Here is a 165781-nt window from a genome sequence, read left to right as displayed (position 1 = left end):
TGTTCAAATGGCGATTCAGCGTTTAATTGGTTTTGGGAAAAAAGAAGAGTTTAAGGAAATTTTGGCAATTTTAAGAAAGCAGAATCCTGATAGGATAAGGGTTCTGTGAAATTTGTCGTGTACAGAGGAAAAGTTGAATGATGACATCAAGGCTGAATTACCATTAAAGCGTATTTGGATTATCTCAAATGCTGAAGGTTAAGCTACGTAGAGTTTAATTTAAAAAAGTAAGGTTATGAAACATATAGATAAAAACAAAGATATAGCAGATTATACGCTCATTCAAGAGAATATAGTCTTGAAGCTAGATACCAAAGCAAAAGAACTGTTGGGATATTTCTTTGATGCTTTAAATTATATATATTCCGAAGTTAAGAAAAGTAATAATATTCAAAATATTAATTTTTTCTTACTAAGTTTAAAACCTAAAATTGATTGCATTATAGGAACAAAAAATAAAGAAGTAGTTTATCAGTTACTCAATACTGCTATAGCACAATGGTTTAAAGAGGATATCGGTTCTGCTTACTTAAAAATTGATAAACCTAGTAAGGTTTTGAAGAATAATAAGATATCTTTACCGCTACCACATTGTTCAAATGTCGACTTTATTAGCCCTGATCTTTATAAAAAGCACTTAGATTCCTACTATGATCCGTATATCTATGTATTAAAAATTAAAAATATTTTTATAGCACAAATTAATTTTTATCGCGCCCCATTACGTAAAAAGAAGTTTTATGTATTAAAAAATAAAGAGACTATACAAGTTGCGGGTAATTATGAACGCATTAATTCCTCCAAACTGAAAAAGAAAGCATATGATGACTTAGCAAGTCATGAAGATAGCAAACAAACAAATTACAGTCATAATTTATCGAGGTATAAGAAAAATCCAAAAATTAATGACTTGCGTAAAAAAAAGTATAAAGAAAATTTATCTAAGATGGAGCAAGGTCCTGTTATTACCTCGGGAAATAAAGGTAGTGATGAATCAATTAATTATGAAGCATGGAAACAATATTTTGAACGCTTTAAGAGTACTAACAACATTGATGTTGAAATAGCTTCAGAAATTCTAGAGGCCTTTAAGGAAGTTGATTCAAAACGCAATGAGAGTAATCGAAAATATTTACAAGAATATTATGAGAATGGGAAGCTAGGAAAATTTGGGTTACCACAGGCAAAATGGAGACATGGTACATATGGGATCAGCTCAAAAGAGCCAGATTTTTTTAGTAAGATAAAAGATTAGACTGCTATCTAATATTGAAAATAATTTGAGTCTGATGAATTGATAAAATTTATTGATTTGGTGAACTGGTGAACTAATGAAGGAGAAACTACTGTCCAAGTAGAATAAGAATCAGTGTTCAATACTACGTACCACTAGGTGTCCATTCAGATAAGAATATGCACCCAAATTATTTAAGAAAATATAATACTGAGTTTAACTATTTATTTTCACAAATATGGAACTGTGCACAAGTAACAACTGAATTAACTCCAGACCAAATTTACAATTTTAGTAATAATATGAGAAAATTTTTTGAAGTCTATAGCTATTTCAAGTATCCCTCTGATCAAAATAAATCAGAATTTAGGGAAAATTTCTTCGATTCAGAAAATAATCTTAATCAATTTAAACTTATTGATAGGATTGCAAATGAATACTCCCATGCAGAAGAAATATTTGATAGAACAATGAAACCAATTTCTTCTCAAGAAATGATTAATGCTGCAAAGTTTATACTGGAAAGATTAAAAGAAAACGACTTAACTCAATATAATGCTTTGGTGCAAAGTACTAAAGATATCCGTGAAGAAAATTAAGTGTACTAGCTCAAACCTAATCTAACAAATCCAGATTTTAATCACTCCCTGTTTTATTTAATACCTTCACTTGCCAAAGCTGATGTAGAATCCCAGTCAGCCCAAAGTTCAATATACATTTCTCGTATATTTTTATTCGTAGTCTTTTTCCAAATTTCCTCCCACCAAAAAGAAGTTTGTGTTTTACGAATAATGGATAATGGATGAATATCAAATTCTCTAATTTGATTGAATTTAGAAGAGTTTATTAAATAACTATCGATCAAACAACGGTGTGAGCTATCGTAAAGTGCTTTCCATAATCGAGCAAAACTTTGTAATGTGATTCGACCACCTTCACCAATAGAAGTTGAAATATGAGCTCTTGTTTCTAATACTTCTACAAATCCATTTTTTTGTTCACGAATAATTAATAATTCACCTTCATCTGAAAGACTACGTACAAAATGAATTTTTTTATTTCTGATAACAAAATTTCTTGATCTGTTTTCCCTGTAGTTAAAAATAATTTAGGTATATCGATTTCTGGATTCCCTATTACTTCAAAAAAAGAATGCGGTGTTGGATGCCCATACCCATGTACTAACCAGTCTTGATTAACACCTAAGAAATCTGCAATTTTTCTAAGTTCAGTAAAAGTTGGTTCTTGTTTTCCTTGAATCCAATCTAAAAATATTTCGGCTGTTTCATATCCAAGTCGTTCGGCGATTAAAGAATATTTAATTTCTTCAATTATACCAATATGAAGTTTACGCCATTGGCGACGATATTCAGGTCCATGTTTCTTGCGGTTCCATTCGCCCTCACCTAGAAACTTCATGCCTGTAGAGTCCATGAGTAGATGCAGCCCATCGCTACTTTTTTGGTAGCTGATTACAATATCAATATGCTTTTGTCTTCTACAAAGCGTGGTGTAATCTGGAGCTATCCAATTTAATCCGCAAAGTTTAATCAGACTTTGCACAAAGCCAGTGACCATACGTAAAGACAGACGGAATAAGGATTTAATCATTAAGCAGCATTGGATAGCTGCGTCGGAGTAGGTTTGATTTCGCCCTTGTTTGCCTTTTGATGGAGCATACCATTGCGTAGCAGGATCAAACCAAATGGCAATATTTCCGCGACTCATGAGTGCTCGGTTATATGCGGGCCAATTGGTTGTGCGGTAGATTTTGTGTGCAGGCTTCTTCATTTGAAAATTATATCGCTGAAAAACCCTTTACAGATAGGTTTGTACAACAAAGCCAATTATAAGTATAATTTAGTCTAAGCTCTCTTTGTGAATGTCTTAGATAGATAGAGTGTGCAATATATAAATTGCACACTTAGAATATGGTAGTCATCTTTACCAAAAGATGCATATTGTGCAAAAAATTGGGTGTATAAAACTGATAGGTGTGCCGTTTAACATTGCCAGCTATGCCCTGTTAACACACATGATTGCGCAAGTTTGTGGTCTAGGTGTAGGTGACTTCGTTTGGACCGGTGGGGATACACATTTATATGCCAACCATTTCGAACAAGCGCAGTTGCAACTGACACGTGAACCAATGGGTCTGTGCCAATTAAAACTCAATCCTGAAATTACCGATCTTTTCGATTTTAAATTTGAAGATATTGAAATCGTAGGTTATGAATCACATCCTGCGATTAAAGCCCCTGTTGCGGTTTAATTTTTAGAAATTCCAAGTGAAAAGCAAAATCCCGCTTTACCTCAAGCGGGATTTTGCATTCTAATAGACGGCAAATATTTCGGCTATTTGAGTTCAAACTATGGCATTTCAAAATTTAGAAATCGTGCACGTTGTCGCTATGGATCAGCAGCGCTGCATTGGTAAAGGGAATGATTTGCCGTGGCATATATCTGCCGATTTACAGCACTTTAAAGCCATCACTCAAGGCGGTGTAGTGGTCATGGGACGCAAAACCTTAGAGTCTATGGGACGTACCCTTCCGAAGCGTGTCAATTGGGTAATTACACGAGATAACACTTGGTCATTTGAAGGCACCAAAGTCGCATATAGTATCGACGAGGCATTAACGCAAGCTGTTGCTGATGTTGCAAGTTCAGAAAAACCAACGAGTTTGTTTATTATTGGTGGTGGTGAAATTTTTAAGCAAACCATCGGCATTGCAGACCGTTTAGAACTCACGCATGTTGAACTGGATGTTCAAGGTGATGCGCATTATCCTGAAATTCCTGCGGACTTTCAAAAAGTGGCGTCAGAACAACATATCGACGACAAAACTGGGATTGCTTTTGAGTTCGCAACTTACCGAAAATAAAGAAAAATCTTAAGCTAAAAGAAAAATATGCAACAGAGTGACCAACGAGCAATGTTCAAAAAAATAGGGCGAAGTATTCTTCATGCCCTATTTAGTGTATTTGTCCTCTGCTCTTCGATTTGGCTCTGTGCCGCCCTGTGGATACAGCAACCGGCAGGCTGGTTAGGCAGCCGCATTATCATTGGGATCTGGATTGCTTTCGCCCTGAGCATTTTAGGCATCTATATTACCCAACACTTTTTTAGCCGTCGTAAAGATGTCTTGATTTATATTGTGGGCTTTATCTGTGGTCTATTTTGGTATTTTGGCATGGAAGCACGCCAAGATCGTGAATGGAATCCTGAAGTAGCAGAAATTCTACATTATGAAAAGCAAGGCAATCTCGTCACCTTGCACAATGTGCGTAATTTCGACTGGCATGCCGATGGCGGCTATACCCCGCGTTGGGAAACCCGCCAATATGACCTGAGTCAAATCAATGGCGTCAACATCATTACCTCGTATTGGATGGGGCCGCAAATCGCCCATACCTTGGTCAGTTTTGATTTTGCTGACCGACCACCGCTGACATTTTCGATTGAAATTCGCAAAGAGAAAAACGAAGAATTCTCTGCGATTGGTGGTTTTTTCCGTAAATATGAACTGAGCCTTATTGCATCAGATGAAAAAGATATCATCTATACCCGCAGCAATACACGCGGAGAACAGGTCTATTTCTTCCCCGTAAACATGCCAAAATCTGAAATGCAGGCGCTGTTTATTGAATATTTACATAAAGCCGATGAACTGCAGACTCAACCTAAATGGTACAACACGCTCACCAGTAATTGTACAACACTGGTTTTTGACATGATTCAAGCTGTTTCCAAACATCAACTTCCAACCGATTACCGCTTATTTGCATCCGGTTATTTGCCGAATTATTTATATGACCTCCATGCCATAGACCAAAATTGGGATATGAAAACATGGTATCAAAAAGCCCATGTTAACCCTCGTGTCTCTCAAATCAAGCAACTGAGCAGTGAACAATATTCGAAGTTAATCCGACAAGGTTTGCCGCATTCACAGTCCAATCCAAGCGCCAATCAATTGTAATTCTTAAATATTGATACAAATATGGCTAGCTTATCTGTGCGATATTTGCTTAGATAGTTGAAATGCTTCCACGGGGAAATTCCGATGCTAAAACAAATATTTGTTGCTGCAACTTTGGTTTCAACTTTAGTGGTGACAGGCTGTGAAAGCATGCCTGCACAAGACAACACCATAACTGAAAATTTAAACCTATTACAAAACCGTACTTGGATTGCCACTCAGATCGGCAACACTCCAATCAAAACAGCACCCAATGCGCATAATATTCCAAGCATTCAATTCGATGCGGCTTCAAAACGTGTCTCAGGTGCAGACGGCTGTAATCGTATAATGGGTGGCTATAATGCTGGCAAAGACACCATAACGTTTGGCCCGATTGCTGCGACACAAATGGCTTGTCTCAATAACAATGGGCTAGAGCGACAGTACCATGCAGCACTCGAAAAGGTAACGCATTATCAAGTTTTTGGAAAAACCTTGAAATTGCTAGACCGTCACGGCAATTTATTAATTCAATATGAAAGCGCTGTTCAACCGCGTTAAATCATTAAAAAAGTCTGCTTCGGCAGACTTTTTTATTCACTGTTCAGTCATGCCAGAGACATTTAATGCACATAAACTAGTGATTAGTATACAGACGTACATTGCAGTTTTTAGCTATAACCCCATATTAAACATCAGGGAACAAAATAGGATTTCACTATGCAACAAGCGGTATTTGGTGGTGGGTGCTTTTGGTGTGTAGAAGCAGTTTTTCTACAACTAAAGGGCGTGCAAACAGTCGTCAGTGGTTATGCAGGGGGAGTTACTCAGCATCCGAGCTATGAGCAAATTTGTGAGGGGAATACCCAACATGCAGAAGTCATTCAGATCAATTTTGATGACAGCCAAATCAGTTTTAGCCAATTGCTAGATGTATTTTTCGCAACTCACGATCCAACCACGCTGAACCGTCAAGGCAATGATGTCGGTACACAGTATCGCTCAGTGATTTTCTATCAGGACGAATCACAAAAGCAGCTTGCTGAACAACGTATTGAAGAATTAAAAGCTGAAGGCATCAATATCGTGACTGAACTGAGTCCAATGCCAACCTTCTACCCTGCCGAAGAATATCATCAAAACTTCTTTGCACGTAACCCAAACCAAGGTTATTGTAATTTTTCAATACCACCTAAACTCATGAAATTACGTAGCAAATTTCAAGACCTACTCAAATCTGAGTGATCTAATTAAACGGCATCTATTTTCAAAATAGAGACATAAAAAAAGCGACATTTCAGTCGCTTTTTTTAGTTATCTTTGCTCAGTGCTTAGTTATCACTGGCAAAGGCGATATCGCTGAGTCCGGCTCCACTCGCACGCGACATCACTTGTGCAACTGTGTCATAACGTGATTCTTTATCGGCTTTTAATACCAATGCAGGCTTACGTTCTTGCTGACCAGCTGTATTTAGACGACTTTCTAAATCTTCGAGCGTGACAATATCACCATTCCAAGCGATATCACCCGCTGAGTTAATGCTGATGGTTACGCTTTCAGTTGGCAGATCAATCACTTCTGCAGTCGTTTGTGGCAAGGTTAATGGAATTGATGGGTTGGCAACAGTCGCAGTCACCAAGAAGATGATCATCAATACCAACATAATATCGATGAGCGGAATGAGGTTCATCTCATTCATGCCAGCATCGTTGTCTTCACCCAATTGAAAAGCCATTAAGCTTGACCTCCAGCTAAACTTTGCTGTGCAGTTTTCACGTCTTCTTTCTTCGCTGCAGATTCTTGTTGCAACATAGTATCAATCAATAAACCATGCGCTTGATCTTGCAATTCATTCGACAGTGTACGGTTAAAACGAACACAAATGTTATAAGCCAATACCGCAGGAATCGCCACAGCCAAACCAAGACCGGTCATGATCAAAGCTTCACCGACTGGAGTTGCCACTTGCGCTAAACCCGCTTGACCGCTTTTACCCACTGCTACAAGGGCATGGAAAATACCCCATACTGTACCGAACAAACCTACGAACGGTGCAATTGAAGCAATCGTACCCAATACAGATACGCCTTTTTCAGCATTAGCTTTTTCTACCGAAATTTGACGTAGTAATGCTTGTTCAGCCACAGCCTTACGTTGTTCAAAAGCCAAAGGAGCAAATTTCGCTTTCAGTTTGCTTAGTGCATCTGCAAGGTGGTTATACGCCACTTGTTTGAGCTGACGTGTGCCCATAATACGAAGAACGAAGATCGTCCAAGTCGCAATCGACATTGCAAGTAACACGAAATACAGTGTTTTGCTGACTGCATCTGCATGTTGCCAATAAACTGAAAAGTTCATATTCGAACTCCTAATGGGTTAGCCGGAATCTTAATTAAGTTTAAAGTTAAATGGTTGATCAACTCGCGTCGGAGTTGCGACACCATTATCAATATATTTGGATAAACGCGCACGCTTCACTGCTGCAGTCACTTTACGGTTCACAGCAGCACCACAAGTCGAGTTTTTAATCGTTGCTGATTCGACTTTACCTTCAGCACTTGCAGCAATCGCAACTTCAACTGTACACGACGCTTTTAATTCACCATCTTCAAATTGAACATTCGGTTTCTTAATCCAACTGACACCATTACCAATGCTTACAGTTTTAGGTGTCGGTGGCGCAGGTGGTGCTGGAGGCGCAGGTGGTGGTGCAACAGGTGCCGGAGGTGTTGGTTCAACACGAACGACTTTCGTTTCAGAAACCACAGTTGAAACAACAGGTGTTGGTGGTACGTTTTTGACCGCTTCAACAGTTGGTTTCGGCGCATCTTTCTTTTTCACCTGTTCCACTTTTTCCACTTTCTTCGGTGGAGGTGGTAAAGGCTTATCTACAATTTTAACTTCTTTTGGCTTTGGTGGCTCTTTCTTCGGTTCTGGTTTTGGCTTCGGAGGTTCTGGTTTTTTCTCTTCAACAATCTTCACAAAGCGAACTTTAATCGGATCTTTTTCGATCGGTTTAAGTTCTGGTGCTTTCATATTGCTGACCGCCCACAATACCCCCATATGCCCTGCCACAACAGCGAGAAGCGCAGTAATGATTTTCTTTTTCATCGGGTTAGGTGATTGCATCATTGGAGCGGGAGATTGACTCATTAAACTCAGTTACCTTGAAGAAGCGATTGCATTTATTTTGTCAAAAATACAATCATGCTCATCGGTTAGCACAATTAAAGTACGGCAATAATAAATGAGAAGTGTTTTCATTTGCAACTATTAATTCGTCAGATTTAATGACTTTTTTTAATCATAATATAAAAAAGGCATACCTAAAGTATGCCCTTTTATTCAAAAATTCATCTCGTTTTATTGAAATACAACAGTTTTATTACCATCGACAATAATACGATCTTCAAGATGCCATTTGACTGCACGTGCGAGCACATTACGCTCTACGTCCTGACCTAACTCGCGCAATTGTTCAACGGTAAAGTCGTGACTTACACGCTCTACGTCTTGCTCAATAATCGGACCTTGGTCAAGATCAGCAGTTACATAGTGCGCTGTTGCACCAATCAGTTTCACGCCTTTTTCATGCGCTTGCTTATATGGGTTCGCACCAACAAAGGCTGGGAGGAATGAATGGTGAATGTTGATCACTTTCATTTCCCATTTTTGAACAAATTCTTCGTCTAAAATTTGCATATAACGAGCAAGAACGAGTAAATCATTGCCTTGCATCAACTGATCAATTTGCTCATAAGCTTCACGTTTGTTTTCTTTATTCACAGGAACAACTTCAAACGGAATACCGAAATTTTCTACAGATTCACGTAAAGCATCGTGGTTAGACACGACTTTGGTGATTTCACATGGCAAACCACCACGTGCATGACGCCACAACAGCTCAAGCAAAGCATGGTCAACTTTTGACACCAAGATACCGACTTTCTTCACATCACTGACTAAAGCTAAACGCCAGTGCATGTTGTAACGCTCAGCAACATTGCTCGCAAATGTTTGAGTTAGACTTTCTTTACGGCTTTGTAAATTGTCCAATTCGAACTCAACACGCATGAAGTATCGCCCCCCTTGAGCTTCAGTCGCGTATTGATCAAGTGCGGTAATATTTGCTCCCTGATGATACAAAAAGCTCGATACAGCTTGCACAATCCCTGGTTTATCTTCACAGGTAATGAGTAAGCGTGCTGTGTTAGCGGTCGACATATTCATGTTGGTTTATATCACTAATCAGTTAAATTGAAAAAAGAGCCGAGTATTCTAACGCTTTTTAAAGCCAGACTAAATAGTCTTATTCAGTAACCTGATGCTTTACGTTTGAAAGACTTGCAAATAAGTCCGACGGCCCTAAAGTTTCGAGCAATCGCTCATAGGTTTCACGGCTTTCACCACGTAGATATGCGCCTTCTAAGAACACCATTTGTCGCAGTGCTTGCCACACCCACTTTTCTTCCAAAGTGTTGGAGTCGGTAATATGGCCCGACATATAAAGGAAGTTGGTCCAGTTGGTCAGCACGATCCACAAATTAATGGTTAAGGCCTCAATTTCAGAATCAGTCATCTGCATTAAACCTGCATCGACAAAGGCACGATAAATTTTCTGGCCTTGTTGCATGACTTGACCAGCAAAACGTGGATACATTTTACGGAAATCTTCATTATTTTCGACCAAGTGATAAACATCACGATGTAAAAAGCGATAAGCCCATAATTGGCTACTTAATACTTGAAAATAGCGAATTTTATCATTGGCATCTAATTGACGATCATCAGGAAGCGCTAACATTTCTAGCGTTTCTTGCTGATATTGCTCCATTAATTCCTTAATAATTTCACTTTTATTTCGGAAATGGTAATACAAGTTACCTGGGCTCATTCCCAGTTCAGCAGCAATATGATTGGTTGTCACTGAACGCTCGCCACGCTCATTAAACAACTGCAAACTCAGCTGCAAAATACGTTCTTTCGTTTTTAAGGTTTTGGTGTGAGACATCCTAAAACAACCATTTATTTCAAAGCATTAGAACACTAACACATAAAGTAACTTGACTATTTAGAGTATTTGCTCTAAAAATTAATTAATCGCTAATTTGGATATGGTCGTGCGACATGAATAGTCAAACAAAAACAACTTCAATGACACCACATTCTTTTGATCACCAGCATCTCAACAATATGTTGGAACAGCAGAAACAATCGTATTTACGTTACCCATTGCCTACAGCGAAGGAACGTATTGACCGTTTGGCTCGGCTTAAGCGTATCTTAGTTAAGTATCAAGATCAATTTGCTGATGCAATTAATCAAGACTATGGTAACCGTTCTATTGGTGAAACCAAGATTGGTGAGTTGCTCACATGTCTTGAACACATCAAATATTATAGCAAGCATTTGACAGACTGGATGAAACCATCCAAACGCCATGTCGGAATTATTCATCAACCTGCAAAAGCATGGGTGCAATATCAACCGCTTGGTGTCGTCGGCATTATTACGCCATGGAACTACCCACTGCTTCTTTCTATAGGCCCACTGATTTGTGCTTTGGCTGCGGGCAACCATGCCATGATCAAAATCTCGAGTGCCTCTGCGGCATTCGGTGATGTATTAGAAAAAGCCCTCGCAGAAGCATTTCCTCAAGAATTGGTCGCAGTCGTCAATGGTGGTGGCCCAATTTCAGATGCGTTTAGTCACCTTGCCTTCGATAAAATGATTTTTACTGGCTCAACCAATGTCGGTAAAACCGTCATGGCTGCTGCGTCTGAAAACTTAGTTCCTGTGATTTTAGAATTAGGCGGAAAGTCACCTGTATTGGTTCATCCGTCTATTGACCTTGCGGATGTTGCACAGCGTCTTGCGGTTGGTAAACTTTGGAATGCAGGTCAAACTTGTGTTGCACCTGATTATGTGTTCTTACCTCGTGGTAAAACTGCTGAATTTTTAGATCACTATAAAGTGTGCGTTGAAGCTATGTACCCAAGTATTGCTCATAATCAGGACTACACCTCGATTATTAATGACAAGCAGTACAAGCGCCTACAAGGTTATTTAGAAGATGCACGTGATCAAGGCGCACAAATCATCAGTTTTAACCCACAAAATGAAAATGTGGACGCTGTACGTAAAATTGCACCGACTGTTTTAACGGGTGTCACTCCAGACATGCAAATTATGCAGCATGAAATCTTCGGTCCGATCCTTCCGATCATGGAATATGATCAAATTGACGAGGTTATTGCTTTTATTAATAGCCGTCCTCGTCCACTTGCTTTATACTATTTCGACTTTGATCAGGCACGTGCCGACTATGTCGCAACACGTACCCATTCAGGACATTTCGGACAAAACACGGTATTAACCCATGTGGCTCAAGATGACCTGCCGTTTGGCGGTGTGGGGGCTTCGGGTATGGGGAAATATCATGGTCCAGAAGGTTTCTTCAGTTTGTCGCATGAACGCTCGGTGATGTCGAATCCAAAACTCTATAGTTTGAAATTCATTCTTCCACCGTTCAATAAGCCGATCCACAAACTGATTTCGAAGACACTTCTTCGATAAACGATCAAGGCATGAACGATCACACTAGGTGATCGTTCGTTTTATGCAAAATCGCTTGTCTTTTAAGCGCATTTTTGATATAAAACGCCCCTTGAATGAATTCAATGTTTTTTTTGACTGGCCATACAGATTTGCTGTTGGCTAAATCAATGGAGTTACACCATGTCTAAGGTTTGCCAAGTTACCGGCAAGCGTCCAGTCGTTGGTAACAACGTCTCACACGCCAACAACAAAACTAAACGCCGGTTCGAGCCGAACCTGCATCACCACCGTTTTTGGTTAGAAAGCGAAAAACGTTTCGTACGTCTTCGTCTAACTACTAAAGGTATGCGTATTATCGACAAATTGGGCATCGAAAAGGTTGTTGCTGACCTACGTGCTCAAGGTCAAAAGATCTAAGGAGCTACGAACATGCGTGATAAAATTCGCCTAGTTTCTTCTGCTGGTACAGGTTATTTCTACACTACCACTAAGAACAAACGTACTATGCCGGAAAAAATGGAAATCAAAAAATTTGATCCAAAAATCCGTCAACACGTAATTTTCAAAGAAGCTAAAATCAAATAATTTTAGTTTTTTGAAAAAAACGACCTGCTTAGGTCGTTTTTTTTTGCATTTTTTTTATTCGAATTGCTAAACTTTCAAAATGCTTTTGGCACTTTTTGTGCTTGTCTTTTTTACCCTTAACTTAGGCTTAAGGAGTTTTTAGTGCCTCATGATGTAGAACTCATAATATTACTTGCTGTTGGCTTTGGTTTTGCCTTAATTTTTGGCTATATAGCTGCGCGCCTGCGACTTCCTCCCCTCATCGGCTATCTGATTGCCGGTATTATTATTAGCCCAAATACGCCTGGAGTAGTTGGTGACATCCATCTCGCCAACCAGTTGGCCGAACTCGGTGTCATGTTCCTGATGTTTGGCGTGGGTATGCACTTTTCACTCAATGATTTGATGCAAGTCCGTCGTATTGCTTTGCCCGGTGCCATTTTACAAATTGCAGTGGCGACCTTACTGGGTATGGGAATTTCCATGCTTTGGGGCTGGAGCATGGGCTCAGCCTTAGTGTTTGGCTTAAGTTTGTCGTGTGCAAGTACGGTGGTTCTCCTCAAGGCTCTCGGTGACCGAGGCTTACTTAACTCCGTGAATGGTAAAATTGCTGTAGGCTGGCTCTTGGTTGAAGATCTGGTCATGGTCTTGGTTCTGGTCTTACTCCCTGCCACAGCAGTATTGCTTGGTGGACAGCCACTCACAGAAAGTAGTGCAGATGAAAATATCTGGCTCACCCTTGGTATTACCTTACTCAAAGTGGCAGGTTTTATTGCCTTTATGCTAATCATTGGTAAACGCTTAGTGCCAATGATTATGCAAGTGGTTGCGCGCTTAGGCTCACGTGAATTATTCACGCTCACCGTGGTTGCAGCAGCCGTGTCTATTGCCTTTGGTGCCTACAAGGTATTTGGTGTATCCATGGCACTGGGCGCATTTTTTGCTGGGATGGTAGTCAAAGAATCGGACTTTAGTCACCGTGCAGAAGAAGAAACCCTTCCACTTCGTGAAATTTTTTCGATTCTGTTTTTCGTCTCCGTCGGCATGCTGTTTGATCCACGGATCTTGATTGAACAACCGCTTCACGTCTTAGCTGTGGTCGGCATTATCATGATTGGTAAGACCATCGCTGCAATGGCGTTGGTGTTGTTCTTCCGTTACCCCATCAATACCGCATTAACCGTTGGGGCGAGTTTGGCGCAGATTGGTGAGTTCTCGTTTATTTTGGCGACCTTAGGTGTATCTCTAAACCTCCTTTCCATGGAAGGACAAAACCTGATATTGGCAGGTGCATTAATTTCGATTACGCTAAATTCATTTGTATTTTCTGCCATCGAGCCTATGCAGCGACTCATCCGTGAGCGCTCGAATTTGGCCCGTTTACTGGAACGTAGTAGTGACCCATTAGCCATGTTGCCGGATGAGGTCTCACAGGATTATCTGCGTGATCAGGTGGTGCTGATTGGTCATGGTGAAGTCGGTCGTCGTATTACCCGCGAATTAATGAATGAAAACATTAAAGTGGTTATTGCTGAAGAAAACCGTGAAATCGTGGAAAACTTGCGGGAAAAAGGCATCGCTGCGGTATCCGGTGTAGCAACAGAACCGGGTGTTTTAATTCAAGCCCATATTCAACACGCACGCCTTTTGGTCATTTCACCTATGGATATTTTAGATATTCATAAAATTGTCGACATTGCAAAAATGCTGAATCCCTCTATCCAAGTATTGGTTTGTGCGGAAAGCAAAGAAGAAGCTGAAGTCATTCGTCGTGACAATGTCGGTGAGGTTTATTATGCCAAAGAGGAAATGGCGAAAAATATGAGCAATCATATTTTAAATCAAATCCAAATTGCGCATCACCAAACACCGACACACTAAATGCCTAAATAAAACGCTTAGGGGCAATACCAAAAAGGCGATGCATTAAAGCATCGCCTTTTTTTAATGGATATAATTCATTAATTTTAAAATTACAAATAATTGAATTTAAAAAACATATTGATAAAATAAGCATCAAACGAAGCATCATTTTTAAAAACTTCAAACAAGAAACGAGAAAAACATGTACATCCTCTATTTAGGCCTTGCCATTATTTTGATTGGTGGTCTGGGCTTTCTCATCGCTGCATTTAAAACCAGTATTTTATGGGGACTGGGCTGTCTATTGTTTTATCCCATTTCCATCGTCTTTCTGATTCTGTATTGGCAAGATGCCAAAAATCCTTTTTTCTTACAGCTCATCGGGGTCTTTATTGTATTTTTAGGTTCGATACTGATCTCACCTACTGAACTGGGCACAGTCTAAGTGCCATTTTGGATATAAAAAAACGCACCAAAAGGTGCGTTTTCATTATCATGATCCGCAAAGTCAGCAGCTATATGATTAGCTCATATATTTTGGCTTTTCATCAACCACTTCGGCATGCCATTCATCCACTTGTTTTTCTAACAAACCAAACAATGCAGCCTGAATCATTTGCTGAGCGATCACACTCATTTGATCGCCCAAAATATTGCGTAATTCTTCATTGAATTGGATAGTCACCAAAGGCTCTTTTTCTGAGCCTGCATTACGCAATGCCAACTCACCACCTTCCAATTGAACCAGCTCTAAAATTGCTTCCTGGTTCCCAAAGAGTTCTTTCAACTGTTCTATAGACATATATCCCTCCATGCGCAACATGGTGATAAAGGCATCTGCACTTTGTATTACTTAGATAATCTTATATCGGGTTAAATAAATTTATTTCAAGTAGCAATAGTCCGATTAGAACTCCACCATCTCGTTACGAAATCCATCAATTAATTGAGTTAGATCACGATGCCATTCACGCAAAATAGCGGTATCTGGCAACCATGCTTGCGGTGTTTGGGTAACTTTAATAATTAAATTTGAAGACGTTTCATCTTCTGGCTCTGGTGCAGACGGTTCAGGTGCATATTGACACATACGATGTGCGCGTTTCAGCTCTGCAATAAAGCCCTGCTTTGCCAATTGCTGCATAACAGTCACTTCAGGTGATACCTGACCTTTTTCAGCCATCAGCGTTTCAATCGACTTTAACGTGGGCGCAGGATCATTTAAACGATAGTAACGCACCAACTCTTGTAAAAACGCAAGTACTGCACCATGCAAATGAAAAACTGCTGCTTCGCGATAAGCCTGAGCTTGTTGAACATGATCGGTCTGCTCAGCTTGCTGACATGCAAGACGGCTAAAATATAACTTTTGATTGGTACGATCAGCATGAAAGCGAGCAACACGAGACATGAACAATTCCCTAAATTTTGGCGTTTTTCTACATGAATAAGCTTAAACGGATTTTTAGGAAATTCACAATAAATATTATGGATGATCGATTTCAATTAAATAAATGTCACGCTTTGCGGGAACAGGCATATCCCAATCAATCATCCTGATATTTTCCAGACGCCAAGCCCAGTACCCTGCTGCCCAATATGTCGCCTGCGCTTGCTCTACCTCTGTTTCAGTCCATGCATGAACGTCATATACATCAACCATCGCCACTGCACGTCCAATATCTTCATCTCCGCTTTCATGTAAGTAGAGTTGATTTTCCACGATCACTAAATCTTTTAAAGGCAAATGTTCGGGCTGCCATGAGCGGACTTCAAGCGTTTTAAGCCCACAAGCAATGTTCAAACCAGATGGCGCAACAATCGACAAAGCCGAGTAGCATTTTTTCATAGATCACCGATAAAAAAAGGAGCGTAACGCTCCTTTTTAAATTTATGCTTTAGGCTTATCTTCAGCCGCTTTTACGCGAATACCCGCACCTTTGACTTTCAAAGTATTCAGGCCTTTAATCGCTTTTACAGCTTCACGACCATTTGGCATTTCGACAAAACCAAACCCTTTCGATTTACCTGTGCTTGCATCCATAACAACAACAGCAGACTCTACTGCGCCAAATGGTTTAAACAGTTCAACCAATTCTGCTTCAGTAACTGAACGCTCTAAGTTACGTACTAAAATTTTCATTCAATCTTCCAAATAGACAGCATCATCAAAAAGCATTTGTCTATTTTGCTTTTTAACTTGCGTGTAAATCACGTCAAAAATCTATTTTAATCGAGATCGATACCAAAATCTAAATTAATCGATTTTCTTTCGATTAACGCACTTTTTACGGTTTGCTGACGGGTTTTATAATGTGTTTCCAAACTACATAGGTTTCGAGTTAAATCATTCATAAAGTAACTTTCTACTTTACGCCCTTGCTCATCGACAGTTTCACGCGCCCAGTGGTTCAAGTTTTGCTTAGTCAAAATCAATTCATTTTGCGCACGTGTCAGCGCCACATATAACACCCGACGTTCTTCTTCCACTTCATCGAAATTACCTTGGGCACGTGCATGCGGATATTGCCCTGGTGTGACATTCGCCACATAACAGACTTTTTGCTCCGTTCCTTTTGCCGAATGAATGGTAATTAAAGTCACGACATCATTGTCAGATTGCCGTTCAATTTCAGAAATAGACACAGGATCGAGCACATACTCTTCAAGAAATTCACTGAGCTGTGTATGCTTTGATGCCAGTTGTTTCACCAAATCAAAATCCCCGACACGGCGGTTCCAATCTTTTTTATAGTTTTCTTCCAGCTGCTCAGAAATCGCTTGAACAGCCAAGCTTACACATTCTTTGACTTGATCTTTCAACACCGACATTTGCTTCATCATCAGAATCGCTTGATCAGGTACTTTGCCAAACTTTTCCAACTTGGTTGCAATGGCTTGCATTTCTGGCTCGAGTAAAATCTGCTGCGATAACTTACTCGCACCTACATCACCCACACCATTCCACAAGGTTAAAAAGCGCATCCATGCAATATCATCTAAAGGATTGGCCACTACACGCAATACACTGAGTAAGTCTTTTACATGGGCTGTTTCAAGTAATTTCATGCCGCCAATAAAGCGATACGGCACGTTTGCGGCAATACAGGCCGCTTCAATATGACGAGCAGCAAAGCTTGAACGCACAAGCACCATATGATCCGACCATTTGCTGCCTTCGAGGTAATGGCGCTCTTTAATATCAATGGCAATCCATCTGGCTTCATCAAACTCATTCGGGAAAATATGCATTTTCGGCTTAATCCCTTCACCACGATAGGCATCTAGGCGTTTGTCATATTTAATTTCACTTTCATCCAACAACCAATTCGACAGATCTAAAATTTCTTGGGTTGAACGATAATTTTTTTCGAGTTTGAAAATCTGTGCGTCGGGTACACGCTCTTTGAAATGATGAATATTTTCAAAGTCTGCACCACGGAAGCCGTAAATGGACTGTGCATCATCGCCGACACAGAACAAGCTGACACGTTCTTTTAGTGGCTCAAGTAACGCCCATTGCAGCGGATTGGTATCCTGCATTTCATCAACCAACATGTGGCGACAAATTGAAGCGACATAATCGACCAGTCCATCTGATTCCGCCAAGGCTTTCGCCACAATCGCCAAGATATCGTCATAATCTAAAAAACTACGCGCACGTTTACGAGCTTCGTATTCTTTCATGATATCCGCGATTTGATCTTTTAACGCAAAGTACTCAGGCATTTGCTTTTCCATGGCAATGCTGAGTTTTTGACGGGTATTCCGCGCAAAGGAATACAGATCACAGAGTTCTTTCGGCTTGGGCAAGTAATTGGGGTTTTTCTTATCATCACGACCACGAATCAGACGGAACATCATGAGCTGATCATCACGATCAATAACCGAAAACTGTTCTAGACCAAAGGCTTTTGGAATGCGGCGCAAAAGGTACATACAAAAGGTGTGAAAGGTTGATGCGCGTAACCCTTTGGCTTGCTCACCTAGAGCCAGCTCCACACGAGCGACAATTTCACTGGCCGCACGGCGAGTAAAAGTCAAAATTTGAATTTGATTAGCAGGCACGCCTTGATCAATTAAATAAGCTGCACGCGCCACGATGGTTTTGGTTTTACCACAACCTGCTCCTGCCAAAACCAAGCTATGCTGTGCTTCTGTTGTTGCGGCTTGTTTTTGTTGAGGATTTAATTCATCAATCAGGTTGGCTAAACTCATGGTGTCTCATCGTGCTATGTGAGTTGGTAGTTTAACAGAGCTACCCTAAATTCACAGCGTAGACGACTACAAAGTGACTCAACTTGACGCGGAAACACACCGTTTTAACCATGACTATTCATTTAAAATTTTCATTGTTTATACAGTAAAAAATCAGTAGATTTACAAATCAATATCATTAGAAAAACAAAGACCTATTTAAATCCATAGGCTTATAACTTTAGAAAATAACCGTCTCTAGGAATCATGACATGTTCAATAGATTTTCACAGCTTTCTCTGTTGGTACTGAGTAGTAGTTTTTTTCCATGTCCAAGTATTCAAGCTGCAGATAAACTTAGCCCCATGACACCTAGTGAGTGCCAAAAAGATTTTAACTTTAGCTCTGAATTTATACTCAAAAATGATGCGGGTATTCGAGCAAAAAACTGGGACAACTATCCAGAAAATATTCAAAAGGTCATAAATAAGCAAAACGCTAAAATTACACAAGTAAATTCGGTCGATGCCTGTAAAGAAATCACCAATCACTTTCTGAAATCTATCCGTAAAGGCCATCTGAGCTTAGGCCGAAAAACCATATCAGAAGCCATCACAGAGAGTTCAACAATACAATCAAGCAATCTCGTGACCACGCAAAAATTATCTGAGCAGACAACCTTAATTACTATCCCAACTTTTGCTCTGTCTGTTCAAGATCAACTTGAAAAGATCATTCAAGACAATCAAAACCAAGTGTTAGACGCACGTTATTTAATTCTTGATCTACGCAAAAACTCAGGCGGATTTGATATATCCACTTTTGGGAGCAGCTGAGTATTGGTTTGAAATACCCCAAATTTATGCATCTACAGAAAATATTCAATCATGGAAAGAAACAGCCAAAACCTTACCTGATGGGGAAATCAAGGTAGAATTTAATCGTATGATTGCTAAACTTGAAAGCAATAAAAATAGCTGGGTTGGGATGACGAAGCAGAAAGAGGAAAAATATGTGATCGCCCATTCAGACGTCAAAGCTACGCCCAAAAAAGTTGTTATTCTGTCAGATGAAGAATGCGGTAGTTCGTGTGAAATGTTTATTTTAACCGCACGTCAAAATCCGAATGTTTTAGTCATGGGGCGTAACACTTATGGTGCTTTAGATGCATCGAATATTCGAACCATCAAAACGCCATCTCAACAATTCACACTGTATTATGCAACCACATTTATCCACCGCCGTACGGGGCAGCAAATTGACGACATTGGTATTGCACCTAATATTCGCCTCCCTAAACCGCAAAATCCAACTGAGTACGATGCAGAAGTCACATTGGCACAGCACTATTTAGAAAATCGCTTATAGAAGTAACACTTTTCAGAACCGATCCATCTTAAGAGGAGTAGGTTCTGATCTTTTACATATAGAATTGATGAGATCTGTACAACTTTTTTCTAAGTATGTTTCGGCATTTTTTAATGCATCTTCCAACTTACAATCTGGTGGATTAATCCCAACAATCTGTGTGAAACCTAAATCATAAAGTTCTGTTATTTCCTCACCCACTAGACCAGCAAAGGCGATCACAGGTTTATTACACTTTTTTGCAACCTGTGCCACACCAAATGGTGTTTTACCGAACTTAGTTTGATGATCAATTTTCCCTTCACCTGTCAGCACATAATCTGCCTGTGCTATTTTTTCATTCAACTGACATTGTTCAATGACCAATTCCACACCTGATTGCATCGATGCACCCGCAAAAGCCATCAACCCAAAACCTAATCCACCTGCAGCACCTGCACCTGCGACATCACGTAAAGTACAACCCAGTGTCGCTTCAACGACATTGGCATAATGATTGAGGTTCTGATCTAACTGACGCACCATCTCCTGCGTTGCGCCTTTTTGCGGGCCAAAGATATGGGATGCACCATTTTCACCACATAGTGGATTAATGACGTCGCTGGCAATGATAATTTCTGTATGCGCTAAACGTGAGTCGAGCTGCGTCAAATCAATACTGTTAATTTGATCAAGACAACCACCACAAACTGCTATTTCCAAGCCATTTTCATCTAAAAATTGTGCCCCCAATGCCTGTGCCATACCTGCACCGCCATCATTGGTCACACTCCCGCCCAAGCCAATGATAATTTTACTTACTCCGAAGTCTAGAGCAGCCTGAATCATTTCGCCCGTACCATAAGTTGACGTCAGTAAAGGATTTCGCTGAGCCATATCGACAAGATGAATTCCATTGGCTTTTGCCATTTCAATCACTGCGGTTTTTCCACCGTCGATCAAACCGAAATATGTCGTCACACCTTGATTGGGCAAAGGACCTGTAAGCGCTATCGTCACTTTTTGACCGTCGCAAGCACTGAGTAACGCATCTACAGTTCCCTCACCGCCATCTGCCATTGGCACAGCGATGACATTTGCGTCAGGTATGAGCTTTAAAATTGCACGCCGCATCGCGTCACAGGCTTGTTGAGCACTCATACTTTCTTTAAATGAATCGGGCGCAAGAACAAAAGTGGTCATCTAAATGCTCAAAATAAAACTTGTCCTCAACCATAACGGTTTTAAAATAGCAGGTATATCTAAAAACATCAGAAAGGTTCGAAATGTCACGAATCAACCTAGGTCAGTCTGCACCTGAGCTATATAAAAAAGTTGCAGAACTTGATGCACTGGCAATGCAAAAAATAAATGAAGCTGGCCTAAGTGAAGGTTTAGCCCATTTACTCAAATTACGTGCATCCCAAATCAACAAATGTGCGTTCTGTATTCGCATGCATGCACACGATGCACTGAAAACAGGTGAAAGCATTGAACGCATTAGCCTACTCAATGCATGGCGTGAAACTGCGTACTATGACGAAAAAGAACGTGCTGCTTTAAGCTTGATCGAAGCAATTACATTGATTGCCGAAGGCCAAGTTCCTGATGCCGTCTATGAAGATGCCCTACCATTTTTAACGGATGATCAAATCAGTGCGATTGAATGGCTCGCAATTGTCATTAACACATGGAATCGTATCGCCATTAGTAGCCGCTATAGCGTGAAACCTTAACGGGTTGTACACATTAAAAGTGAATAAAAAAAAGAGTGCCTCAGCACTCTTTTTTTATTTATCAGATCCGCAAGCAGCTTACTGCTCTGCCGAGCTTTTCGGCACTTCACGTCGAATATAAGAAGCCAAAGTAAGGTAGTTGACCCCTTGGAATAAAATATCAACCGCCAAGAATAATCCTAATACCCAAAATGGCGCATCAGGCGAAATCAAAATGATCACACCCGTAATCAAGGTCAATAGACCTGAAAATAGCGTCCATCCCCAACCTTGAAATGCTCGAAATAGCACAGCATTAAAGATACGAATGACCCCTGCAATGATCAAGATAATCGCCAATAAATTGGTCAGGACAATGGCTGTTTTGACAGGCGTTGTAAATGCATAATAGCCTGCGACCAAATACAGCACACCAAATAGTGCCCAGAACCAGCGGTAACCGCCTTCAAAAATTTTAAATGCTGCGATGAAGTGGATTACTCCACCTAACATCATCAGCACACCAAAAATATAAATCACCGTAAGTGTCGCAAATGGCAAAGCTGCCAAAAGGACCAATCCGAAGACCACCAATAAAGCACCTAAACCGAGATACCACTTACGGTTTTCATGGAGCTGACTGCGAATTAAATCGTTGCCTACTGTTCTCATGTTTTTTCTCAAGTTATTCGTTATTCAATGGATTATGCAACTTCATGATGACGAAAAATAAAAGAAAAGTCCAAATCTTATCCACACTGCTGACTTAGACTGTGGATAAGATAGGTTTTATCCACATTATTTTTTCCATCCCACTTCAATTGCTGTGATGTCATTCACCACAGTATCAGCTAAATCTTCTGGCATTTTACTTTGCGTCTGTGAGGTAGGAATATGCCCCGCCATTAATTCAGCTTTGTTTTGTGGAAACAAAGGCTGCCGCTGGGGTTCTGCATAACCGACAGGGAAGATTGGCTGACCTGTGGCCAAATCATACTTATCCGTTGCACCAAAAGCGTGTAATAACTCATGGGCTAAAACGATTTTATTCTGCGCTGTCTGTTTATTCGATGCAAATAAATTCACCGATCCAATTCGACCATTTTCCAAAGCTGTGGAATGTTTAAGTTCTTTGGTTTGGTTCGGATCGTAATAATTTAGAAAGAGCGTGACACTCGAAACCCCGTCTACATTTTCATGCTGTTGCCAAGCATAGTAGCGGAATTTCAAACTCCATAAGATAACGTCCAACATACCGGCGTCATTGGGTACTTTGGGAGGTAAAACTTTCAGCTCACGACCTAACTTAAAATACACATAAGTCGGTTGCCCTCGGTATTTCTGTGCTGTCGCTTGTAAATATTGTTGAACATCATTTAAATCATTGACAGAGAGCTGCTGTATATAAGCTTGAGTGCTCTCTCGACCATCTGCATTAATTGGATGTAACAATACAAAGATCGGTTTACTCCAGTCTTGGTTTTTGTCTTTATAGGCATTGACTGCGACCACTAGTAGAATCAGCAGTAAACACAGTACCCGAATTTTTTTCCACATTCCCCAAGATCTCAATTAATTTTTAGCATTTATTTTCAGAATTAAAACAGAACATTCTTAAAATGTCTTGGACAATTTAAAAGCTCAATAGATTGCCTATCATCAAATATCCCTGATCAAAAGACATAAAAAATGCCGACCGAAGTCAGCATTTTATTGATTTTAAAGCTTAAGCCTCAACCCACTTACCGTCTTGGTACACCAAAGACCATTTGGTTTGTTTGCCTTCAGCATTTTCAGAACCAATATATTGCGCTTGGTTCTTACGGCTGAATTTCACCAATGTTGGGTTTCCTTCAGGATCGACATCCGGCGCTTGCAAGATGAACTGATATTTTGCATCCAACTGATCTGCGACAGAACGTAGTTCAGCCACTTTCGGTGCACGAGTTTCACGTACTTTCGGGAACTTACTTGCAGCTAAGAATAAACCTGCTGCGCCATCACGAAGGACAAAGAAGTCATCATGTTTTGTTGAACGTAAGTGCTCCATTTTAATTGGATCTACACGTGGAGGTGCAGGCTGACCACTCTTCAACACTTTACGTGTATTGTCACAGCTATTACATGCAAAGTAAGGACCGAAACGGCCTGTCTTCAATTGCATTTCGCCATCACATTTGTCGCACGGAATGGTTGGGCCATCATACCCTTTGATTTTGAACTCACCTTCTTCAAGCTCAAAACCAGCGCAGTCTGGGTTATTACCACAGATATGCAACTTACGCCCACCATCAATCACATAGCTATCCATGGCTGTTTCACAGATTGGACAGCGTTTTTTCGACATTAAATCTGCTGTTTCTGCCGAGTCATCGTCAGACAGTGCAGCCAATGATTCTACAGGTGTCAGGTTTAAAGTTCCCTTACAACGCTCTTTAGGTGGTAAGTTATAACCTGAACAACCCAAGAACACGCCTGTAGTCCCTGTACGAATCTGCATCGGACGATCACATTCTTTACAGTGCACAGCATCCACTTCTACAGGTAAATTACGGCGCATGCCATTTTCACCCTGAGCTGTGGTTAAACGTGTTTTAAAATCACCGTAGAAGCTATTGAGTAACTCTTTCCAATTACGATCACCATCGGCGACTTTATCTAGTTGACCTTCAAGATCTGCCGTAAATGCATAGTTCATCAAGTTATTAAAGTTTTCATCGAGACGGTCTGTCACGATTTCACCCATTTTCTCGGCGAACAAACGACGGTTATCGAGCTTCACATAACCACGGTCTTGAATGGTTGAGATAATCGCAGCATACGTCGATGGACGACCAATCCCTTTTTTCTCAAGCTCTTTGACCAATGATGCTTCAGTGAAGCGCGCAGGTGGTTTAGTAAAGTGTTGCGATGGATCTAATTTTTCAAGCTTGAGTACTTCACCGACTTTTACAGCAGGCAACAGTACATCATCATCCGATTTGTTTTGACCACGCACTTTAGTGAAACCATCAAAAACCAATGTACGGCCTTTGGCTTTGAGTTCAACACCATTGGCATTGACTAAAATCGTTGATGATAAATATTCTGCAGGGGTCATTTGACATGCAACGAACTGACGCCAGATCAGGTCATAAAGACGCTGTGCATCACGCTCTACACCCACCAAACTATCGCCTTTTAGCGCGACATTTGATGGACGAATCGCTTCATGGGCTTCTTGCGCACCCGCTTTATTGCCGTAGCGATTTGGTTTAGCCGGTAAATATTTTTGACCAAACTCAGTTTCAATATGACCACGAACCATATTTACAGCGTCATCACTCAAGAATGTTGAGTCTGTACGCATGTAGGTAATAAAGCCGGCTTCATATAAACGCTGTGCCAACATCATGGTTTTCTTCACAGAAAAACCTAAACGTGTACTCGCTGCTTGTTGCAGTGTAGACGTGATGTATGGCGCACTTGGATTAACCTTGGTTGGTTTATCTTCACGAGCTGAAACTGTGTAGTCGGCATCTTTAATCAGGTTCAGTAAAGCATCCGTTTCAGCTTTGTTGTGCAGTTTTAAAGTCTTGCCATTTTGCTTCACTGCTTCTAAGCGGATATCATCTTTCTTCGACTTGGTATCTGCAAAAACTTGCCAAAATTCTTCTGGAACGAAGGCACGAATTTCACGTTCACGCTCAACCACAAGTTTAACAGCCACAGATTGCACACGACCTGCCGATAAACCACGGGCGATTTTTTCCCATAAGAGTGGCGAGATCATAAAGCCCACAATACGGTCGAGGAAACGACGGGCTTGTTGAGCATTGACTTTATCTGTATCGAGGCGAGAAGGATGTTTAAACGCTTCTTGGATGGCATTTTTGGTAATTTCGTTGAACACCACACGTTGATAACGTGAGTCGTCACCGCCAATCACTTCTTTTAAATGCCAAGCAATTGCTTCTCCTTCCCTATCCATATCCGTTGCGAGATAGACCTCGTCAACTTGCGATGCAAGCTTTTTCAGTTCCGCAACAACATGTTCTTTACCCGGTAGGACTTCGTACTGTGCCTTCCAGTCATTTTCAGGGTCTACACCCATACGATTAACCAAAGCTTTTTGTGCTTTTTTGGCTTTTTCAGCTTCAGTTAATTTTGCACGAGTTACTGGCTTTTTCTCTGCTGTTTTACTCGAGCCGCCTGTAGGTAAATCACGGACATGACCCACCGATGATTTCACGATGTAATCAGAGCCCAAATATTTATTGATTGTTTTCGCTTTTGCAGGCGATTCCACAATCACTAACGCACGCTTTTTCCCAGCATCGGCAGATTTTGCTGTGGTACTTTTAGATGTGGACCGAGGAGCGTTCGCCATAGTTAACCATCATTCCTGTTTAATAGGTTTTTTAAAATTTAAAGTTCAGCCAATGAATGTAAAAATGCTTTCATATCATCAAGCTGTGTGGCTCTTAAGTCAGATTCTTCGTTCCAATAGAGTCCTACACAGTTTGCCTGCATATCAATAGCATAAATGCCCTTTAATGTAATGGCTAAATCCTTGAACTTGTCATCACCATGCACCAGTTCAAGTTTGTCATCGACCACTAAAGCACGCATTAAAGGCAAACGCGCATCTGGAATCAGCACACTGTAATACGCCACCATACTGGCACGCTTTTCAGATGCCATTGGAATCTTGGTCCAAGCAGGTGCAGCCACTAAACGTGGGTGCAGCCCCATCTTACGCGCCTTCTCACGCATAATGCCCAAGGCTTTTTCTCTAGGATTTACTCGAAGTCCAAAAATCGACCCAAGTACAAAGACCACAATAAAAACGGTAACCCAGATTCCAGTATTTTCCATAGCACAACCTTTATATTCCTTTATTAGAGTTGCATAAGCGCAATATAAAACGCAAGTTCACTCGATAAAATTAATTCAGGAACATCTCGTGGCTATACAGCACTTCGTGACCATTCCAATAGATATATCCTTTTTCGATCAACTCTTTAAGTAATAGTCGAACATCAGATTGTGGGAACATTTGCTCCAATAAATCACGTAAGGCGTAGATATCTTTTGGTTTATCTGACTTTAATTCATGCAATTTTCGGATCACTTCCATTTGCACAGGGTCAATTTTATTAAAATTTTTAAACAAGCCTTGCTGTGCAGCCTGAATCATCGACGCCGTATCATCAGTATTTGAGGTTTGATCTTCGAGTGAAGCAGTAAATGCATTCAGGTCTGTTTTTATCGGCAATGCTGTTTCAGCAGTCGCATTTAAATCTAGCTGCACCCATTGTTTGAGTACTTTTTTTCGAATCGAAATCTGCTCATCAAAGCGTTTGACGATTTTTAGATTGATCAACATACCGACCAAATGCTGAGCTTTTTCGCTAGAGACTTGCAAAATATTCATTAGTGAGTTTTTCAGTTTATCCAAACTGTTGGGTTTGCCACTGAGTTTTTCCAGACCATCACAATAGTGTTTAATCAGTAATAAATCAGGTTTATTCCGAATGGTTTCTAGGTCAGGAATTTTATACTTCACTTTATGTGAAACTTCTTGTTCTGATTGAATTTGAATAAGATGTGCACTGAGTCCAGAGCCGTTCAATTGTTCCATCAGTAATTCAATATCAGGCATTGCTGAAATGACTTCAATATGCGCATCTGGATCCATCAAGGCCATCAGTTGCCCCACAATCACCGCATATTCAAATTCTTTTTGCGGCGTTTCTGGAATATCCAAAACCACCAATTGACCACTCGCGATCCACCCTGCAATTTCAGTCAAATCTTCAAGTGCATATTCAAATTTTCCGCTGCAGCTAAACACATACAAAGTACTGTAATGTTCAATGATATTGCGCAATAGATTTGCTGTGGGCGGGTTATTTTCCAAATCTAGCAGGACAACTTTTTGACTCATGAGATGAAATAATGGGTTTCGATCAGCAGATGCGGTGCATTAGACCTGTCACGCTGCAAAAGGTCAAATAAATTTACACCAATCCACAGCTTTGGCGCTGATTCGTCTTCTGCCTGTCATTCAATAGTGACATTAATAATGCGGTGGGCGGTTAGTCATTGGGTCAAATGCCGCAATACCTTCAGATAAATCTGCCGATTCAATACGACGATACAAAATCTGCATTTGTTTCTTTAAATCAGCGATTTCGGCGTTTTGACGCGCAACTTGATCATTCAGTTGGTCAACTAAATCATCTAAAAATGCAATTCGGACTTGCAAATCTTCAATGGGTGCGGAAAATGACGCCTGTTCATCAAGATTTTGTTGTGTAGTCAATTTACACTCCTCATATAAGATTTCAGGAAACATTATGGCCTATATTACTTTAAGGGACGTCCAGCTTGCATTTGGCGGACCTTCCCTACTCGACGGCGCGAACTTCAGTTTAGAACGTGGCGAGCGAGTGTGTCTAATCGGTCGTAATGGTGAAGGTAAGTCTACTTTACTTAAACTGATTGAGGGAACTTTATTGCCAGACGGCGGTGAAGTTTCATTACAAAATGGCATTACGATTTCAATGCTTGCGCAAGATGTACCCATGGATTCGGGCAAAGTTGCTGATATTGTTGCCGATGGTGCAGGTGAAGCTGCTACTGTACTGCGTGCTTATCATGAAGCCAGCGAAGCCTGCGTACTTGGTGATATGGACGCCTGTGAGCGCATGGGTAACCTACAACATCAGATGGATCAAATGGATGGCTGGTCACTTGAAACTAAGGTGAATGCTATCCTCAGTAAAATGGGCCTAGACCCAGAAGCTGACCTTGCAGATTTGTCTGGTGGTCGTAAGCGTCGTGTTCTATTGGCACGTGCTCTCTTAACGCAGCCCGATGTCTTACTACTCGACGAACCAACTAACCATTTGGACGTTGAAAGTATTGAATGGCTCGAAAAATTCCTGCTTGATCAAAACAACTTAACCCTGTTGTTTATTTCGCATGACCGTTCATTTGTCGACAGCATCGCAACCCGTATTGTGGAACTTGACCGCGGTATTTTGCGTAGCTATGAAGGTAACTATTCACGTTACCTCGAACTCAAAGCTCAGCAAATGGAAGCGGAAGAAAAGCAAAATGCACTATTCGATAAAAAACTCGCTGAAGAAGAAGTATGGATTCGTCAGGGCATTAAAGCGCGTCGTACCCGTAACGAAGGTCGTGTTCGTGCCCTAAAAGCATTGCGTGAAGAGTCTAAAGCACGTCGTTCACAACAAGGCAAAGTGAGCATGGCAACGCAAGATGCGCAGCGCTCAGGTAAAGTGGTCTTTGAAATTGAAAACTTAGCTGTGCAATTTGGCAACAGTGCGCCAATCATCAAAGACTTCTCGGCACTGGTATTACGTGGTGACCGTATCGGCTTAGTCGGTGACAACGGTGTGGGTAAAACCACTCTTATCAAAGCTATTTTGGGTGAGCAAGAACATACTGGTACAGTAAAAACAGGTACACAGCTTGAAGTTGCTTACTTTGATCAGCTTCGAAATGCACTTGATCTTGAAAAATCAGTGAAAGATAACGTCTCTGAAGGCTCAGACCATGTCGATGTAAACGGTAGCCGTCGTCACATCTACAGTTATTTACAAGACTTTTTATTCTCTCCAGAACGCGCACGTACACCAGTTAAAGCACTGTCTGGGGGTGAGCGTAACCGTATTCTGTTAGCGAAACTGCTACTGAAACCATCGAACCTGATTGTGATGGACGAACCGACCAACGACTTGGATATGGTAACGCTTGAACTGTTGGAAGAAATGCTCAGCGCTTACAAAGGCACACTGTTACTGATTTCGCATGACCGTGCCTTTATGGACAACGTGGTGACGTCGACTTGGGTCTTTGATGGTAAAGGTCAAATCGATGAATACATCGGCGGTTACCAAGACTATTTGGAACAGCGTCCAGACCAAACTGTCGTTGATCAAAAAAGCGATGTGAAAAAAGCCATGGCTAAAGCCGAAGCAGCGGCTGCCGCTGCGGTGCCTAAAAAAGTCAAGCTCAGCTATAAAGACCAACGTGCCCTAGAACAACTGCCGACTGAAATTGAAGCATTGGAACAAGAGCAAGCTGAATTGTCTGAAAAATTAGCTGACGGTTCTTGGTTCATGACTGACGCCGATGCTGCGACCAAAGCATCACAGCGTCTAGCTGAAATTGATGACGAAATGCTAGAAAAAATGGAACGTTTAGATGAGCTAGAAACGCTCGCAAAAGGCTAAGCCTACAAATATTCCGCAAAGAAAAAGCCGTATTTCGATACGGCTTTTTTTTGTCATATGACTCGGCTGAATTATTAGATCGGATAACTCAGTTTCAAATTGGAGTATACAGCGTCTGTAAAGACGATTCCGCAAATGTGAAAAGCTTGCTATGGTGACGTTCAATATAAGATTGAGTCACGAGCATGCAAATTTCAGATCAAATTGTCTTGGTTACAGGAGGCGCACGTGGCCTCGGTTTGGCAATTAGCCAAACTTTAATAGCTGAAGGCGCACGCGTGGTCGTGAACTATCTATCCAGTCAAACTGCGGCAGAACAGTTGGCGACCGAATTTCCTCAGCAAGTGTTTGCCTATGAAGCAGATGTCACAGATAAAGCTCAAGTAGAACAGCTTTTTGCCGCAGCAGAAGCACATTTTGGTACCGCGATCACCTCTGTCGTAAATAATGCCCTCATCCATTTTCAATTTAATGGCGATGCCCGTCCTAAAATGGAAGAACTGACTGCACAACACTTACAGCAACAGTTTGATGGCGCAGTCGTCGCTGCACTCAACACCACTCAAGCAGCGCTTCCCAAGATGAAAGCACAGGGTTTTGGTCGCATTGTCAATATTGGTACCAACCTGGTACAAAACCCTGTCGTGCCTTACCACGACTACACTGCAGCAAAGGCAGCACTTTTGGCCTTCACCCGCACAGCGGCGCATGAGCTGGGTGAGTTTGGGATTAACGTCAATATGCTTTCAGGCGGCTTATTACAAAGTACCGATGCCAGTAAAGCGACACCCGATGCCGTGTTTGATTTAATTGCGGCATCAACACCTTTACGCACAGTGACCACGCCTGAAGAATTTGCTGCGGCCATCATGATGTTCTTGTCCCCTTACTCACGTGCGGTCACAGGGCAGAATTTGATTGTCGATGGCGGTTTAGTCAAAGGTTAAGTCTGATGCAGCATGAGGTTGAACTTTCTCTTTCAATTCAGCTTCATGCTAAACTGAACCCTATTTTTTAATCTTTGATTTAGCCCTATGAGTCAAAAGCCAACATATCAACCCGGAAAATTCCAATGGTCTTTCTTACTTCCTCAGTATTGGGGAATTTGGATAGGGATTGTATTTCTTATGATTTTGGCGATTCTTCCGTGGGCAATTCAGTATCGACTTGGGCAATTCCTCGGTTCTGTCGCATTTAATAATCTCAAATCACGTCGTAAAACCACGATTCGCAACATGGAAGTTTGCTTTCCTGAATGGACGGCAGAACAAGTTGAGGCCAATGCACGACAGGTTTTTATCGACCAAATGATTGGTATTTTTGAAACCTTAAATGCATGGTACAGCCCGCAGTGGTTCAAAAATCGGGTGCAAATTGAAGGCTTAGAACATATTCAAAATGCACAAGCTGAAGGCAAAGGTATTTTACTCCTCGGCACACATTCTACCCTGCTCGATGCTGGTGGCTATTTATGCGCACAGTTTTTTGAGCCGGATGTGGTTTATCGTCCGCAAAATAATCCGCTGTTGGATATGTTGATTGTGCGTTGCCGTGCCACCATCTATGCCAACCAAATCGACCATGATGATATGCGTGGCTTGATTCGCAATCTGAAAAATGGCCATGCCATTTGGTACAGTCCCGATCAAGACTTTGGTTTAAAACAAGGGGTCATGGCTCCGTTTTTTGGTACTCCCGCAGCCACTGTTACTGCGCATCGTCGCTTATTAAAAATTGCTAAAGCGGTAGCGATCCCATTGTATTTTTATCGAGACGGCGACATCAGCAACCCTCAATATCATGTGCTGATTGAACCTGCTTTAGACAATTTCCCGAATGACGATGAAGTTTCGGATGCTATTCGAACCAATAAAATTATTGAAAATCAGCTACGAATCGCACCGACGCAATACATGTGGTTCCATCGCCGTTTTAAAACACGCCCACAAGGCTATGACAAAATCTATTGAGTTCAACTCAGCACATAAAAAAGAGAAATGCTATGAAAGTAATGCAGCTTTTACCTGAATTGAACAGTGGTGGTGTCGAGCGAGGAACCTTAGAAATAGCTCGTGCTTTAGTGACCGCCGGTCATGAGTCCTTAGTGGTTTCAAATGGTGGTCGCATGGTAACTCAATTGGAAGCTGAAGGTTCAACTCACCTCACGCTCGCAATCCATAAAAAAGCCTTATCAAGCTTATGGCAAATTCGTCCTCTACGTAAACTGATTGAGCAACATCAACCAGACATCGTGCATGTGCGCTCACGTGTCCCTGCATGGCTCACGCATTTTGCCCTCAAAGGGATTCCTGCAAACAAACGACCTCACCTGATTTCAACTGTACATGGTTTTTATTCGATTAATCGCTATAGTCAAATCATGACGCAGGCTGAAAAAGTTATTGCGGTCTCGGATAGTGTTGTCAAATACATCACGGACAACTACAAAAACTGTCCTACCAAGGACATTGTGCGTATTTATCGTGGCATTGACCCTGCGGCTTTTCCACATGGCTATCAACCCTCAGCACAGTGGCTCAATCAAACCCTAAAAGATTTTCCTGAACTAGAAAATAAGCGTCTGATTTGCTTACCAGGCCGTATCACCCGTTTGAAAGGTCATGAAACCCTGATCCATTTAATGGAACAGCTACAAACACAGTATCCCGACGTACATGCGGTGGTGGTCGGTGGTGCTGATCCGAAAAAAGCGGCTTATTTACAAGAAATGCAAGACAGTATTGCGGCTAAAGGGCTGAGTGATCGGATTACTTTTGTCGGTCATCGTTCAGATATCCGTGAATGGTTAGCTTTTAGCGATTTGGTTTTATCTTTGTCGAGCCAAGCGGAAACCTTTGGACGGACTGTACTCGAAGCACTGTCTGTAGGTACACCTGTGATCGGTTGGAACCGTGGTGGCGTAGCTGAAATTTTATCCAATGTCTATCCGCAAGGTTTAGTCACTGTCGATGATGAAACCCAATTACTCGAAACCTTAAAGTTGCATTTAGACCAACCACAGCAGGTACAGCCTATCAGTATGTTTAGTTTAAAAGAGATGTGTGATCAGACTTTAGCGTTGTATACGCAAGTGGTCTCTCAGCATTCAGCTTGATTGATTACACGCCATAGATCTTTGCTGTGCAGGATAACGCTCTGGAAATCTTTTTAATTCAGCAACTAGATCAGCATCTAGAAAGGATATTGTGAAATGCACAATATCCTTTTTTATTATGAACGACTCAATGGTTATTATGAATGACTCAATGGTGATTCAACCCTTCCATACACGGTATCGGGCCATCAACCAAAGGATAAGCGGCAACAACATGACGTTTAGAATATGTTTCAAACTTTGCCCTATACGCCAATAACCTCTATCTAAAATGTCATGCCGTGCATTAAACAATTCCAATCCCACTGCGACGACCACAACCGTCCAAATCGCATAAGGTGATTTCAATTGGCGGTGATGGCAAAAGGCCACAAAAAAGAACAGTATTAAGCCAAGGTAAATGGAAAGTGCATCGGTGGATAAGTGTGTAATCTGCAATATTTTTTGGTGCCATTCGGACAGCATAGAACGTCTCATACCTATATTTTTATTGGAAATTCATCGTTTTTTTCTTGGCACACTGTATAAAGAAATTGATCAAAAGAAAAGCAAAAAATTCTATATCACAAAAGCAAAACCCGAGTTCTGCATCCTGCAAAACTCGGGTCTATGAGGTTGTGCTTTCACAAGTATTCTTTTTATTTTTTATTGGCTTTCCTTTCCTGCATCCGTTCCGTGATGCTTCCATCGGCTTCGTCTTCCTTAGTGGGATGTTCCGTTCCCAGTTCCATGTGCCGATGATCAAAGAATAAGTCAATACACTTGACCTGACCATTCGTCAGAAGCCGAAAGCTGTGTAAGCTATTTCTTACACTTTTCTCTTAAATCAAACAAAATCAAGGTGCCTTCGTACTATCCTTATAATCACGGGCGATTTCATCGGTCACAATCTTCTCCTCTTTCTCAGCTTTTTCTATACCCTCCTGAATTGCCTCTTGCGCTTCTTGTTCATCTTCATCTGTTTGCTCTAATTCTTCTTGGATTTGCTCAAACACCCTATCTGTTTGCAGCACCACATAGACTGGAAAATGGTCTGAACCGATATTGGGCAAGCGTTCCATATGTACCAAGGCAAAATCTGTACTATGAAAAATATGGTCGAGCGACCAACGCAGCAGTGGATAATTGGCATGAAAGGTATTTACGAAATGCCGTCCAACACGTGGGTCTAAAAGCCCACTGATTCGTTGAAAGAGTCGTGTAGTACGTGACCATGCCACATCATTCAGGTCCCCCATAACGATGCAACTTTCATCTAAATCTTTAATCTGATCGCCCACAATCAGCAATTCTGCATCGCGTAAAGTTGAATCTTTGGCTTCTGTTGGACTTGGCGGTTTGGGATGTAAACAATACAGTTGAACCTGATTTCCTGATGCTAAGGTGACTCGGGTATGGATCGAAGGAATTTCATCACTGAGAATAAATTTGACTTCAGTTTCACTAAGTTCTAACTTGCTATACAAATGCATGCCATACAAATTATCCAAAGGTACGGGTACGCGATAAGGATAATCAGCTTCAATCACTGCCAATTCATTTTGCCAAGTTTGATCTGTTTCTAGCGTGAGTACTAAGTCAGGTTGATGCTTTTGTATTTGTGCCAATAATAAGTGATATTGAGTATTCGGCGTAAGTACATTTGAGACAATGATTGAAATTTGTTTCTGTTTATCTAACTGGTCTGATCGAACTTTTTTGACTTGTTTTTTCCAAATAAAGGTATAAGGCAAAACCATTTTTAATTGATATGCCAAGGCAGCAATCAACCCAATTAAAATGATTTCACGCGCCAAGTCCCATTCAGCATTCCATAAAATTAAGCCTATGAAGGCAAATATGCCCAAAGCCAAGATTTGCAGACGCGGAAAATCTGCACCACGAAACCACCATTCATCTCGTGGTATGAGTGACCAAAATGTCAACCAAATGACGAAGCCAGCCAGTATTTCAATCCAAATCATTACGCCTCCCTTATATTCTTTATTTTTTATTGATTCATAAATTTATATCAGTTTTGCATGTAACATAAACAAGATATATTGCACAATATTATTGGTGTTTTCATTATGTAGCGCTTGCAGTTATGCGCCCTTTTGGTACACTCGAACCCCCTTTTTATTTTTTTAACGCACCGAGGCAAAGTGACATGAAAGTAGGTCTGGTCGGTTGGCGCGGGATGGTTGGTTCCGTCCTTATGCAACGTATGGTTGAAGAAAACGATTTCGCTCATTTCGAACCGTTTTACTTTTCTACCAGTAATGCAGGTGGTGAAGCCCCTGCGTTTGGTGGTAAGACTGCCCCAGCACTTATGGATGCAACGGACATTGATAGTCTGAAGCAAATGGATGTCATTATCACCTGCCAAGGTGGCGATTATACGACTGAAGTTTTTCCTAAGCTTAAAGCTGAAAATTGGAATGGTTACTGGATCGATGCTGCATCGACTTTACGTATGGATGATGAAGCGATCATCGTACTTGACCCAGTAAACATGAACGTAATCAAAGACGGCTTAGTGAAAGGTACAAAAACCTTCGTGGGCGGTAACTGTACCGTTTCATTAATGTTAATGGGTTTAGGCGGTCTATTCCAAAATAATTTAGTGGAATGGGCAACCTCAATGACATATCAAGCGGCATCTGGTGCAGGCGCGCAAAACATGCGTGAACTAATTTCAGGGATGGGCTACTTGTACAACAACACCAAAGACTTGCTGGATGACCCACGTTCACCAATTTTAGATATCGATTCTAAAATTGCACAGTTACAACGTGGCGAAGGTTTCCCATCTGCAAACTTCGGTGTGCCTTTAGCGGGTTCTCTCATTCCTTATATCGACAAACAGCTTGAAAGCGGTCAGTCGAAAGAAGAATGGAAAGGGCAAGTTGAAACCAACAAGATCTTAGGCAACCAGCAAATCGTTCCAATCGATGGCCACTGTGTCCGTATCGGTGCAATGCGTTGTCACTCACAAGCATTGACTTTAAAACTTCGTAAAGATGTTCCACTGGATGAAATCGAAGATATCATCGCAAGTGCCAACGATTGGTCTAAAGTGGTTCCAAATACCCGTGAAGCGTCAATGACTGATTTGACTCCTGTTGCTGTAACAGGCACCTTGTCTGTTCCAGTTGGTCGTCTCCGTAAGCTCAACATGGGTAAAGAATACCTAGGTGCATTTACTGTAGGTGACCAATTGCTTTGGGGTGCTGCTGAACCTTTACGCCGTATGCTAAGAATTCTCATTGATTATAAAAATGCTTAAGCATTTTTAAGTCTCTGAACAGGAAGCCGATCACAATTGATCGGCTTTTTTATGTAACTGTCGTGTAAATATTTTACAATTCTTTGACAACTCGCTAATCTATAATTTTCGCCATGCGACATATATTCGAGCTAAAGATTAAGATGACCGTATATAACAAATTAAAGATCGCCATTTTAGCCGTTATTGCATCTCAAAACATTCAAGCGATCAGCATTGATCCTGTACAAGTCCAGTCAGCACCCGGGGAATTGCTGTACGCTGAGATTCATTTTCGCCACTCAAATACATCTGTGCCGCTCAGTGCAAGTTTAGCCACGGCAGAAGATTTGTTGAGTATGGGTACAGGGCATCAACCACCGGGACATTTAAACTTCTTTACGCGTCGTGATGGTGCGGGCAATGGGGTAATTACCATTACCTCTTCGCGTCCAGTGACCGATGCTGAGCTTAATTTTATTGTTAATATTAAAGAAGGTAATGCTTCACGCCTGCAACAAATTCGTACCCCATTAAAACGCAATCCAACCACATCGAATGCGAATCAAACCGCCAATGAGCGTGCTTTAACACCTGTCGTGATTGTAAATGAAAAAGAAATTGCCTTAAATTTACCTGTTAGCACCCTCTACACCGCAAAAGCACCTGTAGCTGTAGAACAACCCTTACTACTCAGCACCAAAACACCGCCGAAGTTAGCACAATTAGCAACGTCAACGCCTGTTGCGATTGAACCAGTCACGCATGTGCAAAATTATAGCGTTGCACCTGCGGAGCAAAATAGCGCAAGTACTTCATCAGGTTCTGAAACATCAATTTCGAAAGTTACAAAAACCAATTCGACCGGCTCTGTCAGTTCAGAAATGCAAGCCACACAAACTGCAACAACATCAACTGCAAGATCTCAAGACCCATTGGCACAAAAATTTGCTGCGGAGCAGGCAGCACAAAAACGTGAAAATCCAACAACGACAACTCAAACAGCATCTACACCAAAACCAACAAGTACTGCAGCTGCATCAACAGCAACACCTGCGGCAAAATATGTGGTTCGCTCAAATGAAAGCCTTTGGGGGATTGCCTCACGTATTGCGACAGAACAAAACCGCACTGTCTCTGAAGTCATGCAACAGATTAAAAACAGCAACGAACATGCATTCATTCAGGGCGACGTAAACCGTCTGCGCCGTGGTGCGGCATTAAATCTGCATGGTATGCAGCAAGCAAAACAGCCTGTAAAAGTCTCTGCGGCAGAACTTGCCAAAGTGCCTTCGAAGCAGTCAGGCAAAACCAAATACCGTTTGAATCAAGCTGAAATGAGTCTGGTGGCAGAGAAAGCGCAAGATTCGGCACAATCTTCTGCCAACAGTGCGGCAGAAAAGAATAAAACTTCGAAAGAGTTGTCATTAAAAGTTATGACATCTCGTGAAAAAACCGTTAAATTACAGAGAAACGTAACTCAATTAGAATTGGCGCTAAATCAAAAGGATCACAGAATTCAATTATTAAATGCTCGTCTTGCTCAACTGCAACAACAGTTGAAAGCTCAACAAGCAGATAAAAGAAGCCAATAAACTAAAACGTTACCAATCAAGATTTTATAGAGATGAGTGCAACTTTATATCGCTCTATCTCCAAGGGGTTAAAACATGCTGATTTATGTGATTCCATTAGTGATCTTAGTGATCGTATTGGTTTTTTTAAACAAACGCCAAAAAGATCAAGAATCAGATAAAGCCAAACCAACATCCACTAAAACCAAGAAAACGGGTGTTTCAGCTAAAGCGACTCCGAAGAAAACTCAAGTGGTTGAAAACAGTGTCATTGAAAAAAAATCAATGACGCCATTAACGACCGATGCTCGTGGCAAAATTGAAAAATTAATTGCAGAACGTAATTTCTTTTCTGCTGAAGCGCAAATCAATCAATCATTAAAACGTGATAACTCACAACATGAGTTGTATCTATATCTCTTAGATATTCACATTTTACAAAAAGACGAATTTGCCATCAGCCAATTGCTGAGCCATATTCGTTCACTTGAACTCGATGAAATTTTAGAACAAGCTGAAGCAAAAAAAGTAGAGTTTGAAAATTCTCAAAATGTAAAAGATGATGCCATTAACTTTGTATCACCGATCACTGAAGAGGCTCCATCAAAAGCTCAAAATACCTCTGATTTTGATGCTTTAATGCAAAGTTCAACTGCTGCACCTGTTGAACCCAAAGCAGCAGAAATTAAACCTCTAGATTTTAATTTCACCACTGAAACGCCAGCAAAAGCAGACATTTCAACCCCAGTTGAAAGTGCGCCTGCTGAAAAAATACAGACGCTTGAATTTGACACGCTTTCAATTTCACCAGAACCTGCACTTGAAGCAACACCGAAAACTGAAGAGATTGCTCAGCCATCTCCTGCCGTTGAAGAAATCAAACCGATTGATTTTGTAATGGACTTTGCCCCAAGCACTGAAGCTGCGGCTGAAACCAAAACAGAAACTGTAGAAGAAAAAATCGAGCCTTTAGATTTTTCATTTACAACAGAAACATCGGTTGTAGAAGAAAACAAAGTTGAAGCTCCAACCTTAAACTTTGACTTAGGTGCTTTTGAAACAGCAAAAACAGAAGAAGCGGTTGTAGCTCCTGCAACAGAGTTTAACTTACAGTCTACACCTGAAGAAAAACCTGCCGCACCTGCTTCAAGTGGTGTGAGTTTTGACATTAGCGGTTTAGGCACACCGTCAACCCCATCTGCTACAGACCAAAACGATCCATTGGTTCAATCTTTCCCTGAACTGGTTGAAGTCAATGAAATTGAATTGAATCTTGAATTGGCAGCGCAATACATCAAACTAGGTGCTTATGACGCTGCACGTGAAATTTTAACTGAAAAAGAGGCTGAGTTTTCTTCAGCTCAACGTCAACAAGCAGATCAGTTACTGAATCAAATCGCATCTTAAACAAAAGCGATTTAAACTAAAGCAGTCTTTCAAGGCTGCTTTTTTTATGATGAAAAAAATTGCTCTTATTTATATGGGTGGTACTTTCGGTTGTATCGGTGAACCTTTAAGCCCCATGCCAGCGAATGCGTTTTTACCTAAATTACAGCATGTGCTGCCACTGCACCTAAACATTGAATGTTTAGTCGCACCTGTCATTCGTGACAGTAGTGCCTGTACGGCGCCCGACTGGCTGGCACTGATCCAACAAATTCAAAGTTTACAATTACAACAATTTCAGCATTTCGTAATTATTCATGGCACAGACACGCTTAGCTATGCCAGCGCCATGCTTGCACACTTTATGGGGCAGTCTGCTCATATCGTGCTTACAGGCAGCCAATATCCGCTGTTTAATGTGGCTGGTGACAACACCCGTGAATTTACCGATGCCATCGACAATTTAAATTTTGCATTGGAATCGGTACACCAATCCAGTGTTGGGGTTTATTTGGCCTTTCATCATCAATTAATACATGCTCAATCCGCACTAAAAGTACATACAACCGATCTGAAAGCCTTTGATGGGCTGCCAGCCACACAGCCACTTTCAATGCTGACATCGCCTTATATTGTTCAAGCCAATGATTTAGACAAAGCGGCTCATTTCAATTGCCTGAATTGGATGTGGCAACCGATAGCAACTGATCTACACAGTCAAAATTTAGCCGCCCTGCTTACACACACGCCAGATGTTTTAATTCTGCAAGGTTTTGGCACAGGCAACATTGCCGTTGATGCTGAGTTACTCAATGTATTGAAGGCTATACAACAAAAAAATTGCAAAATTATTTTAAGTACACAGGTTGTTCATGGCGGTATAGATCAACGCTATGCTGTGAGTGACTGGGTCAAAGACAGTGGAATATTACTAAGCAATTGTTTGGGTCATGCAGATCTTTATGCCAAATGTTTGAAAATGTATTTACAATACGGCAGTGCCGCAGACTGGACTGCGCATTGGAACGATTAAGTCATTTGAGGTAACTATGCAACGTTTTGCGATTGGGATTGAGTTTTGTGGCATGCAATACAAGGGCTGGCAAACTCAGCAACCGGGCGTACCAAGCGTGCAAGAAACCATTGAAACCGTCCTCAGTAAAGTAGCCAATGAGCCGATCATGTTGCATGGCGCTGGCCGAACAGATGCCGGCGTCCATGCAACCAATATGGTGGCACATTTCGATACTCAGGCGATTCGCCCCATTCGCGGATGGTTAATGGGCAGCAATAGCCAATTACCCCGTGATATCTCCATCCAATGGATTAAGGAAATGGATCAGGACTTCCATGCCCGCTTTAAAGCGCAAGCACGTCGTTATCGCTATGTGGTCTATAACAATCCACAACGTCCAGCTTTATTACATAAGCAAGTGACCCATGTTTATGCCAAGCTAGATGTACTGAAAATGCAACGTGCTGCGGCCAAATTTGAAGGCACTCATAATTTCGAAAGCTTCCGTGCCGCAGCGTGTCAGTCCAATCAGCCCGTTCGTCATGTCAGCCATTGCCGTCTGATCCAACACGGATGTTACTTGGTCCTAGATATTCAGGCGGATGGTTTTTTACATCACATGGTGCGTAACATCATGGGCTGTTTATTGGAAATTGGGCAAGGTATGTATGACATTGACCATATTGACGATATTTTTGCTGCTGAAGACCGAAAAGCAGCAGGTGTCACCGCACCACCCGATGGACTATATTTTATCCATGCAGACTATCCAGCTCAGTTTAAACTTCCTCAAGTTCCGCTGGGACCACATTGGTTAAATATGCCTGAATAAACAATCCCTCCCAACCTCACTTTCACAGAGAGGGTGTTTCATTTCCGCCATTGCCAGATTCTAAAGATGAAAATCCCCCTTTGAAAAAGGGGGATTCTGTTTAGGGAAGGATTCTATCGAAGATCAACCTTAACGCTGCTTCCGCTTACGGTATTCCACGGGCGTTTCATTGGTCCAGCGTTTAAATGCGCGATAGAACGTACTTGGTTCAGAAAAACCCGTTAAGTACACAATGCGCTCCACACTTTCATTGGTATTGGCCAATAATTTTTTAGCCAAACGACAGCGATAGTCTGACAAAATTTGCTGAAAACTGGTATTGGCTTCTGACAACTGAGTCCGTAAACGACGCGGGGTAATGTTGAGCTGCGCAGCGACCGTTTCGAGTGTGGTTTCACCACTTTCTAGCGTTGAACCAATAGCACGGCGAACTTCACCGACCAAATCATAACGCGCCAACTCCTGAAGCTTTTCAATCGCCAACTGCTCATGCAATTGTAATAACTCAGGTTCTGCCTGCCACAATTGATACTCTAAAATAGCCGGATCAAAATATAATCGGGTTTCTTTTTGCCCTAAACTCACAGGACATTCATAGACACGGAAATACTCATCATCTGGCGCGCCCTGACTAAAGTTAAAGTCGATATAAATCGGCTGAAAACGCCCTTCAGTAATAAACTTAAAGAAACGCAAAACACCGGACATCGCGCATTCAGAAAAATGACGATTCACGATATTTTCTGCCCAAGGCTGATGACCATTGGTCAAATAGCAGCGGTCATCTTCAATCACCAATTGCGCATGAAAGGCATCGCTAATTAGGCGTTGATAGGCCAAAGCCCGCTTTAAACCTTCACCGAAATTCTCAGATGAAATAAATAAGTGTTCAATCACCTGCCCTCGATATAAAGGCAAATGCTCTCCCAGATGCAAACCAATATCAGGATCCTTACTGACTTCTTCTGCAGCCACCCAGAATGCAAATTGTGCATTCAATGGGGTACGGTCATTGGTTTCAACCTGATTTAATGCCACACCCGCTTTTGTTAAAATTTCTTCTGTTGGCAATCCGGCACGACGAATCGCTTGATACCCTAAACGCAACACAACAGATGCATCAGTTAGCTGACCCACTCCAGAACCTTCCTTGTATGTACTTCATTTATACCTAAAAAGATTGATTTTAGATTAACTGCGATTGACCAAACTGACAACAGTTACTGCACATTTTTTGTTGAAAATATTTAACTGAATTGTTCGCTTATTTTACTGACAGTCGATCAGTTCAAAGCCTTTTACGGCTTGTATTCTGAAAAAAAATTGACTATAATTTGCGCCTTGCTAATTTATTCATTCAGGTAGGCTATGGCCAATAAAGAGGAACTCATCGAGTTCGAAGGCGTTGTCACCGAGACGCTTCCTAATACTATGTTCCGTGTACGTTTAGAAAACGGTCATGAAGTGATTGCTCACATCTCTGGCAAAATGCGTAAACACTATATCCGTATTTTGACTGGCGACAGTGTTAAAGTAGAAATGACACCTTATGATTTGACTAAGGGTCGTATCACTTACCGTGCGCGCTAAGTTTTAGCGAAGCGAAAAAGCCACTTTATAAGTGGCTTTTTTTGTATTTATTTCAATGCAATGATAAAAATTGACTGCAAATTTGCTTTCCTTTACAGTCTAAAAACATAAAAAATTCGATTATAAAATTCAAAATATAAGGACATAAAATCATATGAAACATCTAGGATTAATCGGTGCTATCTTTTGTGTTGCTTGCGCCACGACAGGCCAAAAGCAACTCAATCAATCCCTACAACACTATATTGGACAGCCAGCTGACCAAGTCCGTAAAGAGCTCAACTTGAGTCAATTGGGCTACAAAGTGATGGGAGCACCTGTACAAAGCAATGAAAAACTTAGCTATACCATTTTACGCTCGATGCCAATCCCGATAGGTACACCGAATATCGGCACCAGTATAGCCATGGGCGCCCCTATCCCAACGCCGTCTAAAGGTGGTGTCACTGTCGATATGGAATGTAAAATCGAGTTCAAATTACGCAATCAAATAGTGGAATCTATTAACTATGTTGGTAAAGCTTGTTGATCCTGCATTAGAATACTAGAGGCTAATCTTGCTCGGATGACCGTGTATCAAATGACTACAGTGTTATACAGAGCGAACTGACTAAACTGAATTTATTTCGTGAGGAACTGACCCATGGAATTTATTTTAGAACATCAGGTTTACAAAGATCAGCGTTTTATTCGCCCAATATTGAGCATGGGATGCGTTCTAAGCATTGTATGGTTGGCTGGTTGTACCACGACATCAACGATATCCTCCGTTGAACGTGAACGCTATTTAGCCTCATTTATTGGTCAATCGAGCCAAACGATTCAAGCAGAACTTAATCTCAGCAAACTCGGCTATCAAAGAACCTCTCCCATAGAGGTCAGTTCTGACTACCTCCGTTATCGTGTCGCACGCCCGATCAGTATTCCTTTACCGATGGCTGAAAATCCCGCAATGGGCATGGGCAGCGGCGCTGCTGTGCCGATTCCCAGTGGAAATACACGCTATGAGGTTGAGTTAAACTGCCTTATTCAATTTCGCATAAAGCATAATATTGCAACTGATGTCCGATTAACTGGTCGCACCTGTTAGCGCATCAATTCTAGGATTGATAATTTCTAGGCACAAAAAAACGCAGCATAAACGCTGCGTTTTTTGATTCGCCATTAGTTCAATGCAGAAACTACAGCTTGACCCATTTCAACAGTACCGACTTGAGTACTGCCTTCTGACATGATGTCACCTGTACGTAAGCCTTGATCTAAGACATTACCTACTGCATCTTCAATCGCTTTTGCCGCCGCTTCTTCACGGAAGGTATAACGTAGCATCATAGCAACAGACAGAATTGTAGCTAATGGGTTCGCAATGTTTTGACCTGCGATGTCTGGCGCTGAACCGTGGCAAGGCTCATACATACCTTTACCATTTTCATCTAAAGAAGCCGATGGCAACATGCCGATAGAACCGGTTAACATCGCCGCTTCATCAGACAAGATATCGCCGAACAAGTTACCAGTCACGATCACATCAAACTGTTTTGGCGCACGGACCAATTGCATTGCAGCATTGTCAACATACATATGAGACAAGTTAATTTCAGGATACTGCTCTTCTTTTAACGCAGTTACGGTTTGTTTCCAAAGCTCAGTCACTTCTAGCACGTTGGCTTTATCCACTGAACACACTTTACCACCGCGTAAGTTCGCCATTTCAAAAGCAACTTTGGCAATACGCTTGATTTCAGATTCAGCATATACGTCAGTATTGAAACCTTGTTTTTCGCCGTTTTCGAGTTCACGAATACCACGTGGTTGACCGAAATAGATCCCGCCAGTTAACTCACGTACGATCAAGATATCCAAACCTGCTACGATTTCAGGTTTTAAGCTCGACGCATCTGCAAGCTGCGGATAAAGAATTGCTGGACGTAAATTGGCAAATAAATTTAATTCTGAACGAATTTTTAATAGGCCACGTTCTGGACGAATTGAACGCTCAATGGTATCCCACTTAGGACCACCCACTGCACCCAATAAAATCGCATCAGCAGTCTTCGCTTGTGCTGCTGTTACATCTGGATAAGGTGAACCGTGCGCATCGATCGCTGCACCACCTAAAAGACCTTGTTCCCAAGTCAAACCTAAGTTGAATTTCTCGTTTACACGTGTCAGCACTTGTTCAGCCGCTTTCACGATTTCAGGACCAATACCATCACCTGGTAAAATCAAAATATGTTTTGACATGAGTCTTTCCATTTATACGCTGGCTTGATTACCAGTCAGATTTAAAGTTTCTTTTCTACAAACTCACCAAGTCCTGTGAGGACATTGTAGGGTCGGCAGAAACGTCGAATCGTTTTTGCACCTTGCTTTAAGTCTACACAGAGCGGATCAGGCGCAGATTTATCCAGTAAACTGCCTCTGTTTTTTGAACGCTCACGGTACATTTTAAAGGTGTACTCGTGTTTGGACCTAAAGTTGTGAATGACATGCAAGCGCTCTGCTTTTTCCTGAGAAATTGGATAATAGCGAATCACGACTTCATGCTGACCTGAAGGTACAGACAAATACAAAGGATTAGGCTCAGACAATGAACGACCATTCAACCGTACAATGCCTGCTTTAATCGCAGCACGTTGTACATGTTGATTATTTGGATCAACCACTTGTATTTGATCAAAACGCTCAAATTCACAATGCGCTGTACCTGCACAGTAAATCAGAGCATTATTTTTTGTACTTTCAGTTTCTTTCACATTTTTAATGCGTGCCGTGTCAAAGCTTTGACAGGCAGAGAGCGTTGCGAACAGCGCTCCCGTTACAACCAGCTGACCGAAGAACTTTTTCATTTTTCGAACCCAACCTGATAAATTCTGGCTAACGTATAAATTTTGTTTCGCCTGATATTAGCAAGACTTAAGCCGACTGACTACTAAGAAGTTCTACAGTGACACTGACTTAAGCTTTAATTTCTGCAAATACCCAAGGGCGAGATGCTTTGGTCTTCTCTTCATACGCTTTGATATCATCTTGCGCTTGTAGAGTTAGACCGATGTCATCTAAACCATTTAATAAACAGTGTTTACGGAATGGATCAATTTCAAACTTGAAACTTTCGCCACTTGGCGTGCGTACTTCTTGCGCTTCAAGATCAATTGTTAATTGATAGCCTTCAGTTGCAAAACATTCTTTAAATAACTGATCGACAATCTCTTCAGATAAGATCACAGGCAACATGCCATTTTTAAAACTGTTATTAAAGAAAATATCCGCATAGCTTGGTGCAATAACAGTACGGAAACCGTACTCTTCTAGTGCCCATGGCGCATGTTCACGACTTGAACCACAACCAAAGTTCGCACGAGAAATCAAGATTGAAGCACCTTGGTAGCGAGGTTGATTCAATGCAAAATCAGGATTTAAAGGGCGTTTAGAGTTATCTAAACCTAAATAACCTTCATCCAAATAACGTAATTCATCAAATAAATTCGCACCAAAACCTGTACGTTTAATTGATTTTAAAAACTGTTTTGGAATGATTAAATCTGTATCGACATTGGCACGGTCTAATGGTGCAACGATACCTTGTTCAACGGTATATTTTTTCATGTTGTTTGCTCCTATTAGAATGAACGTACATCAACAAAATGACCTGCAATTGCAGCCGCTGCAGCCATCGCTGGACTCACTAAATGCGTACGACCACCATTACCTTGACGACCTTCGAAGTTACGGTTTGAAGTCGATGCACAGTGCTCACCCGGTTGTAATTTATCTGCATTCATTGCCAAACACATTGAGCAACCCGGTTCACGCCATTCAAAACCAGCTTCAATCAAGATTTTATCCAAACCTTCAGCTTCTGCTTGTGCTTTGACTAAACCAGAACCCGGAACAACCATCGCTTGCTTAATTGTTGAAGCAACTTTTTTGCCTTTTGCAACTTCAGCTGCCGCACGAATATCTTCAATACGAGAGTTTGTACATGAACCGATAAATACACGATCCAATTTGATATCAGACAATGCTTGACCTGCATTTAAGCCCATATATTGGTATGCACGTGTCCAATCATTACGTTGCACGTCATCTTTAGCTTGTTCTAAAGTTGGTACTGCTTGAGATACAGGAATCACCATCTCAGGCGATGTACCCCAAGATACTTGTGGCTCAATCTCTTCACCTTGTAATACAACAACGGTATCAAAATGTGCACCTTCATCAGAATGTAAAGTATTCCAATATGCTACTGCTTGATCCCACTGCTCACCTTTAGGTGCGTATGGACGACCTTTTACATATTCAATGGTTTTTTCATCAACAGCAACCATACCAACACGGGCACCGCCTTCGATTGCCATGTTACATACCGTCATACGACCTTCGATCGACATATCACGGAATACTTGACCACCGAACTCAATCGCATGACCCGTACCGCCAGCCGTACCGATTTTACCGATAATTGCTAAAACCACGTCTTTAGGAGTAACGCCTTGACCCAAGTGACCGTCAACACGCACCAACATGTTCTTCATTTTCTTTTGAACTAAGCATTGAGTCGCCAATACGTGTTCAACTTCCGATGTGCCGATACCATGTGCCAAGCAACCAAATGCACCATGCGTTGCAGTATGTGAGTCACCACACACCACGCTCATACCTGGCAACGTTAAACCTTGTTCAGGCCCAACCACATGCGCGATCCCTTGGCGTACATCGTTGATGTCAAACTGGGCAACATCAAACGTTTTACAGTTGTCATCTAAAGTTTGCACTTGGATACGTGAGGTATCATCTTCAATACCCGCAATACCTTCAGCACGCTCCTTAGTAGAAGTAGGTACGTTATGGTCTGGCGTTGCAACGTTAGCACTTAAACGCCATGGTTTACGACCTGCAAGCTGTAGCCCTTCAAAGGCTTGTGGAGAAGTCACTTCATGCAATAAATGACGGTCGATATACAATAATGAAGAGCCATCATCTCGTTGTTTTACTAGATGGTCATCCCACAATTTGTCATACAAGGTTTTTTTTGTTTGGGTTTCCGCTTTTTGGGTTTCGCCTGCCATGTCGATTTGCTCCACTGGACTGGGTAAATTCTTTCGTTAAATCGATTATAACCACGTATTCACATAAATCTAATTTATCATTTTTATTAGTTTAAAAACTTATAGGAATGATATTTAACTGCTGATTTCCGCTGCATTTTAAAGACCATTAATGCGTTTAAAACACGCTCACTTCAATACTTTCAGCAGATGAGACTTTAGAATTTTCTCCGACTTTTTGTTCACTTTCTGCCATTTTTAAACAGTAATTTAAAAATTCAATGATCATAAAATGAACTTTCTCTTTTACATTGCAAATAAGAATCATTATTATTAAATCATTACCAAGATTTATCAATTTAACAAGGAGCATTTTCATGGTACACATTAACAAGTTCGTCGAAAATAATCAGCGCATGTTCAAAAAAACCTTGAGCTATTACATTATGCATATCACGGTTGCGATGTTGGTTGGTTATTACGTGACAGGCAGTATTGCAATGGCTATTACCTTAAGTTTACTTGAACCAACTGTTCAAGCGGTTGCCTTTTTCTTCCACGAAAAAGTCTGGGAAAAGAAAGATAAAGCTGTAGAGGAAAATATCCCCGCTTAATCCAACCCTGCTCCTTGTAAAAAAACCACCATCACGGTGGTTTTTTATGACCTTTAAACGTTCTTTTACTCCATCCACTTTAACTTTCTATTCATTTCATCCTATAGATTCAATTGTAGACAGCTCATCAAAGCTTGGTTTTTTGCTGTAAAGCCAGTTGATCATGCGCCTCAACCAATTGTTCTATCGCAAGAATCAGTTTGTTTTTTGCCGCATTACACTCCGCTGCCGCACGGTTTTCGTCGTCTTCGTCATCTGCGATTTCATATATTGCACAGCGCTTTTCGACTGTCCCTTCAAAAATATCCAATAAATTTTTAATGTGCTTAATATCCATCGCCTTCTCCCTGTGAGATAAAACATAGCTAAAAGATGCCGCCCTGACTGTACCTGTTGCTTTAATTATTCACTGAAAACTATGTTCCCCAAGCCATCAAAACTTGAGTTCATTTTTGTTTTAGTTCAATGCTGAGTTAAAAAGAAAAGCCATCTCTCCTCTTTAATTCAAACGGTTAAAAATACTTTTCAGCCCTATATTTTTTATATTATGCATAACTGTGGTTTCTGTTTAAAAAACAACTTTGTAACAGCGCATTTAAGCTGAAAACGTCACAGCTTCATCTCGAATCATGCAACAATCAAGCACTCGAATAACGCTATAGAACTCGGAAAATCCCCTCAGATTTAACGCGTAGTATGGCTTGAACGCCTAGTTTTAAATCAAAAGATACAACTTTCCCTTTGATTTATTCTTAAAATATTATAACAATGAGACTAAGCATAAAAATTCTTTATAGGAATGAAGATGAATCTCGCAGCCTTTGAAGCCTTTGTAAAAGTTATGGAAACTGGTTCGATCTCTTTGGCAGCAGATCAACTCTTCATTACGCAACCTGCTGTAACCAAGCGTATTCACAGTTTAGAAGAATACTTCGGTGTCAAACTTTTTGAATCCGCGGGTCGTGGTGTTCAAGCGACGCATGCAGCAAACTCTCTCTTGCCAAAAGTAAAAAACTGGCTGAATGAGTTGGGCGATATTCACCATACGCTCAGCCATGAGCAAGGTCAGGTTCAAGGTAAACTGAAAATTGGTACCAGTCATCATATCGGCTTACACCATTTACCAGCGCATTTGCGTCAATATGTACAACAGTTTCCGGAAGTAACCTTAGATGTACACTTTGTTGATTCTGAACAGGCCCATGAGCAAGTTTTGGCTGGCGACTTAGAATTGGCATTTTTAACTTTACCGCCACAAGGTGACAGCCGTTTAAAATACATCACGACATGGAATGATCCACTGGTATTCGTGGTTGCGCCTTTCCATCCTTTGGCGCAAGTTGAGCATTTAACCTTAGAAGATTTGATCCAATACCCAAGTCTATTGCCTGCGGCGCAAACCTATACCAGTCAAATTACCTTAGCTGAGTTTGAAAAGTATGGACTCAAGCCCAAAGTCACCATGAGCAATAACTCACTTGAGTCGATTCGTATGTTGGTTTCCATTGGTCTTGGTTGGTCAGTCCTTCCTAAAACCTTATTGAACCAAGATTTAAAACAACTGAATTTACCTTCAAACATGAATCGTCAATTGGGCATGGTATGGCACCCAGGCCGTACTCAGTCACTTGCTGCACAAAAGCTGGTTGAATTGATGAAACACATCTAATTCATTTTTTTGCCTACAAAATTCAATTATTAATCAAGCCACCGCTATGGTGGCTTTTTATATTCATCTGTTTAAGCATTTAGAAAAAGCGAATGACTTGATTAGCCAAGTGTTGAACAGTCCTTATTGAATAGTCATCATAGACAATGCAGTGACCTTCAAATCTGCCATCAATATTTGTAGCTTGGCTCAAGGTCAGCAATAGATGCTCTTACTTATTATGAAAGTTCAACCTCTTTTCACTAATGTTATACAGTAACATCAGAAGTGCAATTTGATTCAAATATAAGAACGATACGCGGTAAGGTCATCCGCAACTGTTTGAGATAGGACTACTTCTCATCAAAAATGTTTTTGCGATACTTTGAATAATTAGACGGTAGTGAACGAGTTTTGCGGATGACAATGGTTTTGGGTACTTTTGCCGAAACAAAAGTACCTCCAGCCGAAGGCCAATCAATTTATTCAATTCCTAGATGTAAGACTTAGTTGAATAGATTTAAAAATCATTTTAAAAACACGAAATAACTTTTACGTACGTAACATCAGTTTTTCAGTAAAAATGGGATCGCCTATTTCAGCCGATCCCATTAAAAAAACCAAGGAAGACCCGTCAGTTTTACTTCGTCAACGAATCTTCATGTAATGATTCATTCAATTGATCGACAATAATCGCCCATTCACCATCTGACTTAATTTTTTCGGCCAAGAACTGACGCTGAGCATCTGTCCAATAATCTGCTTCGGTGATTTTAGTTTGGGCACTGAGTTGATGCGTCACGATAAATAAAGCAATCGCGTCTTCACTCGAATCTAAACCCAGTTGTTCAAATAGATGAGTCATGCGTGGACGTACACTCATTGTCATTCTCCGTGTTAAAACTTATTGTTTATGGATACAAAATTATTCTGTTTTAAGGATATAACACGGAACGGACACGCACTCAATTACAGAATTCTACAGCGGTGAAAATTGAATAAAAGGCAAACTGAGCATAATCATCACGACCGATTGAATAAATACCAACAACAAAGGCAGCCCCCAGTTCACTCCGCCTTCTTCAGCAAACACCTGCTCACTATATTTCGGCTGCTGCATATAGGCTTTGGTCTTTTGCACCGCAAAATCGCTATATAAACGCTTTCCGATCCCTGCGAGTACGACGTTAGGAATCAATGCTAGCCCCATCAAGACTTGATCAGGCACACCAATGATGAGTGCCAACATACTAATCAAAAAACCAACCGCAAAGAATAAGAAGAAATAGCGGTACATCTTTCGATAGAGTAACCAATAGGGTCCAAAAATTAACCCCGCCCAACTCAGACCATTGTTCTGTCCAACTTGTTGTTCAATGAAATTTAAATAAGATTGAGCACGTGGCCCAATAAAGATTTGAATTAAATGTTTAAAAGAAGCTTCTGTCTGCATACGGAGCGATAGTTCAAATAAGTGAGTCGAGGGTTAATCAAAAGAACATCAAAAAAAAAGCATCTCAAGATGCTTTTTTTCATGTTCATCTTTAGGCTTGAATTGACCAGTCTTGAATGTCCCAACCTTGTTCTTTTGCTAGGACCTCTAAACGATCATCTGGATTAACTGCAATTGCATGATCCGCATATTCCAATAAGAATCGATCATTGATTGAATCTGAATAGGCCCAGGACTCTGTAACATCACGACCTTCTAACCATTGATTCAAACGGACTAATTTGCCCTTTTGATAGCACGGAGTATTAATTACTTTACCTGTATATTTACCATTTACAACTTCGGCATTGGTCGCAATGATTTCAGTAATGCCGAATTCACGAAAAATCGGTGCGGTAATAAAATCAGACGTTGCGGTGATCCCGACCAATTGATGCCCTGCATCTTGATGGCGCTGAATGGCAGCAAAGCCCTCTGGACGCATTTGCGCACGAATAACTTTTTTCATAAACAACTGATGTAACTCAGTTAAGTAGGCATTGTCATGTTGGGTTAAAAACTCAAATACAAATTCGTTATAGGCAATCGGGTCAAGCTGGCCTTTTTTATAATCATCATAAAATTTGTCATTCATGGCACGATGACGAATTGGATCAACCAAGCCTTCATTGACCAAAAACTCCCCCCAAGAATGGTCTGAGTCGGTATTTAATAAGGTGTGATCAAGGTCAAACAGTGCCAATTTCATGAAAATACTCGTAAAAGCTGAAATTTAAGAAAAAAATTGTAAATCTATCTCCGCTAGTCGATAGAAATTCGTTAAGATCATAACAATTTTAACATTTTTACACTTTGCTTTTTCGAGATGGACACAGAAATAAACGTCCCCGTGAGCAAAGTCATAAATTACACAATATTTAGGTAGCCAAATGATCGATTCAGAAGGTTTCCGACCCAACGTCGGGATCATTTTGGCAAACGACATTGGACAAGTTTTATGGGCAAAGCGCATTGGTCACAATGCCTGGCAATTTCCACAAGGAGGTATCCAACATGGAGAAACCCCCGAACAGGCACTTTACCGTGAGCTGAGAGAAGAAGTTGGCTTACTGCCCGAACACGTCCAGGTGATAGCACAAACCCAAGGGTGGTTGCGCTATCGTTTGCCACATCGGTATATACGTACCGATTCAGCCCCCGTTTGTATTGGTCAAAAGCAAAAGTGGTTTTTATTGAAACTGACAGCTTCAGCACAGCATATTCAGCTTGATTTGTCAGATCCACCTGAGTTTGATCAATGGCAATGGGTCAGCTATTGGTACCCACTAGGACAAGTGGTGAATTTTAAACGCGATGTATATCGTAAAGCCATGGTGGAACTTTGCAGTCAGCTTCCACAAAAGCCGTAAAAATTTGCAGAATGGATGCAGATTTTTAGGATGAGTGTTGTTATAAATAAAGCAGAATAAATTTTGGAGCAGACACGATGTCGAACATGCAGCTGGATACATTAAGACGCATAGTCCAAGAGATTAATGCGTCAGCCAGTTTGCATGAATCTTTAGACATAATGGTCAATCAAGTGGCAGAAGCCATGCATGTGGATGTCTGCTCAATCTACTTGCTTGATGAACGAAACCATCGTTATTTACTGATGGCTTCTAAGGGTTTAAACCCTGAAGCCGTTGGGCATGTCTCTTTGCATACCAGTGAAGGTTTGGTCGGCTTAGTTGGACAACGTGAAGAAATCGTCAACCTTGATAACGCACCGAAGCATGAACGCTTTATGTATCTGCCAGAAACGGGAGAAGAAATTTACAATTCCTTCCTCGGTGTTCCGGTAATGTATCGCCGTAAAGTTATGGGTGTCTTGGTGGTTCAAAACAAAGAACCTCAAGACTTTAGCGAAGCTGCCGAATCCTTCCTCGTGACCCTATGCGCTCAGCTTTCAGGGGTGATTGCCCATGCACATGCCGTCGGGAATATCGAAGTCTTTCGTAAGCCAAATAATCTGCCAGCCTATAAAACCTTCCAAGGCATTTCAGGTTCAGGCGGCATTGCTCTAGGTCGTGCAGTCATCTTATATCCACCTGCTGACTTGGCTTCAGTCCCTGATCGTGAAGCCGATGACATTAGTGAGGAGCTCGAATTACTCGACAATGCCATAGACGCAGTTCGCCAAGAAATTCAGTCGCTTGATGAAAAAATGCAAGATGCCCTCATGGCTGAAGAACGGGCATTATTTAGCGTGTTCTTACGGATGCTCGATGCCAATGCCCTCCCCGCGGAAATCAAAAGTGAAATTCGCGACGGTAACTGGGCACAAGGTGCTGTTCGCATTGTCATTGATAAACACATTGCGCTCTTTGCACAGATGGAAGATGACTATCTCCGTGAGCGTGTTTCAGACTTAAAAGATCTGGGGCGTCGTATCCTGGCTTTTTTACAAGAAGCAGATGCCAGTCACCGTGAAATCACCGATGAAAGTATTTTAATTGGTGAGGAAATTTCTACAGCTGCTTTGGTTGAACTCCCAGTCGATAAAATCGCAGCGATTGTGACCACTGAAGGTGCCATGAACTCACACATGGTGATTGTGGCGCGTGCCCTCGGCATTCCAACTGTAGTCGGTGTGACTGAACTGCCAATTAACACCCTCGATGATGTCGAAATGATTGTCGATGCACATCAAGGTCGTGTATTCATCAATCCACCTCGTCGTTTACGCACACGTTATAAAGAGATTCAAAAAGAAGAAGAGCAAATTGCTAAAGATCTGAAGCAATACGAAACCAAAGATGCCATCACCCCTGATGGCGTCGCGGTTCGATTGTTTGTAAATACAGGCTTGATGATCGATGTAGTACGCGGTGTACAACGTGGCGCCAAAGGTGTCGGTCTATACCGTTCTGAAATTCCATTTATGCTGCGTGATCGCTTCCCAGGTGAAGAAGAACAACGGGCGATTTACCGTCAACAGCTCAGTCATTTTGCCAATAAACCAGTGGTGATGCGTACCCTCGATATTGGTGCAGATAAAGACCTGCCTTATTTCTCGATTGAAGAAGAAAACTCTGCACTGGGTTGGCGTGGGATTCGCTTTACCCTTGATCATCCTGAGATTTTTTCAGCCCAAATTCGTGCCATGCTCAAAGCCAGTATTGGCCTGAACAACTTGCATATTTTGCTGCCGATGGTGACCAGTGTCAGCGAAGTCGAAGAAGCGTTGTATTTGCTCGATCGTGACTGGCAAGCGGTGCAAGAAGAAGAACAGGTGAAAATTACCAAACCCAAAATCGGCATCATGGTCGAAGTGCCGAGTGTGCTGTTACAGATCGATGAATTTGCTGAATTGGTTGACTTCTTCTCGGTCGGATCAAACGATTTAACCCAATACTTACTCGCAGTGGACCGTAATAACCCACGTGTTGCCAATGTCTATTCACACTCACACCCAGCCGTACTTCGTGCGCTGACTCGTTTGGTGCATGAATGTCATAAATACGACAAGCCGATTAGTATTTGTGGGGAAATGGCTGGTGATCCACTCACCGCTATTTTATTGATGGCAATGGGCTTTAATACCCTATCGATGAGTTCGAGTAATATCCTGAAAGTTCGTAAAGCCATCTGCCATGTGCCGATGCCAGATGCAAAAGAGCTCTTGAATCGTGCCTTAAGCATGAATAATCCACTGATGGTGAAAAGCTTAATGGAGTATTACTTTAAGACTCATGGTCTAGGTGATATGGTGAAATCAGCGACACGAATAGTCAGTTAAATTATAAAAATACAGACCAATAAAAAGGGAGATAGTCATTTGAGTATCTCCCTTTTTTGTGCTTGTCATAGCCACGTTTTGCATTTTTCTTTCGATCTACAAAAGTTTGGCTTTTGTTAAAATCGTTCATGTGTTTTGCCACGAAGTTGCGAACTTCAACTTCAGGCAGGACTTTTTTCTTTGCCATTTGCATTCACCTTTTCGCCTATACAGCACCTTCGTACTGTAGTGCATATATTGGTCTATTTTTAGATTTTTTCAAGCACTTTCCTATGGCTTTTTGATACAGCGTAGTTAGTCCCATGTCCATAAAAAATTGTTTTCCCACATTATTCCCATCTCCAAAACCCTCTCCCATTAAGAGAGGGAAATACATTGTATTTAACTTGCGAAAGCCCGTTCCAACAAACGCTCTACATCGACCATTTTGGCATCCAACATCCCCACCACTTGCCCGTGTTTAGCGCTATAACGGCTTTGAATAAAACCATTTGCTACATAATCAGGCGCATAGCATTTCAATAACACCGCTTGTGCAAGTACCGTTAAACGACTGACTAGGCTGCGCCCCATAAATTGTAAATCTTCAGGTGATTGATGAAATGATTCAAACAAGTCTTGTAACTCGGTTTGCAGGGTTGCATCTGTATTTGCTGTAGCGGCTAAATCTTTAAATAATACTTCGATGGACTCAGGATCACGCCCAATCGCGCGCAGCACATCTAGGCACATAACATTGCCTGAACCTTCCCAAATGGTATTCACAGGTGCTTCTTTAAAAATGCGCGCCATGATGCCGTTATCGACATAGCCATTGCCGCCAAAAACTTCCATCATCTCACCAGTTAGTTCGACTGCACGTTTACAAATCCAAAACTTAGCTGCTGGGGTCATAATGCGTTTCCATGCCACAGACAAGGCATCATCTGATTCATAGCACTGCGCCAAATGGAAACTGAGCTGCGTCGCTGCTTCACTCTCTAAAGCCAAATCTGCCAAAACTGCACGCATTAAGGGTTGTTCAATCAAATGTTTACCAAAAGCCTGACGCTGACGGGTATAGGCAATGCATTGCACCAAAGCTTGACGCAGCATGGCGCTCGAACCGACCGAACAGGTCAGACGGGTATAATTCGCCATTTCAATAATGGTTGGAATGCCACGCCCTGCCTCACCAATCATAATGCCCCACGCATTTTTGAATTCGACTTCCGAGCTTGAATTCGAGCGGTTACCGACTTTTTCTTTTAGGCGCTGTACCTGAATATTATTCTTGGTGCCATCTTCCAACCAACGCGGCACAAAGAAACAAGCCAAGCCATCTTGTTCGGTTTTTGCCACCACCAAATGCGCATCACACATCGGTGCAGAGAAAAACCATTTATGCCCCGTAAGTAAATAAGCCTTGCCTCGTCCTGTTTCTGCTGCAGGCACTGCGATGGTCTCATTGGCACGTACATCTGAACCACCCTGCTTTTCAGTCATGCCCATTCCAAGCCAAATCGACTTTTTCTGAGCTATCGGTACATCGCGTTCATCATATTCAGTCGATAGTAGTTTCTCGCCAATTTTCGCCCACAGTTCAGGTTCGCGCTGAATGAGTGGAATACTGCCGAGCGTCATTGCATTTGGACATAAATTGCCGCACTCGACCTGACCTGCTAAATAAAAACGTGCTGCCCACTCCACCCATTTTGCCTTGGAATTTGGCTGATTAAATGGATGTGCATGGGTATCAAACTGGCGGTTGAGTCCCATCCATTTATGCCATGAAGGATGAAACTCGATAAAGTCAGTACGGCGGCCTCGCGCATCGAAGGCATGTAAAATTGGGGTATGTTTGTTGGCTAAAGCCCCATGCTGAAAGTATTCACTCGAACCTGCCACTTTGCCCATTTCGCATAAAGTCGGCTGATCATGGCTGCTGCAGCGTTTTAAGATTTCATGTAAAACCGTATCGCTTGAAAATAGATTGTAGTTTTCTAGTTCATCAAATTGGTTGCTGATTTGATGCGTCATCCATGGCTGTTCTAATGTATTCATCGTCTATATTTTCCACTTGTTCTTGTTTGCTTTTCATTTCAGTATAGAGAAAATTTAAAGCATAGACGTTCGGTTTTCAGCGCTTAACAATATGAAGAATTCAGCCATTCAGATACGGCGTAAGCCGCGTCAATCACGTGCAAAGCTCACCCAAGAAGCCTTACAGGAAAGTTTTGTTCGGCTTTTGCATGAGCGCCCTGCCAGTCAAATTACCATTCGTGAAATTACCGACCTTGCAGGCGTTGGCTTAGGGACATTTTATGAATATTTTTCCAAGAAGGAAGATTTGATTGCGCTAACCATTCATTTGCATGTGAAACACAATGCCGAACAGATGAAAACTTATGCACAATCGCTGATGAAGTTATCCACAGATTTGGTTTTTCAAGAGTATTTACAGCAAATCATCCACTTCCAAATTGAGCAAATTCAAGCGCAGCAGTTTTTATGGTCACAGGTGTTTTTATTGGAACGGCGGATTTCAGATATTGAAAGTTACCGTAAAAGTTATGTCATGATGGTGCAAATGTGGCAACACATGCTTAAGCCTTTTATAAATAACGAGGAAAAGCTCAAGCCAATGGCTTTAAATATACAAAGAGTGTGTTATGGCTTTGTGTCGCAAAGCTTGTTGATCGTACCCAACTTTACTGAATGGGATGAATTAAAGCGAGATATAATTCATATGTTGCGCGATTAGACTTCGCGGACAAGTCTAATGACGTTTCAAATGCATTGGTGAATAAAATAAAGTCATGTTATTTACAAAAAACCGGCTCTTAAACCAGTTATTTTAAATATTTAGGAAATTCATTTTTACGGTAGAAGAAAATCATTCATCACTTGGTTCATCCTTCAATAAAAGTGTTTTAGAAGTTAAGCTTATATTGCTAGCTTACTTATCTCATTTATACGCCTTTGCAATGCTGGCCAGTTGTAAGCTCTTTAAAAATTCAGCCGTATATTTTGGACTATGGCCTAATGCCCCCCGATGATAGCCATTTGGGATCGCCTGATAAACTGCTGGCAATTTTTTATTTGCACACTTTCTGGTAATAACTTTGAGTACCAAGGTGATCTACAAATGGCCTGCGGCGCCTTAAACAAACATCAGTGTTACGGTTAGGGTCTTATATTCAATCGACTGCCATTTTAAATAGCTTAGGGATGGCCTTAAGTCTGAATTTTTTAAAAGATTGACTGAGGTGCTTGTTTTAACAAATTTTTTATTTCTGATAGACAACGTTTACGGGCCTGATATAGTAAAGACTGCATATCTGGACTAACCTGTTGATCTACATTGATCGATCTGCTTCGGCTGCTCCCAACAACACGCTGGGGAAAAATGCCGCTACATTGGTATCTGGATTTGGATTGGTTTCTACGTATTCAGCAATACATTCATATTGATAACCACCCGGTGCCAAGGGTATTGCAGCTTTAAGATTCAATTCAAGCGCATCTTTTTGCTCCTGAGCTGCAACCGCAATAGCAGCTGCACCACCTTGACTACGCCCCATCAGCATCCAGTCTTTACTAAATTGCCTCGGCTTCCAAGAATGCAATGCACGCACAGAATGCACCAAATTATAAACTTAACTGACTACATTCATATGAGGGTGCAGTTTTGGCTTACCCAGTCCTTATAATCTGTTGCAACCACTACATAGCCATGCCTCAAACAACTGTCGATTGCACCATCTATGACTAGTTGCAAACTATATACAGGCCCATTGTATAATCACTTGAAGGAGCACTTGTATCAGCCGCACAGTCGTGCCATGTGCTCATGCCAATACGGTCCAGTCTTGTTTAAGTGCTTATCCTTTTGGGAGTAAAATATATCCCGAGGTCAAAATGGGTTCGCCATTAACCCCCTCAACTACGATATGCGATCACGTAAGGTTACCTAGTATGTTGATATGATGTAGGAATCGATACACGCTGGAGTGACAACACCTGACCTGACAACAATAAAGATAGCTGTACCAACTGGCATCAATCCATAAAAATTTATTTACATTTTTTAAACGACGTAATCCACTTGCCAATATTTCTTCAGCTGTATTTTTAGCTTATTTTAAGTATTAAATAATGTCTTTAATGTTGAAAAACTCTGCAATATTAACAACATAAAAATGTCTTTCATTAACTAGAATCAGCTAAAAAACCTATATTAAGGCCAAAATCCATAATAAAAATATGGATTTAGATATTTCGTCCTCTTCTACCTATCATAGCAATATATTTGAGTTTAATTCATGGATAAAATATCAAAACAAAATATATAAATAAATATTATAAATTCAATAACTTAATCAATCGAATTAACCATTTATACAAAACTATTTTTCCATTTGTCAAAAGCCACAGAAAGCTTTAGAGTCAATAAGTATATAGAGATTTTTAAGCTTTTAACGGCTACAGTTTTATAACTTCTCTTCGATTGATTGCTGCTTGAAAAATTTTAGAATAAGAGAAAAACTGTTGTCACATTGTCACTTTAAAATGAATTAACAAAACGGTTAATGTCATGTGCTGTTGAGCGTGTTATCAATTGAAAGGTTATAACTCCCAACTTTAATACATGATTATAATAATGGAGATACTCAATGAGCGACGACGTTAAAAAATGTCCTGTCACCCACCTAACAACTGATGCTGGTGCTCCTGTTGTAGATAATCAGAACAGTATGACGGCAGGTGCACGTGGTCCTTTACTTGCCCAAGACCTATGGCTTAATGAAAAACTCGGTAATTTCGTTCGTGAAGTAATTCCAGAGCGTCGTATGCATGCCAAAGGTTCTGGTGCTTTCGGTACGTTTACCGTGACTAACGATATTACCCAATATACCCGCGCTAAAATTTTCTCAGAAGTTGGTAAAAAAACTGAACTTTTTGCTCGTTTCTCTACCGTAGCGGGTGAGCGTGGTGCTGCAGATGCAGAACGCGATATTCGTGGTTTTGCCCTTAAATTCTATACTGAAGAAGGTAACTGGGATTTAGTTGGTAATAACACCCCTGTCTTCTTCCTACGTGATGCTCGTAAATTCCCTGACTTAAACAAAGCAGTAAAACGCGATCCTAAAACCAATAAGCGTAGTGCAACTAATAACTGGGATTTTTGGACTTTACTACCTGAAGCTCTACACCAAGTTACGATTGTGATGTCTGACCGCGGTATTCCAGATGGTTACCGTCATATGCATGGTTTTGGCAGTCATACTTTCAGTTTTATTAATGCCAATAATGAACGCTTCTGGGTTAAATTCCACATGCGCACTCAACAAGGCATTAAAAACTTAACCGATGCTGAAGCTGAAGCGATTATTGCCAAAGACCGTGAAAGTTCACAAACCGATCTGTTCAATGCAATTGAACGCGGCGATTTCCCAAAATGGAAAATGTACGTTCAAATCATGCCTGAACTTGATGCAGAAAAAGTACCTTATCACCCATTTGATTTAACCAAAGTATGGCCTAAAGGCGACTATCCGTTGATTGAAGTGGGTGAATTCGAACTCAACCGTAACCCTGAAAACTATTTCCAAGATGTTGAACAAGCCGCTTTTGCACCAAGCAACTTGGTGCCGGGCATTAGCTTCTCACCTGACCGTATGCTGCAAGCGCGTTTATTCAACTATGCTGATGCTGCACGTTATCGCGTGGGTGTAAACCATTACCAAATTCCTGTAAATGCACCACGTTGCCCTGTTCATTCCAACCGTCGTGATGGTCAAGGCCGTATTGATGGTAACTATGGTGCAACACCGCATTATGAACCAAACAGCTTCAGCCAATGGCAAGAGCAACCACAATACAAAGAACCACCATTGAAAATTACTGGTGATGCTGACTTGTGGGATTACCGTGAAGATGACAGCGACTATTTCAGTCAACCACGTGCTTTATTCAACTTAATGAATGATGAACAAAAACAAGCATTGTTTAATAACACTGCTGGCGCAATGGGCGATGCACTCGACTTCATCAAATATCGTCATATCCGTAACTGTTACGCATGTGATCCAGCTTATGGTGAAGGTGTTGCAAAAGCATTAGGCTTAACTGTAGCGGATGCGCAAGCTGCTCGTGCAACTGATCCAGCTCAAGGTAATCCTGGCTTGCTTTAAGTTTTATCTTTGAATAAAAAAACCACCTTTTAAGGTGGTTTTTTCTTGGCATTAAATATTCCAATTACCTTCTATTAATCCTTAAACAATCAATTTTTTGCCTTCATGCATGGTTAAAAATGGATTCATTAACTTTGATGTTTTTCGCATTGCATGATGTAAGTCATGTTCAGGTTGGTCTCTAGCTTCATCAGTCAACTGAAAAGTCCGATAATGCATTGCCAATGAACATTTTGACTGTAAATCTTTATGCGCCTGAAAAGCTTCTTCGGGATTCATGTGCAAATATTTCATTAAACGACGTGGCTCATAAGCTCCAATCGGTAATAACGCTACTCGGGGTGCACCTAGGCGTGTATGGATTTGTTTGAAATGCGCGGCATAGCCCGTATCTCCAGCAAAGAAGAAATGTCCTGTACTATGCACGATGGAAAAACCTCCCCATAAGGCATGATTTTGATCTCGCCAACCACGACCTGAACCATGCTGTGCAGGCGTATAAACGATACGCAAATCTTCAAACATTTCCGATTGCCACCAATCAAGTTCAATGACATTGAAATGTGTGGGTAAATAATAAGCATTGCCTAAACCAGTATAAATCGGCATAGCAAATTGTTCATGTAACCAATTCAAGGTTGCTAAATCCATATGATCATAATGATTATGGCTCAGTAAAACCCCATGAATTGTAGGTAATTCTTCTAAGGCAATTCCTGCAGGACAAGCACGTCGTGGTCCAGTCCCTTGACGTGGGCCTGCATACTCCGCCCATACAGGATCGGTCAAAAAATTATATGGCCCAATTTGAATCAAAACCGTCGCATGTCCGACAAACCAAACCAACCAATCATCCATTTTAGCCAATGGCCGATTGTGCGGAATGCTACGCGAAGAAGCAAAAAACTGTTGGTATTCTTGCTCACGATCTACTTTCCATGTATCGCTTTTACGCGTCATGATCCATTTCAGCATATCTTTACGCGTAAACGCATCGGGATTTCGAAGGGTATTAAAGAATTTTTCCCCATTAAAATGGTCAGTTGCCAGATAATCAAATACAGGCTTCGTCCACGTATGTTTCATACAGCTTTTAGTTCTGATTTGAAACTGTGCTGATTGAGTTTTTTGATTCATGTGTATTTAAAATTCATTCACTATGCTGACAAACCTTGCAAAGTATTTAACCTCGCAGACCTATTGATCAAGACGACCTTTCATGCGCTCAAGCCAAACCTTCCGAGATTGAGGCTTGACAAAGAGTGCCACAATTTCAGGATGAAGCTGTTTAATTTGTGCTTCAATTCTGTTGACACAAGCTTCTATATCATCTGACGTTAAATTATCTTTAAATTCAAGACTCAAAGATGCCAAAACTTGATGTGCACCCATCTGCTCTGTTAACACCCCATTGGCAGAATGCACTGCTGGATCTTGCTCTGCAACCATCAAGACATTATGCCTCAATTGTGGATCAGCAGTTTCTCCCATGAGCAATCCTTTAGTCTCACGTGCAAGTAAAATTGCTGAAATAGCGAGTACAACCCCAATTAGAATTGATGCCAGACCATCAAGCATTGGCATATTCAGCGCGTGTGATAAATAGATACCGATCAGGGCAATAAACAGACCAATCAGCGCTGCTGAATCTTCAAATAACACGGTAAATGTCGTCGGATCTTTACTGCGTCGAAATGCTTCAAAATAGCCCTGTTTCCCTTTGATTTTACGAAATGCTTTCAATGCCACAAACCAAGAGGTCCCTTCACACAAAATCGCAATACCTAATACGATATAGTTAATCATCGGATTTTGCATTTCTTCGGGGTGATAAATATGACTAATCCCTTGATAAATCGACACGATCGCACCCAAAGCAAAGACCATCAACGCCACAATAAAAGCCCAAAAATACAGCTCTCTCCCATAACCAAACGGATGGCGTGCATTTGCTGGCTGCTGCGATTTTTTCATACCGTAGAGCAGTAAGATTTCATTTAAAGTATCAACCACAGAGTGAATAGCTTCACTCAACATAGCCGAACTATTCGTGATATAGGCAGCGACAAACTTCACCAGTGCAATCGCTAAATTGCCGAAGAGCGCTGCATATACCACGATTTTGTTAGATTCAGACATTTAAAATTGTCCTAAATTTATTTTTATCAAACAGATCTATTTGATTTTATAGCTCATTCCATAGTACTCAAACTGACTGTAGCTGTTGTTTGTTATTTTGTTGTTTTTACACCAACTGTCGATTGTTTCGACAATGCCATCATATTCCATGTGAAACACGCTCTTTAGCGCAAAGGTATAGAACAAAAAAGGAAGCCGCAGCTTCCTTATAATTCTGTAGATGTACACGGTTCAACGTACTTTATTAAAATATTGCTCGCGCCACTCTTTCCAAAAGTACATCACAATACCAAACATCACGACCACGATTCCAACAAAGGCATTGGAGCTAATATATTCACTGTTCAACGTCGCTCCCAAAACCAATGCTATGACAGGTGTCATCACATTACTGAGTGACACCGTTGATGCCGCCAAACGTTTGATCAGCCAGAAGTAACACAGCATTGCCACAATAGATGACATGATCATGGTAAAGACAAAACCTATCATGGCACGGCCACTTGGCAATTCGGTTGGAAAATGCTGCCAAATAAATGGAATAATGAGCATCGATCCTAAAGCAGAAACAATCAGGGAACCGGTTGCCTGTGACATCGGCTTTAACGGTGCATTAATCTGCTTCACCCAAAAAATCGAACTGATATACGACACCATGCTGATTAGCATCAGTACAACGCCAATTGGATTGACTTTGCTATCAGCAGAATCTGCAAAGACAAAAGTTAGACCTCCCACTGCAACCGCCATGCCCAACCACTGCAAAGCGACCAATTTATGTGTTTTTAAAATTACATGCCCAATCAAACCGGCAATTAAGGGTGAAAAACCAAAAATCAGTGCCATTAAACCAGAGGTGAGATAATTGGCTGCCAGATAAATAAATAACTGTGCGCCAATCAAATTCAAACTCCCTGCCACATAACTTTTTAATGAGGTTTCATCAAACGGCAAAGGATCACGCATCAATTTCAACAAAAACAGCGCAATAATAGATGCACCGAAGTAACGGATAATCAACACCCACATCGGATGTATTTCCTGTACACTCCACACAATCGCGAGCGGCGTCGTCGCCCAAATCAGTACCAAAAGAGCATATATACTTGCCGTCAGCGGCAGTGAAGATTTCATTTCATTCTCAAATTTGATTGTTCTAACGACTTAACCTGAAACCCACTATTCAGATCTGGAACTACTCGTAAGACCAGTAACTAATAAAGTTTAAGACCAATTATTGCTCTCCCCTTTATCAACTAAATTGGAGGCGGTATGAATGCCACCGATCGTTTGGGGTATATGGACTTCTCCTCAAACGATCAATAATCTCCCCTAACCACTCTTAAAAAAAAGAGGAGGGAAACATCTAAACGAAATCCATTCTTCACAAAGACTACTCCCTCCTTTGAAAAAGGAGGGCTGGGGAGGATTAAAACCGTTGAATAGATCTACATAAGCTAAAACTATATACATGGACTACAAAATAGCTTTATAAGTGCGATGCTAAAACTAAAGACATAAAAAAACAGACCTACGTTACCGCAAGTCTGCTCCTCTTAGACATTCAGCTTACTTTACAAGTTTACGTAAATCTTGGCTTAAATCTAAATATTTATCCGCTTCAAACGCCGCATTCTTGCTAATCAATTTTTTCAAATGACGCATCTCTTTTGCAGCATTCACAGTGATACCACCCACGATTACACCGTCAGTAACACCAAACAAAACAAATGATGATTCTGCAGCTAATTCAGGATTTACTTCGCCACGTGCAATCCATTCGCTTGCAGCCATATCACCTACAAATTGATAGTTGATATTCAATTGATCTGTCCAGAACCACGCTGGATTTGGGGTTGGATGTTCAACACCCATTACATGACGAGCAAAGATACCTGCTTGCAAGTTCGCATTTTCCCAAGTTTCGACACGACGGTGGTTACCACAGTCACGAAGCTGAGTCGCAACGTCACCCGCTGCATAAATATCTGGATGCGAAGTTTGGCAGTTATCATTCACTTTAATGGCAAAATCAACGTCTAAACCTGCATCAACCGCAAGTTGAGCATTTGGCACAATGCCAATACCATAGATCACTGCATCGGCACGAAGTTCTTCACCGCCTTCAAGCGTGATCACCACTTCTTCGCCATCAAGCTTACAGCCAGAAATAGAAGTCGAAAGACGAACATCTACACCTGCAAGACGTTGTTGAGCCAATAAGAATTCGCTCAATACGCGTGGAGATGAACGCCCCATCACCATTGGACCCATTTCAATCACGGTCACGATACAGTCTTTAGAACGTGCTGAAGATGCAAGCTCAAGACCAATCACACCACCGCCGATCAATACAATACGGCGACCCGCTTGTAATACAGGCACCAATGCTTGTGAATCTTCAAGGTTACGTAAGGTATAAACGTGTTTACCCAAAGCATCGAAATTCGGTAAACGGCGTGCTGCACCACCAGTTGCTAGAAGCAACTTGTCAAATGACACAATTTCACCATTTTTCAGTTCAACTGTTTTCGCATCGCTATGGATTTTCACAACGCCATTGCCACGAATATGTTCAACACCGAGTTCTGCCAATTTTTCTTCTGACAGAATTTCGATTTTGGTCTCTTCAGGTTTTAGAATTACGTCTTTAGACAAAGGCGGACGTTCATAAGGAAGATGTGTTTCATCACCCACCAAAATGATTTTGCCTTCATACTTGTTCGCACGGAGTTCTAAAATGGCGCTAGCACCAGCTTGACCAGCTCCAACAATAACGATGGTTTCGATACCATTTTGGCTCATGGGTATATTCCTTATTTCAATTCTGCAGATACGATGCCGAAGCCCGCAATCCACTCACTAATATCTTCGTAGCAATGTGTTGTCATGTCGTATTCGCCCACTTCATGTAGTGCAGCAAAAGCAGCCATCCAAGAACGAACTTCTTGACCGCCACGACCGCCCTCGGCACGAATTTCAGCTTCAGTCATCGCTTCAATGGCAGCAAAGTCAGCTTTGGCAAAAGTATCAAGCAATGCACGATCCCATTCTGGGTTTAAAGGCACTGCGACAGAAGTATCACCCGCTGCGAGTTTTTGACCGACAGCAATGATTTTGCCTTGACGTGTATTACGTGCCTCTTCAGTTGGATTACGACCTGCAATCAGGAACTCTTCCACTTCTGGTGGAACTGAACCCATTTGCGGCGTTGGTGGATCATGAGACAAACCACCTGTACCCAAAACAAGTACACGTTCATTCTCTAAGTTCAATGATTTAATGAACTGACCGACTGCACGACCCAAAGCGACTGTACGCTTGGTTGTTGGCATCGGTGCAGCTGCACCATTGATAAAAATTGGAATCGTTGGATAACGATCAAGCTTGCCACCACAAAGGAAATGTAATGGTTGAGTCACACCGTGGTCTGCCTGCATACGATAAGAGTATGCAACATCGACACCTTCATCCAATACGCGACGAACCAGACTGATTGCTGTTTCTTCAGGCACATTAATGTGGTCATTGTCTTTACCATAATCCCAATCCCCTGCTGCTTTGGCACGAATACCGACGCAGAAAGATGGCATGAGGTCATAGAAGAAACCATTGAAATGGTCTGGACCAAAAGTAATGATCAATGTTGGATTATAGTCTTCAACTTCTTTAGCAAGTTTGGCAAAAGTTTCGCGAACTTTTTCCTCTTTGTATTTCTCTTGCGGAGAAGCGAATTCCATTAGGGGACTGTGCGATGCACAAATAAGTTTAACGGCCATGGGTGACTCCTAAACGGAAGGCAGCCAAGACGGCTGCCGAGTAAGTCCTTTACGTATTTGGCGAATTAAATCTCGTCAAAGAAGCCAGCACGTGGTTGACGTAAACCACGGATACCCAGACCACATTCAGCATTAATTAAAACACCAGTTAATGGGCGGTTGTTTTGACGAGAAGCCAATAACACGTATGAACCAGTCATATCTTCAGGTTCGGGTAAGAAATTGAGCGGCATGCCGCGTGCAATCTTCTCAGGATCACGTGCATCGAGTAGACCGAGGTTTTCTTGGCCTAAAGAAGCAGCACCTTTGATGTTTACATTCATACCCGACGGAGCAACAGCGTTCACTCGTACTTTAGGCGCAAGCTCGTAGGCTAATTCTTTCATAATCCCAACGCCAGCATGCTTAGACGCTGTGTATACAGGGCCTCCGCCTGCCGAATACAGTGCTGAGTTAGACAAAGTAAATATGATAGAACCTTCCGAAGCTATCAATGCATCAAGTGCAGCTTTGGCACCTAAGATGAGAGATTTGGTGTTAATACCCATAATCTCATCAAAAGCTTTCTCCAGCTGTTCACCCGATGTATTGACGATATCTGCGTAATGATCCCAGATACCTGCGTTTCCGACGAAACAGTCAAGTTTGCCATAATGTTCTACAGTTGCTTGAACTGCACGAACATTATCCTCATAGCTGGCTACATCTCCTGCGATCGCAAGCACGCGGTCACCAAAATGTTCTTTCAATGCATCAACTTTCGATTGAGAACGTTGAAGAACAGCAACTTGTGCACCTTCTTCTAAGAAACGTTCAACCAATGCCCAGCCTAAGCCTGAACCACCACCGGTAATAAGTGCAACTTCGCCTTGTAGCCAACCCATGATTACTCTCCTGCCATCTCTACGTATAAAGCACCATCTTCAACAATCACAGGGAATGTCTTGATAGGATCTGTTGCTGGTAAGCATAATGCTTGACCAGTTTTCAAACAGAATCGAGCCGAATGAAGTGGACATTCAACAGTGCCATCATCTTCAAGGTAACCTTCAGACATTGAAGCATTACCATGTGAACAACGGTCGTTCATCGCGAAAAATTCGCCATTGTTGTTGAATACTGCAAGCGCATCGATACCGTTAACGCCGCAATCTACTTTCAATGCTTCGCCTTCGTCTAATTCGTCAACTTGGCAAACAAAAATCTTATTCATTAGAAGAACACGCTCAGGTTATGTGAGTTGTAAGTCACCTGATCAAGGGTAATCTTACGGTTGAAGATTTCGAAACCTTGCTCAGTGTCGACTTTGCGGATCTTGTCGTGACGCTTACCACAGTAGATTGTTACATCTTTCTCTTTCTGGGTACGGTACAACAAGTACGTTACGTAAACGTCGTATTCGCCTTCAACTTCAGTCGCTTCAACAATCACATTTGAAACCATGTGTGTTGTACGTGAAGGAGGTTCTTCAGCCCAAGCCATACCTGTCTCTAAACGAGCTACACGGCGTTCCAACAAATCTTTAGTATCGTTAAATACCCAAGTTGTTGGCGGCTCAATCGAACGACGACGGTCACGTGTTTGCGCGTTTGGTGTTGTGCGTAACGTATAAGAAATATCTTCAGCTAATACAGCTAACCAATCGCGGAACTTCCAATCGTCAAGCAATTTTGCTTCACGATAAAGAAACTGACTAATTTGGTGATGAAGTTCTAAACTGATTTGACTCATTTCATAAGCTCCTTCTCATATTCGTCAGCCGCAGCTTCAACGTCTTCCCATTTTTCATGAATCAATAAATCTGCCCAACGGCGGTACATACCACGTGCTGCAGTCTCAGAGAAAATATAGTTAGTGATACCCGGGATACCATCTTCACGTACTTTCTCGTTGCCTTTACCCATTTCCATAATGAGTTTGTTTTGACGTGCTTTATAACCACGTAATACTTTTTGGATTTCGATCCAGTTTTCAGAGTCATCTTGCTCTAGGAAACCAGCAGGACCGAAGGCACGTGTTGCAGAACGTTCAAATGCTGCTTGTACATCTTCTGGCGCGTCCGCATCACAGATACAGAATGCCCATACTTCAGTCTTGTTTGGACCACGTGGGTGCCATACACGAAGCGTTGCAGTACCGTTCAACCAAGATAGTGTTGGGAACATGGTGTTGTGACCAGCAAGACGCAGTGCACGAGTTTCACCTAGGCGTTCTTTCACTTCTTCATACGTTTCACGGAAGTAGTTTGCTACTTCACCATCCACCCATACGTTTGCGTCTGGTTTCTCAGTGAAGAAGAAGCCTGAACCGTGACCACGTGAACCGTATTGGATCGCGTCTTTCGCAGTTTCCCAAACTGGACGGGCAGTTTGTGCAGCACCTAATTTCTTAGAAGATTCATCATCTGGTTTAGCACCAAGCACCTGAATCGCAGATGCATGAGAGAACAACGCGTGGTATTGGTCAGAAGCGAACTGTTCAGCTGCAAATTTCCAGTTACAGTCGATTTCCCATTTGTGTACACCACCAACGATCACAGTACCACCTTCACGACGGTCTACAACGCCGTCCAGGTACCAAGCGATATCGCCCATGTATTCTTCTAGATCTGGAGTTGTTTCATCCCAGCAGCCGAATACTAAGCCTTTGTATGATTTAACGCGGTTAACTTCTACCAGACCCCATTGCTCTTTACATGCACCATGTGGGTAAGCACGATCTTCAAGCGGGATATCTTTTAGAGAACCGTCAATACCGTATGACCAGCCGTGGTATGGGCAAGTGAACGCACGTGTATTACCACAGTCCGCGAAGCTCACACGCATAGAGCGGTGACGACATTGGTTTAAGAATGCTTTGATTGAGCCATCTTTTTGACGTGCCACGATGATTGGATCTTCACCCATATAGGTATTGAAGAAATCGCCGGCTTTAGGAATTTGGCTCTCATGGCATAGGAATAACCATGTACGACCGAACACACGTTCTAATTCAAGTTCGTAGATGTCTGGATCTGTATAGATAGATGGCGTGATACGTCCATTTTGTGCATCGACTAAAGCATCGATTTCGCGCACATCAATTTTTCCACTCATGAAAAGCTCTCCTGTGACCATAAGGCACAAAGTAATAGACTCAACTTTTCAACGATGATGGATTTTAGAGCGATATTCGGGAAATATTTATTTTGTTTTAATTAAGAGATTTTATGGATTATTACGGTAGATTTTTTTTATAGTATTTTTTTTAAATTACCGAGAACACCATTTATTTCGTGAATGGCAAAATAATCCTCACGCAATAGTTGTTTATAGATTATACTGAACGAACTTCTAAGTAAGACATTTTTTGGATTACTCCACGGGTTGATTATATGGAATTACGACACTTACGCTACTTCATTACTGTTGCTGAAGAACTCAATTTCAGTAAAGCTGCGTTAAAACTTTATACTGCTCAACCTTCTTTAAGCCAACAAATTAAAGATCTTGAAGAAGATGTCGGCGTAAAATTGTTGCACCGGACTAAACGCAAAGTTGAGCTCACAGAAGAAGGTGCCGTATTTCTAGAACAAGCACGTTTGACACTAGCTCAAGCAGACAAGGCCGTAGCGATGGCACGTCAGGTTTCACAAGCCAAGCAACAGATGCTACGGATTGGTTTTGTGCCTGTCGCAGAGATGAAAATCTTCCCATACGTCTTGCCAAATCTGCGTGTTCAAAACCCAGAACTCAAAATTGAATTACTTAGTTTAAATAATCGCGATCAGATGAAATTGCTGCAAAAAGGTGAACTAGATATCACTTTTACTCGCAATAACTTTCATAGCGACGAAATTGAAAGTCAGTTTGTACTACGTGAACCATTGATCTTTATTTTACCCAAAGATCACCCTTTAGCGAAGTACGAACGTATTCCAGTTAAAGCATTGAATGGTATTGATTTTATCATTCCTGCACGCGAACAATCAGGCACATTGCATGAAGCCATTTTAGACTTTGCTTCTAACCATGGCGTTCAATTTAATATCGTGCAAAAAGCCGACAATATCCTGTTTAACATTAACTCCATCGGCATGGGTTTAGGTTGCACGATCCTACCGGGATACATCGCGCCATTGACCATGAACAATACTGTGATTCGTCCTTTAGATGTCGAATTACCGTATCTAGACCTGTACGTAAGTTACCGAAAAACAGCGAGTTCTGTGGCTGTAGATAAATTCCTTGAACTGCTAACCAAAGTTTTTTATCTCGATATCAATCGCGAACAGCGTTAATTTTCGCCAAGTCATAATTTATAGATATAGCACCATTATTTTTGAAATAAATAATGGTGCTTTTTTTATGGCTAAAAAGTCGCTTTTTTAATCGTTTAAATGTTTTAATCGACGCATTTTATCTATCATGCATATCGACTTGATGGAAAATAACTTATAAATTTTAGTTTAGACATTGATAAAAATTGCTAAAAATAGCCGATTTACAACTTAAGTCTAATAAATAATTCCCCTTCCCCAACCATTTAGATGAGCTTATTTTATGCCTTTTTACTGATTTAGACCGTACACTGTCGACCTACTAATGAGAATAATACTCATTTAAAGTATTTCTTTCAAAAGATTTATATAAAAAAAAGGATGGCAAAACCATCCTTTTTTTGAATTTCATGTCAGTGACAAGAAATTACACACCCCGCGCTTTTAAATAATCTTTAATCACGGTGTTGAATTCTTCTGCTTTTTCAACTTGTGACCAGTGACCACATTGGCTAAAGATATGCGCATCAGCATGAGGAACGGTATTCAAAATATCCCACGTACGAGATACTGGAATCACCACGTCTTGAACACCGTGAATAAGCAATACTGGTACAGTAATGTCTTTCATTTTTTCAAAATCTAATGGGAATTCGAAACGGTCACGGTCACGTGCGCCAACAACATCCATCAAACGGTTAGATGCATAGTCATTTGCAGCAGATGCAAAACGTACTTTTACCAATTCGTCCGTGATCAAGTCTTTGTTTACAACAAACATAGACAAGGTTTTCTTGATGCCTTCTTCGGTTAATACAGGGTTTGCATGTGCTTTAAGTGCTGCAGTTTGTTTAGCACCGCCTGTACCCATAGAAACGATACCCAATACACGTTCTGGATAGTCCAAAGCCATTTGGAATGCTAACCAGCCACCGAGTGAGTTACCCACTAACCAAGTTTTTTCAACACCTAGGGCATCTAACGTACGTACAGCGTGATCAACCCAAGCACGGATACCATAAGCAGTATTCGGTGCAACAACAGTTTGACCATAACCAATCGTATCGATAGCGATACAACGTGCTTGTTCACCAATTTGTGGAAGGTTTAACCACCAGTTTGCAGCAGCAGATACACCTGTACCTGAACCGTGTAAAAATAGAATTGGTGTGCCTTCACCTACTTCGTGGTAATGCGTTAATTCGCCTTCAGCAGTTTCAATCCATTTATCTTCTAAACCAAAGAATGAATCAGTTGTATAGTCAGGAATCTGAACAGTGCTCATACATGCTCCTCGTATTGCGTAGAGCTTATGTTTCAATCCATAGCGGATTTAAACACAAGGGGGTCTCTTTTGGATTTTATGGTTTTTACAGTCTCATATTACCTGTTCAGCCACTGCTAACTGATACATATTTACGATCATAAACAATAAATAGACTATAATTTAAGTTATTGTTTTTTAAAAATATAACTCAATAATATACCCATAAAATCTTTGAGGTATTTCTTTTTTAAATAACCCAGCAAATAAAAAGGGAAGCAATGAATCCACTTCCCTCTTTTTTATCCTGAGAAATTAGAACTTATAGGTATAAGTTGTCGCGACACGGTACTCTTGCAAGTCAGATTTGTAATCGAAATCGGCATCGATATACATTGCCTGGAAGCCTAAGCCCTTCAACTTACCTTCAGGCACGGTGTAGTTCACAATTAAGTTCAATTCATCTGACTTCTGATCTTTAAGACCAGCAATTTCTGCATCTGAACCTGTGAAATAAACAGCAGTTGTATTTAAGCCTTTCACACCCATTTCTGAGAAATCATAACCATAAGTAAAGCCCCATGATTTTTCATTTTTTGCAGTAAATGTTGCTATACCCCAGTTGACTAAGTACGGCTGCGGCACCCATCCACCCAGTGTTGGGAATGCATTATCACCAAACATTTGTTGATAACCCAAACCAAAGGTATGCGAACCGTAATTCACTTTCGCACCAACCGATAACGCTTGGTTATCAATTTCGCCATACAGTTTGTCACCCGAATCTGAGTTGTCAAAATAACGGATATGGCTATCCAGTTTGGCTTTGTCACCTAACTTAGTTTTATAGTTCGCGCCGACATATTGCTGTGTGTAAATGTCTTGAACATCGGCATACCAATAGCTACCACCAATTTCAGGTGTAAATTGATGGTCAATACCCGCAATATACATACCATCAGAAGTTGGCCCAAGATCATAATGACCTATGGTGCCATCTGGTAATCTTTTACCTGGAGCGAACATTGATAAATCACGGAATTGGTTGTCATAACGGTTATTGATCCCGTCAATGTATGCCAAAGTTAACTTAGTATCTTTAATCTCTTTCGATTCTAACCATGCACCGCTATAAGTCGTCATTAACTGACGTGATGGATCGAAAACCAACACTGGAGACACTGGTAATAACTCACCCACTTTCAACTCAGTTTCAGATACTTTGGCTTTAAGGGTCACGCCCACTTTACCAAAGTTATCTTTTGATTCTTTACCATCGTGCGGCAAGATCCAGTCTGGGTTTTTATCACGTGCATTAAGTTTAAATGCATGTTGAACCAAAAGGTCAGCACCCACTTGAATACCTGCACCAATATCTTGATACCCTGACTTGGCATCCAAAGTCACACCCTGTGACCATGAACCCCAATTACCCGCCGGATTTTCTTTAATTTGACGGTCTAAGTAGAAGTTTTTAAATTTCAATTGTACTTGGCTGTCGTCAACAAAGTCCGCATAAGTTGCAGATGTTCCTAATGTTGCTGTCGCAGCAAGAATTGCTATCCATAAATTTTGACGACGCATGGCTTATTCCCAGTGATCAAATTAAGCTATGACATCATCATGCTCAACAATACCTTGGAAAAAAATCCGACTACAGTATTAAGGTTTATCAGGCTTTTGTATGACTTGAACTTTGGAAGCTATTTCTGGTTATTTTCCTTAGAGATTAAAACAATAACTCTTTTTTATCATTTAGAACAACTGATTAAATTAACCCCATGTTTTATTAACATAAAATTTAAAGTTTTTTATTTTTTGCAATTACATGCGCTGTATTAATTGCTTTTAAGTTTAAACAAAGTTTTTTACTGAGATTTATCCTTATTTGAGTTATAAAATTTAGCTATGACATGATATTTAATTTATATAATCATCAATAACTTAAAGTTAAATTTTACTACTATGGCTGCTCGAAATCAGCCATTGGTTCGCAGAACTTTTCTTATTTCAATCCACTTTTCATGCCTCAAATCAATCTCAACGTAATCTCAAGCCCATCTCAAACCAACACAGCCACTTCAGACATAAAAAAAGCGCCCATTTTGGACGCTTTTTGACTTAAAACAAATTAAGCATTGGCTTCTTTTGCTTTAGACATCGTCAATGCCAAGTCTTCAATCATATCTTCTTGACCACCAACCGTACCACGACGACCAAGCTCAAGAAGAATTTCACGAGCAGAAACACCATATTTCGCTTCAGCACGTTTCGCGAATAACAAGAATGATGAGTAAACACCGGCATAACCTAAAGTTGCTGCATCACGGTCAGCACGGATCTGATGTGTCATCATTGGAATGATTAAATCTTCCGCAATATCTTGAACTTTAAACAAGTCCACACCTGTCTCCATTTGCATACGGTTGGCAACCGCAACAAACAATTCAAGTGGAGTATTACCTGCACCTGCACCTAAACCTGCAGAAGCTAAATCGACACGCGTTGCACCAGCTTGAACCGCTGAAACAGAGTTCGCAACACCCATACCTAAGTTATGGTGACCGTGGAAACCGATTTCGATCTCTGAAGCCAGGTTGGCACGTAAAATACCCACGCGGTCAGTCACGTCTTGAGGCAACATATAACCAGCAGAGTCAGTCACATAAATACAGTTTGCACCGTATGACACCATTTTGCTGGCTTCTTCCAAAAGTTTTTCAGGAGTTGCCATGTGCGCCATCATCAAGAAGCCCACAGTGTCCATGCCAAGTTTACGTGCAGCAGTAATGTGCTGTTCAGAAACGTCAGCTTCAGTTGAGTGCGTTGCAACACGAATGGTTGCTACACCAACATCATGTGCCATTTTCAAATGGTCAACCGTACCAATACCAGGAAGTAAAAGTGCAGATACTTTCGCCTGTTTCAGGTTTGGAATCACCGCTTTTAGGTATTCTTCATCGGTTGCTGCTGCAAAACCATAGTTCACAGAGTTACCGCCTAAGCCGTCACCATGCGTAACTTCGATTAAAGGTACACCTGCATCATCCAAAGCAGTTGCAATGGCAACCATTTGTTCAGGTGTAGTTTGATGGCGCATAGGATGCATACCATCACGTAAAGTCATATCATTAATAATAATCTTAGACATTTTGGTATTCCTTAAGCTTCAGCAGTGTTTAATACGCGTTCTGCAAACATTTCTGCAGTACGTGCAGCTGCCGCAGTCATAATGTCGAGGTTACCTGCATATTTAGGAAGATAATCACCTAAACCTTCAACTTCTAAGAAGATTGAAACACGGTTACCGTCAAATACAGGACCATTTACAAGTTTGTAACCTGGTACATATTTTTGAACTTCAAGAATCATCGCATGTACAGATTCAGTGATTGCTGCTTGATCTGGTTCACCTTCAACCAGACAGTGCACAGTATCACGCATCATCAGTGGTGGCTCAGCAGGGTTAATGATGATGATCGCTTTACCTTGTTTCGCACCGCCCACTTTTTCAATAGCGCCAGCAGTCGTACGAGTAAATTCATCAATGTTTTTACGTGTACCTGGACCCACAGATTTTGTTGATACTGTTGCAATGATTTCGCCATATTCAACAGGCTGAACTCGTGAAATCGCAGCAACCATAGGAATCGTTGCCTGACCACCACATGTCACCATGTTGACGTTCGGAACTTCACCGGCATCCAATAACGCTTCTAAGTTTACTGGTGGTACGCAGAATGGACCGATTGCAGCAGGTGTTAAGTCAATCATTAACACGCCAAGTTCATTCAATTTACGGCTGTTTTCAGCATGAACATAAGCAGAAGTTGCATCAAATGCGATTTTGATTTCGTCTTCAATTACGTGTGGAAGTAAACCATCTACGCCTTCAGCAGTGGTTTTTAAACCCATTTTAGCAGCGCGAGCCAAACCTTCAGACGTCGGGTCAATACCAACCATCCATACTGGTTCTAAAAATTCGCTGCGTTGAAGTTTGTAAAGCAAGTCAGTACCAATGTTCCCTGGACCGATCAATGCACATTTAATCTTTTTCATGAATGTGTACTCTTAAAAATTCCGTAAAACCCAAGCTTATTTCGCTGCAAATGCTGCAGTCACAGAACCAAAGCCTTCAATTTCAACTTTGAATTCATCACCAGGATTTGCCACAACCATTGGGCCTAAGGCACCGGTCAATACGATGTCACCTGCAAGCAATGGACGACCACGACGAACCATTTCGTCAGCCAACCACACTGCTGCATTTAATGGGTTAGAAAGACACGCTTTACCCACACCTTGTGAAACCACTTCTTCACCACGCGTCATGACCATTTTGCAATTTACAAGGTCAAGATCTGCAAGTTTTACAGGCTTAGAACCCAGCACAAAACCTGCTGAAGATGCGTTATCTGCCACAGTATCAATCAACGAGATTTTCCAGTTTTCGATACGGCTATCGACCACTTCAATTGCAGGCAGTGCATATTCTGTTGCACTAATAATGTCTGCATAGGTGTGTTTTTCTTTGGTCAAATCTTGGTTAATCACCAAAGCAATTTCTGCTTCAACTTTTGGCTGAATCAATAAACCAGCAGGGATTTCTTCACCATCGCCATACGCCATGTCAGCAAACAACATACCGAAGTCAGGTTGATCAACGCCTAACTGCGCTTGTACAACTTTTGAAGTTAAGCCAATTTTACGACCTACAAGGCGACGACCTTCTGCCACCGCACGTTTGGTATTCACTTCTTGAACGGCATAAGCAATATCTACATCAGCACTTTCACCACCAAGTTGTGGACGGATCGGTGCAATCGCAGCCTGATTTACTTCCGCATCGCGTAATGCTTGCGCAACTGATTCAACAACAGCAGAATTCGACATCAATGTTTCCTTAAACTGCAAAAATTGGATGCACAACGTGTTTCATCCCGATCACCATCAAAATCAAAGTGATGAAAGTCATGTCAGGATTCGCCTAAAGCATTTCACTTGACATACTACACGTTATGTTTAGATGCATTTAGCATCGAGATTTTAGAAAGTGAATACCAATACTTATTTTATTTATGACTATAGCTATTAGCTATAAATTAATCATTATTTATTATTAACATTCAAAAACTTAAGTCAAAATAATTAAATAAAATTCACTATTTTTTTCGCCCTTAAATCTGAATCTCTACTAAAAAACTTGGCTTATACGACTAAAAGATAAGATTAAAAGATTATTTTAGCGTCAGGCCAGCTTTTACGCATAGGTGTTCAATTTCATCTGATTTAGTTTAATAAATTGAAAATTTAAAAATAAATCAATAAACAACAATAAGATAAAACCAAAAATTCAAACAAAAAATCTATTCCAGCTTGTGGTAAAAGGCCAAATAGTTGCGCTCAACTTTTTAAGGTAAATTTGCTAGAAGACTGCTTGTTATTGTAGAAAAATCTAGTGTTATTACTTTTTTAAATAATTGAATTTACTCATTTCAACAAGTAGAGCTTGCATTACTATTCATTTGGTAACAAAAAAGGTGAAAACAAATTTCACCCTTTTTACTCGTTTGTATCTAAAACTATACAGCTAGACGTAATTTCACATGTTCTAGTAGAAATTCAGTCAAATCACCTACGCTATGTGCAATATGTAAGGGTTGAAAACACTGGAGTGTTTCTACAGTATGCACTCCATAGCTCACGCCTACACGTGGCATCTGAATATTGAGGGCCATTTCTAAATCATACGACGTATCACCAACCATAATGGCTTGATCGGCACGTAGTCCTGTTTCCGCCAAAATTTCTGCCAACATCAACGGATCTGGCTTAGATTTGGTTTCACTGGCTGCTCGGGTCGCACAAAATAGCTCATGACTTTGCGTTTGAGCCAAAACACGGTCTAGACCTTTACGGCTTTTCCCCGTTGCAACAGCCAATTGTAGACCGGCATCACGTAATTCCTGCAACATATCCGCGACACCATCAAACCACATATCCCCTTTGGAATGGGCCACATAGTGATCGGCATAACTTTGCAAAATTTCGCTGTGTAATTCGGGAACCGTCGGAAATAACCGCTGTGCGACTTCTGGCAGACCTAAACCAATAATACTTTTCGCATCAGCATCGGTCAGCGGCTGTGAATATTGATCTGCTGCAAATTTTAAACTCGCTACAATTTGACCCACAGAATCAAATAAAGTGCCATCCCAATCGAAAATGACTAGTTTTATAGCTGAGTTCATACGTTTTCCTAGATTTGATTCAGTGTTTGGTAATTCAGATTCTGGAGTGCATCAATTTATTTACCTCACCCCGGCCCTCTCCTTAAAGGAGAGGGCGAAAGAAAACATGCGAAGCAGTACTGCTCAGGGAGAGAAGTCTCGTATTTAAAACTTACTCGTCATCTTCTGAAGACTTCACCACTTTGTCGGCTTTTTGCGCGCGTAGCTGCGCCACAAGGCTTTGCATATCTTCTGGCAATGGCGCTTCAATGGTTTGGTAACCCGGAATTTCTAAACGCATAGCATGAAGACATAAACGACGTGGCTTTGGACCACGGTATTCAGTTTCATGACCGTATTTTTCATCGCCCACCAATGGATGACCAATACTTAAACCATGTACACGGATCTGATGGGTACGGCCCGAAAGTGGAGACGCATACACCAAGGTGGCATGCATAAAACGTTCTTTCACGTTCCACAGCGTCTTCGACTCTTTACCTTCTTTAGGTGATACACGAACACGACGCTCGCCATTTGCCAGTTCGTAACGATGCAAAGGCTGATCAATGAGCTGCTTATCCAAACTAACCACGCCTTTCACCACAGCAGCATAAGTTTTTTGGATTTTGTGCTCACGTAACATTTCTTGCAGGCTTTTTAACACACTACGTTTTTTCGAAATCATCACCAAACCAGAAGTGTCGCGGTCAATTCGGTGAATCAGCTCAAGGTATTTCTTCCCTGTTGCGGCACGTAAGCCTTCGATCAAACCATACGCCACACCACTACCGCCGTGAACAGCAATACCAGAAGGTTTGTTTACCACCATTAAGCCTTCATCTTCGTACACCACACGGCTCAGTAAACTTTGTGCCACTTTGTCCGATACGGGAACCGCAGACTCATCTTTTTGCTCATAACGAATTGGAGCAACTCGAACTTGGTCACCAATATTGAGTTTGGTTTCCGCTTTGACGCGTTTTTTATTGACGCGGACTTGGCTTTCACGAATCAGACGATAAATGCGACTTTTAGGCACACCTTTCAGACGACTAAACAGGAAATTATCAATACGTTGACCCGCCTGATGCTCGTCCACTTCAAACCAGGTGACGCTTTGCCATTCTTGCGTAGAATTCATACAGTTACTGTGACCTAAAAAAATACTAAAATTGATTAAAAATTGATCATTTAAGCTATACTTTTCGCAAGAAACATAAGCTTAGCCCATAGGCAGATGATGCAAGGTTTGATATAGTCAGCGCACGGAAACCACCGTAACTGAGTAAAAGTTGATTCATTTCAGTATTTACTGTCATTGAACTTTCAAGCAATTACTCATTTAGCTCGGAAAGGTCCCAAAAGAATTATGCCGACGCCGAAGGCTTATTATATCGGCAAAACTGCAAACTGTTGCGTTTAATTGTGCCGTAGGTACATAAAACAGTTTGCCCCAAAAAAATATGTGCCAACCAAGGTTGGTTTTTAAACGTAAACTGATACACATCAGACCAGTCGCTCCCTGGAAATCGTGTTCAGGCCACAACGTTTGATGCATTGGATCTGCACAGTTTGTAAAGGTACGATGATAATTCCGTATCAAGACGCTCTATCAGATATGAATGGATGCTCTTCGAGCAATGTGACAGTGAAAGTTACTCACATCCAATGCACCGTTTGTCCGCCAGTGAAACGCGTTCAGGTGACTTTAATCGTTTAAAAGATTGAAGCCGTATTGCCATCATCAATACGTGAATCAAAAACCGTTGCCCGCCCAAAGAAGGTCGGTACACATGCACAGATGATGTTTTTCGATCTGTGCAACTTGATCCATGCTATCTGATGCTCGCTACGAGTCAGGCGATGTTCTTCTGTGTATCACTATTAGGTGTTACACCCATGAAACGTATGTTGATTAATGCAACACATGCCGAAGAAATTCGCGTTGCACTTGTCACTGGTCAGCGTCTTTACGATTTTGACTTAGAGAATCGTACCCGTGAACAAAAAAAATCGAATATCTATAAAGGTCATGTGACTCGCGTAGAGCCGTCTTTAGAAGCTGTATTTGTTGAATACGGTGCAGGTCGTCAAGGTTTCTTGTCGATGCGCGAAATAGCTAATTCTTATTACAAAGCAGATCCTCGCCAAACTTCAAACATCCGCGAATTGATCACTGAAGGCACTGAGCTTTTGGTTCAAGTGGAAAAAGAAGAGCGTGGTAATAAAGGTGCTGCCCTTTCTACATTTATCTCTCTTGCTGGTCGTTATTTGGTCTTGATGCCAAACAACCCGAAAGGTGGCGGTATTAGCCGTCAAATTTCAGGTTCAGTTCGTGAAGAATTGAAAGAAATGTTGGCGTCTTTAAATGTCCCTCGTGGCATGAGCGTGATTGTACGTACTGCAGGTATTGGTCGTTCTCAAGAAGAACTCCAACTTGACCTTCAACACTTGCTGGACCTTTGGGCACAAATCCAAAGCACATCAAGTTCTGGTCCATCACCAATGTTGGTTCACCAAGAAGCCGGTGTGGTTACACGTGCAATTCGTGACTATTTACGTGATGATGTTGCTGAAATTCTGATTGACTCTGAGCAAGCGTATAACGAAGCCTATAACTTTGTTAAAGCGGTGATGCCACGTCAAATCGACAAATTAAAAACCTATACGTTAAATGAACCGTTATTTGCTCATTTTGGTATCGAAAGTCAAATCCAAACTGCCTATGAACGTGAAGTAAAACTTCCTTCTGGTGGTTCAATTGTGATTGACCAAACTGAAGCATTGGTTTCAATTGATATTAACTCTGCAAAATCAACACGTGGTAGCGACGTAGAAGATACAGCGCTCAATACCAACCTTGAAGCTGCTGAAGAAATCGCTCGCCAATTACGTTTACGTGATATCGGTGGTTTGGTTGTGATCGACTTCATCGACATGACCAAAGACCGTAACCAACGTATGGTTGAAGCTAAACTTCGTGAAGCAACACAAAGTGACCGTGCACGTATCCAATTCGGTCAATTGTCACGCTTTGGTTTGATGGAAATGAGCCGTCAACGCTTACGCCCATCGCTTGAAGAAGCCACTGGTTATGTGTGCCCACGCTGTCATGGTACAGGTATGGTACGTGACTTACGTTCTTTATCACTTTCAATTATGCGTAAAGTGGAAGAAATTGCGCTACGCGAACGTCATGGTGAAGTTCAAGTTGAAGTGCCTGTTGAAATTGCTGCATTCTTATTGAATGAAAAGCGTCACAGCCTTGTATATCTTGAACAAACTTCAAATGTTCGTGTGACTGTACTTCCACACCCTCACCTAGAAACACCACATTACGAAATTTCGTATAACCCTGAAGGTTTTGCACCTACAAGCTATGAACGCACTGAAGCGACACGTTCTAGCGAAAAAGAATTAGGTTACGAAGCATCTGAGTGGCATTTAGGTGAAGAACAGGCCGCTGCTGCTCAGCAACAAGCACCTGTACAACAACAAGAAAAAGGCCACAAAAAGAATAAGCAACAACCCGTTGCTGCTCAACAAGCACCTGCACAAGTTGCCGCTCCTGCAGCATCATCTAGTCCATGTGCATGGTTAGAAAACTTATTTGTTCAAAAACAAGCTGCAACCGTTGACCAGTCGCGTACTGCAAACAATGCCGCTGCTGCAATTGAACAAATGGTAAATAGCGGTGCTGCAAGCCGTGGCCAGTTTGGTCAAATTACCCCTGCATCGGCAGCGCCTGTTGTTGTCGTAGACAATAATGCTTACCTTGCGCCTTCTTCTGTTGTGCACAAACAAGAACGTGACAGCCATTCAGAAAAAGCTGACCGTGAAGAAAAACGTCACAACAAAAAGCGTACTAAGCATAAAGAACCACGTGAACAAGAAGCTCAACCGCATCAAGTTCATGAAGAAGTGTTACAACCTTCACGTCAAGATCGTCAAGAGCAGCGCAATAACGAAGCACGTCAAAACGAACGCCAAGAGCAACGTTCTGAACGTCAAGAACCGCGCCAAGACAACCGTCAAGACCAACGTGAAAACCGTCGTAACTCACGCCGTCAACATAACAATGAACAAGTACAGCACGATGTTCAAAACAATGAACAACCGCAGTCTGTTCCACGTCGTGACCGCAACAACCAACAACGTCCAAATCGCCCAAATCGCCACCGCGATCAAAGCGTATTGAACGAGCAAGCGATTGCTCAGGAAGTTGCAACTGAGCAACAACCTGAAAACCGCAATCAACGTCAACCTAAAGTTGAAGTTGTTAATGCACCACGTCAAGACGTGATGCCAACAGCACTTGTAGTAAATGTTGATCAAGCTCAAAGCGAAATCGTAGCGCTAAATACTGCCCCAGCAGTTGAAAAACCTGTAGAAACCCCAGTAGTCCAAAAAGCCGCTGTCGTTGAAGCAGAAAAAGTGGAAAAACCTGCGACTGAAACAAAAGAAGTAGGATATAAACCACAGCATGCGCAGCAAAAACCGTCTCGTGCAAGCAATGACCCACGTCAACGCCGCCGCGAACAACGTGCAGCTCGCGCTCAACAAGCACAGGCTCCGAAAATTTCGCCATCTCAAGTGCCGACACTGGGTCAATACACTGTAAGCAGCTTGATTAAGCATGTATACGGTGAAGACTGCTCAGTACTGATTGAGCAATTTGGCTTAATTCCAACATTCAACCGTGCATTGCAAAAATTCACGGAAGAATATGCCGCGACTTTGTCTGCACCTGCAGCTGAAGCAGCTGTAGAGAAAAAGCCTGTCACTCGTGATGTTCAAGTTACAAAAGCTGCACCTGAAGCTGAACCAGCGCCAATGTTGGATTTAACACCACCAAAGCCTGTGTCAGATAAACGTGTTGCTAATGACCCACGTGAGCGTCGTCGCCTTGCTAAACTTGCCGCTGAACAAGCGAAACAAGACCAAGCAAAAGCACATGCTGAGATGGAAGCTACGCCTGTCGCAGACACTGCTATTGAGGCGCCTGTAGTTGCAGAAGCTAAAGCTGCTACAGTTGAAGCCAATGTATCCGACGTTGCAGGTCAAACTGAAGCACCTGAAGCCGTTCAAGCTGAAGTACCGACACCCGTTCAAGCTGAACTGGATGTGAGTGCGCAGCCTGAAAAGACGGAAGAAGTGTCTAAAGCTCCTGCTAAACCAGTAGAAGAAAAAGCTCAAGCCGTTGAAGCGGAAAAGAAAGTTGAGGTTCCTGTAGACGAGAACTCGGCCACTGAAGGTGAAAAACCTGCACGCCCTCGTCGTCCTCGCGGTCGTCCACCGAAAAAAGCAAACACCGCAACTGAGCAGTAATTTGCTATTTTGCAGGTGAATAAAAAAATCCAGTCATTTCGGTGACTGGTTTTTTTTTGATACTTTTGTCAAATTAGGTTGATTGCACTAGATCGAAACGATTAAAAGACAATTGTAGAATTTGCTGCAAATTTCATTGCAAAGAAATAGACCGTATCGGATTACGAAAAATAAATAGGATTCACATGAGCCAAACTACACAACACGACCTTATTGGGATTGCTGATGTTGCAGCAAAAATTCCCGCGTTCATTAGCAAAGTACCCAACCTGTTGAGTGGTCTAAAGCAAGCCTATTTACGCACCCCAAATACTTCCGCAGGCTTAGGAATTGCATTTGAAAAAGCCGTAAAGCGTAATCCCAAAGGCTATGCGCTATATTTCGAAGAGCAAAAATATACCTATAACGAACTCAATGAATGGGCCAATCAAATTGGTCACTATTACCTTGCACTCGGTGCAAAAAAAGGTGATGTGATTGCGGTGATGATCGAAAACCGATCTGAACTCGTTGCAACCATCGTGGCTTTAGCCAAAATTGGCGTCACCAGTGCCTTGGTCAACACCTCACAAGTCGGCAAAGTGCTGACACACAGCATCAACTTAGTGAACCCAATTGCGGTAATTGTGGGCGAAGAATGCCGCCAAGCCGTAGAAGAGATTCGTGGTGATCTCAGTGTAGCTGCAGATCGTTTACATTGGTTCGCAGATCAAGCCACTCGTGTAGATGCCGGTCAAGCACCGAAAGGCTTCTTAAACCTTGCAGAAGCGATTGATGAATTTCCAAAATTCAACACACCCACCACTGCAAGTGTAAAAGGCAAAGACGGCCTATTTTATATCTACACCTCTGGGACAACAGGCTTACCTAAAGCGGTGATTTTCACCAACAGCCGTTGGACTTTGGCTTATGGAACATATGGTCACGTCCTTAATCTAAATAAAGATGATGTGATGTACGTAACTTTGCCGCTCTATCACGCTACAGGCACTGTAGTTTGTTGGTGTGGGGTGATTGCCGGTAGCGCCACTCTTGCCCTGCGTCGCAAGTTTTCCACCTCATCGTTTTGGAAAGATGTACAAAAGTTTGATGCGTCAGCCATTGGCTATGTGGGCGAACTTTGCCGCTATTTGATGGATGCTCCACATTCAGACCTTGAAAAAGGCCATCGTGTGAAAAAAATGATTGGTAACGGCATGCGACCAAACATTTGGGATAAGTTTAAAGAACGCTTTGGAGTCGAAGAAGTCCTTGAACTTTATGCTTCAAGTGAAGGCAACGTCGGCTTTAGTAATGTGTTTAACTTTGACAACACTGTTGGTTTTTCACCAACGCCTTATGCGATTATTCAGTTTGATAAAGAAAAAAATGAAGCTGTACATGATGCTAAAGGTCGCTGCATTAAAGTGAAAAAAGGCGAAGTCGGCTTACTCATCGGTAAAATTACCCGTCGCTCACCTTTTGATGGCTATACCGACACGGAAAAAAACAAATCCGTCATTATGAAAGATGTATTTAAGCATGGTGATTCATACTTCAACACTGGTGACTTGGTTCGTGACATTGGCTTCCGCCATGCACAATTTGTCGACCGTCTAGGTGATACTTTCCGCTGGAAAGGTGAAAACGTTTCAACCACTGAAGTTGAAAACATAGTGAGTGAGTACGATAAAATTGCTGAAGCTGTGGTTTATGGCGTAGAAATTCCAGATACCAATGGCCGTGCGGGTATGGCTGCCATCACGCTCACCGATGGTGCCGAACTCAACGAACAAGATTGTAGTGAAATGGTTTTGCAATTTAAAAAATGCTTACCAGCTTATGCCGTGCCAGTATTTTTACGTGTACAGAAAAAAGTCGAAACCACAGGCACATTTAAATACCAAAAAAACAAGCTGAAAGAACAAGCTTTTGATCCTAAGCAAACTGATGAACGTTTATTGGTATTGCTGCCAAATGCAACTGCTTACTGTGATTTAACTCCTGAAATTTATGCCAATATTCAGGCATATAAATACCGTTTTTAAGCAAATAGCGCTCATTTTAGCGACAGATATCCGCTAAAATGAGCTACTTTGTTGTATTTATAATCAAACACAAGCAAGTTTATGAATTTTTACTTGCGCTTGAAGCAGATCTTGCTACAATACGCACCATCAAGCGAAATGGGTCGTTAGCTCAGTTGGTAGAGCAGTAGACTTTTAATCTATTGGTCCCGCGTTCGAGTCGCGGACGACCCACCATTTCCTTCGATACCACAAGATGGGTCGTTAGCTCAGTTGGTAGAGCAGTAGACTTTTAATCTATTGGTCCCGCGTTCGAGTCGCGGACGACCCACCATCTTTCTAAAATGCCAGTTTTAGATTACAATCTTGTGCATACCCCCTAAGGGTCGTTAGCTCAGTTGGTAGAGCAGTAGACTTTTAATCTATTGGTCCCGCGTTCGAGTCGCGGACGACCCACCATTCTTTCTTAGGGCTTCTTTCTTCCGGCAGTTGAAGAAAAAGAAACCTGCAGGTTCCGACCAAGACAAACCATCACCATTATTGGTTTTGATTTGCCATTCTCGAAATTTTGCTATAGCGATGTTGCGTAGTATCATTCTTGTCTTGCTAGATGAAGTATTTGACCTGAAAAATTTTAGATAACAAATATTCCCTAGTATTCAAAACTACACGCTTCGTTTATCTTGCTAAAATTTTAAAATGCTCTTTTAAAATTTTCTCAGGGTTGTTAGCTCAGTTGGTAGAGCAGTAGACTCTTAATCTATTGGTCGTGGGTTCGAACCCCACACAACCCACCAATTCTGTTTTGTCTTAACTATATCGTATTAATAATTCAATTTTTTATAAGCTAATTGCATTCGATTAGCCAATGTCTGCGAATTTCACGCCGACACTCAAACGCAATTTATAATTTTATTTACTTCATTCGCAGTATTTAATTTGGGTCTTTCACCAAGGTATAGGCATGTTGCGGCTGAGGATAACCCTTGGAAAATAATTCCTGATTTCGATCAACTTCACCTTGACGAATTTTGTCTAAATCCATGGTGATTTTATTTTCATTAATCACGTGATAATAAAAATTCACGCCTTCTTTTCGATGAACCACCAGCTCGGTATGTGCTTCATTGACACTCCACGTATCCTTACGATATTTCACATTAATGCCTGGCGTATTGGTCTTTTCAGCAAATACTTTTCCAATTTGAATAATACTGCGGTGTACCGTGCCATCTGGTAATAAGTTGAGGATGAACTCCGCATCGCCTTCTGGGCATGGAATAAAACTGTCATCGCATTTTACTTTGGCATGAAAACGTCCAATAAAAATTTTGGCATGCTCAGGAACAGGAGCAGGTTTTAATTCATCGTCATTCGGCAATGTCGCCTGCCCTGCCACTTGGGTTAATTTTTTTCCATGATCTTGCTTCGCTTGAACTTCCGATGCGACAGTTGATGCTGAACTTTCACCCTTTTCCGCTGCGGGTTGATGCGTTGGACTACAACCAATAAAAGAGAGGCTGAACACTCCTGCAAACACTGAAAGATATGCAAATTTCATCAAAAAAGGTGAAGCCGATGTTTTCATATAATGTGCCAAGACCAATCATTCATTGGTTTTTTCAGTTCTTGCTGACTTAATATTGTAATCAAATAATCAACGCTGTATACATATATTTGCGATATATTTTAATCATATCTCATTGTTATCGTTGATATTTAATTAACACTCAAGCTATTTTAAAGGCAAACTAATCAAACCAATTCTTCAAATTACATAACTTTACTTAATTTTTTTTCTGCACCCTTTAAATCGCAAAGCTTGTCACCATTTCTATAATATGAATTTGGAAATATTCAAATTTATTCTTTTTTGAAGGAGACCTGAATGGCCAATGTTGGTTTATATCGCTCAAACCGCTCTAACATGATTGCTGGTGTGATGGGGGGTATTGCTGAACGTTTTGGTTGGAACGCAAATTTACTGCGTATTATTTTTATCTTTGTATCATGCTTAAGCGCAGCCTTTCCCGGTATTTTGGTGTACTTGGTTTTATGGTTAGTCATGCCTAAAGCACAAGATAACTTTTTCCGTACCAATGGCTATTCAGACCCGATTCGTACTGTGAATGATGACAGACGTTAAAATCCTTTGACCCAGTTTGGTCGCTACGGTTTCTCCCCCAAGATTCCGTAGCTTTTTTTTTGCCTATATATTGGCAAAGCCATATTTAAGTCTGATGAATTTAAATCAAAGTTTAAGGCTTAAGATTTTGTTTGCTGATTTAGCTGTTGATATAAGGCGGCAATCATATCGGCACGGCTAATCATTCCCACCAACCGTTTTTGCTCAACGACTGGAATATAATTAAAAGATCTTTCCACAAAATAAGGCACTAAATCTTGAATGGGTTGATCCGGCTGCACGGTCACCACTTTGGGATTCATAATTTGATAAACGTGATTTTCCCAACTGGCTTTGGGGTCTGCGGCACGTTTAAACCATTCCACTACATCATATAAAGCCAAATTTCCCACCAAGCGATCCAAATCACTCACCACAGGCAAACTCATCAAATTGACTTGTTTAAACTTTTCCAATGCTGACTGAATATCATCTTCTGCACGCAGGGTAATCACTTGCTGACTCATGATGTCACGACAATGAAACTGGCTTAGGCCACGACGACTGGCTAATTGCTGTGCTTCTAAAATAATTTTTTGTAAGTCATATTCACTAATATCAAGCAACTGACTTTGCTGTTCTAAGACTTGCTGAATATCCGCTGGCTGAATCGACACTTTTTGTGTCGGTGTTGGATCTGTCGTCCGAGTATTGACTTGTGCTTTTTGTGGATACTGCTTGCCTAGTAATCGGTTATAAATGATAGCAACCACCATCAAGAGGACCGAATTTAAAAGGACTGGATAAAAAAGAAAGGCATAGCCTAAATCATGGACTGCCTCTCCGCCCAATACCGCTGTAATCGCCACGGCTCCACTTGGTGGATGCAATGAGTCTGTGGTCATCATTAAGATAATCGCTAATGCAACCGCGATACTAAATGCTTCGGTTAAATTAGGAATAAACATCGCACACGTCACGCCAATCAAGGCCGCAAGACTATTACCGACTACCATATTCCACGGCTGTGCCAATGGGCTGGCAGGTACAGCAAAGAGCAGTACGGACGATGCGCCCATCGGGGCGATATACCACGCATTTAAGTCATCTAGCGCCAGCCAACTGATCAGCGAAGAAATACTCAGGCCCAGCAAAGCACCTACCCCACACAGGATGCGGTCTTTTAAAGGCAGAACTTTAAAGTTGGGTTTAAGCGTATTGAGCCAAGCTGATTTTGCGTGAAACACGAGATACCTTGTTTGTTGTTTTGCGAGATGTGGCAATTATAAAGCCATGCAAGCAATAAGATGTATTCAACTTACATCTTTATCTTATAAATTTTACTTTTGATTCTTTTGAATGATGTATACGCCGCTTACTTGCGTAGTTTTATCCCAAGAAATGAGCCTAAAAGGCTCATCATGTTTTACTGATAATTAAAATAAAAAATCTATCAGCGCTCACATCTGTACTCACTAAAACAAAGGAACATTTAGGCGGTCAGCTTATTCATCTTGATCAATTAAATCTTCACTGCCATAAATAATTTTCTGAGCTGTTTCATCATACACAATAGGAAACCATTCATAATAAGCCGAAGGGATTCGTTCAACTCGAATACGTCCAATCACATAATTATGCCCACCCAATAAATCAACTGTGAATCGAGCTGGACGAGCGATAACTAGCTGTGAATTATGATCAATGACGAGCTCAGTTTTTCCCTGTTCTACAGCGGTGGTAAACCGTCCGTGAATAGGTGAGTCAAAAGCCATTCCTCGTGTGACTTTTCGCGTCCCCTGCTGACCATTGACCTCAAGCAAAAGACCTTCGCTCATTTGATACTTTGAGCTGACCACTAACTGCTGTTTAATCAAATTCTTACATTCCGCGTTGCAAGAATTTGTAATAGTCGCAATTTTTGAAGCGTGAAGTGATGAATCTGAATACAAAGCTACAGGCGTCGTACTACAGGCAGATAGCACCATACTTATCACAATAAAAGACTTCTTAAACATTGTTATCGCTCATCATTCAATTTCTTCATCCACTTTATGCCACAAGTAACTTCGTTTTTATTCTGTACAATTGGAAAATATAAATTTCTGCGCATCATTAAAACATCAAAGCTTGGTTCAAGAATGATTAACCCTTTGCCACACACCCCCAAAATCCTTATAATTGAGCACAATTTTTATCTAATTTTAAGTGGATGACCATGAGTCGCGCCATATCGCATATTGATACCTTCCAAGGCTTAATTCTTGCCTTACAAAACTACTGGGCTGAACAAGGCTGCGTCATTCTTCAACCTTACGATATGGAAATGGGTGCAGGTACTTTCCACACTGCAACTTTCCTACGTGCTTTAGGCCCTGAAACTTGGAACGCTGCTTATGTTCAGCCTTCTCGTCGTCCTAAAGATGGCCGTTATGGTGAGAACCCAAACCGCCTACAACACTACTACCAATTCCAAGTCGTGTTGAAACCAAACCCAGACAACATCCAACAGTTGTACTTAGATTCATTGAAAGCCATTGGTATTGATACCCTTGTTCACGACATTCGTTTCGTGGAAGACAACTGGGAATCTCCAACACTGGGTGCTTGGGGCTTAGGTTGGGAAGTTTGGTTAAACGGTATGGAAGTGACTCAGTTCACTTACTTCCAACAAGTCGGCGGTGTTGAGTGCTACCCTGTGACAGGTGAAATCACTTACGGTCTAGAACGTCTAGCAATGTACCTCCAAGGTGTAGACTCTGTTTACGATTTGGTTTGGACGAAAGGTCAGTTTGGTACAGTGACTTATGGCGACGTGTTCCACCAAAACGAAGTTGAACAATCAACCTATAACTTTGAATATGCCAACGTTGAAAAAATGTTTGAATTATTCGACTTCTATGAAGCTGAAGCGACTCGTTTAATGGAAGCTGAACTTCCACTGCCTGCCTATGAACAAGTAATTAAAGCATCGCATAGCTTTAACTTACTTGATGCACGTGGCGCAATTTCAGTAACTGAACGTCAACGTTATATTTTACGTGTACGTACATTGGCTCGTGCGATTGCCCAAAGTTATGTCGCTGCGCGTGCGAAGCTGGGCTTCCCGATGGCAGAACCTGCTTTACGTGATGAAGTATTAGCTCAGTTAAAAGCACAAGTTGAAGCGGAAGCAAAAGTAGAATCTAAGGAGAGCAAATAATGTCTAAACATACAGTATTGTTCGAATTAGGCTGCGAAGAACTTCCACCAAAAAGTTTAAAAAAATTACGTGATGCGCTACATGCAGAAACGTTAAAAGGCTTAAAAGACGCAGGTCTTGCATTTGATGCGATTGAAGCTTATGCAGCACCACGTCGCCTTGCACTTAAAATTGTGAATGTTGATGCAGCGCAAGCCGACACTCAAAAACGTTTCGACGGCCCTGCAAAACAAGCAGCGTTTGATGCCGAAGGCAAACCGACTAAAGCGCTTGAAGGCTTTATGCGCGGTCAAGGCATTACGGTTGATCAAGTTTCAACTTTCCAAGCAGGTAAAGTTGAAAAAGTGTGCTACTTAAAAGATGTAAAAGGTCAAAGCCTTGATGTGCTTTTACCGCAAATTTTACAACACGCTTTAGATAACCTACCTATCGCAAAACGCATGCGTTCTGCGGCAAGCCGTACTGAGTTTGTACGTCCTGTAAAATGGGTTGTGTTGTTGAAAGACAGTGATGTAATTGATGCAACCATTCAAGATCACCAAGCAGGCAACGTGACTTATGGTCACCGTTTCCATGCTCCTGAAGCAATTACACTTGCAAATGCCGATGCTTATCTTGATGTCCTTCGTACTGCAAAAGTGATTGCAAACTTTGAAGAGCGCCAAGCCATCATCGACCAACAAGTCAAAGCTTTGGCTGATGAAGTAAATGCCATTGCGATTGTCCCTGCGGACTTACGTGACGAAGTAACAGCATTGGTTGAATGGCCAGTTGCGCTTCGTGCTAGCTTTGAAGAACGCTTCCTTGCAGTGCCTCAAGAAGCACTCATCACCACGATGCAGGACAACCAAAAATATTTTTGCTTAGTGAATAGCGACAATAAGCTTCAACCTTACTTCATTACCGTTTCAAACATTGAGTCGAAAGATCCGTCTCAAATTATTGAAGGTAACGAAAAAGTTGTTCGTCCACGTTTGTCAGATGCTGAATTCTTCTTCTTACAAGACCAAAAGCAACCGCTTGCAACTCGTAAAGAGAAACTTGCAAACATGGTGTTCCAAGCTGAATTAGGCACCCTATGGAACAAGTCTGAACGTATCGCGACTTTGGCTGTTGCACTTTCTGCAATCACTGGTGCAAACCCAGCAGATGCTGAAAAAGCTGCACTCCTTGCAAAATGCGACTTAACCTCTGAGTTGGTGGGTGAATTCCCTGAGCTTCAAGGTATTGCCGGTACTTACTACGCACGTATTGAAGGCGAAAATGATGAAGTCGCTGAATCTTTAGGTGAACAATACTTACCTAAATTTGCAGGTGACGTTTTACCAAAAACCAAGACCGGTACAACGCTTGCGCTTGCTGACCGTTTAGATACATTGACAGGTATTTTTGGTATTGGTCAAGCGCCTACAGGTTCTAAAGACCCGTTTGCATTACGTCGTTCTGCCATTGGTATCTTGCGTCTTGTGACTGAAAATGATTTAGATGTTTCGATTGAAGATCTAATCAAACTTGCACTTGCTGCTTATGGCGATGTATTGAAAGATCACGATAAAACTTTAGCGGATGCTGTTGCATTCCTTGAAGGTCGTTACCGTGCGAAATATGAAGACCAAGGCGTAGCAGTTGATGTGATTCAAGCAGTTCAAGCACTTTCTCCAAAATCGCCACTTGATTTTGATAAACGTGTAAATGCGGTAAATCATTTCCGTGACTTACCTGAAGCTGCTGCACTTGCCGCTGCTAACAAGCGTGTTGCAAACATTCTTGCAAAAGAAGCTGCACCTGAAGGCGCTGTGGTTGAAGCGAACTTGGTTGAAGATGCTGAAAAAGCATTGTTCGCTGAACTTGCAAAAATCACACCTGTAGTTGAGCCATTATTTGCTGCGAAGGACTACACCGCTGCCCTTTCTGCACTTGCTGCACTTCGTGCGCCAGTCGATGCGTTCTTTGACGGTGTGATGGTGATGGCCGATGATGCTGACCTAAAAGCAAACCGTTTACGTATGCTTGCACAGCTTCGTGACTTGTTTACGAAAGTGGCTGATATTTCAGTGTTACAGCACTAAGTTTAAGTATTCATTAAAAACCCGCTTTAGAGCGGGTTTTTTTATGCCGTTTGAAATCTAGGTAGAATCCTGTTAGAAATAGCGGGATTTTTTGATAAGAACAATATATGAAAAGTATTACAGCTAATCATCCTTACCGCCCAGATCTCTATCTTTTTATCTTACATGCAGTACTGATGGCATGCAGCTTTTACCTTTGGAAGGTTTATCCATACATTCCAAACAAGCCAGATATGGGTGCTTTATTGTTTTTGATTATTTCTGTTTTGGGTGGATTTATTGGAATCATCATCGTTGCGGTGACTTTGCCCAGATTAGACCGCACTGTGCGTTACTTAACGCTTTCAAAATTTGTTTTAAGTTTGGTGTATTGGTTGTCGAGCACAACCATTTTCGTTTTATTTGGCAGTACTAAATTTATATTCAATAACCCCCTTGTGTTATTTGTCTTTGTTTTTCTATTTTTTAGCAGTCTGTATTTTTCAATAATTCGTGTTGCTGATATGCGTAAGAAAGATTGGCTCATTATCGGTGGAGTATTGGGTGGCCTTGTGTTGTTGTTCTTTTTGCCAAAACTTTAATCGCTAAATAAACCAGCTAAGGCTTCATTGTATATTTAGGATAACGTACTGATAATTCAATGAGACGGTTTGAAACATTAGATAAATCACCAAGCGAAATCACTTCTTAATACATCAATGTGAAAAAGATCTGGCATTGCACTCAATATCTCGTTTTAAATAAAGATGAATAAAAAATTACTTAGCTTTGGACTATTGATTCTATCTTTTTCTTCTGCAAATGCTGGAACGGAAATAACTCATTCCCAAATCAGCATTTCTTCACCCGATACCGTTGCAAGTTATGATTGCGCAGGACGCTCAGTGAATATTTCTGCTCCAGATAGCCGTATTACTCTAAAAGGCAGTTGCCCGATGATTACGGTTGCAGGTCCAAATACAATGGTCTATGTAGAATCAGTCAATAAAATCAATATTTATGGGCCGAATTCGAAAGTGTATTATCAAAAAAGCACCCATCCATCACGCCAAGTCAGCATCAATGCCGTTGGTCCAGGAAGTGCGGCCTATAAACGTTAAATATTAAGTGAATGAAGTTGAATTTAGGTTTAAGACTTAAATCTATAGCCAATAATTCACCAATTCCCTATACTCAATCCAACAACACTCAACAAGAATGAACCTTATGAAATTGAAAGCATTCCTTTTGACTGGTCTTGCGGGTATAACACTTTCTGCATGTACATCTGCACCAACGATTCCACAACTTGAAACAGGTGTATTACAAGAAGTTCAAAACATTGATGTCTACCCAGATACCACAGATAACAAAGCAAAACTGACTAAATTTGTAGATAAATGCGTGATTGAATTTACAGGCAATTTAGAAGAAGCAAAATCGGTTGAACAATGGTCATTTAAAGGCTTAACCCTTATTTCAGGTGGTACAGCAACCTTTGCCAAAGATGGTACAAGTTCAGCGCACAATTTTGATTTAAATGCGTCGGATGTACAAAAGAACTTCCTTGCATTACGCGGTCATTTTGCAAAAGATGCGCTTACACAATGTGAATAAATAATAAGAACCATATCTCCAAAATGGAGGTATGGTTTCATTTTTTCCTTGAATCTTGAACAATAATTCGTTCAAACCCATAATTTTTAATCATGAAAATCGTAACTAGCACCACACCACAGCAACGCGCAAAACACATATAAGCCACTGTATTTTCATAAAATTACAATACTACGTTAACTTAACCAAGTTTCCACACTTCAAACTTCCGCGTATCTGAGCTGTTATTGCATTGTGTGACTTATCGCACAAAACCACTTTTTGCTTTTTTTTACTCTTAAGATGTCCTCTGCTCCAAAAGCGCTAATGCTGAGTGCAACAGCAGCGTTCAATAAAAGAGGACAAATGCAAAGATGAAACCTTTATTTAAAACAACACTGATCACCGCAGCATTATTCGCAACCACTCCACTATTTGCGAACACCGCAGTAGAAGCCAATGCGAAAGTTGAAACACAGCAACCGTCTGTACTGCAAAATCTAAAACAAGACATTAATCAGTCTGCGCATACAGCGGGTGACAAAATTGAGAAAGGCGTCGATAAGACCAAAACCTTCACCCAAGAAAAATGGCAAGACACCAAAGAATTCAGTGCAGACAAAAAGCAAGATGCTAAAAATAAATGGGCTGACCTAAAACAGTCTAAAGATGAAAAATCAGATGCAGCGAAAGCCAAGATCGATGCCAAAGCTGAGCAAAATAAAGCTAAGCTTGATGAGCGTAAAGCACAGCTCGATGAAAAAGCTGCAAAAGACAAAGCAAAACTCGATGAACGTAAAAGCAATGTCGACAACAAAGTTGATCAAACCAAGAGCTATTTAGGTGAAAAAGCTCAGGAAGGTCGCCAATTTGCCAGTGAAAAATGGCAACAAACCAAAGCGAATTTCCAAAAAGGTCAAGAAGCCAATGTGAGTGGCAGTAGCAATGTACAGTTGCAAACGCCTGTCGCACAAGCTGAAGTCCATAGCTCACATGAAGCCAGCTTAGGTGCTCACAAATAAATAAACTGGCTTTCATACCCTCTCCTCCAGAGAGTTGGCTCACCCTTCGGTGGGCCTTTTTTTGCCTTAAGCCAAATACAAACGTGTACAAAGCTGTCATTTGCTGTATTGATTTTGCTACGGCAAGTTTTTTTCGCTGCAATTTTTCCTATAATGCGTTAAAACCATTCATCAGATAGAAAATCTATAAAATTCAGAGGTGAAGCTGTGAAGATTTCATTAAAAGCAACGTTATGCCTAAGCTTAATATTCACGACACCCATGCTTTGGGCACAAGATAACACAGCAGCGCAAAGTACTGAGCAACAAGCGAAAAAACCTGTGAGCCCTTATGGCGATAATCCAAATTTATTGCATGTGTGGGCCTATAAAGCCCAAGAAGGCGTGGTCGGTGCTGCTAAAAATATTGGTGAAATGACTGAACGCGGAATTTCTAAAATTAAGCCTTCGGTTGACCAAGCTTGGGACAATACGAAAACTGCTACTCAAAATACAGTGCAACAGGTTGATCAGGGCGCACAGCAAGCCACTCAAAACGTCAATGAAAAATTGAAACAAACCCGTGAAAATATTACAGGTAAAACTAGCCAACCTGCGCCCTTTAGCCAACAGTCGTTGAGTGAACCGTCTTCAGGCAATACAATCAATACGGCTCCGAGCAACAATGCGGGGCAAAATAACAATCAATATCCTCAAAGTAGCTATCCTTCGAGTTCAACGTCTACGACTTATCCAGTGACTGATTTATAATTTAACACTACATTTAAAAGCTCAACTTTGGTTGGGCTTTTTTAAAACAAAAATTAAATACTTTTGGTCTTTGACCTATGCCTATAAAAATAATGAATTAATGAGAAAAAATGCGAATTTTATTTGGTATCTTGCTTGGCATTCTGCTCTGCGTTGGCTCTGTGATTGGCTTACAACGTTTTCCACAATTGTTGAAAAGTTATCCACAGTTGCAAACTATTTTTCCCCAATTGTACGATTCATACCAATATAATCATGATGCTGAAGGTAAATTATTACAAACCTTAGAGATGCTAGATGACGAAGAATACAAATCGACTGAAGGCAATGAAGCGACACTGTATCAACTCGATGATCAATGCAAAATAAACCTCTATGTTTTTGGTGAATCCTATCAAAGCCTAACAAGTTATTATTTTCACAAAGGTCAGATTATACGTGCCTATGAAACATATCTGACCTATCCAAACGGTGGCTTTTACGCTGAACCCAATACCAAAGAGCCTTTTAAACTTGAAAAAAGTTATTTACAAATCATGATGCCAAACAATATCAAGACTGCACTTGAATTTGAGCAAATCAAAAAACATTTCAATGCTAAATTTTTGAAAAAATGCTAGAAGCTTCCTTTACATATTCTCTAAGATCTACCTAGCGAATAGGTGAATTTCATCAACTCAAATTTAGCTATTAAATTAAGCATTAAGGAGCAGGTTTGAGATATCGCCTACGTACAAACGATGCTGTACAGATTTGAATAAGCATCAACAGGCAAAATGGATAGTCAACCCAGACTGATAAACGATCAATATGCGCAACCTCTCCAAAGACGGAAAAATAGACCTGTCCCACAATAATAGGCACTACAACCAGCCATAGCCCCCAGTACCAATAGCGATTTAAAAAATCAATAAGCGCCAAGACGAAATGCGCAATAAAAAATACCGAAACCAGCACAACTTGTAAGGTCGGCATGAATTTATGAACTTCAAAATCAGGATTCTGGAATAAATAATTTTCACTGATATTTAGTACATAACTGTACCATGCCCAAGTAATGCATGCGGTAAAGAGAATCAGCATGCAAAAAATTCTTAAACTTTTTTTATTGGCAAGATCGACCTGCATAGACATCCCTATTTATATGGAGCATTGTTCAAAAATAATGTTCCTTAAACTCGATTTTAATTGACCTGCCGAATGACCATTCCCGCTTTAAAGGCTTCTACATTTTCCACCAATTGCTGCACAATGCGTTGTCGCGCATCGACGCTTCCCCATGCACTATGTGGGGTAATGATTAAATTTGGAATACTTGGGTCGAGCAGCACATTACCCTGCTTGGGTGGCTCAACTGTCAAGACATCGGTTGCTGCACCTGCAATCTTTCCTGATCTTAATGCCTCGGCTAATGCAGTTTCATTGACAACACCACCTCGTGCGCAATTGATCACAAAGGCCGATGCTTTCATTTGAGCCAAGCTTTCATGATTAAGTAAATCACGGGTCTCCTCTGTTAAAGGACAATGCAAACTGAGAAAATCGACCTGCGCTAACATCTCAGAAAATGCCACACGCTCAGCCGCCATGGGGCGATTCGGGAGCGCACCAATCATAATTTTCATGCCAAACGCTTTAGCCAAATGGGCCACGGCTTGCCCCAATTCGCCATAGCCGACAATCCCCAAAGTCTTACCAGCCAACTCAATAATTGGAAAATCCAGTAAGCAGAACTGATCCGCTTTTTGCCAATTTCCCTGTTGAACCGCCCGATCATACTGTCGAAAGGATGTCGCCAAGTTCAACATTAACATCAAGGTATGCTGTGCCACCGCAGCGGTGCCATAAGCTTGGCAATTACACACCACGATGCCTTGTTGCTGTGCGTGTACAAGGTCAACGTTATTGGTGCCAGTGGCAGAAATTAAGATCAGTTTTAATTGCGGATTGAGCTGCATGTGCTCAGCATTGATGTGTACTTTATTGCTGATAATCACATCAGCCTCTTGTATGCGCTGAGCAACCTCTGCAGCCGTTGTTACGGGATAGAGCGTCAAGTCATCAAACTGTGCTTCTAGTCCGCTAAAATCTAAGTCCTGTTTATCTAGAGACTGATAATCTAGAAATACCGCTTTCATGGCTGCTTCCCTTCTGGCCGATTATAAAAATTCGATTGTGGATGATTAAAACCTGTGATGCACCAAAGTACAATCGAACAACATATAAAAAACCCGCTATTTCGCGGGTTTATCGAGATGATGTTGCAGTGAATTTCGAATTTTGAGTATGACATAAATGGTCAGTATCGTAAGCAACAACATACTGCTGCTAAAAATCAGTATGCTTGAACTAACCCCCTGTGCATAGGCTGAACCCATGGTCAGCACTAAGATGAATAATACAGCAAGCATCTGTGTTGAATGCATACTGATACCCCTCATATTCCTTATGATGTTTTGGGCAGTATGATTGTTTTTTATACTGCCTTTCTCTCATCATAATCTCTTCCTACAAATTAGCAAGCTTTGGATTTTCAACCCAATGTCGAGCTTAAATTTGTTCGGGTTGCACCACGAACTGACAAGATGCATCGGCATTTTCCACAAAGAAGACTTGACCAAATTCATCACTACTCAAACGCAGTTCCTTATAGTTCAGCGTGTAATAGCCCACATATTTCTGCATTAAAATCGGATGCATACCAGTCGCAAGCTCATCTTGAGCTAAGACCAATTTCATTACCTGACGGTCATTCATCACCACCATGTAACGCTCATCTTGGACTTGTACGTATACCAGGCCTGTGCCCTTCGGCTGCAAAGGAATCAAAAACTTGTGATTCAGCGCAATTACACCAGCTGCATAGCTTTCAATTTTTTGGCTAATCACATTAAACACTAAACCATGTTCAAACTGGTCGAGTAGCAGGCTACGATTTTCCTGTGGTAAAAAGGTCGTGATTCCTAACTTTTGTAGATCTTGCTCACTGACTTGTTTGTTATTAAACAATACCCGTAATAAGGTTTGTTTTTGTTTGGCATCAAAAAATTGAGGGTCAAGCTGAAACGAATTGCTTTTTAAAATTTCACCCAAGGCATCTCGATGGCGTGTCAGTAAATTTTCGATGACTTTTCGATAGTAGAATTTACTGTTTTTCTTAACCCGACGCATTTTTTGATAAAAATACGGCGCATCAAAAGGATGTCTCAAGAAATCATTTAACAGTTCTGAACTCGCCAATACCGCAATGGCATCATGCCCTGTAAACGGCAGATGCAACACATGCACATGCGGAATTAAGGCCTGTAGTTTTTCAAAATGCGCGCGATCTTCTGGACAATAAGGATCATACACCACGATATATTCACGTGTAGTCGATACGTCTTCAGCAAGTACCCGCATATTGGCATGCAGATTAGGTTGAAAGAACATGCCATAGCGTGTATCGACAATGTCATCAGGGTCTATTGAGTACTGCGGCACCATACTGACCACGCGCTGAAAACCAAATAAATTGGCATACTTAATGGCTGCATAGCCACCCATGGAACCACCATAGGCAATACGCAGATCAAATTGTTCAAGGATCGGCTTGATGGCTTGATACATCGGTTGCATTGACGATACTGGAAACCACGATTTTTGTTTCGGCATCACACCGATCACATTAAAATCATATTTTTGCAAAGACTTCTCAGCATTAATGCTCAAACCCTTGGCACGGGTAATCAAATCACCGAAGGAGAAAATAAGCTCACGAGAACTACCGGGCTGAAAAATGACACGAATTTGATCATCTTCAAAAATGATGTGCTTTTCCATTGTACTTTGCTCCAGTCCTTGTTGCGTCACGCTTTTCCTTCCTTGTTGCATTCAAAGTTTATCTTGTTCCGAATATGCTATTTTATAGAGGCCATACAGATTAAAAAGTGCAGAATATGACACATTCAATACATCCTGCCGCACAACAAGGCTTTAGCTCTGCAGCTGAACTCTATCAACAAGCCCGCCCTGACTACCCGATTGAAATCAGTGCATGGCTACAACAACATTTAGCTTTAGCCCCTCAAGCCCATCTGGTGGACTTAGGCTCAGGTACAGGCAAATTTCTCGAGTATATTCGCCCACTCAGTGAAAATATCACCGCGATCGAACCTGTGCATGAAATGCTGCAACAATTGCATAAAAAACATCCGCATATTGCAACTTTAGCTGCCCAAAGTGATCAGATTCCACTGCATGATCATTCTGTAGCAGCGGTATTTTGTGCCCAATCATTTCATTGGTTTGCCACCCCTGAAACCCTCAATGAAATCAGTCGTATCTTGGTTCCCAATGGTGATCTTGTTTTGATTTGGAACCAGCGTGATATCCAAGTCAATTGGGTCAAACAACTCGCTGATGTCTTGAGTGAACTCGAAGGTGACACACCACGTTATCATAGTGGGCAATGGCAAAAAGTGTTTGAACAGCAGCAAACATTTAAATTAATTGCCGAAACCACCTTTCAACAATTGCATCATGGTACAGTGGAACACGTGGTTTCCAAACGATTATTGTCCACCAGTTTTATTGCAGCGTTAAACACGGATGAACAACAAAAACTGAAACAACAATTTGAAAATATCGTGGCTGAATCAACCCTAAAGACTGCACAGGATTTCATTGATTTTCCGTATATCACGCATGTCTATATCTTTAGAAAAACACATTAGGACACGATTATGCTCATGCCAATCTCTTTTAAAAAATTCAGTGTCGTCTTCTTGATGGGTACGGTGCTAGGACTCACTGCATGTGAAAAATCAACAAAAACAGTGGAACAAAATAGTGAAATCAGTTCCGATGATCAAATCATGAAAGAGCTGAGTAGTGATCCTATTAAAAACTTTGCCAAGACCCCAGATGATCTACACGACCTCACGCTTCTGACGCAATATGACGAGAGCTTTAGTCAAATTAGCGATGAGATGGAAGATGAGCTGATGAAACTGCGTGAGGAAGGCAAACTCACTGATGAATTTGCTACACAGCGTAAGCGTGACAACATCCAGTCAGCACTGAATATGCTCAAAGAACTCGAAATGAAAACTGAACAAGGCCGTTACATTCAAGGCTTGATGTACCAGTACTGGGACAATCAATCACAAATTTATCGTGAGAAAAATCAAACAGCCGATGGTGAGTTGAAAAATCCTAGTGATAGTGTCAAAGGTCTCGGTCAGTTTATTCATGCTCAAGAACAATTGGGACATTGGCAAGAACAATATCCTGAACTACAAAAAACTCGACAACCCTAATCATCCACCCTGTTGCAATCTATGCACCCAAATTCAACATGGATGAATGAGAAGGTAACACGAGCTAAAAGACACAACATAAACTCAACTTCAAGGGCACATCTATGCCCTTGAAGTGATTGCTCAATCTTGATTTTCGCTATGGTCGTTCAGCATATTGTGGTAAATCATCATGAATACTGTCCCATTCTGCTTTTGAGCTGACGAATATATGGCAGACTGGTACTTGCTGTATGGGTGTATCCAGTGTTCCTATACGTAAGCGATAGTAATCCGGGGTATCGGTTTTAATACTCATAATTGGTGAACCACATTCCCCACAAAAACAACGCTGTGTGGTTGGTGAAGATTGAAACTTTTTCAATACCTGTTCACCCGACACAATTTTGAAATCTGCTTTGGCTATTGGAGCATTGGTCGCAAATGCCGTACCATTGGCTTTTCTGCACCGAGAACAATGGCATTGCATGATCTCACCGATCGGACCATTGATCTCATAACAAACCGCTCCACACAAGCAGCTTCCGGTATATTGTTCTTGTACGCGCATAGTGGTCTTTCTTAGAAGAATTTCATCTCAAAATATCACAACTCCTCAGCAAGATTGTGACAATTTGAAGCGCTTAGCTCTGCAAAGAAACCAGATAGTTTTGAACCCCTTCACCCGCTGCTCGACCGGTCGCAAGGCATGCTGTCAGTAAATAGCCTCCAGTAGGCGCATCCCAATCCAACATTTCACCGCAAGCAAATACTGCAGGATTGCTCTTCAATTGTAACCCATCATTTAGGACTGAACGCTTCACACCACCTGCGCAGCTAATCGCCTCATCTATCGGGCGAAATCCATCAAGGTGAATATCTAAATGTTTAATTTTCGCAGCAAGTAAGGCAGGTTCATGCCACAAAGATTTATCCACCAGTTCACGGACCAGCGCAGCTTTCGCCGCATCTAAACCGGCTTTACGCCAAACATTGGTTAAAGACTGCTTCTTCGAAGGCTGTAGTTTCTTTGCCAATTGCTCAACACTTTGATCTGGCAATAAGTCCAAAGTTAGCTGCATGGGCTGAGCAGATTTCACCTGTTGACGCAGTGCTCGACCTTGTTTGTAGATCAATCCACTTTCCAGTCCATAGTGTGAAATGATGATATCGCCTTGGGTCGGCTCGGCTTGATCGACCCATGCATTGACCCGCTTTAAAGGCTGTCCAAAAACGGGTTGCATGAACTTCGACCAAACACGTTCCACACCAGCATTACTGGCCTGAAAAGCTTCAATGCTCTCAGGCTGTAGCCATTTTTGCCATGCGCCATCACTGCCTAAACGTGACCAAGACACAGCCCCACACGCCATAATAATCGCATCAAAGCCAAGCGCTTGATTTGATCCATCAACAAGGTTTTGAATTGTCAGCTGATTGGACTGTAAGTCCAAAACTTGATGTCGATAATGAAACTGTACCCCGTCTAGACTAAGACGTTTTAACCATGAACGCAGCAAAGGCGCAGCTTTCATTTCAATAGGAAAGACCCGACCCGATGAACCAATATAGGTTTCAATGCCCAACCCCTTCATCCATTGTTGAATCCATGCTGCATCCCACTGCTTAACCCATGGACTCAGCCATTCCACTTGATCATAGCGCTGCACAAATTGTTCAACGGGTTCTGCATGCGAAATATTCAGCCCCGTCTTGCCAGCCATTAAAAATTTACGGGCTGCCGATGGTTTTTGCTCATAAACATGAATGTCATAGTCAAATTGGCTAAGCACTTCCGCCGCCATCAATCCCGCAGGACCTGCCCCAATGATTGCAATACGCTGAGTCATGCCCAATTATTCCGCAGATGCTTCGGTGGGTTGCTTACCTTGTAGCGGCTGAAAATCATCAAAACGTGTGGTGTAATCTACAGGCTTGGTAATGATTAACTGCTGACAGAGTTCACCACGTTCTAGATATTTAATCTCAAAGTGTGTACGTGCTGAAGTCTCTGCAATGCGTTCTTTGACAAAAGGTAGCTTCCAAACATCAATTAACTGCTGCTGCGCTTCCTCAATATATTCAGGAATATTACTGGCCAAGGTAATCTGACCACCCGGCTGCAAACGCGACAATAGAAATTCAAAAAACGGCATATTTAACCAGCGCTGTGCAGGATTATGCGGTTCAGGGTTGGGATACAGAATAAAGAATTGCTGTACTTGCGCAGGATGTAAGGCATGTACAACCCAAGGAATTGCATCTGCATGAACAGGGCTAAGATTTTGCTGCCCTTCAATTTGATGCTGTTTTTGCATCGCAACAAATTTTTCACGGGTACGCTCTACTGCGATCAGCTGAAATTCAGGATGTTGTGCAGTGAATAGTAAGGCGTGTTTTCCTTTGCCTGCACCAATTTCCACACAAATTGGAGTTGGCTGAATGGACTGAAAATCACGGGGAGCATGCATACGCTGCGCTTGAAATTGACGAATAGGCATAAACAGATCAAACTAAACAGAACGGCATAAGTCTAACAACTGCGACTGTATTTGCCTAATTGAATCATCCGTTTTTGCTGGAGTTAAGCATGCCAACCACCATGAACTGCCCTCGCTGTGGCAAACTCACCACATGGGAAGACAATGAATACCGCCCATTCTGCTCAGATCGTTGTAAATTGATTGATCTCGGTGCATGGGCCAATGATGAATATCGTCTGCCGACACAAGATGCACCTCAGGCTGATGGTGGCCGTGAGGAAGATCAGTTCTAAATACGTTTAGCTCAGATTTAAATATAAAAAAGTTCCAATAAAAAAGGTCTAACCAAGTAGACCTTTTTTTATTTTACCCCATCAAGTTAAAGCGTATTGCTTAACCAGCTTTACCCGCAACAAAAGGATTGTGCTGCTTTTCATAGCCAATGGTACTCATTGGCCCATGCCCAGAAATAAACTGGGTGTCATCCGGCAAGCTAAAACATTCACGCTGAATGGAGTCGAGTAATTGTTGATGGTTACCGCGTGGAAAATCTGTCCGGCCTATCGAGCCTTTAAATAACACATCACCCGTCCAAAGCACGGCATATTTTGCGTTATAGAACATGACATGACCCGGTGTATGCCCCGGTGCAAAACGCACTTCAAACTCTTCTGCACCCAGCTTCAAGGTTTCGCCGCCTTCCAACCATTGAGTCACATGGACATTTTCAGGGATCGGGAAACCATATTTCGCAGAAACTTCCTGAATCATGTCCAACCAAAATGCATCTTCTTTATGCGGGCCAATCACCGGAACATTCCATGCTTGGGTTAATGCCCCAACCGCACCCGCATGGTCTAAATGGCCATGCGTCAACCACAAGGCTTTGACCGTTAAACCAAGCGCTTCAACTTCAGCTTTTAATTTTTCAGGCTCTCCCCCTGCATCAATCAAGACCGCTTCTTTCGACTCAGAGTCCCAAACAATGGAACAGTTTTGTTGAAATGCCGTGACGGGTACGATTTTAACTTGCAACATAGGGCGAAAACCTCAAGGCGATGAATGGGCTAATGTTTGCTTTAAGGCATCAAGATTAGCTTGAAGTAATAAATTGAGCAATGCGACATGATCATCCCGCGCGTTTAATGCGGGAATATAGCCATATTCACCACCGCCTGCAGCTTGGAAAGTTTCAGCATTTTGCAGCGCCAACTCTTCTAGCGTTTCCAAACAATCCGCTGAAAATGCAGGGCTCATAACCTGTACCGATTTCACGCCTTGTTTGCCCCACGCTTCCAAAGTGGCATCGGTATAAGGTTTCACCCATTCTTGCTTACCAAAGCGCGATTGGAAACTGATTTCATATTGATCTTCATTTAAACCCAAAGCTTGTGCGACCAAGTGCCCTGTTACACGGCAACGGTCAGCATAGGGATCACCCTTGTCGGCATAAGGCTGTGGAATACCGTGGAATGACATCAATAATTTATCTGGCACACCATGTTTAGCTTGATAATCACGCACACTTTGCGCTAATGCTTGAATAAATAGCGGGTGCTGATAGTAGTCACGAATAATGCTCAAACCCGGCAAATTGCGTTGCTGCGGAATCCATTGTGCGATCGCATCATATAGCGGTGCAGTCGATGTTGCTGAATACTGTGGAAACAACGGAAATAATAGAATATGGTCTTGAGGCTGCTCAGCCAATTGCGCTAAAGCGGCAGAAATCCCCGGATTACCATAAGTCATGGCCGGAATCACATTCAGTTCAAATTCTGGATATTTTGCTGTGAGATGCTGTTTTACTGCGGCGACTTGCTCAAATAAAATTTCACGCATGGGCGAATCATTACCCCAAACCATGTCATAAGCATGTGCAACACGTTTAGGGCGAAATGGCAAAATAAACAAACGTAGAATGATTTGCCAAATCGGTTTCGGGATTTCAATCACCCGCTGATCCGACAAAAACTGTTGCAGAAAACGACGCACTGCGGGCACAGTTGGCGCATCAGGCGTACCTAGATTCGCCAGAATAATGGTGACTTTAGCTTTCTCGACAGGCAACATTACGCTTTTTCCATCAATTTGAATGACGCTAATGTAGCAGCTTTTAATCCATTTAATAAAATAGATTAATATGCAGATTTAAATTGAAAAACTCGATCATTATCAAGCAAATTACTTTCTAGTAATTTTTGACCTTTACTGGTCACTTGCCACAACATCCGCTGACGATCATCTCGGCCATTGGGCACAATCCAGTCATTCTGCCGCATCTGGCTTTTAATGCTGTGTAAAGCACGAATATTCACTTGTGCCCGCGCAACCGCATGAGCACGTGGCATCTCAATACGTGCATCATCCAAACCTGTTTCATTCAAAAACTCATTCATTCGTTTAGAGAAGAATTCTTCAGGGGTTGGATTAACAAAGGTTGCGCCTAAAATCGACAAGAGCTGCGCCCACGTCATTTTCTTCTGTACTTTTAATTCTTTGAAATTACCATCTTGATAAGCGTGCATGCGGTATTCAAATGAAAATAGTTCATGCATCGACACTTTTGGTAAAGATAAGAACGGATCAACTTCGCGTTTTCCCGACTCTGTTTCGAGTTGAACTAACTGGGCTTTTAAACGATCAATTTCATCATGTAAAGCTTGAGTATTCTGTGGTCGCACCCAACCTGTAACAGGATAGCGTTCTAGCATTTGTGGCATGTTCAATCGAACTGCCATTTCTAAATCACGCAAACTACGATAGGTAAAAACTTGATCGACTTCATTTTGTAATAGTTTTCTAAATTCTTTAAATTTTTCACGAAGTTCAGGTTTAGCATCATGTAACGCATCATCACGTGAATCTGGATCATCATGCATAAACACAATGACAGGTTTTTGCTTGGTCACCGCATAGATGTATTCAAGGTGCATATAGCCCACACCAGACACAGACTGCTCACCGTATTGACTACCCAATAAAATCATCACATAGTCACAATCGTCAATTTGACGACGTGCAAAAGCAGTGCTCAATGGTGTACGTTGTTCTAGCCCCCATGAGAAAAACCCCATTCCTACAAGCGTCTGAGCCAAAATGATCCGTTCTGGCTGCATTTCGCTACCAGATGTGGAAATGAATACTTGATAACGCTTATCGAGCATTAGTGATCCTCTCCCGCTGCATAACGCACTCAGCATCGAATTGATCTTAGCTGGAAAATGCGACATGACTACCCCAATAAAAAACTAATTTTTTCATTTAACGTTGTCCAAAATGACTGATTTAGTCTTCTGAACTTATAAGTCCGATGTTGGCAATGTTCCAAGAAATATCATCTTGAATCAGGCGCGCCACAACCGGTTTTAAATTTTCCGCATTATTGCCACTGACATAGCATTCTATACGCAAACAATTTTCTCGTTTCTGATCAAATAATAACTCATTTTTAATCAAAATTCGGGCTGTTTGTCGTGCAACTGCAAAACCTGAGTCAATTAATGTCAGCTTCTGACCAAAAATATACTGAATTGCCGATTTTAGAAAGGGGTAATGTGTACATCCAAGCACTAAAAAATCTGCACCTTGATTTACAACTGGCTGTAAAACATCAGTTAATGTGTTAAGACAAGCCTCACTCATCTGCGCACCTGCTTCTACAAAGGGTACTAATTCCAAACTGGTAACAGTCAGAACATTGACCCCTGCCGGCTCAGCAAAACGATGCATCACATCTTTAATCAACTTTCCACGAAATGTCGCAGGTGTTGCAAGAACAGCCACTGTTTTACTTTTTGTTTGCAGAACGGCAGGCTTTAACGCAGGAACTAAACCAATAATGGGGAAGTTCTCCCCATAATGTTCACGCAAATAATCCAAACTAAAAGCAGATGCCGTGTTACATGCCACGACAGCAACTTTACAGCCTTGGCGGTATAACCACTCTATGGCATGTGCAGTCAATTCACGTATATTTTGATCATCACGTGGCCCATAGGGTACATGTGCAGTATCGGCATAATACACAATACGTTCATTCGGCAAATAGCGCGCAATTTCCAAGGCCACAGATAAGCCACCAATCCCCGAATCAAATAAACCGATCGGTGCATCTGCGCCAGCTTTCGGCATGGGTACATCCAGTGGGTAAATGGGGTGAATGGCGGTCATAGGGTCACTTATATATTGTTCAGAATGACAAGGTGGAAAGCTTAAACCTCAGGTGCCTAATTGCAAGCGCAAATCACCACTTTGTAACACTAAAATGGATTCACCTTTTTCATTTTCAAGCAGTTCACCCATCTCAACCAAATGAAAGAATGCGGCACGCTGGATAAGTGCATTAATTCCAAAACGTACATGTACATAAGGGCGCAATTCACCTTGATATTCACGCATAAAAATCGGATGTTCCTGATCAACAATAATCAGGTCTTGGGTGGTTGTGGTGAATTGAATATAGTTTTTAGCGTCTATCTCAACTTGATCCACCTGATTGACAAATAAAGGCTCATCTTCCACCTGTATTTCAATTTGCTCGACTGGGGTCTTTAAATAGAACTTGCTGTCTTCTTTCCATAGTACTGTCGAGAACAAGTCAATAAGCGCTTGGCGTTTGATCAATTGACCATCGTGCCACCATTCCCCATTGGCTAAAACCTTCAGATCCATTGCACCACAATGCTTTGGATGCCATTGATCCAATGGTGGGATTGACCTTTTGTGACCGGACTGTCCATCTTTTAAGTATTGTGCAATGTTCATTAAATTTCTATCATCCCTATTAATGACTTTTTTCGTCGGGTTTTCGTTCAATTGCTGCTTCATCCGCCTAATAAATACCTTAGTGACGGAAAAATAATATGATTCAGCCAATTGGCTAGAACTCGGTTTAAAACTATACTAGCCCACAATATCAAAGACACGATAGAAAAATTGTGTCTGGGCATTAAGAACACTCATGGCAGCACCATTTAAATGAATTGAATGGATGCCACCTTCCGAAATATGAGGAGTCCTACATGGAACACATCGAACGTGAATCGATGGAGTTTGACGTAGTTATCGTCGGTGCAGGTCCTGCCGGCCTATCTGCTGCGATTAAAATTCGTCAACTTGCAATTGAAAATAACCTAAACGATCTGTCCGTTTGTGTCGTGGAAAAGGGCTCCGAAGTAGGTGCGCATATTCTATCGGGTGCTGTGCTTGAACCCCGCGCAATGAATGAATTGTTCCCAGACTGGAAAGAACAAGGTGCGCCTTTAAATGTGCCTGTCACTGAAGACAAAACCTATTTCTTATTGTCTGATGAAAAATCACAAGAAGCACCGCATTGGATGGTGCCTAAAACCATGCATAACGATGGCAACTATGTTATTTCGTTAGGTAACGTTGTTCGTTGGTTGGGTGCTAAAGCTGAAGAATTAGAAGTGTCTATTTTCCCAGGCTTTGCAGCATCTGAAATTCTTTACCATGAAGATGGGACTGTGAAAGGTATTCAGACTGGCGACATGGGTATTGGTAAAGATGGCGAACCAACGCACAACTTTACCCCTGGCTATGAACTTCATGCGAAATACACATTATTTGCTGAAGGCTGTCGTGGTCATTTAGGTAAACGTTTAATCCAAAAATTCAACTTGGATAAAGATGCCGATCCACAACATTACGGTATTGGTATTAAAGAACTTTGGGAAATCGACCCTGCTAAACACAAGCCAGGTTTGGTGATGCACGGTGCAGGTTGGCCTTTAAGTGAAACAGGTTCTTCAGGCGGTTGGTGGTTATACCACGCTGAAAACAACCAAGTGACGTTGGGTATGATCGTTGACTTATCATATACCAATCCACACATGTATCCATTTATGGAAATGCAGCGTTGGAAAACACATCCACTGATCAAGCAATATCTTGAAGGTGGTAAACGTATTTCTTATGGCGCACGTGCGGTTGTAAAAGGTGGCTTCAACTCTCTACCTAAATTTACATTCCCAGGCGGTAGCTTAATTGGTGATGACGCAGGTTTCCTAAACTTTGCAAAAATCAAAGGCTCTCATACAGCAATGAAATCAGGCATGCTGTGCGGTGAAGCTGTATTTGAAGCGATTGCTGCGGGTGTGGAAAAAGGTGGTGACCTTGCCATTGCACGTGTGACTGAAGGTGAAGACTTCTTCGCTAAAGAGTTAACTGCGTACACAGACAAGTTCAACAACAGTTGGTTGAAAGAAGAGTTATATAACTCTCGTAACTTTGGCCCTGCTATGCATAAGTTTGGTCAATGGATGGGTGGTGCGTTCAACTTTGTTGATCAAAACATCTTTAAAGTGCCATTTACACTACATGACTTACAGCCAGATTTCAGTGCTTTAAAAACTGTCGATGCTGCGAACTTCAAACCGAATTATCCAAAACCAGATGGTAAAATTACATTTGACCGTTTGTCTTCAGTATTCGTATCGAATACCGTTCATGAAGAAAACCAGCCTGCTCACTTGAAACTGACAGATGCTTCTATACCTGTAAATGTGAACTTACCAAAATGGGATGAGCCTGCTCAGCGCTACTGCCCTGCTGGTGTTTATGAAATTATGGAAGAAAACGACGGTTCTAAGCGTTTCCAAATTAACGCGGCAAACTGTGTTCACTGTAAGACGTGTGATATTAAAGATCCATCTCAAAACATTACTTGGGTAACACCTGAGGGTGGTGGTGGTCCTAATTATCCTAATATGTAATCTCTTTTGAGATTGAAATAAACCCGCTTAATGCGGGTTTATTCTCAGTTAAAATAATTTATTCAAAGTTAGAATTCGTCAAATTTGAATAGTTAAATTATAAATAATATTTGAGTACCAAAAATTCATAATCTAATAATAAATATTCTAATTCTAGCTTCTACTCCATAAGAATATGCTTATTCCAATGCATACTCCTCTGCATTTAATATTTGATTCTTATCGATTTTAAATCGATTTGAAATAATTATTTTTGATTTAGTCATTCCACCAAAAACGACTTCACAACTTAAATTTGTTTTTATTCTATTCCTAAAATCTTCAATATTTTTAACACAATGCTCACTATTAGCATCATCTTCCGGACATATTTTCAACAAAAAATCCGATTGAAAAGTATTCTTCTTTCTTTTTTCATCTTTTACTTTTAAATACGCATAAGGTTTGAACTCATTCAACTTGTCACACTCAATACGTGCAAAGTCGAATTGTTCTTTTATCAAAACTTCTTTTAATGAAACTGAACTTATTAAATTTCCTGTAACTGCTAATGCAGGTTTTTCTTCTGAACCGATAATACTATAGCTTAATTTAAGAGAAGGATTAACAGTAATTTTTCTATCTAAGCTTTGATGATTAGCATTTTGGCAACCCAAAATAAATACAACAAAACCCAAAATGTATTTTTTTTTCATTTTATTTTCTTCAATTGAGTGAACATCATATCTTCAGCAGACTGGCCCATAAATATTTTTTCTTTCATCATTTCCTTAAATTCAGCATGACTATATTTTGTAGAATAAAAAACATTTGCTCTCTCTCTGGGTTTATCCCTCCACTGCCCTCCTGAATCTGCAACAGCATCGTTACTATCATACGACTTTGGCTCGCATGTTACACTTATCCAATAATTACAATTAGGTGAAGGCTCTCTAAAATAGATTCGAGCTCTTACTGGAGTTAATGCACTATATGATAATAAAGTTCCAACAGGATCAATTGTTATCAGTAAATTAACTTTGCATATCTTTTTTTTGCCTAGTTCAGCTGCGAGTCCAGCTGCGTTCCATCCACCTAAACTATGTCCAATAATATTTACCTGAGTATTCGGGTTTTTTTCTAAGAATTTCTTAATATTGTCAAATGCATGTAATTTTTTCCCTCCAGCTTTCATGCCAGTATATGCTTCCTCATACCCGTAATATTCAATCGTCGCATTTTTAAATTTCTTCTTTTGTGATAAATCAAACTCATCAAAATATTCACCAACAAATCTATTAGGTCCTAAGCCTCTACCTCCTATATTAATAGGCAGATCGTTAGGAGCAAAAGAGTACTTATCAGATGCTCCACCAATAAATGCGGTATAACTATGTGTATATACCACCAGCTGAACAGGAACTACAGGTGGTGTAGGGTTTACATTTCCCATAGTTGTCCTAACTAAGTCAGCATAGGCTTGTTCTTCTAATCCCATCACATCACCACATGTATTTTATATTGTTTATTTAATTCTTCAGTTTCTAACCTAACAAGACCGGATTTATCTAATTTTCCACGTTCAACTTCTTTGTCTGTTTCATCGTAAATAATATATTCCGTACCTGAAGCAAGTTTCTTTCCTTGATGATCCATCACATCAAACCATACGCCATATTTTTGCTTTTCTTTTTCAGGCAAAAATGGAAGCGGCTTATTTACTTTTGCACCCTGTTTAAAATTATGCTGCCCTGCCTTCACTTCAAACTTACCGCTAGTTGTCGGTAATACACCCGCACTACTAATTTCAATCTGACTACCACCAGCAGTTAGCACGATTTTTTTGCTCGCTTTGATTTCAACTTTATCTTCCGTAGAAATAATTTGAATACCTTTTCGGGCAATCAGATCTGCCCCATCTCCTTGGGCTTGGATTTCAACTTTGCCTTTGCCTGCATACGCGCGTAAACCTTCTTGTGCTGCAAATAGACTGATCTTGCTTTGTGCATGGGCAATTAAAGATTTTTGACTGCTGAGATTGATGCTATCGCCCGCACTTTGGCTGATCTGCCCATCCGCTGAAAGATGAATATCTTCCTGACTACTCACAGCAATGGAGTTTGGTGCAGATAAAATCATTAAGGCTTGTTTAAAGGCATCGGCTTTTTCTTTACTGCCTTTTTCGATTTGTCCAAGGAAGTTTTTCAGATTATCTAAGACTTCAAGTGGATCAGTTTGCTGGTTTTTCGCCACTTCACTTAAGGCTTTACTGCTGTTTAAGTTGGCTTCGATTTGTTCTTTCGCCGCTTGTGCGTCGAGGTGCATTGCTGCTGCTTGTTGTTGTGGGTGTGTGCTGACAAGTAGCCCCTGTCCTGCACGTACTGCGCCCCATTGGTCTGTTCTCAGTTCAAAGCCTTCACCTCGCCCTGCACTTTCTGCGGTTTCTTTGGGATGACTGAGGTTCCCTAGGTTGAGCTGAGTGGCACCATGGGTACTTTGTAATTGTGTCGATATTTGTCCAGTCGTGTCATCAAAGCGTAGTTGTCCAAAGCCTTCACCTTGGACTTCCTTACTTTTTATTCCAGCCAGTTTTTTGGTGTCTGGCAGTTTACCTTTACTATCAAATTGGGTCGGACTGCGCTGTGCTTCATGTATGCGCCCCACCACAAATGGTCGGTCGATATTGCCGTCAAAGAAATCGATGACCACGATTTCATTAATGCGCGGTAAGAATCGTGCACCATAGCCTTCACCGGCCCATGGGGTAAGCACATCTACCCATGCAGAATCCGTATCATTGTCATTACTGCCTGCACCGCCATCATGGCTGTGGTCATCTCCACGGGTAAATAAAAAGCGGACTTTGATACGCCCCCATTCATCGACATGTATTTCTTCACCACTTGGCCCGACAACTTTAGCCCGTTGCGGATGGGTGCTTGGACGGTGTTCGAGTGGGTTATATTCAGGAACCGTCGCAATATTGCGGCGTTGTAATGTGAGCTGATTGGCCTGACGCTCGGCCTGTTCATGGATGGGTTTAATATTCCACTGGCTCTGTTCAATCAGTTGATTGACTTGTTCAGAGAGATCTTTGGGTAAGTTATTTTGGTTATAAAATTTCTTTTCTGTGATTAAAAATTGTTTGTCTGCACCACTGTGTTGATCGATTTCTGGGTGTTCATTCAATTCAAACCAATAACCCACTTGTGTATCACGCACAGTCGATTGTGCATTAAATTTTTTCGATTGTAGCTCGTGATAGCGCGTTAGGTTTTGATTCAGTTTTTCAATCTGACTGTTTGATGAAGCGGTAGCTTGGTCTTCGCCTTTTAAGTCTTGCATCCATGCAGGGCTGATATGCCATGCTTGTTCCAAACTTAAACTGGCATTGTCTTGGCTTTGGCTATGCTGATGTTTGCTTTGAACTGAGCCTGCGCCTTCTTCTTGGCTCAGTCCATCGGCTTGCCAGCGCTGTACATGGACCGCAGTCGGCTGAATGCTACGTTCACCGATCAAGCTGATGATGCTGTCTTGCAGTGGCGCTAGAGCGATGAAAGCGGATACTACGACGGCTGAGCGCTTGATATTGGCTATTGTCATCAATCAGACGAAGTTTTTGTTTTTCAATTGGCGCTGAAGAATGCGGCACTTTCAGCTGCGCTTCATCGATGAGCCAGTTGATACGCTCACTACGCCAAAGTCGGGTTAAAAAGTCATAATCGCTTTCATTCGACTGCATAATGAAAGGTCGGACATCATAGTTCTGACTTAAACCGCTTAGATCAAGCGTTAGACTGGCAGCAAAAAGCGGACTTTTGCTTTGCCATTCTTTAAAGAGAGTTTCACTGACATCACGCACCGATTTGTTCATAAACACACGGCTGTTGCGGCGCTTATGCCACAGCGATGTTGCATCTTCTAAAGTGAGTTTATATAGGGTGAGTGAACCGTCACTCTGCCCTTGGGTGGCTTCGGTGATGATACCGGTGGTGCGGAAGAGTTCGCCCTGATCGGTTACTTGATCAACGGCGACCTGTGCGCCAATAAATTGTTTTAGCGGAATAAGGGCATTAGTAGATAGGCAAATCAAAGTCGCTTGCAGGCCTTGGTTTAAGACATGCTCCCCATCAATACGTTGAATAAAAAGCTCATCATTCAACGCAGGGTTGGAAAATTGCACATGAATGGCACGTTTTTGGGCGGATAAGCCTAATTTTTCAAGTATAAGAGCAATCGAATTTAACATTTTAAAAGTCTGTTTTTTAAACTTTGTATAATTATGCTGCGAATGATATAGGCTAGCCATCAGACTTGACCAGCCTATTTTATTAATAATAAATGTAACATCTTAATAATTATTATTTTTTACAATCTCTTTAATTAACCTTTCTGAACCAAATAATGAAATTCTTTATTTCCATTTTCATCAAGACGTTCTTCTTGAAGCAATAGCTCATGACCTAAATGCATACAAAATTTCGGAATATCCCAAGAGGTCGAATTATCTGTTGCAAAAACTTCAACAATATCGCCCGATTTTGATTTACGAATGGCTTGATGCAACATCATCACAGGCTCAGGGCAACGTAAGCCACGGGTGTTTAATTGAATTGATGGGGGCACAGAAGGCTCAGACATTAGAAAACTCAGCATTAAAATCTAAGGCTATTTTAGCATAATCCTGAAGACTGAATGTTAGCTTGAAAAATGCAGGTGAAAGTCTCTTAAAATGACTTGATCGCTCATCATCTAGATCAACATTAACAATAGACAACTGTATTTTCTACGGTATGATAAAATCATCATTTATTAGATATTAAGAGTCTTTAGGAAAGATCATGCAAGAGGAATCCGGCCCGTCGTGGGGCATGCGCGGCTTACGTAAATGGCTGGGCACTGCACCAGAAACCCGTGACGAACTGTTGAAATTGGTACAAGATTCACGTCGCTTCTTAGAACCCGATACAGTTGCCATGCTCGAAGGGGTACTCGACTTACCTGCAACTAAAATCCGCGAGGTCATGACCCCCCGTACTGCGATGATCAGCTTGCAAGAAGATGATGAGCTATTAGATATTTTGCATGTACTTGTTGAATCTGCACACTCACGTTTCCCAGTCTTTTCCTCAGACCAGCCAGACAATGTTGTCGGTATTTTGTTGGCCAAAGATTTGTTGCCATTTTTGACAGAACCGACCATCAAAGTCGATATTCGTGCATTAATGCGTCAACCCTTATTTGTACCCGAGAGCGCGCGTTCTGACCAAGTTTTACGTATGTTAAAAAATACCCAAACCCATATCGCTGTAGTGATTGATGAATATGGTACAACTTCAGGTTTAGTGACTTTAGAAGATATTCTTGAAGAAATTGTAGGTGAAATTGAAGACGAACACGACAAAGTCGATGAAGAAGCTCAATTTATCATTCCAGATGAAGATCCACTAAGTGCAAATACATGGTTGGTTCAAGCACTTACACCAATTGAACACTTTAACAATCTTTTAGATGCTGATTTTTCAGATGATGAAGTAGAAACTGTGGGCGGCTTACTGCTACAAGAAATGGGCTTGGTCAGTGATTTACAAGGTCAAGTGATTGAACTTGAAAACTGGGAGTTTACCATTTTGGAGGCAGATGCACGTACCATTCATCTGATCCGAGCTGTCCGTAAATGAGAACCTACTTTGATAAGCTGCTAAACCACTCACAACAAAAAAAACAGCTACCTTTCATCTATCCTTTGCTGATTGCATTATTTTCAGGTGCCATATTCAGCTTGTCGCTGGCACCTTATCATTATTGGTGGTTGGCTATTTTATCTCCAGCCCTGCTATATGCCTGCTTAAGTCAACGTACCCCTAAACAATCGTTTTTCATTGGTCTAGCTTATGGCTTTGGCTTATGGTTTGTTGGGGCTTTTTGGCTGTATACCTCGATCCATGTCTATGGTGATACCAATTCAGCACTCAGTGTTTTGATGATTGCCATTATGGCGATTGTGATGGGACTGTTTACCGCAGTTCAGAGTTGGCTCTACCGCCGCTTCTTTCCAGAAACACCACTGACCTTTGCGCCACTATGGGTGTTTTTCGAGTGGAGTAAAACTTGGGTCTTTACCGGTTTTCCATGGCTGTTTGCAGGTTATGCCTTTACTGAACGGTTCCTCGATGGCTATGCGCCATTATTCGGGATCTTTGGGGTGTCTTTTGCGGTCATTTTATTGGCCTGTGCCTTAGTTGAAATCCTGCGTAAACGCATATTTTGGATTGTTCCATCTGCCCTTGTTTTGCTCGGCGCATGGGGTGCAGCGCAACTGCAATTTGTTCAGCCTAAAAATGAAAAACCGCTGAGTGTTTCCTTAATTCAAGGCAATATTCCACAAGATTTAAAATGGTTAACAGAATACCAAGCTCAAACCTTAATGAAATATGCGTCATTAAGTCGGACCGAATGGGGGCGTGATGTCATTGTTTGGCCGGAATCCTCCATTCCAATGTTCCAAACCGATATTGAGCCGTTTCTGGATGCGATGAAAGTCCAAGCCAATAAAACAGGGACGGCTTGGGTGACAGGTATTCCCTATTGGGATTTAGCGGAAACACAGCAAAACCAACACCCTATGTATTACAACACCATCATGGCAACTGGTGATGAATCTTCTGGTCTATATAAGAAGCAACGCCTAGTTCCGTTTGGTGAATACATTCCGCTTTCAGGGATGTTAAGTTGGGTACTGCCTGCCCTACAAAATGACCCGTCGATGAGTGGCTTTTCACGTGGTGAAAATAACCAAAAGCCTTTGAATGTTAAAGGTCATGATTTAGGTGCAGCGATTTGCTATGAAGTGGCTTATCCCAACTTAACGCGCCGTAATGCCAGTCAAAGTGATTATCTGGTGACCATTTCCAATGACGCATGGTTTACTGGAACAGCGAGCCCGCATCAGCACCTACAAATGGTTCAAATGCGTGCCAAAGAAAATGGCCGTTGGTTTATCCGTGCAACCAATACCGGCATTACCGCCTTTATTGATCATAATGGTCACATTGTGAAGCAGGCACCGATGGATAAAGATGCGGTACTGCGTGGTGATTTACCCGCCATGCAAGGCGAGACACTTTACACACGCTTAAGTGATTGGCCTGTGTTGATTTTCTCATTCTTGTTATTGGTTCTCGGTTGGATTTATCGCCCGCGTAAAGTTGATATTTCTTTTAAATCACGCCGTTAATTCCGCTACAAAAGATCAAAAAAACCGAGCCAAAGCTCGGTTTTTTATTGATAAACTTTCAGGGTGCCAGTTCACCCTACTTTTTCAAAGTAACTTGGTGCCTAGGGGAATCTCTGCCTCAGGCACACAAAGAGCAACATGCCCATCTGCATTATGAAAGCCTGTGACCAAACACTCTGACTGGATCGGACCAATTTGTTTTTTTGGAAAATTCACGACGGCAACGACCAATTTTCCCAATAGATTTTCCGGCTGATATAGCTGTGTAATTTGCGCACTGGATTTTTTAATGCCCAGTTCCTCTCCAAAATCCACATGGAGAATGTACGCGGGTTTACGTGCTTGCTCAAAGACTTCAGCCTGCACAATTTTCCCCACACGTAATTCAACTTTCAAAAAATCTTGCCAATCGATCTGTTGCATTTTTCCCTCTTTCTTTTCTTTGTTGTACTTCATCTAACTATCTAAGATCTGATATCTAAAGATTATAAAAATTTCATTCAGGCTGACCATATGTGAAACAGACATTCGATGCGTCAAAATGGACAAAGCAAAGTAATCTTAGAATGCGCATCATATTGATGTACGCTTTGATGTAAGCTAACTGTTCATTTGCACGGGACATAAAAAAACTGGAGCAAGCTCCAGTTTTGAAGGTTTAATTTTGGGGTTATAACTGAGTAACTAAATAGGAAAGCATGGCAGCTAAAGACACCATTGGAATATATCGATAAAGACGAACAACCATTTGTTCAATGGCAGATGCATGTTCTTGTTTTAAATTTGCCACAGTCGCTTTTAATGCAGACCAAAAACTTAAAGCTAGTAATGAACTCATTAAGCTCATGGCAAAGAAGCCCACCATAATTTGGCTACTGCCCTCAGTGCTTTGCCATAAATACACAATGCCTTGACTGATCGGCAGAATACTTAAAATCAAAAGAACAGATTTCAGCATAGACCAATGAAATTGGTTAATTTCATCCGTTAATAATAATGCTTTCATACTATCCTCCATGGCTAAAAAAGTACCATAAAAGATATTATGCTCGGTTATATTTAAATGAAAAGCCTATATTTATTCATATTTTACGATTATTGTAATCAATAAAATTGGGAATAATTCTTATTATAAATATCACATATTTTATAATATATAATTTAAATTAAATTCAACAACTTAATATTAATTTTATAATTAAGATTTATTATCACTTCACTCAATATTGAAACATCCTATTAAGTGAAGTGATTAATTCCATTAAAACTGAATTTATAATTATTCTCAGTTAGTGTTTATAGTAAATATCGGCATCATTGTCTTCACCGCCAGACTGACCATCTGCACCAAATGAATAAAGATCATAAGGACGGCCTTCAGAACCTGGAATCACATATTGAATGTCATTGTCCCAACTGTCTTTTGGATATTGCCCATTTAAGTATCCATCTGGTAACCAATTTTTTGCAGATTCTGGCTTAGTAATTAAGGCATTTAAACCACCATCTTGCATCGATGGATATTTACCATTATCAATTTTGTATTGCTTTAGTGCACCTGCCACAGTTTTTAAGGTAATCGCCGTAGTATCGACTTTAGCTTTTTCACCACGGCCCATCACGTTCGGTACAATCAGCGCTGCCAAAACACCTAAAATGACAATGACCACCATCACTTCAATTAAAGTAAAACCTTGTTGCTTCATATTTTTTGTCTTCACTTGCATGTTACAAATCTCTGTTCACATCATTGTTCGAATGTCTTAAATCATATTATTCATATTCACGATTGGCAGCATCACAGCAATCACGATCACCAGTACAATGCTCGCCATAAATACCAACATCAGCGGTTCAAGCAACGCCAATAAAGTTGAAATTAAGGTCGTCACTTCACGGTCTTGCATCGTCGACGCACGTTCTAGCATCCGATCCAATTCGCCTGAACTTTCACCACTTTTGATCATTTGTACCATCATCGGTGGGAAATAACCACTTCGCTCAAGCTGTGTTGCTAAATTACCACCTTCTGTTACTTTCTCTGCCGCAAGGTTGACCGAATCTCGAATCACCCAATTATTACTGACCGCTGCGCCAATTTTTAAAGCATCGACCAATGGCACGCCAGACTTGGTTAAAATCGACAAGGTACTGGCAAAACGAGCGGCATTAATGCCTTTAGACAGTTTGGAAAATAACGGTAATTTCAAGGTCAAACGGTCAAACGCATAATGTCCCGCTGCTGTTCTGAGGAATCGAACCAAGAGAAAAATCGAGACTACGCTACCGACCAATAAAAATGGCCAGGCCATTCGAATAAAATCACTGGCTTTCATTAAAGCGACCGTTATCCACGGCAAGGCATCTTTGCTTTGATCAAAGGTTTTGACAATATCTGGGACCACATAGGTCATGAGTCCCATCACAATCCCGAAAGACATTAACATCAGGATGATCGGATAAATCATCGCACCCTGCACTTTCTTTTGCATGGCAAAGCGATTTTCGGTGTAATCGGCAAGTTGGTCGAGAATGAGATCGAGATGGCCTGAACGCTCACCTGCTGCAATCGTGGCAATATACAGTTCAGGAAAGCGTCCCGCTTGTTGTAGTGCGTTGGCTAAAGAATGTCCTTCCAAAACTTTAGAACGCACCGACATCAACAGGTTTTGCACATAGGCTTTTTCGTTTTGTTTTCCCACAGCACGAATCGCTTCTTCTAATGGAATTGCAGCGGCAACCAAAACTGAAAGTTGGCGAGTCAATAAAGCCAAGTCATAGGCATTCAGCCCTTTTTGAAACCAGCGCTGCTGCGCGTGTTTGTCTTTTTGCTCTATCGGATCGACAGCAACTGGAATGAGTGACTGATCTCTGAGCTGTTGACGAATTTGACGCGCAGAATCACCCTCAAGTACACCCTTCTGCTGCTTCCCTGAAGCGTCTATGGCAGTAAACTGATATGCAGGCATTGTAATGCTCTAATTTTCCAAAATTTCTATCAGCGCAGTTGCGTCTGACCATCAAAATCATTCATATTCTTAGATATAAAATATGAGCTCACTCTAACACAACTCCTTTACGATCACGACGAAATTTAATCAGGAACTTATCCACGTTTTATGGCAAATTCAGCGAGCATTGCAACACCTATTTACCGCGTTCGAGTCGCCGTTCCGGTATATTTATACGACTGCTTCGATTACAGCTTAAACCAAGAGCAATACCAACAAGCTGAAGTAGGTGCACGCGTTGCTGTATCTTTTGGTCGGCAAAATTTGACCGGTATCATCGTGGAAAAAATTGCTCCCGATGCACCACTCGATTCAAGCTTTAAACTCAAGGCCATTACCGAACTTCTTGATGATCGTGCCATTTTAGATGAGAAAGTTTTAAATTTATTGACATGGTCTGCACAGTATTACCAATTTCCGATTGGTGAAGTGATGCAAAGTGCCCTTCCGACGCTGTTACGCCAAGGAAAGCCCTATAATTTACTGGCACGGACATGGAATCTGATCGACCATAATGCTGAAGCCAAAATTAAACGTTCAGAGCGTCAGCAAGAAGCGTATAAAATACTAAAATTACATCCCACAGGCACAGGTGAAAATCTTTTAAATTTGTCAGGTGTGGAAACAGCAACACTCAAAGCCTTAGAGAAAAAAGGCATCTGCGAATGTGTGTTAGCAGAACAAGACTTTAGCCCGATGCCGATGAGCATGGCGCAAATGCCACTTACAGCAAACCCTGACCAAAAAAAAGCGATCGATAGCGTATTAAAAGCACGTAAAAAATATCAGGCCTTCCTGCTCGATGGCTTAACTGGCAGTGGTAAAACTGAAGTCTATTTACAAATCATGCAAGAGGTTCTAAAGCAAGGCAAACAAGTCTTGGTTTTAGTGCCTGAAATTGGACTTACCCCACAGACCATTAGCCGTTTCCAATCACGTTTTCATTGCAATATTGCTCTACTACATTCGGGTTTGAACGATTCAAAACGTATGCAAGCTTGGCAAGCTGCGCAAACAGGTAAGGCGTCAATTATCTTAGGCACACGTTCTGCAATTTATACCCCACTGCCTAATCTAGGTTTAATTGTGATTGATGAAGAGCATGATCTGTCCTTTAAACAACAAGAAGGCTTTCGCTATCACGCTCGGGATGTCGCACTTTACCGTGGGCATCTGGAACAATGCCCTGTAATTTTAGGTTCTGCCACGCCTAGTATCGAGTGCTATGCACTGGCGAAACAAGGCAAAATGACCGTACTGGAATTGAACCAACGTGCGGGCACCGCGGTCATGCCGAAAATACACATCCTTGATTTGAAAGTGGCACAGAAACAGCATGGAATCAGCCAACTTTTGATTGGTGAAATCCGTAAACGGCTTGAAAAAAAAGAGCAAGTATTGGTGTTTTTAAACCGCCGGGGTTATGCACCTGTACTGATTTGTGAAAGCTGTGCATGGCAGGCCAAATGCCCACATTGCGATGCCAATTTCACGGTTCATCGTACACCTTATCAACATTTACATTGTCATCACTGCGGCACCATTCACCGTATGCCAGAGCATTGTCCACAGTGTAATCACCAAGAACTGAAATCCGTGGGCATGGGCACAGCGAAGGTTGAAGAAAGCCTGAATGAACTATTTCCGCAGCATGACGTTATACGGGTCGATCGTGATTCCACCAGTCGCGTCGGCAGCTGGCAAAAAATCTATGACAAGATTCAAAAAAGCGAACCTGCCATTTTGCTTGGCACACAAATGCTGGCCAAAGGACATCATTTCCCTTACGTCACCTTAGTGGCGATTTTAGATATCGATTCAGGTCTGCTGAGTGTGGACTTCCGTGCCATCGAACGTACCGCTCAACTCATTGTGCAAGTCACAGGGCGTGCCGGCCGTGGCGAACGTAAAGGCGATGTATTCCTACAAACATTAAGACCCGACCATCCGCTTTTGAATATTTTGGTCAATGAGAACTATCGAAAATTTGCCAAAGAAACCATGAAAGAACGGGAAATGGCACAAATGCCACCGTTTCGCTATGCAGCATTGGTACGCTGTGAGTCAAAAAACCAAGAAATCAATACTGAATTTTTACAGCAACATGCCCAATTGCTGCGTCAGGACTCTGCTGGAATTATTGATATTTGGGGGCCGATTCCTGCCCCGATGGAGCGCAAAGCAGGGCGTTACCAATCCCACATGGTTTTACTGTCTACAGATCGTGCGCGCTTACATTATTATCTGCGTTATTGGTGGCAAAACATCTTGCATAACAAGCCATCAAATATGAAATTGAGCCTCGATATAGACCCACAGGAACTCAGTTAAACGCGTACAATTCAGTCTGAAAATATCAGTCATACTGAATTGCAACTTTCGACCAAAAACACAACTCTAGGACGAGTAAATGTCACTACTGTTACAGATCACAATTTTCCTTGGCGCATCCTTATTGCTTGTCCCTTTGCTCAAGCGCTTTGGTATTGCAACGGTATTGGGATATCTGTTCACTGGTATTTTGCTCGGCCCCGATGTCTTTAACATTGCCAGTGATCCCCAAGCGATCCAAGATCTCGCTGAGTTTGGCGTGATCTTACTGATGTTCCTGATCGGCCTCGAACTCCGTCCACAGCGTCTATGGAGTATGCGCAGTTCTATTTTCGGCATGGGGAGTTTACAAGTCGGTCTGACCGGTCTTGTTTTAGCGCTAGGCAGTTTTTTTGCCTTACAACAAGGCATTGCAGCCAGTATCGTTATCGGTTTCGCTCTCGCTCTTTCTTCTACTGCCTTTGTCTTGCAGATGCTGAGTGAGAAGCAGCAATTAAACACCACCTATGGGCAACAATCCTTTTCGATTTTGCTGTTTCAAGATATGGCCGCGATTCCCCTGATTGCAGTCATCCCCCTGCTCGCAGGGACAGAATCATCACATCACGGAATCGCCTATTTCGCTGCCATCATTGCGACTTTTTCAGGCTTATTTTTATTTAGTCGATACTTAATGCGGCCTTTTTTCCGCTTCGTCGCGAAAAGTGGTGCGCATGAACTGATCACCGCTGTCGGTTTATTTATAGTGCTGGGTGTCGTGGTGTTGATGGATGTACTTGACATCAGTACCACACTCGGAGCATTTTTGACTGGCGTACTATTGGCAGACTCTGAATTCCGCCATGAACTCGAAGCCAGTATTGCTCCATTTAAGGGGCTTTTACTTGGTCTTTTCTTTATGACCGTGGGCATGACCACGGAACTGTCGTTGTTTGTTGAAATGCCATGGTTCATTATCGGTGGTGCGTTGGCACTGATGCTCATCAAAATGGCGTCACTTACCGCAATTGCACGTTATCTCAAAAATTCATGGCGCAACAGTATTTTACTGGCGACCTGTTTGGCTCAAGGCGGTGAATTTGCCTTTGTGGTCTTTAGTGTGGCGAAAAGTGAAAATGTCGTACAACAAGCCATTTTGGAGCCATTAACCCTCATCGTCACCTTGTCGATGGTGTTGACCCCTATGTTGTATTGGTTAATACAATCACAAATTTTGCCACGTTTTAATCCAAAAACCATTCCCGAATATGACGACATTCCGGATGAACATAATCCTGTGATTATTGCGGGCTTTGGACGTTTTGGACAAATCATTGCTCGTGTGGCGCATTTACAGCATTTGTCTTTTACCGCCATTGATAGCAACTTAGACAAAGTCGATTTCGTACGTAATTATGGTGGTCATCTGTATTATGGCGATGCCACACAACCAGATATTTTACGCGCTGCGGGCATTGAACATGCCAAAGTGTTTGTCCTTGCCATAGATGATATTGAAGACTCGATGAACGTGGCGCGTCATATTCGTCTGAATTACCCTCAGTTAAAATTATTGGTCCGCGCGCGTGACCGTCATCAGGTGCATTTGCTGCGTGATTTAGGAATTGAGCATATTTGGCGTGAAACCTATTTATCCTCTTTAGGAATGGCCTATCACATGCTGTGCGACTTAGGCATCAGCGATGAAGATGCATATAAAAGTATCGAATTGTTCCGTGACTATGATGAAAAACTGCTGACTCAACAGCAGCAAATCTATACCGATGAACAAAAGATTTATGAAACGCATCGTAACGCTTTAGCTGAACTGGAACATTTGTTTGAAAGCGATGCACAAGCCCGTGAAAAACCTACAGGTGTTGATTTACAACGCAGCTTACAACGTCATCGTATTGATGTCACAAGAGATGATAATGAATGACTTGTGTTTTACAATATCGTCACCATTAAAGCAGGGTTATGGAGAATTTTATGTCAGATTTACGCCAACGCTTTTTTATTGAAGATAGCCCTGTTCGTGGAGAAGTGGTTCATCTTGAAGAAGCCCTACAAACGATTCTTGCACAGCGTGACTATGCACCTGCTGTACAAATTCTCTTGGGTGAAATGCTCAGCGCGACTGCCTTGTTGGCCAGTACCTTAAAAATTAAAGGTCGTATTAGCTTACAAATTCAGGCTGCAGGCACATTTAAATGGGCAATGGCGGAATGTAATCATCTCGGTGAAGTTCGCGCACTTGCCGATTATGAAGAAGACCCGCACTTTCAAGCTGCTGAAGACAGCAGCACGGTACTAAAAGCCTTGGTAAACCCAGTACTTTTCATTAATATCGAGCCTGAATTTGGTGAGCGTTATCAAGGGATTGTACCTTTAGACAAACCGACATTAGCGGGTTGCTTGATGCAATATTATGATCTATCTGCACAGATCCCAACACGTATCGTCTTAGCAAGCAGCAACAGCCGTTCAGGTGGTTTGCTGATCCAGTTATTACCACGTAACAACGAAGAAGAACAACGCCGTGTCGATGAAGATCTATGGCCACGTTTAACCATGCTGACTGAGACATTAAAAGCAGAAGAGTTAACGTCTTTATCCGCAAATGAAATCTTATATCGTTTATACAACGAAGAAGAAGTTCGTCTTCCTGAAACTGAGGCCTTAAAATTTGGCTGTACATGTTCAAAAGAACGCTGTGCGACAGCACTTGAACAAATCGGTGTTGCTGCAGTTCGTGAAACCCTAGAGTTTCAAAACCCAATTGAAATGGATTGCCAATTCTGTAATACAAAATATACCTTTACTGCAGAAGAAGCTTTATCCCTTTTTGGTCAACACCTCAGCTAAATCATCGTGATGATTGAAAGCCTAAATCTAAGCATCCTTCGGGGTGCTTTTTTATTATTCCGATTAAATTTAGAACAGCTACTTTCTTCCGCTTAGTCGAATGGTTTCGAACTTTAGAACCTCAACATGATCAACTGTATTTGCGATCAAATTTTTTTCGAGTAGAATCGCGCCAGAAATAAAGTCAAAAAAACTAACAAAGCTTTATTTTTTAATAGAAAAATAATGTAAAAAAACTGGATAAAATATGAAACTCAAAACACTCACTATTGCTTTAGCCATGTTCTGCTTTTGCCCAATGACAGCACATGCAGCAGACCTCGTCGGGACCTGGAAAACCATAGATGACAAAACAGGCTATGCCCGTGCTGAAGTCCAAATCACCAAATTAAAAGACGGCAGCTATAGCGGTAAAATCACCAAAGTACATGCCATCCCTAACCGCCCTGTCACCACGATTTGTGAAAAATGCGAAGGTAAACTCAAAAATGCACCCTTAATTGGTTTACCGATATTCTCTGGCTTCAAACATAATGCAAAAGAGAATGCCTATACCGATGGCAAGGTGATCGACCCACTTTCAGGCTATACCTATCAAGGTAAAGGGCAATTGAATGCGCGCGGCAATGTGCTGACACTTCGAGGTTATGTTGGAACCACGCTCCTCGGCCGGACGGTATCTTGGATCCGCGTCAACTAAAGCGGCCTTTTGGCTTTCATTGGCATGATGAACTCAACTCCAGACGAGTTCATCATGCCAATAACAATCTACTTTGAGATGAATTCCGACTATTTTACTAGTGCGTAGACGTTCAGCATAAACCTCATTTAGCGCCAACACGTTCATGTTTTGGCTCAAAATATAAATACCAATCCTTAAAAAATCACTAGAATATTCATATTATTTCAGGCTACATTAAACCCATAACATTTTTATGCCTTTAAGTTTTAGGCATCCGCTTTTTGTGTAATGTGGGTAATTGTATGGCTGTTAAATTCCTCCCTTCTATCCTGTTCGGCATGTTCTCCATCTGCAGTTTATCCTCTGCTTTTGCAGCGATTGACCCCTTAGTGGGGACATGGAAAACCATTGATGATAGAACAGGTTATTCACTTGCCGATGTGGTGATTCGCAAAGATAAGCATGACCTGTATTCAGCCACCATTATCCAAAGCCGAAGCGTACCGGGAACGGCAAATGTTTCGACATGCACGCAATGCACCGGTGCTCAGAAAAATAAACCCATGGTCGGTTTAACCACTTTAAGCGGCCTAAGCGCTGATCCAGAAAAGCCCAATGAATTTGTGGGTGGAGTGATGCTCAATCCCAAATCAGGCAAGCACTACAATGCACGCGCTCGTTTGATGAATAATGGCAAGCATTTAATCATCAATGGTCGTACTGAAGGCTCTGCAATTGGACGCAATGTCACTTGGGTCAAAAACTAAGCACGAGGCCTTTAAATCATTAAAGGCCTTTTTTAACTTAAAAATTAGAGTAAAAACTCCATATTAAAGCAGCGTTTTAAATAATTCTGCCAAATACATCACAAACTATCACATTGATTTTGTAGGGCTTTATATATAAATTAGGCAACTTACTCTAAAAACACAATTCTGAATTTTCAGGGGATGAAATGAAAAAAATATATCAACAATTATTTGCCGGAATAGTACTTAGCACTTTGTCAGGATTGTCAATCGCTGCGGAAACCGATCCGCTAGTGGGTAAGTGGAAAACTGTCGATGACCGCACCGGATATTCACGTGCAGACGTTGAAATTCGCAAAAAGGCCGATGGAAGCTATGAAGGCATCATTGTCACCACACGCAATGTCCCTGGCACTGAAAAAATGGGCGTCTGCTCGAACTGCCCAGGTGAATTGAAAAATAAACCTTTTATCGGCTTGCCATTTATTTGGGACTTTAAACAAGATCCAAAAAATCCACGTGAATTCCAAAACGGTAAAGTTCTGGACCCGATTGGTGGAAAAATCTATAAAGGCAAAGCAAGACTTAGTGCTTCAGGAAAACATTTAACTATACGTGGGTATGTTGGTGTATCTGTGATTGGTCGTAGTGTCACTTGGATAAAATATTAATTTTAAATGTGTTTTTAAAAGCCTCCTCGTGAGGCTTTTTTATTGTCATGTTTTGAAACAATAAGATGCTGTTTGCCCCTATGACAGTTTGATGAACCCTTCTATATTGATTAAAACATGATCAATATCTATACAGAGAGTATGCCAGACAATCACTATCAAACTTTAGGGATCGCCCGAGATGCTTCGGCAGATCAAATTAAAAAAGCCTATCGAAAATTGGCGCGTAAATATCACCCTGACGTCAGCAAAGAAGCTGATGCTGAAGCGCGCATGCAAGCGATTAATGTTGCATACGACACCTTGAGTGATGCCGAAAAGAAAAAACAATACGATTTTGAACTCGATCATCCACAAGGATTTGCTGGGTTTAATGCTGGCAACCAAGGTGGTTTTGACCAATCTCAGTTTTATCGCCAATCGACGAGTGATGGTCAGCATGCGGACTTTAGTGGATTTGAAGACTTGTTTGGTCGTTTTGGGCAAGGCTTTGGTGGCGGTGACTATCAGTATCAACGTGCAAACCGCCAAACCAAGAGCTTCCGTGGTGAAGACCAACACGCCAGTTTAGAAGTGGATTTAGAAATCGCATTTCATGGTGCAACGCAGAATATCACCTTACAGATTCCAAGCCTCAACGCCCATGGTGAGCCTGAAGTCCAACGTAAAACCCTGCAAGTCAAAATTCCTGCAGGTATGAAATCAGGTCAACAAATTCGACTCTCCGGCCAAGGGCAAGCCGGCTATAACGGTGGAGCCGCTGGCGATTTATACATTGAAATTTTGTATAAACAAACCGAGCAAACCCGTGTAGAAGGTGTTGATATTTTCCAACAACTGAATATCAGTCCATGGGAAGCCGCATTGGGTCAAAAAATTGCATTTACCAGTCCTGATGGCAAAACATTAGAACTACAAATTCCTAAAAATGCACGTACTGGGCAGCAGCTACGATTAAAGGACAAAGGGATACCAAACAAAACACCCGGACACCTTTACCTGATTTTAAATATACAGATACCAGCTGCACAAACCGAACAAGAGCAACAAGCATATGCGGCTTTTGCTCAAGCTTTTCCGTCATTTAATCCACGACAGTCTTAAGGAGAGCACCATGACAACAATTCATTATCGTGAAATTGTCTGTGACGGATGTAAACAGACTGAAATCGTAGACGAAAAAAGTAGTTTTGATCTACAACACTTTGCCTCTGCCTGTGGGCAAAGTCCAGAATGGGTTCTGCAACTACTCGAATACGATATTCTGCCTAGCCGTTCAGAAGACAGGATTCATCAATTTTTTGGCGATGATATATCTCGCGCACGGCGTGCGTATCGGCTTCAACGAGATTTCGATGCCAGTTTTACTGCGGTCGCTATGATGCTTGATTTAATTGACGAAGTTCAACAACTACGTCGCCAAGTCAAACACCAACAGTTTCATTCACATTAAATGTAATCATGAACGCTCTGCCTCGCAGGGCGTTTGTCTTTTCTTGTAGAGTTTGTCTTGTAGAGGAAGTGATCGACAACCATGAAAACACGAGATTGCAATAAAAAAGTCAAAAACATGTTTCCTGAGTACCGTGATTTGGTCTCTCAGTTACGTGATGAAAATCCATATTTTGCACGGATCTTTGAAGAACATGATGAGTTAGATCGTGAAATTATTCAATTGGAATTAAATCCTGTCAATCACCATAACACGGATATTGAGACCATTAAGCGTAAGAAATTAAAGCTAAAAGATGAAATTTATCGCTTGCTGAAAAGTAACGAAAATGATGATATCTCTTGAGATATCGATTCATGTATAGGGGATTTTTCATGATGCATGTCGTTCGCAGTACAACCCACAAGGCTACGCAATTGAATTACTAAGACCATAAGGATCGGTCAAATCGCGTTGTACTGCAGATTTTTAAAAAACAATAAAATCATGACAAAGGATTCATCATGCAAATACATCATGTACTATTTGGAGCATTACTCAGTTTCAGCGGTCTGTTGCATGCCAATGATATGACCGGTGTTTGGAAAACAATTGATGACCAAATAGGATATTCACGCGGCGATGTCACCGTCGTTAAAAATGCTGATGGGACGTATAGCGGAACACTCACTGCAATATGCCCATTGCCGTACAAACCCTTGGTTGAAGTATGCTTAAAATGTAATGGCAAACTCAAAAATGCTCCCTTGGTGGGCCTCGAAATTATCAAAGGATTTAAACCAGACCCACAACATCCAAATGAATATAGCAATGGAACCGTACTGGATCCCCTCTCGGGCAATGTCTATAAAGGCAAAGGCAAGCTGAGTGCAAATGGCAAACGTTTAACCATGCGCGGCTATATTGACGTGTCCGCACTCGGACGTAGCACCACATGAATTCGTAATGATTAGCAACTAAACCCATCCTTCTGAGAAGCTGATGCGAATTATTTGAGTTTCGTCAGCTTCTCAATTTCTTTCATGGTTTTAACCGTACCTTTGACTGTGCCCTTCACCGTCTGTTTGATTGGTTCATAATCCATAAACCAAAACAGATTCATGTGTTGATCGCCGTGCTGCTGTGCCAACATATCAATCACGCTTTTTTCACCGCGCCCGACCAAATGCCGTCGATAAAAATAATACAGTAGTAAAATCGTGGTCATCAGCATGATGCCGAGCATGATCCAAAAACCGGTTGGCGATTTGAGTCCCGGAATAAACTCAAAGTTCATACCGTATATACCGGTTAATAAGGTTAATGGTGCGAAAATTGCCGTAATAATCGCCAGAATCCGCATATTTTCATTGGTTTGGTTAGCAACGGCTGAAAAATGCAGATCAATGGCGGCCTGCACGGCACTGCGTAATCGGGTGGTATGTTTTTGAATGCGTTCGATATGGCTGGTTAAATCATCTACGCGAACCAGCATGATATCCTGCTTTTCACTGCGCTTTTTTCCTTTCAAATGTGGGTAATTATCCACAACTTCATCACGCAGTTCTTGCAAGGCTTCAATTTGCTCTTCACACAAATTTTCCACTTGCTGAAAAGCCATATTTTCCTGCAGCAGCTGATGCCACTTGGTAAAACGCCGATGCCCTTGCAGCAATTCTTGCTGCCAAAACTCGACACGGCGGGTCAAAGGAACACGTAAATCCAAGTAACCATCTACCATATTATTCAGTAAGCGCAATGCCAAATCTAAGGGTGTGATGGCTAATTTTCGTGGTTTATTTTGTTCATCAATCGGACGAGACATTAAAGTTTCAAGCCGTTGGATATAACTTTCAATGGCTTTGTTGCCTTTTTCGCGCACCGTAATCAGCACTTGGGGCGTGATCAAAAAACTGATCGGAGTGGTCGCCAAACCAAAGACCCGCTCATGCTTTTCAAGAGCTTCTGCACCTGCAGCAATTTGGTCATCGGGTGTGACCATTTTTCTAAAAATTAATAAATCATAATCATCGAGTGTGTCAAAGGCACACGGATGCTCTAAATTTAAAATATCCCGCAGATGGTATTCATTGACCCGTAGATCTGATGCCTGAAAAATATCACTCTGCCACTGCTCTGGGCGGTTGACGACATCTTCACGGGTACAATCAATCCAAATAAACTCAGGCTCAAGTTCAGGATGATGCTCACATTGCACTTGGTCTTGCACATAGATATGCGCGGCTGTTGGATGCTGAAAAAAATAATAGGTTTGCATATCTCATTTATTATTGTGTTTACTTTTTGCATGATGCCATAAAAAAAGCCTTGAGCAAGTCAAAGTTCATACTCTGACTACACTCAAGGCTTTTTAGAATCCATTCACAGAGCCGAAACCCTGTGAATCAACAAACCATTAAGCTTGTTCGATGTCTTTCATGGTTAATTTGATACGACCACGGTTGTCGACATCAGCAACTTGTACTTTGATCTCTTGACCTTCAGACAATACGTCTGAAACGTTCGCAATGCGTTCGTTAGAAATTTGAGAGATGTGAAGTAAGCCATCAGTACCTGGAAGGATGTTTACAAACGCACCAAATTCAACGATACGGATTACTTTACCAGTGTAGATTGTACCTGGTTCGATTTCAGCAGTAAGCGCTTGGATTTTCGCAACAGCAGCAGAAGCAGCCGCTTTGGTTTCACCAAATACGCGAACTGTACCGTTGTCTTCGATATCAATTGCCGCTTTGGTTTCTTCAGTGATTTGACGGATTGTTGCACCGCCTTTACCAATCACGTCACGGATCTTATCAGGGTTGATGTTGATCACTTGGAATGTAGGTGCATGCATTGAAATTTCAGGACGAGCACGTGAAATCACTTGGTTCATTGCATTTAAGATGTGCATACGACCTGCATACGCTTGGTTTAATGCAACTTCCATGATTTCTTCAGTGATACCTTCGATTTTGATATCCATTTGAAGTGCAGTAATACCGTTTGCAGAACCGGCTACTTTAAAGTCCATATCACCAAGGTGGTCTTCATCACCCAAGATGTCAGAAAGCACTGCGAAACGTTCGCCTTCTTTCACAAGACCCATCGCAATACCAGCAACTGGCGCTTTAATTGGCACACCAGCATCCATAAGTGATAAAGAAGCACCACATACAGACGCCATTGAAGATGAACCGTTTGATTCAGTAATATCAGATACGATACGAATCACGTACGGGAAGCGGTCAGCTGCAGGAAGAACAGCTTGTACACCACGACGCGCTAGACGACCATGACCGATTTCACGACGTTTAGGACCAGATTCACGACCAGTTTCACCTACAGAGTATGCAGGGAAGTTGTAGTGCAACATGAAGTTGTCAGTTTTCGTACCTGCTAATGTATCCACCATTAACGCATCACGTGTATTACCCAAAGTTGTTGTTACCAACGCCTGAGTTTCACCACGTGTAAATAATGCAGAACCGTGAGCACGGTCTAATACACCAACTTGTACGTCAAGCGCACGAACTGTTTTCGTATCACGGCCATCAATACGTGGCTTACCTGACAAGATGTTGTCACGTACTGTACGGTATTTAAGGTCTTCGAATAATTCAGCTAAGTCGTCAGCGATACCATCAACGTCATCTTCTGGAACGAATTGAGCAACAGCTTCAGCTTGAAGCGCATCAAGTGCTGCATAACGATCGTGTTTAACCGCGATTGTGTATGCTTCAGAGATTTTCGCTTCAAACGCTTCTTTTAATTTTGCACGAAGGTCTTCGTTTTTCGCAGGTGCAGTCCAAGTAGACTCTGTTGCACCAGCAGCTGCAGCAAATTCTTTAATCGCTTGGATCGCGATTTGCATTTCGTCATGACCGAACAATACAGCGCCAAGCATTTGGTCTTCAGAAAGTTCTTTCGCTTCTGATTCAACCATCAATACCGCAGATTCTGTACCTGCAACCACAAGGTCAAGGTCAGATTCTTTTAGCTGTTCGTGATTCGGGTTAAGGATGTATTCACCGTTGATTAAACCAACGCGAGCACCACCGATTGGACCACGGAAAGGTGTACCTGCAATTGCAAGTGCAGCTGAAGTACCTAACATTGCAGCAATGTCAGCTTCCATTGTCTTATCAGAAGAAATAACAGTCGCAGTCACTTGAATTTCGTTGTAGTAACCTTCTGGGAACAATGGACGAATTGGACGGTCAATTAAGCGTGAAATAAGCGTTTCAGCTTCAGACGCACGGCCTTCACGTTTACCATAACCACCTGGAATACGACCTGCAGCATATTGTTTTTCTTGGTAGTTAACAGTCAATGGGAAGAAGTCTTGACCTGCTTTCGCTGTTGGCTGAGCAACAACAGCAACAAGAACTTGTACACCACCCATAGTGATGATCACAGTATTCGCTTGACGCGCAATACGACCTGTTTCTAGGACAACTTGATGCTGACCATATTGGAATTCTTTACGAATAATATTAAACATCGACATGTTTTATTTTTTCCTGATTTTATTCTAGTGGAGACCCCTAAGGTTTGGCATTCATTCAACGCCCCAAACGCTGTAACATAAATGACAAAGCTTAGAAGCCGACCTCACTAGAGATTAAAAACATTAATTTAAAATACTAATTTAAGACACAAAGAAGGAGCGAATCATCGCCCCTCCCCATTATCCAACCAAGGTTGGATAGACTTTAGTTTTCAGTAATACGGCACTTAGCATGCAATAGTCCGAAAATAAAAGTTTAAATCGAATTAACGACGTAAACCTAAAGCAGCAATCAATGCGCTGTAACGAGTAGCGTCTTTACCTTTAAGGTAGTCAAGAAGCTTACGACGTTGGTTAACCATACGAATAAGACCGCGACGGCTATGGTGGTCGTGTTTGTGCTCTTTGAAGTGACCTTGTAAATCATTGATTTGAGCAGTTAAAAGAGCTACTTGAACTTCTGGTGAACCAGTGTCGTTTTCAGCGCGAGCGAATTTTGCAATGATCTCTGCGCGATCTGCGTTTGTTAAAGCCATTCGATTTCTCCGAGATGCTTATAAAGTTAACTTTTGATACGAATCAACTGATAAATCAGCTGACTGCCGTGCATCACTACAGCAAGTGCATTATATTAAGGGAAAATCGTCTTAATTGCAAAAAGAGATAGCCGACTTCGTCAGGTTATGTTAATGACAATAACGCCTTATTTTTCCTCTCGATTCCATTATAAATTTTTTATATGTTTCGACACTCTATACGACACAAAACTGCATATTTCCAACACATTGAATTCCATATTATTGAATGAATTTTAAACTTATTTTTGATACATTTTGCCACTCGATGTTTAGAATACAAAACTCAAACTGGAATGATTAAAAAAAAAGCCCGAGCTGGGCTCGGGCTTTTTTGCGCTGTAGTTTCTTCTTTTTTAGTTATTGTTTTATTATTTATTGTTTTATGTGGCGCTTTTCCGCGTCCTTATATTAAACATTCCATGTTTTAACTTGCACTTCCTTATGTGGTAGATTTTGCCACAACGGCTGTTAGATAAAAGTCGTATTTTTCGTATCTATATGTAAGCTTTTTCGTACATCGGTTAAGCTCTATTTCTTTTCTGTTACAGCATATAGGCATTTCTTATTTTCTATACATAAAAAAGCCTTGTAGTCTCTCCCAAAACTACAAGGCTTAGCGGCTGTAAGTTTCCTATTTCCTTACTTCACTGTAAGTTCGCTGTCTTTTGACGTTATTCTTATACTTTTGCGATTTTACTCAACCATCCGTGTTGAGTTCTTTTTCTGTGAAGTCATCTTCTCAAAAAGCTCTAAGAAGCTCTATGCGCAAATCTCCTGAATCAATGTAAGCTATTTCTTACAAAATACGGTACATTTTGCCCAGGCTTTACAAAGATAGGTGATTGTTAATTTTTTCTAACAAACCACTAACTCGTGCTGTTCTTTTTATAAGCGCTTTTGCCAATGCATCTTTTGCAACAAGTAAACTCACCACTTTTTTTGCACGTGTGATAGCGGTATAAATCAGCTCTTTACTCATCATTTCGGTTGCATGATTTTCCAAAACTACCGCCGTATGGGTAAATTCAGAACCTTGAGACTTATGTATGGTCAATGCATAGGCAGTTTCTATATTTTTAGGTAACCGTGTTGCCACAACCCATTTATCCAAACTCGGAAAATAAACCTCAAACTGCGACTTTTCCGCCATCGGTCGTTTTAAGCAAATCCCAATATCACCATTTGATAGTCCAAGTTGATAATCGTTATAGGTCATCATGACTGGACGACCGACATACCAATCCCCTTGTTTCAACACACCCAAGGCATTTAAGACCCGAAGTTCAATCTGCTGATTGAGTTCGTGTAAGCCTAATTTTCCATGTCGAATGGCCGATAGAATCCGATAATCATCAAAATAGCGAATCAATTGGGCTAACCAATCTGCATATTCAGCGGGTTGCTCTGGCCATTGTTTTAACCATGCCACATAGGGCTGAAAACCATACATCAGTTGATCATAATATTTTGCCCAATGTGCCGCACTGTTTGTAGCGTCGGGGAGATATTGCAACTGAATCACATCGCTCATATTCGGTGTCAGTTGAATCGGCTGAAGTTCGGATGCAGATACCACCTGATGTTCGAATTTCGCCAGAACTTCTGTGGTTGTTTGCTGTTGTTCTTGTTGTTGAATAAAACGAGCAAACTCACCAATGGCTGCACCCTGTACAAAACGGCGGCTGGTCTGTAAATGTGTACGGTTGGCTTGTAAGGCATCCACATCCTGAAGATTAGCCAAAACTGCGCCAACATCGACCGAAGCCAACTGTTCTGCATCCCCCAATAGAATCAGCTTACTGTTCTGAGGGATTGCCGCGAATAGCATCTGCGCCAAACTTAAGTCCAACATAGAGGCTTCATCGACCACAATGACGTCATAGGGTAAGCGTTGACGTTCATTAAACCGCGGGATAGCGCGCGTCCCTAATCCCAATAGACGATGCAAAGTCACGGGTTTCAAATGTTTGTGAATAATCGAATAATGCTGCAATGCAGGATCTTTAAACGCTGCTTGTAAGGCTTCTTCCATGCGCTGCGCCGCTTTTCCTGTCGGCGCTGCCATGGCAATTCTTAAATTTGGATTTTGCTCATTCAACACGGCAATAATCCGAGCCAAGGTATAGGTTTTACCTGTCCCAGGCCCACCGGTAATGATATTAAAATTGTGCTGACACACCATGTGCAGTGCTTGGATCTGATGAGGATCGGTCAGTAAATCCTTTTCAATATTAAGCATCTGCGTTTGATTAAGATTTTGCTCTGTTTGCTGTTTTAAACGTGCAACTTGCTTGGCTAAAGCATTTTCTAGTGCCCAATAGCGATAAAGATAAAGTCGCTGTGAATCAAAAATAAAAGGCGCAACAGGTGTTTTTTCAGCTTGCTCGTGCTGAACCATCTGAGCCAAACATTGAATCTGCGCATCTTCGGCCAAAATACAACTATCGCCTTTTTCCACGGCTTGCATCAATTGTTGAATTAACTGATTTGCAGCAGGATGACTGGCCTGATTGGGTAAATAATGTTGGATTAAATAGTCAATCCAATCCGGCAAAACCGCATCTAAATCAGCTTTTTCTTGGGTATTTTGGGGAACTAAAACCTGCGTTTCTACAGTATTTTCTTGTCCCGCGTGCAAAGGCTGGGCTGATAAGGCTTTTTGATCATTTTCCACACAGTTATCCTCAAACTTATCCACAATGCAACTTGTTGTTTCAGCGTGAATATTTTTATCTTTTTCGTGCTTATTCACGTTTTAGCCACAACCTTTTCGCTCAATATTGCATCGAGGTTTTGAATGAATGTATCCGCCGGCTTCCAGTGATATACCCCACGATCGGACTGTCCATCCATACCGCGAAGATATAAATAACTCGCCCCACCCAAATGCTGCGTCATGTCATAGTCTTTCATCACGGCTTTCAAATAACGATGTAGGGCCACCAAATATAAAGCCGCCTGCAACCAGTAACTAGAATGACTCATACTTTCTCGAATATAGGCATGATTATAATGTGCGGTCTGATCGCCTAAGAAATTACTTTTATAATCGGCAATGTGATAACGCTGACCATCATAATATACCAAGTCAATCGACCCCGTCAGATAGCGTGCCGTAAACACATCATTCAAATCTTGTATCTGTAAATCTGGCTCATTTAGGCTTTCAAATAGCATGCGTATTTTACGTATTGCCAATGCACGATCCGCCATACTTAAATGAAAGTCCATTTCTGAACGGTATTCGCCATCGTTTAACTGATGCAGGCTAAAACCATCATGCAACGGTGTATGAATGATTTGACTGTACCATTCCTGCATTTCTTCAATCAGTTCAGCTTCGTCTTGTTCAGGGTTCGCCGTTTGCCCAAACTGTTTAATCAAATTTTGCAATATTTGCGGCGAATCAAACTCAACATCACTGTGAAAGCGCGATGCGATGGCTTTGGCCAACTTATCTTCTGGAGTGCTAAATCGAACTTTTTCCATCAACTTGTGCAAGAAACTTCCGGGCTTGGTTCCCTTTGGAAAATGCCGTTTAATCCAGCTAATTTTCTCTGCAGTTTCTGCTTCAATGATTTCAATTTGTTCAACTTCATCGGCAGCACTGTCTTCTGGCTCGGTCATGACCGCTGCCAGTTGGTCACGTTGTATATGTGCCTTATGTGTCGTGCGCGTGAGCGCGGTAAAGCTGGTGGTTTCCCGTGGATAAAAATGGCTGTTAGGAATTTCTGCCGCGTCTAATACAACAGCTTCAACCTGAGTCTGAGTCAAAATCGGTGGTGCTGCACGCAAAACATCAGCATCCACACTTTCTGCATGTTGGAACAGATCAGGTTCGCTTCCACGCCAAAAAGTCAGTCCTGAACGCGCTTCTGCCATTCGTTTCTTTTCGACTTCATGATGACGTAGCACAGCATAGACACGATAACTGGCACGGGTCAACGCCACGTACCACAAGCGATGATGCTCTGCTTCATTGCGCGCATCATTTTGTTGAATATCATCTTCGGGTAAGTCCGAAGACTTCACGGCAATCACACGTTCTAACCCAAGGCTTTTTTGCTGATTGTCTTTAAGTGAAAAATTCAAATTGCCTTTTTCACTTAAGCCTGCATTTGCTCCCAATAAAAATACACAACCAAACTCTAAGCCTTTGGATGCATGGATCGTCATCAATTGCACCCCCAATTGCCCAGTCAATTTTCGCTCTTGGGTGCTTTCATTATTGATGCCTAAATTGATTTGGCGAATAAACCATTGATAAAGCTTATGTGCACCTGTGTAATGTTCACTTTGCTGACTTAATAATTCTGCGATATGGCGTAAATTCACCACTGTGCGTTCATTATCTCGACTTTGCCCAGCCACCAAACGCGTCCACACCTGAAAGACCGTCATGCAGCTATTCCACGCGCTGCGGAATCCTTGCTCATTCCAAATTTGTCGGATCTGTTCGAGTTTTTCGATAATTTCGCTCAGTCCATCTGCCTGCTGTTCGAGTGCGACCAGTTGTTTCAGATCAAAACCCAATAAACGGCTCAGCAGCGCACGTTTCACCTTGGCTTCTTGATAAGGATTTAAAATCGCCGTCAGCAAAGCGGCAACATCTTGTGCGACGGAACTTTTATAGACACTGTCCCGAGAGGCTTTATAACAAGGAACGCCCAGCTGCAATAAACATTGTTGCACTTGCTCTAAGTCGAAATGGTTTTGCCCCAAGACCGCAATATCGTTTGCTGTCAGTGCTCGCTGGATATTGTTGTCTTGAAAATATAAATGTCCTTGCTGAGCTTGGTTGAGTAATGACTGAATCTGCCAAGCTACTTGTTCAGCTTCATTTAGCGTTTCATCCAAAGCCAACCAACGCAGCGGTTGTGGATTGACTTGATCATGATCAATCAACGGAGGATGCTCGCGCTCCCCTGCTTGAATTGGGGTGTATTCAACTTGCTCACCAAAATCCATTTGCCGATGAAACAAGGCATCCACCACTTCAACCAAATTTTTGACTGAACGATGGTTTTTGTTCAAGGTATAACAACGTCCACCCTTAGTTTGAATATCATGACGCGCTTTACGATAGGTCAGCATGTCACCGCCACGGAACCCATAAATCGCCTGTTTGGGGTCGCCGACCATAATCATACAACCCTGATGTAAGCGCTCCTTGACCCGCCAAATACTGGATAGCATGTCATCTTGATCTTGGTTGGTGTCTTGAAATTCATCGACTAAAATCAGCGGATATCGTGCCAAAACATGAGCGGCGAAACTGTCTTTCCCTGCTGCTGAGCTTTGCTGTAAGGCTTCCGATAAGGTCCTAATTTGTTGTGAAAAGGTGGTTTCGCCAGCGTGGGACAACACTTGAGGTAAACGCTTTTTGACTTCCTGCGCCAAATAAAAGTTTAGAAATTGCTCTGCTTGATTGATATGTTCATAAGCGCTGAGTACCGCTCGGAGTTGTTGAACAAAAGCATGTTGATAAAATTCTTTTGAGACATCTGGCTGCTCTTCAACGACTTTGTCTTTAAAGACACGTGGCTTGAATTCAGTTTTATTCAGATCATAAAACAATGAACGAATGGCTTTCATTGTCGCTTGTAACACGTCGGACTGAGTCAATACCCCTTGGCTACCCGAATCTTCAAAGTGCTGTAAAAACTCGGGAATGCGTGTGTTAAAGGTGACAAAGAATGCCCCTTTATTAAAACGTCGAGCGTCGACAAGGTTCTTATAATGACTTGCGGCATCAAAACACGCTGCAAGTTCTACACGAGCAGCAGGCAGCATTTGCGCAAGCTGATGACACATCGCCTCAAAATGTGCCAAAGCATTTTCGGGTAATTCAGGGACACGTAAATCCACCGATGGGAAGTTTAGACTTTCCTTTACCACGCCCAGATAGTATTCAGGGCCTTTCAACTGATGATTCAACAGCAAATATTCTATCAAATGCGCAGGCTGCTGCTGAATCCAATCTCTTAATAAATCATGAATAATACGTTCAATATGTAGATCTTCATCTTCACTGATTTGCACCTGTTCGATACGACCACTTTCAAAGGCAAATTCACGTAATAACTTTTGACTAAAGCTGTCTAAAGTTCCGACAAAGAGTTCTTCATATTGTTGTAAGACCACGTTCAGCCGATTGTAGGCATAATCTAAGTGATGCCCATGATCTTTCAGCACTTGCTGATACAAAGGGTCACTCAAACTTTGCTGAAGCTCGGCCAACTCATCTTGAGAAGCCGCGAGCAGGCCATAAATAAAGTCACGGGTTTCTTCAATCCGCAGTCGTACCCGCGCTTTGAGTTCCGCTGTGGCTTTACGAGTAAAAGTGGTGGCAATGACCTGATTCGGCATATAGCGATCTAGAAAAATCCGCACCATCAGACTGGAAAGCGTATAGGTTTTCCCTGTACCCGCAGAAGCCTCTATCCAATGCAGTCCCGTAAAGCTCATGTCTGCAATCGGGTTGGTGGACATATTCATCGTTTGCTGTGGCATATTCATTTTTTCACCTCAGGCTTGATGACATTAAGTTTTTTTAGGCCGTCATCTGCCTCGGTATCCATCACATGATATAAACGTTCTGCATAATAACGACAGGACAATGCCAGAAGCTCATCTGCCGCTTGTTGCTGTAAAATAAAGCTCCAATCACGATGGTGGCTATTGGCTTCATTCGACTCCAACTCCACACCACCAAAACTATGATTTTTCAACCATTCCTCTTGAAGTTTTGCAAAATTATCTGGCATGAGTTGGCCTGTTTCATTTTCCACCCAAGTGCATTTTTCTTGGCGAATTAAGGCAGCAGGCAGCACCACAGGACGTTTTTGTGCATGTTTCCACATCGCCAGCCATTCACTGAGCTGCAGCTTGGCTTGTGCAGAGCTTAATCCGCAACAAACAATGCTTTTATCATTACAAATTACTTCACGACGATACGTCGCGCCCTCATCGCCTAAGTCTAAATAGCTCAACCACAGTAGATATTCGAGCCACGTTTGCGTCTGACGTTTAGGCTTTGCCCCAGACGCCATACAGCTTAACCAATGCATACTCTGACGGTCTTCAGGCACGGTGATGCTCAATATCAAATGCGGTTCAAGCTGTAGGTTTTGTAGGGTGGTCGCGGTTACACGGCGTCCATTTAAACGCTCTAATAACTGTGCCTGCTCTTGCAAACTGAGCTTCCAAGTCGCTATTTGGCTATGTCCCACAGGCAGTACATCTTGGAACAAGGCCATGTCCGGTTCAGATGGAATCGTAGTGTTCTGATCCTCTGTTTGATCGACACGAGAGGCAGGCTGCACATAATGCTTTTGCAATAATTCACGGACATGGTATTGCTGTAAACGGTCAAGTAATAAAGGCTCTTTCTGTGGTAACTGATCACCGGTATACACACTGGCCACACCAAGCGTTTTCAAATATGCCCGAGCTGGGAATACCACATCTTTAATCCATTCCTGACCATCTAACACCCTTACTTCTTGTGCATCATGCACTGGATAATCAAGGTTAATCCAGGGTTGGCGTTGTCCAGACTGATTTAAAATATGTTCCGCCACAGCAAACCATTGATCTTTATATCGTACGTTTTTCGACTGCTGAAATCCTGTCGGGTCAAATGGCTGCAAAGGATAAATATGATAGAGCGGTTCGAGTTGCTCTGGAATTCGTAACCCATCCAAATCCAACATGGCATCATGTGGCTGATCTAACTGCTGGGGTTGAATCATTCGAGCGAGGAATTGGCTAAACTCATAAATGACAGATGATGGTTCACGACTTTCACCTCCATTGACATCAAAGCCATTATAGAAAATCCATAAGGACTTTCGGGCAAATAACAAGGCATCTAAAAATGCACCTTTATCATCTTCCAAACGTGAGCGATCACCCAATACTGGCTTAAACACATCCATTAAATCAAAAGGTACTTTCTGATCACGACGTGGGAATTTTCCACTATCCATGTTCAACAACACCACCAGTGAAAATGGGACTTGACGGATTTTACCCATGTCTGCAAAGGTCACTGAACCAGTTGGTTCGATCTGATCGACAGAACCATCGATGCCTTGTTGTATCTCCTTGAGCAATAAAGATAGCGGTAAATTAAAGCTATTTGGTAGCGACTCGACTTTTTCACTTTGGGCATTTTTCAGTCGTTGTGTCATTGCACGCATCACACCGCGTATGGTTTCAAATGCTCGACCACTGGCTTCAACAAAAGGTTTTAAATCTGCATCTAGCTGTTGCAACCACGCTTTGACCGTCTGTGCACTGAGGTTCGGATTAAGCCAATCTCGACGCGCACTGATATCTTGATAGATCTGAATTAAGGTTTGCACCAACTCAAAATCACTACTCTGCACCCCTGCGAAACTTAAGGTATTCTCAAATACGGCATGCTGTGGAATCGCAATCCCTAACGCCAAACGGTCTAAAGCAAATTTAAAGGTATAACGATAATCTCGGTCTTGCTCAGACAAATAAGCCAACATGTGCTGTTCATCTAAACCACGACGGAAACCGGCTTGAATTAGCAGCTCCATCATACGTTCCATTTGTACATGGTCGAGCTGATACAGTTCTTGCACCGCATTCAAATTCAACCAATCGTGAAAATCTTCTGCGGTAAAACGACCTTGGCTAATTTCAATGCGTCCAACAAAGGCTTTCCATGCATTTTGAATATCTTGACTAACCACTCCTGCAATTTTTACTGGAATATAAGGTAAATCCACAGCACTGCGACCCATGCCTCGAGTCGTCGAAAAGACCGTCCGAATATGCGGTTCCAGTTCTTTTAAATTTGGTACCAAGACCAAGATATCACTCGGATGGCGTGGCTCTTGTTCCGAGCCTTCGGTCAACCAATATACCAACTGCTCACGTAAAACTTCTAACTGACGCAAGCTAGAATGACAGACATGAAATTGAATCGATTCATCTGAAACCGCGAGTGCATATTGATGCTGTTCGGGCTCTTCTAGAGTCATGATGTCATATTGAATTTGAGCGAGCAGCGTTGTCGGCTCAGTATCTGGAAAAATATCTTCCCAGCCTTCGCCACCAGACATATTCACCAATAATGCAAAGTTATCCCGCGCACGTTTGCCTAAACGAGTCAATAATGAATGCTGTGATTCACGAAATTCCGCATTGGTCGTACTCAGATAGGCCTGAATTTGCGCTGTGCTGACATTAGGATTTCGTTCAATATAACGCTGTTGCAATTTTAGGTTATAACGATCTTTCCAAACAGGATCGACCATGTCTGCCCAATACTCACGCGATGGGTTGAAATACAACAAATGTACTTCGGTATACGCCGCCAAACGATACAAAAATTTGAGTTGTGCAGGTGGTAGTTCTAAGGTAGTAAAGACAAAAATCTGTTCAGGTAAACCGTTATAGGTTTGATGACGCTCATCATCATCGCGTTCATCATCCTCAGCATCCTCAGCATCCAGATCAAACTGCTGCTGCCGATTTTGCTCAGCATGCGCCAAGGCAAACCAAAATTTATTGTCTATTTCCTGACGGTCATTAAAATCTTTTTTGAATACTTGATGCCACAGCCAACGCTGCCACTGCTCTAGTTGTCGAGCCTGCGTCGGTAAATATTCATCAGCTTGTTCAGGTTTCAGACCTGTGAGTTGCATAATATTTAATGGCTGGTTATGACTCCACGCTTTTAGCCAGTCGGTATCGCAATGTGGACAAATCCATTGCTCAACACCTTCATCAGGGGTATGAATACAACTGCCACGAAAGGCCATGTAGTTAGTAAAAAGCCGGGTGACTTGAGCAGCGATCCAGTACAACATTTCTTGGCGCTTTTGCTCACGTTTTTTTCGATCTGAGAGTTGTGCTGTGTTGTCAAAAATACGCTGAACTAAGGGCTGCACGTCTGTCGGAATCTGAGCAGCATCAAACGTATCAGCCGCAATAAAACCGGCTAGAGCATTATAAATACGCCATTGCATAATCAATGGCGGCATGTTGATACCTTTAATTCGCTCACGGTCTTGTTTGTTCGGCAAGGCCCAATCGTAGGCTTTCCACTGCAACCCTAAAATTTTACGATGATGCTTAATATTGGCACTAATACTGATTTTTTCAGCAACTTGTTTTTCTAACCATGCTGCAATGGCTTGATCGGGTACCACGATATGCCGTTCTTGCAAGACAGATAATGCATTAGTCGACTGATTTGATTTCAATTTTTTGATTAGACAATCCACCAAAACTTCGATTCTTTGACTCTGAATTACATGTATTGCCATGGATTACCTTTACAGCCTGAGTGACCAACTACTACAAAACAACAATGATTATTTACTATACATCTTGGGCTGTCTATGCGACTTTGACAAGAGAATAGATTGCAAAAAATGCTTTTAAACAAGTATCTTAATGATACTTTATGAGAAAAAAACCAATCCAGTATTAAGGGTATTTGCTTATGAAAATTGATAACATTCCTGATTCCATCGACCCTAACTTAAATCTGGACATTATTCGCGCTGAATGCTTAGAGCTCGTTAAAAAACGTGCTTATTTTTCAGCAGGTGCAGCCATTATTCCTGTGCCATTTTTGGATGTGGTGATTGACGTCGGAATTTTGTCACAGCTCATTCCAGAAATTAATGCGCGTTTTGGTTTAGCGCCAGATCAAATTAGTGTGTATGATCCAAAAACCAAACAAATTCATTGGACAGAACTGCGTAAACGTGGTGTCGAATTTTCTGGTTTAGTGGTTGCACGAACCGCGATGAAAAAATCGCTAAATAACATTGCAGCAAAATATATTACCAAACAAGTCACTAAATTTATTCCATTAGGTGGACAATTAGTGGCAGCCAGTTTGGGTTATATTGTGATGAAAAAAGTCGCTGAAACCCATGTAGAAGAAAGCTACCAATTGGCGAAGCGTATTCAACAGAAATTTCCGAACCAACCTGTCCCAACGCCGAACAATGGTTAACGAAACGATGTATAGCGCATCAACAAGATTTAAGAATCAAAGTGATTTAAACCATAGATCTAAAGATGAAGTAAATTTGAAAATGAGCGAGTTTTGAAAATGAAGAAAAAAGCCACGAATTGCGTGGCTTTTTTATAAAATCAATCTGCTTTCAACTGCGCTAAAATCGTTTTTAGCACTTGTAAACGAGCACTATGCTTATCATTGGTCGCAATCACATGCCACGGTGCATATTCTGTATTCGTGCGTTGCAACATATCTGCAGCAGCTTTGAGATAGTCATCCCAACGGTCACGATTCCGCCAGTCATCTGGAGTAATTTTAAAACGCTTATGCGCGGTTTCTTCTCGAGCTTTAAACCTTGCAGCTTGCTCATCCTTATCTATGGCTAACCAGAACTTGATGACAACCGTTTGACTGTCATATAGGTCCTTTTCAAAGCGATTAATTTCATCGTATGCCCTCTGCCATTCAACGGTGTTAGCAAATCCTTCAATCCGCTCAACCAAAACACGACCATACCAACTGCGATCAAAAATCGTGATTTTCTCTTCAGGGACAATTTTATTCCAAAAGCGCCATAAGTAAGGACGGCGTAGTTCATATTTTTCAGGTGCTGCTATGGTATGAATTTCATATTCGCGTGGGTCTAACTTTTTAACAATACGTTTAATTGCTCCGCCTTTCCCTGCGGCATCCATCCCTTCAAACACGATCACCACGTTGCGTGAATCAAAACGTAAAACTTCAGCCACCTTACGGCTTAATTTTTTTAATTCTTTTTTATAATCAGCTTCATCAGCGACGGCTGTACTTGGCTCCAATAAAGCCTGTGGTGTTTTGGCTTGTTTCCAACGCCCTACCGCTTTAGTTTCATGTGTTGGACAATGTTTTAAAGTGCGTAAAATATACTGTGCAAATTGCTGATCACGGACTTGCTCATCTTCACAGTCGATAATGATCCAGTCATGACTAAAACGCTGACGTAAACGTTGCAAGTTGTCATATTGTTTTTTATTGCGCCAATCTAAACCATGCAATTTATGCCAACGCGCTTCACTCGGATCCATTTCATCCAAACGTTTTTGTAAAGATTTCCAAGATAAATCGAACCAGACCTTAATCACATCGACATGATTATTTTTTAGGTCTCGTTCATAAGCCCGCATGTTCTCGACATATTCATCAAATAAGGTTTCATCCAAAGGCTTCGACACATGCATGGCGGTACTGAGCAAATCACTATACCAGTTTCCAAACATCACCATAATTTGCCCTTCGGCAGGAATAAACCGTGCATAAGACTGCCAAAAGGTTTGTTTTGGATTAAATATGATCGGGGCATCCGCTTTCACCCTTAAGTAACGTGGATCGACCCATTCACGGAGCTGTTTGACGGCCTCCCCCTTACCCGCAAGCTCTATTCCGCTGACTAAAATCAACACGCTTTTGGCATTAGGCTGACGGCTGGTATTTTTCAGTTGATATTGCGCTTCAATTAGCTCAACCGAGAGTTGTTCTTCATCCATCAATTGAAATTCTGTTTCTTTTAAGCTCATGGCGGACCCTTGGTTTTATTCTGTTTTGAGTATAACCATGCCGTTCATCACACAACAATGCTTTCATGTATATGCTGAAATGCAAAATATGACCATTTCTGCAACAAACTGACTCAGATTAACCTGTAATTTCGTCACTTTGTCATAGCCCTAAGCTACAACACCCACTAAGATTCAAACATCTAAAAAATAATTGAGACACTCAATGTCCAAACTTGCAGTATTAGATGATTTACTTGAACTGTATTACCAGTTGAACTACCACAAAAAGCCAGAAATTTTACAGCGTTTACAAGATGTCCAGCAGTGGCAAAAACAGCGTATGCAACGCACTCATGCCGTACAATTTGCTGAAAAACACAATGTGCTGATGTCTGAATATTTTATTAATCGTTTATATGGCGGTCCTGATTTTGATGCATTAGCAGCACAAATTGCTCGTCTCACGCGCTATGCACACAAAGCTGAAAAATTGATTCCAGACAATGCTATAAAGACTGGTACTTCGGGCGTACAACTTGCCATTTTAGCCGTACAGCTTGATGAACAAGTGGCCATGCAATTATTAGAAGATTATCCATCCAATCTGCCCTTAACCGATGAAATGATGCGCCAGACTTATCTTAAGCTTGATCAGGGCAAGGACCGTATGTTACAGCTGCAACTATTGGACGATTTAGGTCGTAATTTAGATAAATATATGCGCTCATTTATGGTCTATACCGCCTTTAAGATGTGCAAAGGTGCAGCAATAAAATATAACTTCGAAGTGATGTATGACTTTATGCAAGATGGCTTTCTCGCAATGAAACCACTTAAGTCAGCAGAAAAATTTGTGCGTGAATTTACCACTGTAGAACGTCAAATCATTGACCGTGTACATGCTGGAGACCCTAACCCGTTTCAGCCGGCAGCCTAACAAAATTATCATCCCCATTCAGCCCACATTTGATATAAAACAAACAGGGCGCTCAAAGCTGAATTCAGATTTTTTATAGGGGTTTTGCAAAGCAATTACAGCAGCCCCTTATTTTTTCTGTATATTATTCACAACAAATGCAAATGACTGCTGTATAACAACAGAGAATCTGTCATCATGCTTACAAAGTAACATTAACCCTATTTATAAGTTAGGAGTGACTCTAATGTCTAACGAGAATCAAACGCCTGTCCCTACACCTGAGTCGGCACAAAATACAGACAAAGCGAGTCCATTCTTAACTGAACCTTTACCACAAGGGACAGCGCAAGGTCAGCAACAATCTTTAGAACAACGTCTGACCGACACACCTGTGACAGGTTCAGTACCCAAATATAATCTGCCACGTGGCGCGAACACAGGTAATGTTGGGCCAACTACACACTTTGGTTATCAGACCGTGAGCAGCGAAGACAAAGCGCAAAAAGTCGCGGAAGTTTTCCACTCAGTGGCTGCGAAATACGACATCATGAATGATTTAATGTCATTTGGTATTCACCGTCTATGGAAACGTTTTGCCATTAACATGTCAGGTGTTCGTCGCGGTCAGCACGTACTGGATATTGCAGGCGGTACAGGTGACCTTGCTAAAGTGTTCAGTCGTGAAGTTGGTCCGACAGGTCATGTGGTGCTTTCAGACATTAACGAATCGATGCTCAATGTCGGTCGTGACCGCCTCATTGATGCTGGTTGTACCAATGTCGATTTCGTTTTGGCCAATGCTGAAACTTTAGAACCTTTTGCAGACAACAGTTTTGACCTATTAACCATTTCATTTGGTCTACGTAACGTGACTGACAAAGATGCTGCTCTTGCTGCAATGTACCGCGTTCTTAAGCCAGGTGGTCGTTTACTGATTTTAGAATTCTCTAAACCGGTATTTGAACCATTCTCAAAACTGTATGACTTATACTCATTCACTGCATTACCAATTATGGGAAAAATCGTAGCAAATGACTCTGAAAGTTATAAATACCTTGCAGAATCAATTCGTATGCACCCAGACCAACGTACTCTTAAAGGTATGATGGAAAATGCAGGCTTCCAAAACTGTGATTATCACAACTTAACGGGTGGTATCGTAGCCGTACATCGTGGTTTCAAACTTTAATACTGCAGGCTGAACTATGTGGTCGATTCTCGCACTTGGTGCAGTTGAACGCTTAATTCATCATTTCATTGATCTGGATGCTATTACTCGCATCCAACTGAATGAATTGCAAGGCAAAATGCTTCGTGTGGTGATCGATTCACCACAGTTGTCGGTGGATGTGTTTTTTGACAATCAGAAAGTTCGCTTAGAACCGACGCCAACAGGACACTCTGAAACCGCATCTATCTTTGAGCAACGCCCTTACGAGCAGCAGTCAAGTACGACCGAAGCAACGGCGACCTTGCATGTCAAAACGGTCGTCGAGCTCCTTAAACTGCTGTTGGCTGAAGATGTCGGCAATATCCCATTGCAAGGTGATTATCATTTATTGCAGGATATCCAACGCATTATGCAGCAAGCTGAGCCCGATTTAGCTTCGCATTTAAGCCCTTGGATAGGTCCAAGCCTTGCGCATGAAATTGGTAAGTTGCAACTTGCACCCAAATATCTCAAACGTACTTTACAAAGCCATTTGTTCTTTGCTGAAGACGCGTTAAAAGAAGATTCTGGCTTGTTTGCCCCACGTTGGCAGATGGATGACCTGAATCAAGACACACGAATTTTGAATCAAAATCTGGACCGTGCAGAAGCAAAAATTCAGCAACTGCATAGCCAAATTGACTCATTACAAGACAACACTTAAGACTAGGTAATTGCACATATGATTCCGCACGTTTCACGTTTACTCGACCTTTGGCGCATCGCTGCGCACTATAGACTCGACACGTTGTTTCCTGCGGAAGAATTACCGGAAAAAGCCCGTCATATTCTTTCTCTCATTCGCATGCACCCTGCGGCATGGTCAAGCCGCGAGCGTAAAAATCCGCTCAAGCTCAAAGAAGCCATGGAAGAGATGGGCCCGCTGGCCATTAAAATGGGGCAATTACTGTCTACCCGTCGTGACTTGATTCCACCTGAAGTTTTACAGCAATTGGTACTACTACAAGACCGTGTAAAACCTTTTTCGAATGACGTTGCCAAAATGCGCATTCAGGAATCACTCAAAGCGGATGTGAATACATTATTTGCACGCTTTGACGAGCAACCATTAGCCGCAGCATCTATTGCACAAGTGCATACTGCTGCCCTGCATGATGGTCGCGAAGTCGTGGTAAAAGTGACTCGCCCAAATATTCGCAATCAAATTCTGGAAGATTTTGAAATATTAGAGTGGCTTGGTCAGTTCCTTGAAAAACGTCTAGAAGCCGCTCGTGCCCTGCATTTATCTGAAATTATTCAGGACTACCGTCAAATTATTCTCAATGAGTTGGATTTGACTTTAGAAGCGGATAACACCCGTCGTATGCGTCATTACTTCACCGGTTCAAGCATGATGTACGTGCCTGAAGTCTATATGGACAGCCGTGATGTCATGGTCGAAGAACGTATTACGGGTGTACCCATTTCAGATATTGCGACCTTTGATCGCTTGGGCATGGATCGTAAAGATTTAGCCGAAAAAGGGCTCACCATTTTCTTTACCCAAGTGTTCCGCGACAACTTCTTCCATGCCGATATGCATCCGGGGAATGTCTTCGTCGAAACCATCAATCCTAGCAATCCACGCTTTATTGCCTTGGACTGCGCGATTATGGGTGAGCTTTCAAAGCACGACCAAATGACCGTAGCACGCATGCTACTTGCGGTTATGAACAGCGACTTTATGCAGCTGATTCAAATCGTGCATCAAGCGGGTTGGATTCCACCGGGTACAGATCAAGATGCCTTAGCACGTGAAATGCGTCGCACAGTTGGCCCAATGGTCTCTAAACCAATGCATGAATTGGACTTCGCCGGCATTCTGATTCAAGTGATGGATATTGCGCGTCGTTTCCATTTAGAGATTCCGCCACAACTGATGTTGCTGCTCAAAACCTTGGTCCATGTCGAAGGTTTAGGAACTGATCTCTATCCTGAATTGGATATTTGGAGTTTGGCAAAACCAATCCTCACCGATTGGATTAAAGCGCAAATGAATCCTCAGAAAAACTTAAAAGAACTCGGACAAAAAATTCCAGACTTACTTTTAGGTGCGCAAGATTTACCAACGCTGATGATCGACAGTCTGAATGGCTTAAAAAATCAGTCGGCTTGGCATGCAAAACAACTCAATGAACTGCAAAGCATGCGCTTGCAAATGGAACATCAGCAAAAGCGTAGTTGGGTCTTTGGCAGTGTTATGGCCATCTTCCTCTCCATAGCGATAATTGCGCCATGGTACGTTTCCATCGTATTAATTGCACTTTCAAGCTTACTTGCCATTTGGCGTGTGTTTAAATAATCTTTGTATTTAAATAATATGTTGTATCCATAGCTCCTTTAAGCCTTTTGACAATAAAGGGCTTAAAGCTATAAAAACAAAAAAATTCAAAAATTTGAATAAGGCTGAACGCCATGTCATACAGTTATTTAGGGGTACTGTATAGTCGAAATCCACTCCGAGCATGTGCAACGGCCTTGCTGTATAGTTTTTCGACCCTACTCGATGTGTTGGTTCAATTGAATTTGCACTTATCTTTTCTGAACTGGCAACCGACAGCCAACACCACAATGTATCGGATGCAGCATAGCGCTGCATTTTGGTGGATCATTCTCTTTAATGCACTTCCCTGTTTATTCCTACTTTGTTTGCCACAGCAAAAACTGATGGCCGGGTTAAATTATTGGTTATTAGCTGGGGCCGTGGTTTTTATCATTAATCTATTTGCTTGGGCGGTCTTCCCAATGGCGACATGGGCAATCGTCTGCCTCAGTTTGTTTCAATTGCATCGGCATAATGAACAATTATTACAGCATTCGTGAGCGGTGCCCTGATATGACTGAGAAGTCATTTGTCGTAAGTTTCAGCCATTGGGTCTGTGCAAAAACGCACTAGAATAATTCTACGACTGTATTTTAAGCGACTGCCATGACTCAAATTTTGCAAAAAAAACCGCCTGCGCTCAATATCCGTGCTGGCCATTTAGCACGCCAACTGATTGAACAAGAAGGTTTAAACGCTGCTCAAGTGGATATCCTGCCCGGTGCTGCTGGTGGCCCGAAAGGCATTGGTATTCAAGGTTTAGATCAGGCGATTTTTGCTGACTTTTTGCCACGTGCGCAACAAAAGCGTACTTTAATTGGTTCATCGATTGGCAGTTGGCGCTTTGCCAGTATTGCTGCTTGGGGAGCTATCGAAGGGACGAAACGCCTCTCTGAGCTGTATACCAATCTGAGCTTTCATAAAAAGATGAGCCGTCAAGAAGTCAGCGATGTGTGTCGTGGCATGCTGATCGATTTGATTCAAGGTCAAGAAGCTGCACTGGTTAATCATCCTGATTATCACCTCACTGTGCTTTCAGTCAAAGCTCAGCATATTTTCCAAAGTGATAAAGCCCTGCCGCTGTTAGCCTCTGTCGCAGGGATCGTGGGCACGACAGCGCTTGCACGTAAACACAGTCGTTATTTCATGCAGCGTGTGATTAGTCAGCCTGTGTCAGGTCATCAATTTACTGTGGCGGATGATGGCTTTACCACGCATTACCATGCATTGACTCAAGACAGTGTCATGCCGTGGCTTATGGCTTCTGCATCTATCCCCGGTGTCATGGCCGCGATACGTGATATCCCTGATGCGCCACAAGGCAGTTACCGCGATGGCGGCCTAATCGACTATCACATTGACCTGCCCTTCCAAAGTCAAGGCATCGTACTGTATCCACATTTCACAGATAGCATCACCCCCGGTTGGTTTGATAAATTATTTAAACGTCAGGCTAATCCAGACAATCAAGCGCGCACCCTGTTACTATCACCTTCACAAGAATACCTTGCAAGCTTGCCGCTTGGCCGACTGCCTGACCGTAAAGACTTTACCCTCAAAGGCTTAGACAACCAACAACGGATTAAAATGTGGAACCAATGTGTGGCTGAAAGTCAGCGTATGGGCGATGAGTTTTTGGAAATGGTTGAGAAGCAACACTTCCCAGCAGTCATGCAAGCACTCTAAGCGTTACAGTAATCTCTTGCGAGGGACGCTATAATCCTGTTTCAGAATTTTGAGCTTATTTAGTATAGATTTATGCGGATATTTTTAACTGTTTTGCAGTATGCCTGCATCGCTTTTGCACTTTTCCTTGTTTATCAAGTGTCAACCGCCTTGATCAGCGGCCAATACGATTTAATGGAAGTGGTGGCAGATGTCGGTACCATTTTAATTTGTATCGATTTGGCGGTGTTTTTATTTACCAGTAATGCAAAACAAGGCATTAGCATCGAAGACTATGCGAAACAATTGGAACAAAAGCCGTCAAAATTGGTATATGTCACCCGTAAATTGGGACATTTCGGTATTTTGCTGATCATTACCAGTTGGATTGTACCGATGATTCGCTAATGTATTTTAGTTCAATAAAAAGGATCATCATGTGTTCATGATGATCCTTTTTATGTCATCGGATTTTATTTATCCGAAGAAATTAACCCGTCCAGTTTTTACATCATACACTGCACCAACAATCGCCACTTTACCTTCTTGCACCAACTGCTGTAGCACTTCACTATTTTGCAAAATATAGCGGATGTTGTAATGCACATTCATTTGCGTCACTTGCTCTAAAAATGCCGGACTCAGCGTTTGTGGTTGCATCAATTCGGCAACACGCGATACAGACTCATTGAGTGGCCCCAGCACATATTGAATATGTGGCATACGCGTCAGGCTCTGAATCGATTGACCAGCTAAATGCAACTGACAAGCACTGCTAACCGCACCACAGTCCGTATGACCAAGCACCACGATCACTTTGGCGCCTTTGGCTTCGCAGGCAAATTCTAATGAACCCAAAACTTTTTGCCCCGCGACATTCCCCGCTATACGTAAACTAAATAAATCACCAATTCCAACATCAAAGATCATTTCAGTCGGCGCACGAGAATCCATACAACCTAACACTGCCGCAATCGGATGTTGCCCTTCTTCAGCGGTCACCCGCAGTTGACGATAGATATCTCGTTGCAAACGCTCATTTTGTACAAACCGCTCATTGCCTGCTTTAAGCAAAGCGAGCACGGCCTCTGGGGTCAAACGTTGCTGTAAAGCTGCGGTACTGATATCAATATCTAATGCCGCCTCCTGCGCATCGGCATAATGTGCCTTGAAACCAATCAACTGTACTTGCACTTTACGTTGCGCCGCCTTTTCCTGTTGGTACTCTTGAATGAGTTGGAAAATATCAGCATCCATATCACTCACATGTGTGGCATCAATCACCACTTGTTCGCCCCGATGGATATGTTCCAATGCAGATATTAATGCCGAACGGTTGAGAAAACTGACTTGTGAAGGCAATTCAATCCGTGTAATCACCCCATGTAAATGATGCTCTTTATACACTTTCAGTCCCTTATTAAAATTGGCGTATAAAATAAAGGCCGCACTACTGGCTAAACCAATCAAGATTCCGAGCAATAAGTCTGTGAATAAAATCGCCAGTAAGGTAATGATAAAAGGAATAAATTGTTTCCAACCTTTTAAATACAACTGTTTAAACAATTTGGGATGTGTCAGTTTAAACCCTGTGAGAATTAAAATTGCGGCTAATGCTGAAAGCGGAATCATGTTCATCAAAGGCACTAAACACAGCACGGCAAACAGGAGCAACACGCCATGAAAGATGGCAGAACATTTACTTTTAGCTCCAGCACTGGCATTGACAGAACTACGAACAATTACTGACGTTAGCGGCATCCCGCCTATAGCGCCCGAAACAACATTACCGATACCTTGCGCCCATAGCTCTCGGTTGGGGGGTGACGAACGCTTATGCGGATCCAATTTATCTGCTGCTTCCAAATTCAATAACGTTTCTAATGACGCCACAACCGCCAAAGTGATAGCCCCTGTGTAAATCAGAGGATTATTTAAAGCGGTCCAATCTGGAAAAATCATCACATTTTGTGGCTGATCCCAAAGATTTGGAAGTTGGATGAGGTTCGATGGATGAACTGCCAAAGGCGAACCACTAAGCACCAACACGGCATTGCACAGTGCAGCAAGAACGACAGCAACCAAGGCTGAAGGCAGAACCCACTTTTTGCATGGACTCCTCTCCCAAAGCAACATCAAGACAATGCTACCTATACCGATCAGAACGGCACCGATATCCCATTGCAAATCGAGCGGCTGTGACTGCCACAGCACAGACCATGAAAATTGGTTCAAGCCAAACAAATAAGGTATTTGACTCCCAATCAAGATCAGCCCGATAGCTGCCAACAAACCCAATATGACATTGTTCGGAATAAAGTTGGCAAAGAAACCGAGCCGAAATATGCCAAATCCAATCTGTAAAATACCGGCAAAAACAATACACAATAAAAAGGCGGCATAGTTGCCGCCCAGTAATTCAAGCTGTACCAAAATGACTGCTGTTAAACCTGCTGCTGGCCCTGCAACACTGATATGTGAGCCACTCAGTGCCCCAACTAAAATACCACCGACAATGCCGGCAATAATGCCAGAGAGAATCGGTGCGCCAGAAGCCAATGCAATGCCTAGACATAGCGGTAAAGCCACGAGAAATACCACAGTTCCAGATAAAAAGTCGTGAATATGAAATCGATGTCGTTCAATTTTAGATGTCATCATTTTACCGTTTATAATAAATATCAAATAATTAGATGTAAGTATGTAAAGCCTAAAGTTTGTGACCACTTTATGGCGTGACTTATATTGTCTGACAATCGAACGATTCTATAGTGTATTTTGATACGTAGTTTGTGTGATTTTTACACTTTATTGCGAAGTTTAAGATTCAGCTCATTTATCTTTGATAGGCCGTAAAAGAAAATAAAAAAAACCTCCCATTAGGGAGGTTTTTTTAGAACTTAAAGATTACTTCGAACCTTTAATCCCTGCTTGTAATAACAATGCACCCAAACCACCAATTTTGTTTTCTTGTGGTTTAGCCGCTTGAGGTTTCTTGCCTTGTGGGCGGTCGCCTTGAGGACGAGACTGCTGTGGACGTTTCGCATGTGGCTTACGCTCACCGCGTTGCTCTTGCTGTGCATTATCACGACGTGGTTGACGTTGTGGTTTTGCCGCAACAGCGCCTTCAGCACGCATCGACAAGTTCACGCGGTTACGTTCAACATCAACGTTTAACACTCGAACTTGTACAATTTGACCTGGTTTTACGACTTTGTGCGGATCTGCAACAAATTCATTTGCAAGTTCAGAAATATGCACTAAACCGTCTTGGTGTACACCCACATCCACGAATGCGCCGAAGTTCGTCACATTCGTAACCACACCTTCAAGCTGTAAACCTTCAGTCAACTGCGCCACTTCAGTGATGTCTTCACGGAATTTTGCGGTACGGAACTCTGGACGTGGATCACGACCTGGTTTTTCAAGTTCAGATAAAACGTCTTGAATTGTCGGTAGACCAAATTGGTCATTCACAAATTCTTCGGCGTTTACTTGGCGAATAATTTCAGTATTACCAATAATATCTTTGACTGTGGTTGCTTTCGCTGCCACAATTTTTTCTACTAAACCATAAGATTCAGGGTGAACAGCAGAAGCATCAAGTGGCTCAGAACCATCTTGAATACGTAAGAAACCTGCTGCTTGTTCAAAGGTCCGTTCGCCTAAACGAGGTACTTTCTTCAAACTTTGACGGTTGTCAAAACGACCATTTTCTTTACGGAAATCCACAATTTGCTGTGCAATTGATTTATTCAAACCCGCGATATAACCCAAGATTGCAGATGATGCTGTGTTCACATCTACACCAACAGAGTTCACGCAGTCTTCAACTACTGCTTCTAGTGTTTTTGCTAAACCTGTTTGGTTCACGTCATGTTGGTATTGACCTACACCAATCGATTTCGGATCAATTTTCACAAGCTCCGCCAATGGATCTTGTAAACGACGAGCAATCGACACTGCACCGCGAATAGATACATCTAGCTCTGGCAATTCTTGAGATGCCAATTCAGATGCTGAATAAACAGATGCACCCGCTTCAGAGACAGACACACGAATCAAATTCAAATCCGTATTCGCAGCCATCATTTCGGCCACAACCGCTTCAGTTTCACGGCTTGCAGTACCATTACCAATCGCAATTAATTCAACATTGAATTCGCGGCAAAGGCGCGCAAGTTCAGCAACTGAACCAGCTTTATCTTCTTTCGGGGCAAACGGGTAAATAGTGCTGTGTGCAAGTACATCACCTGATGCATTGACAACAGCCAATTTCACACCCGTACGGATACCAGGGTCAACACCCAGAGTGGTACGCGCGCCTGCTGGTGCAGAAAGTAATAAATGACGTAGGTTTTCAGCAAATACATCCATCGCTTCAGCTTCGGCAGCCAAACGTTTTTCAGTCAATAATGAATGCTCAATAGCAGGACGTACTTTGCCCAACCAGAACAGTTTTGCTGTTTGTTTTAAGAAATCTGCACGCGCTTGTGGCTGAGCTGTTTCTATATTGTATTCAGTTTCAATACGAACCAATGGTGCTTCATCTTCACCATCGACTTTTAAGCCCAAGACATTTTCTTGACGGCCACGGAGCATCGCCAGTAAACGGTGTGAAGGGACTTTGTTTAAGCTTTCAGAGAAATCAAAGTAATCACGGAATTTTTTACCGACTTCCTTTTTCTCATCACTTGCAACTAAACTTTTCAACACTGCAGTTTTCGCAAATGTCGCTTTTAGCTCAGTGGTTAATGCAATATTTTGTGCCCAGTCATCAATTAAAATGTGTTGAATCGCGTCTAATTGGCTTTCAACATCAGCATAATCTTCATGACTAAAACCAGCTAAAGCTTCGGTTGGATCAACCGCTTCATTAAAGATTTTTTCAGCGATTGGGCCTAAACCCGCTTCTTTGGCTTTAAATGATTTACTTGTACGTTTTGGACGGTACGGCGCGTAAATCTCTTCTAAAGCATTTTTCGTTTCTGCTGCATTCACACGAGCAAGTAAGTCATCAGATAACTTGTTTTGTTCTTTTAGAGATTCGATTACCTTTTCACGGCGCTCAAATAAATCACGCAGGTAAGTCAGACGTGTATCGAGCTGACGTAATTGAGTATCGTCCAGACCTTGCGTCACTTCTTTACGGTAACGTGCGATAAATGGAACACTGGCACCTTCATCAATGAGCTTGATGGCAGCTTCAATTTGATTTGGACGTACGGCAATTTCTTTTGCCAACTGCTGAACTAAGTCAGTCATCGTATTAGATCCCTGCAAGGATAAGTTCTAAAAGCCATGATTATAAAGACCAAGACCATAAAATCCACAATTGTTTTTATAAATTTATTCGTGGTTTTTAATGCCAATTCATCTCAAATACACATTTTTTTACGAAACTGACTATGAAACAGCAAATTAGCGAGACTTAGGCAAGCAAACTGATTCGAACAACATGTATACATTTGGTATCTATGTCTTGATTTTAACTGCAATATTTGTTGCTTTAGAGCATAGTAAATTTATATAAATGAATCGTATACTCAAGTGAAATCGACTTTTTGTTTACGATGACAATAAAGAATAAGGAGCACGTCATGAGTTTAGTTGTACCTGCTGAAAAAACAGATGCCGTACAAGCCGAAACCGACCGAGTCGAACGCATTCTGGTTGTCGATGATGATGTGCGTCTACGCACCCTCTTACAACGCTTCCTAGAAGATAAAGGTTTTGTGGTCAAAACCGCACATGATGCGACTCAGATGGATCGTCTGTTGCAGCGGGAACTCTTTTCCCTGATTGTGCTCGACTTTATGTTGCCTGTTGAAGATGGCTTGAGTATTTGCCGCCGTCTGCGCCAATCTAGCATCGATACCCCGATCATTATGCTGACCGCTCGTGGTAGCGATTCAGACCGTATTGCAGGACTTGAAGCCGGTGCAGATGACTATTTACCAAAACCATTTAACCCGAATGAGCTATTAGCTCGTATTCGTGCGGTCCTACGTCGCCAAGTGCGTGAAGTTCCGGGCGCACCAAGCCAACAAATGGAAGTGGTGTCTTTTGGTCCGTGGTCACTCGACCTGTCTACTCGTACATTAACCCGTGAAGGTCAAGTCGTCACATTAACAACGGGTGAATTTGCCGTACTCAAAGCATTAGTTCAACACCCTCGTGAACCACTGACACGCGACAAGTTAATGAATCTTGCTCGTGGTCGTGAATGGGGTGCGATGGAACGTTCAATTGACGTTCAGGTTTCTCGCCTGCGTCGTTTGGTTGAAGAAAACCCAGCACGTGCGCGCTATATTCAAACCGTTTGGGGCGTAGGTTATGTCTTTGTTCCAGATGGTGCTGAATAAGCCATAAAATAAGACCTGAGAATCGAGTCACCGTACCTCATGTCCGGAAATACCATTCGCTGCTGTCTGAGCCACTTGAAATTGAATGAATAAAAGTAATGTGCGCGAGTTCAGCGAATGGCAAAAATTTTGGTTACTTTTTTAAAAAGTAACATAACGAACTCCTCCCGAAGAACGTTCCAGCAGTAAGATTCCATCGCAAAGAATAAAAACTGCCTTTCAAAAAATTTGCTTAAAGGATTCTGCGTGAAACTCGAACCCATCGACCCACAGGAATTTACCGACTACGTTGCCTACTCCGAAAAAAAACGGACACCTTGGGAACGCTTCCTCGATAAAATCAAACCCCGCTCTGCAGCCATGCGGACCACCGTATTGGTCTTATTTGTGGTGTTTTTTAGCCTGTTTATGTCCTTATGGTTCTTTTGGCGGACACTCTATTTACCCGAAATTCAACAACATGCTCGTTACCTCGCGGTCGAACTTGAAATCATTAACAATCCTGATTTACGGATTTTTCATAACAATGCCGAAGTAGATGTCGACGACTGGATGCGCAACCGTGTCGGGATCGAATATGTGACCGATCCGAAAGAATTCCCCAATGTCAAAGACAAAGTCATTGCAGAATTCTTTACCAATCAAATTGAAAAGAAACTGGCCAAAGAAATGCGCATTGATAATGCGACCGTGTATTTCCAATTTAAACCTGACCCACGCATCTGGATTCAAACTCCAGAAATGAATGGAAACTGGGTTCGCGAGCCTTTAAAAACCTATGCCAACTATAGCGCAGAGCTGATTTTAGGTTGGTTATTGGGTATTCCGCTGATTGCTGGCATCATTATCTTAACCTTGGTTCGTCAGCTCAACCGTCCACTAAAACGTTTACAAGATGCGGCAAACAACTATAGTAAACAAGGCACTGCTCCTTATTTAGAAACCAACCATGGGCCACAAGAAATCCGTGAAGTAAACCAAGCCTTTAACCACATGGTCTACACGCTGGAACAAACTGAACGTGATCGTCGCATCATGTTGGCCGGTATTTCCCACGATTTGCGTACTCCGCTGACCCGTATTCGACTCAGCGCAGAAATGATGCCTGATGATGACTTCCTAAAAGAAGGTCTGATTTACGATGTTGAAGATATGGATGCGATTCTGAATCAGTTCATTTCGTATATGCGAGATGGCTCTGATGAAGTTCCGCAAGATACTGATTTAAATGCGCTATTGCAGGAATTAGTGATTCAATTTAAACCTTTAGATATTCGCTTTGAACCCCAAGACTTACCGATTATTCAAGCACGTAGCCTGTCCTTAAAACGACTAATAGGCAACTTAATCAATAACTCAAAACGCTATGGTGCCGAGCCGATTGAACTGTCTACCGAATATGAAGGTGACCATATTCAAATTCGCGTTGCCGATAATGGCGAAGGGATTCCTGAAGACCAAATTGAAGACCTGATGCAACCTTTTGTACGTGGTAATGATGCACGTACCATTCAAGGCAGTGGACTCGGTTTAGCCATTGTAAAACGTATTGTGGATATTCACGAAGGTCAACTTTCAATTCACAATCGAGCAGAAGGTGGACTCGAAGCGATCATTTCTTTACCACTGCAAAAACTCGAAAATGATGAAATATTAAACAACAGCCCATTGGAAAAAATTAAGCAAAGTTTAACTGAACGCTTTTAACAAGCGTTCAAAAAAGCAACGAACAGTTTTGTTTAATCCTTAACCATTGTTATTTTTAACTTTATTATTCAGTAGCTTAAAAATCATAATAAAATCTTATACCCACATTTTTTCAAAAAATTAGACCTTAGCCTAACAGGGATGCAAAATGGCTTTTTTGATCGGTACAATCCGTATCAGTTTTGAGAATTTCACGAGAGTATATGATGTCTTTAGATCGCATCCGTTTAGCTGCCCTTCACGACAAAGTTATCAGCGCAGAAAAAGCTGCTGAATTCATTCAGGATGGTATGACGGTAGGTATGAGTGGTTTCACACGCGCAGGTGAAGCGAAAGCTGTACCTTTAGCGTTGGTTCAACAGGCTCATGCTAATCCTCTTAAAATCACCCTAATTACTGGCGCGAGCTTAGGTAACGATTTGGACAAAAAATTGACTGAAGCAGGTGTTCTTGCTCGTCGTTTACCGTTCCAAGTAGACAATACATTACGTAAAGCGATCAACAAAGGCGAAGTAATGTTCATCGATCAGCATTTGTCTGAAACAGTTGAACAAATGCGTAACCTTCAGCTTAAAAAGCCTGATGTAGCAATTATTGAAGCTGTTGCGATCACTGAAGATGGTGGCATCATCCCTACAACTTCTGTAGGTAACTCTGCAAGCTTCGCAATTTTTGCTGAAAAAGTAATTGTTGAAATCAACACCAACTTAAGCCCAGCATTTGAAGGCTTACACGATATTTATATCCCAACATATCGTCCAACACGTCAAGCTATTCCATTGACTCATGTTGATGAACGTATTGGTACACATGCAATCAACATCGATCCTTCAAAAATCGTAGGTATCGTATTTAACAACGAATTGCATGACTCTCCATCTACAGTGACTGCCCCTGATGATGAAACTCAAGGTATTGCAAACCACCTTATCGCTTTCTTTGAAAAAGAAGTAGAAGAAGGTCGTTTACCGAAAAACCTAGGTCCATTACAAGCAGGTATTGGTTCAATTGCAAACGCAGTATTGACTGGTCTTAAAGATTCAAACTTTGAAGACTTGATCATGTACTCTGAAGTACTTCAAGACTGTACATTTGAATTGATCGACGCAGGCAAAATGAAATTTGCTTCAGGTTCTTCTATTACGCTTTCTGCGAAATATGGCGAAAAAGTATTTAATAACCTTGAACAATACAAAGACAAACTTGTATTACGTCCACAAGAAATTTCTAACCACCCAGAACTTGTACGTCGTTTAGGTATCATCGGTATCAACACAGCACTTGAGTTTGACATTTACGGTAATGTGAACTCAACTCACGTTTGCGGTACAAAAATGATGAACGGTATTGGTGGTTCAGGTGACTTCGCACGTAATGCGCACTTGGCGATCTTCGTGACTAAATCAATTGCAAAAGGTGGCGACATTTCTTCTGTTGTTCCATTTGCTTCTCACGTTGACCATGCAGAACACGACGTTGACATCTTGGTTACTGAACAAGGTCTTGCTGACTTACGTGGTCTTGCTCCACGTGAACGTGCTCGTGCTGTAATCGACAACTGTGCACACCCAAGCTACCGTGCAGCATTAAATGATTACTTCGACCGTGCTTGTGCGAAAGGTGGTCAAACACCTCACCTTCTACGTGAAGCATTGTCTTGGCACATCAACTTCGAAGAGAACGGCCATATGTTAGCTGCTCAGCCTGAAGTGAAAACTGCTTAATTGACAGTGAACTAAAAAAACGCTCTTCGGAGCGTTTTTTTATGGCTTTTATTTTTTAATATGACTTATCAAGTCTGCAAAACTCGACTAATCTAAATTGGTCAAATTACATGCTAAAACAAAAATTATGTTTATTATCCGCCCCTATCTCGAATCTGATTTAGACGATGTGATTGCACTTTGGGAACTGTGTGATCTGACCCGTCCATGGAATAATCCTGAAATTGATATATTTCGAAAACTAGCGCAACGCGACCAACTATTTTTATTGGCGGTCAAAGATGATCAACTGATTGCAACTGTGATGGGTGGCTATGATGGACACAGAGGCTGGGTCAATTATCTTGCCGTGCATCCACATTTTCAACGTAATGGTGTTGCTACTGCCCTCATTCAGCAATTAGAAAAACGCTTAATTGCTTTAGGCTGCCCAAAACTTCAATTACTGATTCGCCAAGACAACATTGACGTACAAAATTTTTATGAACAATTGGGCTATGAAGAGGTTGAAGTGATTTGTTTGGGTAAACGTTTAATCACGGATTAATCGTTCGACAAATCTTCATTCAATCCTTGTAACAAAATCAAAAAAAGCCGACATTGCGCCATCGAAACAAAAATGGATTGCATTGCTTGGCTTTAAATTTTAGGATTTGCCCCCATCATTTTCCCAGAACATAGAAAAGAGATTTCCCATGCGTGTAGATATCTGGTCAGACGTGGTTTGCCCATTTTGTTATATTGCGAAAAAACGCCTTGAAGCTGCTGCCGAAGAATCGGGTGTAGAGCTTGAAGTGTTTTGGCATAGCTATCAACTTGATGCAGATGCGCCCGCTCGCCTAGAAATTTCTAATACTGAACGTCTAGCTCAAAAATATGGCCGCAGTATTGAAGAAGTAGAGGAAATGCAGCGCAATATTGCCGAAATGGCAAAAGCTGAAGGTATTGAATTTAACTGGCAAAAAGCCAATTCAGGTAATACTTTCAACGCGCACCGCTTGATTCATCTTGCACAAAGCAAAGGTCTCGGCAGTGAAGCCAAAGAAGCGTTCTTCTATAGCTATATGACGCAAGGCTTGGCCATTGGTGAACGTGAAACCTTAGAAGATGTTGCATCTCGTATTGGTCTAAACCCTGTTGAAGTCGATGACTTATTAGACTCAGATGAATTTGCTGATTTCGTCAAATACGACGAAGAAGTAGCACGCGATCAACTTAAAGTTACGGGTGTACCGTTCTTTGTATTTGAGCAACGCATTGCTTTAGCAGGCGCTCAACCGAAAGATGTATTTAAAAAAGTGATGGACAAAGCTGCGGAACTCCCTGAGCTTGCTCCTACACCTGTCTGTAATGATGAAAGCTGTGAAACACCTGAAAAATAATTCAGCGCGTTCAATCAAAAATCCCCGAACTTCGGGGATTTTTTATGATCAGTTTTTAACATCAATAAAATGAAACTTATTCAACCAAGAAGCTGATTTTTAAGTTCACTCGATATTCCGCAATTTTATTGTCTTTCACCACAACTTTTTGTTCATTAATCCATGCACCCTGAACGTTCTTTACGGTTTCAGTGACTTTATTAATTCCCGTTTGGATGGCATCTTCAAAACTTTTTGTGCTACTTGCATTTACTTCAACGACTTTAGCAACAGACATTGTATTTATCCTCATTGTTATGATTTTGAATCTTCATCATATGATTAAGTCACTTATTTTGGTTATTTTTTAAACAGCAAAACAGCAAAACAGCAAAACAGCAAAACAGCAAAACAGCAAAACAGCAAAACAGCAAAACAGCAAAACAGCAAAACAGCAAAACAGCAAAACAGCAAAACAGCAAAACAGCAAAACAGCAAAACAGCTCT

At 41.7% G+C, this 165781-nt stretch carries 153 protein-coding genes, 4 tRNA genes and 4 pseudogenes; 78 read left to right on the top strand and 83 right to left on the bottom strand.

Translation table 11 applies throughout. The annotated features are described in order from the left end of the window. Nucleotides 1-235: 235 nt before the first annotated feature. On the top strand, nucleotides 236-1255 hold the full coding sequence (locus FTU13_RS11355) for a hypothetical protein (RefSeq protein WP_151839329.1): 1020 nt from the start codon (nucleotides 236-238) through the stop codon (nucleotides 1253-1255). Between the two features lie 158 nt (nucleotides 1256-1413). After that, the gene (locus FTU13_RS11350; protein WP_180128365.1) at nucleotides 1414-1833 is read left to right on the top strand and encodes an AAA family ATPase; all 420 of its coding nucleotides are present in this window, start codon (nucleotides 1414-1416) and stop codon (nucleotides 1831-1833) included. Nucleotides 1834-2557: 724 nt separating this feature from the next. On the opposite strand, the pseudogene FTU13_RS11345 reads toward FTU13_RS11350, so the two are convergent. Continuing rightward, nucleotides 2558-3025 (bottom strand): annotated as a pseudogene (locus FTU13_RS11345) (IS5-like element ISAba12 family transposase); the annotation flags it as partial. A 199-nt stretch (nucleotides 3026-3224) separates the two neighbouring features. Between FTU13_RS11345 and thyA the strand changes: the two are divergent. The 5 genes and pseudogenes from thyA to msrA form a co-directional block, all read left to right on the top strand. Continuing rightward, nucleotides 3225-3506, top strand: a pseudogene (thyA, locus tag FTU13_RS11340) (thymidylate synthase); the annotation flags it as partial. Between the two features lie 100 nt (nucleotides 3507-3606). Then, nucleotides 3607-4119 carry a dihydrofolate reductase gene (locus tag FTU13_RS11335; RefSeq protein WP_180010197.1) on the top strand — a complete coding sequence of 171 codons (513 nt, stop codon included), beginning with the start codon at nucleotides 3607-3609 and terminating at the stop codon, nucleotides 4117-4119. Nucleotides 4120-4146: 27 nt separating this feature from the next. Then, nucleotides 4147-5217 (top strand): DUF4105 domain-containing protein, encoded by a 1071-nt coding sequence (locus FTU13_RS11330; RefSeq protein ID WP_180106279.1) that lies wholly within the window; start codon nucleotides 4147-4149, stop codon nucleotides 5215-5217. An 84-nt stretch (nucleotides 5218-5301) separates the two neighbouring features. Continuing rightward, nucleotides 5302-5760: an META domain-containing protein gene (locus FTU13_RS11325; protein ID WP_111884063.1), complete on the top strand. Its 459-nt coding sequence runs from the start codon at nucleotides 5302-5304 to the stop codon at nucleotides 5758-5760. Nucleotides 5761-5919: 159 nt separating this feature from the next. Then, entirely contained in the window at nucleotides 5920-6444 is a 525-nt protein-coding gene (msrA, locus tag FTU13_RS11320; protein WP_180024449.1) for a peptide-methionine (S)-S-oxide reductase MsrA, read from the top strand. 86 nt (nucleotides 6445-6530) lie between these two features. Here the strand turns inward: msrA and FTU13_RS11315 are convergent, their stop codons facing one another. The 5 genes from FTU13_RS11315 to FTU13_RS11295 all read right to left on the bottom strand — a co-directional run bounded on the left by FTU13_RS11315 (nucleotide 6531) and on the right by FTU13_RS11295 (nucleotide 10211). Beyond that, nucleotides 6531-6935, bottom strand: a complete 405-nt coding sequence (locus tag FTU13_RS11315) for a biopolymer transporter ExbD (protein ID WP_078192724.1) — start codon at nucleotides 6933-6935, stop codon at nucleotides 6531-6533. Then, nucleotides 6935-7558 (bottom strand): MotA/TolQ/ExbB proton channel family protein, encoded by a 624-nt coding sequence (locus FTU13_RS11310; RefSeq protein WP_078192725.1) that lies wholly within the window; start codon nucleotides 7556-7558, stop codon nucleotides 6935-6937. Before FTU13_RS11310 ends, FTU13_RS11315 begins: the two co-directional genes overlap by 1 nt. Nucleotides 7559-7588: 30 nt before the next feature. After that, a complete protein-coding gene (locus FTU13_RS11305) occupies nucleotides 7589-8353 on the bottom strand; it encodes a TonB family protein (RefSeq protein ID WP_180128361.1) in 765 nt (254 codons plus the stop codon). Nucleotides 8354-8563: 210 nt separating this feature from the next. Then, nucleotides 8564-9430, bottom strand: a complete 867-nt coding sequence (gene purU / locus FTU13_RS11300; RefSeq protein WP_078192727.1) for a formyltetrahydrofolate deformylase — start codon at nucleotides 9428-9430, stop codon at nucleotides 8564-8566. A 79-nt stretch (nucleotides 9431-9509) separates the two neighbouring features. Beyond that, entirely contained in the window at nucleotides 9510-10211 is a 702-nt protein-coding gene (locus FTU13_RS11295) for a TetR/AcrR family transcriptional regulator (RefSeq protein ID WP_180034938.1), read from the bottom strand. Nucleotides 10212-10327: 116 nt separating this feature from the next. Between FTU13_RS11295 and FTU13_RS11290 the strand changes: the two genes are divergently transcribed. From FTU13_RS11290 to FTU13_RS11270, 5 genes are all read left to right on the top strand, one after another. Beyond that, nucleotides 10328-11776, top strand: a complete 1449-nt coding sequence (locus tag FTU13_RS11290) for a coniferyl aldehyde dehydrogenase (protein ID WP_180128359.1) — start codon at nucleotides 10328-10330, stop codon at nucleotides 11774-11776. A 162-nt stretch (nucleotides 11777-11938) separates the two neighbouring features. Beyond that, nucleotides 11939-12175, top strand: coding sequence for a 50S ribosomal protein L28 (gene rpmB / locus FTU13_RS11285; protein WP_000048256.1), 237 nt, complete (start codon nucleotides 11939-11941; stop codon nucleotides 12173-12175). A gap of 12 nt (nucleotides 12176-12187) precedes the next feature. Then, a complete protein-coding gene (rpmG, locus tag FTU13_RS11280) occupies nucleotides 12188-12343 on the top strand; it encodes a 50S ribosomal protein L33 (RefSeq protein ID WP_001205031.1) in 156 nt (51 codons plus the stop codon). A gap of 141 nt (nucleotides 12344-12484) precedes the next feature. Continuing rightward, nucleotides 12485-14203, top strand: a complete 1719-nt coding sequence (locus FTU13_RS11275) for a cation:proton antiporter (RefSeq protein WP_168377889.1) — start codon at nucleotides 12485-12487, stop codon at nucleotides 14201-14203. Between the two features lie 184 nt (nucleotides 14204-14387). Further along, the gene (locus tag FTU13_RS11270) at nucleotides 14388-14630 is read left to right on the top strand and encodes a hypothetical protein (RefSeq protein WP_078192731.1); all 243 of its coding nucleotides are present in this window, start codon (nucleotides 14388-14390) and stop codon (nucleotides 14628-14630) included. Between the two features lie 78 nt (nucleotides 14631-14708). Here FTU13_RS11270 and FTU13_RS11265 read toward each other — a convergent pair whose 3' ends face one another. The 5 genes from FTU13_RS11265 to FTU13_RS11245 all read right to left on the bottom strand — a co-directional run bounded on the left by FTU13_RS11265 (nucleotide 14709) and on the right by FTU13_RS11245 (nucleotide 18403). Continuing rightward, nucleotides 14709-14987, bottom strand: coding sequence for a hypothetical protein (locus FTU13_RS11265; protein ID WP_078192732.1), 279 nt, complete (start codon nucleotides 14985-14987; stop codon nucleotides 14709-14711). Nucleotides 14988-15092: 105 nt separating this feature from the next. Beyond that, entirely contained in the window at nucleotides 15093-15596 is a 504-nt protein-coding gene (locus FTU13_RS11260) for a DUF6586 family protein (protein WP_180010190.1), read from the bottom strand. 75 nt (nucleotides 15597-15671) lie between these two features. Next, complete coding sequence (locus tag FTU13_RS11255) at nucleotides 15672-16034, bottom strand: ASCH domain-containing protein (protein ID WP_180128357.1); 363 nt, start codon at nucleotides 16032-16034, stop codon at nucleotides 15672-15674. 42 nt (nucleotides 16035-16076) lie between these two features. After that, nucleotides 16077-16328 (bottom strand): RNA-binding protein, encoded by a 252-nt coding sequence (locus tag FTU13_RS11250; RefSeq protein ID WP_078189697.1) that lies wholly within the window; start codon nucleotides 16326-16328, stop codon nucleotides 16077-16079. Between the two features lie 86 nt (nucleotides 16329-16414). Further along, a complete protein-coding gene (locus tag FTU13_RS11245) occupies nucleotides 16415-18403 on the bottom strand; it encodes an ATP-dependent helicase (protein WP_180128355.1) in 1989 nt (662 codons plus the stop codon). Between the two features lie 251 nt (nucleotides 18404-18654). Between FTU13_RS11245 and FTU13_RS11240 the strand changes: the two genes are divergently transcribed. Next, nucleotides 18655-19218: a S41 family peptidase gene (locus tag FTU13_RS11240; RefSeq protein WP_180128354.1), complete on the top strand. Its 564-nt coding sequence runs from the start codon at nucleotides 18655-18657 to the stop codon at nucleotides 19216-19218. Further along, nucleotides 19205-19750, top strand: a complete 546-nt coding sequence (locus FTU13_RS11235) for a S41 family peptidase (protein WP_180128352.1) — start codon at nucleotides 19205-19207, stop codon at nucleotides 19748-19750. Before FTU13_RS11240 ends, FTU13_RS11235 begins: the two co-directional genes overlap by 14 nt. A gap of 12 nt (nucleotides 19751-19762) precedes the next feature. Here the strand turns inward: FTU13_RS11235 and FTU13_RS11230 are convergent, their stop codons facing one another. Next, nucleotides 19763-20932: a glycerate kinase gene (locus FTU13_RS11230; RefSeq protein WP_180128350.1), complete on the bottom strand. Its 1170-nt coding sequence runs from the start codon at nucleotides 20930-20932 to the stop codon at nucleotides 19763-19765. Between the two features lie 83 nt (nucleotides 20933-21015). Here FTU13_RS11230 and FTU13_RS11225 point away from each other — a divergent pair, with 83 nt between their 5' ends. Beyond that, entirely contained in the window at nucleotides 21016-21465 is a 450-nt protein-coding gene (locus FTU13_RS11225; RefSeq protein WP_180128348.1) for a carboxymuconolactone decarboxylase family protein, read from the top strand. 78 nt (nucleotides 21466-21543) lie between these two features. Here FTU13_RS11225 and FTU13_RS11220 read toward each other — a convergent pair whose 3' ends face one another. The 6 genes from FTU13_RS11220 to FTU13_RS11195 form a co-directional block, all read right to left on the bottom strand. Beyond that, the gene (locus FTU13_RS11220; protein WP_180128346.1) at nucleotides 21544-22116 is read right to left on the bottom strand and encodes an HdeD family acid-resistance protein; all 573 of its coding nucleotides are present in this window, start codon (nucleotides 22114-22116) and stop codon (nucleotides 21544-21546) included. A 126-nt stretch (nucleotides 22117-22242) separates the two neighbouring features. Continuing rightward, nucleotides 22243-23001 (bottom strand): hypothetical protein, encoded by a 759-nt coding sequence (locus FTU13_RS11215; RefSeq protein WP_180128344.1) that lies wholly within the window; start codon nucleotides 22999-23001, stop codon nucleotides 22243-22245. Between the two features lie 169 nt (nucleotides 23002-23170). Beyond that, entirely contained in the window at nucleotides 23171-25813 is a 2643-nt protein-coding gene (gene topA, locus FTU13_RS11210) for a type I DNA topoisomerase (RefSeq protein ID WP_078192741.1), read from the bottom strand. A gap of 38 nt (nucleotides 25814-25851) precedes the next feature. Further along, nucleotides 25852-26301, bottom strand: coding sequence for a hypothetical protein (locus tag FTU13_RS11205; RefSeq protein WP_078189705.1), 450 nt, complete (start codon nucleotides 26299-26301; stop codon nucleotides 25852-25854). A 70-nt stretch (nucleotides 26302-26371) separates the two neighbouring features. Further along, a complete protein-coding gene (locus FTU13_RS11200; protein ID WP_180128342.1) occupies nucleotides 26372-27373 on the bottom strand; it encodes a hypothetical protein in 1002 nt (333 codons plus the stop codon). A gap of 132 nt (nucleotides 27374-27505) precedes the next feature. Then, the gene (locus FTU13_RS11195) at nucleotides 27506-27751 is read right to left on the bottom strand and encodes a SlyX family protein (RefSeq protein WP_180024468.1); all 246 of its coding nucleotides are present in this window, start codon (nucleotides 27749-27751) and stop codon (nucleotides 27506-27508) included. Between the two features lie 34 nt (nucleotides 27752-27785). Here FTU13_RS11195 and FTU13_RS11190 point away from each other — a divergent pair, with 34 nt between their 5' ends. The 4 genes from FTU13_RS11190 to FTU13_RS11175 all read left to right on the top strand — a co-directional run bounded on the left by FTU13_RS11190 (nucleotide 27786) and on the right by FTU13_RS11175 (nucleotide 32805). Continuing rightward, nucleotides 27786-29690, top strand: coding sequence for an ATP-binding cassette domain-containing protein (locus FTU13_RS11190; protein ID WP_078192744.1), 1905 nt, complete (start codon nucleotides 27786-27788; stop codon nucleotides 29688-29690). A gap of 185 nt (nucleotides 29691-29875) precedes the next feature. Next, entirely contained in the window at nucleotides 29876-30637 is a 762-nt protein-coding gene (locus tag FTU13_RS11185) for a 3-oxoacyl-ACP reductase (RefSeq protein WP_180128340.1), read from the top strand. Between the two features lie 87 nt (nucleotides 30638-30724). Next, on the top strand, nucleotides 30725-31660 hold the full coding sequence (gene lpxL / locus FTU13_RS11180; protein ID WP_180128338.1) for an LpxL/LpxP family Kdo(2)-lipid IV(A) lauroyl/palmitoleoyl acyltransferase: 936 nt from the start codon (nucleotides 30725-30727) through the stop codon (nucleotides 31658-31660). 32 nt (nucleotides 31661-31692) lie between these two features. Next, a complete protein-coding gene (locus FTU13_RS11175; protein WP_180128336.1) occupies nucleotides 31693-32805 on the top strand; it encodes a glycosyltransferase family 4 protein in 1113 nt (370 codons plus the stop codon). Between the two features lie 159 nt (nucleotides 32806-32964). On the opposite strand, the gene FTU13_RS11170 is transcribed toward FTU13_RS11175, so the two are convergent. Continuing rightward, entirely contained in the window at nucleotides 32965-33270 is a 306-nt protein-coding gene (locus tag FTU13_RS11170) for a hypothetical protein (RefSeq protein ID WP_257226684.1), read from the bottom strand. Nucleotides 33271-33641: 371 nt separating this feature from the next. Beyond that, entirely contained in the window at nucleotides 33642-34769 is a 1128-nt protein-coding gene (locus FTU13_RS11165; protein ID WP_180128332.1) for an endonuclease/exonuclease/phosphatase family protein, read from the bottom strand. A gap of 185 nt (nucleotides 34770-34954) precedes the next feature. Here FTU13_RS11165 and asd point away from each other — a divergent pair, with 185 nt between their 5' ends. From asd to truA, 5 genes are all read left to right on the top strand, one after another. Further along, nucleotides 34955-36073 (top strand): aspartate-semialdehyde dehydrogenase, encoded by a 1119-nt coding sequence (gene asd, locus FTU13_RS11160; protein ID WP_180005293.1) that lies wholly within the window; start codon nucleotides 34955-34957, stop codon nucleotides 36071-36073. Between the two features lie 143 nt (nucleotides 36074-36216). Continuing rightward, entirely contained in the window at nucleotides 36217-37647 is a 1431-nt protein-coding gene (locus tag FTU13_RS11155) for a hypothetical protein (RefSeq protein WP_180128330.1), read from the top strand. A gap of 75 nt (nucleotides 37648-37722) precedes the next feature. Further along, on the top strand, nucleotides 37723-39033 hold the full coding sequence (locus FTU13_RS11150) for a fimbrial protein FimV (protein WP_180128328.1): 1311 nt from the start codon (nucleotides 37723-37725) through the stop codon (nucleotides 39031-39033). A gap of 49 nt (nucleotides 39034-39082) precedes the next feature. Then, nucleotides 39083-40045, top strand: a complete 963-nt coding sequence (locus FTU13_RS11145; RefSeq protein WP_180128382.1) for an asparaginase domain-containing protein — start codon at nucleotides 39083-39085, stop codon at nucleotides 40043-40045. A gap of 16 nt (nucleotides 40046-40061) precedes the next feature. Next, entirely contained in the window at nucleotides 40062-40859 is a 798-nt protein-coding gene (gene truA / locus FTU13_RS11140) for a tRNA pseudouridine(38-40) synthase TruA (protein WP_180128326.1), read from the top strand. A gap of 129 nt (nucleotides 40860-40988) precedes the next feature. Here the strand turns inward: truA and FTU13_RS11135 are convergent, their stop codons facing one another. After that, complete coding sequence (locus FTU13_RS11135) at nucleotides 40989-41996, bottom strand: AraC family transcriptional regulator (protein ID WP_078189717.1); 1008 nt, start codon at nucleotides 41994-41996, stop codon at nucleotides 40989-40991. Between the two features lie 231 nt (nucleotides 41997-42227). Here FTU13_RS11135 and infA point away from each other — a divergent pair, with 231 nt between their 5' ends. The 3 genes from infA to FTU13_RS11120 all read left to right on the top strand — a co-directional run bounded on the left by infA (nucleotide 42228) and on the right by FTU13_RS11120 (nucleotide 43539). After that, nucleotides 42228-42449, top strand: coding sequence for a translation initiation factor IF-1 (gene infA / locus FTU13_RS11130; protein ID WP_001284370.1), 222 nt, complete (start codon nucleotides 42228-42230; stop codon nucleotides 42447-42449). Nucleotides 42450-42603: 154 nt separating this feature from the next. Next, complete coding sequence (locus tag FTU13_RS11125) at nucleotides 42604-42978, top strand: hypothetical protein (protein ID WP_180128324.1); 375 nt, start codon at nucleotides 42604-42606, stop codon at nucleotides 42976-42978. Nucleotides 42979-43092: 114 nt separating this feature from the next. Further along, on the top strand, nucleotides 43093-43539 hold the full coding sequence (locus FTU13_RS11120; RefSeq protein WP_306441925.1) for a hypothetical protein: 447 nt from the start codon (nucleotides 43093-43095) through the stop codon (nucleotides 43537-43539). 74 nt (nucleotides 43540-43613) lie between these two features. On the opposite strand, the gene leuB is transcribed toward FTU13_RS11120, so the two are convergent. From leuB to FTU13_RS11095, 5 genes are all read right to left on the bottom strand, one after another. Next, a complete protein-coding gene (gene leuB / locus FTU13_RS11115; RefSeq protein ID WP_078189719.1) occupies nucleotides 43614-44693 on the bottom strand; it encodes a 3-isopropylmalate dehydrogenase in 1080 nt (359 codons plus the stop codon). A gap of 41 nt (nucleotides 44694-44734) precedes the next feature. Beyond that, nucleotides 44735-45298: a hypothetical protein gene (locus FTU13_RS11110; RefSeq protein ID WP_078189720.1), complete on the bottom strand. Its 564-nt coding sequence runs from the start codon at nucleotides 45296-45298 to the stop codon at nucleotides 44735-44737. Between the two features lie 109 nt (nucleotides 45299-45407). Further along, nucleotides 45408-46058, bottom strand: coding sequence for a 3-isopropylmalate dehydratase small subunit (leuD, locus tag FTU13_RS11105; RefSeq protein WP_180128322.1), 651 nt, complete (start codon nucleotides 46056-46058; stop codon nucleotides 45408-45410). A gap of 14 nt (nucleotides 46059-46072) precedes the next feature. Further along, entirely contained in the window at nucleotides 46073-47521 is a 1449-nt protein-coding gene (gene leuC, locus FTU13_RS11100; RefSeq protein WP_180128319.1) for a 3-isopropylmalate dehydratase large subunit, read from the bottom strand. Between the two features lie 157 nt (nucleotides 47522-47678). Then, entirely contained in the window at nucleotides 47679-47879 is a 201-nt protein-coding gene (locus FTU13_RS11095; RefSeq protein WP_180128317.1) for a hypothetical protein, read from the bottom strand. On the opposite strand from FTU13_RS11095, the gene FTU13_RS11090 reads away from it, so the two are divergent. Further along, nucleotides 47878-48114: a DUF2061 domain-containing protein gene (locus FTU13_RS11090; protein WP_180128314.1), complete on the top strand. Its 237-nt coding sequence runs from the start codon at nucleotides 47878-47880 to the stop codon at nucleotides 48112-48114. The genes FTU13_RS11095 and FTU13_RS11090 overlap by 2 nt on opposite strands. A 127-nt stretch (nucleotides 48115-48241) precedes the next feature. On the opposite strand, the gene FTU13_RS11085 is transcribed toward FTU13_RS11090, so the two are convergent. Further along, nucleotides 48242-48451 carry a hypothetical protein gene (locus tag FTU13_RS11085; protein ID WP_180024477.1) on the bottom strand — a complete coding sequence of 70 codons (210 nt, stop codon included), beginning with the start codon at nucleotides 48449-48451 and terminating at the stop codon, nucleotides 48242-48244. A 468-nt stretch (nucleotides 48452-48919) separates the two neighbouring features. On the opposite strand from FTU13_RS11085, the gene FTU13_RS11080 reads away from it, so the two are divergent. Further along, nucleotides 48920-49783 (top strand): LysR family transcriptional regulator, encoded by an 864-nt coding sequence (locus FTU13_RS11080; protein WP_180128312.1) that lies wholly within the window; start codon nucleotides 48920-48922, stop codon nucleotides 49781-49783. 619 nt (nucleotides 49784-50402) lie between these two features. On the opposite strand, the gene FTU13_RS11075 is transcribed toward FTU13_RS11080, so the two are convergent. The 3 genes from FTU13_RS11075 to FTU13_RS11065 all read right to left on the bottom strand — a co-directional run bounded on the left by FTU13_RS11075 (nucleotide 50403) and on the right by FTU13_RS11065 (nucleotide 51963). Then, on the bottom strand, nucleotides 50403-50645 hold the full coding sequence (locus FTU13_RS11075) for a DUF2789 family protein (RefSeq protein ID WP_078189726.1): 243 nt from the start codon (nucleotides 50643-50645) through the stop codon (nucleotides 50403-50405). A gap of 96 nt (nucleotides 50646-50741) precedes the next feature. Continuing rightward, on the bottom strand, nucleotides 50742-51215 hold the full coding sequence (locus FTU13_RS11070; RefSeq protein ID WP_078192759.1) for a DUF2628 domain-containing protein: 474 nt from the start codon (nucleotides 51213-51215) through the stop codon (nucleotides 50742-50744). A 91-nt stretch (nucleotides 51216-51306) separates the two neighbouring features. Further along, nucleotides 51307-51963, bottom strand: a complete 657-nt coding sequence (locus tag FTU13_RS11065) for an HAD family phosphatase (protein WP_180106249.1) — start codon at nucleotides 51961-51963, stop codon at nucleotides 51307-51309. A 181-nt stretch (nucleotides 51964-52144) separates the two neighbouring features. Here FTU13_RS11065 and FTU13_RS11060 point away from each other — a divergent pair, with 181 nt between their 5' ends. Further along, on the top strand, nucleotides 52145-52624 hold the full coding sequence (locus FTU13_RS11060; protein WP_078192761.1) for an RNA pyrophosphohydrolase: 480 nt from the start codon (nucleotides 52145-52147) through the stop codon (nucleotides 52622-52624). A 77-nt stretch (nucleotides 52625-52701) separates the two neighbouring features. Next, entirely contained in the window at nucleotides 52702-54996 is a 2295-nt protein-coding gene (gene ptsP, locus FTU13_RS11055; protein WP_180128310.1) for a phosphoenolpyruvate--protein phosphotransferase, read from the top strand. Nucleotide 54997: 1 nt separating this feature from the next. Here the strand turns inward: ptsP and FTU13_RS11050 are convergent, their stop codons facing one another. Continuing rightward, entirely contained in the window at nucleotides 54998-55183 is a 186-nt protein-coding gene (locus FTU13_RS11050) for a hypothetical protein (protein WP_078192875.1), read from the bottom strand. Nucleotides 55184-55377: 194 nt separating this feature from the next. Beyond that, on the bottom strand, nucleotides 55378-57039 hold the full coding sequence (locus FTU13_RS11045; RefSeq protein WP_180128308.1) for an acyl-CoA dehydrogenase family protein: 1662 nt from the start codon (nucleotides 57037-57039) through the stop codon (nucleotides 55378-55380). Between the two features lie 91 nt (nucleotides 57040-57130). On the opposite strand from FTU13_RS11045, the gene FTU13_RS11040 reads away from it, so the two are divergent. Further along, nucleotides 57131-57739, top strand: coding sequence for a TetR/AcrR family transcriptional regulator (locus tag FTU13_RS11040; RefSeq protein ID WP_180128306.1), 609 nt, complete (start codon nucleotides 57131-57133; stop codon nucleotides 57737-57739). A gap of 595 nt (nucleotides 57740-58334) precedes the next feature. On the opposite strand, the gene FTU13_RS11035 is transcribed toward FTU13_RS11040, so the two are convergent. Further along, nucleotides 58335-58613, bottom strand: coding sequence for a hypothetical protein (locus FTU13_RS11035; protein ID WP_180128305.1), 279 nt, complete (start codon nucleotides 58611-58613; stop codon nucleotides 58335-58337). A gap of 1038 nt (nucleotides 58614-59651) precedes the next feature. Between FTU13_RS11035 and FTU13_RS11030 the strand changes: the two genes are divergently transcribed. Continuing rightward, nucleotides 59652-61172, top strand: a complete 1521-nt coding sequence (locus FTU13_RS11030; RefSeq protein ID WP_078192766.1) for a catalase — start codon at nucleotides 59652-59654, stop codon at nucleotides 61170-61172. An 81-nt stretch (nucleotides 61173-61253) separates the two neighbouring features. Here the strand turns inward: FTU13_RS11030 and FTU13_RS11025 are convergent, their stop codons facing one another. From FTU13_RS11025 to hcaE, 9 genes are all read right to left on the bottom strand, one after another. Then, the gene (locus FTU13_RS11025) at nucleotides 61254-62309 is read right to left on the bottom strand and encodes an MBL fold metallo-hydrolase (protein ID WP_180078123.1); all 1056 of its coding nucleotides are present in this window, start codon (nucleotides 62307-62309) and stop codon (nucleotides 61254-61256) included. Nucleotides 62310-62369: 60 nt separating this feature from the next. Next, nucleotides 62370-63311, bottom strand: coding sequence for a cation diffusion facilitator family transporter (locus FTU13_RS11020; RefSeq protein WP_078192768.1), 942 nt, complete (start codon nucleotides 63309-63311; stop codon nucleotides 62370-62372). Nucleotides 63312-63542: 231 nt separating this feature from the next. After that, entirely contained in the window at nucleotides 63543-64445 is a 903-nt protein-coding gene (locus tag FTU13_RS11015; RefSeq protein WP_180054331.1) for a DMT family transporter, read from the bottom strand. A 435-nt stretch (nucleotides 64446-64880) separates the two neighbouring features. Then, nucleotides 64881-66116, bottom strand: a complete 1236-nt coding sequence (gene hcaD / locus FTU13_RS11010; RefSeq protein WP_180128303.1) for a 3-phenylpropionate/cinnamic acid dioxygenase ferredoxin--NAD(+) reductase subunit — start codon at nucleotides 66114-66116, stop codon at nucleotides 64881-64883. 11 nt (nucleotides 66117-66127) lie between these two features. Continuing rightward, nucleotides 66128-67090 carry a 3-carboxyethylcatechol 2,3-dioxygenase gene (locus tag FTU13_RS11005; RefSeq protein WP_180128301.1) on the bottom strand — a complete coding sequence of 321 codons (963 nt, stop codon included), beginning with the start codon at nucleotides 67088-67090 and terminating at the stop codon, nucleotides 66128-66130. 65 nt (nucleotides 67091-67155) lie between these two features. After that, nucleotides 67156-67974, bottom strand: a complete 819-nt coding sequence (gene hcaB / locus FTU13_RS11000) for a 3-phenylpropionate-dihydrodiol/cinnamic acid-dihydrodiol dehydrogenase (protein WP_078192772.1) — start codon at nucleotides 67972-67974, stop codon at nucleotides 67156-67158. A gap of 2 nt (nucleotides 67975-67976) precedes the next feature. Continuing rightward, nucleotides 67977-68303 carry a 3-phenylpropionate/cinnamic acid dioxygenase ferredoxin subunit gene (gene hcaC / locus FTU13_RS10995; RefSeq protein WP_067763933.1) on the bottom strand — a complete coding sequence of 109 codons (327 nt, stop codon included), beginning with the start codon at nucleotides 68301-68303 and terminating at the stop codon, nucleotides 67977-67979. Then, nucleotides 68303-68821 carry a 3-phenylpropionate/cinnamic acid dioxygenase subunit beta gene (gene hcaF / locus FTU13_RS10990; protein ID WP_067763936.1) on the bottom strand — a complete coding sequence of 173 codons (519 nt, stop codon included), beginning with the start codon at nucleotides 68819-68821 and terminating at the stop codon, nucleotides 68303-68305. The genes hcaC and hcaF overlap by 1 nt, the downstream gene beginning before the upstream one ends. Further along, nucleotides 68818-70185 (bottom strand): 3-phenylpropionate/cinnamic acid dioxygenase subunit alpha, encoded by a 1368-nt coding sequence (gene hcaE / locus FTU13_RS10985; RefSeq protein ID WP_078192774.1) that lies wholly within the window; start codon nucleotides 70183-70185, stop codon nucleotides 68818-68820. The genes hcaF and hcaE overlap by 4 nt, the downstream gene beginning before the upstream one ends. 278 nt (nucleotides 70186-70463) lie before the next feature. Here hcaE and hcaR point away from each other — a divergent pair, with 278 nt between their 5' ends. Next, a complete protein-coding gene (hcaR, locus tag FTU13_RS10980; RefSeq protein WP_078192775.1) occupies nucleotides 70464-71369 on the top strand; it encodes a DNA-binding transcriptional regulator HcaR in 906 nt (301 codons plus the stop codon). 406 nt (nucleotides 71370-71775) lie between these two features. Here the strand turns inward: hcaR and FTU13_RS10975 are convergent, their stop codons facing one another. From FTU13_RS10975 to FTU13_RS17655, 8 genes and pseudogenes are all read right to left on the bottom strand, one after another. Further along, the gene (locus FTU13_RS10975; RefSeq protein ID WP_180128299.1) at nucleotides 71776-72633 is read right to left on the bottom strand and encodes an alpha/beta fold hydrolase; all 858 of its coding nucleotides are present in this window, start codon (nucleotides 72631-72633) and stop codon (nucleotides 71776-71778) included. A 294-nt stretch (nucleotides 72634-72927) separates the two neighbouring features. Next, nucleotides 72928-74196, bottom strand: a complete 1269-nt coding sequence (locus tag FTU13_RS10970; protein ID WP_078192777.1) for an OprD family outer membrane porin — start codon at nucleotides 74194-74196, stop codon at nucleotides 72928-72930. Between the two features lie 547 nt (nucleotides 74197-74743). Further along, complete coding sequence (dmpG, locus tag FTU13_RS10965) at nucleotides 74744-75763, bottom strand: 4-hydroxy-2-oxovalerate aldolase (RefSeq protein WP_180128298.1); 1020 nt, start codon at nucleotides 75761-75763, stop codon at nucleotides 74744-74746. Between the two features lie 11 nt (nucleotides 75764-75774). Continuing rightward, nucleotides 75775-76671, bottom strand: coding sequence for an acetaldehyde dehydrogenase (acetylating) (locus tag FTU13_RS10960; protein WP_180128296.1), 897 nt, complete (start codon nucleotides 76669-76671; stop codon nucleotides 75775-75777). A gap of 36 nt (nucleotides 76672-76707) precedes the next feature. Next, nucleotides 76708-77505 (bottom strand): 2-keto-4-pentenoate hydratase, encoded by a 798-nt coding sequence (gene mhpD, locus FTU13_RS10955; RefSeq protein ID WP_078189749.1) that lies wholly within the window; start codon nucleotides 77503-77505, stop codon nucleotides 76708-76710. A 689-nt stretch (nucleotides 77506-78194) separates the two neighbouring features. After that, nucleotides 78195-78863 (bottom strand): HAD-IA family hydrolase, encoded by a 669-nt coding sequence (locus tag FTU13_RS10950; protein ID WP_180128294.1) that lies wholly within the window; start codon nucleotides 78861-78863, stop codon nucleotides 78195-78197. Nucleotides 78864-79014: 151 nt separating this feature from the next. Further along, entirely contained in the window at nucleotides 79015-79986 is a 972-nt protein-coding gene (locus tag FTU13_RS10945; protein ID WP_180128292.1) for an RluA family pseudouridine synthase, read from the bottom strand. A gap of 55 nt (nucleotides 79987-80041) precedes the next feature. Next, a pseudogene (locus FTU13_RS17655) lies at nucleotides 80042-80350 on the bottom strand (hypothetical protein). Between the two features lie 394 nt (nucleotides 80351-80744). Here FTU13_RS17655 and FTU13_RS10940 point away from each other — a divergent pair. The 6 genes from FTU13_RS10940 to FTU13_RS10915 all read left to right on the top strand — a co-directional run bounded on the left by FTU13_RS10940 (nucleotide 80745) and on the right by FTU13_RS10915 (nucleotide 86976). Further along, nucleotides 80745-84173: an Rne/Rng family ribonuclease gene (locus tag FTU13_RS10940; protein WP_180128290.1), complete on the top strand. Its 3429-nt coding sequence runs from the start codon at nucleotides 80745-80747 to the stop codon at nucleotides 84171-84173. Nucleotides 84174-84358: 185 nt separating this feature from the next. Beyond that, nucleotides 84359-86200 carry a long-chain-acyl-CoA synthetase gene (locus FTU13_RS10935; protein WP_180128288.1) on the top strand — a complete coding sequence of 614 codons (1842 nt, stop codon included), beginning with the start codon at nucleotides 84359-84361 and terminating at the stop codon, nucleotides 86198-86200. A 140-nt stretch (nucleotides 86201-86340) separates the two neighbouring features. Further along, nucleotides 86341-86416 (top strand) — tRNA-Lys (locus tag FTU13_RS10930). Nucleotides 86417-86437: 21 nt separating this feature from the next. After that, nucleotides 86438-86513 (top strand) — tRNA-Lys (locus tag FTU13_RS10925). Nucleotides 86514-86562: 49 nt separating this feature from the next. Continuing rightward, nucleotides 86563-86638: transfer RNA gene (locus FTU13_RS10920), tRNA-Lys, on the top strand. Between the two features lie 262 nt (nucleotides 86639-86900). Then, nucleotides 86901-86976, top strand: a tRNA-Lys gene (locus tag FTU13_RS10915). A gap of 137 nt (nucleotides 86977-87113) precedes the next feature. Here the strand turns inward: FTU13_RS10915 and FTU13_RS10910 are convergent. Then, on the bottom strand, nucleotides 87114-87767 hold the full coding sequence (locus tag FTU13_RS10910; protein WP_180128286.1) for a hypothetical protein: 654 nt from the start codon (nucleotides 87765-87767) through the stop codon (nucleotides 87114-87116). 300 nt (nucleotides 87768-88067) lie between these two features. On the opposite strand from FTU13_RS10910, the gene FTU13_RS10905 reads away from it, so the two are divergent. Then, nucleotides 88068-88325: a PspC domain-containing protein gene (locus tag FTU13_RS10905; protein WP_078189754.1), complete on the top strand. Its 258-nt coding sequence runs from the start codon at nucleotides 88068-88070 to the stop codon at nucleotides 88323-88325. Nucleotides 88326-88444: 119 nt separating this feature from the next. On the opposite strand, the gene FTU13_RS10900 is transcribed toward FTU13_RS10905, so the two are convergent. Further along, a complete protein-coding gene (locus tag FTU13_RS10900; protein WP_180034978.1) occupies nucleotides 88445-89551 on the bottom strand; it encodes an HPP family protein in 1107 nt (368 codons plus the stop codon). 258 nt (nucleotides 89552-89809) lie between these two features. Continuing rightward, a complete protein-coding gene (locus FTU13_RS10895; RefSeq protein WP_078192784.1) occupies nucleotides 89810-90322 on the bottom strand; it encodes a hypothetical protein in 513 nt (170 codons plus the stop codon). Between the two features lie 200 nt (nucleotides 90323-90522). Here FTU13_RS10895 and glyQ point away from each other — a divergent pair, with 200 nt between their 5' ends. The 8 genes from glyQ to FTU13_RS10855 all read left to right on the top strand — a co-directional run bounded on the left by glyQ (nucleotide 90523) and on the right by FTU13_RS10855 (nucleotide 97542). Further along, nucleotides 90523-91506 carry a glycine--tRNA ligase subunit alpha gene (glyQ, locus tag FTU13_RS10890; protein ID WP_067666981.1) on the top strand — a complete coding sequence of 328 codons (984 nt, stop codon included), beginning with the start codon at nucleotides 90523-90525 and terminating at the stop codon, nucleotides 91504-91506. Next, on the top strand, nucleotides 91506-93575 hold the full coding sequence (gene glyS / locus FTU13_RS10885) for a glycine--tRNA ligase subunit beta (protein ID WP_180128284.1): 2070 nt from the start codon (nucleotides 91506-91508) through the stop codon (nucleotides 93573-93575). The genes glyQ and glyS overlap by 1 nt, the downstream gene beginning before the upstream one ends. A gap of 107 nt (nucleotides 93576-93682) precedes the next feature. After that, a complete protein-coding gene (locus tag FTU13_RS10880; protein ID WP_180128282.1) occupies nucleotides 93683-94156 on the top strand; it encodes a hypothetical protein in 474 nt (157 codons plus the stop codon). 303 nt (nucleotides 94157-94459) lie between these two features. After that, nucleotides 94460-94675, top strand: coding sequence for a DUF3060 domain-containing protein (locus tag FTU13_RS17650; protein ID WP_180128280.1), 216 nt, complete (start codon nucleotides 94460-94462; stop codon nucleotides 94673-94675). 106 nt (nucleotides 94676-94781) lie between these two features. Continuing rightward, nucleotides 94782-95171, top strand: coding sequence for a hypothetical protein (locus FTU13_RS10870; RefSeq protein WP_180121973.1), 390 nt, complete (start codon nucleotides 94782-94784; stop codon nucleotides 95169-95171). A gap of 353 nt (nucleotides 95172-95524) precedes the next feature. After that, nucleotides 95525-96172, top strand: coding sequence for a hypothetical protein (locus tag FTU13_RS10865; RefSeq protein ID WP_180026632.1), 648 nt, complete (start codon nucleotides 95525-95527; stop codon nucleotides 96170-96172). Between the two features lie 261 nt (nucleotides 96173-96433). Next, the gene (locus tag FTU13_RS10860; protein ID WP_180128378.1) at nucleotides 96434-96922 is read left to right on the top strand and encodes a hypothetical protein; all 489 of its coding nucleotides are present in this window, start codon (nucleotides 96434-96436) and stop codon (nucleotides 96920-96922) included. Nucleotides 96923-97032: 110 nt separating this feature from the next. After that, complete coding sequence (locus tag FTU13_RS10855) at nucleotides 97033-97542, top strand: hypothetical protein (protein WP_180128278.1); 510 nt, start codon at nucleotides 97033-97035, stop codon at nucleotides 97540-97542. Between the two features lie 82 nt (nucleotides 97543-97624). On the opposite strand, the gene FTU13_RS10850 is transcribed toward FTU13_RS10855, so the two are convergent. The 4 genes from FTU13_RS10850 to FTU13_RS10835 form a co-directional block, all read right to left on the bottom strand. Beyond that, nucleotides 97625-98005, bottom strand: a complete 381-nt coding sequence (locus tag FTU13_RS10850) for a hypothetical protein (protein WP_180115917.1) — start codon at nucleotides 98003-98005, stop codon at nucleotides 97625-97627. 101 nt (nucleotides 98006-98106) lie between these two features. Then, nucleotides 98107-99060, bottom strand: coding sequence for a 2-hydroxyacid dehydrogenase (locus FTU13_RS10845; protein ID WP_180128276.1), 954 nt, complete (start codon nucleotides 99058-99060; stop codon nucleotides 98107-98109). A 96-nt stretch (nucleotides 99061-99156) separates the two neighbouring features. After that, entirely contained in the window at nucleotides 99157-99348 is a 192-nt protein-coding gene (locus FTU13_RS10840; protein WP_078189765.1) for a hypothetical protein, read from the bottom strand. A gap of 124 nt (nucleotides 99349-99472) precedes the next feature. Continuing rightward, nucleotides 99473-100744 (bottom strand): alpha/beta fold hydrolase, encoded by a 1272-nt coding sequence (locus FTU13_RS10835; protein WP_180128376.1) that lies wholly within the window; start codon nucleotides 100742-100744, stop codon nucleotides 99473-99475. Between the two features lie 116 nt (nucleotides 100745-100860). Between FTU13_RS10835 and FTU13_RS10830 the strand changes: the two genes are divergently transcribed. Together FTU13_RS10830 and FTU13_RS10825 are read left to right on the top strand one after the other, a co-directional pair. Next, on the top strand, nucleotides 100861-101637 hold the full coding sequence (locus FTU13_RS10830; RefSeq protein ID WP_180128274.1) for a class I SAM-dependent methyltransferase: 777 nt from the start codon (nucleotides 100861-100863) through the stop codon (nucleotides 101635-101637). Nucleotides 101638-101652: 15 nt separating this feature from the next. Beyond that, nucleotides 101653-102222 carry a hypothetical protein gene (locus tag FTU13_RS10825; RefSeq protein WP_180128374.1) on the top strand — a complete coding sequence of 190 codons (570 nt, stop codon included), beginning with the start codon at nucleotides 101653-101655 and terminating at the stop codon, nucleotides 102220-102222. A gap of 139 nt (nucleotides 102223-102361) precedes the next feature. Here FTU13_RS10825 and FTU13_RS10820 read toward each other — a convergent pair whose 3' ends face one another. The 3 genes from FTU13_RS10820 to FTU13_RS10810 all read right to left on the bottom strand — a co-directional run bounded on the left by FTU13_RS10820 (nucleotide 102362) and on the right by FTU13_RS10810 (nucleotide 104708). Then, nucleotides 102362-102772, bottom strand: a complete 411-nt coding sequence (locus tag FTU13_RS10820) for a GFA family protein (RefSeq protein ID WP_180063780.1) — start codon at nucleotides 102770-102772, stop codon at nucleotides 102362-102364. A gap of 73 nt (nucleotides 102773-102845) precedes the next feature. Continuing rightward, the gene (locus FTU13_RS10815; RefSeq protein ID WP_180128272.1) at nucleotides 102846-104051 is read right to left on the bottom strand and encodes a TIGR03862 family flavoprotein; all 1206 of its coding nucleotides are present in this window, start codon (nucleotides 104049-104051) and stop codon (nucleotides 102846-102848) included. 6 nt (nucleotides 104052-104057) lie between these two features. Continuing rightward, nucleotides 104058-104708, bottom strand: a complete 651-nt coding sequence (locus FTU13_RS10810) for an SAM-dependent methyltransferase (RefSeq protein WP_180128373.1) — start codon at nucleotides 104706-104708, stop codon at nucleotides 104058-104060. An 83-nt stretch (nucleotides 104709-104791) separates the two neighbouring features. Here FTU13_RS10810 and FTU13_RS10805 point away from each other — a divergent pair, with 83 nt between their 5' ends. Beyond that, entirely contained in the window at nucleotides 104792-104977 is a 186-nt protein-coding gene (locus tag FTU13_RS10805) for a DNA gyrase inhibitor YacG (RefSeq protein ID WP_067764029.1), read from the top strand. A gap of 100 nt (nucleotides 104978-105077) precedes the next feature. Here the strand turns inward: FTU13_RS10805 and FTU13_RS10800 are convergent, their stop codons facing one another. The 5 genes from FTU13_RS10800 to FTU13_RS10780 form a co-directional block, all read right to left on the bottom strand. Beyond that, the gene (locus FTU13_RS10800) at nucleotides 105078-105722 is read right to left on the bottom strand and encodes an MBL fold metallo-hydrolase (protein WP_078189772.1); all 645 of its coding nucleotides are present in this window, start codon (nucleotides 105720-105722) and stop codon (nucleotides 105078-105080) included. Between the two features lie 12 nt (nucleotides 105723-105734). Next, the gene (hemH, locus tag FTU13_RS10795) at nucleotides 105735-106757 is read right to left on the bottom strand and encodes a ferrochelatase (protein ID WP_180128270.1); all 1023 of its coding nucleotides are present in this window, start codon (nucleotides 106755-106757) and stop codon (nucleotides 105735-105737) included. A 65-nt stretch (nucleotides 106758-106822) separates the two neighbouring features. After that, nucleotides 106823-107851, bottom strand: a complete 1029-nt coding sequence (locus FTU13_RS10790; RefSeq protein ID WP_067764038.1) for a DUF4062 domain-containing protein — start codon at nucleotides 107849-107851, stop codon at nucleotides 106823-106825. A gap of 121 nt (nucleotides 107852-107972) precedes the next feature. Then, complete coding sequence (gene murI / locus FTU13_RS10785) at nucleotides 107973-108857, bottom strand: glutamate racemase (protein WP_180024507.1); 885 nt, start codon at nucleotides 108855-108857, stop codon at nucleotides 107973-107975. A gap of 48 nt (nucleotides 108858-108905) precedes the next feature. Continuing rightward, nucleotides 108906-109514, bottom strand: a complete 609-nt coding sequence (locus FTU13_RS10780) for a DUF1285 domain-containing protein (protein ID WP_180128268.1) — start codon at nucleotides 109512-109514, stop codon at nucleotides 108906-108908. A gap of 194 nt (nucleotides 109515-109708) precedes the next feature. On the opposite strand from FTU13_RS10780, the gene FTU13_RS10775 reads away from it, so the two are divergent. Further along, on the top strand, nucleotides 109709-111421 hold the full coding sequence (locus FTU13_RS10775; protein WP_180108802.1) for an electron transfer flavoprotein-ubiquinone oxidoreductase: 1713 nt from the start codon (nucleotides 109709-109711) through the stop codon (nucleotides 111419-111421). A gap of 179 nt (nucleotides 111422-111600) precedes the next feature. Here the strand turns inward: FTU13_RS10775 and FTU13_RS10770 are convergent, their stop codons facing one another. The 4 genes and pseudogenes from FTU13_RS10770 to tusA form a co-directional block, all read right to left on the bottom strand. Next, complete coding sequence (locus tag FTU13_RS10770; RefSeq protein ID WP_078192806.1) at nucleotides 111601-112116, bottom strand: hypothetical protein; 516 nt, start codon at nucleotides 112114-112116, stop codon at nucleotides 111601-111603. Further along, entirely contained in the window at nucleotides 112113-112898 is a 786-nt protein-coding gene (locus tag FTU13_RS10765; RefSeq protein ID WP_180128266.1) for a triacylglycerol lipase, read from the bottom strand. Before FTU13_RS10765 ends, FTU13_RS10770 begins: the two co-directional genes overlap by 4 nt. Beyond that, nucleotides 112898-115649 (bottom strand): annotated as a pseudogene (locus tag FTU13_RS10760) (type VI secretion system Vgr family protein). The gene FTU13_RS10765 and the pseudogene FTU13_RS10760 overlap by 1 nt, the downstream one beginning before the upstream one ends. A 134-nt stretch (nucleotides 115650-115783) precedes the next feature. After that, nucleotides 115784-116041, bottom strand: coding sequence for a sulfurtransferase TusA (tusA, locus tag FTU13_RS10755; RefSeq protein ID WP_078189780.1), 258 nt, complete (start codon nucleotides 116039-116041; stop codon nucleotides 115784-115786). Between the two features lie 200 nt (nucleotides 116042-116241). On the opposite strand from tusA, the gene FTU13_RS10750 reads away from it, so the two are divergent. Next, entirely contained in the window at nucleotides 116242-117081 is an 840-nt protein-coding gene (locus tag FTU13_RS10750) for an HlyC/CorC family transporter (RefSeq protein ID WP_218955146.1), read from the top strand. Then, the gene (gene lnt / locus FTU13_RS10745; protein ID WP_180128264.1) at nucleotides 117078-118637 is read left to right on the top strand and encodes an apolipoprotein N-acyltransferase; all 1560 of its coding nucleotides are present in this window, start codon (nucleotides 117078-117080) and stop codon (nucleotides 118635-118637) included. The genes FTU13_RS10750 and lnt overlap by 4 nt, the downstream gene beginning before the upstream one ends. A gap of 84 nt (nucleotides 118638-118721) precedes the next feature. Here the strand turns inward: lnt and FTU13_RS10740 are convergent, their stop codons facing one another. From FTU13_RS10740 to gspF, 4 genes are all read right to left on the bottom strand, one after another. Continuing rightward, nucleotides 118722-119060 (bottom strand): tRNA-binding protein, encoded by a 339-nt coding sequence (locus tag FTU13_RS10740; RefSeq protein WP_078192808.1) that lies wholly within the window; start codon nucleotides 119058-119060, stop codon nucleotides 118722-118724. A gap of 247 nt (nucleotides 119061-119307) precedes the next feature. Further along, entirely contained in the window at nucleotides 119308-119643 is a 336-nt protein-coding gene (locus FTU13_RS10735) for a hypothetical protein (RefSeq protein ID WP_078189783.1), read from the bottom strand. 283 nt (nucleotides 119644-119926) lie between these two features. Continuing rightward, the gene (gene gspG, locus FTU13_RS10730; protein ID WP_180115924.1) at nucleotides 119927-120364 is read right to left on the bottom strand and encodes a type II secretion system major pseudopilin GspG; all 438 of its coding nucleotides are present in this window, start codon (nucleotides 120362-120364) and stop codon (nucleotides 119927-119929) included. Nucleotides 120365-120400: 36 nt separating this feature from the next. Further along, nucleotides 120401-121606, bottom strand: coding sequence for a type II secretion system inner membrane protein GspF (gene gspF / locus FTU13_RS10725; RefSeq protein WP_180128262.1), 1206 nt, complete (start codon nucleotides 121604-121606; stop codon nucleotides 120401-120403). A 150-nt stretch (nucleotides 121607-121756) separates the two neighbouring features. Between gspF and FTU13_RS10720 the strand changes: the two genes are divergently transcribed. The 10 genes from FTU13_RS10720 to FTU13_RS10675 all read left to right on the top strand — a co-directional run bounded on the left by FTU13_RS10720 (nucleotide 121757) and on the right by FTU13_RS10675 (nucleotide 131319). After that, nucleotides 121757-123979: a primosomal protein N' gene (locus FTU13_RS10720; protein ID WP_180128260.1), complete on the top strand. Its 2223-nt coding sequence runs from the start codon at nucleotides 121757-121759 to the stop codon at nucleotides 123977-123979. Nucleotides 123980-124058: 79 nt separating this feature from the next. After that, entirely contained in the window at nucleotides 124059-125900 is a 1842-nt protein-coding gene (locus tag FTU13_RS10715) for a monovalent cation:proton antiporter-2 (CPA2) family protein (protein WP_180115926.1), read from the top strand. A gap of 50 nt (nucleotides 125901-125950) precedes the next feature. Continuing rightward, entirely contained in the window at nucleotides 125951-126826 is an 876-nt protein-coding gene (gene hslO, locus FTU13_RS10710) for an Hsp33 family molecular chaperone HslO (RefSeq protein WP_111885623.1), read from the top strand. A gap of 247 nt (nucleotides 126827-127073) precedes the next feature. Continuing rightward, nucleotides 127074-127526 carry a DUF2147 domain-containing protein gene (locus FTU13_RS10705; protein WP_180128258.1) on the top strand — a complete coding sequence of 151 codons (453 nt, stop codon included), beginning with the start codon at nucleotides 127074-127076 and terminating at the stop codon, nucleotides 127524-127526. Nucleotides 127527-127810: 284 nt separating this feature from the next. Next, nucleotides 127811-128275: a DUF2147 domain-containing protein gene (locus tag FTU13_RS10700; RefSeq protein ID WP_180161112.1), complete on the top strand. Its 465-nt coding sequence runs from the start codon at nucleotides 127811-127813 to the stop codon at nucleotides 128273-128275. Between the two features lie 188 nt (nucleotides 128276-128463). Then, nucleotides 128464-128928: a DUF2147 domain-containing protein gene (locus FTU13_RS10695; RefSeq protein WP_168377965.1), complete on the top strand. Its 465-nt coding sequence runs from the start codon at nucleotides 128464-128466 to the stop codon at nucleotides 128926-128928. Nucleotides 128929-129069: 141 nt separating this feature from the next. Further along, nucleotides 129070-130032 carry a DnaJ C-terminal domain-containing protein gene (locus FTU13_RS10690; RefSeq protein WP_180035035.1) on the top strand — a complete coding sequence of 321 codons (963 nt, stop codon included), beginning with the start codon at nucleotides 129070-129072 and terminating at the stop codon, nucleotides 130030-130032. A 10-nt stretch (nucleotides 130033-130042) separates the two neighbouring features. Continuing rightward, entirely contained in the window at nucleotides 130043-130381 is a 339-nt protein-coding gene (locus FTU13_RS10685; protein ID WP_111885626.1) for a chaperone modulator CbpM, read from the top strand. A gap of 81 nt (nucleotides 130382-130462) precedes the next feature. Next, the gene (locus FTU13_RS10680; protein WP_078192816.1) at nucleotides 130463-130726 is read left to right on the top strand and encodes a YdcH family protein; all 264 of its coding nucleotides are present in this window, start codon (nucleotides 130463-130465) and stop codon (nucleotides 130724-130726) included. Nucleotides 130727-130884: 158 nt separating this feature from the next. Beyond that, a complete protein-coding gene (locus FTU13_RS10675) occupies nucleotides 130885-131319 on the top strand; it encodes a DUF2147 domain-containing protein (RefSeq protein ID WP_180128256.1) in 435 nt (144 codons plus the stop codon). A 50-nt stretch (nucleotides 131320-131369) separates the two neighbouring features. Here FTU13_RS10675 and FTU13_RS10670 read toward each other — a convergent pair whose 3' ends face one another. The 6 genes from FTU13_RS10670 to FTU13_RS10645 form a co-directional block, all read right to left on the bottom strand. Further along, the gene (locus FTU13_RS10670) at nucleotides 131370-132638 is read right to left on the bottom strand and encodes a magnesium transporter CorA family protein (RefSeq protein ID WP_180128254.1); all 1269 of its coding nucleotides are present in this window, start codon (nucleotides 132636-132638) and stop codon (nucleotides 131370-131372) included. Nucleotides 132639-132776: 138 nt separating this feature from the next. Continuing rightward, nucleotides 132777-134864 carry a polyribonucleotide nucleotidyltransferase gene (pnp, locus tag FTU13_RS10665; RefSeq protein WP_180035036.1) on the bottom strand — a complete coding sequence of 696 codons (2088 nt, stop codon included), beginning with the start codon at nucleotides 134862-134864 and terminating at the stop codon, nucleotides 132777-132779. A gap of 272 nt (nucleotides 134865-135136) precedes the next feature. Then, nucleotides 135137-135406 (bottom strand): 30S ribosomal protein S15, encoded by a 270-nt coding sequence (gene rpsO, locus FTU13_RS10660; protein ID WP_067761248.1) that lies wholly within the window; start codon nucleotides 135404-135406, stop codon nucleotides 135137-135139. 868 nt (nucleotides 135407-136274) lie between these two features. After that, a complete protein-coding gene (recD, locus tag FTU13_RS10655) occupies nucleotides 136275-138002 on the bottom strand; it encodes an exodeoxyribonuclease V subunit alpha (protein ID WP_257226688.1) in 1728 nt (575 codons plus the stop codon). 194 nt (nucleotides 138003-138196) lie between these two features. Further along, nucleotides 138197-141967, bottom strand: a complete 3771-nt coding sequence (locus FTU13_RS10650) for a UvrD-helicase domain-containing protein (RefSeq protein ID WP_257226687.1) — start codon at nucleotides 141965-141967, stop codon at nucleotides 138197-138199. Next, nucleotides 141964-145758 (bottom strand): exodeoxyribonuclease V subunit gamma, encoded by a 3795-nt coding sequence (locus FTU13_RS10645; protein WP_180161111.1) that lies wholly within the window; start codon nucleotides 145756-145758, stop codon nucleotides 141964-141966. The genes FTU13_RS10650 and FTU13_RS10645 overlap by 4 nt, the downstream gene beginning before the upstream one ends. A gap of 179 nt (nucleotides 145759-145937) precedes the next feature. Between FTU13_RS10645 and FTU13_RS10640 the strand changes: the two genes are divergently transcribed. Further along, on the top strand, nucleotides 145938-146459 hold the full coding sequence (locus FTU13_RS10640; RefSeq protein WP_180024754.1) for a hypothetical protein: 522 nt from the start codon (nucleotides 145938-145940) through the stop codon (nucleotides 146457-146459). 140 nt (nucleotides 146460-146599) lie between these two features. Here the strand turns inward: FTU13_RS10640 and FTU13_RS10635 are convergent, their stop codons facing one another. Further along, nucleotides 146600-148018 (bottom strand): phosphate--AMP phosphotransferase, encoded by a 1419-nt coding sequence (locus FTU13_RS10635; RefSeq protein ID WP_180128250.1) that lies wholly within the window; start codon nucleotides 148016-148018, stop codon nucleotides 146600-146602. Nucleotides 148019-148223: 205 nt separating this feature from the next. Here FTU13_RS10635 and FTU13_RS10630 point away from each other — a divergent pair, with 205 nt between their 5' ends. From FTU13_RS10630 to FTU13_RS10600, 7 genes are all read left to right on the top strand, one after another. Continuing rightward, the gene (locus tag FTU13_RS10630) at nucleotides 148224-148937 is read left to right on the top strand and encodes a hypothetical protein (protein WP_078192822.1); all 714 of its coding nucleotides are present in this window, start codon (nucleotides 148224-148226) and stop codon (nucleotides 148935-148937) included. Between the two features lie 226 nt (nucleotides 148938-149163). Further along, the gene (gene ubiE, locus FTU13_RS10625) at nucleotides 149164-150108 is read left to right on the top strand and encodes a bifunctional demethylmenaquinone methyltransferase/2-methoxy-6-polyprenyl-1,4-benzoquinol methylase UbiE (RefSeq protein ID WP_078192823.1); all 945 of its coding nucleotides are present in this window, start codon (nucleotides 149164-149166) and stop codon (nucleotides 150106-150108) included. A 16-nt stretch (nucleotides 150109-150124) separates the two neighbouring features. Further along, nucleotides 150125-150793, top strand: a complete 669-nt coding sequence (locus FTU13_RS10620; protein WP_180024751.1) for an SCP2 domain-containing protein — start codon at nucleotides 150125-150127, stop codon at nucleotides 150791-150793. An 18-nt stretch (nucleotides 150794-150811) separates the two neighbouring features. Continuing rightward, nucleotides 150812-152431 carry an AarF/ABC1/UbiB kinase family protein gene (locus FTU13_RS10615; RefSeq protein WP_111885633.1) on the top strand — a complete coding sequence of 540 codons (1620 nt, stop codon included), beginning with the start codon at nucleotides 150812-150814 and terminating at the stop codon, nucleotides 152429-152431. A gap of 113 nt (nucleotides 152432-152544) precedes the next feature. Further along, the gene (locus tag FTU13_RS10610; RefSeq protein WP_180128248.1) at nucleotides 152545-152952 is read left to right on the top strand and encodes a hypothetical protein; all 408 of its coding nucleotides are present in this window, start codon (nucleotides 152545-152547) and stop codon (nucleotides 152950-152952) included. A gap of 106 nt (nucleotides 152953-153058) precedes the next feature. Then, nucleotides 153059-154138 (top strand): patatin-like phospholipase family protein, encoded by a 1080-nt coding sequence (locus FTU13_RS10605; protein WP_180128246.1) that lies wholly within the window; start codon nucleotides 153059-153061, stop codon nucleotides 154136-154138. A gap of 72 nt (nucleotides 154139-154210) precedes the next feature. Then, the gene (locus FTU13_RS10600) at nucleotides 154211-154525 is read left to right on the top strand and encodes a hypothetical protein (RefSeq protein WP_078189807.1); all 315 of its coding nucleotides are present in this window, start codon (nucleotides 154211-154213) and stop codon (nucleotides 154523-154525) included. Between the two features lie 69 nt (nucleotides 154526-154594). On the opposite strand, the gene FTU13_RS10595 is transcribed toward FTU13_RS10600, so the two are convergent. Both FTU13_RS10595 and FTU13_RS10590 read right to left on the bottom strand, forming a co-directional pair. Beyond that, on the bottom strand, nucleotides 154595-156775 hold the full coding sequence (locus FTU13_RS10595) for a SulP family inorganic anion transporter (protein ID WP_180128244.1): 2181 nt from the start codon (nucleotides 156773-156775) through the stop codon (nucleotides 154595-154597). Nucleotides 156776-157024: 249 nt separating this feature from the next. Continuing rightward, complete coding sequence (locus FTU13_RS10590) at nucleotides 157025-159382, bottom strand: Tex family protein (protein ID WP_180128242.1); 2358 nt, start codon at nucleotides 159380-159382, stop codon at nucleotides 157025-157027. A 335-nt stretch (nucleotides 159383-159717) separates the two neighbouring features. Between FTU13_RS10590 and ompR the strand changes: the two genes are divergently transcribed. From ompR to FTU13_RS10565, 5 genes are all read left to right on the top strand, one after another. Next, nucleotides 159718-160482 carry a two-component system response regulator OmpR gene (ompR, locus tag FTU13_RS10585; protein ID WP_078189809.1) on the top strand — a complete coding sequence of 255 codons (765 nt, stop codon included), beginning with the start codon at nucleotides 159718-159720 and terminating at the stop codon, nucleotides 160480-160482. A gap of 246 nt (nucleotides 160483-160728) precedes the next feature. Then, nucleotides 160729-162189, top strand: coding sequence for an ATP-binding protein (locus FTU13_RS10580; protein ID WP_180035015.1), 1461 nt, complete (start codon nucleotides 160729-160731; stop codon nucleotides 162187-162189). Between the two features lie 206 nt (nucleotides 162190-162395). Further along, nucleotides 162396-163913: an acetyl-CoA hydrolase/transferase family protein gene (locus tag FTU13_RS10575; protein ID WP_078189851.1), complete on the top strand. Its 1518-nt coding sequence runs from the start codon at nucleotides 162396-162398 to the stop codon at nucleotides 163911-163913. Nucleotides 163914-164040: 127 nt separating this feature from the next. After that, the gene (locus FTU13_RS10570) at nucleotides 164041-164460 is read left to right on the top strand and encodes a GNAT family acetyltransferase (protein WP_078189811.1); all 420 of its coding nucleotides are present in this window, start codon (nucleotides 164041-164043) and stop codon (nucleotides 164458-164460) included. A gap of 148 nt (nucleotides 164461-164608) precedes the next feature. After that, nucleotides 164609-165295: a DsbA family protein gene (locus tag FTU13_RS10565; protein ID WP_111885832.1), complete on the top strand. Its 687-nt coding sequence runs from the start codon at nucleotides 164609-164611 to the stop codon at nucleotides 165293-165295. 76 nt (nucleotides 165296-165371) lie between these two features. On the opposite strand, the gene FTU13_RS10560 is transcribed toward FTU13_RS10565, so the two are convergent. After that, the gene (locus FTU13_RS10560) at nucleotides 165372-165572 is read right to left on the bottom strand and encodes a dodecin family protein (protein ID WP_067761311.1); all 201 of its coding nucleotides are present in this window, start codon (nucleotides 165570-165572) and stop codon (nucleotides 165372-165374) included. Nucleotides 165573-165781 lie beyond the last annotated feature (209 nt).

The sequence above is a fragment of the Acinetobacter sp. YH12064 genome (assembly GCF_013419735.1).
Classification (GTDB): Bacteria; Pseudomonadota; Gammaproteobacteria; order Pseudomonadales; family Moraxellaceae; genus Acinetobacter; species Acinetobacter amyesii.
The sequence above is the reverse complement of the archived record's forward strand: the minus strand, read 5'-3'. Positions and strand labels throughout refer to the sequence as shown.

Bases quoted from the DNA above. Each gene is read 5' to 3' on its own strand.
- FTU13_RS10570 (WP_078189811.1), top strand. From the start codon at position 164,041: ATGTTTATTATCCGCCCCTATCTCGAATCTGATTTAGACGATGTGATT.
- FTU13_RS10715 (WP_180115926.1), top strand. From the start codon at position 124,059: ATGTCACTACTGTTACAGATCACAATTTTCCTTGGCGCATCCTTATTG.
- purU (WP_078192727.1), bottom strand. From the start codon at position 9,430: ATGAATATGTCGACCGCTAACACAGCACGCTTACTCATTACCTGTGAA.
- mhpD (WP_078189749.1), bottom strand. From the start codon at position 77,505: ATGTCGAATTCTGCTGTTGTTGAATCAGTTGCGCAAGCATTACGCGAT.
- lpxL (WP_180128338.1), top strand. From the start codon at position 30,725: ATGAGTCAAAAGCCAACATATCAACCCGGAAAATTCCAATGGTCTTTC.
- FTU13_RS10830 (WP_180128274.1), top strand. From the start codon at position 100,861: ATGACACATTCAATACATCCTGCCGCACAACAAGGCTTTAGCTCTGCA.
- hcaC (WP_067763933.1), bottom strand. From the start codon at position 68,303: ATGAATAAGATTTTTGTTTGCCAAGTTGACGAATTAGACGAAGGCGAA.
- FTU13_RS11125 (WP_180128324.1), top strand. From the start codon at position 42,604: ATGAAACATCTAGGATTAATCGGTGCTATCTTTTGTGTTGCTTGCGCC.
- FTU13_RS11090 (WP_180128314.1), top strand. From the start codon at position 47,878: ATGGTACACATTAACAAGTTCGTCGAAAATAATCAGCGCATGTTCAAA.
- FTU13_RS10880 (WP_180128282.1), top strand. From the start codon at position 93,683: ATGAAAAGTATTACAGCTAATCATCCTTACCGCCCAGATCTCTATCTT.
- FTU13_RS11220 (WP_180128346.1), bottom strand. From the start codon at position 22,116: ATGAGAACAGTAGGCAACGATTTAATTCGCAGTCAGCTCCATGAAAAC.
- FTU13_RS10950 (WP_180128294.1), bottom strand. From the start codon at position 78,863: ATGAACTCAGCTATAAAACTAGTCATTTTCGATTGGGATGGCACTTTA.
- FTU13_RS10670 (WP_180128254.1), bottom strand. From the start codon at position 132,638: ATGCAAACCTATTATTTTTTTCAGCATCCAACAGCCGCGCATATCTAT.
- FTU13_RS10630 (WP_078192822.1), top strand. From the start codon at position 148,224: ATGTCCAAACTTGCAGTATTAGATGATTTACTTGAACTGTATTACCAG.
- FTU13_RS10560 (WP_067761311.1), bottom strand. From the start codon at position 165,572: ATGTCTGTTGCTAAAGTCGTTGAAGTAAATGCAAGTAGCACAAAAAGT.
- rpmB (WP_000048256.1), top strand. From the start codon at position 11,939: ATGTCTAAGGTTTGCCAAGTTACCGGCAAGCGTCCAGTCGTTGGTAAC.
- FTU13_RS11230 (WP_180128350.1), bottom strand. From the start codon at position 20,932: ATGACCACTTTTGTTCTTGCGCCCGATTCATTTAAAGAAAGTATGAGT.
- murI (WP_180024507.1), bottom strand. From the start codon at position 108,857: ATGACCGCCATTCACCCCATTTACCCACTGGATGTACCCATGCCGAAA.
- FTU13_RS11215 (WP_180128344.1), bottom strand. From the start codon at position 23,001: ATGTGGAAAAAAATTCGGGTACTGTGTTTACTGCTGATTCTACTAGTG.
- FTU13_RS11020 (WP_078192768.1), bottom strand. From the start codon at position 63,311: ATGTCTGAATCTAACAAAATCGTGGTATATGCAGCGCTCTTCGGCAAT.
- FTU13_RS11175 (WP_180128336.1), top strand. From the start codon at position 31,693: ATGAAAGTAATGCAGCTTTTACCTGAATTGAACAGTGGTGGTGTCGAG.
- FTU13_RS11030 (WP_078192766.1), top strand. From the start codon at position 59,652: ATGAGCGACGACGTTAAAAAATGTCCTGTCACCCACCTAACAACTGAT.
- FTU13_RS11350 (WP_180128365.1), top strand. From the start codon at position 1,414: ATGCACCCAAATTATTTAAGAAAATATAATACTGAGTTTAACTATTTA.
- FTU13_RS11260 (WP_180010190.1), bottom strand. From the start codon at position 15,596: ATGTCTCGTGTTGCTCGCTTTCATGCTGATCGTACCAATCAAAAGTTA.
- FTU13_RS10860 (WP_180128378.1), top strand. From the start codon at position 96,434: ATGCTTTGGGCACAAGATAACACAGCAGCGCAAAGTACTGAGCAACAA.
- truA (WP_180128326.1), top strand. From the start codon at position 40,062: ATGCAACGTTTTGCGATTGGGATTGAGTTTTGTGGCATGCAATACAAG.
- FTU13_RS10845 (WP_180128276.1), bottom strand. From the start codon at position 99,060: ATGAAAGCGGTATTTCTAGATTATCAGTCTCTAGATAAACAGGACTTA.
- FTU13_RS10850 (WP_180115917.1), bottom strand. From the start codon at position 98,005: ATGCTGATTCTCTTTACCGCATGCATTACTTGGGCATGGTACAGTTAT.
- FTU13_RS10805 (WP_067764029.1), top strand. From the start codon at position 104,792: ATGCCAACCACCATGAACTGCCCTCGCTGTGGCAAACTCACCACATGG.
- FTU13_RS11145 (WP_180128382.1), top strand. From the start codon at position 39,083: ATGAAAAAAATTGCTCTTATTTATATGGGTGGTACTTTCGGTTGTATC.
- FTU13_RS11050 (WP_078192875.1), bottom strand. From the start codon at position 55,183: ATGGCAAAGAAAAAAGTCCTGCCTGAAGTTGAAGTTCGCAACTTCGTG.
- hcaF (WP_067763936.1), bottom strand. From the start codon at position 68,821: ATGAGTCAAATCAGTTTAGAACTTCATCACCAAATTAGTCAGTTTCTT.
- FTU13_RS11040 (WP_180128306.1), top strand. From the start codon at position 57,131: ATGAAGAATTCAGCCATTCAGATACGGCGTAAGCCGCGTCAATCACGT.
- FTU13_RS10675 (WP_180128256.1), top strand. From the start codon at position 130,885: ATGCAAATACATCATGTACTATTTGGAGCATTACTCAGTTTCAGCGGT.
- FTU13_RS11205 (WP_078189705.1), bottom strand. From the start codon at position 26,301: ATGGAAAATACTGGAATCTGGGTTACCGTTTTTATTGTGGTCTTTGTA.
- glyQ (WP_067666981.1), top strand. From the start codon at position 90,523: ATGAGTCGCGCCATATCGCATATTGATACCTTCCAAGGCTTAATTCTT.
- FTU13_RS10800 (WP_078189772.1), bottom strand. From the start codon at position 105,722: ATGTTGCAAGTTAAAATCGTACCCGTCACGGCATTTCAACAAAACTGT.
- ubiE (WP_078192823.1), top strand. From the start codon at position 149,164: ATGTCTAACGAGAATCAAACGCCTGTCCCTACACCTGAGTCGGCACAA.
- FTU13_RS10620 (WP_180024751.1), top strand. From the start codon at position 150,125: ATGTGGTCGATTCTCGCACTTGGTGCAGTTGAACGCTTAATTCATCAT.
- rpsO (WP_067761248.1), bottom strand. From the start codon at position 135,406: ATGGCTTTAACAAACGCAGATCGCGCAGAGATCATTGCAAAATTCGCT.
- FTU13_RS11225 (WP_180128348.1), top strand. From the start codon at position 21,016: ATGTCACGAATCAACCTAGGTCAGTCTGCACCTGAGCTATATAAAAAA.
- lnt (WP_180128264.1), top strand. From the start codon at position 117,078: ATGAGAACCTACTTTGATAAGCTGCTAAACCACTCACAACAAAAAAAA.
- ompR (WP_078189809.1), top strand. From the start codon at position 159,718: ATGAGTTTAGTTGTACCTGCTGAAAAAACAGATGCCGTACAAGCCGAA.
- leuD (WP_180128322.1), bottom strand. From the start codon at position 46,058: ATGAAAAAATATACCGTTGAACAAGGTATCGTTGCACCATTAGACCGT.
- hslO (WP_111885623.1), top strand. From the start codon at position 125,951: ATGTCAGATTTACGCCAACGCTTTTTTATTGAAGATAGCCCTGTTCGT.
- ptsP (WP_180128310.1), top strand. From the start codon at position 52,702: ATGTCGAACATGCAGCTGGATACATTAAGACGCATAGTCCAAGAGATT.
- FTU13_RS10645 (WP_180161111.1), bottom strand. From the start codon at position 145,758: ATGGCAATACATGTAATTCAGAGTCAAAGAATCGAAGTTTTGGTGGAT.
- FTU13_RS10600 (WP_078189807.1), top strand. From the start codon at position 154,211: ATGCGGATATTTTTAACTGTTTTGCAGTATGCCTGCATCGCTTTTGCA.
- FTU13_RS11155 (WP_180128330.1), top strand. From the start codon at position 36,217: ATGACCGTATATAACAAATTAAAGATCGCCATTTTAGCCGTTATTGCA.
- FTU13_RS10905 (WP_078189754.1), top strand. From the start codon at position 88,068: ATGGCCAATGTTGGTTTATATCGCTCAAACCGCTCTAACATGATTGCT.
- FTU13_RS10870 (WP_180121973.1), top strand. From the start codon at position 94,782: ATGAAATTGAAAGCATTCCTTTTGACTGGTCTTGCGGGTATAACACTT.
- FTU13_RS11315 (WP_078192724.1), bottom strand. From the start codon at position 6,935: ATGGCTTTTCAATTGGGTGAAGACAACGATGCTGGCATGAATGAGATG.
- FTU13_RS10595 (WP_180128244.1), bottom strand. From the start codon at position 156,775: ATGACATCTAAAATTGAACGACATCGATTTCATATTCACGACTTTTTA.
- FTU13_RS11080 (WP_180128312.1), top strand. From the start codon at position 48,920: ATGAATCTCGCAGCCTTTGAAGCCTTTGTAAAAGTTATGGAAACTGGT.
- FTU13_RS10820 (WP_180063780.1), bottom strand. From the start codon at position 102,772: ATGCGCGTACAAGAACAATATACCGGAAGCTGCTTGTGTGGAGCGGTT.
- FTU13_RS10680 (WP_078192816.1), top strand. From the start codon at position 130,463: ATGAAAACACGAGATTGCAATAAAAAAGTCAAAAACATGTTTCCTGAG.
- FTU13_RS11245 (WP_180128355.1), bottom strand. From the start codon at position 18,403: ATGAGTTTAGCCAACCTGATTGATGAATTAAATCCTCAACAAAAACAA.
- leuB (WP_078189719.1), bottom strand. From the start codon at position 44,693: ATGTCAAAACATATTTTGATTTTACCAGGTGATGGTATTGGTCCTGAA.
- FTU13_RS10895 (WP_078192784.1), bottom strand. From the start codon at position 90,322: ATGTTTAAGAAGTCTTTTATTGTGATAAGTATGGTGCTATCTGCCTGT.
- FTU13_RS11325 (WP_111884063.1), top strand. From the start codon at position 5,302: ATGCTAAAACAAATATTTGTTGCTGCAACTTTGGTTTCAACTTTAGTG.
- FTU13_RS10735 (WP_078189783.1), bottom strand. From the start codon at position 119,643: ATGAAAGCATTATTATTAACGGATGAAATTAACCAATTTCATTGGTCT.
- FTU13_RS11170 (WP_257226684.1), bottom strand. From the start codon at position 33,270: ATGCTGTCCGAATGGCACCAAAAAATATTGCAGATTACACACTTATCC.
- hcaB (WP_078192772.1), bottom strand. From the start codon at position 67,974: ATGGGTTGGCTACAAGGCGAAGTTGCACTTATTACCGGTGGTGGTTCA.
- FTU13_RS10615 (WP_111885633.1), top strand. From the start codon at position 150,812: ATGATTCCGCACGTTTCACGTTTACTCGACCTTTGGCGCATCGCTGCG.
- FTU13_RS11070 (WP_078192759.1), bottom strand. From the start codon at position 51,215: ATGCAGACAGAAGCTTCTTTTAAACATTTAATTCAAATCTTTATTGGG.
- FTU13_RS11015 (WP_180054331.1), bottom strand. From the start codon at position 64,445: ATGAAATCTTCACTGCCGCTGACGGCAAGTATATATGCTCTTTTGGTA.
- FTU13_RS11290 (WP_180128359.1), top strand. From the start codon at position 10,328: ATGAATAGTCAAACAAAAACAACTTCAATGACACCACATTCTTTTGAT.
- FTU13_RS10910 (WP_180128286.1), bottom strand. From the start codon at position 87,767: ATGAAAACATCGGCTTCACCTTTTTTGATGAAATTTGCATATCTTTCA.
- FTU13_RS11255 (WP_180128357.1), bottom strand. From the start codon at position 16,034: ATGAAAAAATGCTACTCGGCTTTGTCGATTGTTGCGCCATCTGGTTTG.
- FTU13_RS11240 (WP_180128354.1), top strand. From the start codon at position 18,655: ATGTTCAATAGATTTTCACAGCTTTCTCTGTTGGTACTGAGTAGTAGT.
- FTU13_RS11110 (WP_078189720.1), bottom strand. From the start codon at position 45,298: ATGAAAAAGTTCTTCGGTCAGCTGGTTGTAACGGGAGCGCTGTTCGCA.
- FTU13_RS10935 (WP_180128288.1), top strand. From the start codon at position 84,359: ATGAGCCAAACTACACAACACGACCTTATTGGGATTGCTGATGTTGCA.
- FTU13_RS10765 (WP_180128266.1), bottom strand. From the start codon at position 112,898: ATGGGATTAGAAGAACAAGCCTATGCTGACTTAGTTAGGACAACTATG.
- FTU13_RS11200 (WP_180128342.1), bottom strand. From the start codon at position 27,373: ATGAGTCAAAAAGTTGTCCTGCTAGATTTGGAAAATAACCCGCCCACA.
- FTU13_RS11165 (WP_180128332.1), bottom strand. From the start codon at position 34,769: ATGATTTGGATTGAAATACTGGCTGGCTTCGTCATTTGGTTGACATTT.
- FTU13_RS11065 (WP_180106249.1), bottom strand. From the start codon at position 51,963: ATGAAATTGGCACTGTTTGACCTTGATCACACCTTATTAAATACCGAC.
- FTU13_RS10835 (WP_180128376.1), bottom strand. From the start codon at position 100,744: ATGGAAAAGCACATCATTTTTGAAGATGATCAAATTCGTGTCATTTTT.
- hcaD (WP_180128303.1), bottom strand. From the start codon at position 66,116: ATGAGCCAAAATGGTATCGAAACCATCGTTATTGTTGGAGCTGGTCAA.
- FTU13_RS10940 (WP_180128290.1), top strand. From the start codon at position 80,745: ATGAAACGTATGTTGATTAATGCAACACATGCCGAAGAAATTCGCGTT.
- FTU13_RS11295 (WP_180034938.1), bottom strand. From the start codon at position 10,211: ATGTCTCACACCAAAACCTTAAAAACGAAAGAACGTATTTTGCAGCTG.
- FTU13_RS10790 (WP_067764038.1), bottom strand. From the start codon at position 107,851: ATGCTCGATAAGCGTTATCAAGTATTCATTTCCACATCTGGTAGCGAA.
- FTU13_RS11310 (WP_078192725.1), bottom strand. From the start codon at position 7,558: ATGAACTTTTCAGTTTATTGGCAACATGCAGATGCAGTCAGCAAAACA.
- FTU13_RS11120 (WP_306441925.1), top strand. From the start codon at position 43,093: ATGGAATTTATTTTAGAACATCAGGTTTACAAAGATCAGCGTTTTATT.
- FTU13_RS11005 (WP_180128301.1), bottom strand. From the start codon at position 67,090: ATGGCCGTTAAACTTATTTGTGCATCGCACAGTCCCCTAATGGAATTC.
- asd (WP_180005293.1), top strand. From the start codon at position 34,955: ATGAAAGTAGGTCTGGTCGGTTGGCGCGGGATGGTTGGTTCCGTCCTT.
- gspF (WP_180128262.1), bottom strand. From the start codon at position 121,606: ATGCCTGCATATCAGTTTACTGCCATAGACGCTTCAGGGAAGCAGCAG.
- rpmG (WP_001205031.1), top strand. From the start codon at position 12,188: ATGCGTGATAAAATTCGCCTAGTTTCTTCTGCTGGTACAGGTTATTTC.
- FTU13_RS10720 (WP_180128260.1), top strand. From the start codon at position 121,757: ATGGCAAATTCAGCGAGCATTGCAACACCTATTTACCGCGTTCGAGTC.
- FTU13_RS11355 (WP_151839329.1), top strand. From the start codon at position 236: ATGAAACATATAGATAAAAACAAAGATATAGCAGATTATACGCTCATT.
- FTU13_RS10705 (WP_180128258.1), top strand. From the start codon at position 127,074: ATGAAACTCAAAACACTCACTATTGCTTTAGCCATGTTCTGCTTTTGC.
- FTU13_RS11335 (WP_180010197.1), top strand. From the start codon at position 3,607: ATGGCATTTCAAAATTTAGAAATCGTGCACGTTGTCGCTATGGATCAG.
- FTU13_RS10610 (WP_180128248.1), top strand. From the start codon at position 152,545: ATGTCATACAGTTATTTAGGGGTACTGTATAGTCGAAATCCACTCCGA.
- FTU13_RS10640 (WP_180024754.1), top strand. From the start codon at position 145,938: ATGAAAATTGATAACATTCCTGATTCCATCGACCCTAACTTAAATCTG.
- FTU13_RS10635 (WP_180128250.1), bottom strand. From the start codon at position 148,018: ATGAGCTTAAAAGAAACAGAATTTCAATTGATGGATGAAGAACAACTC.
- FTU13_RS11250 (WP_078189697.1), bottom strand. From the start codon at position 16,328: ATGAAAATTTTAGTACGTAACTTAGAGCGTTCAGTTACTGAAGCAGAA.
- FTU13_RS11185 (WP_180128340.1), top strand. From the start codon at position 29,876: ATGCAAATTTCAGATCAAATTGTCTTGGTTACAGGAGGCGCACGTGGC.
- FTU13_RS11190 (WP_078192744.1), top strand. From the start codon at position 27,786: ATGGCCTATATTACTTTAAGGGACGTCCAGCTTGCATTTGGCGGACCT.
- FTU13_RS11265 (WP_078192732.1), bottom strand. From the start codon at position 14,987: ATGTCTATAGAACAGTTGAAAGAACTCTTTGGGAACCAGGAAGCAATT.
- tusA (WP_078189780.1), bottom strand. From the start codon at position 116,041: ATGTCTGAGCCTTCTGTGCCCCCATCAATTCAATTAAACACCCGTGGC.
- FTU13_RS11075 (WP_078189726.1), bottom strand. From the start codon at position 50,645: ATGAGTGTACGTCCACGCATGACTCATCTATTTGAACAACTGGGTTTA.
- FTU13_RS10825 (WP_180128374.1), top strand. From the start codon at position 101,653: ATGCCAATCTCTTTTAAAAAATTCAGTGTCGTCTTCTTGATGGGTACG.
- FTU13_RS11095 (WP_180128317.1), bottom strand. From the start codon at position 47,879: ATGAAAATGCTCCTTGTTAAATTGATAAATCTTGGTAATGATTTAATA.
- FTU13_RS11085 (WP_180024477.1), bottom strand. From the start codon at position 48,451: ATGGATATTAAGCACATTAAAAATTTATTGGATATTTTTGAAGGGACA.
- FTU13_RS10975 (WP_180128299.1), bottom strand. From the start codon at position 72,633: ATGAGCACTGTTCAGATTCCTGACTATACAACTGATTCATTCTTTGGT.
- FTU13_RS10840 (WP_078189765.1), bottom strand. From the start codon at position 99,348: ATGCATTCAACACAGATGCTTGCTGTATTATTCATCTTAGTGCTGACC.
- FTU13_RS10855 (WP_180128278.1), top strand. From the start codon at position 97,033: ATGCGAATTTTATTTGGTATCTTGCTTGGCATTCTGCTCTGCGTTGGC.
- FTU13_RS10605 (WP_180128246.1), top strand. From the start codon at position 153,059: ATGACTCAAATTTTGCAAAAAAAACCGCCTGCGCTCAATATCCGTGCT.
- FTU13_RS10685 (WP_111885626.1), top strand. From the start codon at position 130,043: ATGACAACAATTCATTATCGTGAAATTGTCTGTGACGGATGTAAACAG.
- FTU13_RS10565 (WP_111885832.1), top strand. From the start codon at position 164,609: ATGCGTGTAGATATCTGGTCAGACGTGGTTTGCCCATTTTGTTATATT.
- gspG (WP_180115924.1), bottom strand. From the start codon at position 120,364: ATGCAAGTGAAGACAAAAAATATGAAGCAACAAGGTTTTACTTTAATT.
- hcaE (WP_078192774.1), bottom strand. From the start codon at position 70,185: ATGAGTGGAAAAATTGATGTGCGCGAAATCGATGCTTTAGTCGATGCA.
- FTU13_RS11045 (WP_180128308.1), bottom strand. From the start codon at position 57,039: ATGAATACATTAGAACAGCCATGGATGACGCATCAAATCAGCAACCAA.
- FTU13_RS10960 (WP_180128296.1), bottom strand. From the start codon at position 76,671: ATGAAAAAGATTAAATGTGCATTGATCGGTCCAGGGAACATTGGTACT.
- FTU13_RS10695 (WP_168377965.1), top strand. From the start codon at position 128,464: ATGAAAAAAATATATCAACAATTATTTGCCGGAATAGTACTTAGCACT.
- FTU13_RS10775 (WP_180108802.1), top strand. From the start codon at position 109,709: ATGGAACACATCGAACGTGAATCGATGGAGTTTGACGTAGTTATCGTC.
- hemH (WP_180128270.1), bottom strand. From the start codon at position 106,757: ATGTTGCCTGTCGAGAAAGCTAAAGTCACCATTATTCTGGCGAATCTA.
- topA (WP_078192741.1), bottom strand. From the start codon at position 25,813: ATGGCGAACGCTCCTCGGTCCACATCTAAAAGTACCACAGCAAAATCT.
- FTU13_RS10750 (WP_218955146.1), top strand. From the start codon at position 116,242: ATGCAAGAGGAATCCGGCCCGTCGTGGGGCATGCGCGGCTTACGTAAA.
- FTU13_RS11150 (WP_180128328.1), top strand. From the start codon at position 37,723: ATGCTGATTTATGTGATTCCATTAGTGATCTTAGTGATCGTATTGGTT.
- msrA (WP_180024449.1), top strand. From the start codon at position 5,920: ATGCAACAAGCGGTATTTGGTGGTGGGTGCTTTTGGTGTGTAGAAGCA.
- hcaR (WP_078192775.1), top strand. From the start codon at position 70,464: ATGGAATTACGACACTTACGCTACTTCATTACTGTTGCTGAAGAACTC.
- FTU13_RS10945 (WP_180128292.1), bottom strand. From the start codon at position 79,986: ATGAATTCTACGCAAGAATGGCAAAGCGTCACCTGGTTTGAAGTGGAC.
- dmpG (WP_180128298.1), bottom strand. From the start codon at position 75,763: ATGTCTAAGATTATTATTAATGATATGACTTTACGTGATGGTATGCAT.
- leuC (WP_180128319.1), bottom strand. From the start codon at position 47,521: ATGGCAGGCGAAACCCAAAAAGCGGAAACCCAAACAAAAAAAACCTTG.
- FTU13_RS11330 (WP_180106279.1), top strand. From the start codon at position 4,147: ATGCAACAGAGTGACCAACGAGCAATGTTCAAAAAAATAGGGCGAAGT.
- FTU13_RS11060 (WP_078192761.1), top strand. From the start codon at position 52,145: ATGATCGATTCAGAAGGTTTCCGACCCAACGTCGGGATCATTTTGGCA.
- FTU13_RS10770 (WP_078192806.1), bottom strand. From the start codon at position 112,116: ATGAAAAAAAAATACATTTTGGGTTTTGTTGTATTTATTTTGGGTTGC.
- FTU13_RS10575 (WP_078189851.1), top strand. From the start codon at position 162,396: ATGTCTTTAGATCGCATCCGTTTAGCTGCCCTTCACGACAAAGTTATC.
- FTU13_RS10740 (WP_078192808.1), bottom strand. From the start codon at position 119,060: ATGCAACAGATCGATTGGCAAGATTTTTTGAAAGTTGAATTACGTGTG.
- FTU13_RS10970 (WP_078192777.1), bottom strand. From the start codon at position 74,196: ATGCGTCGTCAAAATTTATGGATAGCAATTCTTGCTGCGACAGCAACA.
- FTU13_RS10690 (WP_180035035.1), top strand. From the start codon at position 129,070: ATGCCAGACAATCACTATCAAACTTTAGGGATCGCCCGAGATGCTTCG.
- FTU13_RS10650 (WP_257226687.1), bottom strand. From the start codon at position 141,967: ATGAATATGCCACAGCAAACGATGAATATGTCCACCAACCCGATTGCA.
- FTU13_RS10700 (WP_180161112.1), top strand. From the start codon at position 127,811: ATGGCTGTTAAATTCCTCCCTTCTATCCTGTTCGGCATGTTCTCCATC.
- FTU13_RS10815 (WP_180128272.1), bottom strand. From the start codon at position 104,051: ATGACTCAGCGTATTGCAATCATTGGGGCAGGTCCTGCGGGATTGATG.
- FTU13_RS11305 (WP_180128361.1), bottom strand. From the start codon at position 8,353: ATGAGTCAATCTCCCGCTCCAATGATGCAATCACCTAACCCGATGAAA.
- FTU13_RS10865 (WP_180026632.1), top strand. From the start codon at position 95,525: ATGAAACCTTTATTTAAAACAACACTGATCACCGCAGCATTATTCGCA.
- FTU13_RS10590 (WP_180128242.1), bottom strand. From the start codon at position 159,382: ATGACTGACTTAGTTCAGCAGTTGGCAAAAGAAATTGCCGTACGTCCA.
- glyS (WP_180128284.1), top strand. From the start codon at position 91,506: ATGTCTAAACATACAGTATTGTTCGAATTAGGCTGCGAAGAACTTCCA.
- pnp (WP_180035036.1), bottom strand. From the start codon at position 134,864: ATGTTTAATATTATTCGTAAAGAATTCCAATATGGTCAGCATCAAGTT.
- FTU13_RS10780 (WP_180128268.1), bottom strand. From the start codon at position 109,514: ATGAAGCAGCAATTGAACGAAAACCCGACGAAAAAAGTCATTAATAGG.
- FTU13_RS11025 (WP_180078123.1), bottom strand. From the start codon at position 62,309: ATGAATCAAAAAACTCAATCAGCACAGTTTCAAATCAGAACTAAAAGC.
- FTU13_RS11270 (WP_078192731.1), top strand. From the start codon at position 14,388: ATGTACATCCTCTATTTAGGCCTTGCCATTATTTTGATTGGTGGTCTG.
- infA (WP_001284370.1), top strand. From the start codon at position 42,228: ATGGCCAATAAAGAGGAACTCATCGAGTTCGAAGGCGTTGTCACCGAG.